This is a genomic window from Kitasatospora sp. CM 4170 (assembly GCF_032110285.1).
Taxonomy (GTDB): Bacteria; Actinomycetota; Actinomycetes; order Streptomycetales; family Streptomycetaceae; genus Kitasatospora; species Kitasatospora aburaviensis.
Genome location: NZ_CP134877.1, coordinates 4,174,342 through 4,402,326, shown reverse-complemented (window position 1 = coordinate 4,402,326; position 227,985 = coordinate 4,174,342). Strand labels below are relative to the sequence as shown.

Here is a 227,985-nt window from a genome sequence, read left to right as displayed (position 1 = left end):
GTCCAGGACGTGGCCCAGTACGCCGAGTTGTGGCTGCGCGACGGCGGCGACCACCGCGGCCCCGGCGGCGACTACCAGGCCCGGTACGGGGAGTGGCTGGACGCCTTCGAGGCGGGCCGGGTCGAGGGCATCGGCTTCGGGTGGATCACGCTGCGGGCGAGCGGCGCCGAGCGGCCGACCGTCCGGGTGGAGGAGTGGCCGCACCCGGTCGAGCAGCCGCTCGGCCCGCACATCGAGGAGTGGTTCGACCGGCAAGACTTCCTGCGGACGCACGACGACGCGGGGCTGCTGGCCGCCCGGTACGTGCTGGCCGACGAGGTGGTCCAGGAGCAGGTCGGCGAGCCCGGCGCGGAGGACCCGGAGCACGTGATCCTGCGGCACAACCGCGGCATGCGGCGTGCGACCAAGGTGGACACGGTGGGCGCCGGGTTCGTCGGGGTCTGCGACGGCACGCTGTCGGCCGGCGAGATCGTGGACGCCATCGCGCAGCTGCTCGGTGAGGACCGCGTGGTGCTGCGCGACCGGGTGCCGGAGTCGCTGCGGCTGCTCACCGAGCAGGGCTTCATCCAGCCGGTCGCCTGATCGGCCGATCGTTTCGAGGCCCGGGCTGTCCGCAGCCCGGGCCACCTGCAGCCCGGGCCACCCGCGGTTCAGGCTGTCCGCAGCCCGGGCCACCGACAGCCCGGGCCGCCGACAGCCCTCGGTCTGCCCGTCCTCGCGAGGCGCGGGCAGGCCATTCGGGTTCATCTCGCGGTGGCCCCCGATTTGCCCGGCAGTCGTCGAACGTCTGTCCCTCGTTGGCCGTCGACTGTGAGGCTCTGTCCACAGGCTGTGGACAGAGCTGGGGGCGAGGGGTGGAGCCGACGACGGCGACGGTGGGCGGCGCGGTGCTCGCGCTCTTCGGGGGCGCGCTGCTGCTCTGGTGCGCCGCTGAAGTGCGCCTTCGTCACCGGCTGCGGCGGCGCGGCGTGCCGGCGGTGGCCACCGTGGTGGCCGAGATCGATGCGCACGGCGAACTCGACAGCGCGCCGCTGCTCTCCTTCTCCGCCCTGGCCGCGGTCGGCGGGCCCGGTGCCGCCCGCTGCTCCGAGGCGGTGATCACCCGGCCGCGTGGCCACACCCCGCTCCGCCGTCCGCCTGGCCTGGTGCCGGGGGCCTCCGTCCGGGTCGCCTATGACCCGCGCCGCCCGAACCGCGTGGTGCTGGCAGTGGCAGAGACCGGCCGGGTCGCTCTGACGGATCTGCTGTGGGCGGCGCTCGGCGCCGGCTGCCTGGCCGCGGGCGCCGTCCTACTGGCGGCCGTAGCCACCCGCTGAGCCGTACCCGGGTACCCGCCCCCGGCCAGCCCCCACCCCGCCGTCCTCGGCCACCACCCGCAGCCCTCTGCCGCCGCGGGCCGAGGCGCTGGCCACCCCTACCCCCGACGCCGCACCCCTACCACCGCCATCGCGCCCGTACCACCGCCACCGCCCCGGCCGCCGGTGCGGCGAATTTCCGTTGACAGATCTTGAAATCCGTCATTCCATCCTTCGAAACCCGCCGAAGCCCCCCTCCACGGGGCGCGATCCTCCATCATCGGGTTACCGTTCGAGTGGCGTCGGTCGGCCTTGCCGGTGAAAAAGCAGGATCCGTCCGTTTGACAAGGGTGGCCGGGGTACGGTCACACTCCGCTGGTGGGGTCGTCGTACAGCGGCAGCCCCGGGACGGTGGAGGGGTCGGGCGGAGCGCAGCCCGTGCTGCCAGCGCCGACCAGCTCACATAACGACCGGGAGAGAAGAGCGAAGGTGTCCCCGAGCAGCGAGACCGCGCACGGACAGCGACTCGTCATTGTCGAGTCGCCGGCCAAGGCGAAGACGATCAAGGGCTACCTGGGCCCCGGCTACATCGTCGAGGCGAGCGTCGGGCACATCCGGGACCTGCCCAGCACGGCGGCCGAGGTCCCGGACAAGTACACGGGCGAGGTGCGCCGCCTCGGCGTGGACGTCGACCACGACTTCGCTCCCATCTACGTCGTCAACGCTGACAAGAAGTCCCAGGTCAGCAAGTTGAAGTCGCTGCTCGCGGAGTCCGACGAGCTCTTCCTCGCCACCGATGAGGACCGCGAGGGCGAGGCCATCGCGTGGCACCTCCAGCAGGTCCTGAAGCCCAAGGTGCCGGTGCACCGCATGGTGTTCCACGAGATCACCAAGTCGGCGATCCAGGAGGCCGTGGCCAACCCGCGCGAGCTGAACCAGCGCCTGGTCGACGCCCAGGAGACCCGCCGGATCCTCGACCGCCTCTACGGCTTCGAGGTCTCGCCGGTGCTGTGGAAGAAGGTCATGCCGAAGCTCTCGGCCGGCCGCGTGCAGTCGGTCGCGACCCGCCTGGTGGTCGAGCGCGAGCGCGAGCGGATGGCCTTCCGCACCGCTTCCTACTGGGACCTGGTCGGCACCTTCGGCACCGGCCGCACCCCGGCCGACGCCGCCAACCCGGAGACCTTCGGCGCCCGCCTCTCCGCCGTCGACGGCAAGCGGATCGCCAGCGGCCGCGACTTCGGCCCGGACGGCCGGCTGAAGGCGAGCAGCACCAACACCCTGCACCTGGACGAGCAGGCCGCCCGCGCGCTGGCCGCCGCCCTGGAGCAGACCGCGTTCAGCGTCCGCAGCGTCGAGTCCAAGCCCTACCGCCGCTCGCCGTACGCGCCGTTCCGCACCACCACGCTGCAGCAGGAGGCCAGCCGCAAGCTGGGCTTCGGCGCCAAGCGGACCATGCAGGTGGCCCAGAAGCTGTACGAGAACGGCTTCATCACCTATATGCGTACCGACTCGACGACGCTCTCGGACACCGCTGTCACGGCCGCCCGCGCGCAGGTCACCCAGCTCTACGGCGCCGACTACCTGCCGGACGCCCCGCGCACCTACGCCAGCAAGGTGAAGAACGCGCAGGAGGCGCACGAGGCCGTCCGCCCGTCCGGCGACCGCTTCCGCACCCCGGCCGAGACCGGTCTGACCGGTGACGACTTCCGGCTCTACGAGCTGATCTGGATGCGCACCGTCGCCTCCCAGATGAAGGACGCGGTCGGCCAGTCCGTCACCGTCAAGGTCGGCGGCCGCGCCTCGGACGGCCGGGACGCCGAGTTCTCCGCCTCCGGCAAGATCATCACCTTCCACGGCTTCCTCAAGGCCTACGTCGAGGGCGCGGACGACCCGAACGCCGAGCTCGACGACCGCGAGCGCCGGCTGCCGCAGGTCTCCGAGGGCGACCCGCTGGCCGCCGAGCAGCTCACCCCGGAGGGCCACGCGACCAAGCCGCCGGCCCGCTACACCGAGGCGTCGCTGGTCAAGGAGCTGGAAGACCGGGAGATCGGCCGCCCCTCCACCTACGCCTCGATCATCGACACGATCATCGGCCGCCGCTACGTCTTCAAGAAGGGGACGGCGCTGGTGCCGTCGTTCCTCTCCTTCGCCGTGGTCAACCTGCTGGAGAAGCACTTCGGCCGGCTGGTCGACTACGACTTCACCGCGAAGATGGAGGACGACCTCGACCGGATCGCCGCCGGTGAGGCGCAGTCCGTCCCGTGGCTGAAGCGCTTCTACTTCGGCGAGGGCGAGGGCCACGCGACCGGCGGCGCCGCCGAGGCCGGCAACGGCGACGGCGACCACCTGGGCGGCCTGAAGGAACTGGTCACCGACCTCGGCGCGATCGACGCCCGGGAGATCAGCTCGTTCCGGATCAGCGACGACATCACCCTGCGGGTCGGCCGCTACGGCCCGTACGTCGAGCGCGCCTCCGCCGTCGAGGGCGAGCCGGGCCAGCGCGCCGACATCCCGGACGACCTGCCGCCGGACGAGCTCACCGTCGAGCTGGCCGAGGAGCTGCTGGCCAGCCCGAGCGGCGACTACGAGCTCGGACCGGACCCGGTGAGCGGCAACATGCTGGTCGCCAAGAAGGGCCGCTTCGGTCCGTACGTGACCGAGATCCTGCCGGAGGGCACGCCCAAGACCGGCAAGAACGCCGTGAAGCCGCGCACCGCCTCGCTGCTCAAGACGATGTCGCTGGACACCGTCACGCTGGACGACGCGCTGAAGCTGCTCTCGCTGCCGCGCGTGGTCGGCGTCGACGCGGAGGGCGTGGAGATCACCGCGCAGAACGGCCGGTACGGCCCGTACCTCAAGCGCGGCACCGACTCCCGCTCGCTCGCCGACGAGGAGCAGATGTTCACGGTCACCCTGGAGGAGGCCCTGGCCATCTACGCGCAGCCCAAGCAGCGCGGGCGGGCCGCCGCCGCCCCGCCGCTCAAGGAGCTGGGCACCGACCCGGTCAGCGAGCGCCCAGTGGTGGTCAAGGACGGCCGCTTCGGCCCGTACGTCACCGACGGCGAGACCAACGCCACGCTGCGCAAGGACGACGACGTCGAGACCATCACGCCGGAGCGCGGCTACGAGCTCCTGGCGGAGAAGCGGGCGCGCGGTCCGGTGAAGAAGACCGCCAAGAAGGCCCCGGCGAAGAAGGCGGCCGCCAAGAAGACGGCCGCCAAGACCGCCGCGACCAAGACGGCGGCGAAGAAGACCGCGGCCAAGAAGACGACCACGGCCAAGGCGACCGCGAAGAAGACGGCCGCCAAGAAGACCGCGGCGAGCAGGTCCGCGACGAGCGAGTCCGCGACGAGCGAGACCGCCACGGACGAGGGCTGATCCGCCCGCGTCGGCGGAACCCCGGGCCCGCGCCCCTCCCTCCCCGGGAGAGGTGCGGGCCCGCGGCCGTCGGGGAGCCGTGCGGACTGCGTCACAACCCTGCAATGACCGGTATCCGGAGGCCCGCTCCCCTCTTTTCCGGCCTGCCCCGACCGCTACGCTGACCGTATGACGAGCGAGGAGCAGCCCACCCCCAGCGCCCCCGCGGCCGCGAGACCCGGCACGCCCGACCTCCTGGAGGTCGTGCCCGCCGGAACCCCCGGTGAGCGGGCCCGCGCGCTGCTGCGGCTGCGCCCGTACCGGCGGCTCTGGACCACCCAGCTGATCGGCGGCACCGCCGACCGGCTCGGGTTCCTGGTGCTGCTCGCGCTGACCGTGATCGCCGCCGCCCTCGGCGGCCAGTTCGGCGACCTGCCGCGCAACCTCGCCTTCGCGGTCGCCGCGGTCTTCGCCGCCCGATTGGCCGCCACCGGGCTGGTCGGCGTCGCCCTGCTCGGCCCGGTGCACGGGCTGCTCGCCGGAAAGCTGGACCGCCGCTGGACGCTCTTCGGTGCGGACGCGCTGCGGGCCGTGCTGGTCGGCCTCGCACCGTGGTGGATCGTCTGGCTGAGCTCCGGCCCCAGGCCGTCCGCCGCCGCGACGTACGTGCTGCTCGGCACCGTCTTCGTGACCGGCGCCGCCGAGCGGGTCTGGGCGATCGCCAAGGCCGCCGCCGTGCCGGGCCTGCTCCCCCCGGCCAACCCGTACGCACCGGCCGCCGAGCAGCGCCCGTCCGCCGCGGACCTGGACACCGTCCGGACGCTGGACCGCCGCACCGGCTGGGGCACCGTGCCCCTGGCCGCCACCGCGCTGGTCGCGCTCACCCTGGTCAACAACGTCTTCGCGGCGCTCGGCTCGGACTGGCTGCGCGCCCACCAGACCACCTTCGCCGCGCTCGGTGCGGCCGCCCTGTTCGCCGTCTCGGCCGTCCGGGTCTACCTGCAGCAGCTGCCCGGCGGCCCGGTGGCCGTCGCCCCGCACTCCCCGCTCCAGGGCCTGCGCGCGCCGACCGACTCCACGCCCGGCCCCGCACTGCGCAAGGGCCGCACCGGCTCCGCCCCCTACTTCACCTTCGCGGTCGCCGCCGGGTACGCCTCGATGGCGGGCGTCGCCGCGCTCGCGCTGCTGACCGCCGCCGAGCACCGCGCCGGGCCGATCGGCTACGGCCTGCTGGTGCTGGCCGCCGTCGGCGTCCCGGCGCTCGGCGTCCGGATGACCAGGGCGACCCTGCCCGCGCTCTCCCGCCGCCGGCTGCTCGCGCTCGCGCTGCTGGTCGAGGGCGTCGCGCTGATCCTCGCGGGCCTGGTGCTGAACTTCGTGCTCGTCCTGCTGCTGACCGTGCTGGCGGCGCTGGCCGCCGGGATCGTCGTCTCGACCGGGCGCACCCTGCTCGCCCAGGAGGTCGAGGAGGCCCGGCTGCCGAAGGTCACCGAGCACCTGTTCGCGGTGTTGCGGGCCGTGGTGGCCGCCGCGCTGGTCGTCGTCCCGCTGATCGCCGCCGCCTACGGGAACGTCGCGTTCGGCACGGTCGAGCCCGGCTCGTTCACCTTCATCCACGGCGGTGCGGCCCTCGCGGTGGCCACCGCGGGCCTGCTCACCCTGGTGCTCGCCGCCGTCGTGCTGCTCAAGACCGACGACCGCCGGGGCATCGCGCCGTTCGGTCGGGACCTGCTGGACGCCGTCCGCGGCGGTGCCGGCCTCCCGCCGCACCGGACGACCGGTACCGGCTTCTTGATCGCGCTGGAGGGCGGCGACGGCGCCGGCAAGTCCACCCAGGCGCAGGCGCTCGCCGAGTGGATCCGCGGCAAGGGCCACGAAGTGGTGCTCACCCGCGAGCCCGGCGGCAGCCCGGTCGGCCAGCGGCTGCGCGGCCTCGTCCTGGACGTCGCCAACACCGGCCTCTCGCACCGCGCCGAGGCGCTGATCTACGCCGCCGACCGCGCCGAGCACGTCGAGAACGTGATCCGGCCCGCGCTCGCCCGCGGCGCGGTGGTGATCACCGACCGCTACATGGACTCCTCCATCGCCTACCAGGGCGCCGGCCGCGACCTGGCCGCGACCGAGGTGGCCCGGATCTCGCGCTGGGCGATCGGCGGGCTGCTGCCCGACCTGACCGTCGTCCTGGACGTGGACCCGACCAAGGCCCGGGAGCGGTTCACCGAGGCGCTGGACCGGCTGGAGTCCGAGCCGACCGAGTTCCACCAGCGGGTTCGCGCGGGCTTCCTCGCGCTGGCGGCCGCCGACCCGGCCCGCTACCTGGTCGTCGACGGCAGCCAGCAGCCCGGCTTCGTCACCACGGCGATCCGCCACCGGCTCGACCGCGAGCTGCCGCTCTCCGAGCAGGAGAAGGCCGCCCGCGTCGAGCAGGAGCGGCTCGCCCGCGAGGAGGCGGAGCGCCGCGCGGCCGAGGAGGCGCGGAAGAAGGCCGAGGCCGAGGCCGCCGAGCGCAAGCGGCAGGAGCTGCTGGAGCAGCTCCGGGCCGAGCAGGCGGAGAAGGAGCGGCTGGCGAAGGAGGAGGCCGAGCGCAAGGCCGCGGAGGCGGCGCGCAAGGCGGCCGAGGAGGCCCGGCGCAAGGCGGAGGAGGAAGCCCGCCGGCGTGCCGAGGAGGAGGCGAAGCTGCGCGCGGCCGAGGAGGCGCGGCTGGCCGCCGAGGCCGCCGAGCGCAAGCGGCTCGCCGAGGAGGCCGCCGCGCAGGCGGAGCTCCAGCGGCAGCGGGAGCTGCAGCGCGAGGAGCAGCGCCGTCGTGCCGAGGAGGCACTGCAGCGGGCCGAGGAGGCCCGGCTGGCGCAGGCCGCGGCGCTGGCGGCGGCGGCTGCCGCTGCGGCGGAGGCGGCCGAGCGGGCGGAGCGGGCGGCTGCTGCCGCGGCTCCGGCGCCGTCCGCGGCTCCGGCTCCGGCTCCGGCTCCGGCTCCGGCTCAGACGCCCGGTGACGCGGTGACCACCGAGCTGCGGGTGGTGAAGGAGCGGGGCGCCGACGACGCCACGCAGGAGATCTCCGAGCGGGACCGCCGGGCGGCCGTCCGGGCCGCCGAGGCGGCTGCGGCCGGCGAGGCTGCGGCTCGGGCCGGTGGGTCTCGGGCCGGTGGTGCCCCGGAGGTCGACGCGACGGCCAAGCTGCCGGTCGTGCCCGGTGCGCCGGTGCCCCCGGCGGCGCCGACGACTCCCGCGGCGGCGGACGAGACGGCCGTGCTGCCCCGGATCCCCGCGACGGACACCGACCGTGCCGCCACCGACCGGACCGAGGTGCTGCCCCGGATCGAGTCGGCCGGCCAGGCAGGCCAGGCCGGTCAGGCCGGCCGGGTGCCGCCGGGTCTCTGGCGGGACGAGCCGGCCGGGCGCGCCGCCCAGGAGCAGCCGGTCGACACCACGCGCGAGCTGCCCGTGGTCGACGACGACGAGGAACAGCAGCCGGCCGCCGAGCCGCGGCCCCGGCCCTCCTGGGCCGAGGAGACGCCGATGGACGACCTGCCGAGCCTCACCGACACCCTGCTCGGCTCGCGTGACGAGTGGGTCCGTTGGGAGCAGGGCGGCGCCACGGAGTCCGGCCCCCGTGACCCGCGTGTCAGCTACGGCGCCGGTACGGCGGACCAGGGCGGTCGGCCGGGTGAACCCGGTCAGCCCGCTCAGCCCGGTCAGGGCGACCGCGGGGAGGACGGCACCGGGGACAAGGGCAAGGGCCGGCGCTGGCGGCGCCGGGGCTGACCCGGCGTAGCACCGGAGGCCGGCGCCCGAGGGTCGGCAGTAGGACCGGAGGCCGGTGGCCCGACGTCGGAGGCCGGACGTCGGAGGCCGGACGTCGGAGGCCGGACGTCGGAGGCCGGACGAGCCGAGACGGTGGTGGGCGGTGCGGTCGGGGCGTGGTGCTCCGGCGGCACCGCCCGCTGTCGTTCCCGCCACGTATGCTCGACGGCGGAAACCGCCCCGGGTCGTGTGCCCGGGGCACGGCGGCCACCGGGGCGGCGCGGGCACGGCAGACGGGCCGGCCCGGGCCGGGCGCGGAGTCCGCACCAGGATTCCGCGGGGCCGATCCGCACGGCCGAGTTCGCGCGGGGCAGCCCGCGTAGGGCGGCCCGCGCAGGGCGATCAGCACGAGGCAGCAGTCCGTACGAGGTGGCTCGTACCGAGCTTGGGAGCAGCAGTGGCCGTCTGGGACGACCTGGTGGGCCAGGAGCGGGTGGTCGAGCAGCTGACCGCCGCCGCCCGTGCGGCCGGGGCCACGGTCGCCGCCGGGCGCGGAGCGGCGCCCGAGCCGGGCGGCAACGCCTCGCTGATGACGCACGCCTGGCTGTTCACCGGACCGCCCGGGGCCGGTCAGACCACCGCCGCCCGCGCCTTCGCCGCCGCCCTCCAGTGCACCAGCCCGGACCTCGCGCTCGGCGGCACGCCCGGCTGCGGCTTCTGCGACGGCTGCCACACCGTGATGGCGGGCAGCCACGCCGACGTGAAGTACGTCCGTACCGACGGCCTGTCGATCGGCGTCGGCGACATGCGCGACCTGGTGCTGCGCGCGTCCAGCTACCCGACCGGCGGCCGCTGGTCGGTGATCCTGGTCGACGCCGCCCACCGCCTCACCGAGGCCGCCGCCAACGCCCTGCTGAAGGGCGTCGAGGAACCGTCCCCGCGCACCGTCTGGCTGCTCTGCGCGCCCTCCGTGCAGGACGTGCTGCCCACCATCCGCTCGCGCTGCCGGCTGTTGGTGCTGCGCCAGCCCGCCGCCGAGGCCGTCGCCGACATGCTGGTCCGGCGGGACGGCGTCGACCCGGAGACCGCCCGGCTGGCCGCGCTCGCCGGGCAGGGGGACATCGAGCGCTCCCGCCGCCTCGCCGTGGACGACCAGGCCCGCACCCGGCGCACCGAGGTGCTGCGGATCCCGCTGGAGGTCTCCGACATCGGCGGCTGCCTGGCGGCCGCCCAGCGTCTCGTCGACACCGCGAAGGCCGACGCCGAGGCGCTCGCCGAGACCCAGGACGCCAAGGAGACCGACGACCTCAAGGCCGCGTACGGCGCGGCCGAGGGCGGCAAGGCCCCGCGCGGCATGGCGGGGGCGGTCAAGGAGCTGGAGAAGCGGCAGAAGAGCCGCGCTACCCGGACCCGCCGGGAGACGCTCGGCGTCGCCCTGCTGGACCTGCTCGGTTTCTACCGGGACGTGCTCGCCCTGCAGCTCGGTTCGGCCGGTGCGCTGTCCAACGAGGACCAGCGGCAGGCGCTGAACCGGGTCGCCCAGGCCGGTCCGCCGGAGAGCACGCTGCGGCGGATCGAGGCCGTGCTGGCCTGCCGGCAGGCGCTGGACCGCAACGTCGACCCGCTGCTCGCGGTGGAGGCGATGACGGTCGCGCTGCGGGCGGGCTGAAGCGCGAGCGGGCGGCGTCCCGCAGGACGCCGGTCCCCGGTGCGCTCCGGGCAGGTCGCGGGCCCGTGACGGCGGCACCGGGTAGGGCTTCCCGCGCTAGCCGCACGTCCCACCTTCGAGTGAACGGGTTGTACGCGCCGCGCACACCCGCGTGTGACCGCCGGGTCGTCTTGCACGCTGGGGCCGACTGCGCCCCGACGGCGGGGCCGTCGCGTCCCGTCCGGCACCGGCCCCCACCGGTGGCCCGGCCCTCCTCCCGAGGCGGTGCGTCCCATGGTCCGTTCGCTCCTCGTCATCCCCCTGCTCGCCGCCGCCGCGGGCGGTGTCTGGCTGGCCCGCGGCGCCCTGCTGCGCTGGCGCGACCTGCGGGCCGCGGAGACCTACGAGCTGACCGGTGACCAGCGGCCGATGCTGATGCGGGCGGCCGGCGCGATGGTCTGCGGCGTCTTCGTCACGCTGCTCACCGTGCTGACGGCGCTGGGGACGTTCGGGGTGTTCGGGTCGTCGGAGTCGCGGTCCGGGGCCGCCGAGCTGGCCGTGGACCCCGCCGACGGCACCGCCGCCGCGGGCGGGCGGCAGGCGGCGCCCCCGGCGGCCGACGGCGCGCCGGCCACCGCGCCCGCACCCGCTCCCGCCGCCGTGCCCGCCGTGCCCGCCGCTGCGTCCGCCCCGGGCGCCGCCCCGGCGGCCGCGCCGGTGACCAGCCGGTTCGACAGCGTCGGCCACCCCGGCGGCGGCGAGCTGCTGCAGTCCGCCGTCCTGGGGCCGGACGGACACCCGCGCAACGTCCGGGTCTGGCTGCCGGCCCAGTACGCCAAGGAGCCGAACGCCCGGTTCCCCGTGGTCGTGATGCAGGCCGCCACCCCGCGGAAGACCGCCGACGCCGAGGTCCCCGACGTGTTCGAGGGCCTGAGCTCGGCCGTGCAGACCGGCAAGGCCCGCCCGTTCATCCTGGTCGCCCCCGAGGCGCCGAACGGCACCGAGCACCCCTGCGACCTGGTCGCCGCCGCGCCGCAGGCCGTCGCCGACGACGCCGCGCTGCGCACCACCATCGCGGCCTCCTTCCGGACCCTGCCGCCCGGCCCGGCCTCCTGGGGCACGCTCGGGGTGGAGGGCGGCGCGCCCTGCGCCGCGGCCGCCGGTCTGGCGCGCCCCGACCTGTACGGCGCGGCCGCCGCCGTCTCCGGCCGGTTCGACACCGCCGCGCTCGCCCTGACCGGAGCCGAGGCCCCCGCCAACGCCGCCCCCAAGCTGTTGCTGGCCGCCGCCAAGGGCGACGCCGCGGGGCTGGACGCCGCCCGCAAGCTGCAGGCCGCGCTGCGCGGCGGGACCGGCGCGGCGGCCCGCGCCGACGTGCGGATCTCCGAGAACGTCCAGGACTACACGCCGGACCGGGAGCGGCTGCGACTGGTCCGGCAGGCGGTGCAGTACCTGGCCGAGACCCTGGCCAAGGCGTCCTGAGCAGGGCCGCGGCGAGGACTACGCTTCGACGTACCCGGGGTGCCGGCACCGGCCGCGCCCCTGCACCCGAGGGGGAGCGGATGAGGGCAGAGCGGGACCGGCACACGACGGCGGTGGCCGCGCTGCTGGCGGCGGCCGGGCTGCTGCTCGGCGGGTGCTCCTCCGCCGCGTCGACCACCGCGTCCACTCCCGGCTCCGCCTCGTCGGACACGGTCGGGTCGACGGCCGCCCAGGGCCCGGCGGCCGGCGGAGGGCCGTCCTCGGCTGCCGCGGCGGCGTCGGCCTCGGGGACGCCGGCGGGGGACGCCCGGCCGGGCGTCACGGCGCTGGAACCGCTCCCGGCGGCCGTCCCCACCGCGCTGGCTCCGTACTACGGGCAGAAGCTCAGCTGGCAGCCCTGCGACGACGGCTTCGAGTGCACCACCTTCAAGGTGCCGCTGGACTACGCGCACCCGGAGGGCGGGGACCTCGTCCTGTCGGCGGTCCGGGCCCCGGCACTCCCGGCCGACCCGGGGAGCGGCCCGGGCTCCGCGGGTGCCGGCCGGCTCGGTTCGCTGCTGCTCAACCCCGGCGGGCCCGGCGGCTCGGCGGTCGAGTACGTGGAGGCCGCCGCGAGCAGCTTCGACAGCGGTGTGCGCGCCCGGTACGACCTGGTCGGCCTCGACCCGCGCGGGGTCGGCCGCAGCAGCCCGGTCACCTGCCTGAACGGCGAGCGGATGGACGCCTACACCGCCGTCGACATCACCCCCGACGACCAGGCCGAGATCGACGCCCTGGTGGCCGCCGACAAGGAGTTCGCCGAGGGCTGCCGCCGGCAGGCCGGCGACCGGCTCGGCCACCTCGGCACCGTCGAGGCCGCCCGGGACATGGACGTCCTGCGGGCACTGGTCGGGGACGAGCGGCTCAACTACGTCGGCAAGTCGTACGGGACCTTCCTCGGCGCGACCTACGCCGGGCTCTTCCCCTCCCGCACCGGCCGGATCGTGCTGGACGGCGCGATGGACCCGTCGCTCGACTCGCTCGGCGGCAACCGCACCCAGGCCGGCGGCTTCGAGACCGCCTGGGCGGCCTTCGCCAAGGACTGCGCCAAGCGCGAGGACTGCCCCCTTGGCCGGACCGAGCAGCAGGCCGGCGAGCAGCTCACCGCGCTGTTCCAGGCCGTCGACGCGCGGCCGCTGCCCACCGCCGACTCCGGCCGCCGGCTGACCGAGGCCCAGGCCACCACGGGCGTCATCCAGGCCATGTACGCCGACTTCCTCTGGCCGCGGCTGCGCACCGCGCTCGCCGACGCCAAGGCCGGCGACGGCACCGGCCTGCTCAAGCTCTCGGACTCGTACTACGACCGGGGCGCGGACGGCTCGTACCCCAACCTGATGTTCGCCAACATGGCGGTGAACTGCCTGGACCTGCCGGCCCCCTTCGGCGGCCCGGCCGACGTCCAGCGGGCCGTGCCGGACTTCGAGCAGTCCTCGCCGCGGTTCGGCCGCGACATGGCCTGGATGGCGCTCACCTGCAGCTACTGGCCGGTGCGGGCCACCGGTTCGGCACACACCGTCCGGGCGGCCGGCGCGGCCCCGATCGTCGTCGTCGGCACCACCCGGGACCCGGCCACCCCGTACGCGTGGGCGCAGGCCTTGGCCGGCCAGCTGGAGTCGGGCCGGCTGCTGACCTACGACGGGGACGGACACACCGCCTACGGCCGCCGCGACGCCTGCGTCGACGGCGCCGTCAACCGGTACCTGCTGGGCGGCGACGCGCCGGAGAACGGGAAGCGCTGCGGGGCCTAGCGACGGCCGGAGGGTGCGCGGGCGCGCGCGGCGCGGGCGGGCGCGGGCGCGTCGCAGGCGCCCGGTGACCGTGCGCGGGGTGATGACCGCAGATGCGCCACGGGGCTTACAAGAAGCAGATGATTTCCGCTTCAACATCTCGCGGTACGACGTTACGATGAGCGCCCCGCCCCACCTGTCACCCCCACCGGAGCGCACCGTGCTCGGAGTCAACGACCTGGCGACCTACGTCCTCGGCGCCCTCGTCATCATCCTCCTCCCCGGCCCCAACTCCCTTTACGTGCTGTCCGTCGCCGCCCGCAAGGGCGTCCGGACCAGCTACACCGCCGCCGCCGGCGTCTTCGTGGGCGACTTCACCCTGATCAGCCTCACCTCGCTGGGCGCCGCCTCGCTCCTGGAGGCCAACCCGGCCGTCTTCGCCGTGGTGAAGTTCGGCGGCGCCGCCTACCTGCTCTGGATCGGCGTCGGCATGCTCCGCGCAGCCCGCCGGCTCTGGCGCGAACACCGCGCCGCCGGCCCCGAGGCCGCCGCCGCGGCGCCCGCCCCGGAGTCCACCGAGCGCCCGTTCCGCCGCGCCCTGGTGATCAGCCTGCTGAACCCCAAGGCCATCCTCTTCCTGCTCTCCTTCTTCACCCAGTTCGTCGACCCCTCCTACGGCCGGCCGGCGCTCTCCTTCGCCCTCCTCGGCGGCATCCTGCAGACCTTCAGCCTGCTCTACCTCTCCATGCTGATCTTCGCGGGCACCACCCTCGCCGCCGCCTTCCGCCGCCGCCGGCGCCTCTCCGCCGGCCTCACCAGCGGCGTGGCCGTCCTCTTCGCCGGCTTCGCCGCCAAGCTCGCCGTCTCCTCCGCCTGACCCCACCGGAGAACCGGGTACGGATCACCCCCCGAACCTGTGTAGACTGGCCCGCGTTGCCGACACACTCGGCAGCGGCGCCGCCTTAGCTCAGTTGGCCAGAGCAACGCACTCGTAATGCGTAGGTCGCGGGTTCGAATCCCGCAGGCGGCTCAGAGCAGGCCCAGGTCATCTAACCCATGACCTGGGCCTTTGTTGTTGCTTGACCATGTGGGCAGCTGCCGGCGATGATCTTGGTTTAGTGCTTGGACTTCTGGGCCTTGGACATTGCTTACCTTGCCGCCTTCCGCGTGGCCTTCTCCGCTTAGGCGGCAGGTCTTGGCGTGAATCTCCGCCTTGGTCCTCCGTAGGAGGGGGTGAGCTTCGCGGCAGCTCTGGCGGTCTAGGTGTACTGACCACGGAGGTTGGTGACAGGGCTCACGGCGTGGTGATCTTGAAATGAGTGAGGGCCTTCTGGCTCGGTGTGGATTGCGACATCTGCACCTCAGCCAGAAAGGCCCTCATGCCACACCGTAACGCACCGCTGACCGAGACCGGACGCCTGCGCCTGGCCCGCTGCGTGGTCGACGACGGCTGGCCGTTGCGGCGGGCCGCCGAGCGCTTCCAGGTCTCGCCCACCACGGCCAAGCGCTGGGCGGACCGCTACCGGGCGCTGGGCGAGGCCGGTATGAGCGACCTCTCCAGCCGCCCGCACCGCAGCCCCCGGCGGACCCCGTCGCGCACCGAGCGGCGGATCATCAAGGTCCGCGTCCTGCGCCGCTGGGGCCCGGCCCGCATCGCCTACCTGCTGCGGCTCAACCCAGCGACCGTGCACCGCGTGCTGACCCGCTACCGGCTCGCCCGCCTGGCCCACCTGGACCGCGCGACCGCTCGCCCGGTGCGGCGCTACGAACGCGCCGCACCGGGCGAGTTGGTCCACGTCGACATCAAGAAGCTCGGCAACATCCCCGACGGCGGCGGCCACAAGATCCTGGGCCGTGAGGCCGGCCGCAAGACCCGTTCCGGCGCGGGCTACAGCTACCTCCACAACGCCGTGGACGACCACTCCCGCCTGGCCTACAGCGAGATCCTGCCCGACGAGCGCAAGGAGACCGCCACCGCCTTCTGGGCCCGGGCAAGCGAGTTCTTCGCCCGGGCCGGGATCGCCGTCCAGCGCGTGCTGACCGACAACGGCTCCTGCTATCGCTCCCGGACCTGGCGCGATGCCCTCGCGGCCGAAGGCATCACGCACAAGCGAACCCGGCCCTACCGGCCCCAGACCAACGGCAAGGTCGAACGCTTCAACCGCACCCTGCTCGACGAATGGGCCTACGCCAGGCCCTACCGCACCGAACAGGAACGCCGCGACGCCTACCCCGCCTGGCTCCACACCTACAATCACCACCGCGGACACACAGCACTCGCAGGCAAGCCACCCGCCAGCCGCGTCCCCAACCTCACGAGTCAGAACATCTAGGGCAGGACGCCGTTGGTCAACAGCCGTGCGGGCGGTACACCAGCCGGTGGGCCGCCCGCACGGCCGTCTCCGTCGAAGTTGGATCAGCTGCCGAGGGTGGTGTCCAGGTACTCCTGCACCGGCTCGAAGAGCCCGTACGGCACATATTCGGGGATCTCGGTGAGAGCCACCCAAGCGAGCTGGTCTAGCTCCTCCGTGTCGACCACCTCGGCGTTGCCACTGATGGCCTCGCAGGCCGTATACGACATCAATCGGCCGGTCTTCGGGTGAACCCGCTGGCCCAGGAGCTTGACGGCGGTTACGCCGAGCCCAGTCTCCTCCGCCGTCTCACGGACAGCCGCCTCCTCAGGCGACTCGTCGGCCTCGATCTCACCTGCCGGGAACTGCCAGGAGAGCTGGCCCTCGCTGATCCGGCGCCGGACCATCAGGACACGGCCTTCGTTGACCACGATCGCGGCAGCGATTCCCGGGCGTTCCTCGGCAGTCTGATGTGTCACGTCTGCTCCTCCAGGGCGGCCAGGATGGGTGGGAAGATCGTATCGGCGTCGATGAATCGGGTCACCGAGTTTCGAGGAACCCACATCACGTCAACGTTCTCCACGGCGTCGGTGTTGGTCGCCTCTCCAGCCAGGTACTCGCACAGGAAGTACTCGCACAGCACGCCCGTCACGGGGTGGACACGGCTGCCGAGGCTCCTGCGGACGGCACAGTGAACCCCGGTCTCGTCCAGCGTCTCCCGGACAGTCGCGGTCTCCGGCTTCGCGCCGGGCTTGATCACCCCAGCGGGAAACTGCCAGTTGATCCCGGACGCGTCGTCGTCGCGCCGGCAGACCAGCAGCACGTCGCCCTGCCGGAGGACAACCGCGATGGCCACCCGCAGGGCCTGCGCAGCTGGCGTGCCGGATACGGAGGCTCCGTCGCCGCGTTCTTTCGCTACCAGGAGGGCGAAGCGCTGACGGGCGGCGTCGGTAGCTCTCTCATGCGCGGCGTCGAGGAGCTGCTGCATCTCGGCTCTCGGCACAACGGAGGAGTCGGCGTGCCATGTGGCCACCGTTCTCACCGCGATCCCGAGCTGATTGGCGAAAGCCTCGTTGGTGAGGCGGAGGGCGGACTGGAGCAGGCAGGCGTAACGACCGCTCCAGACCTCGATGACGTCCAACGCCGTTCCCTCTCCGTCGTGGTCGCTGCAGTGCAGGAAGGCGTGCGTCGAAGATGCACATCGACTGCACTGGCGCTTCATCGCTGCGCGGCGTGGATGCCGGAAGACTTGCGGTCGGCACCCCAAGGCCAGGCTCATCTCGGCAACTTGAGCTCTGGAAGCACCTGGGAGCAACAGGACGTACACGCCGACCCCCTCGGAGATTCTAGGTGAGTACCCCAAGCAGGACAGCGAGTTGGGCGATTAAGCCCGCGAGACCGCCGTGTCGCCAGGATGGCGGTCGAACACCACCGGGCCGCGCAGGGTTCACCCGTTCGGGGGGTAGGGCGGAGCGCCGAAAGTGGCTCGCCAGCGCCGGTAACCTCAGTTCATGACGGGCTGATCGTTCGTCATGCCTGAATGCCAGCAAGCTGAAAGGGAACTGATGGCCGAGGACCAGGTCCACACGGTCGAGCGCACGCTCGTCCTGCTCAAGCCCGACGCGCTGGTGCGCGGCCTCGGAGGCCGGATCATCTCGCGCTTCGAGGATGCCGCGCTGAAGATCGTCGGCGTCAAGATGAAGTGGATGGACGAAGAGTTCACCCGCAAGCACTACTTCGACCTCGAAGAGCGGCTGGGGGCAGAGGTCTACAACCTCACCGCCACCTTCATGCAGCAGGGGCCGGTCATCGCCCTGGTACTGGAGGGCTACGACGCCATCGCCACCGTCCGGAAGATCGTGGGCAGCACCTACCCGAACCAGGCACCGGCCGGCACGATCCGCGGCGACCTCTCGCACATGAGCTCTGCGGGCAGCGTGGCAGTCGGCAAGGCCGTGGCCAACCTGGTCCACGCCTCCGGCAACAAGGAGGAGGCCGCGCAGGAAGTCGAGCTGTGGTTCGACAAGGACGAGCTGCACGAGTACCGCACGCTGGCCGAGATCTTCACCAACTAGGCCGATCGCGGCGTCACCGCTGAGACGCCGCTGCGTTGACCACCACCGGGGCACCACCGTCCGATCTGAGAGGGCACCATGACCAACCAGACCCGCCTGGCCTCCGCCGAGGAGCTGGAGTCGATCTTCCAGCGCGAGCTGGCGACCGACCGCTGGGCGGCCACCGAGACCGCCTACGCACTGGCGGTCCGCCTCCGCGACGCTGGCGACTGGCCCAAGTCCCGCGAGTGGGTCCAGCAGTGCCTCCAGCTCCTGGAGGGCTTCCCGAACGAGACCGAGGACCAGGTGGCGACCACCCGCGTGGCGGTCGGCGGCGTCCCGCTGCCGAACTACCTGCACGCCGGCGTGATCCGCGAGCGCTTCGGCGACCTGGGCTGATCCATCTCGGGTGGTGCGGCCGGTGAAGTGACGGCCCGCCGCACCACCCGGCTCCACCACCAACTCCATACCGCCCCATCCGGACCAGCCAGGGGCCACCCCGCCTTGGTTCGGCTGGATTCGCCATGCCTGAAACGAGGAGACACGACCGTGGCTGTCGAGATCGAGATGCGCGCCCGCTTCGACAAGGAGACCCACGCCCAGCTCATGGACCGCCTGCGTAAGGACGGCGAGGACCTGGGCGACGACGCCAAGCACATCTACTTCTACGTGCTGCCCGAGCAGCTGCTGAAGGTCACGGACAACACGGCTGCCGGCACCGCCAAGATCACCCTCAAGGGCAGCAAGATCGGCCAGGGCGCCGCCTTCCACGAGACCGAATTCGCGATCGCCCGAGAGGACGTCCCGGCGGCCGTGAAGGTGTTCAACGCGCTCGGCTTCGAGTCCGCGATGCACGAGGCGTTCAACTTCCGCCACAACTTCCGCTTCCAGGGCGTGGAGATCGCCCTCAAGTGGAGCGAGGCATGGGGCTATCACGCCGAGTTCGAGGTGCTGCTCGACGACGGTGCCTCGGACGCCGCCCGCGACGAGGCGTCCGCCCAGATCGTCGACGCCGCCGCCGAGCTCGGCGTGACGCTGATGAGCGAGCAGGAGCTGGCCGACTTCGCCGCCGCCTTCGAGGCCGCCGAGCAGGAGCGCAAGGCCCGCGAGGCACAGGCCGCGCCGATCCGGTAGGAGCACGTCACCGCGGTAGACCACCAGAAGGGGGTGGGCACAGATGAGCACGACCCCGACGACCACGAGTCTGGTCGACCTGGCTGCCCGAAGGCAGCTGCCGCACCACCAGTACATGGACCCGGCAACCGTTGAGTGGATCAAGGCCAACAGGCCCGACCTCGGCGCGGCCTGGCCGCCGCCCCTGCGGCCGGCCTCGAAGCACCTCTTGAGCCGGTCCGCTCTTCCGGCAACGTGGCTGGCGGAGCCTCGCCTCCACGACTCGCTCCACGGTCTCAGGCACAGCATGCGGACCGCCGCACTGGCCGCTCTGCTCGCTGAGATCCACGAGCTGGACGACACCGAGACCGCCACGGTCGTCCTGGCAGCAGCCGTCCACGACTGCCAGCGCCTGCACGACCAGGACGACCGTGGACACGGTGCTCGTGCCGCCGTCTGGCTGGCCGCCAACGCCGACACCGTCTGGACCCACTTCGGCTTGGTGGCAACGCCCCGGCGGATCATCCAGGCAGCAACCGCCATCCGCCTGCACGACGTGCCGTACGGCGCCTTCTGCTTGGACGACCAGGCCGACTACCACCGCGCCGGGCTCATCTGCGACTTGGTCAAGGCGGCAGACGCGCTCGACCGTTACCGCCTGCCGAAGCTCAGCTGGTGGCCCGACGCGCGGCACGTTCGTGAGCCGGCCTTCGACCAGCTCCGCGCCGTGGCCTTCGACCTCGTCGTCGTCTCCGAGACCGCACACCTTGCCGGGGCCAGCGGCGCCGAAGCCGTCCTGTACGCGCTTGCCGAGAAGGGACTGGTGTAGCCGTGAGCCTCCGCAACGCCTACGACCTGTGGGCCGACGCGCACGCCTTCTTCGACTCCGCGCTGCTGCCCGACACCGGGCAGGCCGACCCCCTGGCAGCCCAGACGGCCGCCTGGCGCAAGCGCCTGACCGACGAGACGCCGAACGGCAGCCTGCTCCGCAAGAACGCACTCTTCGACAGCCTGAGCAGCGACGGCAAGCTGCACCTGCTCCACGTCACCCACGCCCTGGAAGAGATCAGCAAGGACGGGGTGCTCTATCCCTCCGGCGGATGCCTCGTCGGCAGCATCTACTGTGCGCCGCTCACAGCGACTGACCACGGCTTTCGCATGCACAACCTGGCCGCCTACGTCCTCACCAAGGAAGCCCCGGCCTCCCTCGCCAAGGTCGGCCTGAGTGGACGCGCACCCACGCCGCTGATCTTTGAGATCACCGCGCCGCCCCAGGCGTACCGCGGATTAGCAGGCGTGGACTACCTGCGGCTGGGCTCGATCCACCTGCAGATCTACACCGACCTGGAGTACCTGCTCAGCAAGACCGAGCGACACCACCTGCGCGAGACCGTCGTCGGCCGGATCAAGAACTCGGCCGCGTTCCTGGCCCTGGCCGCCGGCATCGTCTACCAGGGCTCGACCGTGGCCACGGAGGGCTTCCTCCAGCTGCTGGATGCGGCCATCCCCCGGCTGCCCATCCTCGGCTACCTCTACTTCGAGGCCCTCGCCGAGTACCTGATGCTCCACTCCACCTCCGAACGGACCCGACAGCTGTCCGACCTCGGGGAGTTCAACAACTGGCTCTACAAGGAGATGCTGTTCGCCTCCTTCCCGGACATGGCCGGCAAGTTCAACCTCGCCAGGTTCCGCCCCCGCCCGCAGCAGCTGGCGACGCTTCTCCAACGGGTGGACCCGACCATCGACGCTGACCACGCTCGCAGCTACTTGGTCGAGCGGATCAGCTACCTCGTCGCCGCCCGGCTCTTCACCAGCGGCCAGGTACCGGAAGCCTGGCACCGCACGCGCTGGGAGTTCGACAGCCTCGCCACCCAACTCGGCCCACTGCTCGGCCACCTCATCCACCGCGAACTCCGCAGCTTCGGCCGCTACCCTGACTTCTACTTCTACTTCGACCAGCACAAGGCCCTGCAAGCCTGGAACTACTGGAACCACATGGACATCGTCGCGCCGTTCAACGGCACGATGCCCAAGGGCGAGATCGGCATCAACCCCGCCTACCCGAACCTGGACTACCGCGTCTGGCGTGCCGAGCCTGACGACGCCGGGCACCTCCACCCGGCCGAGCAGCTGACGCTCAGCATCGCGCCGCGCCTGGTCGACATCAAGTACACGCTCATGCGCAACAGCAGCCGCTGACCGCTGCCCCATCCCCCTCGACGACCGATCGCAGAGGAGACGCATGCCCACCCACGGCCCCACCACCCCGTCCACGGCCGCCTGGCCGGCACCCACCCAGCCCGCCGAGGCGCTCTTCACCGAGATCTACCGCACCAACCACTGGGGATCTGCCGAGTCGGTCTCCGGTCCCGGCTCCGAGATCCGTCAGACGGAGGCCGTCCGGGCGGCCGTCGCCTCGGTTCTCGCGCGCTACCCGATCCGTACCGTTACGGACGCCGGATGCGGTGACGTCAACTGGATCCGCCAGGTCGACGGGTTTGACCAGCTGGACGGCTACGTCGGCCTCGACGTTGTCCCCGACCTCGTCCAGCTCAACCAGGAACGGCACGGCAGCGAGCGCGTCTCCTTCCGGCAGGCCGACCTGAGCAGGGACGACATCCCGGCAGCGGACCTCGTCATCGCACGGGACTGCCTCGTCCACCTCACCCACCACGAGGTGCTCACGTTCCTCGACCGCGTGACGGCCAGCCGCTCGACCTACCTGCTCGCCACCACCTACGTCTGCGTGGCCGAGAACCGCGACACCGCGGACACCCACTGGCGCCCGCTCAACCTTCAGGCGGCCCCGTTCCACCTGCCCGAGCCCATCGAGCACTTCGACACCGACTTCACGGACGGCGGCCAGCACCACCCCGGCAACGGGCTGGGCCTGTGGAAGATCGACCAGCTCAGCTCCCGAACCACCTGACCACCACCCAGGCGCCACAGGAAGCGAGACCCCGATGACCCCGCACGACCAGCAGATAGCCGCGCTCCTCGCCCTGCTTGACCAGACCCTCGACTCACCCGCGACCACGCACGGCCTCGCCCGAACCCTCCGGGCGGCCGTCAAGGAAATCGAACTGCACCGCCACCACCGGGCCAGCGTCGCCGCCCTGCCCGACTGCGTCCTAAAGCCCGGTCCCACCAAGGTCCAGATCGGCGGCGGCGGACACCGCATTGACGGCTTCTTCAACATCGACATCGTCCCGCCGGCCGACCTCCTGTGGGACGTGCGCGAGGGCATCCCGCTCGCTGATGCCAGCACCGAGACGCTGTTCTCCGAGCACTTCCTGGAGCACATCGACTACCCGCGGTCCGCCAAGTCCTACGCCCGCGAGGCCCACCGTGTCCTCGCGCCCGGAGGCCAGCTCATCACCGGCGTCCCCGACGCTGCCTTCGTCCTGAACGAGTACCCGGCGCCGCCGGAGCAGGCCGCCGAGATGATCGAACGGTGGTACGCCAAGCGGCAGTGCCGAGGCGACATGAACACCTACCTCGACCTCATCAACTACGTCTTCCGCGACCAGGACGACGACCCGACCTACAACCCCCACTACTGGGCGTACGACCACGAGAAGCTCGCCCAGCTCTTCACCGAGGCGGGCTTCCGCACCGTCGAGCCGTGGACCTTCGACCCCACGATGGCCAACCCGAAGCGCCAGTGGGCCAGCGTCTACGTGGTCGCCACGAAGTAGCCGCGTAGCCCGCGAGCGAGCCGCCCGGAGCGCACAGGACCTTTGACCGTGGTGGCCGGCAATCCGGCCACCACGGGACGGCGGGACCGCTGATCAACGCCAACAGCAGGCACCTGCACGCCTACGCAGCCCGAGCGGGAGGCACCTCATGTCTCAAGGCTATCCGTACATCAGCCACCTGACCTTGGCCGATACCCCGAACGCGGTGCCCTGGGCCCGCCGGCACTCCGCCGACATCCTGCACCGTTGGCAAGTCCCGGGCGCTGTCATCGAGACGGCCAACCTCATCGTCTCCGAGCTCGCCACCAACGCGGTCCGACATCCGGCCGAGAACGAGCCGCAGAACACCGGGTACCCGAGCCTCGCCGATGTCAGCACGTTCACCCTCACCCTCCAGCTGACGGGAACGGGCTTGCTCGTCCAAGTCGCAGACCGCGATCCCCGGCCGCCAGTACGGCGCGAGGTCGGCCTGGAAGCCACTGGAGGACGCGGACTGTTCCTGGTGAGCAAGATGGCCAACCGCTGGGGCTACTACTACCCCGCCACGGCGATCGGGAAGGTCGTCTGGGCGGAACTTCTCCCTCACGGTTCTGGGCGGTCCGGTCCAGGCCGCACGGGGCAAGCCAAGGAACGTGGGCAACCCGCCGAAGCTACCGGCCCGATCTCCGACCCCTTGCTGATCAGCAGGGTGCTGGTGGGCCTGCGTGAGCTGTAGCGGAGGACGAAACATCCATCTCAGCGGCACCGCCAGCACCCTGCCGGTCGTTCAGTAGTTTTCCCGCACGTACTCATACGTTCGGTCGAACAGCTCGCCCTTGATCGGCAAGCCGTACTCCTTCAAGACGGAACGCAGCTCGCGACGAACGCGTTTGTCGCCCGCGTCGCTCGCGCTCCAACCGGCATAGGCGACCTCAACGACGATCGAGTCGATCCGCGAGGCTATGTCGGGAACGATCTTGTGCAGCCCAGGCGGTGTGTTCTCCGCGACGATCTGGGTGAGCGCCCCACGCTTCGGATCGGCCAGCCGATCGAGCGCTCCCTGGTCGCCCTGTTCCGCTGCCCGATCCGCAGCGACCACGTCCTGAGCGATCTTCAGAGCTTCCTCGAGGAACGCCAGCGAATCCTCGACGTTCTCGATCGCCTTGGCGCGCAGCTTCTCTATCCGCTCCGCCAGCGACCGGTATGCCGGGCTCTCGGTATCGGCGAGCCGACGCCTGAGACGCGCCTCGATGGAGTCAAGGACCTCCTGGTACACATCATCGGCTTTCGACCCCGGCGTCTGCCGCTCGGAGAGCTTCAGCTGTTCGGCGATCTTCTTCACCAGCGCCAGGCCGGCAGCGTCGAGCGTGACTGTCTTCGACGGCATCGACTTCACGCCCACATCAGTCATGTGGCCGTGAATCAGATCCGTGGTCTTCGCGCCGAGACGTGCCCAGAGGAACGTCTTGGAGACGTCCTTGGGCCGGATCGACTCGTACACCTTCGCGAGCCAGAAGTACTGGCCTGCGAACGGCCGGAGCATCGGGTGCGGGTCGAGGAACTCCCACACCGTCTGCAGCGCGACGTAGGTCTCGATGAACTCGGTGCGCTGCCCGCCGCCCTCGGGAATCCGCTCGTGAGCCTCGGCGAGCGACTCGAACGACGAGTCGCTGGTGTCGATACCGTCGAACAGATGCAGTAGACGCGTGAGGTCGGTGACAAACTTCCCCGCCAACTTGGAGGCGTCGGTGACGTTGAGCTCGTCCTCTTCGTCGTCCTTCACCTTCGGGCCGGCGACTGCCTTGCCGATTGCCCTCGCGAGACCGATGTAGTCGACGACCCGCCCGAAGTCCTTGCGCTGACCGGTGACAGGGTTCTTCCACGGACGGTTGGGCCGCGTGATCGTCTGGAAGAGGTTCGTGTCCTTGGCGGGCTTGTCGAGATACAGGACACCTTCGATGGGCGCATTGAAGCCAGTCATCCACTTCGCGGTGACGACGATGAACGACATCGGGTCATCAACCTTCTTGAAGCGGCGCTTAAGCGCCTCCTCCTGCTCCGGAGTGAGCAGGTACTTCTTGTGCTCCTTCGGGGTCTCCTTGCTGTCGGCGACGTGCATCACAACACCGACCTCACGGAGTCGACCGTCCGGCATGGCTGCAGCACGGCGTTCCAGCTCGGCCTCGATAGCCCTGGCGTACGCAATCACAAGGCGCTGGTTGTAGGCCACGACCTGAGCCTTCTGTCCCAAAGGCGCGACATAGGTAAGGAAGTGGTCGACGATGTCGGCACACACAGCCGCCACGCGCTCGGGATTGGAAAGGATCGTCTCGATGTGAGAAGCCTTCCCCGAAAGGAAGACCTTCTCCTCCTCGTCCAGGCCCTCCTCTGTGGCCAGTTCATCGAACGCCTCGTCCAAGGCTTCCTTGTCGAGGTTGAACCAGACAGACCGGCCCTCCACGATCACTGGCTTGGTGAACCCATCGGCGATGGATTGCTCCGGCGTGTACCGCGACATCACAAAGTCCGGGTCGTCAGGGTCGCCGAACAGCTTGAACGTCGAACGGTCCTTGTCCTCGATCGCAGTGCCCGTCGCGCCGAAGAACTTCGCGTTCGGCACCGCCGCGCGCCACGCGTCGCCGAGCTTCCCCTCATGTGAGCGGTGCGCCTCGTCGACGAGGACCACGATGTTCGACCGATTGTTCAGATGGCCGGCCTCAGCGAACTTGTGCACCGTCGTGATGACCACGCCCGGCTCACCGCTGCGCAGCAGAGCGTGCAGCTCGCGCCGGTTGCGGGGCACCGTCATCCGCGGCATGCCCGCAGTCTCGAACATCTCCGCCGTCTGCCGGACCAGATCCCTACGGTCGGCGATCACGATGACCGTAGGCGCGCTCCCGAGTTTCTCCGTCACCGCGTCATCGCGCAGCAGACGGGCGGCGGCGAACGCCATGAGTTCGGTCTTGCCCGATCCCTGATGATGCCAGATCAGTCCGCCAGGACGGCCAGCAAGCACCTTGGCGTGGATCGCCAGAGCCGCCTCGAACTGCGGGTAGCGAGGCAAGAACTTGATGTCGACCTCGGAGGCGTCCCGAGCGTGACGGAACATCACCAGGTCATTGAGGATTGGCAGGATAGTCTCCGGCCGCAGCAACAAGCGCGCTGCCCGCTCGACACGAGCCGGGCCCGTGACGGTTTTTGGGTCGTCCTCAGTGGATCCCCACGGGGCCCAGATCTCGGAGTCGGGGTCCGGGACCGCACGGATCGGCGCCATCCGGAGCTCCAGGCCCTCGGTGGCGACGTTGAAGACGTTCGTCGCGAAGAAGTTCGGGTACTCCTCCTCGTACACGTCGTGAAGGTCCTTCGCGGCGTTGACCCACGAGACCTGATGCTTCACAGGCGTCTTGGTCTCGGCAACGACCAGCGGGAACCCGTTGACGTAGTAGACGACATCGAACCGGCGTGGTTTGGTTGCACCGCTGACGGTGACCTCGTCAGCGACAGTGAAACGGTTATTATCGGGGTCTTTGAAGTCGATCAGCCGACGAGGCACATGCTTACCGTCGATCGTCGTGAACGAGTGGTCGCCACGAAGCATCACGGTCAGCCGCTCGTTGGCCGCAACGAGACCGTTGTGCGCATCGAGGACAGCCTGATTGAGCTCATGCAGAACGAGGTCTGCCGACTCGGGGTCGTCGACAAGCTCCGGGTTCAGCGCGAGTAACGCCTCGCGTGCCCAGTTCTCGACGATGACGTCATGCTCATCGCGCGGCAACTCCTCCCCTTGAAGGCGCTCCCAGCCAGCCTCCTCCGCCCACTCGAGCAGTGAACGCTGGATCGTGCTCGCTTCCGTCCACCCCATGTCAGTACACCTCCGTGAGCAGTGCGTCGTACGACTCGGGAATCTCGGTTTCCTGGTTGATGAGGGAGGCCAGGAGTGCGGAGCGGACGTTGCGGATGTGCAAGAGTTCCTCTCGCAATCCCCTGGTCGTCGCGCGCAGCCGTGCAAGTGCGTTGTTGAGGTCAGTACCTGATTCCGCTGGCCACGGGATCCGTGCGCGCCGAATCAGCCCCATATTCAAGGATGGGACAGCTCCCGGCTGAACCAATTCCGCCAACCGGATCGACTCGGTGGCAGCGAGTAGGCACTCCGGGAGAACCCCTTCCTTCGGCGTGAGTACAAGGTGATTCTCGTCAACCGCCGCATCGACGTCGAGGATACGCTTCTTCTCGGTCAAGACGGCGGCACCTACTCGCGGAAAAACGACAGAGCCAGCCGGTACGGCGATGCCCTTCAATGATTTGACCTGCTCAGGGGGCAATCGCGTTTCAGCACAGGTATATCCGTCTTCGTTCCCAAGTCCGACCATGTCAGCGATCTTGAACCATGACAATTCGCCGGATTGCTCACCCTGGACGGATTTCGGTAGGGCCTTGCCCTGTGAGACATTAGCAACATGCTCTATAGAAACCTCTTGCAGATCAGCCGAGCTAAGGAACAGTGCAACTCGCAGCGAAAGACTTCGGTGGAATTCTTCTTGCAGCGCCTGGATCTGCGCGTCCACCGCGGCCATGACGTCAATAATGCGCCGCTGCTCGGAAAGGGGCGGGAGGGGGATCCTCCACGCCTCGAAATCGGTCTCCTTCCAGCGTGACCTCCCCTCGCTGCCGGCGCGCATGGTGTCGATCTGCCTGAGCACCGATCGCTGCTGGAAGTAGAGGAGGAGGAACCGGGGAAGCAGCCGGTCCGGATCCAGGACGTAGAGGGGGAACTCGTTCGTCGCGAGGGCGCCGTGGAGTTCGGCCGGAACGACGTCGAATGCCCCGTTCTGCGTATCGATTCGATTGAAGACGAAGTCGCCCTCGTGTGCTCGGAACAGACGCTTGGCCTTGATGGTCTCGGTGCTTCCGGCGCCTCGGTCGTACGCCCCTCTGCCGTACCAGCGCACACCCATCGTCCGGTACTCAACACCAGGCGTGAGTGTCACCACGTCCTTGCGTTGCGTGGCGACGGTTCCGGCCGGAACGGTCTTCCACTCACTCATCGGATGCCCCGAACACGCTCAGGTCGATGCCGGCCGCCGCGAGGCGCTTGAACATTTCAGCCTCGGTGTCCATTCGGTGCTGGCGGGCATCGGCATACGCGACGAGCACTGCGCCGAGATCAGCGGCTTCTTCGGCGGCAACATTGATGTAGCGGCCGATGTTCAGGTCGAAGCCGTTCTGCTCGATCTCCTCGAACGGCACCAGTCGGACGTTCGCACCATCTGGGTCATTGCCCGTCTTGTACGCCTCGATGAGAACGCTGACGTCCTCCTTGGACATCAGGTTCTGGTTCTTGCCCTTGATGAACCGGGCAGAGCCGTCGATGAAGAGAACGTGCTTCTTGCGTTTGGCAGGCTTCTTGTCTCGGAAGATCAGCAGGCACGCCGGGATCGAAGTCGAGTAGAAGAGGTTGGGCGGCAGCCCGACGACGGCTTCCAAGGAGTCCTGCTCGATGAGGCCCTGGCGGATCTTCGCCTCCGCACCTCCACGGAACAGCACTCCGTGGGGCATCACCACGCCGACCCGGCCGGATTCGGCCTGCATCGACGAGACCATGTGCTGGACGAAGGCGTAGTCACCGTTTTTGGCCGGCGGCACGCCGCAGATGGCCCGCGGGTCCGAAGTCCAGCGGTCCGCTCCCCAGTTTGCCAGCGAGAAGGGCGGGTTGGCGATCACGACATCGAACCGACGGACCGCACCGGTGGTGTCCTTGAACGCCGGAGCGCGGAGGGTGTCTCCGCGCTTGATGTCGAAGTCCTCGATCTCGTGCAGGAACAGGTTCATCCGGGCGATTGAGGCCGTCGTCAGGTTGATCTCCTGGCCGTACGCCTTGAGCGCGCGGTGGTCCTTGCCGGACTCCCGCAGCTGGTTGATCATCGCGACCAGCATTCCGCCGGAGCCGCAGGACGGGTCGTAGACGGACTCGCCCGGCTCAGGCTGGAGGATCCCGACGAGCAGGTTCACGACCTCACGGGGCGTGAAGAACTCGCCGGCCTTCTTGCCCGACTCGTCGGCGAAGTTCTTCAGCAAGTACTCATAGCCTGCGCCGAGCAGGTCGTGTGAGACCGTCGACGGGTCGAGCGTGATCTTGTTGAACGCTCGGATGAGCCCGAGCAGAGCCGACTCCGGGATGCGCTCCTGGTTGCCCCATGAGGCGTCGCCGAAGACGCCGGCGAGCGAGCGGGGGTTGGCCATTTCGATCCGCTGGAAGGTCTTCGCGATCTCCGCACCGAGGTTGGTGACCTTCTCGGTGACCTCGCTCCACAGCGTGCCCTTGGGCAGCTCGAACCGATGGAAGTCTGCCTCGATCTCGTCGTCGAGGTCGTCGCCGTACTCATCGAACGCCGAGTCGTGCTCGTAGACCCAGGTGTCGCTGATCCACTTCCAGAACAGCATCGGGAAGACGTAGGTCTTGAAGTCAGCCGGGTCGACGGGGCCGCGGAGCGCGTTCGCGGCGTCCCACAGCCGGGACTCGAGCTCGTTCTGGGTGATCGTCACAGAGGTGAGGTCCTTCGTTGAAGACGGTGCCCCGATTATGGAGGAGGGCACTGACGTTTTGGAGTCCGGTACGGCAGGCAGCATCGACCTGTAAACGATGACGAGCACCCACGCTCCGAGCCGAGCGTGATCGCGGACATGCTGAGACTGAATCTCTGCGTCTCCGCGTCCGAGTCGCAGCGTATGAGGCGGACCTCCTCCTCGGAGCTGAACATCAGAGGTCAAGGAGGCCGAGGAGCCGCAGGCTGGCCTTCTTGGTGCGCTCGGGTAGGCCCTCACCACAAAATGCCGCCGGAGAAGCAGGACCAGCAGAACGTCGTCAAGCTCAAGTCCCTCGACGGACCCAAGTGGAGCCGTCTCGTCGACCTGATCCACCGCGACAAGTATGGAGCCGACCGCGACCAGGTCCGGGAGATCCTTCACCTCGACCCTGGCCAGGAGGCCGAGACCAACGCCGCGATCGGCAACATGACCCGCGTCGTCAACGCGCTCCACGACCCTGACAGCCAGCTCCTGAGCGCTCTGAAGGACTGTCTGTCCCAGGGCAAGCTCTGTGTGGTGGACATCTCCCAGATGCGCGGTTCTCAGGGACTCCAGCTCGCCGGCGTGATCCTCGGCGACATCTTCGAGCACAACCAGAACCAGTTCACCGAGGCCGACCCCAAGTCCATTCCCACCATCGCCGTCATCGAGGAGGCTCAGTCCGTCCTCGGCGGCTCAAGCCAGAGCGAGGACGGCCCATTCGTCTCCTGGGTGAAGGAAGGGCGAAAGTACGACCTCGGCGCCCTGCTCATCACACAGCAGCCGGGCAGTCTCCCGCAGGAACTTCTCAGCCAGGGCGATAACTTCTTCGTTTTCCATCTGCTCTCGCAGGGCGACCTGATGTCCCTTAAGAAGGCCAACGCCCACTTCTCCGAGGACCTGCTGGCTACCCTTCTCAACGAGCCGCTCGTCGGCAACGGCATCTACTGGTCCAGCGCACCTGGCACCGACCGTCATTCGCGCCCCTACCCGGTCTCCGTGCGAGTCCTCAGCTTCGAGGACTCGTACACGATGGCCGACCCCGACTACTCGATCCCCGCCCCCGACAGCTTCGCCGCCCAGTCCCGAACCGCCGTCGAGGAACGACGGTCCGAGGCGCTGGCCGCCACCGTCAGTCTTGCCGCCACCCACCCCCAGGGCGCCACCAGCGTGGCAGCTGGGGAAGACCTCACAGCGGACGACAGCGCGATCGCGATCGTCCACCTGCGCGACAACAAGCCTGAGTTCCACAAGATGATCGACACACCCCGTGGCATCAAGTGGGGCCGAGTTGCCCACCTGCTGGCCGAGAAGGCCCCTGCGCACGCCCAGCGCGACGGTTCGGCCTTCGCCTGGGGTAACAGCCTGGTCAAGCGAGCCGTTGACCAGCTGTACCCGGACCAGTGGGTCTCGGTTGCCCGGGAAGACGACAAGAATCCAGGCAAGTCCCCCAAGTTCATCATGCTCAAGGAGCACGCTCCGAAGGAGGGGTCGAAACTCGAGCAGGCTCTGCGCGACGAGCTGCTCGCCGCCGAACCGACCGAAGATGAGCCTCTCTTCTAAGCCCGTTCCGCCAGCGAGGGGGAAGAGCATGACTTCCGGCAACCGCAGCACCCCGCTGACCCCAGCCGAGAGTGATCTCATCCGGGCCCTCTCCGTCCGTTGGACGATGCACATATTGCTGGCTCTTCATGCCTCTGAGGGATCGCGACGATTCAGTCAGATTCAAGAAGCCGTGACCGGGATCTCCAACCGTATGCTGTCCAGCCGCTTGGCGGACCTAGAGAGCCGTGGACTGGTGTCCCGACACGTGGCAGTGACCCGGCCGGTCACCGTCACGTACCAACTTACTGTCCTCGGAGGAGAGGTTGCCTCGGTTCTGACTCGCCTCCGCGATGTGGGTGAGAGCTGACTGGGGCGTGTAAGCGATCTCGTGCGTGAGCGATGCGTGAGCGGACGGCGCAGCACGTGCCGGTTCGGACGGGATCATGGATCACTGCGCAACGTCCTGACCTGCGGGTTCGTCATCAAGTGATCGACGCTGGCGCCAGCCAGCATGATCACTCTCGGGCTCGTAATGCGTAGGTCGCGGGTTCGAATCCCGCAGGCGGCTCAGGGAGTGGAAGGCCCGAGTCACGTTGACGTGGCTCGGGCCTTCGGCGTTTTCGGGGCGGGGTGGCCGGACGGGTTCGGGGATCTTGCTGCCGGGGGAGCGGGGGTGGGGCTTGAATGGGGGCGGGGCGGGCGCCCCGGACGGTGAGGGGATGGGGGATGGGGATGGAGCGCAGCAGTCTCTGGGTGCGGCGGTTCCAGCCGGCGCCGGCGGCCGGGTCGCAGCTGGTGTGCCTGCCGCACGCGGGCGGGTCGGCGGGGTACTTCCTGTCGGTGGCTCGGGCGATGCCGGCTTCGGTGGACGTGCTCGCGGTGCAGTATCCGGGGCGTCAGGACCGGGCGGGGGAGGCGTGCGTCGAGGACGTGCACGAGCTCGCCGACCTGGTGGTGGAGGAGCTGAGGCCTTGGGCGGACCGGCCGTTCACGCTGTTCGGGCACAGCCTGGGGGCGTCGCTGGCGTTCGAGGTGGCGGTGCGGATGGAGCGTGAGGGCATGGGGCTGTTGGGGGTGGTGGCCTCCGGGAGGCGGGCGCCGTCGCGGCCGCGTGCGGCGGAGCGGGACGTGCACCGACTGGACGACGAGGCGCTGATCCGGGACATGGTGCGGCTGAACGGGACGGATCCGGCGCTGCTGCGGGATCCGGAGATCCTGGCGATGGTGCTGCCGTCGGTGCGCGGTGACTACAAGGCGGCCGAGACGTACCGGAGCCGGCCGGGGAGCGACTCGATCACGCGGCCGATCCTGGCGCTGGTCGGGGACGCGGACCCGCAGGTGACCGAGGAGGAGGCGGCGGCCTGGGCCGGGCACACCACGGGCGGGTTCACGCTGCGGGCCTTCTCCGGCGGGCACTTCTTCCTGGACGACCACGTGTCGTCGGTGATCTGGGCGATCGGCGAGTTCATCGCCGGTCAGCAGTCGGCGGTCGGCGGTCGGGTAGGCCGGTAGCCGGGATGCCTGTCCGCCCCGGGGCGAGGGGCGGACAGGCTCACGGCGGCGTGCGGTCGGTGCGGAGTCAGGCGGTCTGGTGGTGCTTGGCGGCCGCGCCGTTCTGCGTCGGGGCGGGTGCGGGGCCGGTGCCGGTCTGCGGGCGGGGCCGCAGCAGGACGGCCACCAGTGCGGCGCCGGCCAGGGCGGTGAGGGCCGCGGCCAGCAGGGTGTGGTCCAGCGCCGTGGCGAAGGCGGTCCGGATCACCGCCTCCGGGGTGTCCGCCGGGAGCCGGCCGGTGCTCAGGACCCGGGCGGCGGCCTCGGGGTTCGGGACGGCTGGGGCGTCGGTGAGGCCGCTGCGCAGACCGTGGTGCAGGACCAGGCCGAACACCGCGATGCCGAGGGCCTGGCCGAGTTGGCGGAAGGTGTTGAGCGCGCCGCCGGCCATGCCCCCGCGTTCCCGGGGGACGGCGGCCATCGCGCTCGATGCCAGGACCGGGCTCACCGCGCCGACACCGAGGCCGGCGACCGCCAGGCCGGGCAACAGCGCGACCCAGCCCGACGAGCCGTCCAGGGTGCACTGGAGCAGCCCGCCGATGCCGATCACGGCCAGGCCGCCGCCGAGCGGCACCGCGGTCGGGAGCGTGGACAGCCGGCGGCCGGCCACCGCGGAGACCGCGAAGGCGACGGCGCTCATCGGCAGCATGACGAGGCCGGCGGCCAGCGGGCCCTGGCCGAGCACCGACTGCAGCCAGAGCGAGGTGTAGGGGAGGCAGGAGAAGGCGGCCGCGGAGTAGAACAGGCCGCAGAGCATCACGCCGGTGAAGGACGGGTTGCGGAACAGCGCGAGGTCCAGCAGGGGGTGCGGGCTGCGCGCCTCGACCAGGACGAAGGCGGCGAGTGCGACGACGGCGACCGCGGCCAGCGCGAGGACCGGGGCCGAGGTCCAGCCGTCGGTGCCGCCCCGGATCAGCATCAGGACCAGCGCGCCGGCGGCCGCGGTGAACGTGACGGTGCCGGGAAGGTCGATCCGGCGGGCGTCCGGGTCGCGGGACTCGGGCAGCGTGCGCAGGGCGAGCGCCACGGCGGCGACGCTGACCGGGAGGTTGACCAGGAAGATCGACCGCCAGCCCAGGTACTCCGTCAGCACGCCCCCGACCACCGGGCCGGTGGCGGCCGCGGCGCCGCTGACGGCGCCCCAGACGCCGAAGGCCACGGCGCGGTCGCGGCCCTGGTAGGCGAGGTTGAGCAGGGCCATCGCGGTGGCGAACATCGCCGCCCCGCCGCCGGCCTGGACCACCCGGGCGGCGATCAGCACCGCACCGTTCGGCGCAAGCCCGCAGGCCAGCGAGGCGAGGGCGAAGACCACCAGCCCGGCGGTGTAGACGCGGCGGCGGCCGCGCCGGTCGGCCAGCGCGCCGAGGCCCAGCATCAGGGCCGCCAGGGCGAGGGCGTAGCCGTCCAGGACCCATTGGAGCCCGGCGAAGTCCATCTCCAGCCCGGTGCCGATGTCCGGCAGCGCCACGATCACGATGCTGACGTCGGTCAGCAGCATGAAGACCCCCAGGCTGACCGCGACCAGCGGCCACCACTTCCGCATCCCCGTACTCCTCCGTCCGATGCCCGGTCCGGAACGGCCGAGGCTCCGTCACTTTGCGCCGTGGGCGGGCCGGTGCGCCGCTCAGTGGGCTCGATGTGACGGAACTCGACACCGATTACCATCCTGCTGGTGGAAACCCTGACGCTGGACGAGCTGGACCGGGGGCTGCTGCACGCCCTGCACGTGGACGGCCGGGCGCCGTTCCGGCGGATCGCGGAGGTCCTCGGGGTGTCCGACCAGACGGTGGCCCGGCGCTACCACCGGCTGCGCGCCGACGACGGCGTGCGGGTGGTGGGGCGGACCAGGGCCCGGATGCTCGGCGAGGTCGACTGGCTGACGCGGGTCCGCTGCGTGCCGGACGCGGCGGGGGCGATCGCGGAGGCGCTGGCCCGCCGGCCGGAGACGTCCTGGGTGAGCCTGCTGTCGGGTGGCGGCGAGATCATCTGCAACACCCGCTCACCCGCCCGGCCGGACCGGGAGGAGCTGCTGCTGGGGAAGCTGCCGAGGACCCCGCAGGTGCTCTCGGTCAGTGCGCACTACCTGCTGCGGACGTTCGTCGGCGGGACGTCGGCGTGGAGCGGGCGGACCTCGGCGCTGAGCGCCGCGCAGGTGGCCCGGCTGCGGGACGGGGCGGCGGACGGCCCGTGGGCCGGGCCGGCGGCGGCCGCGCCGGTCACTTCAGTGCCGCCCGCGCCGGTGCCCGCTGCTTCCGTGCCGGCCGGGCGGCCCGCGGCGGTGGTGCTGGACGGGCTGGACCGCGGGCTGCTGGCGGCACTGGCGGTGGACGGGCGGACGCCGCTGGCCGAACTCGCCTCCCGGACCGGGGGATCGGAGGCGACGGTGCGGCGGCGGCTCGCCGCGATGACCCGTTCCGGGCTGCTCCACTTCGACGTGGACGTGCAGCCCCGGCTGCTGGGCTTCGAGGTCGAGGCGTTCTGCTGGCTGACCGTGCACCCCGGGCGGCTGACGGCCGTCGCACAGGCGGTGGCGGACCACCCGGAGGTGGGCTTCGCCGCGGCGACCACCGGGCCGACCAATCTGGCGGCGGGTCTGGTCTGCCGGGACATCGAGGCGTTCTACGACTACCTGACGGACCGGTTGGGCGGGCTGGAAGGAGTCGTCACCCTGGAGTCGGCTCCGGTGGTCCGCAGCGTGAAACGTGCAGGTCTGCTGATCAGATGATCCGGAGAAATTCCTCGGATTCCCTGCCAGTCCGATTGAATAGTTTGTCTACCTATTATCGGACAAGGCTTGGCCCTCGTGATTCCCGCCGTAAATCCCTCGCATCCCCTTCCGGGCACCGTTAGTATCGGAATGGTCGCTTTCGGTGATCGTTCGGGCCGGGCCGCGAAGGGGGTAGCCGTGAGTGGGCAGTTGCGATCCGTTCTGCGTCATGTCGCATACCCGACCCTGCTGGTCGTCGTGGTGTCGATAGCGTTCTCCGCGCTGCGCTGGCGGTGGGACCTCGGCCGGGTCACCCAGCTCTTCCTGCTCGGCACCATCGGTTATCTGGTGGTCCTGGAGCGGCTGATTCCGTACGAAATCGATTGGCGTCCGAATCCGGGCGAATGGGGCTGGTGCGGCGTCTACTTCGTGCTGACGATGACCGGCGGGGCGCTCGCGCAGCTCCCGGTGGCCACCGCCGTGGGGTGGTTGGCACCGCCGCGTCCGGCGTTGCCGCTCTGGGCGGAGATCCCGGCCGCCCTGCTGCTGGGTTCGCTGGCCAACTACCTGGTGCACCGCTGGAGCCACGCCAACCGGTGGCTCTGGCGCCTGCACGGGGTGCACCACGTGCCGGAGAAGGTCAACGTCGCCAACAACGGGGTCAACCACGTCGTGGACGTGCTGGTCACCCAGGGGGCGGTCCAGCTGTCGCTCGCGCTGGCGGGTTTCTCGGCCCGCTCGGTGTTCGTGGTGGGGCTGTTCGTGGTCGCCCAGGGCTACTTCGTGCACGCCAACATCGACGTCCGGATGGGTGTGCTCAACCACGTCCTCGCCGGCCCGGAGCAGCACCGGCTGCACCACAGCGTCGACCGGGCGGAGGCCGGCCACTACGGCTCCGACCTCGCGGTCTGGGACCACCTCTTCGGCAGTTTCACCTGGCGCCCGGGCCTGCGGCCGGTCGCGGCGGGGCTGCAGGACCCGTCCGACTTCCCCCGGACCGGAGAGATGATCGCCAGTCATCTCCTGGTCTGGCGGCAGCCGGTACGGGCCGAGGACTCCCCGGTCTGATCGGTGACCGCCCCGGTGCACCGGCCGCCCACCGCCTGACGGCCACTGCCTGGCGCCCGCCGTCTGACGGTCGCCGTCTGACGGCCACTGCCTGGCGCCATCAGCCCGATGCCCACCGCCTGACCCCGTTCGCCGACCCGGTCGCCTTCGGCCCTTCCCCGCCTCGGGCTTCCCTCCTCCCGTGGTCGGTCCGGCTGCCGGCCTGCCCGGAACCGGCGCACGGCCGCCGTCCCCATGCCCGTGCGGCCGTCCCCCGCCGGTGCCGCGCACGCGAACGCAGCGACAGAAGGACTCGACCATGACGGATTCACTCCTCGCCGCAGCGCCCGACCCCTCTGATCCCCCCGCCCAGGCCTCCGCCCGCACCGCTAGCCGCACCGCCGCCCACGACCGCCCCGCCGCGCCCGCGCCGCCCGGACCCTCGACCACCGCGGGTCCGGAACGGGTCGCGATCATCGGCATCGGCTGCCGCTTCCCGGGCGGTGCCTGTGACCACCGCTCGTTCTGGCAGAACCTGGTCGACGGCAAGGACTGCATCACGCCCACCCCGCGCAGCCGGTACGACGTGGCCACCCTGGGCAGCCGCGACGCGGCCAAGCCCGGTCGGCTGGTCGCCGGCCGGGGCGGCTACATCGACGGGTTCGACGAGTTCGACCCGGCGTTCTTCGGGATCAGCGGCCGTGAGGCCGACCACATGGACCCCCAGCAGCGGAAGCTGCTGGAGGTGGCCTGGGAGGCGCTGGAGGACGGCGGGCAGAAGCCGGCCGAGCTGGCGGGCCGTGACGTCGGCGTCTACGTGGGGGCGTTCACCCTCGACTACCAGATCACCCAGTTCTCGGACCTCTCCTTCGAGACCCTGGCCGCACACACCGCCACCGGCACGATGATGACGATGGTGTCGAACCGGATCTCGCACTGCTTCGACTTCCGCGGCCCCAGCGTCTCCGTCGACACCGCGTGCAGTTCCTCGCTGGTCGCCGTCCACCTCGCCGTCCAGAGCCTGCTGCGCGGCGAGACCGACCTCGCGCTGGCCGGCGGCACCCTGCTGCACATCGCTCCGCAGTACACCATCGCCGAGACCAAGGGCGGCTTCCTCTCCACGGAGGGGCGCTCGCGCACCTTCGACGCCGCAGCCGACGGCTACGTCCGGGCCGAGGGCGTCGCGGTCGTGGCGCTCAAGCGGCTCTCCGACGCGCTGCGCGACGGCGATCCGATCCACGCGGTCGTGATCGGCAGCGGGGTCAACCAGGACGGCCGGACCAACGGCATCACCGTGCCCAACCCGGACGCCCAGGTCGGCCTGATCGAGCGGGTCTGCGCCGAGGCCGGAATCGCCCCGGGCAGCCTGCAGTACGTGGAGGCGCACGGCACCTCCACCCCGGTCGGCGACCCGATCGAGGCGAACGCGCTGGCCCGGGTGCTCGGCGTCGGCCGTCGCCCCGGCGACAGGTGCTACGTGGGCTCGGTCAAGACCAACATCGGGCACACCGAGTCGGCATCCGGACTGGCCGGGCTGATCAAGACGGCACTGGCGCTCAAACACCGGCTGATTCCCCCACACATCAACCTGGAGCGGCTCAACCCGGCGATCGTCCCGGCCGCGCTGCCGTACGAGATCCCGCTCGAACCGACGCCCTGGCCCGAGCACCGGGGCCCGGCCCGGGCGGGTGTGAACTCCTTCGGCTTCGGTGGCACCAACGCCCACGTGCTGCTGGAGGCCGCTCCCGAGCAGGCTTCCACGGCCGTGGTCCCGCTGCCCGCCGGTTCCGGGCCGACCGCCGTCCCGCTGCCCGCCCAGGCAGCCCCGGCGGCGGGGACCGCCCAGCCGGCCGAGGCCGCGGAGACCGCCGAACGCCCCGCCCGCGTCGCCGCCGCGCCGCTCCCCGCCCCGACCGTCCTCCCGCTCACCGCGCGGGAGGACGCCGCCCTGCCCGAGCTGGCCGCCGGCATCCAGGCCGAGCTGGTCGGCGTCCGCGGCGGCAGTCCCGCGAGCCTGGCCGACCTCGGTCACACCCTGGCCCACCGCCGCCAGCACCTGGACGCCCGGCTCTCCGTCGTCTACGACTCCCGGGCCTCGCTGGACGAGGCGCTCGGCGCCTATCTGCGCGGCGAGCCGCACCCGCGGGTCCTGACCGACCGGCGCCGGGAGCCCCGGGACCGCCGGACGGCCTGGGTCTTCACCGGCATGGGCCCGCAGTGGTGGGGGATGGGCCGGCAGCTGTTCGCGACCGAGCCGGTCTACCGCGAGACGGTCGAGGCCTGCGCCGAGCAGCTGGCCGAGCTCACCGGATGGTCCCTGCTGGACGAGCTGGCCGCCGACGAGGGGCGGTCGCGGATGGCCGGGACCTGGCTCGCCCAGCCCGCCAACTTCGCCGTCCAGGTGGGCCTGGCCGCGCTCTGGCGCAGCCGCGGTCTGTGCCCGGACGCCGTGGTCGGGCACTCCACCGGCGAGGTCGCCGCCTTCCACGAGGCCGGGGTCTACGACCTGGCCGACGCCGTCAAGGTGGTGGTGCACCGCAGCCGGCTCCAGCAGCGGCTGGCCGGCACCGGCGGCATGCTCGCCGTCGCCCTCTCCGAGGCCGAGGCGGTCCGCCGGCTCCGCCCGTACGGCGACGCGGTCTCGGTGGCCGCGGTCAACAGCCCGACCTCGCTCACCCTCGCGGGGGACGAGGAGGTGCTGGCGGAGCTGGCCGTCGGGCTCACCGCCGAGCAGGTCTTCGTCCGGCGGCTCACCGTCGACGTGCCGTACCACAGCGCCAGGATGGAGCTGATCAAGGACGAGCTGCTGGAGTCGCTGGCCGACCTCAAGCCCCGCCAGGCCCGGGTGCCGCTCCACCTGACCGCCCGTGAGGGCACCGCGCACGGCACCGAGCTGGACGCCGCGTACTGGTGGCGCAACGTCCGCGACGCCGTCCGGTTCCAGCAGGCGGTGGAGCGGCTGGCCGACGACGGCTTCGGCGTCTTCCTGGAGATCGGCCCGCACCCGGTGCTGAGCCGCGCGATCCAGGAGACGGCGGCGGCCCGGACCTCGGCCTCGGCGGCCCGGACCGCGACGGCCCGGACCGCGGTGTCGGCGGCCCGGGCGGCCCCGGAGACGGCGGCGGCCCGGGCGGCCGGGACCGACCGCCCGGAGGTGCGGACCCTGCCGTCGATCCGCCGCCAGGAGGACGAACGGGCCGTCTTCACCGCCTCGCTGGCCGCCCTGCACAACCTGGGCGCCGAGGTGGACTGGTCGGTGCTGCAGCCCGCCGGACGGCCGGTGCCGCTGCCGCGCTACCCGTTCCGCCGGGACCGGCACTGGGTCGAGCCGCGGTCGGTCGAGCAGGTCCGCCGGGGCCGGCTGGACCACCTGCTGCTCGGCCGCCGCCTGGCCGGCGCCGAACCGGCCTGGGAGGCCCGGCTGGACGCCGAGGTGCTGCCCTACCTGGAGGACCACCGGATCCAGGGCAGCGTGCTCTTCCCCGCCGCCGGGTACCTGGAGATGGTCGTCCAGGCCGTCCGGGCGCTGACCGGCGGCACCGACGCCGCACTGGCCGGGATCGAGCTGCGGAAGGCGCTCTTCCTGCCCGACGACGAGAGCCGGGTCGTCCGGCTCTCGCTCTCCGCCGAGAACGGCACCTTCACCGTCGCCACCCTCGTAGGCGAGGAACGCACCGTGCACGCCACCGGCAGCGTCCGGCCCGGCCAGCGAAGGCGCCGCCCGGGGCACCGGCTGGACGCCGAGAGGATCCGCGCCCGCGCCGTCCGGCGGTTGACCGGACCGGACTGCTACACCGGGCTGGCCGCCCTCGGCTACCACTACGGTCCCGCCTTCCGGGGTATCGAGGAGGTCTGGATCGGGCCCGGCGAGGCGCTGGCCGTGGTCCGGCCGACGGCCGCGGTCACCGGGCAGGGCGCCGGCCACCACGTCCACCCGGTGCTGATGGACGCCTTCTTCCAGACCCTGCTGACGCCGCAGCTGTTGGTGGCGGCGCCCGGCGGCACCGGCATCAGACTGCCGCTGGCGATCGACGAGGTGCGGTTGGAGGCGGTCGGCGAGCGCCCGCTCCTGGTGCACGCCACCGTCACCCGCGACGCCGGCGGCGAACTCGTCGGCGACATCGCCGTCCACGACGAGCACGGCGTCCCGCTCGGCGGGATCACCGGCTTCCGGGCCGCGGACGTGGCGAAGGTCTCCACCGCGGTCGGCCCCGCGACCATCGACGGCTGGCTGGCCGAGCCGGTCTGGACCGAGCTGCCGGACGAGCCGGACACCCCCGACCTGCTGGCCGAACACCCCGACCACTGGCTGGTGTTCGCCGACGCCGGGGGCGTGGCCGACGCCCTCGCGGCCCGGATCGCCGCGCGCGGCGGCAGTTGCCGGCTGGTCCGCCCGGGCTCCGGCCACCGGCCGGCCGACGCCGGCCGCCCGGCGGTCGTCGAGCCCGGCTCCGCCGCGGACCTGCGCCGACTGCTGGCCGACCGGCGGGCTTCCGGTCTCCCCGATCCGGCCGCCGTCGTCCACCTCTGGAACCTCGACCGGCCGGAGCTGGAGACCGCCGACCACGCCGCCGTGGCCGGCCACACCGGCGCGGGCGCGTACAGCCTGGTCGCACTGGCCGCCGTGCTGTCGGCCGAACTGCCCGACGCCCGGCTGCACATCGTCACCCGCTCGGCACAGGCCACTGTCCCGGGCGAGCCGGTCGAGCCGCTCGGCGCCCCGGCCTGGGGCATCGGCCGGGTGCTGCGCCACCAGGAGCTGCCCGGCCACCTCGGCAAGCTGATCGACCTGGGCCCGGCCGCAGCGCCGACCGGTCCCCCCAGCACCTCCGCCACCGCGACCACCTCCGCCACCGCGGCCGCCCCCGCCACCGCGACCGCCTCCGCCACCGCGGCCGCCCACGGCGCCGCGACCGCCCCCGCCCACGGCGCCGCAGGCGAGGAAGCGGCCGCGCTGCTGCGCGAGTTCGCCCGGGCCGACGAGGCCGAGATCGCGCTGCGCGCCGGCTGCCGGCTGACCGCCCGGCTGCGTCCCGCCGAGGGCCTGACCGGCCCGCTGCCCCCCAACCTGCGGCCGGACGGCAGCTACCTGGTGACCGGCGCCTTCGGCGCGCTCGGCAGACTGCTCTGCCGCACTCTGGTCCGCCGGGGCGCCCGGCGGCTGATCCTGGTCGGCCGCAGCCCGGTGCCCCCGCGCGAACAGTGGCGCGGGCTCGACCCGGCCACCCCCGCCGGGCAGGCCGTCGCGTTCCTGCGCGAGCTGGAGGCGCTCGGCGCCGAGCCGCTCCCGGCCGTGCTGGACGTCACCGACGAACGGGCGCTGGCCGACTGGCTCGTGGAGCACCGTGCGCTCGGCCGGCCGCCGGTCCGCGGCGTCTTCCACCTGGCCGGGCAGGTCCGGGACACCCGGGTGCAGGAGCTGGACCGCGCGGTCTTCGACGCCGTCCACGGGCCCAAGGTGCTCGGTGCCTTCGCCCTGCACCGCTGCCTGGCGGACGAACCGCTCGACCACTTCGTGCTCTTCGCCTCGATCGCCTCCCTGTTCACCACCGCCGGCCAGGCCAACTACGCCGCCGGGAACGCCTTCCTGGACGCGCTGGCGCACCACCGCCGCGCCCTCGGCCTGCCGGCGCTCAGCCTGGACTGGGGCCCGTGGGCCACCGGGATGATCGAGGAGCTCGGCCTGATCGACCACTACCGCAACAGCCGCGGGATGAGCTCGCTCGCGCCCGGGACCGGGATGGCCGTGCTGGAGCGGGTGCTCGGCCAGGACCGGGCCCAGCTGGTGGTCGCCACCGTGGTGGACTGGCCGGTCTTCCTCTCCTGGTACCCGGCGCCTCCGCCACTGGTCGCCGAGCTCGCCGCGGCCGCCCGGGAGAACGACCCGGCGCCGCGGCAGAGCGGCCTGCTGGAGACGCTGCGGGGGGCCGGGGAGGCGGAGCGCCGGGCACTGCTCACCGAGCGGTTCACCGCGCTGGCCGCGGCCGTCCTGCGGGTACCCGCCGACCGGATCGAGCCCGGGTGCGGCCTGAGCGGGCTCGGCCTGGACTCGCTGCTCGCGATGGAGCTGCGGGCGCGGCTCAACACCGCGCTCGGCACAGCGCCGCCGGTGGTGGCGCTGCTCTCCAACGCGCCGGTGGCCGAGCTGGTGGCACGGCTGTACGAGGGCCTGGCGGAGCTGCTCGACGAGGACGGTCCCGGTGCCGGGGCGGTCGGGGTCGAGCGGTACGAGGACGGGTCGGCGTACCCGCTGACGCAGAACCAGAAGGCGCTCTGGTTCCTCAAGCAGCTCGACCCGGACGCCTTCGCGTACAACATCGGCGGCGCGGTCGAGGTCCGGGTGGAGCTGGAGCCGGAGCTGATGGCCGCGGCCTTCCGGACGATGGTCGAGCGCCACCCGAGCCTGCGGGCCAACTTCGTGCTCGACGGCGGCCGGCCCGTGCAGCGCATCTCGCCCGCGGTCGAGCCGGACTTCGGGGTCTTCGACGTCGAGGGCCTGGAGTGGGCCGACGTCCACGACCTGATCGTGCGCGAGTACCGCAGACCGTACGACCTGGAGTGCGATCCGCTGGTGCGGTTCCGGCTGTTCCGGCGCGGGCCCGCCCGCTGGGTGATCATGAAGGCCGTCCACCACATCGTCTCGGACGCGGTCTCCACCTTCACCTTCATCGAGGAGCTGTTCGCGGTCTACGAGGGCCTGCGGCAGGGGCGGGCGCCCGAGCTGCCCCCGGTCGGCGCCCGCTACCTGGACTTCCTCAACCGGCAGAACGCGTTCCTGGCCGGCCGCGAGGCGCCGCGGATGCTGGAGTACTGGCGCTCGCACCTGCCCGCCGAGGTGCCGGTCCTGGAACTGCCCACCGACCGGCCGCGGCCGGCGGTGCAGACGCACAACGGCGCCTCCGAGTTCTTCGTCCTGGACGAGGAGCTGAGTGCCCGGGTGCACGCGCTGGCCCGCGCGCACGACGTCACCGTCTTCATGGTGCTGCTCAGCGCCTACTACCTGCTGCTGCACGCCCATGCGGGCCAGGACGACATCGTCGTCGGCAGCCCGGTGACGGGCCGGACGGACGAGGAGTTCGGCTCGGTCTACGGCTACTTCGTCAACCCGCTGCCGCTGCACGTCTCACTGGCCGGTGCGCCGAGCGTGGCCGAGCTGCTGGCGCGGGTGCGCACCGCGGTGCTGGGCGGGCTGGACCACCAGGAGTACCCGTTCGTGCTGCTGGTGGAGAAGCTCGGGCTGCAGCACGACCCGAGCCGCTCGGCGGTGTTCCAGGCGATGTTCATCCTGCTGCACCACAAGGTGGCCACCGAGAAGTACGGCTACCGCCTGGAGTACATCGAACTGCCGGAGGAGGAGGGGCAGTTCGATCTGACCCTGTCCGCCTACGAGGACGAGGCGGAGCGCCGGTTCCACTGCGTCCTCAAGTACAACACCGACCTCTTCCTCCCGGAGACGGCGGCCCGGCTGGCCGGGCACTACGTCAACCTGCTGGCGGGGCTGACCCTGGCGGGCGCCGAGCAGCCGGCCACCGGGCTGGAACCGCTCGACCGCCGTGAGCGGGAGATGGTGCTCCAGCGGTGGAGCGGGGCCGACCGGCGGGTGGCGCACGAGGAGCCGGTGCACGAGCTGATCCTGCGCGCGGCCGCCACCGCCCCGGAGACCTGCGCGGTCGTCGCGCCGGCGGCGTCCGGCCCGGCGGTCCGACTGGGCTACGGGGAGCTGGCGCGGCGCTCCGGCCGGGCGGCCGCCCGGCTGCGGGCGCTCGGTGCCGGGCCGGGCGCGGTGGTGGCGCTCTGCCTGGAGAAGTCGCCGGAGCTGGTCACCGTGCTGCTGGCGGTGCTCCGCACCGGCGCCGCCTACCTGCCGCTCGACCCGGCCCACCCGGCCGACCGGCTGGCGTACCTGGTGGAGCAGGTCGGCGCGGTGCTGCTGGTCGGTGACGACGCCGAGCGGCTCGGCGGGCTTCCGGTCCGGCTGGTCGGCACCGGAGAGCTGCTGGGTGGGGACGCCGCGACGGCGGCCGGTTCCGCCCCCGCTCCGGACACCGCCCCCGTTCCGGACGCCTTCACCGATCCGGCGGACGCCTTCACCGACCGGCCGGTCGACCTCCGGTCCCCGGCCTACGTCATCCACACCTCCGGCTCGACCGGCCGCCCCAAGGCCGTCGCCGTCTCGCACGCCAACCTCGCCTCGGCCTACCAGGCCTGGCGCACCGAGTACCGGCTGGAGAGCGAGGCCCGGGTCCACCTCCAGATGGCCGGTCCGGCCTTCGACGTCTTCACCGGGGACGTGGTCCGCGCGCTCTGCTCGGGCGGCACCCTGGTGCTGGCCGGCCGGGAGCTGCTGTTCGACACCGCCCGGCTCCTCGACGTGATGCGGGCCGAGCGGGTGGACGCGGGCGAGTTCGTCCCGGCGGTGGTCCGGACGGTGGTCGACCACTGCGAACGGTCCGGCCTGCGGCTGGACTTCATGCGGCTGCTGGTGGTCGGCTCGGACGTCTGGAAGGTGGAGGAGTACCGGCGGCTGCGCGCGCTCTGCGGTCCGCGGACCAGGCTGGTCAACTCGTACGGCCTGACCGAGGCCACCATCGACAGTGCGTACTTCGAGGGCCCGGTCGAGGGCTTGGAACCCGGCCGGATGGTTCCGGTCGGGCGGCCGTTCCCGAACAGCGCCTGCTACCTGCTGGACGCCCAGGGCCGGCCGGTCCCGCCCGGTGTGCCGGGGGAGCTGTGGATCGGCGGCTCCGGGGTCGCGCTCGGCTATGTCGGCGACCCGGAGCAGACCGCGCGGCGGTTCGTCACCCTGCCGCTCGGCGGGGCCGACGGCACCGAACCGGTCCGGCTCTACCGCACCGGCGACCTCGCCCGCTGGGACGCCGGGGGCGGGGTGCACCTGCTCGGCCGGGCCGACTCGCAGATCAAGGTGCGCGGCCACCGGATCGAGCTCGGCGAGATCGAGAGCCGGCTCGCCGACTGGCCCGAGCTGGCCGAGGCGGTGGTCACCGTCCGGGCCGACCGGGGCGGCGACAACGTGCTCTGCGCCTACTGCGTCCCGGCCGCCGGGCGGACGCTGGACCGCCGGGAGCTCCGCCGCCACCTGGCCGGCTACCTGCCGACCTTCATGATCCCCACGCACATCACCGAGCTGCCCGCGCTGCCGCTCACCGCCAACGGCAAGGTGGACGTCGCCGCGCTGCCCGCGCCCCGGGCGGAGGCGGAGCGGGCCGCGGAGCCGCCGACCACCCTGTACGAGGTCCGGATGGCCGAGCACTGGCGGGCGCTGCTCGGCGTCGACGGCCTCGACCTCCAGGACGACTTCTTCGAGCGCGGGGGCAGCTCGATCAGACTGATCGAGCTGACCCACGCGCTGCGGACCGAGTTCAACGTCAGCGTCCCGGTCGGTCTGCTCTTCAAGGTCACCACCCTGCACGGGATGGCCCGGACGCTGGAGCAGGTCGTCACCGGCCGGATCGAGGGGGGCCGGCCGTACCTCTGGTTCAACCGGGAGCAGCAGCGGACGCTGTTCTGCTTCCCGCCGGCCGGCGGGCACGGCCTGGTGTACCGGCAGTTCGCGGCGCACCTGCCGGAGTACCGGATGGTCGCCTTCAACTACCTCGCGGGGGACGACAAGGTCGCCCGCTACGCGGACCTGATCGAGACCGTCCAGCCGGACGGGCCGTGCGCGCTGCTCGGCTACTCGCTCGGCGGCAACCTCGCCTTCGAGGTGGCCAAGGAGCTGGAACGGCGCGACCGGTCGGTGCCCAACGTGGTGATCATGGACTCGCACCGGATCCCGGAGCCCTACACCCTCCGGGACGAGCACGTGCAGGCCTTCGAGCGCGAGCTGGCCGAGCACCTGCAGCGGCACACCGGATCGGCCGTCGTCGCCCGGGAGACCCGCGAACAGGCCCGGGACTACCTGCGGTTCTGCAGTCGTACGCCCAACCTCGGGGTGATCGAGGCGCCGGTCAGCGTGATCTCCGACGGCGCCACGGCGGCCCGCTACGCGGCCGGGGAGCGCGGCACCTGGCACGGCAGCTCGGCGGCCGGGACGGCGGTGTTCCAGGGCTTCGGCGCCCATGCCGAGATGCTCGACAGCGAGTTCAGTGCCCGCAACGCCGGGCTGGCCCGGTCGATCCTCGCCGGGGGTTCCGATGCGTCCTGAGACCGGAATCCGCTCCGCGGTCCTTGACCCCGGCCCCGTCCCCGCCGCCGGCTCCAGCCCCGTCCCCGCCCCCGGCCCCCTCCCCGCCGGCGCCCTCCCCGGCCCCGTCCCCGCCCCCGGCCCCGCAGGAGAGGTGGACCTCGCCATGCTCCGGCAGCACCCGCCGCTGTCCTACCCCTTCGAGCCGGTCGGGCTCGAACTCCACCCCCGCTACGCCGAGTTGCGGGAGCAGCCGCTGGCCCGCGTCCGGCTGCCGTACGGCGACGGGGCGTGGCTGGCCACCCGCTACGAGGACGTGCGCGCCGTGCTGGCCGACCGGCGCTTCAGCCTGGCCGAGGCGATGGGCCAGGACCAGCCCCGGATGCGCCCGGTCGCCCGCACCGGCGCCGGCCTGTTCTCCACCGAGCCGCCCGAGCACACCCGGCTGCGCTCGCTGGTGGCCCGGGAGTTCAGCGCCCGCCGGGTCGAGCGGCTGCGCGACCGGGCCCGCGAGCTGGCCGGCGAGCTGGTCGACGCCTTCGTCGCGGCCGGCCGACCGGCCGACCTGGTCGAGGACCTCGCCGTCCCGATGCCGACCACCATCATCTGCGAGGTGCTGGGCATCCCCGCCGAGGACCACCGGATGCTCTGGGCCTGGGCCGAGACGGTGCTCTCCGCCGTCACCCCCGGCGAGGTGCTGGCCGTCGAGGGCCGGGCGTTCATCGAGTACCTGGCCGGCGTGCTGGACCTGCGCGGACGCGAGCCCGGCCCGGACCTGCTGACCGTGCTGGTCCGGGCCTGCCGCGAGGAGGGGCTGATCACCGAGGACGAGCTGCTCTCGATCGGCTGTGACCTGCTGATCGCCGGCTTCGTCTCCACCACCAACCAGATCGGCAACTTCTTCCACCAACTCCTGGTCAACCCCGGTGAATTGCGGCGACTGCAGCGGCGGCCCGAGCTGATCCCGAAGGCCGTCGAGGAGCTGATGCGCTACGTGCCGCTGCTCACCGGGTTCAGCCTGCCCCGGTACGCCACGGCCGACGTCGAGCTGGGCGGGGTGACCGTCCGGGCGGGCGAGGCGGTGATGATCGCCACCGCCGCGGCCAACCGCGATCCGGAGGTCTTCGCGGAGCCGGAGCGCCTCGTCCTGGACCGTCCGGGCAACCCGCACATCGGTTTCGGCCACGGCGTGCACTACTGCATCGGCGCCCACCTGGCCCGGCTGGAGCTCCAGGTGGCGATCGAGACGGTGCTGGACCGGCTGCCCGGCCTGCGGCTGGCCGTCCCCGAGAGCCGGCTGCGCTGGAAGGAGGACGCCATGGTGAACGGCCTGCAGGCGCTCCCGGTCGCCTGGTGACCACCCCGGGAGGCGATCCCCCCCCGGCGGCGGGGACGCACCTCCGCGAGCACGCAACGGCAACGACGAGGAAGGCCAGGGAATTGGCACGGGACAAGGCGCCAGAACACCGACGGGAATCGATGATCATCATCGGTGGCGGCCTGGGCGGGCTCTCCACCGGCTGCTACGCCCGGATGAACGGCTACCGCACCCGGATCTTCGAGATGCACGAGATCCCCGGCGGCTCCTGCACCGGCTGGGGCCGCAGCGACTTCACCTTCGACTGGTGCATCAGCTGGCTGCTCGGCAACGGGCCGGGCAACGAGATGTACCAGATCTGGCTGGAGCTCGGCGCGCTCCAGGGCAAGGAGATGCGGCACTTCGACGTGTTCAACATCGTCCGGGGCCGGGACGGCCGGGCGGTCCGCTTCTACTCCGACCCGGACCGGCTGGAGTCCCACCTGCTGGGCATCTCCCCGGTCGACGCCGTTCCGATCCGGGAGTTCTGCGACGGCGTCCGGACCTTCCGGAAGGCGCTGGCGGTCTACCCGTTCCTCAAACCGGTCGGGCTGATGCGCCGGGCCGAGCGTTGGCGGATGCTCGCCTCGTTCCTCCCCTACTTCGCGACCATCCGCAGGTCGATCAGCGTGCTGATGAGCGACTACGCGCTGCGGTTCCGCGACCCGCTGCTGCGCGAGGCGTTCAACTTCATCCTCTACGAGAAGCACCCGGCCTTCCCGGTGCTGCCGTTCTACTTCCAGCTCGCCTCGCACGCCAACCAGGCCGCCGGGGTCCCGGAGGGCGGTTCGCTGGCGCTGGCCCGCTCGATCGAGCAGCGCTACCTCGGACTCGGCGGCGAGGTGACGTACAACGCCAGGGTCGAGGAGGTCCTGGTCGAGGACGACCGGGCGGTGGGCGTCCGGCTGAGCGACGGCCGCGAGTTCCGCGCCGACATCGTGGTCTCCGCGGCCGACGGCCACACCACGGTGATGAAGCTGCTCGGGGGCCGCTACCTCAACGACACCTACCGGCGGCTCTACACCTCGCTGATCGACGAGCCGGGCCAGCTCTCGCCCGGCTACGTCGCGCTCTTCCTCGGCCTGCGCCGGCCGTTCCCGACGGGCGACCCGTGCACCACCTACCTGCTCTCGGAGCGGGAGACCGCCGGCCTGACCGGTATCCGCTGCCCCAGCATGAACGTGCAGTTCCGCACCCGGCACTACCCGGAGCTGGCGCCCCGGGACTCCACCGTGGTCTTCGCCACCTACTTCTCGGACATCGCCCCGTGGCGGGCGCTGCACCGGGGACCGGAGCAGTTCTCCCGGGTGCGGCGGGGCGAGGAGCTGCACACCCTGCCGGTCAAGCACGGCCGGGAGTACGCGGAGGCCAAGCGCCGGGTCCGCAACGGGATCGTCGCCTTCCTGGAGGAGCGGTTCCCCGGCTTCGCGGAGGCGGTGGCCGTGGCGGACGTCTCCACCCCGCTCACCCAGGTCCGCTACACCGGCGTCTACGACGGCACCTTCCCGGGCTGGAACCCGTTCGTCGAGGGCGCCGAGACGGTGGAGAAGGAGATCAAACGGCGCGGCCCGGTCCTGCCGGGGCTGTCGAACTTCTACCTCTCCGGGGTGTGGGCCACCATCGGCGGCCTGATCCGGGCCGCCGCGGCCGGCCGGCACGTGGTGCAGTTCGTCTGCCGCGACGACGGGCTGGAGTTCGCCGCCTCGGTCGACCTCGGCGGGCCGCCGCCGACCCACCTGGTCCTCCCGGTCGACCGGGGGGCAGAAGAGGCCGAGCTCGTCGAGGAGACCCGGCCCACCAGCACCGTTTCGACAGGGGCCCCGGCATGAAGATCGAGAAGTGGGTGGTCCGCGAGCACCTCGACGGGGTGCCGGACGTCAACCGGATCTACCGGAAGGCCGTCGAGGACGTCGAGGTCCGGCTCCGCCCGGACGAGATGCTCCTCCGCACCCGGTACGTCTCGGTGGACCCGTACCAGAACGGCCTGGCGCTGGAGACGCCGATCGGCGACCACATGGGAGCCGACTCGATCATGGAGGTGGTGGAGGCCGGGCCGGAGGCCGCCTTCGGCGTCGGTGACCTGGTCCAGGGCTTCGGCGGCTGGCGCAGCCACGTCGTCCACAACGGGGCCGAGGAGCTGTGGCGGACCGGCGCCTTCCCGATGGTCTTCCCCGCCTACCGGCGGCTCGACCCGGCCGACTACGACGAGCGGCTGCCGCTCTCCACGGCGCTCGGCATCATGGGCGCGCCGGGGATGACGGCCTGGGGCACGGTGACCAGGTTCCTGGAGGTCCGCCCCGGCGACACGGTGGTGATCAGCGGCGCCTCGGGTTCGATCGGCACCCTGGTGGCCCAGCTGGTCCGCCTCGCGGGCGCCGGCCGGGTGGTCGGCACCACCGCCTCGCCGGGAAAGGCCGGGTACCTGCGGGAGCTGGGCTTCGACGAGGTGGTGCTGTACGACCAGGCGGACGACGCCGGGACGGTCCGCCGCGAGCTGCTCGCCGCCGCCCCCGACGGGGTCGACCGCTACTTCGACAACCTCGGCGGGACGGTCACCGACGCGGTGTTCACCATGCTCAACGTGGACAGCCGGGTGGCGGTCTGCTGGCAGTGGGCGACCACCGTGAACGGTGAGCTCACCGGGCCCCGGCTGCTGCCGTACATCATGTTCCCGCGCACCACCGTCCGCGGGATCTTCGCCCAGGAGTGGTTCACCGGGCCGCTGCTGGCCGAGATGCACCGGGAACTCGGCGGCCTGGTCCGCGAGGGCCGGATCCGCTACCACCAGACCGTGCACAAGGGCTTCGACGAGATCCCGAAGGCCTACCGGAGCCTCTACCTGGACCGCGAGGCCAACCGGGGCAAGGTGCTGGTCGAGGTGTGAGCGACGCCCGGCCGGCGGGAGGGGGCACGGGGCCGCCCTCCCGCCGCCCGGTCGACCGTGGCCGCCGGTCTACGGCGGTCGCCGGTCAACCGCGGTCGGAGGTCACCCGTCGTTGCCGGTCAACCGCGGTCGGAGGTCACCCGTCGTTGCCGGTCAACCGTGGTCGAACGTCATCCGTCGTCGCCGGTCAACCGCGGTCGAACGTCACTCGTCGTCGAAGTCCGGACCGCCGTCGGCGTCGCCGTCCGGGGTGCCGCTGATCGCGTAGCCCTGGCGGCGCGCCTCGTAGCAGGCCACCGTCGCGGCGGCCGAGACGTTCAGCGAGCCGACCCGGCCCAGCTGCGGGACGAACACCACCTGGTCGCAGAGGCTCAGCGCCTCGGGCGTGATGCCGCGGTCCTCGTGGCCCAGCACGAAGGCGACCGCCGGGGTCAGCCGGGCGGCGAACATCGGCACCGCCTCGTCCGCCAGCTCCAGGCCGACCACCTTGAAGGCGTCCGCCTTGGCGGCGGCCACCGCCTCGCCGATGGTGGCGAAGTGCTCGACCTTGAGGTACTTGTCGGTGCCCATGGCGGCCTTCTGCGCGCCGGACGAGCGCACCGACGGGGTGTCGCCGGTGAGGTACAGCTTCTCGGCGCCCATCGCGGCGGCCGTCCGGACCACCGAGCCGACGTTGAACGGCGACTGGAGGTTCTCCAGGATCAGCGCGAGCCGGAACTCGTTGCTGCGCCGCCACGAGCGGTGCAGCCGCTTCAGTTCGGTCCCGCGGAGCTGCTTCACGTCGTCGTACCTCGTCCACTCTCGGGGCCCTCACCCTCCGGGCGGGGCCGCGCTTCCAGAATCCGGAACCCGTTGACCGACGTGACCCGGGTGGTCGGGTAGCCCTGCTCGTTCAGCCACTTCTGCAACGAGTCCGAGCCCAGGTTCTTCTGCACCACCAGGAACGCCGAGCCGTCCGGGGTCAGCCGGCCGAGCCACTGGTGCAGCAGCCGGCGCAGGGCGGCCTTGCCGATCCGGATCGGCGGGTTGGAGTAGATCGCCGCGAACCGCTGGTCCGCCGGGACGTCCTCCGGCAGCGCCGCCTGCACGTTGCCCAGCCCGAGCGCCTCCGCGTTGAGCCGGACCAGGTCCAGCGCGCGGGTGTTGACGTCCACCGCCCAGACCGGCAGCCGCTTGCGGCGGGTCGCCCAGGTCAGCGCGATCGGGCCGTAGCCGCAGCCGACGTCCAGGATCGGGCCGCGGACCCGCGGCGACGGCGCGTGCTCCAGCAGGATCCGGGTGCCCGGGTCGAGCCGGCTGCGGGAGAACACCCCGCTGTCGGTGGTCAGTTCCAGGGTGAGGTCCGGGAGGGTCACCGTGATCGGGCGGCGGTCGCTCTCGACCTCGGGTGCACCGGTGAAGTAGTGCGAGCCGGACATGATTTCCCCGTCGTTCGTAAGGGCCTCGGGGCCACCGGGTGGGTGTGGGTAAGCCCTGCTGGTACGGCACTGATCGTACCCCCGGGCGGCCCGGACCCCGGATCCCGTCCGGCCGGGCGGGGGCCGCCGGGCGGGCCCGGCAACACGCCCGGCGGCGGTCGGCGCATCGCGCCCGGGCGGCGGTCGGCGGATACTTCCAGTACCCGGGGCGGGCCCGTGGGAGCCTCCGAGCAGCAAGGACGGATGCCATGCCGCAGAATCACGAGGACTACCTGGACGAGGTCGCCGAAGTGGTGGAGCCGGACGAGGAGCCCGAGGAGGGCGACGAGTACGACGAGCTGGCCGAGCGCCGCGCGCTCGGGGCGGACCCGGCCACCGAGGTCGCCGACGTCGCCGAGCAGAGCCGGATCGTCCAGCTCGACGAGGACGAGTACCGCGAGTAGTCGCGGGCGGGCTCCGGCGCCGCCGCGGGCGGCCGCGGCAGCCGTGCCGGCCGGCCGCTACAGCGCGCCGCGCCGCTGCAGCCAGGCGAAGGCCGCCCACCCGGGCAGCACCGGCAGGACCAGGGTCAGCAGGCGGTAGAGCGCCACGGCGGCCAGTGCGCCGCCCTCCTCCATCGACGCGGAGTGCTCCAGCAGCGTCACCAGCGCGCTGTCCACGGCGCCGGCCCCGCCCGGGGTCGGCGCCGCGTTGCCGACCGCGTTGCCGATCAGGAAGACCACCGCGACCGCCGCGAAGGCCGGCTCCCGCCCGACCGCCCGGGCGCAGCAGTACAGACAGGCGACCAGGCAGAGCGAGACCAGCAGCTGGCCGGCCACCCCGACCGCCAGCCGCCCCGGACTGCGCAGCAGCTCCACCAGGCGGGGCAGCACCTCGGAGGTCAGCGGCCGCAGCCGGGCGGCCAGCCAGCGGCGGGCCGGCGGCACCGCGGACACCAGGGCCAGCAGCACGCCCGCCCCGACCAGCCCGCCCACCACGGCGGGCAGCGCGTCCAGCTCCGAGCCGCCGGGCTCCATGCCCATCAGGTAGACGAACGCGCCCAGCTGCAGCAGGTGCAGCACCAGCCCGAAGAGCTGGCCGACGCCGACGCTGGACAGCGCCTGGGCGGTCGGGATGCCGGCCCGTTGCAGGAACCGGGTGTTCAGGGCCACCCCGCCGACGCCGCCGGGCGAGACCAGCTTCACGAAGGAGCCGGCGACCTGTGCGAACACCGCGTTGCGGAAGTCCAGCCGCTCGGGGACGAACCCGACGAAACCCATCGCGGCCGTGACGTGGCTGGTGACGGCGGCCAGCAGGGCCAGCGCCAGCCAGAGCGGGTCGGCGTCGGCGACGGCGGCGATCGGGTTCTGCTCGGTCGCGAACAGCTGCGGCAGCAGCAGCCAGCCGGCCACCACGCCGCCGCACACGGCGAGCAGGGTCCGCGGCCGCAGCCGCTCCACCTTGACCGCCCGGACCGGCGCCTGCGGCTGCGTGCGCAGGACCTCGGCGCGGATCGCGTCCAGCAGTTCCACCGGCGGTGTCGCGGGGCCGGCCGGCTGCGACCGCTCCGCCGAGGCGGCCCGGGCGGCCGAGGCCGCCCGCTTGAGCTCCCGCCGGGTGGTGCCGGCGAGCGCGATCGGCTGGAGCAGCGGGAGGGCGGCGCCGACGGTGTCCGCGCCGAGGACCGCCACGGCCGTGCGCACCGCGCGCTCGGCCCCGGTGCGCAGGGCGAACGTGGCGAGCAGCTGGGCGGTGTCGCAGCGCATCACCAGGTCGCTCGCGGCGATGTCGCCGTCGGCGAGGTCCACCAGGTGCACCGCGCCGGCGTCGTCCACCAGCAGCGCGGAGGGGACCAGTGCCCGGTGCGAGATCTCCCGCCGGTGCAGCAGCGCGAGCTGGGACCAGGCGTCGGTGAGCAGCGCGTCGGTCAGCTCCTCGTCGGCCAGCCGGTCGAGGGTGCGGCCGGGCAGGTACTCGTAGGCGACCAGTGCGCTGTCGCGGCCGAGCTCCGCGGTGGCGGCGATCCGGCGGGTGCGGACGCCGGCCGCGACGGCCGCGTACGAGACCAGTGCCTCGTGCTCCAGCCCGGTGCGCAGCGAGCGCAGCGCCCGGGGGTGCGGGGCGGTGCGCAGCCGCATCCGGCGCCAGGCGCGCTGGAACAGGGCGGCGGTGACGGCCTGCCGGTCGAGCAGCTGGACGTCGAGGTCGGGGCGGCCGGCCTCCTGGGTGACCAGGTAGCGGTCCGGACCGGCCGGGCGGGCGGCGACCGGGCGCAGCCCGGCCTCGCGGAGGCTGCGCAGGAGCTGCGCCGGCCGGGGGCGCGGGTCGGGGGTGCCGACGGCGTACCTGGTGCCGTGCGCGGCGGTCCAGCCGATCAGCAGTCCGAGCAGCAGGGCGGTGGGGGTGGCGTACCCGGCGGCCAGGCCGGCGAGGGCGGAGGCCGCCAGGGTGAGCCGGGGGAGCCGGCGCTCACGGGCGGCGGAGGCGGTCAGGAAGCCGAGCACCGGGGCGAGGTAGCCGTAGACCGGTTCGGTGTGGGCCAGGCTGCCGCCGGGCAGCCGTTGGGTGAGCGCGGCGACCAGGGTGGGGGAGGCCGCCTCGTCGACCCAGAGGTCGAGCGCGAGCGAGATCCCGTAGGCGAGGACGGCGGCCAGCAGCCCGTCGGAGAGGTGCTGGAGGGTGCGTCGGCGGTCGGCCGCGGCCGAGGTCAGCCGGCGGGCCGCCGAGTAGGCCGGGACCAGCAGCAGGGCGGCGGTGGTCAGGCCCCCGGCGAGCCCGGCCAGTGGGCGCGGCACCAGGTCGGCGGCCTGGGCCACGTCGCTGGCGATGCCGGAGGTGGTGGCCCGGGCGTAGTCGGCGAGCAGCAGGGTCAGGGTGATCGCGGCGACGCCGGCCAGGAGCCGGATCAGCGCCACCGGCTGGCGGACCCGGGCGGTACCGGCCGGGCCGGGCGCCGCGTCGCCGCCGGGCCCGCCCGGCCCGGGTATGCCGCCGGACCGGGCACCGCCCGTGTCGCTGTCCACTCTCCCCGTCACGATCGCCACGGTTGGCATGCTCCCATGGCCCGGCCCGCGCGTGGTGGAGAACCCGTGGCCCGGGCCGGCCCGGAGGGTCGGGCCTGCTGGCCGGTCGGGCCGTCGGGCCGTCGGGCCCGGGCGAGTGGGCGGGCCGGTTGGGCGGGTCAGGCCTGCCGGGTGGGGAGGGCGACCAGGTGGCGGAGGTTGACGTGCCGGGGCCGGGTCACGGTGTAGCCGATCAGGTCGGCGATGTCGTCGGCGGTCAGGGCCGGGATCGCGGCGAACATCCCGCCGAGCTGCTCGCGCAGCACCGGGTTGTCGATGTGCCCGCCGAGCTCGGTGTCGGTCAGCCCGGGCTCGATCGCGCTGACCCGGACGTCGCGCGGCCCGAACTCGGTGCGGAGCGCGGTGGAGAGCTGGGTCAGCGCGGCCTTGGTGGCGCCGTAGACGGCGTAGTCGGGGAAGGCGACGTGCGAGGCGATCGAGGAGACGTTGACCAGGTCGGCCGGGCGGCCGTCGGCGGCGGCTTCGGTGAGGTCGGCGGCGAAGGCGCGGACGATCCGCAGCGCGCCGGTGAGGTTGGTGTCGATCATGCGGGTCCACTCGTCGATCCGGCCGTCGGCGACGGGGTTGGGCAGCATCACGCCGGCGTTGTTGACCACCAGGTCCACCGGGCCGAACGCGTCGTGGACGGCCTTGGCGGCGGCGTCCACCGAGGCCTGGTCGGTGATGTCGGCGGTGACGGCGAGCGCCCGGCCGCCGGCGGCGGCGATCTCGGCGGCCAGCGCGTCCAGCCGCTCGGTGCGGCGGGCCAGCAGCGCGACCCGGGCCCCGGCGGCGCCGAGCAGGCGGGCGGTGGCCTCGCCCATGCCGCTGGCGGCTCCGGTGACGACGGCGGTACGGGTGGCGAGGGCGGGGTAGCTCATCGGGTGCTCCTGTTCGGGTGCTGCCGGCGCTCGGGGACGCCGGGCGGGCTCGGCCGGTGCGGGCCGCCGCGGGGCGGTCCCGCCGGGCCGCGGCGGCCCGGCGGGAACCACTCTGCTCGCGCCGCGACCGGCCACCCAGGGCTGCGTCCGACCCGGGACGGCGCAACCCGGGAAAGGCCAACCTGGGAAAGCCGTTACCACCCTCGCCCGGGCCGCCCCGGTCTACGCTGCCGGGCATGGAGAACACAGTGGGGGACTTCCTCCGTTCGCGCCGCTCCCGGATCCAGCCCGAGGAGGTCGGCCTGCCCGCGCACGGCCGCCGCCGGGTGCAGGGACTGCGCCGCGAGGAGGTCGCCCAGCTCGCCGGGGTCAGCGTCGACTACTACGTCCGGCTGGAGCAGGGCCGCGGCGGCAGCGCCTCCGACGCGGTGCTGGACGCGGTGGCCCGGGTGCTGCGGCTGGACGAGGTGGAGGCCGCGCACCTGCGCGCGCTGGCCCGCCCGCCGCGCCGGGCCGACGGCGGGCCCGGCCGCCGCCAGGTGCGGGACGGCACCCGCCTGCTGCTGGACCTGATGCCCGGCGTGCCGGCCTTCGTCCTCGGCCGGCGGATGGACGTGCTCGCCTGGAACGCCCTCGGCGACGCCGTGAACGGCTTCTCCGCACGCCCGGCCGGTGAGGTCAACGCCGCCCGCCACGCCTTCCTCGACCCGGCCGCCCGGGAGTTCTACCCGCAGTGGGAGGCGGTGGCGGCCGAGACCGTGTCCTACCTGCGGCTGGACGCCGGGCGGTACCCGGAGGACCCGAAGCTGGCCGCGCTGGTGGGCGAACTCTCGGTGCGCAGCGAGGAGTTCCGCCGGCTCTGGGCCGACCACCAGGTGCGCGAGAAGACCCACGGGACCAAGCTGATCCGCCATCCGCTGGTGGGCGAGCTCGACTTCGGCTACGAGACGCTGGCCGTCAACGGGGCGGCCGACCAGTTGCTGGTCGCGTACACCGCGCCGGTGGGGTCGCCCACGGCGGAGAAGCTCGCCCTGCTGGCGAGCTGGCGTGCTGACGGCACGCGGTCCGACGGCGCGCAGGCCGTCGACCCGCAGGCCGGAGCGGCGTGGGCCGAAGGGACAGGGGCCCCGGGCGGCCCCGCGGCGGGCTGACCGGCAGCCTGACCGGTGGCCTGACCGGCGGGGCGTGTCTTGGGCCCGCGGGCCGGGGCGCCGTCACTACCCTGCGTCCATGAGCGCCTGCGAAGACCTCACCGCGGCACCCCTGGACATCGAACCCCTCCCGCCGGCCGACGGCTGTGCCGACTGCCTGGCCCAGGGGCGCCGGGACTGGGTGCACCTGCGCATCTGCCTGGACTGCGGCCACATCGGCTGTTGCGACTTCTCGCCGCAGCGGCACGCCGCCGCGCACTTCCACAACAGCTCCCACCCAGTGGTCCGCTCCTACGAGCCGGGGGAGGACTGGCGCTGGTGCTACGTGCACGAGGAGATGGGTTGAGCCGCACCGGACGGGGCGCCTCCGGGGCGCGGCGCCGGCGGCCGGGGCCCTGCCGGCCGGGGCAGGGCGGACGCGGCGGTCCGGGGTGAGCCCGACAGCGTGGGCGGACCCAGGTGTAACCCGGCTAAAATCCGGACATAACGCCCGTGCGGCCCTCCCGGCCGACGCTCGTCCGGCCGGTGACCGCCGAAGGGAGGCCCACGATGGCCAAGTCGATGCCGAGCAGCACCAACAAGCTCCGCCGGGGCACCCAGGACCTGCTGGAACGGCGGGGCATGGCGACGAGCCCGAGACCGCTCCCACCGCGGCTGCGGTCCGACGGCCCGTCCTCCGCCGGTGCGTCCTCGGGCGGATCCGCCTTCCGCCACGGCGGGCGCGACGTCGAGGTGGCGGCCATGCACTCCGCTCCGGCGATGCACGCCGAGCTCAAGGGCCACCGCCACCGCGGTGCGGAGAAGCACTCCGCGCACTAGGCAGCGTCCTGCCCGCGCCCGTCCGCGGCTGCCCGTTCTGTCCGCGGCTGCCCGTTCTGTCCGCTCGACAGGATCGGCCGGACGGGGCCCCGGCGGCGGGTCCGTGCCCCAGGGGTGGGAGTCGAGCACCGGCTCCCGCCCCTGACGCCTGCCCGGCGACCGGCCCCGGGCCGTCTCGGGGTCGGCTGGGGGGCGGGTGGGGGACCGTCCCGGATGGCCGGCCCGCCCGGCTCCCACAGACTCGTTCCCGGAAGCGATCACCGCCCGCCGGACGAGCCCGAGTTGGAGCCCCAGTCGATGAACACCCCGCAGCGTGAAAGCCGTTGGACCACCCTCGCGATCTCCGGTGCGCTGGTCGCCGCCGTCGCGGCCGGTGCCGCGACGCCCGCCCTGGCGGCCGACCGGCCCGCGGACACGGCGTCCGTCGCCGCCGCCCGCCCGGCCGCGCCGGTGGACCGGGCGGCCCTGTCGCAGGCCCTCGCCGACCTGCCGCCCGGCATCACCGGCGCGCTGGTCCGGGTCGACGGCCGCGGTGGCCGGTGGTCCGGCGCGGCGGGCGGCGTCCCGGCGGACGCGCGGTTCCGGATCGGCAGCATCTCCAAGGTGTTCACCGCCACCGTGGTGCTCCAGCTCGCCGCCGAGCGGCGGCTCGACCTAGACGGCACCGTCCAGCAGTACCTGCCCGGGCTGCTCCCGGCGGCCTACCCGCCGGTCACCGTCGGCCAGTTGCTCGACCACACCAGCGGCCTGCCCGGTGGCGGCGGGCTGACCTCCGGGGACGGCGGCGAGCGGTGGTTCGCCGATCACAAGGCCGACTCGTGGACCCCGGAACAGGTGGTGGCGGACGCCGTCCGGCAGCCGATGGGCTTCGCGCCGGGCACCGCGCAGCAGTACAACGGCATCAACACCTTCGTCGCGGGGATGCTGGTCGAGAAGGCGACCGGCCGCTCCTTCGCCCAGGAGGTCCAGGCCCGGATCGCCCGACCGCTCGGCCTGCGGGACACCTTCGTCCCGGCGCGCGACGACCTCGCCGTCCCCGGTCCGCACGCCACCGCCCTCCTCGACGTGCCGGGCCCGGACGGCGGCCGGGTGGACGTCACCGAGCAGAGCCCCTGGCCGTGGGCGGAGGGCGGCATGATCTCCTCCACCGCCGACCTGGACCGGTTCATGACCGCGCTGCTGCGCGGCCGGCTGCTGCCGCCGACCCAGCAGGCGGAGCTCTTCCGCGTCCCGGACGTGCCCAACAACCGGAACAAGAACTGCGAGATCGGCCCGACGGCCGGCCACGCCTGCTTCAGCAAGGGCCTGATGAGCGCCACCCTGCCCAACGGCACCGTGGTCTGGGGCAAGACCGGCTCCCGGCCCGGCTACTACAGCGGCGTCTTCGCCACCAAGGACCTCAGTCGCAAGGTGGTCCTGACGCTCAACCCGACCGGCCTGAACGGTGCCGAGTTCCCGAAGGTCTGGGAGATCGTGACCGCCTCCTTCGGTTCCGGCCGGGTGTACGACCCCAGGTAGCGGCGGACGGAGTGTCAGTTCCCTGCGGTACGGTCGGTCCGATCGTTGGCGGTGGATGGACACGGGGGCGCGCGATGGCCGATCTGACGACCGGGACGGAGGAGCCGCTGGAGCTCCTGCTGGAGCGGCACCGTCGGGAGCTGACCGGCTACTGCTACCGGATGCTCGGCTCGGTCTTCGAGGCGGAGGACGCGGTCCAGGAGACGATGGTCCGCGCGTGGCGCGGCCACCAGGGCTTCGAGGGCCGGGCCGCGCTGCGCTCCTGGCTCTACCGGATCGCCACCAACGTCTGCCTGGACGCGCTGAACGGCCGCAACAACCGGGCCCGTCCGATGGACCTGGCCGGAGCGTCCACCGTTGCCACCGCGAGCGGGGACCAGCTGTCCGAGGCGTTCTGGATCGGGCCCGCGCCGGACGGCCGGGTCCTGCCCGAGTCGGGGGACCCGGCCGAGGTGGCCGCCCAGCGGGAGTCGGTGCGGTTGGCCTTCGTCTCCGTGCTGCAGCGGCTGGCCCCCCGGCAGCGGGCGGTGCTGATCCTGCGCGAGGTGCTCGGCTGGAAGGCCGCCGAGGTCGCCGAGCTGCTCGGCGTCACCGTGGCCTCGGTCAACAGCGCGCTGCAGCGGGCCCGCGCGGTGCTCGCCGCGGACACCGCGGCCTCCCGCCCGGCGCCCGCGCTGGACGACGACCACCGGGCGCTGCTGGCCCGCTACGTCACGGCCTTCGAGGCGTACGACATGGACGGTCTCGCGGCCCTGCTGCACGAGGACGTCACGCTCAACATGCCGCCGTACGAGATGTGGCTGCAGGGGCGGGGCGAGATCCGCGAGTGGATGCTCGGCCCGGGCTGCGGCTGCCGGGGTTCGCGGCTGGTGCCGGTGGAGGCGAACGGCAGCCCGGCCTTCGGGCAGTACCGCCCGAGCCCGGACGGCGGCCACGAGCCGTGGGCGCTCATCGTGCTGGAGGTCTCAGCGGGCCGGATCACCGGGCTCACCAACTTCCTCGACACCGACACGGTCTTCCCGCTCTTCGGGCTGCCGCCCCGGCTGGACGCCGAGTAGGCCGGGGCCCGCGTCGAGCGGGTCGCACCGCGGCGGGTCGCCCGCCGCGTCGAGCGGGTCGTCGTCCGGTTCCACCGGCAGCACTCCGGCGAGGCCGGCGAACGAGAGCAGCTCCCGCAGCGGGCCGCTCGCGTTGCTCAGGACCACCCGGACGCCGTGCCGGGCGGCGGCGAGCCGGAGCCGGGCGAGCGCGTCGACGACGGCCAGGTCGGCGGCGCCCGGGCCGGCGGCGGGCAGGGCGCCGAGGTCGCAGGTCAGCCGCGGTTCGCGGGGTGGCTCCGGGGCGGGCGCGGGCGGTGTCCCGGCGGGTGCCGGCGCTGTTCGGGCGGGTGTCGGCTCCGGGGCGGGGGGTGTCTCTCGGTAGGTGTCCACGGAGGTCAGACCGGCGCGGTGGGCGCGGCTCATCGGCCCGCCGGGAGATTCGCTGAAGAATTCTCCCGGGGAGCGATGACTTCCGGCCGCGCCCCCGGTCCAACCCTGTGAGAGCGACACACCGAACCGCGAGCACGAGGAACACCCCATGACCGAGAACCTTGGCGAGCTGACCATCACCCGCGAGCTGCCCGGCACCGCGGCCGCCGCCTTCCGGGCCTACCTCGACCCGGAGCAGTTCGTCCGCTTCTGGGGCCCGGCCGGCATCCACGTCCCGCTGGACACCGTGACGATCGAGCCGCGGGTCGGCGGGCGCTACGACAGCACGATGGTCGTCGACGCCACCGGCGAGCGGTACCCGATGCAGGCCGAGATCGTCGAGCTCCGCGAGGGCGAGCTGCTGGCCGTCGTCGAGGCGAGCGCCGGGATGCGCTCCACGCTGACCTTCCGGGACCTCGGCGACGACCGCACCGAGGTGGTCCTGCACCAGACCGACGTGCCGGACCGGTACAACGGCCCGGACGCCGTGGCCGGCCTCAACTCCAGCTTCGACCGCCTGGTCGAGCACCTGGCCGGCCGGGGCTGATCCGCGGCGTTCGAGGGTGGGCCCGGCCGTTCCCGTTCCCGGCCGGGCCCACCCACCCCGCCGGGGCCGCGGAGGCGCGGGCCGTGGAGGGGCGAAGGCGCGGGCCGTGGAGGGGCGGAGGCGCGGGCCGTGGAGAGGTTCGCGGAAATAGTAGCCATGGCAACAGTGTCCATGTACTGTATCTGTCATGAGCGAGAACGTGATTCCGCAGAAGGGCCCGACGCCGGGCTTCCTGGTCTGGCGCCTGTCGACGCGGTGGCGTACCGCCGTCGACCGGGCGCTGGCCCCGCTGGGGCTGACCCACGCGCAGTACACGTTGCTCGGCTCCCTGCACGGGATGCACCGGTCCGGGCAGCGGCCGAGCCAGCGCCAACTGGCCGACCACACCGGGCTGGAAGCGCTCTACGTGTCCAAGATCGCCCGGTCGCTGGAGGCCTCCGGCCTGATCGAGCGGACGCCGGATCCGGCCGACACCCGGGCGGTCCGGCTCTCGCTCACCGCCGAGGGGGAGCAGGCCGCCCGCCGCGCGGTCGCCGTCGTCCAGCTGCTGCTCGACCGGCTGCTCGCTCCGCTGGGCGGACTGGACGGGGAACGGACCGCCGCGTTCGCCGCCGAGCTGACCGCACTGCTGGACGTCCCGCTGGACGTCGCGCTCGACATCCCGCCGGACGACCGGCTCGGCTGAGCCGTCGCACCGGACGCGCCACGTGCCGGGTGCGCCGCGCGCCACCGAACCACACCACCGAACCGCTCAGCACGACTGCTCGATGACCTGCTCGATCTGCCGAAGGAGTGACCTCATGTCCACCTCTGTCGCCGTCCTCAACGGCCGGACCATCGGCCTCGCCCACTACGCCACCCGCGCCGTGGCGGAGACCGTGTTCGAGAGCCTCGGACTGACCTTCCACCAGGAGGTCGCGATCAACGGCCTCGGCGACCAGCCGGAGGGTGTCGCCACCCGCGACCACCTGATCGCCCGCCTCACCGGCGGACTGAAGATCGACGACGCGGCCGCCGGCGCGGTGATCGAGCAGCTGCTCGACGCCGGCCTGGCGTCTGCCTCGGGCGGCGACGGCGGCGACCCGGCCGTCCTCGCCCTCACCGACGCCGGGCGCGAGCTGCACGGCCGGATCCAGGACGGCGTGAAGCGGATCGTGGCCCGGATCTACGGGGACCTTCCCGCCGAGGACCTGGCCGTCGCCGCCCGCGTCCTGACCACCGTCACCGAGCGCGCCAACGCCATCCTCGCCGAGGCCTGACACCTTCGGCCGGCATTCGCGGCCGAGACCCGCGGCCGGCGCCCCGGGGGGGCGACACCCGCCCCCGTGTCGGTCCCGCCCCTGCGTGCCGTCCGCCCGACGGCCGGCAGGGGCCGGATGGCAGAGTGGGCGGAGACCCGTTCTGTGCCGGAGGAGGACCACCGTGTCGGCTGAGCCGTTGAAGTCCCGGGAGGAGTGGCTGGCGTCCCTGCCGCGGATCTACGCGGCGGCCGGCTGCGTGCTGCGCGACGAGTCGGGGCGGATCCTGATCGTGAAGGCCGGCTATCGCGAACACTGGCAGTTCCCCGGCGGGACGATCGACCTCGGCGAGGGGCCGGCCGAGTGCGCGGCGCGCGAGCTGGCGGAGGAGACCGGGATCGTCCGGTCGGCCGGCGACCTGCTCGCCATCTCCTGGACCCATCCGTCCGGCGAACTCGACCACCCCGCCGAGCACTTCCTCTTCGACTTCGGCACCGTCCCGGACGGCACCCCCGTGACCGTCCCGGCCGGCGAGCTCGACGACCACCGCTGGGTCACCGATCAGGAGGCGCTCGAACTCCTCGGCCCGGCCCGCTCGTTGCGGTTGCGTGCGGCGATGGAGGCCGCCGCCGACGGGCGGGTGCGGATCGTCACCACCCACGTGTCCGGCTTCTGAGCGCCGGTGTGGGCTCCGGTCGCCCGGGGCCCGCACCCGCACCCGGCTGAGGCCCGCACCTGGTTCGGGCCCGGGTCGGGACCGAACCCGAACCCCGGCTCAGGCCCGGCCGCTGTCGTCCACGTCGGCCGCGCGGGCCGCGATGAAGGCCGCCACCGCCTCGGAGACGAAGGCCTCCGCCTCCGGCTTGTCGACGCTCAGGTCGCCCAACGGGCCCTCGCCGTGCTCCAGTTCCAGCAGGGCGAGCAGGATGTGCTCGGTGCCGACGTAGTTGTGCCCCAGCTTGAGCGCCTCGCGGAAGGTCAGCTCCAGCGCCTTCTTGCCCTGTGCGTCGTACGGGATCAGGCCGGGCACCTCGCCCGCGGGCGCCGGCAGCACCGCCGCCACCGAGGCCCGGACGGCCTCCGGCGTGACGCCCTGGGCGGCCAGCGCCTTGACGGCCAGCCCCTCCGGCTCGGCCAGCAGGCCGAGCAGCAGGTGACCGGTGCCGATCTCGGCGTTACCGGCCGTCCGCGCCTCCTCCTGCGAGGCCATCACGACGTTCCGGGCCCGGTCGGTGAACCGGTTGAACCCCTGGGAGGGGTCGAGGTCGGCCGGGGTGGCCGGGTCCTTGGGGACGAACCGCTTCTGGGCGGCCTGCTTGCTGACGCCCATGCTGCGGCCGATCTCGGTCCAGGACGCGCCGGACCGGCGGGCCTGGTCCACGAAGTGGCCGATCAGGTGGTCGGCGAGCTCGCCGAGGTGGTCGGCGGCGATGACCGCGCCGGAGAGCTGGTCGAGAGCGTCGCTGTGAACGTTCTTGATCGCGTCGATCAGGTCGTCGAGGCGCAGCGGACTGGTCCGGGGAACGGCTGAATTCTCCATGCGTCAACCGTAGGTTGTCGATGGCGAGACCGTCAACCCTTGGTTGACGGTGATGTGAGTTGGCTCTGCGCACCCCCGGGAGCGGGTCGCGGGCTTCGCCGGTCGGTGCGGAAGCGCGGGCCGGGCGGTCGCCCACCCGGCGGCGTCAGTGGCCGAGCAGTCGGGCGCGGACGGCGGCGAGGTCGGCCGGGTCGACGCCGGCGGCGCGCAGGTAGCCGGCCGGCTCGAAGCCGTCGAGGGCGGCGAACAGGGCGGCCTCGGCGGTGGTGCCGGCCTCGGCGAGCACCGCGTCGATCCGGCGGTACTGGTCCGGCAGGCCGAGCATGCCGTACAGCGGGCGGACGTTGGGGGCGCTGAGCAGGTAGTCGGCGACGATCTCGGCGGGCTCCACGCCCGCGAGGGCGAGCAGCAGCAGGGCGGCCAGGCCGGTGCGGTCGCGACCGGCTCCGCAGTGCACGACCAGCCCGCCGGGTCGGGCGCCGGCGACGGCGGTGACCAGTTCGGCGGCGGCGCGCGGGCAGTGGTCCAGGTAGGGGCGGAACGCGAGCGGGGTGCCGTCCAGCTGTCCGTAGGCCTCCCACCAGGCGGGGCCGGCCAGTTCGTCGAGCGGGACGCGGATCAGTTCGATGCCCTCGGGCAGCGGGAGGAGCGGCTTGTACTCCGCGATGTCGCGCAGGTCGACGACGGTGCGTATGCCGTGGTCGAGGAGGGCGTCCCAGCCCTCGGCGGTGAGGCGGTCCAGGTTGTCGGCCCGGACGACGGCGCGTCGGGCGGTGCGGGTGCCGTCGGTGGTGCGGAGGCCGCCGAGGTCGCGGACGTTCAGGCAGCCGTCCCAGACCAGGGTGCGGTCCTCGGTGGTGGTCAGCGCGTGCGTCCGGCTCATCGGGATCCCCGTTCTCGTCGGGGGTCCGTTACCCCCTCGTTATAGAGACTCCCGGGCCGTCCCGATGGTTCCTCGACTTCGCCGGCTGTTCGACGGGGCGTCAGCGGATGTTCGTGGGCGGATGGTCCGGGGCGGACGTTCCGGTGTGCCCGTCCGTCAGCAGTCGGTGGGCCGGGCGGCCTCGGCACGGACCAGCTTCTCCATCGGGTCGGCGGCGATCTGGCCGAGCACGGCACCGGCGGCGATCGCGCCGACCAGGAAGACCGTGGAGAGCCAGGCCATGGTGGAGACCGGCAGGGTGAACGCGCCGACCACCCGGGCCACGCACTCGGTCAGCAGGGCGGTGCCCCAGATGGTGGAGAAGAGCCGCTCGTGGCGGCGGAAGCTGCGCGAGCCGGCCGCCCGGCCGTCGGCCAGCCGCTGCCAGGCGTCGGAGCGCGCCCGGTCGCCCTTGGTGAGGAAGGGCATCAGCGCCGAGGACATCAGCGGTCGGCCGAGCAGGACGGAGCCGAGGATCGCCAGCGCGATGGTGGCGCTCAGCGCGCCGTCCTTGGCCAGCATCAGCCGCGCGTCGCCGGTGACGGTGGTGAGAGCCAGGCCGACCACGTTGACGCCCAGCATCATCGAGGCCCACAGGTTGAGCTTCCGCTCGCGGAGCAGGCCGAGGGTGGTCCGGACGGCCGGGACGGCACCGCTCCACGCGAGGGCGGCGAACTCGCTCATGCCGAAGGCGGAGTGCAGCAGGTAGTAGCCGGCCAGCGGCGCGGCGACGTCGAGGACGAGCGGGCGGAGGGCGGAGGCCGGGGCGTTGGCCGCCTTCGCGGTGGTGGCCGGAGCGGCGGTGGTGGCGGTGGCGGCGGGGGCGCTGAGGGTCTGGCTCATGGTGGGTCCTCCCCGGACTGGGTGGTCGGCCCGCGGGCCCGGTGCCCGCGTCGTGCCTCCAGTTTTCCGAACCGACCCTCCGTCAGAGCAGTGCCGTCCGTTGCGCGATCCGCATGACAGTTGTCACGGTCCGCGGCGTGACAGCGCCTCCGACCTGCGGAGACGCCGACCTGCGGATCCTCCGGCCGTGGCGTGCGGTCGGGGCGCGCGGGCGGACCGGAGGCCGGGGCGCGGGGCCGGGGGCGGCAGAGCGCCCGCGGGCCGGCGCGGGCAGCCGGAGCTCAGGACGGGAACGACCAGAGCTCGCGGCCGAGGGTGTCCAGGCAGCGCACGGTGTCGAAGCGGTCGTCCCCGGCCGAGCGGAAGCCGTGGGCGACGCCGTGCAGCACGGTCCGCGCGACCGTGTCCGCCCCGGTCCAGGCCCCGGTCAGGACGAGGGCTCCGTCGGCCAGCTCGGCCCGCTGGATCCGGGCCACCGAGGCACCCAGCAGGACGGCGTTGACCTGCTCCAGTTCGGCGGGGGAGAGGTAGGTCTCCCCGCCACCGCCGCGGTCCCGGTCGATCCGGCGCAGCAGCTCGGGCAGGCCGTAGTGGCGGACGGCGGCGACCGAGTCGTCCAACGCGACCCGCCAGCGCGGGCCGGGCAGCACCTCCCACCAGACCTCCTCGCCGACCGGCAGCACCTCGCCGATCCGGGCCCGCCAGACCTCGATGCCGTAGCAGGTGCGCGGGTCCGGGCGCAGGCCGGGGAGGGCCGCCGCGGTCCAGTCCGCCTTGCGCACCAGGCTGAGGCCGAAGGTGTAGCGGACCGAGCCGTCGGGGCTCGGCCCGGGCTGCTCGACCACGCCGAGCAGCGCCCAGTGGGTCCGGTCGGGAAGGCTGAAGGTCCGGCGCCACCCGATGAGGCCCAGGGCGCGCAGGGCCGGCGCGAGGTGGTCGCGCAGTCCCTTCGCGTAGAGCTCGCGGGCGGTCGTCATCGTGGTCCCGGTCCGTGGTGAGGGGTGGCGTGCGGGGCGGCGGCCGGGTTCCGCGGTCGCGGCCGGCCGGCCGACGGCACGGGTCGGCGGAGGCGGTGGGGGGCGGGGCCGGTCCGGACCGCCCGGCCGCTCTCCACGGTAGGCGGGAACTCGTCTGCGGCGCCGTGGGCGAAGGCCTGCCGTTGAGCGGACCTAAGGCCCGTGACCTGCGGTCCTTGGTCCGGGCGGCCGAACGCCCCGTTGACCCGGGCGCCCCGCCGAGGCGTCCGGCAGCGCACCCGGAGCGGGGCCGGCGGACGGGCGCCGGACGGCCCGACCGCCCGGCGGGGCGGACCGCGATCACCCGGATGGCGCATGATGTGGCGGGTGCAGAATGCAGAGCGCCCCGGAGCGGGCCCCGACAGCCCCGTCGGCCGGTCCGGACCGGTACCGACGTCCGGCCCACCGCCCGGTCCACCGTCCGCCCGGCCCCCGGGCGCAGCCCCGGCCGACCTGACCGCCGCCGTCCGAGCCGCGCAGGACGGCGACGAGGAGGCGTTCCGGTTGCTGTTCCGCAGCGTGCAGCCGGGCCTGATCCGCTACCTCCGGGTGCTGATCGGCGGCCGGCCCGAGGACGCCCAGGACGCCGAGGACATCGCCTCCGAGGCCTGGCTCCAGATCGCCCGCGACCTGCCGTCCTTCACCGGTGACGGGGATGGTTTCCGCGGCTGGGCCGCCACCATCGGCCGCAACCGCGCCCTCGACCACCTGCGGGCCAAACGCCGCAGACCGGTCGCGGACCTCCCGTTCGAGTACCTGGGCGAGCTGGCCGCCGGGGACGACACGGCGGGTGCGGCGATGGCCGCCGTCGGCACGGCGGACGCGCTGGCGCTGATCTCCCGGCTGCCGCACGACCAGGCCGAGGCCGTGCTGCTGCGGGTGGTGATGGAACTCGACGCGGAGAGCGCCGCGCGGGTGCTCGGCAAGCGGGCCGGGACGGTGCGGATGGCCGCGCACCGGGGGCTGCGGCGGCTGGCCAAGCTGCTGGAACAGTCCTTCGCGTCCGGGGCCGGGATCCCGGCGCAGCAGACGGCCCGGCCGGCAGCCCGGGCGGCCTCGACCACGGTGCGGCAGCCGACCGGGCAGCCGGTGCCGCACCAGTCGGGCCGGGCCGGACGGGGTGCCCGGCGGGGCTCCGGAAAGTCCGGCGAAGAAATTTCTTCGCAGGGTGTGACAGAACGCAGGGCCGCGACGCTGAAGGACATGAGATGAGCACCAACCGATCCCGTCGGATCGACCGCGACACGGCCGAGCAGCTGCTTGGCGGTGCCGTGGGCGGCCCGTCGGCCGGGCAGGACGCCTCACTCGCCGGACCGGACATCGGCGCCGGGTCGACCGGACTGCCCGAGGGCGGGCCGGTGGACCGGGTGGCCCGCGTCCTGGCCGCTGCCTCCGCCCCGGCGGTGGCGGAGGAGCTCTCCGGTGAGGAGGCGGCGCTGGCCGCGTTCCGGGAGGCCCGTCTCGCGCCCGTCCCTGCTGTGACCGCCGTACCCGCACCCGTCCGGAGACGATCGATGGCAACCGCCGCGCTGGCCAGGGCCTTCAGCACGAAGGCCGTTGCCGTCGTGCTCGGCGCCACCGCGCTCGGCGGGGTGGCGGTCGCGGCCGGCACGGGCAACCTGCCGTCGCCGCTCGGCGGCGGTTCCGAGGACCGGGGCCGGCTGCCGGTCGCCCCCGCGGCCACCGGGACGTCCGCACCGGGGACGAAGTCCGGCCCGTCGGGCGGCTCCTCGGCCGCGCGCCAGCCCTTCGGCGGCCCCTCGGCCGCCGGTGGCGCGGCCACCGGCGGACCTTCCACCGGGGCGGGCAGGCAGTCCGCGCCGGGTGCGCCGTCCTCGACCCCGGCCAACGGGGAGACCAAGGGCGGTCCGAACGGCCTGGCCCCGCTCTGCCGCGGCTTCACCGACCGGACGGGCAAGGGCGAGCGCCCGCGCCTGCTCACCGCGGACCCGCAGTTCGCCGCGCTGGTCGCGGCGGCCGGCGGTGCGGACAAGGTGGAGGAGTACTGCGCGAACGTCCTCCGGCGCGCCGGCGAGGACGACCGCCGGGGCAACTCCCCGCAGTCCGGCGGCACCTCCGGCAACGGGGGCAACGGCGCGGGCGGCAACCAGGACGGCAAACGGGACGGAAGCCAGAAGGGCGACCAGCCCGGTGACGGCGGCAAGACCCCCGGCGGCTCCGGCTCCGGCGGGAACGGCGGCAAGGCCACCGGTACCCCCGAGCTGCCCCCGCTGCCGACGCTCACCGACCCGCGGCCGAAGCCCGACCGCACCGACAAACCCGCCGAAGCCTCACCCAAGAGGTGACCCGAGACTCCGGACGGGCGGCGAGCGAATCCCCCCGGGCTCGCCGCCCGTCCGGAACGAACCACCCGCAGTGCCCGCTCCACCCGCAGGACCGTACGACCCGCAGGACCCGCAGTAGCTCCACCACCCGAAGACTCCGGGTGGCCGGTCGGCCCCCCCGTGCCCACCGTCCACCCGGCCGGCCCCGGCCGGACCGCAGGCGCACCCCCGGACGCGCCGCAGTCCGGCCGGGACCGGAAACCGTCGGCCCGTCCGCCCCGCAGTCGGGCGGGCCGACGGCCCGCACGACCAGACCACACCTGGACCCGACCGTGACCGTCACCTGGTACGACCACGAGCCGGCGGCCGGGGATCCGCTGCCCGGTTCCCCGGCCGCCACCCCTTCCCGGCCGGCCGCCGAGACCACCGCCGACCCGGTGTTCGTGGACTCCTCCGGCCGCCGCCGGAGGGTCCGCCGCCTCGCCCTGCTGCTCGCCGTGCCGGCCGCCGGCTGTCTGGTGCTGGTGGCCGGCACGGTGCTGGGCGGGCCGAGCGTCAGCGCGCCGCTCCTGCCGCTGCCGCCCGCCCCCAGCGCCGCCCCACCCGCGCCGGACGCCGGGGGCCCGGCCCCGAGGCCGACGATCACCGGGACGCCCGGGCCGGACAGCGTGCAGCCGGGCCCGGTGCAGGCGACGGCGGTCGGCCACCGCAGTGGGGCCCCGGCGGCACCCTCCGGCCGGCCCTCCGCCCCGGCGGAGCCTTCCGCTCCGCCCTCCGCCGGGCCGTCCGTGCCCGAAACGCCCGGCGGCGCCGGCAACGGGAACGGGAGCAGCAACGGCGCCGGCGGCGGGAACCCCACCGCGAGCCCCGGCCACGGGCGGTCCACCGCCGTGCCGGGCAACGCGGGGAACGCGGGCAACGCCGGCAACGCCGGAGGCAGGCCCGGCAAGCCGTCCCCCGCCCCCTGACCCCGCCAGCGCGGGACCCCTCACCCGGAGCCGGTCGGCGTCGGAGGCGGCCCCGTCGCGGCCGACGGCTATCGTGCACAGGTGCACGAGGCGGTCCGGAGCCCCGGACAGGACACGTGAGGGAGGCGGTTGACGTGATCGGACGGGCGCTCAACGGGCGTTACGAACTCGTCGAGATACTCGGCGTCGGCGGCATGGCCACGGTCTGGCGCGGCGTGGACCACGTGCTGGGCCGCCAGGTGGCCGTCAAGGTCCTGAACGGGGGCCTCGCCGACGACCCGCGCTTCGCCGAGCGGTTCGGCCGCGAGGCGCAGCACGCCGCGATGCTGGTCCACCCGAGGATCGTCATGGTCTTCGACTCGGGCGTGGACCAGGGCGCGCCCTACATCGTCATGGAGCTGGTGCAGGGCCGCTCGCTCGCCGCCGTGCTGGCCCAGCAGCCGGGCCTGCCGGTCGAGCGGGCGGTCGGGATCGCGGCGGCGGTCTGCGAGGCGCTGGCCGTCGCGCACGGCGCGGGCCTGGTGCACCGCGACATCAAGCCCGGCAACATCATGATCACGGACGACGGCGGGGTGAAGGTCGTCGACTTCGGCATCGCCCGGGCCGGCTCCTCGAACAACCTCACCCAGACCGCGTCCGTCCTCGGCACCGCGGCCTACCTCTCGCCCGAGCAGGCCACCGCCTCCGAGCTGGACGGGCGCACCGACCTGTACGCGGTCGGCTGCGTGCTCACCGAGATGCTCACCGGCGTCACCCCGTTCACCGCCGAGACCCCGGTGGCGATCGCGTTCAAGCACGTCAGCGAGCAGCCGCAGCCGCCGTCCGCCCGCCGTCCCGGCCTGCCGCCCGCCCTCGACGCGGCGGTGCTGCGGCTGCTCGCCAAGAACCCCGCCGACCGGCCGGCCGACGCGGCCGCCGCGCGGGCCGAGCTGCTCGCCTGCGTGCCCGGGCTGGCGGTCGTGGACCCGACCTCGGAGCTGCTCGCCACCACGGCGCAGCCCACCCGGACGCTGCCGTCGGTGCCGCCCGGGCTCGCCGCCCAGCAGCACACCACCCTGCTCCCGCCGCAGCCGGCTGCGGCCACCTCGGTGATGGCGCCGGTTCCGGCCGAGTACGCCGCGTCCGGCGGCGGTCCGGCCGGGTTCGAGCCGGCCGGGTTCAAGCCGGCCGGGTTCGAGCCGCCGGCCCGGGAGGGCCGCCGGAAGCCGCTGGTCCTCGGCGCACTCGGCCTGGCCGGCATCGCCGGTGCCGCGATGCTCGCGCTCACCGCCTTCGACGACCCGGGCACCCCGACCGCCCCGGCCGCCAAGCCGGCGCAGACCGCCGCGGCCCCGCCGAGCCCGACCGCCACCCCGTCGGCCGTCGCGCCGCCCACCACCCCGGCCGCTACGCCCACCGCGGCCCCCTCGACGGCCCCGCCGCGCAACCAGAGCCCGGCCGTCCAGCTCAACGCCCTGCGGCAGGCCGTCGCACAGACCCAGGTCGGCAAGGAGCGCGACCGCCAGATCGACCTCCTGCACACCCTGGACGACGCGGCCGCCCGCATCAACCAGGGCCAGCCGGACGACGCCGCCCAGGAGCTGAAGGGCGCCCAGCGGATCGTGCGTGACATGGCGAAGAAGCACGCCGTCGACGGCCAGACCTCCCAGAACTGGAACTCCCGCCTCAGCGCCCTGATCACCTCCCTCAACGCCGCCGCGGACCGCAACGACACCGAGTGACGAGTCCCCCGCGAGCCTCGGCGGGCCGGGGCGGGACGGCGTTCCCGGGCCCGGACCGGTTCTAAGCCCCGTCCTCGGGGTGCCGCCGCCGGGTCCGGGTCTCCATGCCGGTGCGGATCTGGCGGCTCAGCACCCCGGCGGCGGCCGCGAGGAAGACGAAGTTGTACGCGATCTGCAGCATCACCACCAGCCGCGGCGCCTGCCCCGCCGGGGTGATGTCGCCGTACCCGACCGTGGACATGGTCACGATGGTGAAGTAGAGCGCGTCGAGCCGGCTCTCCAGGCCGACGAACTCGTCCGGCTTCGAGCCGAGGACGTAGTAGGTGGCGGCGAAGATGGTCATCGAGAGACAGATCAGGAAGACCAGCCAGACCCCGGGGTGGCGCCCGGTGCCGCGCACCACGTCGCTCATGCGCGCCATCAGCAGGGCGCTCAGCACGACCAGCGCGGCCACGAAGAGCAGCCAGCCGAGGACCGGGTGGTCCGTGCCGACGCTGCGCAGCGGGATGGTGAAGTACACGACCATCAGCAGCGTGGACGAGCCCACGAGCAGGAGCCAGGCCCGCGTGTCGATCTGGGCCCGGGACGGCGGCGGCTGGTTCGAGGACATCCCGCTCAGGTTCGGGCCGGGGAGCGGCGGCCGCCCGCCGGGCTGCTCCGTCCGGCGGAGCCGCCCCGTCCGGGCGCTCGGGCGGGACGGTGCCGGGCTGACCGCCCCTCAGAGTGATCCGGAGCCCGGGGTCCGCGCGGCGTGCGGCCCCGGAGCACGACGGAGCCCCCCGCTGCCGGGCAGCGGGGGGCTCCGTCGGAGGCTCAGGCCGTGGTGGTGGACCGGGGGGTCTCGGTGGCCTTGGTCACAGTGGTCGGCGTGACGGCCGGGCGCGCCTGGTCGGCGGCGGGCTGCTGGGGGGCGGCGGTGGCCTGCGCCGTGCCCTGGGCGGCGTCGGCGGGGGCCTCGTCCTCGCGCAGCGCCTTCGTCTCGGCCTTGAGGATGCGCATCGACTTGCCGAGGCCGCGGGCCATCTCCGGCAGCTTCTTCGATCCGAACAGCAGGACAACGACAGCCAGCACCACCAGGAGGTGCCAGGGCTCAAGACCGTTCCGCAGCATCCCTGGCCACCGGTCCCTTCTTGTCTAGAGTCACAGGAGGGCAAAGCGCCCGACCTGGCCAGTATGCCTGGCCCCGGCGGCGAACGTATACACCGGCCGGGAAACGCTGGTCAAAAACCAGATGTTGCGGGGACGGACGGCCGATAGTGGTCTAGACCTCTCTGGAGGTCCGTCCCGGTCCGACCCGCTCCGCCCCGGTCCGGCCGGCGGGGAGCGGCGGCAGGGGGCGTCCGGGCCGGTGGCGGAAACGGGGTGCGGAGCCGGGCCGCGCTCGGCGACACTGCGGCGATGAGCATCGACACGTCCCGGGCCCCGCAGGAGCACGCCCTGCAGCACGTCGCCGCGCTGTCCGTCGGTCCGCCGCTGGTCCCCGGCCTACGGGTGACCCTCAACTTCCACCCCGACCGGGAGTCCGGCGGCCGGTCGATCCTGGAGTCGCTCGCCGCCGAGGGTGTCTACCGCTCGCAGTTCGTCACCGGGACCAGCAACGGCGGCCTCACCGCCCACCCCGGCGGCGACCGCTGGCGCTGGGAGAGCCGCATCTTCGGCGGCGCGTACGACGAGGCGCCGGCGGGTGAACGCCCGGTGTACGGCGCGCTCGACTTCCGCCGCAGGCCGCTCGGCGGCGCCCCGCGCTTCGGGTCCGCGTTCTTCCGGCTGGCCGCGCCCGTGCTCGACCGGACCACGTTCTGCTACCCGGACAGCTTCCTGGAGCCCGCGGACTTCGGGGTCGCCGCGCGGATGGCGCTGATCGAGCTCGCCGAGGCCGACGTGGAGGCGGACGCCCTGGACGACTACATCGAGGCCCAGGTGCACGGTCCGGTCCGGCTGGACCGGGACGTCGAGGCGCTGGTGCTCGACCCGAGCCACCGCGGCACCCCGGTCGAGGAGCAGGCCCGCCGGCTGCCCTGCCCGGTCGAGTGGCACTCCGGCGTGCGGCTCTCCGTCGAGGAGTTGCGCCGTCACCCGGACTACCGCGGGCCCGAGTACGTCGCGCTGGGCGAGGCCGTCGCCGAGGCCGGGCGGCTGGATCCGCGCATCCTCGGCGACGCCGTCCGCAGCGGTCGCCACGACCCCCAGGACCTCAAGCGGGTCTGGCACTGCCTCGCCCGCTTCGGGTCGCCCGCCGAGGACGGGCCCCTGGTCCTGTCCTGACGCCCGTTCCGGCACCGGTCCCGAGGTCCCGTCCCGAACGAGTGTCCCGGGGCCTGACCTAGGACCGCCGGGCCAGCAGGTAGCCGCGGTGGGTCTCCGCCTCGTGCGGGCGGGGCGCCCGCTGCAGGCGGGCCTCCACCGTGAACCCGGCCTCCGTCAGCTGCCCGGCGACGGCCTCCTGGTCGAGGAAGTGGAAGTCGACGTCCACCGCGTGGCCCCACCACTCCTCCAGCCGGCGGACCTCGGCGCCGAGGTGGAAGGAGACCAGCAGGACGCCGCCGGGCCGCAGCACCCGCCGTATCTCCGCGAACGCGGGCTTCAGCTCGTGCGGTTCGAGGTGGATCACCGAGTAGAGCGCCACCGCGGCGGCGAACTCGCCGTCCGCGGCCGGCAGGCGCAGCAGGTCCCCCTCCCGGAACTCCACCCCGGGGTGCTCCCGTCGGGCGACCGCCACCATGCCCGGTGACAGGTCGATCCCGACCACCTCCGCCCCGTGCTCCGCCAGCCACGCCGCCACGTGCCCGGGGCCGCAGCCGAGGTCCGCCACCGGACCGCCCGCAGCCTCCTCCAGTACCGCCCCGAGCAGCGCCCGGTCCACCGGCTTGTCCGCCAGCTCGCCCCCGATCCGCTGCTGGTACTCCTCCGCGACGGTGTCGTAACTCGCCCTTGCCCGACCGTGGTTGATGTTGTCGTCCATGGTGGCAGGGTGTCATGCGGGGGCCGTCCGCCGCCTCCGTGTTTCGGTCCGTGGCCGGCTGCGCCACCGGAAGGGCGAGAGCCCCCACCCGGTGGCCGGGTGGGGGCTCATGATGACGCGCAGGCGGACGGGCTCGGGGCCGGGGTCAGACGGCGGCCGGTTCGGTGGCGGCCGGTTCGGCGGTGCGGGCCGGGAGGTGGGACATCAGGCGGTAGGCGAGGACGGCGGCGCCGAGGGCGAAGACCAGGCCGACCGCCGCGGCCACGTGCAGGCCGTCGGTGAAGGCGGCGCGGGCGGTCTCCAGCAGCTCGGTGCCGAGCCGGCCGGGCAGCTGGGCGGCGACGGCGACCGCGCCGCCGAGGGTGTCCTGCGCGGTGTGGGCGAGCTCGCCGTCCACGCCCTGCGGGAGGTTGCCGTCCAGCTGCGAGCGGTAGACGGCCGCGCCGGCCGCCCCCAGCAGGGCGATGCCGAGCGAGCTGCCGAGCTCGACCGCGGTCTCGGAGGTGGCCGAGGCGGCGCCGGCCCGCTCGGCCGGGGCGGAGGAGACCACCAGCTCCGCGGTCAGCGTCATGGTGCCGACGGTGCCGGCGGCCAGCACGCCCGCCGCGGTGAGCACGAGGGCGAGCGGGGAGTGGGGTCCGACCAGGGTCATCATCGCGAAGCCGGTCGCGCCGACCAGGAAGCCGCCGGCCATCATGACCGCCGGACGGACCTTCCCGGCGAGCGCCGCGCCGACACCGACCGCGGCGAACACGCCGACGCTCGGCACGAGCGCCCAGAGCGAGGCGGTCAGCGGGCTCATGCCCTTGACCAGCTGCAGGTACTGCGAGGTGAAGAGGGTGAAGCCCATCATCGCGAACATCGCCACCGTGTTGACGCTGATCGCCCCGCTGAAGGCGCGGATCCGGAACAGCGCGAGGTCCAGCAGCGGGGCGGCGGCGGTGCGCTGGCGCAGGACGAAGGCGCCGGCGAAGAGCAGGCCGACCGGGAGGGCGAGCGCGGGGAGCAGGCTCCAGCCGTCCACCGCGAGCGTCTTGACGCCGTAGACCAGCGGCAGGACGGTGGCCAGTGAGAGCCCGGCGCCGAGCAGGTCGAAGCCGCCGCGCTGCGGGGAGCGGTACTCGGGCAGCAGCACCGGGGCGGCGACCAGGACCAGCACCATCACCGGGACGGCGAGCAGGAAGACCGAGCCCCACCAGAAGTGGTCCAGCAGCAGGCCGCCGGCGACCGGGCCGAGGCTGGCGCCGGCGGTGAGGGCGCCGCCCCACGCGCCGAGGGCGGCCTGGCGCTGCTTGGGGTCGTGGAACATGTTGCGGATCAGCGCGAGCGTCGAGGGCATCACGGTGGCCCCGGCGGCGCCCAGCAGCGCACGGGCGGCGATCAGCTGCCCGGGGCCGTCCGCGTAGGCGGCCAGCAGGGAGGCGCCGATGAAGCCGGCGGCGCCGGTCATCAGCAGCTTGCGGCGGCCGATCCGGTCGCCCAGCGCGCCCATCGTGATGAGCAGGCCGGCCAGCAGGAACGAGTACACGTCCATGATCCACAGCTGCTGGGTGCCGCTGGGCGCCAGCGTGGTGGAGATGAACGGGACGGCGAAGAAGAGCACGCCCATGTCCATGGAGAGGACGAGGGTCGGGAGCAGGAGGACGGCCAGGCCGGTCCATTCGCGACGGCCTGCACGGCCGGTGGTTGCGGTCATGGGGAAGACGGTACGGACGTGTCAGACGTCTGTCTAGTACGTACGTCTAAATCGATTGTGTGAGACGTCGGTGCAAGACATCTGTGCAGTTCTTCCGTAGGATCGCGGCATGGGAAATCGCGAAGACCTGATGTCCGGCGCCAAGCGCTGCCTCTACGAGAAGGGCTACGGGCGCACCACCGCCCGTGACATCGCCACCGCATCGCGCGTCAGTCTGGCCGCGATCGGCTACCACTTCGGCTCCAAGGAGGCGCTGCTCAACGCGGCGATGATCGAGGCCGTCGGGGACATGGGGGAGTCTCTCGCCCGGGTGGTCCAGGCCGCGAACGAGGCGTCCGGGGACTCGGAGGAGCGGTTCGTCGCCGTGTGGGAGGGCCTCAAGGGCGTGTTCGTCGAGCACCGGGGGCTCTGGTCGGCCCAGTTCGAGGCGATCACGCAGGTCGCGCACGCGCCGGAGCTGGCCCAGGCCCTGGCGGAGGCGCAGAAGGAGGGGCGGCTCGGCCTCGCCGCGCTGTTCCAGGGGCTGCCCGAGGTGCCCGACACCGAGGAGGAGATCGCCCGCGGCATGTTCTACCAGGCGCTGCTGGCCGGCTTCGCGGTGCAGTGGCTGGCGGCGCCCGAACTGGCGCCCAGCGGGCAGGAGTTCCTACGGGGGTTGCGGCTGGTCAGTGACGGGGTGCTCAGGCCCGCTACGCGGTGACCGCGGTCAGCAGCACCACCGAGTCGACGTGGGCCAGCAGTCCGTGCCGCTCCTGGGGGACCGGGTACAGCTGACCCGCCGAGAGCTCCTGCAGGTGCCCCGCGACGGTGAGTGCCACCCGGCCGCGCAGCACCTGGAGGGAGGCGGCGGCCGGGGCGTTGTGCTCGTCCAGCGAGGTGCCCGCGGTCAGCGCGATCACGGTCTGCCGCAGGACGCCGTCGTGCAGCACCAGGTGGGCGCTGCGCCCGTGCGGGCTCTCGGCGGCCAGGGCCGCGTGCTCCACGGCGAGCTGTTCGAGATCGACCATCGGGTGCCCTCCTCGGCCTGCCGGGCCGCCGCGGCGGCCCCTCCGGCCAGCGTCCCGGACGCACCCGGGTCGCGCACCCGGAGTCCTTCGGCGTGCGGTGTCCGCCGACTGCACCGATGGTGGATGCATGGCGACCAACCAGAATTTCTTCAGCGGGTTCCAGGTCAATCGATCGCTGCTGGCCGGTGGCGCGGTCCTCACGGGCATCGGCGCGATGCTCGGGATGGCCGGTGCGGCGATGGTGTGCGCGGCGCTGGCCACGGCCGGCCGCAGTTGGGTGCGGAGCATGGACATGCCTCCGACGAAGGCCATGGCCCAGCGGGCACTGCACGAGGCGAAGGTGGCCTCGGCCGCCGGCTGGGAGGCCTGGCGGACCGAGCACGCCTCGCCCAACTGACCGGGCCGCGACGGGCCGCCGTGGGGGTGCGGCCCGCCGCCCCCGGAGTCCTGGAGGTGCGCACCGGAGCGCCGGTGCGCACCCCGGCTGCCCCGGCCCCGTTCGGTCCTGTCCGGCCCCGTTCGGTCCTGTCCGGTCCTGTCCGGTCCTACAGTCCGAGCGACTTGGCGACGATGCTGCGCATCACCTCGCTGGTGCCGCCGTAGATCCGGAACACCCGGTTGTCGGTGTAGAGGCGGGCGATCGGGTACTCCAGGATGTAGCCGTAACCGCCGTGCAGCTGCAGGCACTTGTCGATCACGCCGGACGCCGACTCGGTGCAGAACAGCTTCACCGCCGCGGCGTCCGCGACCGTCAGCCCGCCGTGCTGGTACAGCTCCAGCGCCCGGTCGACCATCGACTGCTGGGCGACCACCTGGGCCTCGCAGTCGGCCAGCGAGAACTTGGTGTTCTGGAACTCGGCCACCGTCTGGCCGAAGACCTTGCGGTCCTTGACGTACTGGACCGCGAACCGGACCGCCGCCGCCGAGGCCGCGTAGGCGCCGACCGCGATCGCGAGCCGCTCCTGCACCAGGTTGTGGGTCAGGTAGGCGAAGGCCCTGCCCTCCTCGCCGAGCAGGTTCTCCACCGGCACCTTGACGTCGCTGAAAGCGAGTTCGGCGGTGTCCGAGGTGCGCAGGCCGATCTTCTGCAGCTTGCGGCCGACGCTGTAGCCCTCGGACGCGGTGTCCACACAGAGGATGGAGAGGCCGGCCCGGCGGTTCTGCGGGTCGTACGGGGAGGTCCGGCAGACCACCAGGACCAGGTCGGCGAGCACGCCGCCGGTGATGAAGGTCTTGGCGCCGTTGAGGACGTAGTGGGTGCCGTCCTCGGAGAGCCGCGCGGTGGTGGAGATGCCCGCGAGGTCGGAGCCGGCGCCCGGCTCGGTCATCGCGATGGCGGTCATGATGTCGCCGGAGACGAACCCGGGCAGCCAGCGCCGCTTCTGCTCCTCGGTCGCGTACTCCAGCAGGTACGGCAGCACCAGACCGGTGTGCACCCCGGAGGAGCCGAAGGAGACGCCCGCGCGGGCGGTCTCCTCGGCGATGACCGCCTGGTACTTGAAGCCGCTCTCGCCGGCGCCGCCGTACTCCTCCGGCACCTCGATGCCGTAGACGCCGAGCTCGCCGAGCTTGCGGTAGAAGTCGCGCGGCGGGTGGCCGTCGGCCTCCCAGCTCTCGTAGACCGGGACGACCTCGTGGGCGATGAAGTCCCGGATGGTCTCCCGGAACGCCTCGTGGTCCTCGGTGAAGACGGTGCGGCGCACGGCGGCGCTCCCTTCGGTGGGGCCGGGCGGGCCGGGCCGGCCCGGGCTGAAGCGGGGTTCGGCCAGGTGATCGCCCCACAAGTTAATCCGGGGTAGCTTCCACTGTCCAGGGTCGGCGGAGGTGCGGCCGGGCCCGTGCTCCGGCCGGTGGCCGCCCCCGGTCCGGCCCGTGCCCGGCCCGCGCCTGGCCGCAAGTGAATCGTTGCTAGCCTACGGTCGGCAGGCTGGACGGGACGGGAGCGAGGGAGCGCCGGCATGGTGGTACGGCGGCCGCCCGCACGGTCCCGGCAGGCGCAGATCCTCGCCGTGGCCGCCGACCGGTTCCACCGCAGCGGGTACCACCAGGTCTCGATGACGGACGTCGCCGCCGGGGTCGGCATCACCGCCCCCGCCCTCTACCGCCACTTCCGCGGCAAGCCGGAACTCCTCGACCGGGCCGTCCGGTTGGGCCTGGACGAGCTGGCCGCGGGGCTGCGCGCGGCCGACTCCACGGCCGCCGTGGGGGCGGCGCTGGCCGCCGTCGCGGTCGGGCACCGGCCGCTCGGCACGCTGGTGCAGCGCGACGCCCGGCTGCTGCCGCCGGCCCGGCGGGCCGCGCTCCGCCGTGAGCTGCGCGCGGACGCGACGCTGATGGCCGGTGTGCTCCGCGCCGAGCGGCCCGAACTGGCCGGGCCGGACGCCGGGTTGCTCTGCTGGTCGGCGCTCTCCGCCTGCGCCGGTCTGTCCTACCAGTCGGCCGCTCCGCAGCCGCGCCGGGCCGAGCGGCTGCTCGGCGAGCTGGTCGCGGCGGTCCTCGCGGTGTCCCTGGAGGGCACCCGGACCGATCCCGGACCGGCCGCCGCGACCGCCGGGGCGGCGCCGCAGCCGCGTCGGGAGGAACTGCTCGCGGCGGCGGTGCGGCTCTTCCACCGGCGGGGGTTCGACAACGTCAGCACCGACCAACTCGGCGCCGCCGTGGGCATCTCCGGCCCCAGCGTGTACCGGCACTTCGAGAGCAAGCAGCAGCTGCTGGCCGCCTCGCTGGTGCGCAGCCGGGAGCGGCTCTGGCACGAGGTGGAGGGGGCGATCGCCGCCGCGGCCGGGCCGTCGGCGGCGCTGGAGGCCGGCCTGGCGGCCTACGTGGGCTTCGCCCGGCGCAACGGCGACTACCTGGGCGCGATGCTGAGCGAGACCGAGCGGCTGGCCGCGCCGGACCGCCGGGCCGCGGTGGACTTCCGGCGGGACTTCCTGCGGACCTGGGTCGAGCTGCTCCGCCTGGTCCGCCCGGAGTGCGACGCGGTGGAGGCCCGGATCCGGGTCCACGCGCTCTTCGCGCTGGTCAACGACGGGGTGCGGAACCGGCCGTACAGCGCCCGGCCGGACCTCGGCGACTGCCTGCGGCGGATCGGCCGGGCCGTCCTCGGCGTGGCCGGCTAGCTCCTGCCCGGGGTCCTGTCCGGGGTCCTGTCCGGCCGAAAGGGAGCGCCTGGCCACGGCAGGGGTCGAACCCCGCCGGCGAACGGCGAGGGCCGGGTGCCCGCCCCGCGCTGGTGGGGCGGGCACCCGGCCCGGACGGCCCCCGGAGGAGGGTGCCGCCGGAGCCGGACGGGGCCTAGCTCATGACCGGGTAGAAGACGTCGGCCGCGAGGTTGCCGTTGCCCTGGAGGGCGCCGATGTTGCCGGCGTTGCCGGTCACGGCCAGGCCGTTGTTCTGGTTGCTCGCGCCGGAGCCGGTGGCGGTCTGCTGGGTGTTGACCACGTTTCCGACGACGCCGCCGATCACGTTGTTGGAGCCGGTGTTGCTCACCACGCCGCTGTTGGAGAGGTGGTCGGCGCCGGCACCGTTGTCGGCGTGGGCGGTGGCGGCGCCGACGCCGACGAGGAGGAGGGCTCCGAGGGCGGTGACGGCGGCGGCTGCGCGGATACGGGACACGCTGGTCTCCCTGAAGAGTGGAGTGCGAATGGTGGCGCCGGCCGGAGTGGCCGCTCCGGAGCGCCGTTGCCTGACGTCGCCCGACCAGCATTCACCAGCGCCGTGGACGAACTCCACCGAATGGGTGGCAATTCCCCCGATGGGGTCATGAAAGCGGCATGTCCGACCTGCCGGGCGGGGCCGCCGCGTGCCCCGGGGCGGCGTCAAGTCCGGCTGCGGGGGCAATGATTGGTGAACGGACCGGGTCGGTTCGAAGGACCGCCGCTGTCAATGCGGGGTTGACCGAACCTCCCTGGTCAGAAAGAAATGGTCGCCGGATAGTCGCACTGGCACACTGGGGACTCATGTCTGAAGGTCTCCCACCCGAGTCCGTGCCCGCCGAGGATCTGCGTACGACCGAGGTCGATCTCGGCGGACTGGTGAACGTCCTCGCCACCCACCTCTACTCCACCCCGCTGGTCGCCCTGCGGGAGCTGGTCCAGAACGCCCACGACTCGCACACCCGGCGCCTGTTGGAGGACCCGGACGGCGACCACCGCCCGCTGATCCGGGTCCGGGCCGACGGCGCCCGACGCACCGTCGCCATCGAGGACACCGGCGCGGGCCTGACCGAGCCGGAGATCCACGCCTACCTCGCCACCGTCGGCACCGGCTACACCCGCATGCTGCGCGAACTCACCGGCAGCCAGGAGCTGATCGGCGCTTTCGGACTCGGCTTCCTCTCCGCCTTCTCGGTGGCCGACGAGGTCACCGTCACCACCACCTCGCACCGCGAGCCGGGCGCCGGCCACCGCTACCGCAGCCGCGGCGGCGAGCAGTACAGCGTCGAGCCGGCCGCCGCCCGGCCCGGCGGCGGCACCGTGGTCGAGCTGGCCCTGAAGACCGAGCACGGCCACCTCGCCGACGAGGACGCGTTGCGCGAGGTGCTCGGCCGGTACTGCGTGCTGCTGCCGATCCCGGTCTTCGTCGGCGACGACGAGCAGCCGGTCAACGCCGTCCCGGTGCCCTGGCGGCAGGCGGTCGGGGGCGACCCGTACGCCGCCCGGATGCGCTTCGCAGCCGCCTTCGGCCGCCGCTTCGAGCCGCTCACCGCCTTCCCGGTGACTCCGGTCGAGGGCGGGGCCAAGGGCGGCGGCAGTGACGCGGTCGGCCTGCTCTGGGTCCAGGACGGCGCGACCTACGGCAGCAGCGACAACCGCGACCTGGCCGTCTACCTGCGCGGCATGCTGCTCGCCGAGGACGCCCGCGACCTGCTGCCCAGCTGGGCGGGGTTCGTCGGCGGCGTGGTCGAGTCCAACCGGCTCACCCCCACCGCCAGCCGCGAGGACCTCCAGCGCGACGAGCACTACCGCGCCCTCCAGCGGCAGCTCACCGACGCCGTGGTCGAGGGGCTCTACGAGACGGCCCGACTGCGGCCCGCCGTCTGGCGGCGCATCCTGGCCCGGCACGGCCAGGACCTGCTCGGCGCCGCGCTCTGCGACGACCGTCTCTTCACCCTGCTCGCCGACGACGTCCCGGTGCCCACCTCGCAGGGCGACCTGACCGCGGGCGCGCTGCGGGCGGCCGGCGGGGGCGCGGTGCACGTCGCGCTCGGCAGCGGCGGCGGCTTCGAGGAGATGCTCTACCGGGCGATGCAGGTGCCGATCGCCCGCGGCGACCGCTACGCCGTCCTGCCGTTCCTGCGCCGCTACGCGCAGCTGCGCGGCTGCCGGATCGTCGAGCTGGGCAGCGAGAGCGGCAACCGCGAGCTGTTCCGCGACCCGGAGCGCCCGCTGCCCGCGGAGGAGTCCGCCTGGCTGGCCGGCGCGCTGGCCGACCCGGGCGAGCAGCTCGTCCCGGCCCGGTTCGACCCGCCCGGCCTGCCGCTGGTGCTGGTCCCCGACCGTGAGGCCGAGCTGAAGGCCCGGATCGAGGACGACCAGGCGGACGCCCGGATCCCGTCCGCCGCGCTGCGGCTGGCCCGGGCGTTCACCGCCCGCACCGACGGCGAGGTGAAGGCGCGGCTCTACCTGAACCTGTCCTGTCCGGCCGTCCAGGACCTGCTGACCGCCTACCGGGCGGGCCACACCGGCAGCGCCACCGCCGCCGGGCTGCTCCGCTCGATCAAGGTCGTCATGGCGGCGGCCTCGGCGGGTGGCTCAGGGGGCGACCTCACCACCGCCCTGGCCGGCATCGGCACCGCGGTCTCCGCGCTCACCGCGGCCGTCCCGGCCGGCCTGGACGCGGTCCCGGACAGCCCGGACGGGCTCGACGGCCTTCACGGGCTCGACGGACTCGACGGGCCCGGCGGCCGCGGTGCGGGGGCCTGAACGATGACCCCGCCCGTGACCACCGTCCCGAACGGACCGTCAGTGGCCCTCGCCACACCGACCACCAGTACAGCGCACGACCCGCAGGGGGAGACGGAAGCGGTATGAGCACCGACATCTGGGCCTGGGTGCACGACGCCCACCAGCAGCTGGCCGAGGCCGGCCACCGGCGGCTGGCCGACGCCATCTACGAGCTCCCCGGCCACGCCAACGAGGGGCGCAACGAGCAGCTCGACGCCGTCTACCCGGAGGCGGTCGCCGCCGCCCGGGCACTCGGCCTGCCGTGGGTCGAGGTCTACCTGCGGCACTGGCGGATGCAGAACCTGCTGAACCGGCGCCACCAGGGCGAGCAGGCGCTGCCCGAGGCGGTCGACCTGCTGGAGTTCGCGCACCGCGAGGAGACCGCCGGCTGCCCGCAGTCGGTCTGCGTGGTGCAGGACTTCGCGATCTGCCACGCCCGGGTCGACGGCCCCGGCTACGTCCCGGAGCGGCTCGCGGTGCTGAGCGAGACGCTGGAGCGGATCGAGCCCGCCCGGGCCTGCTTCGACTGCCTCTCCCGGGAGTACTCGGACGCCCTGGAGGACGACGGACGCCCGGCCGAGGCGCTCGCCCACCTCGACACCGCGGCCGCGCGGATCCAGGCGGCCGGCGAGCAGCTCTCGCTCCACTTCCACCACTCCCGGGCCGGCACGCTGCACCTGCTCGGCCGGCACGAGGAGGTGCTGGCCCTGCTGGACACCGCCGAGCAGGCCGAGCGGGTCCGGGGCCGGGAGATCGACGAGAGCGACCGGCGCTGGGGCGCCCTGCTGCGGGCCCGCGCGCTCGCCTCGCTGGGCCGCACCGAGGAGGCGCTCGCCCTGCTGCCGGACCTGGCCGAGGCCGATCGGCACGCCGACCTGCGGGCGGCCTGGACCACCACGGTCGAGCTGCTGGTCGCGGCCGGTGCCCGGGAGAACGACGCCGAGCTGGGCGCGGCGCTGGCCGGCTGGGTCGGCTACCTGGACGGCACCGGCTCGCACCGCCCCTGCGTCGACCTGCTGCTGGCCGCCGGGCGGCTGGCGCTGGCCCGCGGGGCCCGGACGATCGCGCTGACCCTGGCCACCACCGGCGAGCGCAAGCTGGCCGACCTGCGCCGCACCGAGGGCGTCGCCGAGCAGGTGGCGGCGCTGCGCGCGGCCGCCGAGGCGCTGCCCGCCCCGGAGCTCCCCGTCCCGCCGGCCGAGCTGCCGGCGTACCTCGCCGAGACGGGCGTGCCCTTCGAGGCCGGCGCCGACCTGCTCGCCGTCGCCCTGGACCGGTACCGGGGTGAGCAGGCCGGCGCCACCGTGCTGGCGCTGAACCTGGCCGGAGTGCTGGGCGGCCTCGGCCACGCCCGCGCCGCCGCCGACCTGCTCTGGGCACGGCTGGACGCCGACCCGGGCAACGAGGAACTGGTCGGCATGCTGGGCGGTGCGCTGATCGAGGCCGGGGACGCCGAGGGCGTCGGACGGCTGGCCGACCGGCTCGCCCCGGGCAGCCCCTCCGACGCCCACTGGGTGCGGGCCCGCTGGGCCGCCGCCCAGGCCCGCTGGGCCGAGGCGGTCGAGCACTGCGAGGCGATCCTGGCCGAGCACCCGGACCGGATCAACACCCGCCGGCTGGCCGCCGGCGCCGCCACCGAGCTGGGCGACCACGCCCGGGCGCAGCGGTTCTACCAGGAGGTCCTGGTGCACGCGCTGCCGCCCGAGGAGGCCGCGGAGGGCGAGGCGCACCGGACGGTCCGGGAGCCCGACCTCTGGCACCTGATCACCTCGGCCACCGCCAACCGGGACTGGGCCGTGGTGCGCTCCACCGGCGCCCGGCTCGGCATCGAGTTCGACGAGCCCGAGGGGCCGGTGGACGAGGAGTGGCAGCTGGTCACCGTGCGGGCCACCCGCACTAACGGTGCCACCGCCGACCTCCCGGCCGTCCGGACCGGCCCGGCCACCGCCCGCATCCTGCCGGTGCTCGGCGACGACCTGACGCTCAACCACGGCGACGTGGTGGTCTTCGCCCCGGCGCTGCTGGAGGAACCCCCGGCCGAGGGCGCGCCCGAGGAGGAGCGGCGGCGCTGGCGCCCGGTGTTCGGGCTGCTGACCCTGCTCGACCCGGCCGGCTACACCACCTACTGGATCGACGGCGCCTGGCCGGGCGACGACGCCTGGGCCGAGCTGCGCGAGGAGCTGGGCCGGGCCGGCTACGCGGTGTGGGCGTACAGCGGGGAGCAGTACAGCATCACCGACCCGGCCGAGGAGGACGGCTTCCTGCCCGGCGTCTACGCCGCGCTGGGGGTGCCGCCCACCGCCTCGGCCGCCGAGGCCGACGCGCTGCTGCACCGGCTGACCGGCTCCTGGACGCATCCGCTGGCCTGGTCCGACCTGGCCGAGGCGGCGGGCGCGGACACCGCCCGGCACAAGGAGATCGTCGAGCGGTACGGGCTGTAGGCCCCCTGCCCGGGTGATGGGCCCTGCCCGGGCGAGGCCCGGGCAGGGCCTCCTGGATCAAGGTTTCTTGGTGAATGCTTTACCGTTTCATTGCCAGGAGTCGACCTTCCAGGAGTGCCTGCCCGTGACCAGCCTCGCCCTCGGCCCGTCCTGGCTCGATCCGACGTACCTGATCTCCACCTTCGGGCTGCTCGGCATCCTGGCCATCGTCTTCGCCGAATCCGGCCTGCTGATCGGCTTCTTCCTCCCCGGGGACTCCCTGCTCTTCACCACCGGCCTGCTGGTGGCCGGCGGCACCTACCTGCACCAGCCGCTCTGGCTGGTCTGCGCACTCGTGGTGGTCGCCGCCGTGGCCGGCGACCAGGTCGGCTACCTCTTCGGTCGCAAGGTCGGCCCGGGGGGCTGTTCCGGCGCCCGGACTCCCGGCTGTTCAAGCGGGAGAACGTGGAGAAGGCGGCCGCCTTCTTCGAACGGCACGGGCCCAAGGCCATCGTGCTCGCGCGCTTCGTGCCCGTCGTGCGGACCTTCACCCCGATCGTCGCCGGGGTGAGCGGGATGAACTACCGGACGTTCGTCCTCTTCAACGTCGTCGGCGGCGTGCTCTGGGGCGGCGGCGTCACGGTGCTCGGCTACTTCCTCGGGCAGATCCCGTTCGTCCGGGACAACATCGAGGCGATCCTGGTCGGCATCGTGCTGGTCTCGGTGGTTCCGGTGGCGGTCGAGCTGCTGCGCGCCCGCCGGTCCGGCGCCCCGGTCGCCGACCGCCACCGCGCCGGGTAGGCGCCCGTCGGCGCCGCCGCCCGCCGCGGCGTACATGTGCGTCGGGCTGTTCGATCAGGCAAGGTGTAAGCGGAATCGAACGGTGGCCGGGAGCCCGGCGCCATCAGGGGCGGCAAGGAGCGGAAGTGCCGAAGCGGGGCCGACCGGGCGGAGGCAAGCGGGCCAGGGGCGGCCGGGGGGTCCGGCGGAACGGTCCGTCGCCGCAGGCGCGGCCGGTCCACCCCTCCGACGCGCCGCCCACCGAGGGCCTGCTGGGCCACCCCGCGCCGGCCGCCGAGCCCGCCACGGTGATCCCGTTCGCGCCGCCCGTCCCGGAGACCCGGGGGCTGCTGGCCCCGGAGCACGAGGAGGGCGCCGCCCCGGAGCAGCCCGCTCCAGCGGTGACCGACGGGGCCACCGAGCCTGTCGGGGCTGCCGGGACAGTGGTGACCGCCGAGCCTGACGGGACCGTCGTGACCGCCGCGACCGCGCCCGTCGACGCCGCGCCCGTCGACGCCGGGGCCGCCGTGCCCGCCGCCCCCGAGCGGCGCCGGCGGTCCGTCGCCGAGGACACCCTGACCCCCGAGGAGTGGCAGGCAGCCGGCTACACCCCGCCGCTGGGCATCGCCGTCCCCACCCTCAAGGCCGGTGCCCCCGGCGAGGCGCCCTGGCCGGACCGGATGCGCACCCTGCTGCGCACCCCGATGTCCGAGCGCCCCGCCTTCGAGCGCACCGCCCGCGACCTCCACCCCTCCGCCGCCCGCAACGTCCCGCGCATCCTCGACCTGACGCTCCGTATCGGCGAGCTGCTGCTGGCCAGCGGCGAGGCCGCCGAGGACGTCGAGGCCGCCATGCTCGGCATCGCCCACGCCTACCGGCTGGACCGCTGCGAGCCGCAGGTCACCTTCACCCTGATCGGCATCTCGCACCAGCCCTCGCTGGTCGAGCCGCCGGTCACCGCGGACCGCGTGGTGCGCCGCCGGACCTCCGACTACACCCGGCTCAACGCGGTGTACGAGCTGGTCGCCGACATCACGGCGGAGAAGGTCACCGTCAACGACGCCTACCGCAGGCTCGCCGTGATCCGCCGCAACCGGCACCCGTACCCGGCCTGGCTGCTCGCGCTGAACACCGGTCTGCTGGCCGGTGCGGCGACCTTCCTGGTCGGCGGGCGGATCGACGACAAGGCCTGGCTGGTCTTCGCCAGCGCCTTCGTCGCGGCCGTCCTCGGCGACCGGCTGGCCTCGCTGATCGCCCGGCGCGGCCTGCCGGAGTTCTACCAGTTCGTGGCGGCCGCGATGCCCGCGGCGGCCTCCGGCATCATCCTCTCCTTCAACGACTGGGGCCTGCGCGGCTCGGTGGTGATCACCGGCGGGCTGTTCGCGCTGCTCCCCGGGCGGGCCCTGGTCGCCGCCGTCCAGGACGGCCTGACCGGCTTCTACATCACCGCCGCCGCCCGCCTGCTCGAAGTGATCTACCTGGTGGCGGGCATCGTCATCGGCGTGATGCTGATCCTCTACCTCGGGGTCGGCTACAACGCGAAGCTCAAACCGGACGAGAGCCTGGTCGGGGTGAACTACCCGCCGGTCCAGATGATCGCGGCGCTGGTGCTGACACTGGCCTTCGCGATGCTGCTGCAGACCGATCGCCGGACGCTCGCGCTGGTCACCCTCAACAGCGGCATCGGCTGGTCCAGCTACGGCGTGCTGGTCTACAACGCCGGCGTCTCGCCGATCGTCGCCACCGGTGTGGCGGCCGGACTGGTCGGCCTCTTCGGCCAGCTGATGGCCCGCTACCGGAACGGCTCCGCGCTGCCGTACGTCACCGCGGCGATCGGTCCGCTGATGCCCGGTTCGGCGCTGTACCTCGGCATGCTCGCGTTCGCCCAGGGCCACTCCGGCGGCGGGCTGGTCCAGATCACCCGGGCCGCCGCGATCGCCATGGCGCTGGCGATCGGCGTGAACCTCGGGGGAGAGATCGCCCGGCTGTTCATGAAGCTGCCGGCCAGTGCCGAGCTGCCCTCGCCCGCCCCGGCCGTGCCGCGGCGCGCGGCCAAGCGGACCCGCGGCTTCTGACCGCCGCCGGCCCGGCCGGGAGTCGTTGGACCGGTGTTGGCCTCCGGGCCATGTCGCGTCAGGCAGGACGCAGGACCAGGAACGAAGGTAAGACCCATGACCACACTGTTGGACGGCTATCGCGAGCACATCGTCGCCACGCACAAGCAACCGCTGTTCCTGCTGCTGGTCGGGTTCATCACCTCCTTCGTCTTCATCCGGTTCAGCGTGCGGATGATCAGGGCCAAGGTGCGCTGGTGGCCGGGCAACGTCACCCCGGGCGGGCTGCACATCCACCACATGGTCTTCGGCCTGGGCTTCCTGCTGGCCGGCGGCATCGGCGTGTTCGCGACGTACGGCGGGCGGCCCTGGATCGACGTGTTCGGGCTGCTGTTCGGGATCGGCTGCGGCCTGGTACTGGACGAGTTCGCGCTGATCCTGCACCTCGACGACGTCTACTGGAGCGAGCAGGGCCGCAAGTCGGTGGACGCGGTGATCTTCGGCATCCTCTTCACCGGCCTGCTGCTCATCGGCTACGTGCCGCTCGGCGCGGAGCCCAGCGGGGAGACCAGGTGGGGCCTGGTCACGGTGATCTCGGTGAACGCGGTGGCCATGGTGGTCACCCTGCTCAAGGGCAAGATGTGGACCGGCCTGCTCGGCATCATGGTGCCCGGCATCTCCTGGGTCGGCGCGGTCCGGCTGGCCCGCCCGAGCAGCCCCTGGGCGCGCTGGCGGTACGCCACCCGCCCGCGCCGCCGGGCCCGGGCGCTCCGGCGCGAGCGCCGGCTGCACCGGCGTGCGGACGTCGCCCGTACCTGGCTCTTCGACCTGATCGCCGGCGCCCCGGACAAGGTCCCGGCGAACCACCCGGCCGCCCACCGGGTCGCCGAGCGGATGGCCGCCCGGGCCACCGCCCACCTCGACGCGCACGCGGCCCGCGCCCTGGCCCGGCGCTCCGCCCGGCTGGCCGACCGCCGCTCGGCGGCCGCCGCCGGGGCGGGCGCCGTGCCCGCCGGCGGCCACGGGTACCCGGCGGGACCGGCCGGGCCCACCGCGGTCGGCCGCGAGCCCGGAGCCAAGGGGCAGGCCCAGCAGCGCCGGCGGACCGTCCGGGCCGGCCGCAGTCGCAGCTACGCCGCCCGCCCGACCGGCCTGGAGCCCCGGCCCGATCGCCACCCCCACCTCCGGACGCACACCCGCAGGATCCGCCGGTAGTGCGGTAGTGCGGTAGTCCGGTGGCCCTGGGCCCGGTCGGCGCCGATCGCCGGTCGGATCATCCGACAGCTCACCCGCCCGGCCCGCGAGGGCTTCGGGCGTGGAAGCCGTCCGGCTTGAGAACATGACGACGCGTAACGAATTGTCACGTGACGGACTGGTTCGCCCGGATGTTCCGCGTTCCCGGGCGGGCCGGTCCGCGACCGGAGAAGGTCCGAGAACCGAGAAGGGGATGTCCCGTGGCGCGCAGGCTCCTGCCGACCCTGCTGTTCTCCCTCACCGCACTGTTCGGGCTGCTCCCCGCCGCCGCGGCCGCCCCGGTCGAGCCGGACGCGGCCGCGGGCGCCGTGCCGGCCGCCGACCCCTCGGCGCAGCCGTTCCCCTCGGCCGATGAGGTCGCCCGGGCTCGGGCCGGGGCCGACCGCCGGGCCGCCGCGGTCGCCGTCATCGAGGCCGGGCTCACCGCCGCCGAGGCCGAACTCGACCGGGTCGGCCGCGCCGCCGAGCAGGCCGTCGAGGTCTACAACGGCGCCCGGCTCGCCCTGGCCCGGGCCCGCGCCGAGGAGGGCGCGGCGAGCAGCCGGGCCGTCGCCGCCGAGACCGAGCGGGTCGCGGCCGCCGAGGAGGCCGCCCAGCTCGCCGCCGAAACGTACCGTCAGGGCACCTCGGCGGAGCTCTCCGCGATCAACGCCCTGTTCGGCGCCCGCGGCCCGCGCGAGGCCGGCGACCAGGCCGCGGTGGTCGGCGTGGCCAGCGAGCGCACCCGGCAGATCCTGGACACGGCCACCTCGACGGCGGCCGCCGCGGGCCGCGCCGCGGCCGACGCCCGGGCGGCCGCCGAGGTCGCCGAGCGGGCCGACGCCGAGGTCGGCGCGGCCCGGGAGCGGGCCCAGGCGCGGGTAGCCGGCCAGCAGAGCCAGGTGGTGGCCGTCGGCCGGCGGCGCGAACAGCTGCTCACCGACCTCGCCGCCGCCCGCCGCACCACCGTCGCGCTGGAGCGGCAACGGCGCGAGGCACTGGAGGCGATCGCCGCCCGCGAGGCCGAGGCCGCCGCCCGGGCCGCCGCCGAGAAGGCCGCCGCGGAGCAGGCCGCGGCGGAGCAGGCGGCAGCGGAGGCCGCGGCCGACGTGGCGGCCCGCGCATCGGCCGCCGGGGCCGCCGCGTCCGCCGGGGGAGCCGCCGGCCCGGCGCAGGTCCGTCCGTGGTCCGCGGAGGGCGCGGCCGCCGCGGTCGCCTTCGCCCGGGCCGCGATCGGCCTGCCCTACGTCTGGGGCGGCGAGGGCCCGGGCGGCTACGACTGCTCGGGGCTGACCATGATGGCCTGGCGCCAGGGCGGCCGGCAGCTCAACCACTTCGCCGCCGACCAGTACGCGCAGAGCACCCCGATCGGCTACCGCGAACTGCGCCCCGGCGACCTGGTCTTCTGGACGGACACCGGCCGGGCCGCCGACATCCACCACGTCGGCCTCTACATCGGCGACGACCAGATGATCGAGGCACCGCGCCCCGGCATGCCGGTCAAGCAGGCGAGCCTCTGGATCATGGGCACCCCGGACTTCTACGCCCGCCCGTAGCCGGGCCCGGCCGCAGGTGCCGCGGGGCCGGGCTGCCCGGCTGCCGGGCCCGCGCGCCGGAGCCGCCCCAGTACGGGATAAATGGGATGCCCGTCCTCGGGGGCCCGCCGTACCGTGGGCGAATGGGCAACGATGCGTACGGCGGGCCCGGTGATCCGGGGAACGGCCGCTTGGACGAAGGCACCGGCGCGGTCGAGATCCGGGCGATCGCCGAGGACGAGGTCGAGCCGTGGGACAGGGCGCTGTCCCTCGGATTCCTGCGCTCGCATGTGGAGAGCGCCGCCGACTACCGGCGCCGGCAGTGGGAGCCCGGCCGGCTGCTCGCGGCCGTCGACGACGGGCGCTTCGTCGCCACCTTCCGGAGCTTCGACGTCGAGCTGACCGTCCCCGGCGGGGCCGTCGTCCCGGCGAACGCCATCACCTCCGTCACCGTGAGCGCCACCCACCGTCGGCGCGGCCTGCTCCGCCGGATGATGTCGGCCGACCTCGCGGGCGCCCGCGCCCGCGGCGCGGCCGTGGCGATCCTGATCGCCGCCGAGTACAACATCTACGGCCGGTACGGCTTCGGCCCGGCCACCCGCGGCCACGGCTGGAACATCGACCTGCAACGCACCCGCGGCCTGCGGGCGGGCCTGCCCACCGTGCCCGGTGGGCGGATCGACTTCGCCACCATGGCCGAGATGCGCAAGCTCGGCCCCGAGCTGCACGACCGCTGGCGGCTCACCCAGCCCGGCGCGCTCGCCCGCGACGAGCTCTGGTGGAAGCGCCAGACCGGCGAGATCAAGGTGCCGGGCTTCGACTGGAAGGAGCCGTTCGCCGCCCTCCACCGGGACGCCGAGGGCACCGTGACCGGCGCGGTGGTTTACAAGGTCGACGACAACTGGGACGGCAGCTACCCGAACTGCACCCTCACCGTCCTCGACTTCCTCGCCCTCGACCGGCCCACCGCCTGTGCGCTCTGGCGGTTCGTGTTCTCCGTCGACTGGGTGCGCAAGGTCGTGGTCGAGAACCTCGGCCCGGACGATCCGCTGCCGCTGCTGCTGGACGACCCGCGTGCCGCCACCCCGTACGTCGAGAACGCCGACTTCATGTGGGTGCGGGTGCTGGATGTGGCGGCCGCCTTCGACGCGCGGACGTACGGCGCGCCCGGCCGGGTCGTCCTGGAGGTGGAGGACCGGGAGGGCTGGGCGGCCGGCCGCTGGGCCGTCGAGGTGGCGCCCGACGGCACCGGCCGGTGCACCCGGACCACCGACGCGGCCGATCTCGCGCTGACCGCGTCCCAGCTCGGCGCGCTGTACCTGGGCGGGGAGACCGTCCCGCGGCTCGCCGCCGCGGGTCTGGTCACCGAGCTGCGGCCGGGCGCCGCGGCCGCCGCCGACCTGCTGCTGCGCACGCCGCTGGCGGCGTGGAACCCGGACGGTTTCTGAGCCCGGCTCCGGCCGGGCGTCGCGGGCGCCTCAGACGGTCCGGACGTCGCGGGCGCCTCGGGCGTCGCGGCAGGGGCGGCGTCGAACAGCCGCCGCCCGTGGCCCCGGCCGGTCTCCCCGGCCGGGGCCCCGCCGTGTCCGGTGCGGCCCCGGGCGCTACTTGACGGCGGTCTTGCCGATGGTGGGCAGGATGAAGTCCTGGATGAGCCCCTTGGCGTCACGGACGATCGGCCGGAACACCCGGTAGCGCGAGAGGTTGATGACCCGTGCGGCCATGGGCGTCGACCGCCGGACGAACTCCCGCGTCCGCTCGGTGTCCGGGGTCCGGTCGAAGACCCAGTAGAGCACCACCACCATGAGGTGCAGCCACAGCACGTCGGGCAGCAGCTCCACCAGCTCGGTGTCCAGCTTCGGCGCCAGCTCGGAACCCTCCAGCACGTCGCGGAAGAGCTGTACGGCGGTGGCCCGGGCGGGGTGGGAGTCGTTGGAGAACGGGCTCAGCGAGCTGCTCGGGTCGGCGGCGGTGCGGAAGAACTGCGCGGCGAACTCGTGGTACGGGGCGGCGGTGTCGAGCCAGGAGACGAGGGCGATCTCCAGCCGCTCCGCGAAGTCCCGGGTGTGCGCCATGCGGTTCCTGGCGTCCGCCGCGTGCTCGTACGTCATGCGGTCGTAGAACCCCTGGATCAGGAATTCCTTCGCGGAGAAGTAGTAGTAGGCGTTGCCGACGGAGACGCCCGCCTCGGCGGCGATGGCCCGCATGGTGGTCTTCTCGTAGCCGCGCTCCTGGAACAGCCGCATGGCCGTCTCCAGGATCAGGGCCCGGGTCTGCTCGCTCTTGTCCGTCTTCGGCTGGGCCCGCCCACCGGGCAGCTCGGACGCCGCGGGGGCGCCGGCCGGGAGGCCGTCCTTGCCGTTCCCCGCGGGCACGTCGCCGGACCCCGCGGGGCTGCGCCGGGGCTTCCGCCCGCCGCCCGCCGCCGGACGGCCCTGGGGCGCCTCCGGCGTGCCGTCCGGGCCGGTGGCCCCACTCGTACCGTTCGTTCCGCTCGTCGCTGCCAGCTCGTCCACGCCCCGAGCCTAGTCGGCCCGCTCAGCTCCATCCGGTGTCGGTGCGCACGGCACCGGATGCCCCCTCCGCATCCGGTACCGCAACGCCGCCCCCGTGCCTTTCGAACGCGTTCAAAAGCATGCCATGACTCTAGGGGGAGGGTTGAACATGTTCAAGCCAGGCGCTGTGGGAGGCTCGTCACATGAACGCCACCATTCGACGCGGCAGCGTGCACGACGCCGGGGCCGTCGCCGGCCTCCACGCGCTCAGCTGGCGCACCGCCTACGTCGGCATCGTCCCGGAGCAGGCGCTCGGTGACGGGCTCCCCGAGGAGCGCCGCGCGCTCTGGGAACTGCGGCTGGCCGCCGAGTACGGCGAACCGGCCAATACCCCCGAGCTGCTGATCGCCGAACAGGCCGGCCGCACCGTCGGTTTCGCCTACCTGGTGCCGCAGCCGGACGGGCGGATCCTGCTGGACAACCTGCACGTCGAGCCCGGCCTCACCGGTGGCGGGATCGGCCGCGCGCTGCTCGGCGCGGCGCGCTCGCACGTCGCGCGGCAGCACCCCGGCGCGGACCTCTACCTGGAGGTGCTGCGCGACAACAGCCGGGCGGTCGCGTTCTACGAGCGTGAGGGCGGCCTGCGCACGGCCGAGCAGGAGGGCGTCTTCCCCGGCGGTTTCGTGCTCCCCGAGTACGAGTACACCTGGACGGCGGCCGACCGGGTTCAGTCGACGTCGTAGACCGTCACCGACACGCCCCGGTCCACCAGACGGCTCGTCACCAGCGGCTCGACCAGCCCCCACCGCCCGCCGGCCAGACCGCAGCCGATCCGGGGCATGTGGACCGAGGCCCCGAGCCGGAGCGACTCCTCGGCCAGGGCGGCCAGCGCGGTGTCGATCGCCTGGTAGCGCACCGGCGCACCGGTCGAGCGGCCGGTCCGGATGCCGCGCTGGCCGACCATGTTGGCCACCCGGATGTGGCGCTCGACCTGGACCAGCTGCACCGCGCCGAGGCCGAAGTCGTTCCGGGCGCGCTCCCGGTGCCAACGCCGGTACGCCGCCTCCGGCTCGGCCCAACGCCGCGACAGGGCCAATACGAACCCCTTGCCCCAACCACCGAGGTCGTTGCAGACGTGCGCGATCACCTTCACGCCCTTGCCCCGGGGCGCGGTGGCGTCTCCGCGCAGGTACTGCAGGGTCGCGGTCTCCATGCCCGGCAGGCTAGGCCCTCTCTTTCGGATCTTGCCGGGCGCACGACGCCGGAGCACGCACCTCGCCGGCTTGTCGTCGGTCGCCGATGCTCCGCATGGACTCCCTCCTCCGCACCGCCGATGCACGCACTCCAACGCCGCACGCTCATCCGACAAGATCCGAAAGAGAGGGCCTAGGTGTACTGACCACGGAGGTTGGTGACAGGGCTCACGGCGTGGTGATCTTGAAATGAGTGAGGGCCTTCTGGCTCGGTGTGGATTGCGACATCTGCACCTCAGCCAGAAAGGCCCTCATGCCACACCGTAACGCACCGCTGACCGAGACCGGACGCCTGCGCCTGGCCCGCTGCGTGGTCGACGACGGCTGGCCGTTGCGGCGGGCCGCCGAGCGCTTCCAGGTCTCGCCCACCACGGCCAAGCGCTGGGCGGACCGCTACCGGGCGCTGGGCGAGGCCGGTATGAGCGACCTCTCCAGCCGCCCGCACCGCAGCCCCCGGCGGACCCCGTCGCGCACCGAGCGGCGGATCATCAAGGTCCGCGTCCTGCGCCGCTGGGGCCCGGCCCGCATCGCCTACCTGCTGCGGCTCAACCCAGCGACCGTGCACCGCGTGCTGACCCGCTACCGGCTCGCCCGCCTGGCCCACCTGGACCGCGCGACCGCTCGCCCGGTGCGGCGCTACGAACGCGCCGCACCGGGCGAGTTGGTCCACGTCGACATCAAGAAGCTCGGCAACATCCCCGACGGCGGCGGCCACAAGATCCTGGGCCGTGAGGCCGGCCGCAAGACCCGTTCCGGCGCGGGCTACAGCTACCTCCACAACGCCGTGGACGACCACTCCCGCCTGGCCTACAGCGAGATCCTGCCCGACGAGCGCAAGGAGACCGCCACCGCCTTCTGGGCCCGGGCAAGCGAGTTCTTCGCCCGGGCCGGGATCGCCGTCCAGCGCGTGCTGACCGACAACGGCTCCTGCTATCGCTCCCGGACCTGGCGCGATGCCCTCGCGGCCGAAGGCATCACGCACAAGCGAACCCGGCCCTACCGGCCCCAGACCAACGGCAAGGTCGAACGCTTCAACCGCACCCTGCTCGACGAATGGGCCTACGCCAGGCCCTACCGCACCGAACAGGAACGCCGCGACGCCTACCCCGCCTGGCTCCACACCTACAATCACCACCGCGGACACACAGCACTCGCAGGCAAGCCACCCGCCAGCCGCGTCCCCAACCTCACGAGTCAGAACACCTAGGGCACGGTACTGACAAGCTGCTCGCAGTCGCGGCCCGCGGCCACCGTTCGCGGGGCCGCGGCCGGGGGGCGGAGGTGGCGGCGGCCGGCCAGGGCGATCAGCAGGGCGAGTGCGGCGGCGCCGGCCGGCAGGAGGTAGCCGGTGCCCGGCGCGGCCTGCTCGGCCACCGCGCCGCCCAGCGCCGCCCCGCCCGAGACGCCCACCACGATGCCGGAGACCGCCACCGCCATTCCCTCGTTCAACTGCCCCTGCGGCAGGAGGTCGTGGACCAGTGTCATGCCGGTGACCATGGTCGGGGCGGTGCCCGTGCCGGCGGCGAACAGGGCCACCCCGAGCAGCGCGAGCCCCGGGTCGCCCAGCCCGGCGCCGCCCACGGCGGCGGCGAGCGGCAGCAGCAGGACCACAGCCATGGTCGCGACGCCGAGCAGGAACCGCACCCCCGGCGCGCGGCGCGGTCGGCGGAGCCCGAAGGCGAGCCCGGCCGCGCACGAGCCGGCCGCGACCAGCCCCAGCAGGAGGCCCGCCAGTGGCTTCCGGTCGAGCGCGTCGGTGTAGGCCACCGTGGTCACCTCCATCGAGCCGAAGACGATGCCGGTGGCGAGGAAGGTCAGCAGCAGTACCCGCAGACCGGGCGCGCGCAGGGGTGAGCCGGGCCGGGCGGCAGCGCGGGCGGGTGCCGCGAGCGGCGGCTCGGTGCCGCGCCGGCTCGCGAACAGCAGGGCGCCGGTGGTGCCGAGCGTTCCCGCGAGGACGAGTCCGGCCTCCGGGGCCACCGTGGTGCAGAGCAGCATCGCGAGCACCGGACCGGTCGTGAAGCAGAGCTCGTCCAACGCCTGCTCGAAGGAGTTGGCCAGGTGGCGCAGCTCCGGGTCGGCCCGGTACAGGTGCGCCCAACGGGCCCGTGCCATGCCGCCGAGGTTCGGCGCCGCCGCGGCGGCGGCCCAGCAGACGTACAGCGTCCAGTCGGGCGCGCCGGCCCGGACGCAGAGCAGCAGGCCGGTGAGCGGCAGGGCGTTGTACAGCGCGGCCGGGACGGTGACGCGGGCCTGCCCGTGGCGGTCGACCAGTCGGCCGAGCAGCGGCAGGCCGATCGCCCCGGTGGCCAGCCCGACCGCCGACACGGTGCCCGCGAGCGCGTAGGAGCCGCGCCGTTCGGCGAGCAGCACCACCAGCGAGACGCCGGTCATCGACATGGCGAGCCGGCCGAGCAGCCCGGCCAGGGTGAAGGCGGCGGTGCCGGGCAGGGCGAAGAGCCGACGGTAGGAGGAGAGCATGGGACTCCGGGGAACTGAACGGGTGGGGTGGGATCCCAGCTTCGGCCCGTCGCCCGGCGGCGGTCCAACACCTGTTCCGTCGCATCGACAACACGGTGTTGTTAATCTGCCGGCATGCCCGCCGACCTGCACCCCCGCCTGCTCCGCGGTTTCGTCACGACGGCCGAGACCCTGCACTTCGGCCGGGCCGCCGAGCGCCTGCACGTCGCCCAGCAGGCGCTCAGCCGGGACGTCCGGACGCTGGAGCGGCTGCTCGGCGACGCGCTCTTCACCCGGACCACCCGCAGCGTCGAACTGACCCCGGCCGGCCGGCGGTTGCTGCCGAAGGTCCGGCAACTGCTGGCGCTGCACGACGAGATCGTGGCCGGCGAGGCGGCGCGGCCCCTCCTGATGGACCTCAACAGCGACGTCAGCGGGCCGGACCTGACCGGCGACCGGGTGCTCGAACGGGCCCGGGCCGCCTGGCCGGAGGGGGAGCTGCTGGCCCGCTTCCACGGCGGGCTCGCGGCGGCCGCGGCCGCCCTGGTGGCCCACCGGCTGGACGTCTCGTTCGGCCGGTTCGCCGGTCTCACGGCCGGGCTGCAGGCCCAACTGGTCCAGGTGCCGGTCCGGTTGGAGCGGGTGTCCGTGATGATGACGGCCGACCACCCGTTGGCCGACCGCTCGGTGCTGCGGCTCGCGGACCTGGTCGGCCATCCGGTCGACATCTGCGCCGGCAACCCGGCCACCACCGAGTGGGCGGACCTCGGCGCCCGGCTGCTGCGCGAGCACGGCCTGGTCCCGGCCGCGCCGCACGTGCCGCCGGTCGGGGTCGACGAGACGGTCCGCTACATGGCCCGGCACCGCGATCCGATGCTGACCACCGTGGGCGGGCTGCTGATGCCCGAAGTGGTGAACCTGCCGCTGGTGGAGCCGGTGCCGCTGACCCTGGTCAGCCTGGTGCACCGGCCGGACCTGCGGCACCCCGGGCTGGCCGCACTGGTGGCGGCGGCCGCCGAACTCGGCGTGGAGGAAGGGTGGTTGCGGCGTCCGCCGGACAGCTGGCTGCCCGCGTCCGACGCCGCGCTGATGGCGCGGTAGTCGGCTCAGCGGTAGTCGCTCCGCGGTCGGTCGGTCGGTCGGTCGGTCGGGCGGCCCCGCGGTGGGTCGTTGGCGCCGCCGGGACGGAATGGCCGGGCGCACCGGGGTTGTTGTGGCCGGAAGCGACCCCGCCCCTGCCGCTCGGGGGTCGGCAGGGGCGGGGCGTGTGCGGGGCGGTCGCGGCGTGGACCGCCGGGGCGCCGGGTGTGCCGGTGCCCGGTGTACCGGGGGCAGCGGTGGTCGGCCGGTTCAGGCCGCCCGGACGGCGGAGATGTCGAAGCTGAGCTTGACCTTCTCGCCGATCAGCACGCCGCCGGTCTCCAGGGCGGCGTTGTAGGTGAGGCCCCAGTCGGTGCGGTCCAGCACGGCGGTGCCCTCGAAGCCGACCCGCTCGGCGCCGTAGGCGTCGGTGGCGCTGCCGGTGTAGTCGAGGTCGAGGACGATCGGACGGGTGGTGTCCTTGATGGTCAGCTCGCCGGCCAGCCGGTAGGTGTCGCCGCGCAGACGCTCCGCGGAGGTGCTGCGGAAGCGGATCTCCGGGTAGGTCTCGGCGGCGAAGAAGTCGCCGGTGCGCAGGTGCTCGTCGCGCTGGGCCTGGTTGGTGTCGATGCTCGCGACCTTGATCACCAGCTCGGCGCTGGAGTTGCCCGGCTCGGTGCCGTCCAGGCGCAGCTTGCCGTCGTACTCGGTGAAGCGGCCCTTGACGTTGGTGACCATCGCGTGGCGCACCGAGAAGCCGACCTCGCTGTGGGTGGTGTCGATGGCCCAGTCGCCGGAGAGGTGGGCCAGGTCCGGCCCGGCGGGCGCCTCGGCGACGGCGGTGGTGGCGGTCGCGGCGGTCTTGGTGCGGTTGAACAGGCCCATGGCTCCTCCTCGGGTTCGAAGCCAGTTGTTTAGGCTTCAACTTGTTGGCTCCACTGTAGGACGGTTTCGTTCAAAGTTCAACCACAACCTTCGGGTGGCGTCGGAAGCCACCCGGACGGCGGACGGAGGCCGGGTACCGTCGAGCCCGGTCCGGCCGCCCGGCTTGACCCTCGACCTGGTCGAGGCACCACGGTCCCGGTATGGAGAGCGACCTGCGCAGCATCGGTGAACTGGCCCGCGACAGCGGCCTCGGCGTCAGCGCGCTGCGGTTCTACGACGGCGCCGGCGTCCTCAGCCCCGCCTGGGTCGACCCGCGCACCGGCTACCGCTGGTACGGGCCCGGCCAGCTCGCCGACGCCCGGCTGCTCTGCCGGCTCCGGCGGGTGGGCCTGCCGCTGGCCGACATCCGGGCCGTGCTGGGCGCGGCGCCGGGCTCCGGGGCGGCCCGCCGGGTGGTCGACGCGCACCTGCGCCGGCTGGAGGACGGCCTCGCCGACGCCCGCCGGGAGCTCTCCCTGATCCGTGCCCTGATCGACCAGAGGGAGAACCCGATGACCACGGCCCCCGCCACGTACGACCTCACCGTTCCGGCCCGCGAGCTGGCCGCCGCCCTGGACGCGGTCCGCTTCGCGGTCTCCGGCGACCCCGAACTGCCCATGCTCTCGGGGGTGCTGTTCGACCTCGACGGCGAGCTGTTGCGGCTGGTCGCCACCGACCGGTACCGGATGGCGCTGGCCGAGGTGCCGGTGCAGGGCGAGCGGTCGGCGGAGGCCTCGGTTGCCGCGATCGTGCCGACCGCGTTGGTCGACGCGCTCCGTGCGCTGCTCGGCCAGGGCGGCGACCGGGCCCGGCTGACCCTCGGCGGCGGCCTGGTCCGGGCCGAGACCGGCGGTCACCGGATCGAGGGCGCGGCGCTCGACCACGACTACCCGGACTACCGCTCGCTGGTCCGGCTCGACCCGGTCCACCGGGCCGGCGTGCCCGCCGCCGACCTGCGCGAGGCCGTCGAGGCCGGCGCCACCCGCACCCTGCCCTCGGGCCCGCACGGCGCCGCCTGTGAGGCCACCGTGCTCGCCTTCGGCCCGGACGGCCGGCTCACCGTCGCCGCCGAGGGCGCCGAGCCGGCCCCGGGCGGCCTCCGGGTGGCGGTCAACCGCGACTTCCTCCTGGACGCCGTCCGGGCCGGCGGCCCCGAGCAGCTCGTCCTGGAGGTGGGCGGCCCGATCGCCCCGCTGGCCGTGCGGACGGAGGGGCGGGCCGGCACCTTCTCGATCCTGATGCCGATCCGCGTCCCGGACGTCGTGTGATCACACGGCAGCTGCCCGGGGTCGATCCCGACCGGCCTCGGCCGCCATGGGGAGCAGCGGCGGCGCGGTGAACGCAGGAACCGAAAGGCGAGTGGGGAACGCCGGGAGCGCAGGAACCGCGGGGAACACGGCCGGCGCGGAGGGGCCGGAGGGCTTCGGGGTGGCCTGGGCGGCCCTCGCGCCCGCCGCGTGCCGGTGCCTGGAGCCGGCCTACCGGTCCCGGCTCGACGGCGGGCCGCCGGTCGGCGCGGTGCTCACGGACGCGCACGGCGCGGTCGTCGTCGAGGGCCGCAGCCGGGCGCGCATCCGTGGCGGAGCCCGAGCTTCCCGCCCTGCTCGCCGGGTTCCGGCCCCGCATCACCGAAGCCGCCGGACGGTCAGGCCTCGCCCGCACCCGTCACCGCGTCGAACAGCGGCCAGCCGTCGGCCTCGGAGGTTCCGCGCTCCGGCGCGTCCAGCCCCTGTGCCCGCGCCGCGTCGAGCAACTGCCGGACCGTGCCGGGAAGGTGCAGGTTGAGCACCCCGTCCCGGTCGTCGGCCACCTGCCCGGAGTGGAGGAAGCCGTCGGGGACGAACCGCCCGACGCCGGGGCGGAACACGATCCGCAGCGTCCCCCCGTCCTCCCGGCGCACCGTCAGCACCTCCTGGCAGTCGGGGTGGCGGTGGTGCACCGACCAGAGCCGGACGTCCCCGTCGATCACCATCCGCCGCAACCGCCGCTTGCTCCCCATCCTCCGGACGGTACCCGGCTGCCCCGTGCCCGCGCAGTGGACCGTGTCGCCGTCAGAGGCTGCGGGCGGTGATGTCGCCGTAGGCGGTGGTGGCGCGGATGGTCAGGTCGGCGGTGCCCTCGGTGTTCTTGAGGGCGTTGTGGATCCGGCCGTAGGCGGTGCCGGCGTCGAGGGAGGCGGAGACGCCCGGGGCCGCGGTGACCGTGATGTCGCCGGCCTGGGCGTCCAGGACGACCGCGCCGCGCACGGCCTCGGCGATGCGGATCGCGCCCTTCTGGGTGCGGAGTTCGGCGGGGCCGCCCAGGCGGCCGACGGTGAGGTCACCGGCCTGGAGGGTGAGGCGGGCACTCGCGGTCTCGTCGAGTTCGACGGTGCCCTGGGCGGCCTCGACGGTGACGTCGCCGAGCCGTCCGACGCCGCGCAGCTCGGCGAGGGCGGCCTTCGCGTCGATGCTGGAGCCGGTCGGCAGCTGGACGGTGATCTCGACCGAGCCGGTGGGGCCGAGGATCCGGTTCTTGGGGTCGCGGGCGTGGATCCGCACGACGCCGTCGGTGCAGGTGACCTCGGTCTGCTCGGCGGCCTTGACGTCGCGGCTCTTCGCGGCGTCCGCGGGCCGGACCTCGACGGTGGTGTCGGCCCGGTCGGCGGCGACGAACCGCAGGTGCCCCGCGGGGATGTCCAGGACGACCGAGACGGCGGCGGGGGTGGCGAACTGCTGCATCGTGCGCTCCTTGTTCAGGGGCCGGGCGCTCCGTCGGCCCGGCGTTTCCGACATGGGAAACGCTACGTTGCACTCATTGGCCTGGCAACAACTTCGTTGCGGAGAATCACCATAATTGCAGGTAGGAGCGGGGAAATCGTTGCAACGGCTCTGCGGATAATGCAATGATCTGCGCCTTGCTCGTTGCAATGGTGTGAGAGTGAATGCTCCGCCGGGGCGTCGGTGGCCGTGCGGCGGGACGCACGTTTGCTGCTGTTAGCAGCGTGCTTGCTTTTGCAAGCAGCGTGGTGCAGGGTGGTCGCATGGCCTCACTGAACGTCGGCTCGCTGGGCGAGTACATCCGCGAGCAGCGGCGCAACGCGCAGTACTCGTTGCGGCAGCTGGCGGAGGCCGCCGGAGTGTCCAACCCCTACCTCAGTCAGATCGAGCGGGGGCTGCGCAAGCCGAGTGCGGAGATCCTCCAGCAGATCGCCAAGGCGCTGCGGATCTCGGCGGAGACGCTGTACGTCCAGGCCGGGATCCTGGAGGAGCGGCGGGGCGAGGGCCTGGAACTGCGGGCCTCGATCCTGGCCGATCCGCTGATCAATGAGCAGCAGAAGCAGGCGCTGCTCGCGGTCTACGACGCCTTCCTCAAGGAGAACGCCGCCCGTAAGGACTCGGACGCGGCGCCCGACGACCACGCCGACGGCGGCCCGGAGGCCGCCGGCCCGGCAACCTAGACCACGGGAGACCGGCCATGCCGATGGCGGACGAGATCAAGAAGACCCTGAGCGACCCGACCCCGCTCTACGCCCTCGCCGGCGCGGGCGACCTCGCCTACGAGAAGCTGCGCGAGGTGCCCGGCAAGGTCGAGGCACTGGCCGCGGAGGTCGAGGCGCTGGCCGCGGACCGCAAGGGCACGCAGGAGAAGGCCGCGGCGCGGTTCCAGGAGGCGCAGACCCGGCTGGTCGAGGCGCAGGCCAAGGTCGCCGACAGCGTGACCACCCTGCCGGGCGACCTCAAGGAGCTGCAGGAGAAGGCGCAGTCCTTCGCCCTCCAGCAGGTCGGCCGCGCGGTCGACCTGGCCGTGAAGGCCAAGGAGGCCTACGACGAGCTCGCCGAGCGCGGCCGGGGCGTGGTCGACCGGGGCCGTCCCGGCGGTGCGGTGGAGTCCGCCGAGACCGAGCGGGTCGACGTCGAGCTGGTCGAGGACGCGCCGGTCGATGCCGAGCTGGTCGAGGACCCGGCCGAGGGCGACGCGGCCGAGGGCGACGCGGCGGCCGGCGGGCAGCCGGCCGCGAAGAAGTCCGCCAAGGGCCGGAAGGCTGCCGAGTAACACCTGCCCGCTGTGCCGCGGTCGGGTTGGACCCGGTCCGACCGGGGCACATCTGGTGACCCCGGAACGTTGACACCGTGGCGGGCGGATCGCCGTGCCACGATGGGTGGCAGCCGGGACGCCGAGCCGAGACGCAGAGGAGGCCGCGATGGGCGGAGTGGGCCAGGTCCTGGTTCTGGACTACCTGAACCCGTTCTGGTGGCTGGCCGTGGCCATCCTGGGGTTCAAGCTGTTCGCGCTGGTCGACGCGGCCACCCGCCGCGAGGACGCCTACCGGGCGGCGGACAAGAAGACCAAGGGGTTCTGGCTGGCCCTCCTCGGCATCGCGTTCGGCCTGGACCTGCTGTTCGGGTTGGGCTTCCTGACGCTGGCGGGCCTGGTCGCGGCCATCGTCTACATGGTGGACGTGCGTCCGGCCATCCGGGCGCTGACCAACCGGGGCGGCCGGAACGACCGGAACATGGGCCCCTACGGCCCCTGGTAGACCGCCGGGCCGATCGACGCCGGGCCGCTCGACGCCGGACCGCCGGCGCAGGGCCGGACCGACGCCGGACCGATCGAAGGGGTGAGCCCCGGTGTTCGCGGGACCGATCCGCGAGCACCGGGGCTCACCCCTTTCCACTGCCCGCGTCAGCCCAGGATCAGCTGTACCGGGTTGCGCTCCAGCAGCAGCACGGCGACGTCGTCGGCCAGCGCGCCGCCGTTCAGCTCCTCGACCTCGGCGATCGCGCTGTCCACGAGCCGGCCCCTGGTCAGCCCGGCGGCCAGGTGGTCGCCGATGAGGTCCGCCAGCCCGTCCTGGCCGAGCCGGCGCGACCCGGCGCCGACGCGGCCCTCGATCAGGCCGTCGGTGTAGAGCAGCAGCCGCCAGCCGGGGTGCAGTTCGAGCCGGTGCGCCGGCCAGACGGCGTCGCAGTCGTCGCAGGGGAGGAGGCCGAGCGCCGGGCCGGCCAGGTCGGCCGGCAGCATCACCGGCTTGTGGTCCGAGCCGAGCAGCAGGGGCGCGGGGTGGCCCGCCAGGTAGAGCCGGGCGGTCTCGGGGGCGCCGAGCTCGTCGAGCCGGCCGGTGGTCCCGCGGGGCTCGATGACCAGCATGCAGAGCGTCGCGAAGATCTCGTCGCTGCGCCGCTCGTGCTCCAGGACGTGCTGGAGGGTGGTGAGCAGGGTCTCGCCGGTGAGCCCGGCGAAGACCAGGGTGCGCCACGCTATCCGGAGCGCCACCCCGAGCGCGGCCTCGTCCGGGCCGTGGCCGCAGACGTCCCCGATCACCACGTGGACGGTGCCGTCGTCGGTGCGCACGGCGTCGTAGAAGTCGCCGCCGAGCAGGGCGCGGCGGCGGCCGGGGCGGTACCGCCGGGTGAAGGAGAGCCCGGCGCCGTCCAGCAGCGGGGTGGGCAGCAGGTGGCGCTGCAGGCGGGCGTTCTCCTGGCCGCGGAGCTCGGCCTCGACCAGCCGGCGCTGGGACTCGTCGGCGCGCTTGCGCTCGACCGCGTAGCGCAGGGCGCGGGCCAGCAGCGGGCCGTCCGTCTCGTGCTTGATCAGGAAGTCCTGGGCTCCGGCGGCCACGGCGGCGGCGCCCAGCTCCGCTCCGGCGGCGTCGGTGAGCACCACGACGGCGGTGTGCGGCGCGCGGCGGAGCAGTTCGTGCAGGCCCTCCAGGCCGTCCGAGGCGTCGGAGGGGTGCGGCAGGTCGGCCGGGGCGGCGAGGTCGAGCAGGACGCAGCTGAAGTCGGTGCCGCGCGGCCGGCCGCGTCTGGCCGCGGCGGAGGTGGGCGCCAGCAGTTCGGAGGCCTGCTCCAGGCCGCGGGCCCAGTGGATCTCGATGGGGGCGCCGCTGTCGGCCACCGCCGCCTTGAGGAGCTGGGCGTCGGAGGCGTCGTCCTCGATCACCAGCAGCCTGAGCGGCGCGGCGGAGGGGGTGGTGCGGGAGTCGCGGGCCGCGGCCGAGGCGTCGGACCGGGGGTGGGGTATCGGGGCGGGCGCCGTGGCCGGAGCGGTGGACCGGTCCGTGACGGACCGGGTGCGGGCACGGTCGGCGAGGGCACCGTCGACGGCGCCCGGCAGGTCTGCGGCACCAGGTGCCCGCCCGTCTCCCGTTGCGGGCATCGGCTGATCCTCCCTTTCCCCGAGTGCGTAACGGTCGGCGATCGTCCGCAGTGCCCGCCTGGCACCCTGCGTCGGGGAACTTCTCGCGACCATAACGTGATCTCCGGGGATTTCTCTGGCCGACCGGCGGCGTTGTGGCTATTGCCACGCCGGCGGGTGGTGTGGCGAACGGGACGGGAAGGGCGTTCGGACCCGGCACGGGCGGGGTCCGGACCGAGGGGAAGGGCGGACACGGTGGTGACGCGGATCACCCTGGTCGAGGGTGACATCACGGAACAGCAGGTGGACGCGGTGGTGAACGCCGCCAACTCCTCTCTTCTGGGCGGCGGTGGCGTGGACGGCGCGATCCACCGCAAGGGCGGGTCGCAGATCCTGGAGGAGTGCCGCAGGCTCCGGGCCTCGCACTGGGGGCGTGGTCTGCCCACCGGGCAGGCGGTGGCGACCACGGCCGGGCGGCTTCCGGCCCGCTGGGTGGTGCACACCGTGGGGCCGGTCTACTGGGAGGACGAGTACGACGACAGGGCGGAGCAGTTGGCCTCCTGCTACCGCGAGTCGCTCCGGGTGGCGGCGGAGCTGGGCGCGCGCACGGTGGCCTTCCCGGCCGTGTCGGCCGGGGTGTACGGGTGGCCGCTGGAGGACGCGGCCCGGATCGCGCTCGGCACGGTCGCGGCGGCGGTCGCCGGGCCGGCCCGAGAGCTGACGGAGGTGCGGTTCGTGTTGTTCGGTACGGCGGCGTACGGGACGTTCGAGCAGGTGTGGCGGGGGATGGGGGCCGGTGGGGAGGGGCGGCAGGGGCAAGACTGAAGGAGCGGATCGGACCGCCCCCATGGTGGCGTGACGAGGCGTCAACACGCCAGAGATATTCGATAACTCGTTCGAGTGAATCCCCGGGATCGCGCACCTGGCCTGCGGGGGCGGGGCGTCCGCGAGGACGATCGGCCCGCCGGTTCGGGGCGGGCGGGGGCTCGGCCCGGGGGCTCACCGGTCCGGGGCCGGTCGGTCCGGGCGACCGCGTCGCCGGGCGGGCGCCCCGCCCGACCGGGCGGCGCGCCCCTCGTACGGCCCTACGGGGCGAGCGCCGTCCAGGGAACGGTGACCTCGCCCTGCCGCCACCGGCCGCGCGCGTCCACCAGCGGCCAGGAGCCCGCCAGCGCGGTGCAGGCCGCGACCCAGCGCTGCCGGGCGCCGAACGCCCCGTAGGGAGCGGCCGCGGCCCAGGCCCGGTCGAAGTCGGCGAGGAAGGCGTGCACCGGCCGGCCCGGCACGTTGTGGTGGATCAGCGCCTTGGGCAGGCGTTCGGCCAGGTCGGAGGGCTGCCCGAGGCCGCCGAGGCGGGCGGCGAAGGTGACCGTCCGGGGGCCCTCGGGGCCGAGCGCGACCCAGACGTGCCGGCGCCCGATCTCGTCGCAGGTCCCCTCGACCAGCAGCCCGTCCGGTGCCAGCCGGTCGCAGAGCCGCTCCCAGACCCCCGCCACCGCGGTCTCCTCGTACTGCCGCAGCACGTTGGCGGCGCGGATCAGCTGGGCGGGCGCGCCGCCGTCCAGCGGCACCTCGAAGCCGCCGCGCCGGAACGAGAGCAGCGGCGGATCGGCGTACGGCACGGCGGCGGCGACCCGCTCCGGCTCGATCTCGATCCCCACCACCCGGACGTCCGGCCGCACCGACCGCAGTCGCCCGGCCAGCTCGACCGCCGTCCACGGCGCGGCGCCGTAACCGAGGTCGACGGCCACCGGCGGCCGGGCGGCCGAGCGCAGCACCGGGCCGAGCGCGTGGGCGATCCAGCGGTCCATCCGGCGCAGCCGGTTGGTGTTGGTGGTGCCGCGGGTCACGGTGCCCACCGGTCGGCCCGCCCGCCCGCGGGCAGGCGCGGTCGAGGAGTCGAAGGTGGCGGCCATGCCCAGAAGCGTACGCGGCCGCGCGGACCACCCGGGCGGCCCGCTGCCGCGCCCGCCCGCCCCGGCGCCGTGCCCGCCCGGGGCGCCGGCCGACCCGACCGCGGGCCCGCCCGACCGGGAGCGCGCCCGGCCCCGGCCGCGCACCCGGTCCGACCGGCCCGGGACAAGGCCGCCCGCCGCCGTGGGCCATCTCATGGCCCGGAACGGGAATGCCGGTCGATGACCGCGTGGTTGGCACACTGGTGGTGATGTGCGCCCGGACGGGGCGTGCGGACACCGCGGTCGTGGCGGTGCGGCGTGGCCGGCAGCGACACACCGGACAGCAGGCAGCAGGGCAGCGGGCAGCGCTGCAGAGACGGGCAGCACAGAGGAGGCTTCAGCCAGGTGATCCAGCACCCCGTCCGTTCGGTACGCCGTGCCCAGCCGGCCGCGCCCGTGCGCGGTCGGCTCCAGTCGCTGGTGGCGGGCCGCCAGCGCAGGCCGCGCCGGATAGCCCTGCTCAGCGTCCACACCTCCCCGCTCCACCAGCCCGGCACCGGTGACGCCGGCGGCATGAACGTCTACATCGTCGAGCTGGCCAAGCGCCTCGCCGCGCTCGACATCGAGGTCGAGATCTTCACCCGGGCGATCTGCTCGGACGACGCGCCCGCCGTCGAGCTGGCCCCCGGCGTCCTGGTCCGCCACGTGACGGCCGGCCCCTACGAGGGGCTGGTCAAGGAGGACCTCCCGGCCCAGCTCTGCGCCTTCACCCACGGCGTGCTCCGCACCGAGGCCGGCCACCGCCCGGGCCACTACGACCTGGTGCACTCGCACTACTGGCTGTCCGGCCAGGTCGGCTGGCTGGCCGCCCAGCGCTGGGGCGTGCCGCTGGTGCACACCATGCACACCATGGCGAAGGTCAAGAACGCCGCGCTGGCCGAGGGCGACACGCCCGAGCCGGCCGCCCGGGTGATCGGCGAGACCCAGGTGGTCGAGGCCGCCGACCGGCTGATCGCCAACACCACCGAGGAAGCCGCCGAGCTGGCCCGCCACTACGCGGCCCGGCCGGACCAGCTGGCCGTCGTCCACCCGGGCGTGAACCTGGACGTCTTCCGCCCGGCCGCCCCCGCCGCGCGTGCCGCGGCCCGGGCGGCGCTGGGCCTGCCGGCGGACGCCGCGGTGCTGCTCTTCGCCGGCCGGATCCAGCCGCTGAAGGCGCCGGACGTGCTGCTGCGCGCCGTCGCGGTGCTGCTGGAGCGGCGGCCCGACCTGCGCGAGCGGCTGGTGGTGCCGGTGGTCGGCGGCCCGTCCGGCACCGGCCTGGCGAAGCCGGAGAGCCTGCACAAGCTCGCCGCCCAGCTGGGCATCTCGGACGTGGTCCGGTTCCACCCGCCGGTGGGCCAGGCCCGGCTGGCCGACTGGTACCGCGCGGCGACGGCGCTGGTGATGCCCTCGTACAGCGAGTCCTTCGGACTGGTCGCGCTGGAGGCGCAGGCCTGCGGCACACCGGTGGTGGCGGCCGCGGTCGGCGGGTTGCCGGTCGCGGTCCGGGACGGCGTGACCGGCACGCTGGTCCACGGCCACGACCCGGTGGCCTGGTCCGTCGCGCTGGAGCCGTACGCCACCGATCCGGGCCTGGTCGCCCAGCGCGGTGCGGCGGCGGCCCGGCACGCGGCGGCCTTCGGCTGGGACACCGCTGCGGCGACCACCGCCGAGGTCTACGCGGGCAGCCTCGCCCGCCCGGCCGGCCTGCGCACCGGCTCCCTCCGCCGCCTGGTCTGACCCCCCGGGGCCCGGCCGGTCGCGGACCGGGCCGGGCTCCCCGGCGCCCGGCCCCGCGCCCGGTCCGGGAGTCCGGCCCCGTTGCCGGGCGGACGCGCCCGTGGCCGGGCCGGGTCCGCTGCTGCGCGCCACCGGTACCGCCGAGTAACGTCACCCCCATGGCAAACCGCACCAAGGACGAGGCCCTGGCCCTCCTGCGCACCGCCCTGGACGACGCCGGGGTGGCCTGGGAGCCGGCCAGCGCCGACCCGTACACGCTGGTGGCGACCCTCCCGGGCACCCGCAAGCTGAGCACCACCTGCGCCCTGCGGGTCGGCGACCACACTCTTTCGGTGAACGCCTTCGTGATCCGCCGTCCCGACGAGAACCACGAGGCGGTCTACCGCTGGCTGCTGGAGCGCAACACCCGGCTCTACGGCGTCGCCTACGCCATCGACAAGCTCGGCGACGTCTACCTGGCCGGCCGGCTGCCGCTGGAGGCGCTCACCCCGGACGCCGTCGACCGGCTGCTCGGGACGGTGCTGGACAACGCCGACGAGCCGTTCAACACCCTGCTGGAGCTGGGCTTCGCGTCCGCCATCCGCCGTGAGTGGGAGTGGCGGACCAAGCGCGGCGAGTCCACCCGGAACCTGTCCGCCTTCTCCCACCTGGCCGCTCCGGGTGATGCGGCCGTGGCTCCCCCCAGCGGCTCCGCGGCTCCGGCCGCCGAGTAGGGGCGCGTCGGGGCGGGGGCAGGGGCAGGGTCGGGGGTCAGGGCCGGGTCAGGCCCGGGCCGGGGCCGGCTCCGGCCCGCTGTCCGCCGGCGCGGCGGCGGACGCCTTCGCGAGTTCGACCCCGGGTTCCGCGGGGCCGACCGCCGCCCCGTGCTCCACAGCCGCTTCCGTGCCGGCCGTGCCGGCCGTGCCGGCCGCTTCCGTCGCCTCCGTCGCCGCGCCGGGCCGCCGGCCGAGCAGCGCGTACCCGGCCGCCGCCACGGTGCCGCAGACGGCGCACGCGCCCCACACCGCCGCCCCGCCGGCCCGCTCCAGCAGGACCCCGCCGACGGCCGGGCCGAGGAAGGAGGCGAGCGACCACGAGAGCGAGTAGACGCCCTGGTAGCGGCCGCGCGCGTGGGTCGGCGACAGCTCCGCGACCAGGCCCATCATGGTCGGCGCGTTGAGGATCTCGCCGATCGTCCAGACCGCCACGGTGAAGGCGAAGAACCACGCCGAGGAGCCGGCGAGCGCGGTCAGCCCGAAGCCCCAGCCGATGAAGAGTGCGCTGGCGATCAGCAGTGCCGTCCGGCTGCGGTGCTCCATCCACCGGGTGAGCGGGATCTGCAGCACCACGATCAGCAGGCCGTTGAGTCCGATCACCAGGCCGTACTCGGTGGAGCTGATCCCCGCCCGGCCCATGTCCACGGCGAGCGTGGTGCTGCCCTGCTGGGCGACCAGGGCGAGCAGCAGGTTGAGCCCCACCACCGCCATGAACCGGGTGTCGCCGAACACCGTGCCGAGGCCGATCGACGGCTCCCCGGCCCGGGCGGCCGGGGCGTCCGGCTTGGTCTCGGGGATCCGCACGAAGATCACCACGGCGCAGACGAGCGTGGAGAGCGCGTCCAGCAGGAAGAGCGTGAGGTAGCCCCGGGTGGCGATCAGGCCCGCGACGGCCGCCGAGAGCCCGAAGCCGATGTTGATCGCCCAGTAGTTCAGTGAGTAGGCGCGGACCCGGTCCGCCGCGGGCACGATGTCCGCGATGATCGCCGAGGTGGCCGGTCGGGTCGCGTTGTTGCAGAGGCCGACCAGGAAGGCCACCACGGCGATCGCCACCGGGCCGTCGGTGAAGCCGAGCACCGCGGTGAACAGCGCCGTGCCCAGCTGGGCCGTGACCAGCGTCGGCCGCCGCCCGATCCGGTCGGTCAGCACCCCGGCACCGACCGAAGCGATCGCCGAGCCGAGGCCGAACAGCGAGGCGACCAGGCCCGCGTACGAGGCCGAGTAGCCGCGGTCGGTGGTCAGGTAGAGCGCGAGGAAGGTGACGACGAACCCGCCCAGGCGGTTGATGAGCGTCGACGTCCAGAGCCACCAGAACTGCCTCGGCAGCCCGCTCACGGCCTCGACCACTGCTCTCCGGGCACCGGCGGGGACGGGCAGCACGGGCATGTGGGGGCTCCCTGGGCAGCAGGTGTCCGCTGGACGGCGGGCCGCGTCCGCCCAGCGGTTGGGTAAGTGGTGCCGCGGCGATGCACACATTACACAGGCAGGTGGGGGCCCACCAGCCGTTTTCGGGGCTCCACTAAGCTGGGCGCCATGGCTGACACGACGTACCGACTCATCCTGCTCCGCCACGGCGAGAGCCAGTGGAACCAGAAGAACCTGTTCACCGGTTGGGTCGACGTCGACCTCAACGAGAAGGGCGAGAAGGAGGCCGCCCGTGGCGGTGAGCTCCTCGCCGCCGAGGGCCTGTTCCCCGACGTTGTGCACACCTCGCTGCTGCGCCGCGCGATCCGCACCTCGCAGATCGCCCTGGACAAGGCCGACCGCCACTGGATCCCGGTCAGCCGCAGCTGGCGTCTGAACGAGCGGCACTACGGCGCTCTGCAGGGCAAGGACAAGGCCCAGACCCTGGCCGAGTTCGGTGAGGAGCAGTTCCAGCTCTGGCGCCGCTCCTACGACACCCCGCCGCCGGTGCTGGCCGACGACTCCGAGTACTCGCAGGCCGGCGACGCCCGCTACGCGGACATCCCGAGCGAGCTGCGCCCGCGCACCGAGTGCCTGAAGGACGTCGTCGAGCGGATGCTCCCGTACTGGTACGACGCCATCGTCCCGGACCTCGCCGCCGGCCGGACCGTCCTGGTCACCGCGCACGGCAACAGCCTGCGCGCGCTGGTCAAGCACCTCGACGGCATCTCCGACGAGGCCATCGCCGGCCTCAACATCCCGACCGGCATCCCGCTGCTCTACGAGCTGGACGCCGACTTCAAGCCGGTCGCCAAGGGCGGCCGCTACCTCGACCCGGAGGCCGCCGCGGCCGCCATCGAGGCGGTCAAGAACCAGGGCAAGAAGTAAGCCCGGAGCCGAGACGGCCCCACTCCCCGCATCGGCGGGGAGTGGGGCCGTCTTCGTTCAACTCCGTTGCATCGCAGGGTCGTTCACGCTTGCAAGAGTGGTTCAGACCATTGACGGCCGCCGGTGCCGGCTCCTACCGTGTGAGCACCGACCCGGCGCAGGCATGCCGGCGATCTCCCCTCGGATCGAACCGGCCGCCGCACCCCCACGCGCGCGCGTCTGCGCCCGGCGCACCTCTCCATCCACCCCCACGGAGGAGCACCATGCGCACACGTCATGTCGTCGGAGCAGTGGTGGCGGCGGTCGCCGTCCCGCTCACGCTCGCCCTGCCGGCGCAGTCGCACGGCTACATCTCGACCCCGCCCAGCCGGGCCGCGCTCTGCGCCGCCGGCACGGTCGCCGACTGCGGTGAGATCCGCTGGGAGCCGCAGAGCGTCGAGGGGCCGAAGGGCTTCCCGGGCAGAGGGCCGGCCGACGGCGCCATCTGCGCCGGCGGCAACGGCCGGTTCGCCGAGCTGGACGACCCGCGCGCCGGCGGCTGGCCCACCACCAAGGTGTCGGCCGGCCAGCGGCTGACCTTCACCTGGAAGTTCACCGCCCGGCACGCGACCACGAACTTCAAGTACTACCTGACCAAGCCCGGCTACGACGCCACCCAGAAGGTCACCCGGGCCAACCTGGAGCTCACGCCGTTCCTGACCGTCCCCTACAACGGCGCCCAGGTGCCGAGCACGCTCAGCCACACCGCGACCCTCCCCGCCGGCCGCACCGGGCACCAGGTGGTCGTCGCGGTCTGGGAGATCGCGGACACCGGCAACGCCTTCTACTCCTGCACCGACGTCCGGTTCTGAGGGGGCCGAGCTGGGTCCCCGTGCGGGCATGCCGTGGTGCACGACCGTCTCCCACGGCGGCCGTGCACCACGGAGCTCCGTCGGGTACCGGGCCTCAGTGCCCGCAGCAGCCGCCGTCGGCGCCGCCGCACTGGCAGGGTGCGCCGGACTGGCAGCCGCAGCCGCAGCCCGGACCGCAGCCGCAACCGGCGGCGAGGACGGGCAGCAGCTTCGGGGCGGTCGGCTCGACGGTGTCGGTGGCCGGTGCCGGTCGAGTCGGGTTTGCCTTCATCGCGCTGGACCCTCCCTTGTGACGGGCACACGTCGGTGCCCACGTCATCGAGTGAAGCCGCCGATCGGAGGGAGCGTCAACGGGCGCGCAGTGGTGGGGTGTCGGGGTTGGCGTGCGCCCCCGCCACCCCGGTGTGAGGTTTACTCACCCCTCGGGGTGAGCACCTCCGCGCACGCGCCCGGCGCCCGGCGCGAGAACCGAGGGTCCCGGCGCCGAGCCCCGAGCCCCAGCCGCGGGGCGGGCGCCGCGCACGGCGCCCGCCCCGCGGCCGTACCGCGTCAGTCGCGGACGGACTCGGCCGCCTCGGTGGCGGCCACGAACTCGGCGACGTGCTCACCGGTCACCAGGTACACCACGCGCTTGGCCACCGAGACCGCGTGGTCGGCGAAGCGCTCGTAGTAGCGGCCGACCAGCGTGACGTCCACGGCCGTCTCGATGCCGTGGTGCCACCGCTCGTCGATCAGGTGGGCGAAGAGCTCCCGGTGCAGCGCGTCGATGGCGTCGTCGTCCTGCTCCAGCTCCAGCGCCTTGTCGACGTCCTTGGTGGCGATCACCAGGGCGGCCTTGGCCACCAGGCGCTGCGCGAGCTGGCCCATCTCCAGGAGGGTCGCGTGCAGGTCGCGCGGCACCGCGGACTCGGGGTAGCGCAGCCGCGCCACCTTGGCCACGTGCCGGGCGAGGTCGCCGCAGCGCTCCAGGTCGGCGCTCATCCGCAGCGAGGTGACGACGATGCGCAGATCGGTGGCGACCGGCTGCTGGCGGGCGAGCAGGTCGATCGCCCGGTTCTCCAGCTCGTGGTGCAACTCGTTGATCTTCTCGTCGGAGGCGATGACGCTCTCCGCCAGCGCCAGGTCCGCGTCGAGGAGCGCGGTGGTGGCCCGGCCCAGCGCCGAGCCGGCCAGCCGGGCCATCTCGACCAGGCTGTCGCCGATCGAGTCGAGTTCCTCGTGGTACGCGTCGCGCATGCTCTCTCCTCAGAAGCTGTGTCGGTGGCGGTGCCGACCGGTCAGCCGGTACGACCGCGAATACGGCGTACGGGCGACCGCTGCTGGTGGCGCGAATGGTACGCGCGCACCTGGGCGGCGGACCGCTGTTCGGCCCGCTGCCCACTCCCACACGGGCTGCGTGGCCAACTCTCGGCCGTCCGGGCGACCACGCACGGCCGGTCCGGTGAATCGCCAGCCACGTGAAGGTGAATTCTCGGCAACGCGAGGCCGATGCCTTGATCCGACCCTTGGGGAGCGCCCACACCGTGCGCTTAGGCTTTCGGTATGGACGTGAACGTGGCCGCCGCCGCTGCCTGCGCCATAGCCGGGCTCGGCGTCGGCCTCACGGCCTCCATCGCTTTCCGCTGGAGCGAGCGCGAACAGGCCAGGGGCAGGTACGGCAGCACCGGCGGCAGGAACCGGCAGCAGACCTTGGGCGGCACCGCCCAGGAGCCCCCGCTGCCTCCGGGGGTCGACACCGTGCTCTCGGTGCTGCGCTCCTGTGCGGTCGTGCTCGGCGAGGGCGACGAGGTGGTCAAGGCCAGCTCCGCCGCCTACGCGATGGGCCTGGTCCGCGGTGGCGCGGTCGCCGTCGACCAGCTGCTCGCACTCGCCCGCTCGACCCGGCGGGACGGCGAGATCCGCCAGGTCGAGCTGGAGCTGCCCCGCCCGGGCGCGGCGCGCGCCGCCGAGCCGCTCGCGGTCTCGGTCCGGGTCGCCCCGCTGGGCTCGCGGCTGGTCCTGGTCCTGGTCGAGGACCAGACCGAGCGCCGTCGGGTCGAGGCGGTCCGCCGCGACTTCGTGGCCAACGTCAGCCACGAGCTCAAGACCCCGGTCGGCGCGCTCTCGCTGCTCTCCGAGGCGGTCGCGGACGCGGCCGACGACCCGGAGGCCGTCCAGCGATTCGCCGGCCGGATGCAGATCGAGGCGACCAGACTGGCCAGCCTGGTCCAGGAGATCATCGACCTCTCCCGGGTCCAGGACGACCGCCTGATGACCGACCCGGAGCCGGTCGCGGTGGACGAGCTGATCGCCGAGGCGATCGACCGCTGCCGCCAGCAGGCCGCGGCGAAGCAGATCCTGATCTCGGCCGGCGGCATCGCCGGCCTCTACCTTCACGGCAACCGCGGCCAGCTGGCCGCGGCCCTCGGCAACCTGGTCGAGAACGCGGTGAACTACAGCCCGCCGCGCACCCGGGTCGCGATCGCCACCCGCCGGATCTCCAGCGCCGCCGCCCTCGGTGAGGCGGACGGCGAGCTGATCGAGATCTCGGTGACCGACCAGGGCATAGGCATCTCCGAGAAGGACCGCGAGCGGGTCTTCGAACGCTTCTACCGCGTCGACCCGGCCCGCTCCCGGCAGACCGGCGGCACCGGCCTCGGCCTCTCCATCGTCAAGCACGTGGCCGCCTCGCACGGCGGCACCGTGTCGGTGTGGAGCGTCGAGGGCCAGGGCTCCACCTTCACCATTCGCCTGCCCGCCGGGCAGGCCCCCGCGGATCTCACGCCCCCGGCCGGGGACGCCGCGGAACCCCTGTCAGACACCACCCCCCAGCTTGCCCCGGAGGCCTGATCGTGACCCGTGTACTGGTGGTCGAGGACGAGGAGTCGTTCAGCGACGCCCTCTCGTACATGCTCCGCAAGGAGGGCTTCGAGGTGGCCATCGCCGCCACCGGCCCCGACGCCCTGGAGCAGTTCGAACGGAACGGCGCCGACCTCGTCCTGCTCGACCTGATGCTGCCGGGACTGCCCGGCACCGAGGTCTGCCGCCAGCTCCGGGTGCGCTCCAACGTGCCGGTGATCATGGTCACCGCCAAGGACAGCGAGATCGACAAGGTGGTCGGTCTGGAGATAGGTGCGGACGACTACGTCACCAAGCCCTACTCCACCCGTGAGCTGGTCGCCCGGATCCGCGCGGTGCTGCGGCGCCGCGGCGAGGCCGAGGGCCCCGGCGACGGCGGCGGTCCGGGTGCCCTGGAGGCCGGCCCGGTCCGGATGGACGTCGACCGGCACGTGGTGACGGTGGACGGCGCCAAGGTCGACCTGCCGCTCAAGGAGTTCGACCTGCTGGAGATGCTGCTCCGCAACGCGGGCCGGGTGCTCACCCGCATGCAGCTGATCGACCGGGTCTGGGGCGCGGACTACGTCGGCGACACCAAGACCCTGGACGTCCACGTGAAGCGCCTGCGGGCGAAGATCGAGCCGGACCCGGGCGCGCCGCGCTACCTGGTGACGGTCCGCGGCCTCGGCTACAAGTTCGAGCCGTAAGCCGGGTCGTCGGCCGATTCCTGGGCCGGGCCCCGCACGGGCCCGGCCCGCCGGCCCTGACGAAGGCGGCCCCCTCCGGCAACTGCCGGAGGGGGCCTTCGCCGTCGCTGTCGCCGCGGGCGCGGTACCGCCGCCCGGGCCGCTCAGGACCGGGGTCAGCTCGGGGCCGGGCGGCTCGGGACCGGGGTCAGTGGGTCCCGGCGGCCGGCGAGGCGGTGCCGGTCGCGGTGGCGGCACCCGCGGGGGCGGTCGCACCGGCGGCGGGAGCGGTCGCGGCGCCGGTGGCCGGCGCGGTCGCGGCACCGGTGGCGGTCGCGGTGCCGGCGGCGGCCGGGGAGGCGGCCTTGGTGGGCACGGCCACCGGGCTGGCGGTCGGGCCGAAGCCCTTGTACAGACCCTTGTTCGGGTAGACCGAGGCCTCGGTCTGCACCGACCGACCGCTCTTGAACGTGAACGTGGTCGGCACGAAGCCGCCGACGCTCAGGGTGACCGAGGCGACCCGGGCGGACGGGTTGCCGGCTCCGCCGATCGCCACCGCGCCGTGGGCCGGGATCACGATGCCGGTCAGCGGGGCGCCCTTGTCGTCGGCGAGCGCGGCGCTGGCGTTGCCCACCGCGATGGACTGCAGCTCGGCGGGCAGCTCGCCGGTGTTGCTGATGTTCACCGTCACGTTGGCGGGGCCGGTGTGCTCGCCGGAGCTCTCGTCACCGGTGACGACGACGATGTTGTTCATGAGGAGGTCGGTGCCGATCGTCGCCGAGGCGTTGTCGGGCTTGATCTCCAAGGTCTCCGCGGTGTTGCCGGCCGAGCAGGCCGACAGCGAGGCGATGGCGAGGGCGGCGATGGCGGCGATGCTGCCGACTCGAAGGCTGCGGCTCACGGCGGCGGCTTCTCCTAGGTCACGTGTCGGTTGGTCAGGTCTCAGATTATCGACCCTGCTTATGCGCTCCTCACGGGGTGGTCCCCGTGTCGCCCGCCGGGTCGCGGCCTGGCGCCCGTACGGCCGCACATCGCCGTGTCCAGATCAAGAGAGACCAAGATCGGATCACGATCGGGAAACGGCCCGATAAACGGTGAAATCCCAAGATCCAATCACGGTTTCGGGAGTGTTGCCGCAGGTTTCGGTGGACACCGGAACCGCCTCCGACCTGCGGGAAGCCCGTCTCGAACACCGGTCGCAGCACGTCATGGGGGTCCTTGTCAAGCCCCGAGACCTGCCCTGACCTGCGAAAACGCCCTTCGGGTGCGCCGTGGGGCGTGTTATTCTGGAAAGCCACGGAAGGGGTCCTGTCACATGACGTTCAAGGTTGGCGACACGGTGGTCTACCCCCATCACGGGGCCGCGCTGATCGAGGCCATCGAAATTCGCCAGATCAAAGGTGTGGACAAGACCTACCTGGTGCTCAAGGTGCAGCAGGGAGACCTGACGCTCCGCGTGCCCGCCGAGAACGCGGAGTTCGTCGGCGTGCGCGATGTAGTCGGCCAGGAGGGTCTGGACCGGGTCTTCGAGGTGCTTCGCGCACCGTACACCGAAGAGCCGACCAACTGGTCCCGTCGCTACAAGGCGAACCTCGAAAAGCTCGCCTCGGGTGACGTTATCAAGGTCGCCGAGGTTGTGCGCGACCTCTGGCGTCGCGAGCGCGAGCGCGGTCTGTCGGCCGGCGAGAAGCGCATGCTCGCCAAGGCGCGCCAGATCCTGGTCAGCGAGCTCGCGCTGGCCGAGAACACCAACGAGGACAAGGCGGAGACGCTGCTCGACGAGGTGCTGGCCTCGTAGGGCAGGCGGGCTTCCGCCCACCGCACACAGCGCCCGATGCCGGCGCGCCGCTCACCGGACCGGAGGTCCGCGGGTGGTGCAGTGGCACTTCGGGCGCTGAGGCGTGTCCGGACGACGCCCCCGCACCCGAGCCGGCCGGCCCTGGCCCGCATGACCGTTTCTGCGCGTTCCGTGCTGCGTGTTCTGTGGGCGGGAGACCGGTGGTGCTCACGGAAGAGGCCCGCGCCCGTCGTGCACGCCATGGCCATACCCACTTCGCCGAAGGAGTGAAACCTGAACGCCACAGCAGCAGTCGCAGCAGCAGTGGTGCCCGCCGCCGGACGCGGCGAGCGGTTGGGGCCCGGCGCCCCCAAGGCCCTGCGGGAACTGGGCGGGGTGCCGCTCCTGGTGCACGCCGTCCGCGCGCTCGCCCGGAGTCGGGCGGTCGGCCTGGTCGTGGTGGCCGCGCCGGCCGACGGCGTGGCCGAGGTGGTCGGGCTGCTCGACAGCCACGGCCTGGACGGCAAGGACATCCGCGTGGTGGCCGGCGGGGCGACCCGCCAGGAGTCGGTCCGGCTCGGCCTGGCCGCCATCCCGGCCGAGGTGGAGATCGTCCTGGTGCACGACGCGGCCCGCCCGCTCGTCCCGGTCGAGGTGGTGGACGCGGTCGCGGCCGCCGTCCGGGCTGGGGCCGAGGCGGTGGTGCCGGCCGTGCCGCTGGCCGACACCGTCAAGCGGGTCGAGCCGAACCGGGGCGGCCCGGAGCCGGTGCTGGACACGCCCGACCGGTCCACCCTGCGGGCCGTCCAGACGCCGCAGGGCTTCCGCCGGGAGACCCTGGCCGAGGTGCACGAGAAGGCGCTGACCGAGGAGGCCGCCGGCGGCCTGCCGCCGGTCACCGACGACGCCGGCCTGGTGGAGCGCTTCGGCGGCCGGGTCGTGGTGGTGCCCGGCCACGAGGAGGCGTTCAAGGTGACCCGTCCGCTGGACCTCGTGCTCGCCGAGGCCGTGCTCGCCCGCAGGAGGGCCTCCGATGGCTACTGATCCGATCCTGCCCCGGGTGGGCGTCGGCACCGACGTGCACGCCTTCGAGGCCGGCCGCCCGCTCTGGGTGGCCGGGCTGGAGTGGCCGGGCGCCGAGTACGGCCTGGCCGGGCACTCGGACGCCGACGTGGCCGCGCACGCCTCCTGCGACGCGCTGTTCTCGGCCGCCGGGATCGGCGACCTCGGCGCGCACTTCGGCACCGACCGTCCGGAGTGGTCCGGCGCGTCCGGCGTCACCCTGCTCAAGGAGGCGGCCCGGCTGGTCCGCGAGGCCGGCTTCGAGATCGGCAACGTCTCGGTCCAGGTGATCGGCGTGCGGCCGAAGATCGGCAAGCGCCGGGACGAGGCGCAGGCCGCGCTCTCGGCGGCGGTCGGCGCGCCGGTGTCGGTCTCCGGCACTACCACCGACGGCCTCGGCCTCACCGGCCGGGCCGAGGGGCTGGCGGCGATCGCCACCGCCCTGGTGTACGAGCGGCACTGACCCGGCGGCCGCTCGGCGCCGGCCCGGCGTCGAGCGGTGCCGAGGTCGCCGCGGTGTCCAGCGGTACTGGCACCGGCCCCGTGTCGTGCGGTACTGGCACCGGCCCGGCGGTGAGCGGCGCCGGAGCCCGGTCCGCAGGGCCGCAGTGGTCCGGTCCGGGAATTCCCGGGTGTTGACGGGTGTTCAGAACGGCTTGTCGGGGCGGGAGTCGCTACCGTTCGGTGCGGGCCCGCTCGGCAGGCCCGCCCGTCTCCGCCGCTTGACGAGAAGAGGTCCACGATGGCCGAACACCTCTCCGACCGGGCCAAGGCCCTGATCGACGGCAAGAGCTTCGCCGTGGTCTCGACGATCCAGCCCGACGGCAGCCCGCAGTCCTCCGTGGTCTGGGTGAAGCGGGACGGCGAGGACATCCTCTTCTCCACCGTGGAGGGCCGCCGCAAGCACCTCAACATGGTCCGGGACCCGCGGATCTCCCTGGTGGTCAACCCGCCGGACAGCCCGTACACCTACACGGAGGTGCGCGGTGCGGTCACCTTCACCCGGGAGGGCGGCAAGGAACTGATCGACGAGCTGGCGCACAAGTACCGCGGCGAGGAGGTCTACCGCTTCGACGGCCCCGAGGACGTCCGGGTGGTGGTGCGGCTCACCCCGCGCAAGGTGGTCGGCAACCTCTGAGCAGCTTCTGCGCAGCCGCTGAGCAACCTCCGGACCGGGCCCCCGCCCGCCCGGCCGAGGGGGTCGCCCCGGCCGGGTCGTAGAACAGAAAAGGGCGCAGCCGCGGTATTGACATTCCGGAATGTCGCGGGGCACCCCCTGCTGCCCACTACGCTTGACGCTGTGAGCATTCGCCTGTACGACACCAGCACCCGCCAGGTACGCGACTTCGTCCCGCTTGTACCGGGTTGTGTCTCGATCTACCTGTGCGGCGCTACCGTCCAGTCGGCGCCACACATCGGGCACATCCGGTCCGGCCTCAACTTCGACATCATGCAGCGGTGGTTCGCCTACCGCGGCTACCAGGTGACGTTCGTCCGGAACGTCACCGACATCGACGACAAGGTGATCGCCAAGGAGCGCGAGCTCGGCACGCCCTGGTGGCAGATCGCCTACGCCAACGAGCGGGCCTTCAACGACGGCTACACGGCGCTGGGCTGCCTGCCGCCGACCGTCGAGCCGCGGGCCACCGGGCACGTCCCCGAGATGATCGAGATGATGCAGACGCTCATCGCCAAGGGACACGCCTACGCTGCCGACGGCAACGTCTACTTCGACGTGAAGTCGTACCCCGGGTACCTCGAACTCTCCAACCAGAAGCTGGAGAACCTGCGTCAGCCCGAGGGCGAGGGCGAGACCGGCAAGCGCGACCCGCGCGACTTCGCCATGTGGAAGGCGGCCAAGCCGGGCGAGCCCAGCTGGAACACCCCCTGGGGCACCGGCCGTCCGGGCTGGCACCTGGAGTGCTCGGCGATGGCGCACAAGTACCTGGGCCGGGCCTTCGACATCCACGGTGGCGGGATCGACCTGATCTTCCCGCACCACGAGAACGAGATCGCCCAGTCCAAGGCGTACGGCGACGACTTCGCCGGCTTCTGGGTGCACAACGCCTGGGTGACCATGAGCGGCGAGAAGATGAGCAAGTCGCTCGGCAACTCGGTGCTGGTCTCCGAGATGGTCGCGCGCTGGCGTCCGCTGGTGCTCCGGTACTACCTGGCCGGCCCGCACTACCGCTCGACCATCGAGTACAGCGAGGAGTCGCTGCGCGAGGCCGAGGTCGGCTTCGGCCGGATCGAGGGCTTCGTCCAGCGCGTGGTCGAGCTCTGCGGCCCGGTCGAGGCCGCGGCCGAGGTGCCGCCGGCCTTCGCCGAGGCGATGGACGACGACCTGGGCGTGCCGCAGGCGCTGGCCATCGTGCACACCGCCGTCCGCCAGGGCAACAGCGCCCTGACCGCGGACGACAAGGAGAACGCGGTGGCGCGTCTGGCCGAGGTCCGTGCGATGCTCGGAGTACTGGGTCTGGACCCGCTCGACCCGCACTGGGCCGGGGCGGAGCGCGGCGAGGACCTGCACGGCGTGGTCGACTCGCTGGTCCGGATGGTCCTGGAGCAGCGGCAGGCGGCCCGGTCCCGCAAGGACTTCGCCACCGCGGACGCGATCCGCGACCAGCTCGGCCAGGCCGGGCTGGCGATCGAGGACACCCCGTCCGGCCCGCGCTGGACGATCAACAGCCAGTAACCCCCTCGGCGCGCAGCGCACGGGAGGGGTGAGGGTGGGCCGTACCGGACCGGTACGGCCCTCCCGCATGACGGAGCGCATGCCGTCGGCGGTCCCGGGTCCCACCGGACGGCCGGCCATGCCGGACAGACAGACAGGAAGTACAGCCATGGCCGGCAACAGCCAGCGCAGGAACCGCCGCAACCCCGGATCGAAGAAGGGCGCGTCTGTCGGTACCGGCGGGCACAGCCGGAAGGCGCTCCAGGGCAAGGGGCCGACCCCGCCCGGTGAGGAGCGCAAGGGCCACCCGAAGCAGCGGGCCGCCAACGCCGCGATCAAGCGCGAGCGGGACGCCAAGGCCCGGGCCGGCATGCGCCGGGCCGGCGCCGGCGGCCGGGGCGGGCGCGGCGGCGCCGGCTCCGCGGAGCTGGTCTTCGGCCGCAACTCGGTGGTCGAGGCCCTGCAGGGCGGCGTGCCGGCCAACGCGCTGTACGTCCAGCAGTTCATCGACACCGACGACCGGGTCCGGGACGCCTTCCAGGCCGCCAACGACCGCGGCATCCCGCTGATGGAGGCCCCGCGCGCGCAGCTGGACCAGATGACCGGCGGGATGAACCACCAGGGCCTGGTGCTGCAGGTCCCGCCGTACGAGTACGCGCACCCGGAGGACCTGCTGGAGGAGGCGGCCGACTCGGGCCGGGACGCCCTGATCGTGGCGCTGGACGGGGTCACCGACTCGCGCAACCTGGGCGCCGTCGTCCGCTCCGCCGCCGCCTTCGGTGCGCACGGCGTGGTCATCCCCGAGCGCCGGGCGGCCGGCATGACCGCCGGTGCCTGGAAGACCTCCTCCGGTGCCGCGGCGCGGCTGCCCGTCGCCCGCGCCACCAACCTGACCCGGACGCTGGAGGCCTACCAGAAGGCCGGCCTGATGGTGGTCGGCCTGGCCGCCGACGGCGAGGCCGAGATCGGTGACCTGGAGGCGCTGACCGGCCCGGTGGTCATCGTCGCGGGCAGCGAGGGCAAGGGCCTGTCCCGGCTGGTCTCGGAGACCTGCGACCTGCGGGTGCGGATCCCGATGTCCGGTCTCACCGAGTCGCTGAACGCCGGTGTCGCCGCGGGCGTGGTGCTGTACGAGGCCGCGCGGCTGCGTTCCAAGGTCGGCTGACCCCGCAGGCACATCCGCCGTCGTAGGCACATCCGCTGTCCGCGGCGCAGCCGGTCTTCCGTTTTGGCCGCGCTCCGTCCGCGATTCGGGTGAAAGCGATCGGGCTCGACCGGGCCCGATCGCTTTACGCATGATCACTTCAAGTCGGTGCCGGACATCCACTCGGGAGAGTGTCCTAACCGGGTGTCACCCGGTTAGACGGGTGTGGACACCAGAACACCTCGGCGCCCCCTCCTGGGCGGCGGCAGCACCGGGATAGACGCGGGCCCCGGCCTCAACACCGTCAAGGTGCCGTCCGACCCCGCGCGCCTCAGCAGCACCCAGGCGAGCTTCCGGCTCCGGCTCGGCGCACCGGTGGCGCCGCTGATCGAGGCTCCGGCCGGACTGCTCTCCACCGGCGCAGCGTTCGGCGACCCGTACGCCTCGCAGGGCCTGATCCGTCGTTCGCTGGTCACCCCGCAGGTCGTCGTGCCCGCCTCGGCCGTCCCGGCGTTCGCCGGCGCGGGCGGCGCGGGCGCACCGCGCCGCAAGGGCCGGGTCACCGCCGTCACCTGGACCGGCCAGGCGCCCCCCGGGGACCTGGCGGCCACCCGGCTGCTGGAGGCCGTCCGGCTCACCGGCGTGCCCGCCCCGGCGGGGGTCGGCGGGCGCGGCGGCTCCCAGGCCGATGCGGACACCCAGGTGATCCCCTCGTACGCGGGTGCCCGGACCGTCCCCAGGCAGTCGCGCGAGGGCGCCGGGACGGCCACCGAGGCCGGCGTCGGCCCGGTCGGCGCACCCCAGGGCTGGACGCCCAGCGGCGAGCTGCCCGAGGTCTCCGCCGCCTCCGCCGAGGGGAGGCCGCCCTGGTACCCGGGCCGCCGGGTCGACCTGGGCCTGGTGCTGCTGCCGCTGCGCGCGGTGCTCGGCTCGCTCTCGGTCTACGCCGGGTTCAGCAAGCTCTGCGACCCGGTGTACTTCGACGGCGGCGAGCGCGGTTCGATGATGCGCTGGCTCTCCTCGCTGCACCCCTGGAGGGTCGCCGAGCCGCTGCTGGCCTTCGCCATGGCGCACCCGGTGGGCGCGGGCCTGGTGGTGTCGTTCACCGAGATCGTGGTCGGCGTGCTGACCGTCCTCGGCCTCTGGCAGCGGATCGCGGCCGGGGCGGCGATGCTGCTCTCCGCCGCGCTGCTGTTCACCGTCAGCTGGCGGGCGGTGCCGGTCTACGACACCCCCGACCTGATCTTCCTGGCGGCGTGGAGCCCGCTGCTGATCGCCGGGGCGCCGTTCGCCTCCCTGGACGGGCGGCTCAACCTGGAGGCCTGGCGCCGGTACGGCTCCGGTGCCCCCGCGGCGCTGCGGCGGCGGGTGCTGCGCCGCGGCGCGGTGGTCACCGCGGTGGTGGTCGGCCTGACCCTGCTGCTCGGCTCGATGCTGGGCGCGGCGGTCCGGACCGGCAGCCGGCCGCACCCCGCGCCGGCCAAGCCGGCCACCGACTACGGCACGCCGGTCTGGCCGAGCGGCGGTCCGTCGGTCGCCCCCGGCGGGCAGGGCCCGTCCACCTCGCCCTCGCACGCACCCTCGCGGCCGGCCTCGTCCACGCCGAGCGCGTCCGCCCCTGCCTCGCCGTCCGCGGCCGCGTCGTCGACGCCGCCGAAGGCCTCGACGGGGACCCCGAGCGGCAAGGCGCGTTCGACCAAGCCGGAGAGCGGCGCCGGTTCGGCCCCGGCGGGGGCGCCGTCGGCGGCCGCACCGGCCGCGGGCTCGTCGCCCGCGCAGCGCAGCACGCCGGCGGGCGGGGCGGGGACGGCGCCGAAGCCGAGCCAGAGCAGCGGCTCCGGGGCCGGTTCGGGCTCGGGCTCGGGGCTGTTGGGCGGGGTGCTGGGCAGCGGGCCGCTGTCCGAGCTCTCCGGCGGCGGCGCGCGCGGCTCGCGGCCGGGGGCGCCGACGTCCACCTGACGTACGGCGGTGGGCGGGCCGGGGCCCGGACGGGTCTGCCGGTGCGGGCCTGTCCGGGCCGGCGCCTGTAAGGGCCGGACCGGGTCGGTGCCACACCGTCCGGCCCCGCTCACCGGGGGAACGGTCGGCCGGGTGCTCCGTGGGGGAGCACCCGGCCGACTGCCGTGTGGGGGCTGGGGTCTGCCGGGCCCGGGGCCTGACGGCCGCTGCAGGTGGTCCGGCGGGCGGGGTGCCGCCCCCCGCGGCTACGTCGGCGGCCGGCCGGCCCCCGAGGCGAGCTCCTTGGCCGCCTCGGTGAGGTCCTTCGCGGTGTCGATGGCGCGCCAGTACACGCCCTGCGGCAGCTGGTACCCGGCCAGCTTCTTGCTCCGGGCCAGCTGCGGGAAGGTCGTCCGCTCGTGGTCGCCGACGTCCGGCAGCAGCTCGGTGAACTCCGGGCTGAACACGTAGAGGCCGGCGTTGATGAGGAACGGCGAGGGCGGGGCCTCGATGAAGTCGAGGACGTTGCCGAACTGGTCCGTCTCCACCGCGCCCCAGGGGATCCGCGGGCGGGCCAGCGCGAGCGTCGCGAGGGCGTCCCGCTCGCGGTGGAAGGCGGCCATGTCGCGCAGGCTGAACCTGGTCCAGATGTCGCCGTTGGTGGCGTACCAGGGCTCGTCCGGCCGGGGCAGCGCCCTGGCCGCGTACTTGAGCCCGCCGCCGCGCCCGAGCGGCTCCGCCTCGACGACCGTGCGGACCCGCAGCGGCAGTTCGGCCTTGCCGAGCCACTCCTCCAGCACGTCGGCCAGGTGCCCGCAGGAGATCACCACGTCGGTGACGCCCTCGGCGGCGAGCCAGGCCAGCTGGTGCCCGAGGATCGGGGTGCCCGTGCCGGGGATCTCGACCAGCGGCTTCGGCCGGTCGTCGGTGTAGGGCCGCAGCCGGGAGCCCTGACCGCCGGCCAGGATGACGGCCTGGGTGACGACGGGCTGCTGCTGCGCCGCGGATGGCTGCGGGGCCTGCGGGGGCGTGGTGTCAGCGGTCATGCCTGCACAATAGGCGCGCACGCCGCCCGGTGGTCGTCAGCCGGTGGTCATCAGCCGGTGGCCGTCAGCCGGCGGCACCCGAGGCGAAGGAGCCGTCACAGACCGGGCGGGCGAAGGACCGCGCACGCTTGGCGTCGCCCTGGTACTTGCGCACCGCCGCCTTGCCCAGCTCGGTGGCGAGCGTGCTGCAGTACGGCGTCAGCTCCGGCTGCTCGCGCATCGAGCGCTCCAGCAGGTCCAGCGCGGTGCCCGGGTTGTGCGCGCGCAGTTCGTCCAGCAGCGCGACGCGGAGGGCGTCCTGCGGGGCGAGCCCGTCCGGCGTCTTGCCGGCGGACGTCCGACCGATGCCGGCGCCGTCCTCGCTGGAGGCCGCCACGACCTGCTGGTCCAGCCCGGTGGGCGGAGCCCACGGCACCCTGGTCACGGCGAGGGTGCCGGTGGTGACGAGGACCACGGGCAGGGTGAGGGCGATGGTCTGGCCGATGCGGCGAACTAGCTGCTTCACGCTCAGGAGCGTAGCGGCGGGTACGGGGCGGATCGCGCTCCGTTACACCATCGAGTGACAGGGTGTCCCGGTTCGTCCCTGCACGGTGTTGACGACGGCGGAGCCCCGCCGGACCGCGTGGTCCGACGGGGCTCCGTCCGGGCGCTGCCGTGGGCGTCCACCGCCCCCGGCGCGCTCAGTTGCTCAGGCGGGCACCGGTCGTGGTGGAGAACACGTGGGTCTCGCCGGCGATCGGCACGACGTGGATCGTCTCGCCGCGGGCCGGGATCTGGCGGCCGTGCACGCGGACGACCAGGTCGCGGTCCTCCCCGCCGATCTTGGTGGTGCCGTAGACGAAGCCGTCCGAGCCGAGCTCCTCGACCACGTTGACGGTCACGGCGACACCCTCGATGCCACCGCCCGCGACGATCTCGAAGTGCTCCGGGCGGATGCCGACCGTCACGGTCTTGTCGCTGCCGGCGCCGGCCAGGTCCTCGCGGGAGATGTTGACGACCGAGCCGCCGAACTTCACGCCGCCGTCCACCAGCGGCACCTCGACCAGGTTCATGGCCGGCGAGCCGATGAAGCCGGCGACGAAGAGGTTGGCGGGCTTGTCGTACATGTTGCGCGGGGTGTCGACCTGCTGCAGCACGCCGCCCTTGAGCACCGCGACCCGGTCGCCCATGGTGAGCGCCTCGGTCTGGTCGTGCGTGACGTAGACGGTGGTGATGCCCAGTCGGCGCTGCAGGCCCGCGATCTGGGTGCGGGTCGAGACGCGGAGCTTGGCGTCGAGGTTCGACAGCGGCTCGTCCATCAGGAAGACCTGCGGCTCGCGGACGATCGCGCGGCCCATCGCGACGCGCTGGCGCTGACCGCCGGAGAGCGCCTTCGGCTTGCGGTCCAGGTACTCGGTGAGGTCGAGGATCTTCGCGGCCTCTTCGACCTTGGTGCGGATCTCGCTCTTGTTGACGCCCGCGATCTTGAGCGCGAAGCCCATGTTCTCCGCGACGGTCATGTGCGGGTAGAGCGCGTAGTTCTGGAACACCATCGCGATGTCCCGGTCCTTCGGCGGCAGGTGGGTGACGTCGCGGTCGCCGATGCGGATGGCGCCGCTGTTGACGTCCTCCAGGCCGGCCAGCATCCGCAGGCTGGTCGACTTGCCGCAGCCCGAGGGGCCGACCAGGACGAGGAACTCGCCGTCCGCGATCTCCAGGTCCAGCGCGTCCACCGACGGCTTGTCGGCACCGGGGTAGACCCGGGTCGCCTTGTCGTACGTCACAGAAGCCATGACTGAGCTCTCCTTCACCGGCAGGAACGTGCCGGACGATCCGAGTAAAGGGTGGATGTCGTGCCGCCGGCCCGCCCGGTGGTCTGAACCACCGCACAAGCCGACTCCCGGCGACGCTACCTGCGCCTACGCCGCTTGTCAGCCCCTGGCCCCTTGGATTTCGGCATCGGTTGCATCACGCCCGCCTCATCCCAGCCACCCCGCCCATCCCCCGGATATGCCACCACCGCCCCACCCCCGCCCGGTAGACTGCCCCCGGTGCCGCCGTGACCACGTCGCGGACGGTCACCATGCCTCCTTAGCTCAGCTGGCCAGAGCACCGCTCTTGTAAAGCGGGGGTCGTCGGTTCGAACCCGACAGGGGGCTCGTTGTGAGGGTTTCAGAAGCGCCCCGAGCCGGTGTCCGGTTCGGGGCGCTTTGCTGTGTCGGGGCGGGGGTTCGCCTCAGTGGGGCCGGAGTTGGCGGAGGGTCCAGCCGGTGGCGTCGGGGGTCAGTGGGCGGGTGCGGGTGGTGAGGAGCTCGGCGGCGCGGCGGTAGGAGAGGCGGGCGCGGGCGGTGTGGGGGCAGCGGTCGCGCGCGGGGGTGGTGGCGGGGGCGCGGCGGTCGGTGAGGAAGAGGGGGCCGGCGGTACGGCCGGCGATGAGGAGGGGGAGCAGGCGGGCGGTGCCGGTGCCCCAGTGCAGCGGGGTGGTCGAGGGGTGGCTGCGCCGCTGGGGGAGGTCGAGGTGGTCGACGTCGAGGGCGAGGGCGGCCTCGATGGTGGCGCCGCTCTCGTGCAGGAGGTGCCAGAGGGTCTGTTCGCGCAGCGGGGCGCGGAGGGCGAAGAGGGCTCGCAGCTGTTCGGGGGTGAGCGGGGCGGGGTCCGTGGGGCCGGGGGCCGGGAGGGCCTGCGGGCGCAGGGCGGTGGTGGGGTCGGTGGTGATCCAGCCCTGGGTGAGCCACCAGGCGGCGGCCGCGCGCAGGGTGGAGATCTCGCGGTTGAGGGTGCGCGTACCGGCGGTGGCGGCGCGGTGGGCGGCGGCGGCCTGGAGACGGGCGGGGGCGTCGGGGCGGTCGAGCAGGGCGAGCGGGAGGACCGGCGGGCGGGCTCGGCGCCGTTCCGGGCCGACGGGGGCGGGCCGGTCGGCGAGCGCCCAGGCCCAGGTGTCGAGGGCGATCCGGTAGACGCGGCGGGAGCCGGTGCCGAGGCCGGAGGCGGCCAGGTAGCGCTCGGCGGCGACCGCGTACTCGACGGGGGGCCTGATGGTCATCGGGCTCGCTCTTTCCGCAGTAAATGAGGAATGCCAGGTGGGTTCAGCATAGGTTAGTTGCGCAGTAAATAGCAGGTGGGAGTGGGTTCGTGAGGGCATTTACTGCGGCAGTTGGCCCGGCTGCAGGAATTGATGCGAATAGGCTCAGGTTTTTCGGCCGGAAGCCTTGAAAGCGGCTTCGGCGCGCGGGCAGACTTGCCGCCCATGGCAGTGGATGCGGACCTGGTTCCCGCCCGCCGGACGCGGCTGCGCAGCCGCCTCTCCGTGCTGGGCGAACACGATTTCCGGTGGTTCTTCGCCGGCTACGCGACCTCTCTGTTCGGTTCCTCGATGGCGCCGGTCGCGGTGGCCTTCGCGGTGCTCGACGGTGGTGGGAGCGGCACCGACCTGGGGTGGGTGATGGCGGCCAGGATCCTGCCGATCGTGCTGGTGATGCTGGCCGGTGGGGTGGTCGCCGACCGGCTGGGCAGCCGGCGGGTGATGCTGGCCGCGGACGTGCTGCGCTGCGGGGTGCAGGGGGTGTTCGCGGCTGCGCTGGCCGTCGGGCACGCGCCGGTCTGGGCGATGGTGGGGCTGGTCGCGGTCTGGGGGCTCGGCGAGGGGGTGTTCCTGCCCGCCCTGGGCGCGCTGGTGCCCGGGCTGGTCGCCCGGCAGGAGTCCCTTGCGGACGCCAACGCCCTGCTGGGGCTGGCCCGTTCGGTTGCCACGGTGGCCGGTCCGGCGCTCGCGGGGGTGCTGGTGGCGTGGTCCGGTCCGGCCTCGGTCCTGCTGGTCGACGCGGTCACGTACGGGGTCGGGGTGCTGGCGCTGGCCCGGCTGGTGGTGGCCGGGCTCGCGGTGGCCGCGCCGGCGGAACCGGATGCGTCGGACTCGATGCTGGCGGATCTACGCGAGGGGTGGTCGGAGTTCCGGTCGCGGCCGTGGCTCTGGGTCACCACGGTGCAGATGGCCTTCTTCAACCTGCTGGTCTGGGCGCCGTTCCTGGTGCTCGGGCCGCTGACCGCGCAGCGCGGGCTCGGCGGGGCGCGCGCCTGGGGCCTGGTGATGGGCCTGTACGGGGCGGGCGCGGTGCTGGGCGGCCTGGTGATGCTGGGCCGCCGGCCGGCGCGGCCGCTCGCGGTCGCCACGGTGGCGACGCTCGGCTGGGCGCTGCCGTCGGCGGCGCTCGCGACGGGTGCGCCACTGCTCTGGACGGCCGCGGCGGCGCTGGTGGCCGGGGCCGGGTCGGCGGTCTGCGGGGCGTTGTACGAAACCACGATGCAACGCTGGGTGCCCGGTGACGTCCTGGCCCGGGTCACCGCCTTCGGTGGGCTGGGTGCCTTCGTCCTCGGCCCGCTCGGGCTGGCGGCGGCCGGTCCGCTGGCCGACCGGGTCGGGGCCGGCGCGGTGCTGGGCTTCGGGGCCGTCTGGCAACTCGCCGCCGGAGTGCTGGTGTTGGCGGTGCGCGAGGTGCGCTGTGCGGGCTGGGACTCACCCGGACGGGCGAGCGGTGGTGGCGCGGGCTGAGCCGGGGAGCGCGGGGGATCGGGGGCGGGGCAGCCGGGCGGGGCGGTCCGGCGGCCCCGCCCGGACCGGCCCCGGGTACGGCTCCGGCGGACCGGGAGAGCACCACGGGCGGGCCGGTCGTACGGTGGAGGGAGTGCGGGGGTGAACGGAGGAGGTTGGCCATGCCTGGTTCTCTCACCATCAGCCACCACGAGGCGTCCGTCGCCATGGAGCACATCGACGCCAAGCGGCTCGCCACGATGCTGGAGGAGCTCGCCTATCTGCTGGAGATCCCCGGCCCGAACCGGATCAACGACGCGCAGCTCGCGGCCCTCTGCGAAGGCCGGGCGCCCGACCGGGCCGAGCTGGTGCACTGGTCGCGGGAGCTCGCCACGGAGCTGAAGGGGCGGCTCTAGGACAGGAACGCGGGGCCGGTCCTCGGGCGAGGTCCGGTTCCGGACGAGCCGGTGCCGGACGGCCGTGAGTCGTACGATGGCGCGCGGGGCGGGTGGTCCTCGCGCGCCTTCCGGGTGCCGGCACGGCCGGCGGCCGTGCCGACGGAGGAGGGCGGGGGCTCGCGGATGTCGCAGTCGGAATCGATGGCGCGGGCCGGAGCGGCCAGAGCGGGCACGTCGTCCGGGGTGTCCGGAGCGCGGCCGGGTGGCGCGCCCCGACCGGGCGGGATGTCCTGGCTGACCGTGGAGACACCGCTGCCGAGCGGACCGATGCACATCGCGGTGACGCCGCTGGGCGTGGTGGCCGGGGGCTACCTGGGGGACGAGGCCGGTGAGCTGCCGCGCTGCACGGACGAGGCGAAGATCGCCGCGGTGAACGGACGGATCGGCACCTACCTGGCCGGGCGGAGCCGGGAGCTGGGACTCCCGATCGACTGGAGCCTGAGCACCGGCCCGCACCGGGCGGTGCTGCAGACCCTGCTCCGCGAGGTGCCGTACGGGCGGACCATCACCTACGGCGAACTGGCCGCCCGCAGCGGGGTGTTCGAGGACGTGGCGGAGCCCGGGCTGGCCGCCCGGACGGTCGGGCAGATGATGGCCGCCAATCCCGTTCCGCTGCTGGTGCCGTGCCACCGGGTGGTGGCGGCGGACGGGATCGGCGGCTTCGGCGGCGGTCGGGTCGGTATCGACGTGAAGCGCTGGCTGCTCACCCTGGAGGGGGTGCTGGAGCCGACGCTGGACTGGAACGGCCCGCTGTAGCAAGGGCGTTGGGTCAGCGGCGGCCGTTCCGGCGTCTTCGGCGACCGGCTGACCGGCTGACCGGCCGGCTGACCGGAGTCCGTAGCCGGCCCCGACAGCCGCCGCCGCTCAGTGCACGAGCTCGACCGGGCCGAGGCCCAGACCGAACGGGACCTCGCGCGGCAGCACCGGCTGGATGCCGGCGACCAGCGTGTACTCGGTCGCGGCCAGCTCTTCGGGCCAGTCGGTGTCCGGCCGCTCGCCGAGTGCCAACTGCACGGCGTTCCAGGGCAGATTGAGCCCGCACAGGCGCAGCTGGTGCAGGCCGCCGGAGGGCCGGGTGTTCACGTCGATGACGATCGGCTCCCCGGCGAGGTGGCGGAACTGCACGTTGGAGAGGAAGGCCATCCCGGTGGACTCGACCACCCGGCGGGCCGGTTCCAGGTACCGCGGTGCGGTGGTGAAGCTGCGGCGGCGCCGGTGCTTGCTGCGGCCGACGGCGGCGAGCAGGGTGCCGTCGCGGTCGGCGAGGCAGTCCACCGAGACCTCGGGGCCGTCCAGGAAGGGCATTACCAGCAGGTCGGCGGGTTCGTCGGCGGCGTCCAGCGCTGCGGCCACCTGCTCGACCTGGACCCGGCTGTCCCAGCCGGCGAGCCGGTGCAGGCCGAACGGCTCGCGGGTGAGCACCCGGAAGCCCTCGCCGCCGGCGCCGGAGACCGGCTTGAGGCAGGCGGTGAGGCCGGCGGCCTCGATCCGGTCGACGGCGGTGAGCAGGTCGGAGGCGCTGCGCACCTGCCACCAGGGCGGGGTGGGCAGGCCGGCGGCGGCCAGTGCCGCGTAGCCGTCCGCCTTGCTGTCGAAGGCCGCGATCGCGGTGGCGGGCGGGCAGGCGAGGGCGGTGCCGATCGCCTCGAACTCCTGGTGGTGCAGGGATATCGCGAGCTGGTTGAGGCGGGGCAGGAAGACGTCGATGGAGTGGCGGGCGCAGTAGTCGAGCGCGTAGGCGACGTAGGCGTCCGGGGTCAGGTCGCCCGGTTCCAGGGCGGCGTGGTCGGCGGCGGCCAGGACGGGGGAGTCGGCGTCGACGTGGGTGGCGTGGACCAGGACGGGGCGCGGGGCGGCGCGCAGCTGTTCGATGAAGAAGACGTTCTCGGCGTAGGTGCGGTTGAGCCAGACACGTACGGGGGCGCTCATGAAGGCCTACCAGGACAGGGGTGAACGAGGGAAGGGCCCATCCGGTGCGACCACACGCGTCAACTGGCCCCGTGGCCCTTTGAGCTGGCACCTTAGCGGCCCCTGGCGCGGTCGCGCACCGGGGGTGCCCGTGGGGCCGAGGGGGTTCCGGGGCGGCCCGGCGGGACCGTGGCGGGCCGGTCGTGCGGCGGTCCGTCCGACCGGGCGTTCGACGACCGCGCGGCGGGTGGGTTCCGGGTATTCGAATGCTTATCGAATCAATATCGATCAGGTGATCCAGTCGTCCTATTTGTTCGGTTATTCCGACCACTCGAAAGAGTGATTGCGGAGGGCCTCTGAATGGCCTCACCATGATGGTTGCAAGGCGACACTTCACCGGGTATGCGAAGGGCTCCCTATGTCGACCGAAACCACCGTCGGTATTCCTGCACCCGGCGGTCAGCCGCAGGTCCAGCAGCAGAGTCTGAGCACGGCGGGCGCGCGGAATCTCGCGACGACCACCAAGTCCGCGCCGCAGATGCAGGGCATCAGCCCGCGCTGGCTGCTCCGGATGCTGCCGTGGGTCGAGGTGTCCGGCGGCACCTACCGGGTGAACCGTCGCCTGCGCTACTCGGTCGGCCGTGGTCGGGTGGGCTTCGTCCAGGCCGGGGCCGAGGTGCGGATCGTCCCGCCGAGCCTGCGCGAGGTCCCGGTGCTGCGCGGCTTCCAGGACGACGCCGTGCTGGAGGAGCTGGCCGGCCGCTTCGTCCAGCGCGAGTTCGCCGCCGGTGACGTGCTGGTCGCGGCCGGGGCGCCGATCGACGAGGTCTTCGTCATCGCGCACGGCAAGCTCGACCGGCTGGGGTCCGGCAAGTACGGCGAGGAGGCGGTGGTCGGCGCGCTGGCCGACGGCGACCACCTGGGCGACGAGGCGCTCCGGACGGAGGGCGTCTGGCCGTACACCGTGCGGGCCGCCACCGCGGGCACCGTGCTGGCGCTTCCCTGGCCGTCGTTCCAGGAGCTCGCGGACCGCTCCGAGGCCCTGCAGCTGCAGGTCATGGAGTACCTGGCCGGTTTCGAGCAGGCGCAGAACAAGCACGGCGAGGCGGCGATCGGCCTCTCCGCCGGCCACCACGGCGAGTACGAGCTGCCCGGCGCCTTCGTGGACTACGAGCTGAGGCCGCGCGAGTACGAGCTGAGCGTCGCGCAGACCGTCCTCAAGGTGCACAGCCGGGTCGCCGACCTCTACAACCAGCCGATGAACCAGACCGAGCACCAGCTCCGGCTGACCATCGAGGCGCTGCGCGAGCGCCAGGAGCACGAGCTGATCAACAACCCGGAGTTCGGCCTGCTGCAGAACGCCGAGTACGACCAGCGGATCCAGACCCACTCCGGCCCGCCCACGCCGGACGACATGGACGAGCTGCTGAGCCGCCGGCGCAGCACCAAGATGTTCCTCGCCCACCCGCGGGCCATCGCCGCCTTCGGCCGCGAGTGCAACCGCCGCGGCCTCTACCCGGACACCGTCGAGGTACAGGGCCGGCAGGTCTTCGGCTGGCGCGGGGTGCCCGTCTTCCCGTGCAACAAGATCCCGGTCGTCGACGGTCACAGCAGCTCGATCATCGCGATGCGTACCGGCGAGGACAACCAGGGCGTCATCGGCCTGCACCAGACCGGAATCCCCGACGAATTCGAGCCGAGTCTCTCGGTCCGGTTCATGGGGATCGACGAGAAGGCCATCATTTCCTATCTGGTCAGCGCGTACTACTCCGCAGCCATTCTGGTGCCCGACGCCATCGGTGTCCTCGAAAACGTCAACGTCGCCCAGCGTCGCGACTGACCGGGGCCGGTCGGCCACGGCGCTGCCCGGCCGGGCGGAATCGGCCCGGCCGGGCAGCGCCGGCCACCTCATGAGGGGGAGGAATTCATGGGAATTTTCACATTGGAGCGCGATCACCGCGAGGGGAACGAGGCGGCGGACGTGCTCGCCCGCGCCCGTGGCCTGGTGGACCCGGTGCTGCGCGCCGCCGTCGACTCGCTGCCCGGTTCGATGCGGAAGGTCGCGGGCTACCACTTCGGCTGGTGGGAGGCGGACGGATCGCCCGTGGCCGCCCCCTCCGGAAAGGCCATCAGGCCGGCGATGGTCCTGGCCGCCACCCAGGCGCTCGGTGGCAGCCCGGGCTCGGCCACCGCGGCGGCGGCCGCCGTCGAGCTGGTCCACAACTTCACGCTACTCCACGACGACGTCATCGACCGCGACGAGACCAGGCGCCACCGACCCACCGCCTGGCGGGTGTTCGGCACCACCGAGGCCATCCTGGCCGGTGACGCCATGCACTCGCTGGCCCTGCGCCTGCTCGCGGGGGACGCCCACCCGGCGGCCCAGGGCGCGATCCGCCGGCTGACCGACTGCGTGGTCGAGCTCTGCGAGGGCCAGCAGATCGACTGTGCCTTCGAGCAGCGCAGTGACGTTTCGCTCGCCGAGTGCCTGGCGATGGCGGAGGCCAAGACGGGCGCGCTGCTCGGCGCCGCCTGCGCGATCGGCGGGCGGTACGCGGGCGCCTCCGAGGAGGCCGCCCAGGCGCTGGACGGCTTCGGCCGCGAGATCGGCCTGGCGTTCCAGCTCATCGACGACCTGATCGGGATCTGGGGCGACCCGGCCGTCACCGGCAAACCGGTCGGGGCGGACTTGGTGGCGCGCAAGAAGTCGCTGCCGGTGGTGGCGGCGCTCGGTTCCGGGACGGCCGAAGGGCGTGTTCTGGCCGAGCTGTACGCGCTCGAACGGGTGCTCAGCCCGGAGGAGCTGCGCCGCTGTGCGGCCGCCGTCGAGGGGGCCGGCGGGCGCGGTTGGGCGCAGGGGGAGTCCTGCGAGCGGATGGCGGCGGCGCTCGCCCAGCTGGCCACCGCGGTGCCCGAGCCCTCCGCGGCCGACGACCTGCTCGCCCTCGCGGAGCTGGTCACCCGGCGCAGCCACTGACGGCGGGTCCGGGCCCGGGCAGGAGTCCCGGGCCCGGGTGCGCCGGGCCGGGAGCCGAGAGGCTGGGAGCGCCGGCCCGGGCTCCCCGTCGCGCGCCGCGTCGCACCGCGCCGCCCGCCGCACCCCCGCCGCGCGCACGACCCGGCACGCCGTTCGGACGCCTGCGCCCGCCACGCTACGCCACGGCGGCGAGCAGGCGTTGCTCCTTGGCCGGGACGATCCCCTGCCGGACGTGGGCGCCCTTGCGCCCCTTGAGGCCGTCGCCGTCGGTGTCCTCGGCCGGCCCGCGCTGTTGGAGCCAGGCCCAGGTGTCGCGCGCGGTCTCGGCGAACGGCCGGCACCGCAGACCGGCCGCCCGGGCCCGGGTGGTGTCGGCGAGCCAGACGGCGGCGAAGTCCGGCCCCGCGGGCGCCCAGAGCGGGAGTTCGCTCCACGGCTGGACGCTGTCCGGCCCCTCGGCGAGCAACCGGCCGTCCTCGACCCAGACCAGCTCGGCGGGTGCACCGCCGCCCACCGGTGCGCCGACCACGTCCCGGCACGTGTGCAGGAACTCCCCGAAGGTGATGTTCCCGGGCGGGGCCGTGGTGATGTAGCGCCCGGTGTGCCCGGCGGTCAGCGCATCGAGGCCGAAGGCCGCGAAGTCGCGCACGTCGATGACCTGCATGGTCCGGCTCGGGTCGCCCGGCGCCAGCACCCGACCGCCGCGGGCCATCCGCTCCAGCCACCAGGGCAGGCGGCCCCCGTTCTCGTGCGGACCGATCAGCAGACCGCTGTTGAGGATCAGCGTCCGCTCGGCGCCGAAGTACTCCAGCACCGCACGCTCGCAGCCGGCCTTCAGGGCGCTGTCGAACGGCTGGCCGGGTGGGGTGTCGGCCGGGCACGGGCGCAGCGCGGAGTCCTCGTCGACCACCTGGGCCGGCCAGTCGGCGAAGGCGTGGACGGAGGAGACGAAGGTGTAGTGGTCGGCGTGCTCGCGCAGCAGGCGGGCGGAGGCCGCGGCCTGGGCGGGCTGCTGGGCCGAGGTGTCCACGACGGCGTCCCAGCGCCGTCCCTCGACCAGCCGTGCCAGGTCGTCGGCGCGGTCGCGGTCGCCCCGCACCGGCTCGACACCGGGCAGGTCGTCATGGGAGTGGCCGCGGTTGAACGTGGTGACCTCGTGGCCTCGCGCGAGGGCTTCGGTCGCGAAGGCCCGCCCCAGGAAGGACGAGCCACCGAGCAGGAGGATTCTCATGCCGGCAAGGCTTCCAGCCCGGGCGCGTCCGCACACGCCGATTAGCTGTCGGCAGAGGTGTCGCGCGGGCCCCGGCCTGCCGCTCGACGGACGGCCCGGCCGGGGCGGTACGCCACGGTCGACAGTGCCCCGCGGCGGCTCCGGCCGCGGCCGACAGCGCCCGCACCCGGCCCGTTCGCGCGGTGGAACCGCCGCCCGCGTCCGAGGTGCTGTCCGAGGTGCTGATCGAATCCGGTCCGCATAGCATCCCCGTGTACCTGTATGTCCGAATTGTGAACGATGTCTGCGAGCGAGGCTCGGGCATCCCGCCCCTGGGGAGTGCGTCAGCATGGTCAACCCGGCACTCGTGGACCCGGCCACCATCCGTGCGACCGCCGCCGAGGCCTGGGTCCGCGGCTATCCCGTCCTGCAGAACTACCGCACCCTCTATGCACAGGCTGTGGACGACGCCGACCCGAAGTACGCCGGCGGCTTCGGCGTCTTCCGGCACGAGCAGCGGTCGCCGTCCGCACCGGCCGACGGCGACCTCGTCGCGCCGGACCTCCTCGCCCCGGACGACGACACACCCCGCTCCTGGGCCTGGCTCGACCTGCGGGCCGAGCCGTGGGTGGTCTCCGTCCCCGCCGCGGACCGCTACTACGTCCTCCCGGTGCACGAACTCGACACCGTGTACGCGGGGTTCATCGGTGCCCGGGCCACCGGCCAGGAGGCCGGCGACCACCTGGTGGCCGGTCCCGGCTGGCAGGGGGAGGTCCCGGCGGGCATCACCGGCGTCATCCGCACCGAGAGCGAGCTGGTCGGCATCGTCGGCCGCACCCACCTGGCCGACACCTCGCCGGCGGCGGTCTCGGAGCTGAAGGCGATCCAGCAGCAGTACCGGCTGCGCCCGCTGCACGAGTACGCCGGCACCCCCGCGCCGGAGCCGGCCCCGCACCCGGTCTGGCCGGTCTGGCGCGAGGAGGTGCTGGACACCATCGAGGTCTTCTCCTTCCTCGACTTCCTGCTCGGCTTCCTCCCGGTGCTCCCCGCCGAGGCCGATCTGCGCGGCCGTCTCACCGACCTCGGTGTCGACGGCCGCGGCGAGTTCGAGCCGGCCGCCCTGCCGATCCAGGTCCGCGCCGAGATCGAGCGGGGCATCGCCGACGGCCGCGCCGAACTGGAGCGGGCGGCCGAGCGGACCGCCGACCCGGCCGGCCTGTTCGGCACCCGCGAACGGATCGGCACCGCGTACCTGGAGCAGGCGGTCGGCGCGCTGAAGGGGTTGTACGGGCTGCCAGCGGAGGAGGCCTGGTACGGCGGCTGGACGGTCGACAGCGAGGGCAACGGCCCGCCGAATGCCAGCGACCGCGACTACCTGCTGCGGTTCGAGCCGGACCGATTGCCGCCCGCGCGGTTCTTCTGGTCGCTCACCATGTACGCGCTGCCGGAGCGCCGACTGGTCGACAACACCCTCGACCGGTACGCGATCGGCGGCCTCACCCCCGGGCTGGTCGGTGACCCGGACGGCGGCCTCACCCTCTACCTCCAGCACAAGCGGCCCGCCGACGCCGAGCACTCGGCCAACTGGCTGCCCGCGCCGGACGGGCCGTTCGCACCGGTGCTGCGGCTCTACGGCCCGGACACGCAGGTGCTGGACGGCCGCTGGACGCCACCCCCGCTCACCCCCCGCTGAGCCCGCCGCCCCGCTGAGCCCGCCGCCCGCGCCGGGACGCCGCCCGCCGTCCCACCCCCACCAGGACCCCGAGAAGGACCCCCGATGACCCAGCCCGAGCTGGAGGCCCTGGCCGCCGACGCCTACGTCTACGGCTACCCCCTGGTCTCCGACCTCACCATGGTCGAGCGCTTCACCGGGGGCGGCATGGGCACCCTGCCGGCGGCTCCCTTCAACCGGATGAGCCACGCCACCCGGCTGGCCGAGCCGGGCGATCCCTTCGTCTCGGTCAACAACGACACGGTCTACTCGATCGCCCAGCTCGACCTCTCCGAGGGCCCGCTGGTGCTGCACGTCCCGGACACCGCCGGGGCGTACTACGTGCTGCAGTTCGTCGACGCGTGGACCGACAACTTCGCCTACGTCGGCAGCCGGGCCACCGGCACCGGCGAGCAGAGCTGGCTGATCGTCCCGCCGCACTGGCACGGCACCCCGCCGGATCCCGGCCGCGTCATCGTCTCGCCCACCACGATCGCCAGCATCGTCGGCCGCTTCGCCTGCACCGGCCCGGACGACCTGCCCCGGGTCCAGGCCCTCCAGGAGGCGCTGACGCTGAGCCCGCTGGAGCCCGGCGGACTGGTCGCGGGACTGCCCGCGCCGGACCCGGACGTCCCCGAGCGGCTGGCCTTCTTCGAACGGCTCCGGGTCTGGATGGCGGCCTTCCCGCCCGCCGGACCGGACGTCGAGTACCAGCGGCGGTTCGCCCCGCTGGGGCTGCTCGACCCCGACCCCTCGCCCTACCGGGCCGCCGCGCCCGAGTGGACCGCCGCCCTGCTCAAGGGCGTGGCGGCGGGCCGGGAGCGGGTCGAGGACGCCACCCGGCCGCCCGAGGACCACCCGGCCGGCGAGTGGCGTTCGGGGCTGCACCTCTTCGACTTCAACACCGACTACCTGGGCCCCGGCACGATCGACGACCCCGAGTGGCGCATCCCCGACCGCCGGGCCGCCTACCTCAGCCGGGCGGCCGCGGCCCGCGCCGGGCTCTGGGGCAACCACGCGTACGAGGCCGTGTTCGCGATGACCTACGACGACGCCGACGGCCGCCCGCTGAGCGGCGCCCACGCGTACACGCTGCGCTTCGACGAGCCCCCGCCGGCCGAGGCGTTCTGGTCCCTCACCATGTACGGCCTGCCGGACTACTACCTGGTCGCGAACCCGATCGAGCGCTACGCGATCGGGGACCGCACCCCCGGCCTGGTCTACGGCGACGACGGCTCGCTGACCCTCCTGCTCCAGCACGAGCCGCCCGCCGACCCGGCCGCGGCGGCGAACTGGCTGCCCACCCCGGAGGGCGGCTTCCGCCCGATCATCCGGCTCTACCAGCCCACGCAGGCCGTGCTGGACGGCACCTACCGCGTGCCGCCGATCCGCCGCATCTGACCCCGGTTTCTCTCGCTCTCCGGCCCTCGCGCCTCGCTCCGACACCGACCCTGCCCCCGGCCGACCACGGGCCCACCGCAGGGCACCGGTGCCCTGCGGTGCGGCCCCGACGCGCCCCGCGCCCCGGACGACGCCAACGGACCGAGCCCCGGACCGCGCCCCGGCCCACCCTCAGCGCGACCGCGCCGGTGCGCCGGAAGCGCCGGCCGGGGCCGACGCCGGCGCCGACCTCGACGGGGACGCCGATCTGCCCGGGGCGGAAGGCCCCCCGGACGATCCCGGCGGGGCCGAGGAGGCGCTCGGACTAGGCGCCGACGACGACGGCGCGGCCGTGGGCGAGGCCGGCCCGCCCGTCGGCGCGGGCGAGCCGGTGGAGCCGGGCGAGGGCGAGCCGGACGGCCCCGCCGTCGGCCCGCCCCCGCTGGGCCCGCCGCCGGTCGGGGTGGACGACGGTGTCCCGCCCGGCGACGGCCGGCCCGACTCCGTCGGGCCCGCGGTCGGCTCGACCGGGGTCGGACCGCCGCGGCGGTGCGGGCCGCCCTCCAGGGTGACCACCGCCTGCGAGGGCGGCAGCGCGATCAGGGCGGTCCACGGCGTGGTCGGCGCGAGGTCGTCGTCGACGCTGACGATGACGGTGATCCGCTGGCCCGGTGCGAGTGTGCCGGCGTCCCGACTGAGGCGGAGCCAGGCGGCGTCCACCACCGCGTGCCAGCGGATCTCCGTGGTGCCCGAGTTGGTGAGCGTGAGCACGGTCCGGTTGCCGTACTCACCGGCCTCGACCGTCAGCAGCCCGGCCGGTGCCGGGGCGTCCGGGCCCCGCCCGGTGCCGGTGCCCACCCCCGGGCCCGCGCCGGGCGCGGGGGCCGGCGCCGCGACCAGGGTGGGGCTGCCGAGCGGGGTCGCGCCGTGCGCGGGTACCGGGACGGCCGGCCCCAGCAGCCCCGGCAGCAACGTTTCTGCAGTCGCGGGCCCGGCCCAGGCCAGCTCCAGCCCGGCCACCGCGGGCGCAACGCCCCCCGCGCCCGGGCCGACCGGACCCGCCGGACCGCCCTGCCCCGGACCGCCGTCCGGCCGGGCGCCGCCCGGTCGGTGCCCGGCGGACCGCCCGTCGTCCTCGACCCGGACCGTGGAGACCGCCGCCGCCGTACCCGGACCGCCGCCGCCCCGGTGCCCGGCCCAGAGCGCGACCACCGGCGCGGCCAGGACCGCCGCCAGCACTCCCGTGGTCACCACCCGCCGCCGCACCGCGAGCCCGCGGCCCGCGTCGGGTGCCCGGTGGCGCGGGAACCCGCTCTGGTCGAACCGCAGGCACGGCTCGACCACCGGGACCGGCCCGGCGGAGCGCCGCGCCGGCCGTGCTCCGGCCGCGTGCGGCAGGAAGTGCACGCTGCCGGTGCCTCCGCCGACGGGCCCGCTCCCGGCCGGCGGCGGCGTGGTTGGGCCGGTCGGCGCGGTGAGCACCGGGAGCCCGGAGAGGCCGGCGGTACCCGCCGAGACCTCGTCGGCCACCCGCTCGGCGGTGCCCCGACAGGTCGGGCAGTCGACCACGTGCTGCACCAGCTCGCGGCGCAGGGCGGGGCCGAGCACCCAGTCCCGCCAGCTCTCCGCGCCCGCCCCGCCGAGCCGGTCCAGCTCGGGGCAGCTGCCGACGCCGAGCACCAGCAGCGCCGCCCTGGTCCGGCCGACCTCGGCCTCGGCCGAGGCGAGCAGCGCCCGGACGGCGTCGAACGGGAGGCCCACCACGGCGGCCACCTCGATCGGGGTCAGCCGGTGGCGCACCGACAGCTCCAGCGCCTCGCGCTGCTCGGGGTCGGTGCCGGCTGCCTCGGGCCAGGCGAGCGAGGCCAGTTCGCGCCGCCGCCGGGCCGTCTCCGCCTCGCACACCCCGCCCCGGGCCGCGACCGCCGCAGCCCCGACGGAGGCCACCCCGACCGGGCCCGTTCCGCCGACGGCCGCACCGGGGCCTGCTCCGGTGCCCTCCTCCAGGCGGCGGAGGCAGCAGTAGCGCGCGAGCGAGTACAGCCAGGCCCGCACCAGTCCGGGCTCGGCGAGCCGCGCCCCGTGCCGCACCGCCAGCTCACGGACCTCGCGCAGGGCGGCGGTGGCCGCGTCGTGCTCGCACAGCACCGAGAGGCAGTAGGTGAACAGCCCGTCCACCTGCCGGTCGTACGCCGCGAGCACGGGGCCGCGCGGCGCTTCAGCACTCGTTGTCACCCGTCCGACGGTAGAGAGCGGGGGAGCGGGATCCGGGCAGTTCCCTGCTGTTGTACTTCTTTCGGGTAACAACATCGCCCGTTCGTGGACCGGCGGACCTCCGCAGCCGGACCCGGACCCGGGCCCGCACCCGCGCCACCCGACGGCCCCACCCCCGCCCCTCCACGGCCCCACCACGGCCCCACCACGGCACCCGGGCCACCGCCGGACCCGCGTTGTCGTACCCAGGCGCTACGGTGACCGCATGGCTGCCCGTTCCAAGACCACCGCCAAGCCGCGCCCGGCGTACCGCTGCACCGAGTGCGGCAACCAGCTGCCCAAATGGGTCGGCCGCTGCCCCGAGTGCAACGCCTGGGGCACGGTCGAGGAGTACGGCGCGGTGCCGATCCGGACGACGGCCGCCGGGCCGGTCAGCGCGCCCGCCCGCCCGATCGCCCAGGTCGACGGCCAGGTGGCCACCGCCCGCTCCACCGGCGTGCCCGAGCTGGACCGGGTGCTCGGCGGCGGCCTGGTCCCCGGCGCCGTGGTGCTGCTGGCCGGCGAGCCGGGCGTCGGCAAGTCCACCCTGCTGCTGGACGTCGCGGCCAAGGCGGCCAGCGCGCAGCACCGCACGCTCTACGTGACCGGCGAGGAGTCGGCCGGGCAGGTCCGGCTGCGCGCGGACCGGATCAACGCGCTCTCCGAGCACCTCTACCTCGCCGCCGAGTCCGATCTCGGGGCCGTCCTCGGCCACATCGAGGCGGTCAACCCGGGCCTGCTGATCCTGGACTCGGTGCAGACCATCGCCTCCGCCGAGCTGGACGGCGCGCCTGGCGGACCGGCCCAGGTCCGCGAGGTGGCGAACGCGCTGATCCGGGCGTCCAAGGAGCGCGGCATGGCCACCCTGCTGGTCGGCCACGTCACCAAGGACGGCCAGATCGCCGGCCCGCGCCTGCTGGAGCACCTGGTGGACGTGGTGCTGAGCTTCGAGGGGGACCGGCACGCCCGGCTGCGGCTCATCCGCGGGGTCAAGAACCGGTACGGCGCCACCGACGAGGTGGGCTGCTTCGAGCTGCACGACGAGGGCATCGCCGGCCTGGCGGACCCGTCCGGCCTCTTCCTGACCAGGCGTGACAAGCCCGTCCCGGGCACCTGCCTGACCGTCACCCTGGAGGGCAAGCGCCCGCTGGTCGCCGAGGTGCAGGCGCTGATGGTGGACTCGCAGATCCCGTCCCCGCGCCGGACCACCTCCGGCCTGGAGTCGCCCCGGATCGCGATGATCCTGGCCGTGGTCGAGCGGCACGGCGGGGTCAAGCTCGGTAAGCAGGACATCTACACCGCGACGGTCGGCGGGGTGAAGCTGAGCGAGCCCTCGGCCGACCTCGCGGTCGCCCTGGCCGTGGCCAGCTCCTCCTCCGACACCCCGCTGCCGAGCAACCTGGTGGCGATCGGTGAGGTCGGCCTGGCGGGCGAGGTCCGGCGGGTGACGGGTGTGCAGCGGCGGCTGGCCGAGGCGCACCGGTTGGGCTTCACCCACGCGCTGGTCCCGCCGGACCCGGGCAAGGTGCCGGCCGGGATGAAGGTGGTCGAGGTGGCGGACATCGGCGAGGCGCTGCGGGCCATCCCGGGCCGCCGTCGGGCCGCGAAGCCGCGGAGTGAGGCCGCGTCGGCGCCGCCCACCCCGCGCCGGGCCGCCGCCCCGGCCCCTGTCGCCGCCTACCCGGAGGAGCTGATGGAGGGGTGGGAGCCGCTCGACTCCGACGAACTGCGCTGACCCAAGCCCTGTCGATGCCGGTCGCAGTTAGACTTTCCCCTGTCTCATTGGTGATAAGGCAGTACTAAGCGACAGAGCAACAGACCGTAGGCCGGCGCACCGCGCGAGGCGCGCGGTACGGGGTCGACCGGAGGAGTCACGTGGCAGCCAGCGACCGGGCGGACAAGTCCTCCCGCGAGGAGGCCCTGCTGCGGGCCTCCCTCACCGCCATCGCCCCCGGCACGGGGCTGCGTGACGGCCTGGAACGGGTGCTGCGGGCCAACACCGGCGGTCTGATCGTGCTCGGGTTCGACAAGACGGTCGAGTCGATCTGCACCGGCGGCTTCGTCCTGGACGTGGAGTTCACCGCGACCAGGCTGCGCGAGCTGTGCAAGCTCGACGGCGCCGTCGTGCTGGACAAGGACATCACCAAGATCGTCCGGGCCGGGGTCCACCTGATGCCGGACTCGACCATCCCCACCGACGAGACCGGCACCCGCCACCGCACCGCGGAGCGGGTCAACCGGCAGACCGGCTTCCCGGTGGTCGCGGTCTCGCACTCGATGCGGCTGATCGCGATGTACGTCAACGGCACCCGTCGGGTGCTGGAGGACTCCACCACCGTCCTCTCCCGGGCCAACCAGGCGCTGGCCACCCTGGAGCGGTACAAGCTCCGTCTGGACGAGGTGGCCGGCACGCTCTCCGCCCTGGAGATCGAGGACCTGGTGACGGTCCGGGACGTCACCGCGGTGGCCCAGCGGCTGGAGATGGTCCGGCTGATCGCCACCGAGATCGCCGGCTACGTGCTGGAGCTCGGCATCGACGGCCGACTGCTCTCGCTGCAGCTGGACGAGCTGATCGCGGGTGTGGAGCCGGAGCGCGAGCTGGTCGCCCGGGACTACTTCCCGGAGCGGGCCGCGAAGAAGGGCCGGACGGTCAACGAGGTGCTGGCCGACCTGGAGGCGCTGACCCACGCCGAGCTGCTGGACCTGCAGACCGTCGCCAAGGCGCTCGGCTACTCGGGCACGCCGGAGTCGCTGGACTCGGCGGTCTCGCCGCGCGGCTACCGGCTGCTGGCCAAGATCCCGCGGCTGCCCAACACGGTGATAGAGCGGCTGGTCGAGCACTTCGGCGGGCTGCAGAAGCTGCTGGCGGCCAGCATCGACGATCTGCAGACGGTCGAGGGCGTCGGCGAGACCAGGGCCCGCTCGGTCCGCGAGGGCCTCTCCCGCCTTGCCGAATCGTCCATCCTGGAGCGCTACGTCTGACGCCGGCGCCGCGAGCAGCCGGCGCCGCGAGCAGCCGGCGCCGCGAGCGCCCGACGCCGCCGAGCACCTGCCGGGCGCCGGCGAACACCTGCCCGAACGGCCCCGGGGATCCACCGATCCCCGGGGCCGTTCGCGTTCCCGGGCCCACCGCGTCGCCGCGTCCGAGGCCCCGTACCCCCGCCAGCCCCGCCGCCCGTCACCCGGGTCACCCGCGTCGCCGCGCCCTCGGAGAACGCCGACGCCCCGGCGCGGGAACCGGCCGGGGCGAACGGGACGACGATCTGCGGTACCGCGGGAGTTGAGGAGTGGTCAGTTCTCCAGGCGGATCGAGGAGCGCGCCGAGGCCTGGCCCCCGGAGAGGCCGGTGAGCTCGGCGACCACCAGGTAGTTCCCGGCGGGCGCGGGGGCCGGGTCGGCCGTGGCGCACTGCGGCTTGCTGCGGACGCGGTCCCAGGTGAAGGTCTCGGTCAGGCTGCCGTTCGCCGGGATCTGCACCCAGCTGCTGCCCCGGTCCTGCGGGCAGTCGCCGGAGGACCAGATGCGGTCGCCGTTGCTCGCCGTCACGGTGATGGCGGAGGCCGTGCGGCCGAGGTCCACCCGGCAGTTGGCGCCGGAGGCGTTGTGCACGGTCAGCGCCAGCTTCGGCTTGTCCTTGGGCTGGTAGGCGTTCTGGGCGCCGGCCAGCTCCAGCGTGACCTGGGACGAGACGCAGACCGGCAGCGCCATCACCTCGGAGGTGTTCACCGGGGGCGTCCCGCCGGTGCCGCCGGCACCGCCGCCCGTGCCACCGGTCGCCCCGCCGGCACCGCTCGTACCGCCGGCCGCCGCACCGCCCCCGGTCGCCCCGCCGCCGGTGGGGGCCGGGTTGGCGCCGCCGCCGGAGGTGCCGCCGGTGCTGAGGCTGACGTCGCCGCCACCGGAGCCGGAGACCGCCCCGCCGCCCGTGCTGCCGCCGCCGCTCCCGCCGCTGCCGGGACGCGAGTTGTTCGCGGGGCCGCTGGGCGAGGCACCGGGCGTGATCGCCTGGACGGGGGTCTGGGACGGCGCGGCCTGCGCGGCCTTGCCCGCCGATCCGCCGTCACCGCCGCCCTGATCGGACATCAGCCAGTAGACCAGGGCGATGACCGCGGCGACGGCGACGGCGACGACGAGGCGTCGGCGCCAGTAGATCGAGGCCGGCAGCGGTCCGACGGGTTGACGGAGAGAGGGCACGCCCAAACTCTACGAGACAGTGTGTGCCCCTTGACGCACCAACACCGCACAGTCGCCCCTTCCTTCACATGATCCGCCATTTGCGCCGTTCGGGCGAGGCTGATCGGGGGTTTTCGGGTGCGATGCGGACCTCGCCACTCCGCTTCGGTCGGCAGGGTCGGCATGGGAGGATCGAAGGGCCATGGCTGCCACCACCGTCACCCCCGCCGTCCCCCGCCCCGCTGCCCGCCCGGCCACCGCCGCCGGCCCGGCCGGGGCGGACACCCCCGCCGTCCCGCTCGCGCTGCCGCTGCCGGTGCTGCACTCGACCGTCCTGGGCTGGTACGAGGCCAACGCCCGCGACCTGCCCTGGCGGACCCCCGAGGCCACGCCCTGGGCGGTGATGGTGAGCGAGTTCATGCTCCAGCAGACCCCGGTGAAGCGGGTGCTGCCCGTGTGGGCGGCGTGGCTGGAGCGCTGGCCGACCCCGGCCGACCTGGCCGCCGAGGCGCCCGGCGAGGCGGTCCGGATGTGGGGGCGGCTGGGCTACCCGCGGCGCGCCCTGCGGCTGCACGCGGCCGCGGTGGCGATCACCGGGGAGCACGGCGGAGAGGTCCCGGACGACCACGCGACGCTGCTCTCGCTGCCCGGGGTGGGCGAGTACACGGCGGCCGCCGTGGCGTCCTTCGCCTTCCGCCAGCGGCACGTGGTGCTGGACACCAACGTCCGCCGGGTCTTCGCCCGGGCGGTGACCGGGGTGGAGTACCCGGCGCAGGCCACCACGGCGGCCGAGCGCCGCACGGCGACCGCGCTGCTGCCCGCGGACACCGGGACGGCCGCGACGTGGGCGGTCGCGGTGATGGAGCTGGGCGCACTGGTCTGTACGGCCCGCGGCCCGGAGTGCGGCGACTGCCCGCTGTTCACCGCCTGCGCCTGGCAGCGGGCCGGCTGCCCGCCCTACGAGGGCCCGGCGCGGCGAGGCCAGTCGTACGAGGGCACCGACCGGCAGGTGCGCGGGAAGCTGCTCGCGGTGCTGCGGGCCGAGCACGGCACGGTCGAGCAGGCCCGGCTGGACGCCGTCTGGCCGGACCCGGTGCAGCGGGCGCGGGCACTGGACGGCCTGGTCGCCGACGGCCTGGTCGAGCCGGTGGAGCAGGGCGTCTACCGGCTCCCGCAGTAGCCCCGAGCCGCCGGCGGGGCCACCCTGGACCGCGCACCCCACCCCACCGCACGCCGCACCGTACGGCCGCATTGCCGGCCCCGAGAGCGGAGGCCCCGCACCGGCGGCCCCGTGACCGCGGGCCCCGAGAGCGCGGGCCCCGAGAGCGCCGGCCCCGAGAGCGCGGGCCCCGAGAGCGCCGGCCCCGGAAACGCGGATCCCCCCTCCCGAGGCGGAAGGGGGGATCTCCGGGCCGGCGTCAGATCGCGACGGCCTCGGCGTTGGGCTCGGCGGCCTTGCCGCCGTCGCCGTCCTTCGACGGGGCGCCGGCGCCCCGCAGCGGGACCTCGCGCATGAAGACCGATGCGGCGACCGCGATCACCGCGACCGCGGCACCCCAGAGGAAGACGGTGTGAATGCCGTTGGACACCGCGTGGTGGTAGGCGTCCTGGACCGGGGCGGGCATCGCCTTGAGTGTTTCCAGGCTCACCTGGTTCGGGTCGGCCTTGCCGCCGCTCGCGGCCGCATCGCCGAGCCGCTCCTTCATGGTCTCGGTGACCCGGCTGTTGAACAGCGCGCCGAACAGCGCGACGCCGAAGGAACCGCCGATGGTGCGGAACAGGGTGGCGGTGGAGCTGGCCACGCCCATGTCCTTGAGCTCGACGCTGTTCTGCGCGACCAGCATGGTGATCTGCATCAGGAAGCCCATGCCCGCACCGAGCACGACCATCCAGCAGGCGGAGGTGAAGCTGCTGGTCTCGGTGCCCATGGTGGAGAGCAGGAGCATGCCGCCGGTCATCACGATCGTGCCGATGATCGGGTAGATCCGGTACTTGCCGGTCTTGGTCACCGCCTGGCCGACCACCAGCGAGATGACCAGCATGCCGAACATCATCGGCATCAGCAGCAGGCCGGAGCTGGTGGCCGAGGCGCCCTGGACGGTCTGCTGGTAGAGCGGCAGGAAGACGGTCGCACCGAACATCACGAAGCCGACGATGAAGCCGATCAGCGAGACCAGGGTGAAGTTCAGGTTCTTGAACAGGTCGAGCGGGAGCATCGGCTCCTGGACCCGCTGCTCGACGTAGCAGAAGGCGATCAGGGTGGCGGCGGCCAGCGCGGCCAGGCCCAGGATCTGCTTGGAGCCCCAGGCGTAGTCCTGCCCGCCCCAGGTGGTGATCAGGGTGAGCGCGGTGATGCCGGTGGTGAGCAGGAGCGCGCCGACGTAGTCGATCCGGGCCTTGTTGTGGACCTTCGGCAGCTTCAGGGTGACGACGACGACGGCGAGCGCGACCACGCCGAGCGGCAGGTTGATGTAGAAGGTCCAGCGCCAGCTCAGGTGGTCGGTGAGGAAGCCGCCGATCAGCGGGCCTCCGACGGTGGCGAGCGCCATCACCGCGGCGAACATGCCCTGGTACTTGCCGCGGTCGCGCGGCGGGACCAGCGCACCCATGATCGACATCACGCCGACCATCAGACCGCCGGCGCCCAGGCCCTGCAGCGCCCGGAAGCCGATCAGCTCGTTCATGTTCTGCGAGAGGCCGGAGAGGGCCGAGCCCGCCAGGAAGATCACGATCGAGGTGAGGAAGGTGCCCTTGCGCCCGTACAGGTCGCCGAGCTTGCCCCAGATCGGGGTGGAGGCGGCGGTGGCGAGGATGTAGGCGGTGACCACCCAGGAGAGGTGCTCGGCGCCGCCGAGGTCGCGGACGATCGTCGGCATCGCGGTGCCGACGATCAGGTTGTCGAGCATGGCCAGCAGCATGGTGACGACCAGGCCGATCATGACCAGGCGGATCTCGCGGGGGGAGCGTACGGGCTCCTCCTCCTCGGCTGCCTTCTTCTCCGGTGCCGGGTCGGCGGACTTCGGTTGTGACATGGGGTGGTGTCTCCCGGACTGGATCGGACGGTCGGGCTGGCCGCTTGCTCGGCCTACTTACTTGTCGCCCGGCTAGTTTTGTGGACCGTCGGCACGGTAGGTTGTCCACTAGCCGGTCGTCAAGCCAGTTTCTCCGACGGCCCCCCGGGCAGGGAGAATGTGGCCGGGGGGACGGGCATCGGAAGCCGGGCCCGGCCAACGCAGCACTCCGACCGACGCATGAGGCAGGCCATGGGTACGACGCACAGCCCGCGCAGCGACACCCGGGCCCGCATCATCGCGGTCGCACTGGAGCTGTTCTCCGAGCAGGGCTACGAGCAGACCTCGCTGCGCGAGATCGCCGACCGGCTCGGCGTCACCAAGGCGGCGCTGTACTACCACTTCAAGACCAAGGACGACATCGTCCACGGCATCATCGAGGGCATGGCCGCGCCGATCGACGAGACCATCGCCTGGGGCCGGACGCAGCCCTGGTCGCCCGGACTGCGCGACGAGCTGATCCGGCGGTTCGCGGCCGGCATGTCCGAGCGGGCGCCGCTGCTGCGCTTCTTCCACGAGAACCAGCCCGCGCTGCGCGACTCGGCCGCGGGGCTGGAGTTCCGGGACCGCATGATCGCGATGGTCCGGCTGGTGCACGGCCCGGACGCCACCTTCGAGGACCGGCTGCGCGCCGCGATGTCGCTGTTCACCATCAACTCGGCGCTCTTCCTGCTCAAGCAGGACATCACCGAGTGCGAGGCCGAGGGGCACGCCGACGACGCCCCGGTGAAGGTGGCCACGCTGGAGGAGGCGATGGCGGCCGCCCAGCGGGTGGCGCTGGAGATCGGCGCTCTGATCGACCACCCGGCGACGGCGGTCTGATCGACCACCCAACGGCGGCCGTCTGACACCGGCTCACCGGTCGGCCGCGCGCAGGGCCCGCCGCCACGCAGGCCGAAGGGCGGCCGGGTCGGTGACCCGGCCGCCCCGAGAGTCCCGGACGGTGTCTCAGAACCCGGTGACCCCGTGCCCGGAGAGGTAGGCGATCGGGTTGATCACCGCGCCGTAGTGGTTGCTGGAGCGGATCTCGAAGTGCAGGTGGGGCCCGGTCGAGTTGCCGGTGCTCCCGGACCGGCCGATCTGCTCGGCCGCCGACACCTTCTCGCCCTTCGACACCGAGATCGACGACATGTGCGCGTACTGCGCGTACCGCCCGTCGGCGAGCCGGAGCACGACCTCCTTGCCGTAGGCGCCGTCCCAGCCGGCCGAGACCACGGTGGCGTTGCCGACGGCCAGCAGCGGGGTGCCCGGGGCGACCGCGAAGTCCACCCCGGTGTGGTAGCCGGCCGCGTACTCGGGGTTGGCCACGCCGTACGGGTTGCTGGTCGGCGCGCCCGGCACGGGCGCGGACCACTCGGGGGCGGGGGCCGGAGCGGGGGCGGGCGCCGGGGCCGGGGCGGGCTCCGGGGCGGGCGCGGGCGCCGGTTCGGCCGGGGCGGCCTGGTCCTGGGACGCCGCGGGGGCGGCGGGCGGCTCGGGGGCCTGCAGGTTGGCGGCGACCGCCACGTCCTGCTGGGCCGACTCCTGGTCGTGCGCCAGCTTGTACGGGCTCGGGCCGGCCACCTGGACCACGCCCGTGGCGGGCGCCGCGCCCTGCGGGGCGGTGAACGCCGAGCTGCCGGGCGTGGTGGGTATGACCGTATGCGCCGAGGCGCTGCCGGGGGCGGCGACCAGCAGGGCGCCGGACAGTATCACCGCGCTGGCGCCGACCGCGGTGGCGGTGCGGTGCCGGGCGGCCCGGAGCGGGCCCTCGGCCAGCGTGTGCCGCGGGGTGGTCAGCGCGCGCAGCGGGGCGGCGTGGGTGCGGACGGCGTGGCCGAGCCGGGGCTGCCAGGCCGCCGCCTGGGTCGCCGCGCGGGCGGCGAGGCGGCGGAGGGCCGGCCCCATGGGCGGGACGGAGGACATCGGAAGCTCAACCTCACGGACGTACGGGGACAGCACAACGAGCCCGTTCGGGCGTGCTGAGCGGGGGACCACTCAGGTGTAACCGTCACCGAGCGGAGTCCCAAACGGTGTGACCTACTACGGCGTGTAGTCAGCGTCGCTCCGGAGATTCAAGCTGACGGAGTAACGATCATTCGATCGGATAGTCCGTTCGGGGTCGGAGTCGCCCACGAGGCCCCTCCGCCGCTCCTACTACGGCCGCTCGTACCGTCCGGGCCGCCTGTGACCAGTGCCACCCGCCGCCGGGGTTTGCGGCCCGCCAGGGCCCCGCAGAGCCGCTGTACGAGGTGCGCCGAGCAGCCTGCGGAGCCCGCCCGGGACCGGCCCACGCGGCCCCGGGCCGCGCCGGCGGCGCTCGCGGTGTCCGCGCCGCTGACCGGAAGCCCCCGCTGCGGGACCATCGACGCATGTATCCCAACAGGAGCGAATCCACCGGGGGCGGCCACGGCCCGAGCCTCCAGGAGCGCCGCTACGCCGCGCTGCGCGGCTGCGAGCGGCTGCTCTCCGGCGCCCGGCCGCGGAGCATGCGCGAGCGGCTCGCCGACCTGGCCGAGGACGCCGGCGGCGTGTACGACCTGGACCGGCGGCCGGACATGTACGGCGACGGCGTGGTCCGCGCCCTGGAGCGGAAGGTCGCGGACCTGCTCGGCACCGAGGACGCGGCCTTCTTCCCGACCGGCACCATGGCCCAGCAGGTCGCGCTGCGGATCCACGCCGAGGCGGCCGGCCTGTGGACGGTCGCGACGCACCCGCTCGGGCACACCGAACAGCACGAGCGGCAGGCGCTCTCCGCGCTGAGCGGTCTGCGCAGCGTCTGGCCAACGGCCGCGCCCCGTCTGCCGACCGTGGCCGAGCTGCACGCCTTCGACGAGCCGTACGCGGCGATGATCGTGGAGCTGCCGCTGCGCGAGGCCGGGTTCGTGCTGCCGTCCTGGGCGGACCTGCTGGCGGTGGCCGCGGTGGTCCGGGAGGAGCAGGGCGCCGCGCTGCACCTGGACGGGGCCCGGATCTGGGAGTCGGCGGTGCATTTCGGCCGCCCGCTGCCGGAGGTCGCCGCGCCGGCCGACTCGGTCTACGTCTCCTTCTACAAGACCCTCGGCGGGATCAGCGGCGCCGCGCTGGCCGGCCGGGAGGGCTTCGTCCGGACCGCCAAGGCCTGGCGGCACCGCTACGGCGGGCAGCTCTTCCAGCAGTGGCCCGTGGCGCTCTCCGCGCTGGCCGGCCTGGACCGCGAACTGCCGCGCCTGGCGGGGTACGTGACGCACGCCAGGACGGTCGCGGCGGCGCTCGCCGAGGGGTTCGCGGCGGTCCCGGGAGCCCGGGTCCACCCGGCCCCGCCGCACACCCATCAGTTCCAGCTCTGGCTCCCGTACTCCCCGGAGGAGCTGGACACGGCGGGGCTGCGGCTGGTGGAGGAGACCGGTGCGGCGCTGTTCGGCGGCTGGCGGGAGCGGGGGCTGCCGGGGCTGTCGATGACCGAGGTGACGGTGGCGGCCGACGCGCTGGAGTGGACGGAGAAGGACGTCGTGGAGGCCGTGGCGGCCTTCGTCGCGCTGCTGCCGGGCCGTCGGCCCCAGGGGGCGGACGGGGACTGACCCGCCGGGTCTGACCGGCCGGGCCTGGGCCTGACCGGCCGGGCCGCCCGGAAAGGCGTCCGGCCCGCCCCCGCAGGTGCGGGGACGGGCCGGACGGTGCATCAGAGGCGCCTGGTCAGAGGCTGATCGTCACTGCTCGGTGCGATCAGTTGTCGACCGGACGGACCCGGATCCAGGTCTCCAGGTAGTTCGAGGACTCGTTCTCGACCTCGATGCTGGTGCCCGTCTTCGGGACGATGACGCTGCTGTACGGGTTGTCCTTCGACCAGTACGACTTCAGGTCGGAGAACTCGTCGACACCCTTGGCCTTCGGAACGACGGTCTCGACGCCGTTCTTGTGCAGGGTCAGGCTGTCGACCTTGCGCGAGCCGAAGGGCGAGTCGTAGCCCTGGATGCGCGGACGCATCAGGCTGCCGTCGGCCCACTTGATCGGGGTCGGGTGCGAGTCGACCGGGAGGATCAGACCCGAGCCCGGGTGGTTGGTGACGTTGTTGTCGCTCTGCGACTCGTCCCACAGCCAGATCAGCAGACCGGCCTGGTACGGGTAGTGCTCCACCCAGTTCGGCTTGGTGGTGCCGAAGCCGAAGTTGTACGGGCCGACCTGGAGGGTGCGGTCGTACGAGAGGTACTGGCGGTTCTCGGCGATGTAGTACTGGTTGTACTCGTTCGAGAACTTGCCGGTGATCCGGGAGAAGCCCTTGGCGGCCCAGCCGTTGTCACCGTTCTCGGCGCCGTCGGTGAAGACGGTGGCGCCGTCGGCGGTGATGCCGATCTCGTCCAGGGCCAGGCCCTTGAGGTGCAGACCGCCGTCGGTGGTGTAGTGGAAGCGGACCTTGACGGCCTTGCCGGCGTAGGCGTCCAGCGAGAAGGACAGGTCGCCCCACTTGCCGCCCGAGTTGCCGGTCAGACCGGCCTTGTTGGCGGCGTTCTTCGGGATGGCGACGCCGTTGAAGGTGCCGTCCAGGGCGGTCCAGTTGGCGCCGCCGTCGGTCGAGACCTCGGCGTAGCCGTAGTCGAAGTCCTGCTCGATGTCGTACCAGGCCTTGGCGGTGAGCGAGGCCTTGGCCTTGCCGGTCAGGTCGACGTCACGGGCCAGCGAGACGTTCAGGTCGTCCGCGCTGCCGCTCCACCACTCGTTGCCACCCGCGAACGGGGTGTTGATCTCGGTGGTGACGGTCTTCTTCGGCAGGTCGACGACCAGCGCCTGCGGCAGCTTGGTGTTGAACTCGACCGGGCCGATGTGGTGGGTCGACTCGGTGCCGGCCTTGGCCTTGTCGTACTTCAGCCAGCCGAGCTTGAGCTTGCTCCAGGCGTCGAGGTCGTTCGGCATGTCGCCGATCGAGTTCTTGCCCTCGCCGAGCCAGGAGCCGGAGGACATCAGCGACCAGAAGCCGACCGAGTTGTCGATCCCGCTGCCCGAGGTGTCGTAGAGGTCCGGCAGACCGAGGTCGTGGCCGTACTCGTGGGCGAAGACACCGAGGCCGCCGTTCTCGGGCTGCATGGTGTAGTCGCCGATCCAGATGCCGGTGCTGCCGACCGGGGTGCCGCCGAGCAGGTTGCCGGCCGGGCCGGTCGAGCCCTGCTGGGAGCCGTAGGCGTACGAGCGGTGGGCCCAGAGCGCGTCGGTGCCCTGCTTGCCACCGCCGGCCGACTGGTCCTCACCGGCGTGCACGATCTGGAAGTGGTCGATGTAACCGTCGGGCTCGTTGAAGTTGCCGTCGTGGTCGAAGTCGTACCGGTCCCACTGGTCGTACTGCGCGATGGTGGCCTTGATCTGAGCGTCCGTCTGGCCCTTGGCCTTCTGGTCGGCGACCCAGGCGGTGATGCCGTCGCGGATCAGGTCCTGCGCGTTGGAGCAGACGTGCTGGCCGCAGTAGTCCGAGCCGTAACGGGCCTCGTTCCACGGCACCTTGACCCAGTCGGTGACCTGGCCGTCGACCGAGTAGCGGCCCGAGGACTGCTTCTCGTAGTACGTCTTCAGCGAGTCCTGGGTCTTGCTGAAGTACATGTCCTGGTAGTGCTGCTGGTTGTAGTCAGCCTGCCAGAGCGTCGAGTTGTTGGTCGCCGCGTCGGGCTTCTCGATCTGGTTGTGCGCCGGACCGGGGGTGCCGCCGTACTTGACCTTGCCGTCCGGAGTCTTCGTGGTGGTGTCCACCTGGTCGCTGAAGTCGACCAGGATGGTGAAGATCTTGTCCGTGCGCTCGCGGGCCAGCTCGACGTACTTGTCCTTGCCCAGCTTGATGCTGGTGCTGCCGCCGTGCTCCTCGATCTTCGCGGTCCCGGCGAGCAGCTGCTCGGTGGCAGCCTTCTGCTCGGCCTCGACCTTGGCGGTCAGCGGGCCCGGGATGTTGTGTTCAGTGCTGACCTGAACAGCGTCGGCCGGGTCCTGCGGGACCGGAGCGGAACCGGCCGCGACGGCCGTGCCCGGGAGCAGGCCCGCGCCGAGCGCGGCTATGACCGCCGTGGCCGAGACGGCCGCAGCGGCTTTCCTGGTCATCTTCAACGTTGTGACGTCCTCCCCAAACCGGCCGGCTCTTGGCCTCCCGGTAAACCAATGAAAGACAGGTGGAGGACATTTGATCCAAGCGTGGACGGAAAAGATAGACCTTGACCGTGACATGGCCACAGCGCTATCCTCCGCGACTTGCTATCAGATGACGGAGCGTCAACAACATTGTCATTAATGATGACAGTTGAGTCGATCGTGTTCGCACGAGCCCCTGAGGGGGCCTCCGACCTGCGGCTTCGTGGTCAGGATCACAGGTTTCGGGACGTCGCGTAAAACGGCCTGAGCCCCCGGCGCGAACGCCGGGGGCTCAGAATGTTTGCTGTTGTCTGTTAAATGTTGCTACTTCGTCAGGTCCGGACCGGACGAGGCGACAGCAGCCGGAGTGTCCGCGACCGCGGACTTCTCCTCGCCGCGGAAGGTGAAGGTGGCCTCCTTGCCCTCACCCTCGACGTCGACGACCACGATGTGGCCGGCCCGCAGCTCACCGAAGAGGATCTTCTCGGAGAGGTGGTCCTCGATCTCGCGCTGGATGGTGCGGCGCAGCGGACGGGCACCCAGGATCGGGTCGTAGCCGCGCTTGGCCAGCAGCTTCTTGGCCTCGACGCTGAGCTCCAGGCCCATGTCCTTGTCCTTGAGCCGCTCGTCCACCTTGGCGATCATCAGGTCGACGATCTGGATGATGTCGTCCTCGGACAGCTGGTGGAAGACCACGATGTCGTCGACGCGGTTCAGGAACTCGGGGCGGAAGTGCTGCTTGAGCTCCTCGCCGACCTTCGCCTTCATCCGCTCGTACCCGGTCTGGGTGTCGCCCTGGGCCGCGAAGCCCAGGTTGAAGCCCTTGGAGATGTCCCGGGTGCCGAGGTTGGTCGTCATGATGATGACGGTGTTCTTGAAGTCGACCACGCGGCCCTGGGAGTCGGTCAGGCGACCGTCCTCCAGGATCTGCAGCAGCGAGTTGAAGATGTCCGGGTGGGCCTTCTCGACCTCGTCGAAGAGGACGACCGAGAACGGCTTGCGGCGGACCTTCTCGGTCAGCTGGCCGCCCTCCTCGTAGCCCACGTAGCCGGGGGGCGAACCGAAGAGCCGGGAGACGGTGTGCTTCTCGGAGAACTCGGACATGTCGAGCGCGATCAGCGCGTCCTCGTCGCCGAAGAGGAACTCGGCCAGCGTCTTGGACAGCTCGGTCTTACCGACACCGGACGGGCCGGCGAAGATGAACGAGCCGCCGGGGCGCTTCGGGTCCTTGAGGCCCGCACGGGTGCGCCGGATGGCCTGGGAGAGCGCCTTGATGGCGTCCTTCTGGCCGATGACGCGCTTGTGCAGCTCGTCCTCCATGCGCAGCAGGCGGGAGGTCTCCTCCTCGGTCAGCTTGAAGACCGGGATGCCGGTGGCGGTGGCCAGGACCTCGGCGATGAGCTCCTCGTTGACCTCCGCGACGACGTCCATGTCGCCGGCCTTCCACTCCTTCTCGCGCTTGGCCTTGGCCTGCAGGAGCTGCTTCTCGTCGTCGCGCAGGGACGCGGCCTTCTCGAAGTCCTGCGCGTCGATCGCGCTCTCCTTCTCGCGGCGGACGTCGGCGATCTTCTCGTCGAACTCGCGCAGGTCCGGCGGCGCGGTCATCCGGCGGATGCGCATCCGGGAGCCGGCCTCGTCGATCAGGTCGATCGCCTTGTCCGGGAGGAAGCGGTCGGAGATGTAGCGGTCGGCCAGGGTGGCGGCGGCGACCAGGGCGGAGTCCGTGATGGAGACCCGGTGGTGGGCCTCGTAGCGGTCGCGCAGACCCTTGAGGATCTCGATGGTGTGCGGCAGCGAGGGCTCCGCGACCTGGATCGGCTGGAAGCGGCGCTCCAGCGCGGCGTCCTTCTCCAGGTGCTTGCGGTACTCGTCCAGGGTGGTGGCACCGATGGTCTGCAGCTCGCCGCGGGCCAGCATCGGCTTCAGGATGCTGGCGGCGTCGATGGCGCCCTCGGCGGCGCCCGCGCCGACCAGGGTGTGCAGCTCGTCGATGAACAGGATGATGTCGCCGCGGGTGCGGATCTCCTTGAGCACCTTCTTCAGGCGCTCCTCGAAGTCACCGCGGTAGCGCGAGCCGGCCACCAGGGCGCCGAGGTCCAGCGTGTAGAGCTGCTTGTCCTTGAGCGTCTCCGGGACCTCGCCCTTGACGATCGCCTGGGCCAGGCCCTCGACCACGGCGGTCTTGCCGACGCCGGGCTCACCGATCAGCACGGGGTTGTTCTTGGTGCGGCGGGACAGCACCTGCATGACCCGCTCGATCTCCTTCTCGCGCCCGATCACCGGGTCGAGCTTGGCCTCGCGGGCGGCCTGGGTGAGGTTGCGGCCGAACTGGTCCAGGACCAGCGACGTGGACGGGGTGCCCTCGGCGGGCCCGCCGGCTGTGGCCGACTCCTTGCCGCCGCCGGTCTGGTAACCGGAGAGCAGCTGGATGACCTGCTGGCGCACCCGGTTGAGGTCGGCGCCCAGCTTCACCAGGACCTGGGCGGCGACGCCCTCGCCCTCGCGGATCAGGCCGAGCAGGATGTGCTCGGTGCCGATGTAGTTGTGGCCGAGCTGCAGGGCCTCCCGGAGCGACAGCTCCAGGACCTTCTTCGCCCGGGGGGTGAAGGGAATGTGACCGGACGGGGCCTGCTGGCCCTGGCCGATGATCTCCTCGACCTGCTGGCGAACGGCCTCAAGAGAAATCCCGAGGCTCTCCAGGGCCTTAGCGGCGACACCCTCACCCTCGTGGATCAGACCCAGGAGGATGTGCTCGGTGCCGATGTAGTTGTGGTTGAGCATCCGGGCTTCTTCCTGAGCCAGGACGACAACCCGCCGCGCGCGGTCGGTGAACCTCTCGAACATCGTTTATCGCTCCTCAGAGCGGTCGGGCAGTTCGGGGTCGGTCCCCGCCCTGTCCTTCCGCATGCTAGTCCCGCTCAGCGGCGCGGCCCACGGATTCACTCCCCTACGGGAGCGAGATGCTGCGCGACCAGCCGACACCAATCCCAACCTGATGCTGGGAGACGGTGTTCCCACAGGTGGGCCGGATGCACCAGATACCGCTACGCCATCGGCGAACAACGCCGGCCTCGGCGGATCCGGGCGGCCTGCGGTCGGTCGCACGTACTGCCCCGGTCGGGGTGGTCGGACCCCGTCCACCTGCATTCATACCCGGTATCGGGGCGGTTCTCGCGCAGTTTCCGCGGTGGCGGTGTTCGCCTGGCGAGAAGTCGGCCGGCGGTGACGGCGGTTCAGCTGCGGCCGCTGCGGCCGGTAGGCCATACCGGTGGTGTCGGCGTTACCGCTCCGCCCCTACAGCGTTGCACAGCTCGTGATTGTTCCGCCGCCCGAGCCGCAGCCCGACCGGCAGTCCGGGCCGACGCCCGGGCCGGCGGCCGCGGCGGTGCCCGAAGGGGCACCCGCGCCCGGGCCGGCGGCCGCCAGGCCGCGTGCCGCGGGGCGCGGAGGAGGATCCTCCGCGCCCCGTGCGTGTGGCCGGAAGGCCGCGGGTGCCCGCCGGGGCCCCGCACCCGCTCCGGCGGTCCGGCGGCGCCGGGATCAGGACGCGTTGGCCTTCTCGTAGGCCTCGCGGACGTTGCTCGGCACCCGGCCGCGGTCGTTGACCTCCAGGCCCTGCTCCTTGGCCCACGCGCGGATCTTGGCGGTGTCCGGAGCGCTGCCGGACGGCCGCGGAGCCGCGCTGCGGCCCGGGCGGCGGGCGCCGACCAGCCGACCGCTCTGCTTGCGGCCCTTCTCCACGTACGGCGCCAGCAGACCGCGCAGCTTGTCCGCGTTGGCGCTCTTCAGGTCGATCTCGTAGGCAACGCCGTCGAGCGCGAACGTCACCGTCTCGTCCGCCGAACCACCGTCGAGATCGTCTTCAAGAATGACCTGCACCCTCTGTGCCACGGGCTTCCCTTTCCGCTAAACGACCCATTGCCTAAGGAAAGGAAAGCGCCTTTCCGCGGAAAACACAAACCCCTGCCCGGCCCCGGGGGCGGTCACAGGTGCAGCAGCATGCGCGAGTTGCCCAGAGTGTTGGGCTTCACCCGCTCCAGGTCGAGGAACTCCGCGACACCTTCATCGTACGAGCGGAGAAGTTCTTCATAGACATCCGTAGCGATCGCCGCCGGGTCTGTCGTACCATCATCGGTTTCCTGGAGCTCGCCGATCTCGACGAAACCGTGTTTCGCGAAGAAGGGCACCTCGAACGTCAAGCAGAAAATCCGACGGACGCCCAGCCAGCGCGCGGTCTGCAGCAGCTTCTCCAGCAGGAGGTGCCCGACCCCGTGCCCGCGGCAGGACGGATCGACCGCGAGCGTGCGGACCTCGGCGAGGTCCTCCCACATGACGTGCAGCGCTCCGCAGGCCACGACCGCGCCGTTGTCGTCGCGTTCCGCGACCCAGAACTCCTGGACGGACTCGAACAGTGTGACCGTCGGCTTGTCGAGCAGAATGCCGTCGCGCGAGTACGCGTCGATGAGCCTGCGCACTGCCCGCACGTCCGTGGTCCGCGCCCGGCGGATGGTGACCTCCATGGCGGGACGTTATCGCGCCGGCCCCTCCCCGGTCTCCCCGGTATCCGGCGGGGGCCCGGCGGAATCCGCCGGGGCCGGATCGGCCGGGAACAGAGCGGCCACCCGCAACGCGTCGCGCAGCGCCTCCCGTTGCTCGGGCGACATCAGGCCGAAGAAGTGGACCAGGGCCGCCGCGGGATTGTCACTGGTCGCCCAGGCGTCGTTCATCAGGGCCGCCGTGTAGGCCTCGCGGGACGAGACCGGTTCATATCGATAGGCCCGCCCGGCGCGCTCCCGGCGCAGCCAGCCCTTTCTGTGGAGCTTGTCCAGGACGGTCATCACCGTGGTGTACGCGATATCGCGTTCCGACTGCAGATCCAGGAGAACCTCGCGAACCGTGACCGGTCGGTTCCACTGCCACACCCGGGTCATGATGGCGTTCTCAAGTTCGCCGAGTTGCCGGACCATAGTGCGGCCAGGATAGGGAGTGAATGGGGCAAATCTTGTGAAGTGCCGCCAAACCGGCGCGCCGCCACCCCCGGGAATCGGGAATGGCGGCGCGCGGCTGCTCGCGGGCGGCTGACGGCGTCAGTCGACCAGGTCCTCCTTGGCCTTCTGGGCTCCGCCCTGGGTGCGGACGATGGCCCGCACCAGGAAGCCGAAGAAGACCGCCATGACCAGCGGCGGGACGATCGCGCTGACGTAGTCCATCAGGTCACTCCTCCTCTGTCTTCTCCGCCGTGGCGGCGGACGCCTTGGGCTCCGGCTTCACCAGCGGGAAGAGCACGGTCTCCCGGATGTTCTTGCCGGTCAGCAGCATGATCAGGCGGTCCACCCCGAGGCCGAGGCCGCCGGTGGGCGGCATCGCGTACTCCAGGGCCCGCAGGAAGTCCTCGTCGAGCTGCATCGCCTCGACGTCGCCGCCGGCCGCCAGCAGGGACTGCGCGGTCAGGCGGGCGCGCTGCTCGACCGGGTCGATCAGCTCGGAGTAGGCGGTGCCGATCTCGGTGCCGAAGATCACCAGGTCCCACTTCTCGGCCACGCCCGGGAGCGAGCGGTGCTGGCGGGTCAGCGGGGAGACCTCGGTCGGGTAGTCCTTGATGAAGGTCGGCCGGACGGCGTTCTCCTCCAGCAGGCGCTCGACCATCTCCAGCACGATCTGGCCGTGGCCCCACTCCTTCTCGAAGGGGATGCCGTGCTCGGCGGCCAGCTTGCGCAGCTCCTCGACGCCGGTCTCCGGGGTGACCTCGGTGCCCAGGTGCGCGGAGATGCCCGGGTAGACGCTGACCTCGGCCCAGGGCTCGGCCAGGTCGATCTCGTGCTCCACGCCGTGCGGGTCCAGGCCCTTGATCACCGTGGTGCCCAGCGCGTCCCGGGCGGCGTTGACGATGGTGGCCCGGATCAGCTCGGCCTGGGTGTCGTAGTCGCCGTAGGCCTCGTACGACTCCAGCGAGGTGAACTCCGGGTTGTGGGTGGAGTCCGCGCCCTCGTTGCGGAAGTTGCGGTTGATCTCGAAGACCTTCTCCGCGCCGCCGACCACGAGCCGCTTGAGGTAGAGCTCGGGGGCGATCCGCATGAAGAGGTCGATGTCGTACGCGTTGATGTGCGTCTTGAACGGGCGGGCGTTGGCGCCGCCGTGCACCGGCTGCAGCATCGGGGTCTCGACCTCGATGTAGCCGCGCTCCTCGTAGGTGCGGCGGATCGAGCGGACCACCTTGGAGCGCAGGTGCAGGATCTCGCGGGCCTCGGGGTTGACGATCAGGTCGACGTACCGCTGGCGGACCCGGGCCTCCGGGTCGGTCAGGCCCTTGTGCTTGTCCGGCAGCGGGCGCAGGCACTTGGCGGTGAGCGCCCAGCCGTCCACCATCACCGACAGCTCGCCGCGGCGGGAGGTGATCACCTCGCCCTCGACGCCGACCTGGTCGCCGAGGTCGATGTCGGACTTCCAGGCGGCCAGCCGCTCCTCGCCCAGCTTGTCCAGGGAGAGCATCACCTGGAGGTCGGCGGTGCCGTCGCGCAGGGTGGCGAAGCAGAGCTTGCCGCCGGTGCGGGAGAGGATCACCCGGCCGGTGATGCCGACCCGATCGCCGGTCGCGGTGTCCGGCGCCAGGTCCGGGTGCTTGGCACGGAGGTCCGCGATGGTGCTGGTCCGGGGGAATCCGACCGGGTACGGGTCGACACCGGCCGCCCGCAGCCGGTCCAGCTTCTCGCGCCGGACGCGCATCTGCTCGGGAAGGTCGTCGGTCGCGGGGAGGGGGCTCTGATCGCTCACCCCACCAGGGTAGCCAGCCCGCGGTGGTGCTCCGCCACGGGATATCCGTGCCGCGCGCCCGGGCCGGTCAGGGGCGCGGTGGCCGGGCCGCGCGCGGCGACGGGCCGGGGAACGCCGGAGGGGGAGGCCGCGGTGCGGTCTCCCCCTCCGGGCGCGGGCGGGCGCGGTCAGCCGGTACCGGTGGCCAGTTCCAGTTCCTCGCCGGCGGTGGGCGGCGCGGGCCGGGCCGGGGGCTTGGGCCGGCGGCCGAACAGCTCGGCCGGGGTGGGCATCCGGTGCGGCCGGGGCGTCGTCGTGGGAGCGGTCTGCTTCGCGGCGGCGGTGGGCTCGGTGCTGCTCATCGGGATCCGTCCTCCAACAGGGATGGGGAGACTGCTCGGGGGTGCGGCGGGGCTCGGTACGGCGACGAGGTGGCGCTGGCCGGTGGTGAGGGCGAGCCGCTCGCGGACGGCCGCCTCGGCCAGCGCGTGGCAGCGCCCGGCCAGCCGCGAGCGGCGGGACCGCTCGTGCTGGCCGCACGGCTGGCGGGTGAGCCCGCGCAGCGCGGTGAGGTCCTCGGGCCCGGGGAGGTAGCCGTCGGTCACGGCCTCCTCCAGCCGTTCCAGGTAGCCGCCGGCGCTGCCGGGCAGCGCCGCCCGGTAGCGGGCGAGGTCGGCGAGCAGGAAGGCGCGGAGTCGGCCGCCCTCCTGGACGGCCTCGTTGATCGCCTCGGTCAGGCGCAGGGCGTCCTGGACGTCCTCGGCCCACAGCTCGGCACCGGTGCCGTTGAACGGCAGCCGGTCGGAGCCCTGGAGGTGGACGGGGGCGGCGGGGTGGAGGGCTTGGGCGAGGGCGCGGCGCAGCACGCGGACTTCGTCGGCGCTGAAGGCCATGCCGCCGCGCGATCCGTGTGGCGTAGGCATGCGCTGACACTACGTGAGGAATATCCGATTTGTCGGTAACGTCGCGCCGATGCCCCACGTTTGGCCCGGTGATTGGCCCGTGGACGAAGCGTCCGGCGTTACGGGGGCCGCCGGGGTCAGTGGCGGAGCGCTTCGGCCGGTTGGATCCGGGCCGCGCGCCAGGCCGGGTAGGCGCCGGCGAGCAGGCCGGTCGCGAGGCCGACGGCCGGCGCGGCGGCGACCGTCAGCGGGTCGAGGACCGGGGTCCAGCCGCGGGCCAGGGCCACCCCCAGCACGGTGAGCACCCCGAGTGAGGCGCCGACCAGCCCGCCGACCAGCCCGAGCGAGGCCGACTCGGCGAGGAACTGGCCGGTGACGTGGCGGCCGCGGGCGCCCAGGGCCCGGCGCAGCCCGATCTCGGCCGTCCGCTCCAGTACGGCGACCAGGGTGGTGTTGGCGATCCCGACCGCGCCGATGACCAGGCAGACCCCGGCGAGCAGCAGGAAGAGCCGGTCGAGGTCGGAGCCGACGCCGGCGCGCAGGGTGCGCGGGTCCGGGGGCGGGACCGGGGTGAAGTTCTCCGGGTGGGCCGGGTCCAGCGCGAGCGGGGCCTCGTCGGCGACCTGCCGGGCGGCGCCGATCCGGGTCGCGACGAGCATCTTGGCCCGCTCCCGGTCGGGCCCGCCCCAGAGTCGCTCGGCGGCCCCGCGCGGGACGGTGACGGAGAGCAGCAGGTCGGCCTTGCGCCGCACGCCGTCGACGATCCCGATCACGGTGAACGGCCTGCCGTCCAGGAAGATCGCGGGCTGGGTGTCCAGCGTGGTGATCCCGAGCCGGGCGGCCAGCGCGGAGCCGACCACCGCGACCTGCCGCCCGGTGGTGTCGTGCCAGGAGTCGAAGGTGCGGCCCTGCACCAGGTGCGGCTCGGCGGCGGCGAGGACGCCGGCCGAGGCGGCGACCACGGCGGCCTGCTCGCCGCCGGCCGTCCGGCCCACCGGCGCGGCCCGGACGGCGTCGGAGGCCTGCGGCACCGGCCAGTAGACGCCGGCCGCCTCCACCCCGTTCAGCCGCTGGATCCGGGCGTCGGCGTCGGCCGGGAAGGAGAGCCCGGCCAGCTCGGGCCGCGCGCCGCCGGTGTCCTCGACGCTCACCTCGGTCGCGCTCAGCACGCTGAAGCGGGAGTCGATCCGGGACGACGCGGTGGCGGTCAGGCCGAGGACGGCCACGAAGGCGCCCACCCCGAGGACGGTGCCGAGGCCGGTCAGCGCCGAGCGGGCGGGCCGCTGGAGGATTCCGGCCAGGGCCTCGGCGAGCAGGTCCCGCAGCGGCAGCCGGGACGGCTCGACCGGCCGGGCGCGGCGGCGCGGCCTCATGCCGGGACCACCCCCTGCCGGGCGCCGGCGGCCGGGCGGGCGCCTGGGGTGCCCACGGGCGGGGCGGCGCGGTTGCCCGCGGGTTCGACGCTTCGGGTGCCCGCGTGCGGGGCGGTGCGGGTGCCCACGGGCGGGGCGGTGCGGGCGCTCACCGGGTGCCCGCCCGGGGGCCGGCGTCCCGGACGCCGACGATCACCCGGTCGCCGGGCCGGACCGCGTCCTCGACCAGCGGCCGGACCTCCGCGCTGCCGCCGCCGACCGTGCCCGGGGCCACCTCGACCCGGCGGCGCTGCCCGTTCTCGTAGACCGTCACCACGGTCCTGCCGTCGGCCGTGGCGGAGACCGCCGAGAGCGGGACGACCAGGACGGGGCCGGCCGAGGAGGCGGCCTGGACGGTGAGCCGGACGTCCTGGCCGGCCAGCCCCGGGTCGAGCGGGGCGTCCGGCTGGACCACCAGCCGGTAGCCGGCCGGGCCACCGGCGGGCCGGCCCGGGGCTCCGGCGCCGGGTTCGCTCCCGCCGCCCGCGCCCGCGCCGCCCGGCCCCGCCCCGCCGCTCCGGGCGCCGCCGGCCGGTGGGTCGTCGCCGGGGGTGTCCGCGACGGTCGCGACCCTGGCGGCGGCCTTGGTCCCGGTCAGCTCGGAGAAGATCTCCACCTGCTGGCCGGGGTGGACCAGGCCCTTGTCGGAGACGGCCAGGCTGCCGCGGACCGTCAGCGCCCCGGCCGAGACGGTCAGCACCCTGCCCGCGGCCTCGGCGCCGATCCGGCCGGTGACCGCGTCGACCCGGGCCGGGAAGTCGGCGAGGAAGAGCAGCTCGCCGGCCGGCACCATCGGGCCGACGGTGGCCGTGACGTCGGCGGCCCGGGTCCGGAGCCTGGCGAGGTCCTCGCCGGCGCGGGTCACCTGCTTCTGCGCGGTCTCGACGGCGGTGCGGGCGGCGTCCACCGCGCTCTCGCCCGCCGGGACGGCCGGCACGGCCGGAGCAGCGGGCGCGATCGGCGCGACCGGGTCGGAAGGCGCAGCCGGTACGGCCGGCGGTACGGCCGGCGCGGAGGCCGGTTCCGGGGCCCGGGCGGATTGCTGGGCCCGTTGGGCGGCGAGGGCGTCGTCGTGGCGCTTCCGGGCGGCCCGCAGCGCGTCCTTGGCGTCCTCCAGCGCCCGCTCGCCGCCGGTCACCGCGTCCTGGGCCGCCGCCAGCCGGGCGTCGCCGTCCGGCGAGGCCGGCAGCGGGTCGTACCCGCGGGCCGCGTAGAACGCCGCCACCGCGGCCTTGGTCGCCGGCCCGTAGCGGCCCGCGGGGTCGCCGTCCGAGGCGAACCCGAGCTCGGCCAGGGCCTGTTGGAGCTGCCTGACGTCCTGTCCGGTGGCCCCGGGCTTGAGGTCGCGGTAGACCGGCAGCTCGCCCCGGAGCGCGAACACGGGGCGTCCGGCCACCTCCAGGACGGACTGCCCGGCCTGCACCTGGTCGCCCGCCTTCGCCGGGAGCTTGGTCACCACCGGCCTCGCGCTGCCCACCCCGGCGGTGCCGGCCGGTGCCACGTCCACCGACTGGCCGGCGCCGACCTGCCCGCGCAGCACCACCGAGTCGGTCAGCACCCGCCGCTCCACCGGCGCGGTCAGCACGTCCGGTGGCGGGGGCAGGCTCTCCGAGGCCGCCCGGGCGGGCGACCTGATCACCAGCGAGGCGGCCAGCCCGCCGCCGGAGAGGACCGTCGCGGCCGTCACGACCGCCGCCAGCAGTCGCCGGCGCCGCCGCAGCAGCGGCCGCCCGGCACCGTCGTCCGGCGGCTCCCGCCCGTCGGCCGGGCCGTTCCCGGCCGTGCCGTCCGCCCCCTCGAACTCCGCCACGCCCCACCCTCGATCCGGACCGCCGGCCGCCGGGCGGCGGCCCACCGTGCTTGGCCGCAACCATCATTGACCGCGCGTCAGGTCTTGGGAAGGGTGGGGCGGCCGGTCGCCGGAGGGTGGCCCGGGGGCGGTGTGCCGGGGCGCGTCAGCTCGGGCGGTTGCGCTCGTAGACCAGGCGCAGGCCGATCAGGGTGAGCCAGGGTTCGTGGACGTCGATGCTGCCGGCCTCGCCGAGCACCAGCGGGGCCAGGCCGCCGGTGGCGATGACCTGGACGTCGTCCGGGTCCTTGGCGAGCTCGCGGGCCATCCGGTCGACCAGGCCGTCGACCTGCCCGGCGAAGCCGTAGAGGATGCCGGACTGCATGCCCTCGACGGTGTTCTTGCCGATCACGTTGCGCGGCCGGGCCAGCTCGATCTTGCGCAGCTGGGCGCCGCGGGCGCCGAGCGCCTCCACCGAGATCTCGATGCCGGGGGAGATCGCCCCGCCGACGTAGTCGCCGCGCGCGTTGATCGCGTCGAAGGTGGTCGCGGTGCCGAAGTCGACCACGATGCACGGGCCGCCGTAGAGGTGGTTGGCGGCCAGCGCGTTGACGATCCGGTCCGCGCCGACCTCCTTGGGGTTGTCCATCAGGACGTGCACCCCCGTCTTCACCCCGGGCTCCACGATCACCGCGGGGACGTCGCCGTAGTAGCGGCGGGTCACCTCGCGGAACTCGTGGAGCACCGAGGGGACGGACGAGCAGATCGCCAGGCCCTCCACCGCGGCCTCGTTGACCGCGGTGTGCGAGCCCATCAGCCCCTGCAGGAGCACCGCCAGCTCGTCGGCCGTGCGGCGCGGATCGGTGGAGATCCGCCAGTGCTCGACCACGTCCTCGCCGTCGAACAGGCCGAGCGTGGTCTGGGTGTTGCCGACGTCGATGGTGAGAAGCATGGGGTGCTTTCTGCGTGAGGGGTGATCAGTAGTGATCAGGCGCGCAGGTCAAGGCCGATGTCCAGGATCGGCGAGGAGTGCGTGAGCGCGCCCACGGCCAGGTAGTCCACACCAGTCTGGGCGACCTCGCGCGCGGTGGCCAGGGTCAGGCCGCCGGACGCCTCCAGCCTGGCCCGGCCGGCCACCAGGTCCACGGCCTCCTTCAGCCGGGGGACGGTGAAGTTGTCCAGCAGGATGAGGTCCGCCCCGGCCTCCAGCACCGGCGGGATCTGCTCCAGGGTGTCCACCTCGACCTCGACCGGCAGGTCGGGGTAGGCCGCCCGGACGGCCCGGAACGCCTCGGCGACGCCGCCGGCCGCGATCACGTGGTTGTCCTTGACCAGGGCCGCGTCGGAGAGCGCCATCCGGTGGTTGGCGCCGCCGCCGCAGCGGACCGCGTACTTCTGCAGCGCCCGCAGGCCCGGGGTGGTCTTGCGGGTGTCGCGGACCACCGCGCCGGTGCCGGCCAGCGCGTCGGCCCAGGCCCGGGTGGCGGTGGCGATGCCCGAGAGGTGGCAGAGCAGGTTGAGCGCGCTGCGCTCGGCGGTGAGCAGGTCGCGGGTGCGGCCGCGGACCGAGAGCAGCACCTGGCCGGCCTCGACCCGGTCGCCGTCCTGGACGTGGCGCTCGACCTCGAACTCCTCCTCGCAGACCAGCGAGACGACGGCCTCGGCGATCCGCAGGCCGGCCACCACGCCGGCCTCGCGGGCGGTGAAGTCGGCGGTGGCGACGGCGTCGGCCGGCACGGTGGCGACCGAGGTGACGTCCTCGCCGCCGGCGAGGTCCTCGGCCAGCGCCAGGGTGGCGACGTCCTCGACCTCGACCGGGTCCAGCCCGGCCTCCTCCAGGAGCTCGGCGAGCTGCGGGTCCAGGCCGGTCTCGTAGCCCTCGCCGTCGCCGCAGGCGCAGCCGTCGCCGCAGCCGGCCATCGGGAGTTCCTCGTGGGAGTGGGTCATGGTTCTACTGCTCCTCAGGGGTGCTGACAAGATCGCCGGAGGCGGTGAGGGTGGTGATCAGGTGGCGCTGCCAGCGGGCGTCGTCCCGCTCGGGGGAGTCCTCGCGCCAGTGGCAGCCGCGGGTCTCGTCGCGCTGGGCGGCGGCGGCGACCAGGGCGGCGGCGACCAGCAACAGGTTGGCGGCCTCCCAGGTCTCCACCCGGGGGTCGGCCGGCTTCTCCTCCGCCGCGTGCGCGTAGGCCGTCTCGGCGAGCAGCGCGAGCCCGGCGGCGGTGTCGGCCATCGAGGCGGCCGAGCGCAGGACGCCGGCGCCGCGCGACATCAGCCGCTGGATCTCGGCCCGCGCCTCGGGGGCGGGCAGCGGTACCGGGTGGGCGGCGCGCGCCGCGGCGACGTCGACGGCCCGCTCGGGCAGGTCGCCCGCCCGGTGCCGGGCGGCCAGGTCGTCGGCGATCCGCTCGGCGAAGACCAGACCCTCCAGCAGCGAGTTGGACGCCAGCCGGTTGGCGCCGTGGACGCCGGTGCAGGCGACCTCGCCGCAGGCGTACAGGCCGGGGACGGTGGTGCGGCCGGACAGGTCGGTGCGGATGCCGCCGGAGGCGTAGTGCGCCGCCGGGGCGACCGGGATCGGCTCGGTGACCGGGTCGATGCCGTGTGCGCGGCAGGAGGCGAGGATGGTCGGGAACCGGTGCTCCCACATCTCGGCGCCGAAGTGCCGCCCGTCCAGGTACATGTGCTCGGCGCCCTGGAGCTGCATCTGCCGGGTGATGGCCTTGGCGACGATGTCGCGCGGGGCGAGCTCGGCCAGCTCGTGCTGCCCGAGCATGAAGCGGGTGCCGCTCGCGTCGACCAGGTGCGCGCCCTCGCCGCGGACCGCCTCGGAGACCAGCGGCTGCTGGCCCTCGGCGTCCGGGCCGAGCCAGAGCACGGTCGGGTGGAACTGGACGAACTCCAGGTCGGTGACCTCGGCGCCGGCCCGCAGCGCGAGCGCCACGCCGTCGCCGGTGGACACCGCCGGGTTGGTGGTGGCGGAGAAGACCTGGCCCATGCCGCCGGTGGCGAGCACCACCGCGCGGGCGCGGAGGGCGCCGACGCCGTCGCGCTGGCCCTCGCCCATCACGTGCAGGGTGAGGCCGGCCGCGTTCCCGTCGGCGTCGGTGAGCAGGTCGAGCACCAGGGCGTGCTCGATCAGCTCGATGCCCGGGTCCGAGCGGACCGCCGAGACCAGGGCGCGGGAGATCTCGGCGCCGGTGGCGTCGCCGCCGGCGTGCGCTATCCGGCGGCGGTGGTGGCCGCCCTCGCGGGTGAGCAGGATCTCGCCGCCGGCGTCGCGGTCGAACGCGGCGCCGGTGGCGATCAGCCGGCGGACGGCGTCCGGGCCCTCGGTGACGAGGGTGCGCACGGCGTCCTCGTCGCAGAGGCCGGCGCCGGCCACCAGGGTGTCGTCCAGGTGCTGTTCGGGGGTGTCGCCCTCGCCCAGGGCGGCGGCGATGCCGCCCTGGGCCCAGCGGGTCGACCCGTCGTCCAGCATCGCCTTGGTGACCACCATGACCCGCAGGCCGGCCCGGCGGGCGTTGAGGGCGACGGTGAGGCCGGCCACCCCGGAGCCGACCACGACGACGTCGGTGGCGGTCGTCCAGCCGGGGCCGGGGGCGGTGAGGCGGTGGGTGACGGGCATGTCGGTCAGTGGCTCCTTCAGCGCGCGGCGGTCGGGGCCGCGTCGTGGCCACCGTACGCTCGGTCGCCGCGGAGCAGTCCAGTGCCCTCCCCGGCCTCGGCCGGGTCGCCGCCCGTGCCGGTGATCCGGTTGTGCTCGTCCACGAAGACGACCTTCGGCTCGTAGCCCTTGGCCTCGGCGGTGTCCATCTGCCCGTAGGCGATGAGTATGACGAGGTCGCCGGGGTGGACCAGGCGGGCGGCGGCGCCGTTGATGCCGATCACGCCGGAGCCGCGCGGGCCGGCGATGGTGTAGGTCTCCAGCCGGGCGCCGTTGTTGATGTCGACGATGTGGACCAGCTCGCCGGGGAGCAGGTCGGCGGCGTCGAGCAGGTCCTCGTCCACCGTGACGGAGCCGACGTAGTGCAGGTCGGCCTGGGTCACGGTGGCCCGGTGGATCTTGGACTTGAGCATGGTGCGGAGCATGGGGTCACGCCTCCTGTGAGTGCATGCCTGGAAGGGGAGCTACCGTACGTGAGCTGTGGACGGGCACCTGTCGGCCGCCGGTCGGCGGACGACCCGGTGCCTGTCGGTCGCCCGGCTAGCGGACGATGATGCGGACGTTGTCGATCAGGCGGGTGGTGCCCACCTTCGCGGCGACGGCCAGCACCGCCTCGCCCTGGAAGTCGTCCGGCGCCTCGGTGAAGTCGTGCGGATCGATCAGGGCGAGGTAGTCGAGGGTGACGCCCTCGGCGCCGTCCAGGACCGCCGCGGCGGCCTCGCGCACGGCCTTGGGGCCCTGCGCGGCCACGTCGCGGCCGGCGAACAGCGCCTCGGACAGGGCGAGCGCGTGCGCGCGGTCCTCGGCGGAGAGGTAGCGGTTGCGCGAGGACAGCGCCAGGCCGTCCTCCTCGCGGACGGTCGGCACGCCGACCACCTCGACGTCGAAGTCCAGGTCGGCCACCATCCGGCGGATGATCGCCAGCTGCTGGGCGTCCTTCTCGCCGAAGAGGGCGAAGTCCGGGTCGGTGATGTGCAGCAGCTTGGCGACCACGGTCAGCACGCCGTCGAAGTGGCCCGGCCGGGTGGTGCCCTCGAACCGCTCGCCCATCGGGCCGGCGGCCAGGCGGACCTGCGGCTGTCCGTTCGGGTAGACCTCGTCGACGGACGGCGCGAAGACCACGTCGGCGCCGTTCTCCTCGGCCAGCTTCACGTCCTCGTCCAGGCTGCGCGGGTAGCGCTCCAGGTCCTCGCCGGCGCCGAACTGCAGCGGGTTGACGAAGACGGTGACGGCGACCCGGCCGTCGCGGCCGACCTGCCGGCGGGCGGCCCGGATCAGTGCGGCGTGGCCCTCGTGGAGCGCGCCCATGGTCATCACGACCGCGTTGTCCACCGGCTGCTCGTCCGGCCAGAACGCGGCCTCGAAGTCGTCGACGGTGTGCGTGACCACGGCCCGGTGGACCTTCGGGGCGCGCTGGGCCTTTGCCGGCTGCTTGCCGCGTGCCATCAGTGGTTCTCCTCGTTCAGTACGTCCAGCAGTGCCGCCGCCGACGCTTCGTCGATCGTCCCGTGCGCGAGCGCCCGCTGGGCGGTGGCGCGGGCCATCGCCCGGTAGGCGGCCGGGATGTCGGGGGACACCGTACTGAGCTGCGCCAGGTGGCGCCGCACGGTTCCCGCGTCGCCCCGGGCGACCGGGCCGGTGAGGGCCGCGTCGCCGGAGCGCAGGCTGTTGTCCAGGGCGGCGCCGAGCAGCGGGCCGAGCAGCCGGCCGGGCTCGGCGACCCCGGCGGTGCGCAGCAGCTCCAGCGCCTGCGCGACCAGGGTGACCAGGTGGTTCGCGCCGTGGGCGAGGGCCGTGTGGTAGAGCGGCCGGACGTCCTCCGGGACCCACTCGGGCTCGCCGCCCATCTCCACCACGAGCGCCTCGGCGACCGGGCGCAGCTCCTCCGGCGCGGTCACCCCGAACGGGCAGCCGGCCAGCCGGGCCAGGTCGACGGAGGTGCCGGTGAAGGTCATCGCGGGGTGCAGGGCCAGCGGCAGCGCCCCGGCCCGGGTGGCGGGCTCCAGGACGGCGACGCCGTGCGCGCCGGAGGTGTGCACGACCAGCTGCCCGGGGCGGACGGCACCGGTCGCGGCCAGGCCGGCCACCAGGTCGGCCAGCGCGTCGTCCGGGACGGTCAGCAGGATCAGGTCGGCGGCGGCCAGGACCTGCGGCGGGGTGACGATCCGTACGCCGGGCAGCAGCGCCTCGGCGCGCCGGCGCGAGGTCGCGGAGACCCCGGAGGCGGCGACCACCCGGTGCCCGGCGAGCTGCAGCGCGGCACCCAGGGCAGGGCCGACCCGGCCGGTGCCGACCACGCCCACGGCGAGCCGGGCGGGGCGGTTGCCGGGGTCGGTCGGGTCGCCGAAGCCGTCGGCGAGCGGGGTGAAGTCTGCGCTGTCGCTTCGCTCGGTCACGGCTCGGCCCTGGTCCTCACTCTCCGTTCCGGTCCTCTTCGGGTACCGGACGCACCGGCCCATTCTACGGCCGGGCCGGCGGGCTCCCGGGCGCCCCCGTCGCGGCCGGCTTCAGTCCGAGGCGCCGGCCCGGATCAGCCCCGCCTCGTAGGCCAGGACGACGGCCTGGACCCGGTCGCGCAGGCCGAGCTTGGCCAGGATCCGGCCGACGTGGGTCTTCACGGTGGCCTCGGAGAGCACCAGCCGGGCGGCGATCTCGCCGTTCGACAGGCCCTGGGCGACCAGCAGGAAGACCTCGCGCTCGCGCTCGGTGAGCGGGCCCAGCGGGTCCGGGCCGGGCAGGTGGTGCGGGGTGGGCAGCACCTCGGCGAAGCGGTCGATCATGCGCCGGGTGGTGGTCGGCGCGACCACCGCGTCCCCGCCGTGCACTGCGCGGATCGCGGCCACCAGCTCGGTCGGCGGCACGTCCTTGAGCAGGAAGCCGCTGGCGCCGGCCTTGAGCGCGGCGAAGGCGTACTCGTCCAGGTCGAAGGTGGTGAGGATGAGCACGTGCGGGGCGTTCGGCAGCGGGCTGCCGTCCTCGGCGAGGCAGATCCGGCGGGTGGCCTGCACGCCGTCCAGCCGGGGCATCCGGACGTCCATCAGGATCACGTCCACGGCCGTGTGCTGCAGCTTCTCCAGGGCCTGCGCGCCGTCGCCGGCCTCGGCGGCGATCTCGATGTCGCCCTGCGACTGCAGGATCATCCGGAAGCCGGTGCGCAGCAGCTCCTGGTCGTCGACGAGCATCACGCGGATGGTCAAGGGGGTCTCCTGGTTCGTGGGGAGCGGCGCGGTTCGGGCGCGGTTCAGTGGGCCGCCTTGAGCGGCAGGACGGCGCGGATCCGGAAGCCGCCGCCGGGGCGGGGCCCGATGTCCAGGCTGCCGCTGACCATGCCGACCCGCTCGCGCATGCCGATCAGGCCGTGGCCCAGGCCGTCGGTGCCGCCGCCGGCCAGCTGCTCGTCGGTGGTGCCGCGGCCGTCGTCCTCGATCAGGACGGCCAGCTCGCGCTCGCCGAAGTCGACCGCGACCCGGGCGTGCACGTCCGGGCCGCCGTGCTTGCGGACGTTGGTCAGCGCCTCCTGGACGATCCGGTACACGGTCAGCTCGACGCCGCGGGGCAGCTCGCGCGGGGTGCCGGAGGTGGCGAAGTCCACCGGGAGGCCGGCCGTGCGGACCTGGTCCAGCAGCTCGGGCAGCTCCTCGACGCCCGGCTGCGGCACGTACTCCTCGGCGTTGGTGTCGGAGGTGCGCAGCACGCCGAGCAGGCGGCGCATCTCGACCAGCGCCTGGCGGCCGGTGGAGGCGATGGTGCCCAGCGCCTCCTTGGCCTGCTGCGGGGAGTTCTCCAGCACGTAGGCGGCGCCGTCGGCCTGGACGATCATGACCGAGACGTTGTGCGCGACCACGTCGTGCAGTTCGCGGGCGATCCGCGCGCGCTCGGCGGCGACCGCCACCTTGGCCTGGGCGTCGCGCTCGCGCTCCAGCCGGGCGGCGCGGTCCTCCAGCTCGACCAGGTAGGCGCGGCGCACCCGGGTGAGCCGGCCCCACGCCCAGCAGAGGATGAACGGGGTCGACATCAGGGCGGAGATCAGCAGGAACTCCGCCGTGCTGCGGTGCTGCCCGTGCCAGATGCCCTCGTCGTCGGTGTAGCCGGACGGGAAGCGCACCAGGGTCAGCGGCCCCGCCAGCAGGCTTCCGGCCAGGCAGAGCCGCGAGGTCCAGGCCGTGCCGAAGGCGGCGCCGGTGTAGGCGAAGACCAGGTAGCCGATGCTGGACGCGGCGACCGGGACGCCGAGCGCGACCTGCAGCAGCCCGACCCCGCCGGCCAGGTAGACGGTGAGGTCCGGCAGCTTGCGGCGGAACACCATCAGCAGCGGGATGACCAGGGCGATGACGTAGTGGACGCCGAGCCGCCAGCCCTCCGCGGAGGTGCTGTCCGGGAGGACGCTGAAGAAGAGCACCAGCGACGCCCAGGCGGAGTCGACCACCATGGGGTGACGGCGGAGCCAGGCGTTGAGTCGATGCACGTCTCAAGCCTAGGCAGTCGCGCAGCGTGTCCAGGTCCGCCGGGAGGGCGATCCGTCCTACTCCCTAGGTCGGAGATCACCCGTCGTCGGTTGGGAGGGCCGCCCCCGGGGCCGGTAGCGTCCCGCTCCGTGGATTGGATGCGGTGGCGGCCCGCCATGGAACAGGCCCTGTACGACCCGGACGGCGGCTTCTACCGCAGGCCGGAGGGGCCGGCCGGGCACTTCCGGACCTCGGTGCACGCCTCCCCGCTGTTCGCCCGCGCGGTGGCCCGGCTCCTGCGCGAGGTCGATGCGGCCCTCGGTCGTCCGGAGGAGCTGGCCTTCGTGGACGTCGGGGCCGGCCGCGGCGAGCTGACGGCCGGCGTCCTGGCCGGGCTGCCGGCGGACGTGCGGGACCGGCTGCGCCCCTACGCGGTGGAGCTGGCCGCCCGGCCGGACGGGCTGCCGTCCGAAGTCCTGTGGACGGACGCGGTGCCGCGCGGCGTCACCGGGCTGCTGTTCGCCAACGAGTGGCTGGACAACGTGCCGCTGGACACCGGCGAGGTCGACGACGACGGGGTGCTGCGCTACGTCGAGGTGGACACCGCGACCGGTGCGGAGCGCCTCGGCGACCCGGTCACCGCCGCGGACGCGGCCTGGGCCGCCCGCTGGTGGCCGGCCGACCGACCCGGCGACGCCGTGGAGTTCGGCGGCCCCCGGGACGCCGCCTGGGCGCACGCGGTGGCCGGGCTGGAGCGCGGGCTTGCCGTCGCCGTCGACTACGGGCACATCGCCGCCCGCCGCCCGCTGCTCGCCACCCGGGCCGGATTCCGCTCCGGCCGTGAGGTGGCCCCGGTGCCGGACGGCTCCTGCGACGTCACCGCGCACGTGGCGCTGGACTCGATCGCCGTCCCCGTCCTCCACAGCCTGTGGACGACGCAGCGGGACGCTCTGCGCGCGCTCGGGGTGAGCGGCGCCCGCCCGTCGCTGGCGCTGGCCTCCACCGACCCGGCGGCCTACCTGCGGGCGCTCGGCGGCGCCGGCGAGGGGGCCGAGCTGACCGATCCGGCAGGTCTGGGCGCCTTCGGCTGGCTCGCGCAGACCGTCCGCATGCCGGTACCGGCGAGCCTGGAGCCCCTGCCGGGATGGCAGACTCTGGGGTCATGAGGGAGACCACGGTCGGCATCGGGGCGGGAGCCGAGAACTTCACCGGTACGGCGGGCAGCACCGACATGGTGCTCAACATCGGCCCGCAGCACCCCGCCACCCACGGCGTGCTGCGCCTGCGGCTGGTGCTGGACGGCGAGCGCATCGTGACCGCGGAGCCGGTGATCGGCTACATGCACCGCGGCGCGGAGAAGCTGTTCGAGGCCCGCGACTACCGGCAGATCATCATGCTGGCGAACCGGCACGACTGGCTCTCGGCCTTCTCCAACGAGCTCGGCGTGGTGCTGGGCGTCGAGCGGATGCTCGGTATGGAGGTGCCGGAGCGGGCGGTCTGGATCCGCACCCTGCTCGCCGAGCTGAACCGGGTGCTCAACCACCTGATGTTCCTCGGCTCCTACCCGCTGGAGCTGGGCGGGATCACCCCGATCTTCCACGCCTTCTCCGGCCGCGAGGACCTCCAGCACGTGCTGGAGGAGGCCTCCGGCGGCCGGATGCACTACATGTTCAACCGGGTCGGCGGTCTCAAGGAGGACCTGCCGGCCGGCTGGCTCGGCCGGGTCCGCGCGGCGGTCGCCGTCGTCCGCTCCCAGCTGCCGGTCTTCGAGGAGCTCGTCCTCGGCAACGAGATCTTCCGCGCCCGCACCGCCGGCGTGGGCGTGCTCACCCGGGAGCACGCCGAGGCGTACGGCGTCAGCGGCCCGATCGCGCGCGCCAGCGGGCTCGACTTCGACCTGCGCCGCGACGAGCCCTACCTCGCGTACGGCTCCGAGGAGCTGCGGCAGGTGCTCACCGTCGTCACCCGCGAGGAGGGCGACTGCCTGGCCCGGTTCGAGTGCCTGCTGGAGCAGACGGTCAACTCGCTGGACCTGGCCGACGCCTGCCTGGACAAGCTGGCCGGGCTCGCGCCCGGGCCGGTCAACCTGCGGCTGCCCAAGGTGCTCAAGGCCCCCGAGGGCAGCACCTACGCCTGGACCGAGAACCCGCTCGGGGTGAACGGCTACTACCTGGTGTCGCGCGGGGACAAGACGCCGTGGCGGCTCAAGCTCCGCTCGGCGTCCTTCAACAACATCCAGGCGCTGGCCGAGCTGCTGCCCGGCACCCTGGTCGCCGACATGGTGGCGATCCTGGGCTCGATGTTCTTCGTCGTCGGGGACATCGACAAGTAGCCGACGGCGCCGGGGGTCGACCCGCGGCGCCGGGGGACGCCCCGGTTCGCCGCTGAGGGGCCGACGCGTGGCGCCGGCCCCGGGCCCCCGGGACGGCTACTGCGCCTTCCGGCCGGCCTTCTTCGCCGGGTCCGCCGGGTGCGGCGCGAGCCGGCGGTCGCCCTTGGCGGCGATCCGCTGCTCGCAGAGCCCCACCAGCACCTCGTACGCCGCCGCGCCCATCAGCTCGGTGAGCTCGGGGCGGTAGCTGACGTAGACCGGGTCGGCGCCCTGGTGCGCCTCCGGGCTGCCGGTGCACCACCAGTGCAGGTCGTGGCCGCCCGGGCCCCAGCCGCGGCGGTCGTACTCGCCGATGGTGACCTGCAGGTAGCGGGTGTCGTCCGGGCGGTCGATCCAGTCGTAGGTGCGGCGGATCGGCAGCTGCCAGCAGACGTCCGGCTTGGTCTCCAGCGGCTCCCGGCCGTCCTTGAGCGCCAGCGCGTGCAGCGCGCAGCCGGCGCCGCCGGCGAAGCCGGGGCTGTTCACGAAGATGCAGGCGCCGCCCACCCGGCGGGTCTGCCGGTCGCCGTCCTCGTCGAGCATGGTGATGCCGCCGTCGGTCCTGATCCGGCCGTCGGCGTCGGTGCCGTGCGCGAAGTTCTCCCAGAGCTCGGGGGTGAGCCGGGCGGCGTGGCCGGTCACCCGCTGCTCGTCCTCCTCGTCCGAGTAGTGCGCGCCGAGCGTGCAGCAGCCGTCCGACTCGCCCCGGCCCTCGCGGATGCCGTGGCAGCCCTGGCCGAAGATGCAGGACCACCGGGAGGTCAGCCAGGTGAGGTCGCAGCGGAAGACCTGCTCCTCGTCGTCGGGGTCGGCGAACTCGACCCAGGCGCGCGGGAAGTCGAGCGGGACCTCGGTACGCAGGGTGGGCATCGCGAGGTCGACCGCGGTGGAACCGGCCTTGGACTTCTTCTTGGACGTGTCTGCTGCTGCCACCCGGCAAGGGTAGAGCCTCGGCGGAGGTGTGAACCGCCCGTGGCGTGGGCATTTACGGCGATTTCACCGGGTGGTGGCCGGGCCGCACGGACGGTGACGGAGTGAAGGCGGGGTGAAGAGGTCGCCCGCGCGCTGCGGGCCGCCCCGCGGCTCGCCCTAGGATGGCGGCCGGTCCGCTACGGGGAGGTACGGGGATGGCCGGCGGCAGCAGCAGCGGGGGCGACGGAGGCGGCTCGTTCGTCCTCAAGCCATGGGAACTGCACGGTGAGGGGCGGGAGTTCGAGAAGATCTCGGCGGACTTCGGCAAGGCGGCCGGTGCCCTGGAACAGGGCCTCGCCGCGCTCGGCACGCCGTGGGGGCAGGACCGGCCGGGCAGCGGGTTCGCCGCCGCCTACCGGGAGGCACAGGGCGGGCTGATCGGCGGCCTGCGCGGGCTGGCCGGCGGGCTCGGCCGGGTCGGAACCGGGCTGCACACCATGGCCGAGCGGACCGCCGACGCCGAGACCTCGGCCGCGGCCGGATTCGGCGGAGCGGCGCGCCCGGGCGCAACCCCGGTGCCCGCCCGGACCGTCCCCCACAAGGACGTGTCGGCCTGACGCCGGAACCGTCCGGCCTTTCCACGCCGGCGGCCCGCTGAGGAGCCGCACGGCGAAGTCCGCATCACGGACGTCCGCCCGCCCGGCTTCCGCACCCCGGAGGCCCGCGCCGGGGGTCCGCACGTCGAAGGGGGAAGCGCGTGTCCCGGAAGCTGCCCGAGGAACTGGCCCCGGTCCTGGCCCGGACCGGTCACCGGTGGCCGCAGGCCGACGAGGACGGCCTGCGCAAGGCGGCCGGGCTCTGGCGCGAGTTCGGGACGGAGGCGGAACGCCTCGGCAAGCGGGGCGGGGACTCCGCCAAGCGCATCACCGCGGAGAACTCCGGTCGCGCGGTGGACGCCTTCGAGGCCTACTGGCGGGCGTTCAGCGGCAGCGGCAAGGGCCACCTGGACGACGCCCACTCCGCCGCCGGCCTGGTCGCCGGCGCCTTCGACCAGGCCGCCCGGGCCGTCGACTCCTGCAAGGCCGACATCGTGGCCGCCCTCAACGAGCTGGCGGCCGAGCTGAAGCAGGCCGAGGAGCAGGCCGCCCGGGCCAAGGCCGCCGCCGCCCAGGTCGCCGCCGCCACCGGGGGCGGGGACGCCGGGGGCGGGATCTTCGGCGGGCTGCGCCGGGGCGCCAACGCCGTCGCCGAGGGGCTGCGGCAGACCGCCTCCGAGACGGTCGCCGAGGCCGCGGCGGCGCTGGCGGTCGAGGGCGCCCGGCTGAAGATCGGCGGGCTGCTGGACGAGCTCGGCCGCGCCATGAAGGACGGTCTGAGCGGCGCGCTCAAGGAGCCCGCGGTGGTCGCGGTGCTGCGCCTCGGTCCCGGCGGCGGTCCCGGCGGGGTGCGCCCGGCGTCGTTCACCGGCCCCGGCGGGGCCTTCGACCCGGTGGCCGCCGGGCTGCCCGCCGTGCTCGGCGAGCCCGGCGTCCTGGGGGCGGGCGGCGGCGCGGGCCTGGCGGTGGTGCTCGGCAAGGACGGCAGGCCGCTGGTCGGCGAGGACGGCCGGCCCGTGGTCGGCGTGCCCGGGCTCGCGGTCAAGCTCGACGAGGCCGGCCGCCCGGTGCTGGACGAGCACGGCGACCCGGTCATCCTCCGGCCCGACGGCACCCCGGTGACGGACGCCGACGGGCTGCTCGTGGTCAAGGGCGCGGACGGCCGGCCGGTGGTCGGCGTGGAGGACCTCACGGTCAAGCTGGACGAGCAGGGGCAGCCGCTGCTCGGCAAGGACGGCCGCCCGGTGGTGCTGGGCAAGGACGGCAAGGAGGTCGCGGGCCTCCCGCTGGCCGACCCGGCGGGCGGCGGCCGCGGCGGGCACCCGCTGGACGGCAGGCCCGGCGGCCCGCTCGCCGACGGCCCCGGCGCCGTGCTGCCGGGCACGCCCGGGGCCCCGGTCGCACCCGGCTCGGTGGTGCGCGGGGCCGGCCCGGACGACGTGGTGATCATGCCGGCGCCGGACGGTGACGGGCACGGCCGCCCCGGCGGCCCCGGTGGCGGGCCGGAGCAGGCCGACGACGGCGGTCGGGGCCCGGTGCGGACCGGGCCGGTGAACGGCGGCGGCGACTGGTCGCCGCCCGCCCACCCGGAGGCGCCCTCCCGCCCCGCCGGCCCGGCGCACCACGGCGGGGACGGCGGTTCCGGCTCCGGCTCGGGCGGCAACGGCTCGGTGGCGGCCGGCTGGTCCGGCCCGGCCGACGGTGACTACCACCTGGCGCCCGCCGGCCCGGCTCCGCACGGCGGTGGCGGTGGTGGTGGTGGCGGCCCGGTCACGGTCCGGACCGACTCCGTCCTCGCGCCGCCCGCGCCCCCGGCGGCACCGGCCTGGTCGCCGTCCGGGCCGGAGGCGCCGACGGGCGGCGGCGGCCCCGGCGGCCCGGCCCCCGGCGGCTCCTCGTACAGCGCTCCTTCCTACGGCGGCACCTTCAGCGTGCCGGGCGGCGGCTCCGGGCCGGTGGCCACCGGCCCGGTCGGCCCCGGCCCGCTGGTCGGCGGGCACCCCGGCTACGGCGCCGGACCCGCGGCCGCCGGACACGGACCGGCCCCGTTCGGCAACGGCATCGGCCCCGGCGCCGCGGCCGGCGCTGCGGGCCCGGCGGGCCTGGTCGCCGTCCCGGGCGGCCCGGTCACCGGGTCGGCCCCGGCCCCCGGCGCCGCCGGCACGCCCGGCGCGCCCGGTGCGGCGGCCCCCGGCCAGCACGCGCAGACCGAGCCGCGGCCGGGCGCCGGCACCGGCGGCCCCCGTGCGACCACCGGAGCCCCGCACCCCGTCCCCGCCCCCGGCCCGCTGGTCGTACCGCCCCCGGCGGCCCCGCCGGTGGCCGGCCCCGGCCCCGGCGCCGCCCGCCCGGAGCTCCACCCCGGCGACCACCGGCGCCGCCCCGACGGCTCCCCGGCCGAGGGCGAGACCGGCCTCGCCTGGGCGGCCGTCCCGGTCGCCACCGCCCACGCGATGGCCCTGCAGCTCGCGCTGCGCGCCCGCCGCGGCACCACCGCGGACGAGCCGGTCGCCCGGCTGCGGACCATCGCCGACAGCCGCCCGTACGGCCTGCCCGGAGGGCTCGGCCCGGTCGACCCCGAGCACCAGCGCGAGATCGAGCGCCGGGCGCCCCGGGACGGCGAGGGCCTGGCCCTGCGCCACCCCGACCCGGCGGCCGGCGGCTGGGCCGAGGTGGTCAACGACGGCGGTCACCGCGAGCCGGGGCGGCCCAACAACAGCCTGGAGATCGCGCTCTCCGCGGTCGAGACCTTCACCGGCCGGCCGACCTGCGCCGCCCCGCGCATCCCCACCGAGGGCGACGCCGGCGAGCGCGGCGGCCGCGACCGCGCCGAGCGCGAACTCGGCGCGCCGTTCCGCGACCTCGGCGACGGCGGGCCGGCCTTCGGCCGGCTGGCCGACGAGCTGAAGCGGGCCGGCCACGGCTCCCAGGCGGTGCTGCTCACCCTGGACGGTTTCGGCCGTCCGCACGCCTGGAACGCGGTGAACCACAAGGACGCCGTCACCTACCTGGACCACCAGGTCGGCCGCCGGGGCGGCGCGCCGCTGCACGACGCCGTCGGCGGGCTCTGGGCGATCGCCCTGGACCCCGACGGCCGTCCGCTCGACCTGACCGGGCGCCGGTCCGGGGCCCTCCCGGCCCCGGCCCCGGCCGCGGCCCCCGAGCCCGTCGCGAGCACCGCTCCGTGACGATCCGTCCGACCGCCGCCCGGACGGCCGGGCGGGAACGGCTCACGCCCCCCGCCCGCCGCCCGGTGACGCCGCGTCCGGCGGCCCCGGCCCGGCGCGGACGGGCCGGCGCCCGCGTGGCATCCTGTCTGCCGGCCCGCGGGGCCCCCGGGCACCGCCCGCCGCCCGCCGGCCCGCCGCCCGCCCGCTTCCTCCCCCCTCGCGCCGATGCAAGGAGCACCACCTCGTGACCACCCGCGCGCAGGCGATCGAGGCCGCGCACCGCTGGATCAACGGCGAGCTGCCCAGCGCCTCGGCCGACGGCTCGACCGGGGCGAGGCGGGTGCACTCCCACGAGTTCGACCTCGGCTGGGTGCTCTGGGCGGAGCCCTCGCCGGTGCGGGTGGACCCGCTGACCGGCGAGCGGCGCGCCCCCGAGGAGGTGGGCGCGGCCTGCGCGGTGGTGGACCGTGCGACCGGCCGCTTCACCGTCTGGCCCTCGGTGCCGGTGGACGAGGTGGTCACCCTCTACCGGGACTTCCTGGGCGCGGGCGCCCACGACCCCGGCCTGCCGCCGGCCACCGGCCGGGGCACCCGGGCCGAGCTGACCTACCGCGACGCCCTCGGCGAGCCGCGCTCGCTCGCGCTGCGCTCGGCGCCCGGTCTGCCGCACCCGGCGCTGCGCGGCTGGTGGTGGCTGCGCGAGCAGGGCGTGCGGGCCGAGGACGTGCTCGCCGTCCACACCGACCTGCGGCTGTCCGCGCTCCCCGGCGGCTACTGGGCCCATGCGCTGGCCGCCGAACTGCCGGGCGTCCGGGTCGGGTTCGACCTGCCCTACGGGCCGCGCTTCGACCACCGGGCGGCGGCTGTGCGCGCCCTGCCCGCGGATCCGGACGGCCCGGCCCGCAACCGGGTGCCGTTCCCGCGCGGAGCCGCGCCGGGCCCGGCCCGGCCGGACGGGGCCCCATCGGGTGAGGTCCGTTCGGGTGGGGAGCCGACGCCCGGGGAGCCGACGGACCGGGCGCTGGCCGACCGGCTGGTGGAGCGGTTCGGCGCCGGCGGCGTCCGGCGCTTCGACCCGGCGGACCTCGCCCGCGCCGACCTGCCCGAGGCCACCGCCCGGGTGCTGCGGGACATCGGTGTGCCGGTGGCCGTCGAGGGCTTCTTCGGACTGCACCACCCCGGGCCGGACGCGATAGCCGACGGCACCCGGGCCGGCAGCGTGCTCCCGCCGCTGGCCGCCCACCTGGCGGAGGCCGGGCGCGGCACCCGGGTGGCCGAGCGGGAGCGCCTGGCGCTGGCGCCGCAGCTGCTGCTCGGCACCGACGGCTGGGCGCTGATCACCGTGGACACCGCCTGCGGCGCCGTCCGCGCGGTCGACCCCGACTACGCCACCGCCCGGCACTGCAACGACGGCGCGGCGTCCTTCGTCCGCTGCCTGGCCCTGTTCGACGAGCGCCTGCCCGGTCTGCGCGGGCTCGACCCGCGGGCGGCCGGCGCCGCGGTGGACGCGCTGCAGCGCGAGCTGGCGGCGATCGACCCGACCGTCTTCGACGACCCGGAGAACTGGTGGGCCGTCATCGTCGAGCAGCTCTGGGACGGCCTGCTGTGAGCGCGGCCCCGGTCGGCCGGGCCACCGGCACCCGGCGGGCGCCGGTCCGCCGGCGCGTCCGGGTGATCTGCGGTGCGTCGCGGCCGGGGCACGCCGAGCGACGGGCGCAGGCTGAGGGGAACCGACCGTACTGTCGGGTTGTCAGATCATAGTGACGACACTTCGCTGACCCGTCGACCGTTCCCCGAGCGCCGCACCCGCGGCCGTCCGAACCAGAGCTGGAGCCCCGCGCCGTGACCGCCTCGCCCCGCGCCGCCACCCGCACGGCCGCGCTCGCCGCCGCCCTCGCGGTGCTGGCCGCGGGCTGTGCGGCCGCCCCCGGCCTGCACGCCCGCCCGGCCGCCGCCCAGCCGGTCTGCGCCGGACCCGCGGTGATCGGCCACCGCGGCTCGCCGCTCGACGCCCCCGAGAACACCATGGCCTCCTTCGAGACGGCCCTGCGGCAGGGCGCCGACTGGCTGGAGACCGACGTCCAGACCACCAAGGACGGCGTCCCGGTGCTGATGCACGACGCGACGGTGGACCGCACCACCAACGGCAAGGGCGCGGTCGCCGACCTCACCGCCGCCGAGGTGGCCGCCCTGCGGGTGACCGTCGGCCCCGGGCCGGACGAGCCGGTGCCGACCCTGGACCAGCTGCTGGAGCGGCTCGCCGGCAGCAGCGTGACGCTGCTGATGGAGATCAAGTGGCAGCGGGCCGAGGACGTCACCCGGATCGCCCGGATCGCCGCCGGCAGCGGCGCCCACGTCTTCCTCTACTCCTTCTCCGCGGAGCACCTGCGGCAGGCCCACGCGGCCGCCCCCGACCTCCCGGTGGTGCTGATCCAGGGGGCCTCGTTCGCCGAGGACCCGGGCGACCTGCCGCTGCACGGCATCGCCCTGGACGCCACCCTGGCCACCGCCTCCCGGATCGCCGCCGAGCGCAAGGCCGGCCGCGAGGTCTACGTCTGGACGCTGGACGACGAGGACTCCTGGCAGCTGATGACCGAGCGCTCCGCCGACGGGCTGATCACCGACGCCCCCGGCCGGGCCCGCCGCTGGGCGGACGCCAACTGCCGCACCGAGCGTCCGGTGGCCCCGCGCGGCGCCCGCGCGCACTGAGGCTCCCCCCCCGGCGGCCCGGCGCCGCGGGCCGACCGGCGCTCCGGCCGACCGGCGCGGACCAGCGCGAATACCGGAGTAGTCGATTTCCCGCCGGGGCGGATCGCGTAGCGTGGAGGGTTATGCGACTCGGTGTGCTCGACGTAGGTTCCAACACGGTCCACTTCCTGGTGGTGGACGCCCACCCCGGGGCCGCCCCGCTGCCCGCTTACTCGCACAAGGCCGAGCTGCGGCTGGCCGAACTCCTCGACGAGGAGGGCGGCATAAGCGAGCCGGGCGTGGCGAAGCTGATCGACATGGTCTCCTCCTCGCTGCGGGTCGCCGAGGACAAGGGCGTCGTCGACATACTGCCGTTCGCCACCTCCGCGGTCCGCGAGGCCGCCAACGGCGAGGAGGTGCTCGCCCGGGTCGCCGCCGAGACCGGCGTCGAGCTCCGGGTGCTCTCCGGGCAGGACGAGGCCCGGCTCACCTTCCTCGCCGTCCGCCGCTGGTTCGGCTGGTCCTCCGGACGGCTGCTCAACCTCGACATCGGCGGCGGCTCGCTGGAGATCGCCTGCGGGCTGGACGAGCAGCCCGACGTCGCCTGCTCGCTGCCGCTCGGCGCCGGGCGGCTCACCGGCGGCTGGCTGCCCGGCGACGTCGCCGACCCGGAGCACCTGCGCGGGCTCAGACGCCACATCCGCGCCGAGATGGCCACCGTCGTCGGCGAGATCTCCCGGCTCGGCCCGCCGGACCACGCCGTCGCCACCTCCAAGACCTTCAAGCAGCTGGCCCGGATGACCGGCGCGGCCCCCGCGGACGCCGGCCCGTACGCCGACCGGCGGCTCACCCGCAGCGGCCTCTCCGCCTGGCTGCCCCGGCTCTCCGGGATGACCGTCGCGGAACGGGCGCAGATCCCGGGCGTCTCCGAGGGCCGGGCCAAGCAGCTGCTGGCCGGCGCCCTGGTCGCCGACGCGGCGATGGACCTCTTCGGCCTGGAGGAGCTGGACATCTGCCCCTGGGCGCTGCGCGAGGGCATCATCCTGCGCCGCCTGGACGCCATGGACAGCCCCGCCGACCGCCGCAGCCCGGCCCTCACCACCTGAGGGCCGCTCCCCGTTCCGGGCGCGGTCCGCTTACGCTGTCTCCCGTGGCGCAACCAGCGGACGAGGACGGGACGCAGGAGGGCCGGGCACCCGGGGACGGGCAGCCGCGGCCGGACGGCCCGCGCCGCGCACGCCGCACCGGCGGTCAGGACCGGGACGGCGGGGCGGCCGGCCGCCCCCGTGCGCTGGGCAAGGCCGTGCAGGCGGTCCAGGGCGTCCGGGCGGCCAGGACCGCGGCCGCGGGCAAGGGCGGGCCCGCCCCGGACGGCGCCGCCGGACCGGGCCCGGAGCAGCGGCCCGCCGGGACGCCCGCCGAGCCGGCCGAGCGTGCCGGGCCCGGGAAGACCGCGAAGAGCGCCAAGACCGCGAAGCCCGCCAAGAGAGCCAAGACCGCGAAGACCGCCAAGTCGGCCAAGACCGCCAAGAGCGCTGCGAAGACGGCCGCCGAGGCCGCGGCGGAGACCGCCCCGCGGACCGGGGCGAAGGCCGCCCCGAACGCCGGCCCCGAGCCCGGGGCGAGGGCCGCACGCAAGACCGCCCGCAAGGCGGCCCGGCAGGCCCCGGCCGCCACCCCGGCCACCCCCGCCACCCCGCCCGCGGCCGACCAGCCCGCTCGGGAGAAGCGGACCGCCCGCGCGGCCGGCGCCGCCAAGGCCGCCGTCCAGTCCGTGCGGTCCGTCAAGGCGGCCCGCCAGGCCGCCGCCCGGACCGCCCCGCTGCTGCGCACCACCGACCGCCTGGTGCTGCCTCCGCACCCGTCCCTGCACATCCCCGACACCAAGGTCGCCCTCTCCACCGCCTCGGTCTACCCGGCCAACACCGCGGTCGGCTTCGAGCTGGCCGCCAAGCTCGGGTACGACGGCGTCGAGGTGATGGTCTGGAACGACCCGGTCAGCCAGGACATCGAGGCGCTGCGCCGGCTCTCCGACGCCCACGGCATGCCGATCCTGGCCGTGCACGCGCCCTGCCTGCTGATCACCCAGCGGGTCTGGAGCACCGACCCGTGGACCAAGCTGGTCCGCGCCCGGGCCGCCGCCGAGAAGCTCGGCGCGAGCGCCGTCGTCGTGCACCCGCCGTTCCGCTGGCAGCGCCAGTACGCCCGCGAGTTCGTCGAGGGCATCGAGCGCATGGCGGGCGAGACCGACGTCCGCTTCGCCGTCGAGAACATGTACCCCTGGCGCTACCGCGACCGCGAGATGCTGGCCTACGCCCCCGGCTGGGACGTCACGGACGAGGAGTACCGGCACTTCACCATCGACCTCTCGCATGCCGCCACCTCCCGGATCGACGCGCTCGCCATGGTCGACCGGATGGGCGACCGGCTCGCCCACATCCACCTCGCCGACGGCAGCGGCTCCGGCAAGGACGAGCACCTGATCCCCGGCCGCGGCAAGCAGCCCTGCGCCGAGCTGCTGGAACACCTCGCCCGGACCGGCTTCGACGGCCACGTGGTGCTGGAGGTCAACACCCGCCGCTCCGCGTCCCCCGCCGAACGCGAGGCCGACCTGGCCGAGGCGCTCGCCTTCACCCGGCTCCACCTGGCGACCCCGGCGCGCGTACGCTGAGTGCGAACTGCCTTGCAGAGGGGGAGACATGACGGAGCAACGGGACTACCGGGAGCTCGCCGGATCGTTCGGATCGGTGGCGTCGGAGTACGACCGGGCGCGGCCGACCTACCCGGAGGAGCTGTTCGACGAGCTGGAGCGGCTGGCGGGCCGGCCGCTCAAGGGCGCCCGGGTGCTGGACGTCGGCGCCGGGACGGGCATCGCCACCCGCCTGCTGGCCGCCCGCGGCGCCGCCGTGGTCGCGGTGGAGCCGAGCGACGGGATGGGCGCGCAGTTCCTGGCGAGCAGCCCCGGCCTGCCGCTGGTGCGCGGCAGCGGTGACGAGCTCCCGTTCCACGACGACTCCGCCGACCTCGTCACCTACGCCCAGGCCTTCCACTGGACCCGCGCCGAGCGCTCGATCCCCGAGGCGATCCGGGTGCTGCGGCCCGGCGGTGCCCTCGCCACCTTCTGGAACGTGAAGGACAGCGGCGTCCCGTGGGTCCGGGCGATGGGCGAGCGGCTGGCCGCGGCGCTGCCGGAGACGTACCACGGCTACGGGGCCGTCAACGAGATCGTCGGGCACCTCGCCCCGTTCGGGCTGCGGACCGGCACCGCCGTGATCCGCTGGGAGCGCCGGGTCACCGTGGACCACGTGATCACCGACCTCACGTCCCGCTCCTACCTCGCCGCCCTCGACCCCGAGCGGCGCGAGCCGCTGCTGGCCGTCGAGCGCGACGCGCTGCTGGCGGAGTTCCCGGACGGCTGGGTGGTCGAGCCCTACGTGCTGGACCTCACCGTCGCGATCACCCCGGGCTGACGCCTCCGGGCCGACGCCTCCGGGCCGACTCGGCCCGGCCGACGCGTCGGCCCGACGCCTCGGGGCGGACCGGCGCCGCGTCCTGACCGCATCGCGGACGTGGCGCTCGCCGCCCGGACGGCGGGCGTAGGCTCGACAGACACAGCGGTTCCGCGCCCTCCTTGCCGAGCGGGACCGCCGGTCAGCCCCCGAAGGAGTGGAGCACAGTGCCCGAGCTGAGGTCCCGTACGGTCACCCACGGTCGCAACATGGCAGGCGCCCGGGCGCTTCTCCGGGCCGCCGGCGTAGCCCGCGAGGACTTCGGCAAGCCGATCATCGCGGTGGCCAACTCCTTCACCGAGTTCGTCCCCGGTCACACCCACCTCCAGCCGGTCGGCCGGATCGTCTCCGAGGCGATCAAGCAGGCGGGCGGCATCCCGCGGGAGTTCAACACCATCGCCGTCGACGACGGCATCGCGATGGGCCACGGCGGCATGCTCTACTCGCTGCCCTCGCGCGACCTGATCGCCGACTCCGTGGAGTACATGGTCAACGCGCACTGCGCCGACGCCCTGATCTGCATCTCCAACTGCGACAAGATCACCCCCGGCATGCTGATGGCCGCGCTGCGGCTCGACATCCCGACCGTCTTCGTCTCCGGCGGCCCGATGGAGGCCGGCAAGGCCACCCTGGTCGACGGCACCGTCCGCAAGCTCGACCTGGTCGACGCGATCTCCCAGGCGGTGAACGAGAACGTCTCCGACGAGGACATCGCGATCATCGAGGAGAACGCCTGTCCCACCTGCGGCTCCTGCTCGGGGATGTTCACCGCCAACTCGATGAACTGCCTGACCGAGGCGATCGGCCTCTCGCTGCCCGGCAACGGCTCGGTGCTCGCCACCCACACCGCCCGCCGGGCGCTGTACGAGCGGGCCGGGCGGACCGTGGTCGAGATCGCCGACCGCCACTACGGCCAGGACGACCACTCGGTCCTGCCGCGCTCGATCGCCACCCGCGCCGCCTTCGAGAACGCCATGGCGCTGGACATCGCGATGGGCGGCTCCACCAACACGATCCTGCACCTGCTCGCCGCCGCCCAGGAGGCCGAGCTGGACTTCGACATGCGGGCCATCGACGCCATCTCCCGCAAGGTGCCCTGCCTCTCCAAGGTCGCGCCGAACGGCTCGTACTACATGGAGGACGTGCACCGGGCCGGCGGCATCCCCGCGATCCTCGGCGAGCTCTACCGCGGCGGGCTGCTCAACGAGGACGTGCACACCGTCCACTCCGACTCGCTCGCCGAGTGGCTCAAGACCTGGGACGTCCGCGGCGGCTCGCCGTCCGCCGAGGCCGTCGAGCTCTGGCACGCGGCCCCCGGCTGCGTCCGCTCCGCCGAGGCCTTCTCGCAGTCCGAGCGCTGGGAGTCCCTGGACACCGACGCGGCCAAGGGCTGCATCCGCAGCGTCGAGCACGCCTACTCGGTCGAGGGCGGCCTGGCCGTGCTCTACGGCAACCTCGCCGAGGACGGCTGCATCGTGAAGACCGCCGGCGTGGACGAGTCGATCTGGACCTTCAGCGGCCCGGCCGTCGTGGTCGAGTCGCAGGAGGACGCCGTCGACGCGATCCTCACCAAGCGGGTCAAGGAGGGCGACGTCGTCGTCATCCGCTACGAGGGCCCCAAGGGCGGCCCGGGCATGCAGGAGATGCTCTACCCGACGTCCTTCCTCAAGGGCCGCGGCCTCGGCAAGGCCTGCGCGCTCGTCACCGACGGCCGCTTCTCCGGCGGCACCTCGGGCCTGTCGATCGGCCACGCCTCGCCGGAGGCCGCCTCCGGCGGCATCATCGCCCTGGTGGAGGACGGCGACACCATCGCCATCGACATCCCCGGCCGGAAGATCTCCCTGGAGGTCTCCTTCGAGGAGCTGCACGAGCGCCGGCTGAAGCTGGAGGCCGAGGGCGGCTACCGGCCGAAGAAGCGCGACCGCCAGGTCAGCCAGGCCCTGCGCGCCTACGCCGCGATGGCCACCTCCGCCGACAAGGGCGCCGTCCGGGACGTCGGCAAGCTCGGCTGACGACCTCGGCACACCCGGGCGCGCGGTGCGCCCGGTGGCCGCCGGAGGAGCCGTCCCGCCCGCCGGGACGGCTCCTCCGGCGTGCTCCGGCGGTTCCTTCCGGCCGCCGCCCGCCGGTGGTCGCGGCCGTTCGCCGGTGTCGCGGGGCGCCGGGTGATAATCGGCCGTGTGACCGAGCACCCCGTCCCCGCCCCCACGCCCGCCGGCGCCCCCGAGCCGGAGCCGATCCGCTGGTTCGGCACCAGCTGGGTCGAGCGCGGCACCGACTACCGGCTGCGCCGGATCTTCGTGCCGATCGGCGCCCTGCTGACCGCCGCGGCCGCCGCGCTCGTGCTGCGCTTCGGCGTCGAGGGCATCCGGCTCTCCGACAACGGCGGCTTCCTCAACGGCCTGCTGGTCGCCGCCATCGCGATCTGCTCGCTGCTCGCCGCGCTGCGCACCTGGAAGCAGCTCACCGAGGGCAGGGACCGGCTGACCGGATGGATGGCCGAGGACAAGTCGCTCGGCGCGGTCTGGATCATCGGCGGGGTCGGCGCGCTGCTCGCCTACTTCGTCCGCAGCCTGGTCGAGGCCCCCGGCGAGGCGGTCAGGCGCGCCGACTACGAGCGGGCCGCCGCCGCCCACCGGCGCCGGCAGTCCGCCCGCAGCGGCCGGCCCGACGCCAAGGCGCCGGGCCGGGCCAAGCGCCGGCGCTGACTCAGGAGCGGCTGATCGTGCCGCAGTCGCCGTCGCCCTGCAGCTCCCGGTTCCGGTCGTACGGGTCGGTGGCCGGGCCGGTCTGCCCCGGGAGGGGTCGGGCGAACTGCTCGAACTGCGGGTGGAAGTAGCCGTCGTGGACGTTGCAGGCGGAGTTGCCGGACTCCGACTTGGACGAACCGAAGTTGATCTTCTTCGGGTTGTTCCGGTACCGGGCCGGATCGTGGAAGCGGTAGTCGTCCACCCGGCGCACGATGGTCCGCGCGGTCCAGGTGTCCCCGGCCACGCCGGCGGCCGGCACCACCAGGCCCACCGGCTTCGCCGTGCCGTCCTTGGGCGCGGGCAGCGGCGACCCGGGCCCGGCGCTCGCGGTCGGGCGCGGTGAGGCGGCCCGCTGTGCGGCCTCCGGGCCGGGGCGCAGCGCGTAGACGAAGGTGAAGTCGGTGTGCACCACGACGCCCCCGTCGCCGTCGCCGTCCACGGTGATCCGGCCCTGGATCTTGACGGTGTCGTTCACCGGGATCGCCTCGCGCGGGTCGAAGCGGCTGAACCGACCGGTGGGGTCGTTCTCCTCGGTCGGGTGCGCGAGACCGGCCTCCAGCTCGTCCCGGGTCTCCCGCTCGATCATCGCGAGCGCGGCCTCCGGCCGGCCGCCCGCGACCGTCTTCGGGTCCAGGTTGGCCGCGGCCAGGTAGTCCTTGACCAGCTTCACCTGGGCGGCGACCTGCTCGGCCGTGAACGCCCCGATCGCGGGCGGCGGATCCTTCGGACCGAAGACGTCGATCGAGGTCGGCCAGTCCTCGGCCGGGGAGCCGGCCCACGGGTGGTCGACGGTCGGCTGCTGCGCGGCGGTCTTCGGTGGGGCGGCCGTCGGCCGCGCGGTCTCCGGGGCGGCGGTCGGCACCGGGCCGCGGGGGGAGGAGCCCTCGGAGCCGTTCGTGAACCAGCTCTTCACGGCGTCGACGTTCAGCGCCCCGAGCAGCACCGTGACGGTCAGCAGCACGTACAGCGCCGTCCGCCCCTCGAACCGGCGGCGGGGGCGCGGGTCGTCCCGGGCGTCGAGCGGCTGCGGCTTGCGCCTGAACCGGCCGGCCTTCCGCGGGCCGTCGTTCACCGAGCGCCGGCCGCCCGGGTCCACCGGGGGAGTGTGCTTCCACCGGGCGGCGAGCATCCGGGTGCGGCCGGCCTGCTCCTTGACGGTGGCACCTCTGACGAACTCCTCGTCGAGGACGAGGTCGGCGAACGGGTCCTTCCCGCCCGTACCGGACGGGTCGGCCCCGTCCGGGTCGCGGCCCTCCGCCGGGCGCGGCTCTGGATCTTCGGCTATCGGCATCGCGCCAGTATGCCGACGGGGTGTGACGAAGCGTCGATCGGGGGCACACCATGTGGTGAACGCGTGTGCGATCTGCGCGAATCACCCCCTTGTGTACCGCCCCTGAGACGCGCTCACCCCGGCTCACCCCTTGCCGCGGGCCTGCTTCACCGATCCGACCACGCCCGCGACCGCCAGCAGCACGCCGGCCGGCAGCAGCGAGAGGAAGAACGCGCCGATCAGGCTCGCGTCGCCGAGGATCGTCTGCGCCAGCGTGTTCAGCACCAGCAGCGCGCCCGCCGCCGGCATCGCCGACTGCCACGGGTGCTCGGCCGCCCACCTGCGCAGCCGCCGGTCCGCGGTGTCGCGGCGCAACTGGCCGCCCACCGTGCCGACCAGGAAGAAGAAGAACAGCGCCCAGCCGGCCGGGCCGGCCAGCATGCTCAGCGACCAGTCCCCGGTGACCAGATCGATCCCCAGGGCCGTCGCCCCCACCACCGCACCGACACCCGCGGCCGTCTTCCACGGGCCCACCGTCGCAGCGGCGACGGCGGCCTGCCGGTTCTCACGTCGGGACATCTCTCCGTGTGACATACCTCCACGGTGCGCCCGGAAGCCTCCCGGGGCCATAGGGGAGAACCCGGAGTTAAGCCCTTACGGGGCCGGGCCGCCGCCGGGCCGCCGCCGGCCGCGGCCCGCGGCCGTGCCGCCGGCGCCGGCGCCGGTCCGGGGCCTTCCGCAGGGTGGACGGTCCCGCTGCGGGCGGGCACGCGGTGCGAGGATGGCGGCAGGTACGGACGCGAGGAGCGGGCATGGGCAGCGCAGCGGCGCACGGGCAGAAGATCGCCTTCCTGGGCACGGGCAAGATCGGGGAGGCGCTGCTCTCCGGCCTGCTCCGGGCCGGCAAGAACCCGGCGGACGTCCTGGTGACCGCCCGCCGGCCCGAGCGGGCCGCCGAGCTGGCCGAGAAGTACGGCGTCGGCGTGGTGGGCAACACCGAGGCCGCCAAGCTCGCCGACACCCTGATCCTCGCGGTCAAGCCGCAGGACATGGGCACGCTGCTGGACGAGCTGGCGCCGCACGTCGGCTCCGACCGGCTGGTGATCTCCGCGGCGGCCGGCATCCCCACCGCCTGGTTCGAGGCCCGGCTGGCGGCCGGCACCCCGGTGGTCCGGGTGATGCCCAACACGCCCGTCCTGGTGGACGAGGGGATGAGCGTCATCTCCGGCGGCTCGCACGCCACCGAGGCGCACCTGGAGCGGGCCGAGGAGATCTTCCGCTCGGTCGGCAAGGCGCTGCGGCTGCCCGAGTCCCAGCAGGACGCCGCCACGGCGCTCTCCGGCTCCGGCCCGGCCTACTTCTACTTCCTGGTGGAGGCGATGACCGACGCCGGCATCCTGCTCGGCCTGCCCCGGCACGTGGCGCACGACCTGATCGTGCAGTCGGCGATCGGCGCCTCGGTCATGCTGCGGGACTCCGGCGAGCACCCGGTGAAGCTGCGCGAGGCGGTCACCTCCCCGGCCGGCACCACCATCGCCGCCATCCGCGAGCTGGAGAACCACGGCGTCCGGGCCGCCCTGCTGGGCGCCCTGGAGGCGGCCCGCGACCGCTCCCGGGAGCTGGCCTCCGGCGGCAAGTAGGCTCCTCCGGTGCCCTACGAACTGGTGATCTTCGACAACGACGGCGTCCTGGTGGACAGCGAGCCGCTCTCCAACCGGGTGCTCGCCGAGTACCTGACCGAGCTCGGGTACCCGACGACCGTCGAGGACTCGTACCGGGACTTCATGGGCAGCGCCGCCCACCGGATCCACGACGTGATAGCCGAGCGGTACGACGGGGCGAAGCTGCCGGACGGCTTCGACGAACTGTTCCACGCCCGGGTGTTCGCCGCCTTCGCCGACGAACTCACCGCCGTGCGCGGCGCGGAGACGCTGCTGAAGGAGCTCCGGCAGCGCTCCGTGCCGTACTGCCTGGCCTCCTCGGCGCACCACACCTGGATCCGTACCGCGCTCGACCTCACCGGCCTGCGCGGGCACCTCGCCGAGGAGCGGATCTTCAGCGCCCAGGACGTCGGCGTCGGCAAGCCCGCGCCCGACCTCTTCCTGCACGCCGCCCGCACCCTCGGCGCCGACCCGGCCCGCTGCCTGGTGCTGGAGGACAGCGTCAACGGCGTGCTGGCCGCCCGGGCCGCCGGGATGGACGTGTACGGCTACACCGCGCTCACCGATCCGGCGAAGCTCCTGGCGGCCGGCGCCACCGGGCTGATCGCCGACCTGGCCGAGGTGCCCGCGCTGCTCGGCTGACCGGTCGCGGGCGCCGGCCCGCCCGCACGGGCACCGACCCGCCCTCGCGGGCACCGCGCCGCCTCACGGGCACCGCGCCGCACGCGCGTTGCGCGACCCCTCCCCAAAAGCGGTGGCACCGCCTACGCTCTCGCCAACATCGTCGTACCGGCCAGTAGCGAGGTCCGCATGAGCGCCGCGAGTACCGTGATCACGCCCCGCCTGCGCCAGGGCCGGGCGGCGCTCGCCGCGGGCTTCCTGCTCCAGGGCACCACCTTCGCGCTGCTGGTCACCTGCATCCCCGAACTGCAGGACCGGTACGGGCTGAGCGACTCCCTGCTGCCGGTCTTCCTGGCCGCCGTGCCGATCCTGGCCGGGGTCGGGTCGATCACCTCCGAGCAGCTGGTGCGGCGGACCGGCGCCCGGGCGGTGCTGCGGGTCGTCCAGCCCGCCGTCTGCCTCACCCTGGCCGGTGTCGGGTTCGGCGACGAGCTCTGGCAACTCGCCCTCGCCCTCGGCGCGTTCGGGCTGCTGGTCGGCGCGCTGGACGCCAGTATGAACATGCTCGGAGTGGGCCTGCAGCACCGCTACGGCCGTTCGATCATGATCGGGTTCCACGCCGCGTTCAGCCTCGGCGCCATCCTCGGCGCGGCGCTGGCCGGTCTCGGCTCGCACTACGACGCCGGCCTGCCGGTGCTGTTCGGCGCCGCGGCCGCCGTGATCGCCCCGCTCGCCGTGCTGGCCGGCGCCCTCCCCCGGCCTTCGGCCGGGGGGACCCTCCCCCAGCCTTCGGCCGGGGGGACCCCCAACGCCGGGCCCGCCGAACTCGGCGACGCCGTCCGGGAGGCCGCCGAGGCCGCCGCCCGGTCGATCCCCTGGCGCCCGCTGCTGCCGCTCTGCCTGGCGATGGCCTTCGCGTACATCGCGGACGCCTCCGTCTCCAACTACAGCGTCAAGTACCTCACCGACGGCCTGCACAGCCCCGAGGACGTCGCCAAGCTCTCCTACCTCGGCTACATGGTGGCGATGCTGCTCGGCCGGGCGGTCGGCGACCGCGCGGTGCAGCACTGGGGCGTCGTCCCGGTGGTGCGGGTCGGGGCCGCGCTGGCCGCGCTGGGCTTCGCGGTGGCCGCCGCCGCGCCCGGGGCCTGGGCCGGGATCGCCGGGTTCACCGTCCTCGGCCTCGGCATCTGCGCGATCATCCCGCAGGTGTTCGCGGCCGGCGGGCGGCTCTTCCCGGCCGACTCGGACGCCGCGGTGGCCCGGCTCAACCTGTTCAACTACGCGGGCTTCCTGGTCGGTTCGCCGCTGGTCGGCGCGGTCGCGGACGCGAGCTCGTACCGCTGGGCGCTGCTCGCGCCGATGCTGCTGGTCCTGGCGGTGCTGCCGCTGGCCGGCCGGTTCGCCCCGGCCCCCGCGCCCGTACCGGCGCCCGCGGTGGCCTGACGCCCGGGCGGCCGGACCGGAGCGCGGGTCACGGCTCCCGGATCTCCTCCAGCGACACCTCCATCAGCGCCTTGGCCCGGGTGAACCAGTCGGCCAGGACGGCGATCTCGTCCGGCGTGTAGTCGGCGAACAGCCCCGCGAGGCGGGCGTAGAACGGGCCGTAGACCGCCAGGATGCGCTCCTGGGCGGAGTCCGCCATGACGACCCGCACCCGTCGCCGGTCCGCCGGGTCGGCCTCCCGGTGGGCGAAACCGGCCTTCTCCAGGCGGTTGAGCACGCCGGTCACCGCGCCGGTGGTCAGCTGTGCCCGCTCGGCGAGGTCGCCGGCGGCCAGCGGCGTACCGGCGATGGCCGCCTCGATGACGAAGCCGAGGCAGGTCAGGTCGGTGACGTTGAGCCCGAGCCGAGCGGCGATGTCCTGCTGTCCGAACTGCGCGAGCGCGATCATCCGGTCCATCGCGTACTGCGCCTGCTCGGGCGTCGCCTCCGGGCGCGGCTTGCCCTCCACGGGATATCTCCTTAGCATCTAAGTTACTTAGCTCGTGAGATAAGACATCTCCAGCGCCGCCCGAGCAGGGGCGGTCGCGGCTCCATCACACCAAATGAGGGGACATGGGCGCACACGACGAGCACGACATGGGTCACACCGTCGCCGGCTGGACCGGTACGGCCGTCGCCGTCGCCGGTACGGCCGTCGCGGGCGTGGCCCTGGTGGCCGGCTCGGCGGCAGGCCTCTGGCTCGGCGGGGCCGTCACCGCCCTGGCGGCGGTCGCCACCTGGGTGCTGCACCTCGCCGGCTGGGGCAAGGCCACCGGACCGCGGCCGGTCGGCCGCCGGCACTGGCGGACCCGGGACACCGCGGCCCGGAGCGGCCACCCCGACTGCCTCGGCTGCCGCCTGGCGGGCCGTCCGGCCCGCGCCACGGCCCCCGCGCCGGCACCGTCCGCGACCCCCGCGCCGGTACCCGCCCGCGACTAGGTCCTACGCCCCGGCAGGACCGGCCGGACGGGCCCCGGCGTGGCCCGTGGCCCCCGTCCGCAGCGGCGGTTGGGCACGCGGTCGGCGGTGCGCCCCTGGCGGCCTTCCCGCGGCCGCGACGCACTACGGTGGGGCCATGCCCGAAGCCGAGCGTGACACCCCCTGCGGCCTGCACCTCTTCTGGGACGAGGCGGTCACCGCCTACGACTTCGGTCCCGGCCACCCGATGGACCCGACCCGCCTGGCGCTCACCATGCGCCTGGTGGAGGCGCTCGGACTGGACGCCGGCCCGGGCGTGACCGTCCGGGCCGCGCCGCCGGCCGGCGAGTCCACCCTCCACCTGGTGCACACCCGCGCCTACGTGGAGGCGGTCAAGTACGCCGCCGACCACCCCGACCAGCAGGACCGGCGGCACGGCCTCGGCACCGACGACAACTGGGGCTTCCCGGCCGTCCACTCCGCCTCCGCGCTGATCGCCGGCCAGTCGGTGGCCGCCGCCGAGGCGGTCTGGCGCGGCGAGACCCCGCACGCCGTCAACTTCGCCGGCGGCCTGCACCACGCCATGCCCGGCCGGGCCTCCGGCTTCTGCATCTACAACGACCCCGCGCTCGCCATCGCCCGGCTGCTCGAACTCGGCGCCGAGCGGGTCGCCTACGTCGACGTCGACGTCCACCACGGCGACGGCGTGCAGGAGGCGTTCTGGGACGACCCCCGGGTGCTCACCGTCTCGCTGCACGAGCACCCCGCCACGCTCTTCCCGCAGACCGGCTGGGCCACCGAGACCGGCGGCCCGAACGCCCCCGGCTCGGCGGCCAACCTGCCGCTGCCGGCCGGCACCGGCGACGCGGGCTGGCTGCGCGCCTTCCACGCCCTCGTCCCCGAGCTGCTGGCCGCCTTCCGCCCGCAGGTCCTGGTCACCCAGCACGGCGCGGACACTCACCTGGAGGACCCGCTCGCCCACCTCGCCGTCACCGTGGACGCCCAGCGGCTGATCGCCGAGGAACTGCACGGCCTCGCCCACCGGCACGCGGACGGCCGCTGGATCGCCCTCGGCGGGGGCGGCTACGCCGTGGTCGACGTCGTCCCGCGGAGCTGGACCCACCTGGTCGCCACCGCCGCCGGCAGACCCGTCGACCCGGCCGCCGAGACCCCCGAGCCCTGGCGCGCCGAGGTTCTCCGGCGCACCGGCCGTCCGGCCCCGCCGCGGATGACCGACGGCGCCCGGCCGTCCTGGCGGGACTTCGACGCGGGTTACGATCCGGCCGACCGCCTCGACCAGGCGATCCTCGCCGCCCGCCGGGCCGTACTGCCGCACCACGGCCTGCTGCCCTGACCCGCGGCCGGTGCGGCCGGGCCGAACGTCGGCCCCCGGTTGTGAAGACGCCGGCCGGTGCGCACGCCCACTACTGCAGACCGCCTAGCGACTACGTAATGCAACAGTCCTATCTCTCACCGTACGAGGACTGGGCTTCCCCCTCTTCCCACTGGTACCACCCATAACTACTCTGGGGATACACGTGTGCCGGTGGAGTCACCGGAGGGGAAGCCGGTGCCTTGCACACGGGTAAGGGTCGGTGATGGTCATGAGTTCCGGCGAACGCCCCCTGCAGGAAGTCGTCTTCCTGACCGTGGCCGAGGTGGCCGCGGTCATGCGGGTGTCCAAGATGACGGTGTACCGGTTGGTGCACAGCGGAGAGCTGCCGGCCATCCGGGTCGGGCGGTCCTTCCGGGTGCCCCAGCAGGCGGTGCACGAGTACCTGAAGGAGTCCTACGTGCGGCTCGAAAGCGCGTAGGGCGGGTCGGCGGGGCGGGGGTCACAGCCGGTGGCCCCCGCGCCCGTTCGCCCCGGATTTCCCCCGAGTTCGCCGTTCCGGGGGAGCACGATTACGGCCCTGGCCGGACGGACGGTAGGCTAGGCCCTCCGTCAGTCGTATGGACTCCGTCTCTCACGGGCGCGAGTCTTAGTGAGCGAGGGTTGTTCCGTGGGCTCTGTCATCAAGAAGCGTCGCAAGCGTATGGCCAAGAAGAAGCACCGCAAGCTTCTGAAGAGGACCCGCGTTCAGCGTCGCAACAAGAAGTAAGCGCCCCCGGCCGCGCGCCTCGCGCGCCCGGCGCTTCCACCGCCCGTCCAGGCCTTCCGGCCTGGGCGGGCGGTGTCATGTCCGGGCGGTGCCACTTCTCGGCGGCGCCGGTGCGGCACTCCCCGGCGGCGCCGGGCGGTGTCACTTCCCGGCCCGGCCGGGTTGCGCGGTACGGTGCACGCAGGGCCGTGGCGGCCGAGGAATGGGGTGCAGCACTGTGGGGATGGTCGTGCTCGTCACCGGTGTGTCCCGCCGGCTCGGTGCCCGGTTCGTCGCCGAGCTCCGGCGCCGGCCCGGCGTCGACCTGGTGGTCGGCGTGGACGTGCAGCCGCCCCGGCTGCCCGTCGAGGAGCCGGCGGAGCCCGCCGCCCCGTACCGGTTCCAGCAGCTCGACCTGCGCCGGCCCGCGGTGGCCCGGGTGATCGCCGAGCACCGGGTCGACACCGTCGTCCACCTCGCGGTGAGCGCCACCGGCCTGGGCTCCACCAACCGCGCCGCGGTCAAGGAGTCGAACGTCATCGGCACCATGCAGCTGCTCGGCGCCTGCCAGAAGGCCCCGGGTGTGCGCCGGCTGGTGGTGAAGTCGACCACCGGCGTGTACGGCTCGGCGCCGCGCGACCCCGCGGTGTTCACCGAGCGGACCCAGCCCAAGAACCTCCCGGGCGGCGGCTTCGCCAAGGACGCCGTGGAGGTCGAGGGCTACGTTCGCGGCTTCGCCCGGCGCCGCCCGGACGTCGCGGTCACCGTGCTGCGGTTCGCCAACATCGTCGGCCCCGGCGCCGACACCCCGCTCAGCGAGTACTTCGCGCTGCCGGTGCTGCCCACCGTCCTCGGCTACGACCCGCGGCTGCAGTTCGTCCACGAGGACGACGCGCTCGCGGTGCTCGCCCGGGCGGCGGACGAGCCGCAGCCCGGCACCGTCAACACCGGCACCTTCAACGTGGCGGGGGAGGGCGTGCTGCTGCTCTCCCAGTGCGCCCGCCGGCTGGGCCGGCCGACCCTGCCGCTGCTGCTGCCCGCGATCAGCTGGATGGCCGGGCTGGCCCGGCAGACCAGGATGGTCGACTTCTCCCCCGAGCAGCTGCGGCTGCTCACCCACGGCCGGGTGGTGGACACCACCGCGCTGCGCGACACCTTCGGCTACCGGCCGCGCTTCACCACCCCGGAGGCGTTCGCCGACTTCGCCGCCGCGCAGAGCACCGGGCTGCTGCCGCCCGAGCGGCTGACCGCCGTCACGGACCGGCTGGGCGCGCTGCTGGGACCGGAGCACGCCCCGGCCGCCCACCCGGCGCACCCGGACCCCTCGAACCGTCCCCGCCGACCCAGGAGCTGAACCCGCGATGAGTGCCGCAGCCGAGAACGCGTCGGGCGAGGCCAAGGTCATCCCGATCGAGTCCGCGCCGAGCTGGAGCGAGCCCGAGCGGCCCGCCGGCCTGGCCGACCGGCTCGCCGGGGCCGTCGGCGGCGCGCTGGCCGGGCCGCTCGGCCCGACCGCCACCCGGCTGTTCGGCAAGGGCTGGGAGGGCCGGGCCGCCAACGGCCTCTCCTTCCTGCGCCGCCGGATCACCGGCGACTACGAGGTGGACGAGTTCGGCTTCGACCGGGAGCTCACCGAGGAGGTGCTGCTCGGGATGGTGCGGCCGCTGGCCGAGAAGTACTTCCGGGTCGAGGTGCGCGGGATCGAGAACATCCCGGCCGAGGGCGGCGCCCTGCTCGTGGCCAACCACTCGGGGACGATCCCGCTGGACGCCCTGATGACGCAGGTCGTCATCCACGACCACCACCCCGCGCGGCGGTACCTGCGGATGCTCGCCGCCGACCTGGTGTTCGTGCTGCCCGGCGTCAACGAGCTCGCCCGCAAGGCCGGCCACACGCTCGCCTGCAACGAGGACGCCCAGGCGCTGCTGGAGCGGGGCGAACTGGTCGGGGTCTGGCCGGAGGGCTTCAAGGGCATCGGCAAGCCGTTCTCCGAGCGGTACAAGCTGCAGCGGTTCGGGCGCGGGGGCTTCGTCTCCTCGGCGCTGCGGGCGCAGGTCCCGATCGTTCCGTGCTCGATCGTCGGGGCCGAGGAGACCTACCCGATGATCGGTAACTTCAAGACGCTGGCAAGGCTGCTCGGCCTGCCGTACGTGCCGATCACGCCGACCTTCCCGTGGCTCGGGCCGCTCGGTGCGGTGCCGCTGCCGACCAAGTGGATCATCCAGTTCGGCGAGCCGATCGCGACCGACCGGCACCCGGCCGAGGCGGCGGACGACCCGATGCTGGTCTTCGACCTGGCCGACGAGGTGCGGGAGACCATCCAGCACACGCTCTACAAGCTGCTGGTGCAGCGGCGGTCGGTCTTCTTCTGACGGACGCCGGGCCGGCCGGGCGGCTCGCGCGGCCGGCCCGCCCGGCAGCGCAGGCCGGGGCGGCAACGGCGGAGGGGCCCGGCGGTGTTCGCCGGGCCCCTCCGCCTGTGCGGGTCCGTCAGCCGCCGAGGATCCGCAGGCCGGGCAGCAGCCCGGGGACCAGCGGAGGTACGTCGACGCCCTGCTGCGTGCCGCTGCCGCCGCCGGTGGCCGCGCTCGGCGTGCCGGACGGCTGCGGGACCTGCGGGGGCGCCGGGTCGGCGCTCGGCGAGGGCTTGGTGCCGGGGAGGCCGCTGGTGAGGTTGTCCACCAGCCCGCCGACGGCGTCCGAGGCGCTGCTGGGCAGGCTGCTCGGCGCCGATCCGCCGCCCGCCGCCGTGCCGGCGCCGGGCGTGCCGGCCCCGGTGGACGGTGCCTGCTCGGTGCTGCCGACCTTGCCGCCACCGCCCGCGCCACCGGATCCGCCGTTGCGGGCCGGGCCGGTGCCCGCGGCCGGGGCGCCGCCGTCGGCCGGGGCGTCGGCCGGGGCGCCGCCACCTGCCGGGCTGCCCGTCGCGCCGCCCGCCCCGGAGCCGGCCGGGCTGCCGCTCTTGGCGGGCGGCTGGGCCAGGCGCAGGGGCGCGACGTCCTCGCTTATGTCGTCGAAGAGCTGGTCGACGAGGTGGGCCTGCGGGATCAGCTGGACGGGGAGCTTGCTCTGCAGCTCGGCCCAGTGGCCGTCCTCGTCCTGGGCGAAGCCGGCCAGTGTGCGCATCGGGTCGAGCGAGCCGTTGCTCCGGTACACCGAGCGCAGCAGGTCGCGGCCCTTCAGGGCGTCGGCGTGCATGTCGTCCAGCGCCTTGCGGACCCGCTCGACGGTGCCCGGGCTGAGCGCCGTCGCGTCCGACCGGCCGACCAGGCTCTTGGCCTCGCCGAGCCGGGTGGCGGCGTTGTCCAGCAGCAGCTCGCCGCGCTCGCTGTCGGAGTCGGCGAGGTCGAGCCGGAGCCCTTCGAGGCCGCGCTTCATGCCGTACAGCGTGTCGCCGGGAAGGGCGTTGGAGCTCGCGGCGGCGGCGCCCGCGAAGCTGCCGACGGCGAGGCCGGCGACCAGGCCGCCGATCGCGAACCGGCGGCTCCAGCGGCCGCGCGGTGCGCCGCGAAGCGCCCGGTGCTTGCGCTGCCGGGGCACCACGGCGCCCGTACCACCGGCGAAGACCTGCTCGAACGCGGCCATCAGCTGGGCGCGTTGGACGGTCCGGACCTCCGCGTCCAGCTCCGGTCCCGGCAGTGCCCCGAGTACGCCGGCCAGGCCGACCAGTTCGGCCGTCGCGGTCGAACCGGCGCCGATGGCGGCGGCGTTGGCCGATCCGGCCGCGGTGGCGCCGAGTTGCTCTGCCTGGTGGGCCTCCAGCGCCTCGGCGAAGGCCTTCGCCCGCCGGTGCTCCAGCACGTTTGCCGTCACGGGCCACACCTCCCTTCGTCGTTGTCGACACCCCGGCCTGCCGGACGGTTGCCTCGGCGGGCCAAAGCCACTCCATCGGGTGAGAGGTCGCAATTCGACTTGACCGTACGCCTGGTGGGGGCTTGCACGCTGGCCAACGAGCGGTGCGGGCGGTCGGTTACGCACGGCTGATCATCGGACCGACCGTTCACCCGGACGTGTCGGACCGGCACCGACGGTGACGGCCCTCCGGTTGTTCCGGCTATTCCGTCGGGGGCGCCACCGGCGCTGCCGCCGGCCCCGTCCCCGGTCCTGGTACTGCTCACCGCGCGTCGGGCGGCAGGAGGCGGGCCAACGTCCGCACCGCGCGGTACTGGAGGGTCTTGATGGCGCCCTCGTTCTTGCCCATGATCCGGGCCGTCTCGGCGACCGAGAGGCCCTGCAGGAAGCGGAGGGTGACGCACTCCTGCTGCTGCGGGTTGAGCCGCCGGACGGCCTCCAGCAGGGCGGCGTTGGAGAGCGACTCCAGCACCGACTCCTCCGGGCTGCGCTCGCACTCGTTGGAGTCGAGCATCTCGCCGGTGGTGACCTCCAGCCGGAACCGGCTGGACTTGAAGTGGTCGGCCACCAGGTTGCGGGCGATGGTCACCAGCCAGGCGCCGAAGTCCCGGCCCTGCCAGGTGAAGGTGCCGATCCGGCGCAGCGCGCGCAGGAAGGTCTCGCTGGTGAGGTCCTCGGCGGTGGCCCGGCTGCCGACCCGGTAGTAGATGTAGCGGTAGACGGTGTCCGCGTAGTGGTCGTACAGACGCCCGAAGGCCTCGCTCTCGCCGGCCTGGGCCCGCTCGACCAGCTCCATGATCGGGTTGTGCTCGGTCTCGTAGCCGGGGCTCGGGGCGGTCCGGGTCCGGCTGCGGCCGCCCGTGCCGCTCCCGGTCCGGCCGCGCGTGCCGGCGCCGGTGGAGCCGGCCGCGGTGGTGCGCAGCGCCAGGCCGGGGGGGTGGGGCGGCCCGTAGCCGAACGACGCGCCGGCGGGGGCCAGTTGGGGCGTGGCGGCGGCGAGCTGGCTGCGGAGCAGGGTGCGCAGCAGCTCCAGGCCGGTGGAGATCTGCCGGGCGGACGCCGGCCGGCCGCGGAGGCTGGTGCGGGAGCGCAGGGGCGCGGGCGACGGGCGGGAGGGTGCAGGCGCGTCGTTCCGGACGGGTGGGTACACGGGACTCCCAGAGGCAGAACTGTGGACGGATCACCTCCGCCTGCGCGGAGAGCACGCCGGCACCGCCCGGTCGCGAGGGGCGGGTGGGTGACGTGCATCCAGGAGAGGATAACGCTTTGTGCAATGACAGCTACACCGTGTGGTCGAAGTGGTCGTTTGGGATCCGCATCGCGTGCATATTCGGCCGACACTGACCGAAGATGTCATCGTTCATCCGGCTCAACGTGATCGAACGAGTGCGCTGGGTGACCAATTCGGTGGTCGGGCGGGCGGTTTCCCCGCAGTTGGCCTCGGTAACCCCTGACTTTCCCGGTCTGGCGAACGATCAGAACCGGTCGCCGGCTTGCAGGTTCGTTCGCGGGGGTTGGGCGGGCCCGTGGAGGGCGCGGGTTCGCCCGTACGAGCGGGCTGGTCAGCGTGCGGATTGACGGGCAGTCACCCGGGCAGGGGACGCCGGCCGCCGCGGTCGGCGGGCCCCCCGGCGGCGGCCCGGGGGCCGCCCGGGGTCGCCCGGTGAACGCCCGTCGCGGTGTCAGCCGCGGTGCCGGCGGTGCAGCGCGACCCCGGCCGCCGCCGCGCCCGCGGCCACGCCGAGCGCGGCCGCCGCCGGCAGGCCCACCCGGGCCGCCTTGCGTCCGGTCCGGAAGTCCCGCACCCGCCAGCCCTGCGCCCGGGCGTGCCGGCGCAGCGCGCCGTCCGGGTTCACCACGTACGGGTGGCCGACCAGCGAGAGCATCGGGATGTCGTTGGCCGAGTCGCTGTAGGCGGCGCAGCGGTCCAGGTCGAGCCGCTCGCGGCGGGCCAGCGACCGGACGGCCGCGGCCTTGGCGGGCCCGTGCAGCAGGTCGCCGACCAGCCGGCCGGTGTAGGCGCCGTCGCGGGCCTCGGCGACGGTGCCGAGCGCGCCGGTCATGCCGAGCCGCCGGGCGATGATCCGGGCCACCTCCAGCGGGGCGGCCGTCACCAGCCAGACCCGCTGGCCGGCGTCCAGGTGCATCTGGACCAGGGCGCGGGTGCCGGGCCAGATCTTGTCCGCGACGACCTGCTCGAAGACCTCCTCGCAGAGCGCTTCGAGGTCGGCGGTCCGTTTGCCGGCGACCAGGCCGAGCGCGGTGTGCTGGGCGTCGGCCATGTGGTCCGGGTCCTCGGCGCCGTGCAGCCGGAACCAGGCCTGCTGCCAGGCGAACCGGGCGATGTCGCGGCGGGTGAGGAGGCCGTGGCGGTAGAGGCCGACGCCCAGGTAGAAGATCGCGGCGCCGCGCAGGATGGTGTTGTCGCAGTCGAAGAAGGCGGCGGCGCGCGGGTCGTCCGGCTCGGGCGTGTGGTTCCCGGCGGGTGCCTTGGGGGCCTTGCCGGCCCGCTCGGGCGCGTCGGTCCGCTCGGGCGCGTCGGCCCGTCCGGGTGCGGCGTCCCGGGTCGGGGTGCTCTGCTCGGCGCGTGCGGTCCGCCGGGCGGTCGGCGGGGCGCCCGGGTCGGCCTTCAGCGCGGCCTCCGCGGCCTCGGCCGCGGCCTCGCCCGCCAGGGCGGTCCGCGCGCTGGTGGGGCGCCTTGCCTGGGTGAGCCTTCGGAGCACGGCCATGGCACCGAGCATAGCCAGCCGGGCGCGGAGGGGCCGTGACGGCGGCGTGCCCGAGGGGTGAACAGCGCGCTGCCCGTCCGCGGCCGCCGGGAGCAGTCCGGGCGACGCCGGCGCGGGTGTAAACGGGCGCACAATGGCGGGGTGAGTCCTCTGCTGCGACGTGACAAGAACCCGAGCCCGAAGCCGTCCGACCGGACCGTGACCCTGGTCGGCAAGCCGGGCTGCCACCTGTGCGACGACGCCCGGGAGGTGATCGTCCGGGTGACCGGGGAGCTGGGGGCGGCCTTCGAGGAGAAGGACATCACGCAGGACGAGGAGCTGTACCGCAAGTACTGGGAGCAGATCCCGGTGACCCTGGTCGACGGCCGCCAGCACGACTTCTGGCGGGTCGACGAGCGCCGGCTGCGGTCCGCCCTCGGGGCGTAGGCCCGGCCGGGAGCGCGAGCGGTACCGTCGACCCCCGCCGACCGGCGGGGGCGGTTCGCCGAATCGTTGTGAAGAATCGCGTGCACGGTCTGGGGCGCCCGGTGTTCGTCGGCTTACGATCGAACGCGTTTGCGCCCATGGGGGGCTGAGCACACGAGGAGTGCCGCCATGCTTCCCGGCCCGACACCAGGGACGCCCCTCGCCCCGTCCGGGGCCGGGGGCTTCGCGGTGGTGGACGTGGAGGCGACCGGCCGCAGCCCGTGGCGGCACCGGGTGGTCGAGGTGGCCGTCGTGCTGCTGGACGGGCGGCTGCGCCCGGAGGCCGAGTTCTGCACCCTGCTGGACCCGCTGGGCCCGGTCGGCCCGACCCATGTGCACCGGATCGCCCAGGCCGACGTCGAGGGCGCGCCCCGGTTCCGCGAGATAGCCCCGCAGCTGCTGGAGCTGCTGGCCGGGCGGGTGCTGGTGGGGCACCACGTCACCTGCGACCACGCCTTCCTCGACCGCGAGTTCGCCCGGATCGGGGTGCCGCTGCCGCCGGTCCCGCTGCTCTGCACCATGCGGCTGGCCCGCGACCACCTGCCGGAGGCCCGCGGCTTCGGGCTCGCGGCCTGCGTCGAGGCGGCCGGGCTCGGCCGGTTCCCGGCGCACACCGCCCTGGGCGACGCCCGGGCCACCGCCGACCTGCTCCGGCACTGCCTGGGGGCGGCGTCCTGCCCGCCGGACGACTGGGCGGTGCCGCTGCGCGAGGCGGCGCGGGTGCCGTGGCCGCGGCTGGGCCGGGCGCGCTCGCGCCAGTCCGGCGAGCCGGTGCTGCTGGTCCGGCGCGACCCGCTGCCCGGCCTCCCGGCGCAGTCCTCCGGGCCGACCTCCGACGAGCCCTCCGGCCGGCCCTCCGACGAGCCCTTCGGCCGGTCCTTCGACCAGCCCTTCGGCCGGTCCTTCGACCAGCCCTTCGACCAGCCTTCCGGCCGGTCCTTCGACCAGCCGTGCGGGCCGCCGGCGGGGCCCCCGCGCGGGCCCGCGTACGGCCTCCGGCCGCCCCGCGCGCGGCCCCCGGCGGAGGTCCGGGAAGGGACCGGTGCTATGGGGTCGTCGGCGTGATGCGCATCACTGTGCGGGGACAAATCGGACACCATCTTTGTGCACACGTTCACAAACACATAGCCTGGCTGCCAAAGCCCAGCTTCACCCACAGGAGCACCGTGGCAATCGGCCGATCACCACAGAGCAGTTCGCAGACGCCCGACCAGGGCGCCGCGCGCCGACCCTCGCGTGCCCGGGGCATCCCGGAGGCGACCGTCGCCCGCCTGCCCCTCTACCTGCGGGCCCTCACCGCGCTCTCCGAGCGCTCGGTGCCGACCGTCTCCTCGGAGGAGCTGGCGGCCGCCGCGGGCGTGAACTCCGCGAAGCTGCGCAAGGACTTCTCCTACCTCGGCTCCTACGGCACCCGCGGTGTCGGCTACGACGTCGAGTACCTCGTCTACCAGATCTCCCGTGAGCTGGGCCTGACCCAGGACTGGCCGGTCGTCATCGTCGGCATCGGGAACCTCGGCCACGCGCTCGCCAACTACGGCGGGTTCGCCTCCCGCGGTTTCCGGGTGGCCGCCCTGCTGGACGCCGACCCGTCCGTGGTCGGCACCAGCGCAGCGGGCCTCCCGGTGCGCCACATGGACGAACTGGAGTCCATCGTGGAGAGCCAGCACGTCTCGATCGGCGTGATCACCACCCCGCCGGGCGCCGCCCAGCAGGTCTGCGACCGGCTGGTCGAGGCCGGCGTCACCAGCATCCTGAACTTCGCCCCGACCGTGCTGACCGTCCCGGACGGCGTGGACGTGCGCAAGGTGGACCTCTCCATCGAGCTGCAGATCCTGGCCTTCCACGAGCAGCGCAAGGCCGGCGACGAGCCGGACCGCACCGAGTCCGTGCTCGACCGCGCCCCCGGCCCGGTCCGCGCGGCCGCGGCCAAGCTGCGCCGGGCCGCCGGCGGCGGCAACGGCAAGGCCCGCGCGGCCGAGCCCGCGGCCAAGGACGGCGAGGCGGGGACGACCAAGCCCGGCAAGGGCGGCGAGGGCGAGCTCTCCGCGGTGATGCCGGCATGAGCACCGAGATCCGTGGCACCTGGGGGCGGGCGTGAGTCTTCTCGTCGTTGGACTGAGCCATCGCACCGCCCCGGTCGGCGTGCTGGAGCGCGCCGCCCTGACCGGTGAGGCCCCGACCCGGCTGCTGCACGACGCCTCGGCCACCGCGACCGTCGCCGAGGCGGCGCTGCTGAACACCTGCAACCGGATCGAGCTCTACGCGGACGTGGACAAGTTCCACGCCGGCGTCGCCGAGCTGTCGCTGCTGCTGGCCCACCACAGCGGGGTGGACCTGGAGGAGCTGACCTCCCACCTCTACGTGCACTACGAGGACCGCGCCGTCCACCACCTCTTCTCGGTGGCCTGCGGCCTGGACTCGATGGTGGTCGGCGAGGGCCAGATCCTCGGCCAGCTGCGCGACGCGCTGGCCACGGCGCAGGACGAGCACACCGCCGGCCGCGGCCTGAACGAGCTCTTCCAGCAGGCGCTGCGGGTCGGCAAGCGCGCGCACAGCGAGACCGGCATCGACAAGGCCGGGCAGTCGCTGGTGACCTTCGGCCTGGAGCAGGTCGCGGCCGGCGCGGGCGAGATCGCGGGCAAGCGGGCCCTGGTGGTCGGCGCCGGCTCGATGAGCTCGCTGGCCGCCGCCACCCTGGTCCGCTCCGGCGTGACCGACCTGCTGATCGCCAACCGGACCCCGGAGCGCGCCGAGCGCCTGGTCGAGATCCTCGGCGCCGACGTCGCGCGCACCGTCGAGCTCGCCAAGGTGCCCGAGGCCATGGCCGACGTCGACCTGGTGATCTCCTGCACCGGCGCGGCCGGCGTGGTGATCAGGGCCGAGGACGTGGCGGCCGCCGTCGCGAGCCGCACGGCCGCCGCCCCGCTCGCCCTGCTCGACCTCGCCATGCCGCGCGACGTCGACCACGCGGTGCACGAGCTGCCGGGCGCACTCCTGGTCGACCTGGAGAGCCTCTCGCACGCCCACGCCGCCAGCCCCGGCGCCGGGGACGTCGACGCGGTCTCCGAGATCGTGGCCGACGAGGTCGCGGCCTTCGGCGCCGCCCAGCGGGCCGCCCGGATCGCGCCGACCGTGGTCGCCCTGCGGGCGATGGCCTCCGAGGTGGTCGCCGCCGAGCTGGGGCGCCTAGACTCCCGGCTGCCCGGCCTGGACGACCGCTCCCGCGCCGAGATCACCCAGACCGTCCGCCGGGTCGTCGACAAGCTGCTGCACGCGCCGACCGTGCGGGTGAAGCAGCTGGCCGCCGAGCCCGGCGGGGCCTCCTACGCGGACGCCCTGCGTGAGCTGTTCGACCTCGACCCGGCGGCCGTGCACGCGGTCTCCGGCACCCCGATCGGCACCCAGCCCCCGGGCGGGGGCGCCAGATGAACCGTCAGCCATCCCACGAGTACCACCGGGACGATCACCTCATGAATGGTCAACCGCTCACCGACCAGGCTCCGGCCGACACCGCTCCGCTGCGGCTCGGCACCCGGCGCAGTGCGCTCGCCATGGCCCAGTCGGGCATGGTCGCCCGCGAGGTGACCCGGCTCACCGGGCGCCCCGTCGAGCTGGTGGAGATCACCACCTACGGCGACACCTCCCGGGAGGCGCTGGCGCAGATCGGCGGCACCGGCGTGTTCGTCTCCGCCCTGCGCGACGCGCTCCTGGAGGGCCGGATCGACTTCGCCGTGCACTCGCTGAAGGACCTGCCCACCGCCGAGCCCGCGGGCCTGGTGCTGGCCGCGGTGCCCGAGCGCGAGGACGTCCGCGACGCCCTGGTGGCGTGCGAGGGCCTGACCCTGGAGGAGCTGGCCGAGAAGCTGGCCGGCGCCGGCCGCGCCGCCCGGATCGGCACCGGCTCGCCGCGCCGGATGGCCCAGCTGAACGCCTGGGCCCGCGCCCGGGGCGCCCAGATCGAGACGGTCGCGATCCGCGGCAACGTGGACACCCGGATCGGCTACGTCGCCTCCGGCGAGCTGGACGCGGTGGTGCTGGCCACCGCCGGCCTGAACCGGCTCGGCCGTGCGGCCGAGGTCACCGAGCACCTCGACCCGGAACTGATGATCCCGGCCCCCGGCCAGGGCGCGCTCGCCATCGAGTGCACCACCGCCGCCCCCGCGCTGGCCGCCGCGCTCGCCGCCCTCGACCACGCCCCCACCCGGGTCGCGGTGGCCGCCGAGCGCGCCCTGCTGGCCGCCCTGGAGGCCGGCTGCTCCGCACCGGTCGCCGGCCTGGCCACCTGGGGCCACCAGCACGAACTGCGGCTGGAGGGCGTGGTCGGCACCGCCGACGGCGCCACCCTGCTGAAGATGTCCGCCCACGGTCCGATCGTCCTCGACGAGACCGCCGAGCAGCAGGCGGCGGCCCTCGGCCACGCCCTTGCCGCCCGGCTGCTCGACGCGGGCGCGGCCGCCCTCATGGGGGAGCGAGCCCGATGAGCCCCACGACCGCCACCGACACCCCGTACCCGGCGGACAGCCCGTTCCCGGGGGCACCGGCCGCCGCCGGCCGGTGCACCTTCCTGGGCGCGGGCCCCGGGGACCCGGGCCTGCTGACCCTGCGTGCGGTCGAGGTGCTGGCCTCGGCCGACGTCCTGGTCGCCGACCCGCTGACCGCGGCCGCCGTGCGCAGCCACTGTCCGGCCGGCGTGCAGGTGCACACCCCCACCGCCGAGGGCGCCGACTTCGACCTGGCCAAGCTGGTCGCCGAGGCCGTCCGCAACGGCAAGCACGTGGTCCGCACCGTCGACGGCGACCCCGGCCTGGACGGCTGCGCCGCCGAGGAGATGCTCAGCTGCGCCGGCGACGGCATCGCCTTCGAGGTGATCCCGGGCGTCGCCCAGTCGGTCGGCGTACCGGCCTACGCGGGTGTGCCGCTGCGCGGCACCGGCGGTGCCGACGTCCGGTTCGTGGACGGCGGCGCGCTGCTCGCCGGCAGCCCGGTCGACCTGGGCGCGCCGGAGACCACCCTGGTGGTCCGCACCACGCTGGGCCAGCTGCCGGCCACCGCCAACGCGCTGGTCTCCAACGGCCGCAAGCCGGACTCCGCGCTCAGCGCGACGCTCTCCGGCACCACCACCCGGCAGCGGACCTTCACCGCCACGCTGGCCACCATCGCGGCCGACCTGAAGGCGGCCCGGGTGCTGCCCTCCCCGGTCTCCGCCCCGGTGGACCCGGCCACCTCGGTGATAGCCGTGGTCGGTGAGCAGGTCGCCCACCGCGCGTCGCACTCCTGGTTCGAGACCAAGCCGCTGTTCGGCTGGAACGTGCTGGTGCCGCGGACCAAGGAGCAGGCCACCGGCCTCTCCGAGCAGCTCCGCTCGTACGGCGCGGTGCCGCAGGAGGTGCCGACCATCGCGGTCGAGCCGCCGCGCACCCCGCAGCAGATGGAGCGGGCGATCAAGGGCCTGGTCACCGGCCGCTACGAGTGGATCGCCTTCACCTCGGTGAACGCGGTGCGGGCCGTCCGGGAGAAGTTCGAGGAGTACGGCCTGGACGCCCGGGCGTTCGCCGGGATCAAGGTCGCCGCGGTCGGCGAGACCACCGCACAGGCGCTGGTCGACTTCGGCGTGAAGCCGGACCTGGTGCCCTCCGGCGAGCAGTCCGCGGCCGGCCTGCTGGAGGACTGGCCGCCGTACGACCCGGTGTTCGACCCGATCGACCGGGTGCTGCTGCCGCGCGCCGACATCGCCACCGAGACCCTGGTGGCCGGCCTGGTCGAGCTGGGCTGGGAGGTCGACGACGTGACGGCGTACCGGACGGTGCGCGCCTCGCCGCCGCCGGCCGAGACCCGTGAGGCGATCAAGGGCGGCGGCTTCGACGCGGTGCTCTTCACCTCGTCCTCGACCGTGCGGAACCTGGTCGGCATCGCGGGCAAGCCGCACAACGTGACCGTGATCGCCTGCATCGGCCCGGCCACCGCCAAGACCGCCGAGGAGCACGGCCTGCGGGTCGACGTGATGGCCCCGGCCCCGTCGGCGGCCGCGCTGGCCCAGGCGCTGGCAGACTTCGGGGCCAAGCGCCGCGACACCGCCACCGCGGCCGGCGAGCCCGTCTACCGGCCCAGCGAGCGCCGTCCCGGCTCGCGCCGCAAGGCCCGCTGAGGCCCCGGCCGGCCGAAGAGCACCCAGACCGGGGGCGGCCCACCCGCCGCCCCCGGGGACTGCACAACCGTTCGGAGAGAGAAGCCGTGTCCGCTGAATTCCCGTACGTTCGCCCCCGCCGGCTGCGCCAGAGCCCGGCGATGCGCCGGCTGGTCGCCGAGACCCGGCTGCACCCGGCGGAGCTGATCCTGCCGCTGTTCGTCCGCGAGGGCGTCAGCGAGCCGGTGCCGGTGACGTCGATGCCCGGCGTGGTCCAGCACACCCGCGACACCCTTCGCAAGGCCGCGGTCGAGGCCGCCGAGGCCGGCCTGGGCGGGGTCATGCTGTTCGGCGTCCCGGCGGTGCAGGACGCGGTGGGCAGCGAGGGCACCAACCCGGACGGCATCCTGCAGCAGGCGATCCGCGACGTGGTCTCCGAGGTCGGCGACGCCCTGGTGGTGATGTCCGACCTCTGCCTGGACGAGTACACCGACCACGGCCACTGCGGCGTGCTGGCCGCCGACGGCAGCGTGGACAACGACGCGACGCTGGAGCGCTACGCCGAGATGGCCCGGGTGCAGGCCGACGCCGGCGTCCACCTAGTCGGCCCGTCCGGGATGATGGACGGCCAGATCGCCGTCGTCCGCCGGGCGCTGGACGAGGCGGGGCACCAGGACGTGGGCATCCTCGCCTACACCGCCAAGTACGCCTCGGCGTTCTACGGCCCGTTCCGCGAGGCGGTCGGCTCCTCGCTGAAGGGCGACCGCAAGACCTACCAGCAGGACCCGGCCAACGCCCGGGAGGCGCTGCGCGAGCTGGAGCAGGACCTCGCCGAGGGCGCGGACCTGGTCATGGTCAAGCCGGCCATGGCCTACCTGGACATCCTGCGCCAGGTGGCCGACGCCTCGCCGGTGCCGGTGGCGGCGTACCAGGTCTCCGGCGAGTACGCGATGGTCGAGGCCGCCGCGGCCAACGGCTGGATCGACCGGGAGCGGATGATCCTGGAGACGCTGACCTCGATCCGCCGCGCCGGCGCCCAGCAGATCCTCACCTACTGGGCCCTCGAAGCCGCCCGGATGCTCTAGCTGCTACTCGCCCGCTCGCCCGAAGGCAAGGCTCGGGGCACGACGGAGGCCGGGTCCCGCCGCGGGACCCGGCCTCCGTCGTTCGCCCGGCGTCAGCCGACGTGGGCGAAGCCCTCCTCGCCGCCGACCGCGTCGGTGGAGGTGGCCGCGCCCCAGCCGTGGGCGCCGGTGTGGATGTTCGAGGTGTGGGCGAGGCCCCACCACTCGCCGGCCGCGAAGACCGGGTCGGCCGACGCGACGAACTCGCCGCCGCCGACCAGGCCGACGTGCGCGAACGCCGGGGTGGCGACGCCCGCCAGCGCCAGCGCGCCGAAGGCGGTCAGTGCGACCTTGCCCAGCTTGCTCTTCATGGATCTGCCCTCTCGTTCGGAGTGCTCGGTCGGAGCACTCTCACTGGTCACGTGAACACACGCTGCCGTCGGCCGCGGCACCCCACGCGCCGATCCCGACGGCCTGTCACCCGGCCGGTCCGCGCCCGTTCGGGACGGTCCGGCCGGACAGTTGATCGCACCAAAGCCCGGAGGGCCCGGGGACACGTCCCCGGGCCCTCCGACCGCGCCATGCCCCTGGATCAGCCGATCAGGTGCGAGACACCCGCGTCGCCCGAGGACTGGGTGTTCTGGCCGACGTTGCAGATCTGCTTCGGGGTGCTGTTGAGAACCGGAACCTCGACCGGGACCGCGACACCGATGACGGCGACCGCGATGTTGTGCACCTCGGGCAGGCAGATGTTCGGGTTGTCCAGGGTGTGGAAGTTCGGGCTGCCGTTGCCGTGGGTGCCGGTCTGGTTGGTGCCGCCGTTGCCCTGGGCGGAGACGGCCGAGCCGTCCGAGTCGGCGATGGCGGAAGCCGAGCCGGCCGACATCGCGATGGCGGCGGCGGCCAGGCCGGCGGCGGCGAGGGTCTTCTTGATCATTTCTGGGTTTCCTCTCGAGGGGTGAATCGGGGAGCGATTCGAAGGGTGGTTCGGGGGGTGGCGCAGCTGGTGGGGGTCAGCCGATCAGGTGGGAGACGCCGGAGTCGCCCTTGCTCTGGGTGCCCTGACCCTGGGTGCAGTACTGCTTGCCACCGCTGTTGGCGATCGGGACCTCGACCGGGACGGCCACGCCGAGCACGCCGACGGCGATGTTGTGGATCTCCGGGAGGCAGACGTTCGCGTTGTCCAGGAAGTGGAAGTTCGGGCTGTTGTCACCGACGGTGCCGGTGAAGTTGGTGCCGCCGTTGCCCTGGAGGGACGCGGCGGAGCCGTCCGAGTCCGCGATGGCCGAGGCCGGCGCCGCGGCGGCGGCCAGCGCGGCGACGGCCAGGCCGGCGGCGGCGAAGGACTTCTGGATCATGGGGAGATCCCTCTCTGAAAAGCTCTTGGTTTCCGTGCGTACAACGCGTACAACGCTCAGACCCGGTCTGCGGTCACTGACGTTCAGATCAAAGAATGACGGCACGGAAGGTTACGCGGAATTTTGAAAACACCCCGGGAGGCGCGACGGCCGGGGGTTTCCGGTCGGATTATTAGGCCGAACCGGTTAACGCCCGCAATCCGGGCTCCGGGTGGATCGTTGAGGCAGATTGCTTTCCGGCTGCGCCCGCGCAGCCGACCCCCCAGGTCTCCAGTACGGACAGGCAGAACGGTGAAAAGCATGAAGTTCTCCAAGCGGGCCGGCGCGATGCTGCTGGCGGTCGGTGCGGGCGTGCTCGCGTCCCCCGGGGCGGCCTCCGCCGCCGCGGTCAACCCCGACCATGTCGGGGCTCTGGAGGACCGGCTGGGCACCCAGCAGGTCCCGCTCGACGTGCCGCTGGCTCCGCTGGACAGCCGGATCTCCGGGGGTATCCCGACCTCCCTGGTGATGCCGCCGGTGCCCGGCCGTACCACCACCACCGGCGACGCGCTGCTGCCGGACCGGCTGGTGCCCGCGCTCGGCACCGGCAAGGTGGGCCCGAGCGCCAAGGCGGAGCTGCCGCTGCCGCTGGTGGACCGGGGCGCCGACCTCGGCGAGCTGCTGCTGGACGCGCCGGCCGCACCGCTGCACGCCGACACCCCCGGCGTCGGCCTCGGCAAGCCGCTCGCGCTGGCCCAGGACGGCACCGGCCAGCTGGCCGCCGGGGCGCTCAAGGTGGACGAGGTCGACCCGAGGCTGATCACCGGCGCGGTGCAGGCGGTGCCGGGCGCCAAGGCGACCCTGGGCAACGAGGACGAGCGGATCTCCGTCACGGACTCGGTGGGGAACCTCGCCGAGACCACCACGGCGACCACCACCGGCGTGGTGCAGCAGACCGGCCTGGCCGGGCTCGCCCAGCTCTGAGCCGACCGCCGCGGGCGCGGCCCCCGGCGCCGAGCCGCCCCCGGCGCCGACGGCCCGGGCACGCCCCGGCAGCACGGGAGCCCGGCACCCCCTCCACCGGAACGGGTGCCGGGCTCCCGCACGTGCGCCCGTGGGCTCAGCCCGGCAGGGCGCCGAGCAGCTGCCCGACGACCGGGAGGTCCCGCGGCCCGCCGCCGGCGCTCAGCGGCCCGGTCAGCGTCCCGGTGGAGACCGGCGCCAGGCCGGAGTTGTCCGGCTGGACGGTGGCGCCGTTGTTGAGCACGTCGGCCGAGGAGTTGGCCCACGGGTCAAGGCGCAGGTCCTTGACCGGTGCGATGCCGTAGCCGAGGCCGGCGGTCGTGCCGCCCAGCGCCTTGGCGACGTCGGTCTTGGCCAGGCTGGCGCCGCCCTCGGCCGGCGCCGCGTGCGCCGTTCCCGCGCCGGCGCCGAGCAGCATCGCGGCGCCCAGGGCGGCGGCGAGGCCGGCCCCGCTCTTCTTCGAAACCATGCGGAATCACCCTTCGGGGTTCGGGTCGCCGGGCGTCCGGACTGCGCCCGGGGATGCCGAACTGCCCCCCGGCCGGCTGGTCGGGGGGCAGTTCGGCCGAAACGCGTGCCGACCGGGGATCAGCAGTCGTCCGCGTCGTGGTGCGGGTGCGCCTCCACGTTGGCGCAGCTGTTGCCGAACGCCGGGTTGAGGGCGCCGATCACGTCGACGGAGTTGCCGCACAGGTTGACGGGGATGTGCACCGGCACCTGGAGCTGGTTGCCGGAGAGCACACCGGGGGAGCCGGCGGCGACGCCTTCGGCGCCGGAGCTGGCGGCGGCGGAACCCGCGGCGCCCAGCACCAGGCCGGCAGCGGCGGCGGAGAGGACGGCGGCCTTCTTCACGTTCTGCATTGGGGTTGATCTCCTCGATCACACACGGGTTGAGCGGGCCGCACCCCGCCGGTGGCGGGGTGCGGCACGGACTCGGTGAGTCGGCTGTCGCCGGTTCGGCGACCGCCGGGTCAGCCGATGTTGGTGCAGTGGTTGCCGAACGCCGGGTTCAGGATGCTGACGATCCCGATGGAGTTGCCGCAGACGTTGACCGGGATGTGCACCGGGATCTGGATCTGGTTGCCGGAGAGCACACCGGGGGAGCCGGCGGCGACGCCCTCGGCGCCGGAGCTGGCGAACGCGCCGCCGGCCGCACCGACGACCAGGCCGGCGGTGGCGAGGGACAGGGCGGCGGCCTTCTTGAGGTTACGCATGTTGGGTTCTTCCTCCGTTTTCTGCCCGACCGAAATTGGAAATAGTCGGGAGCCGGGCGAAAGGAAATCATCGCCCGCTGGCTTCTGGGAATGCCGTGATTGTCACTCTGGCGGACCAAGTGGCGCGTGTCGCCCGTGGCTTGGACGACGGACGCGGCCGCGGCACCGGGCGTCGCGAATTGTTCCCGCACGGCCGGGGGCAATTCGTGCAGACGCACGACCGGGAGCAATTCCGGACGGGCTCGGACCGGCGGCGGATCTCCCGGGTTCGAGGGCGGACCGGTAGTGGGCCGGATCGCCGGTCGAGCTGGGTCAGGCGCTGGTGCAGTGGTTGCCGAACGCCGGGTTCAGGGCGCCGATCACGTCGATCGAGTTGCCGCACAGGTTCACCGGGACGTGCAGCGGCACCTGGACCTCGTTGCCCGAGACCACGCCGGGCGAGCCGGCCGCGACACCCTCGGCCGAGGCGCCGTGGGCGTGGTGGGCGGAGGCGGCACCGGCACCGGCGACCAGCAGGGCGGCGGTGGCCGCGGTGCCGAGGGCGCCGTGGGCGAGCTTGCGCATGTGCGGTACTCGATTCGTCTAGGGAGCCCGGGTCGAGCTCGGTGGAGCGGGTGGAGCCTGGTGGAGCGGGGTGGAGCGGGGTGGAGCGTGTTCCGACAGGGAGAACGAGGACGGGCCCGGGGGGAAACGGTCGGGTCCTGTGATCACCCGAATGCCTGGCGGTCGCCCCGTTGGGCCAGTTGGGTGACAAACGGCGGGTCGTCGCAACCGGGTCGGGCGGGTGTCGTTCTAGATGTCGCACTCCCCGTGCATATCTGTCGATGAGTCAGGAGGCTCCTATGAGCATCAAGAAGACGGCCGCCGTCGGTGCCGCCGTGGTAGGCATCGTGGCGGCCGGTGCCGGCACCGCGATGGCCAGCTCGGGCGCCGAGGGTGTCGCCGCGGGTTCCCCCGGTGTCATCTCCGGCAACCAGATCCAGGTTCCGGTGCACGTCCCGGTCAACCTGTGCGGCAACACCATCAACGTGATCGGTCTGCTGAACCCCGCGTTCGGCAACCACTGCCTCAACGCGGGCTGATCTGCGCCCGGTTCGGCTGGCGCGAGCCGCCGCCCCGCGCTTCCCTCCTGGGGTGCGGGGTGGCGGCTCTCCGCTTTGTGCGCGGCGTGTCGTCCCGCTCGCCGCAAGGCGTCGTGGCTCCGGGCGGGTCCGCAGCGGCCGCGACTCCCGGATCGGCATCCCGGGCCTGTGCACCACCGCGAGCGGCCGCCTCGACGCCGGGGGCAGCCCGCCGGTCGAGCCGGCCGTCGACACCGGCGCCCCCGGCCGGCTCTGGCAGCCGACCGGGCTCGGCATCGTCCACCTGCGCGGCCGACCTCCGGCCGCCGCCACCTGCGGAACCCGGACTCCCGGCCCCGCGGACTGTCGGCGGCGGATTCTAAGGCATCGTCAGATCGCCTGTGGTGCAGATGCCTTGGCGGGAATCCCGGGTGGCGTCCCGGGTGCATAATCCATCGGGTGATCGCCACTCTGGAGGACGCCGGGCGGGTGCTTCGCCCGGGCGCACACCTCGGGATCGTCTCCCGTCCGCTGTACCTGCTGCCACTGCTCCGCACCGGTGCCCTGGCCGCGCTGCTCTCCAGCGAGGCGGCGGACGCCGGCTGGGGCGCGCGGTTCGGGGTGGAGCTGCACGCACAGGAGGAGTGGTCCGGCACCCGCGACGGCGGGCCGGGCGGGCCGGGGCTGGACGGCGTGGCCGGCCGGCTGCCCGGCCTGGTCGGCTCGCGCTGGCGCGGCCGCGAGCTGCGGCTGGCCGGCTACGGCAGCCAGCGCGAGCTGTGGACCGCCGCCGTGGCGGCCACCGGTGCCCGGCTGCTGGTGCCGCCGCCCACCGCCGACTCCGACGTCCTGGTGGACAAGGTCGCCATGCGCGCCTGGTTCGAGCACCTCGGCGTGAAGGCCCCGGCCAGCACCGTGGTGTCCGGCCGGCCCGACCACCGGGTGCTCCGCGACCGCTTCGGCCCGCTCTACGTCGCCCAGTCGCCGCGCGGCTCCGCGGGCAACGGCACCCACCTCGTCCGGGCCGCCGACGACGCCGCCGTGCTGCCCGAACGCGAGCGCTGGCTGGTCAGCGAGTACGTCGGCGACACCGCGCTCAACGTGCACGGCTTCGTCGGGCTGGACGGCCTGCCGCAGGTGCTGCGGCCCTCGCTGCAGCTGATCGGGGTCGCCGAGGCGGGCGCCGGCTTCGGCCAGTACTCCGGCTGCGACTTCGAGGCCCCGGAACGGCTCTCCCCGCGCGCCCTGAGCCGGTGTCTGGAGGCCACCGAGCGGATCGGCTGGGGCCTGGCCGGCCTCGGCTACCGGGGCGTCTTCGGCGCCGACTTCGTCCTCGACGGCGACCGCGCGCTGGCCCTGGAGATCAACTGCCGGATGCAGGGCTCCACCTGGCTGCTCGGCGAGATCGAGCTGGAGCGGCCGGACGGGCGGCTCCCGACCCAGCTGCGGCACGTGCTGGAGCGGCACGGCGTGCCCACCCTGGGCAAGCCCGACCCGGACCCGGCGTCCGGCGTGCAGCTGACCGTCCGCCACACCGGCGGCCGGGCCCGCGCCGTCGGGGTGCCGCGGGCGGGGGCGTACGCGCTGCACGAGGGCGCGCTGGTCCGCCGCGGCGACGCCGCCGGGCTGCTGGAGTGCGGCCCCGAGGAGACCGTGCTGGTCAACCTGCCCCCGGCGGGCACCGTGCTGCACCCGGGCGCGGTGCTGGCCAGGTTGGTCGCCCGCCGCTCGCTCACCGCCCCGGACGGCCGCGCCCTCACGACGCGGGGCCGCGCCCTGGTCGAGGCGCTGCACCGGCTCTACTCCTTCGGGGAGCCCGGCACGGAAGGTTGACGCGTACCGCCGGACCCCGGTGCCGTAGGCTCGCCCGGCGGCCGCCCGTTCGTGGTCGCGCCGATCACGAGCGGGGGCGGGGAGTCCAGAGCGATGACCACGGCATCGAGCACATCGAGTACGGAGCCGTCGAGCGCGGAGCCGGACGACCGCGCCGAGCGGTCCGGGGGAGCCGAGCGGCAGGGCCGGTTCTCCGCCGCCGTGGACCGCTTCGCGCCCGCGCTCGGCGCGTACGCGGTCGTGAAGGCGACCGGCCTGACGGTCTTCATGCTGCTGCTCTCGCACACCGGGGACTTCCTGAAGAAGGACGTCGGCCGCGGCGGCGGCGCCCAGCCGTGGGACGTGCTCGGCACCTGGGACGGCATCTGGTACCAGCGGATCGCCGAGAACGGCTACGACCCGCAGCTGATCCCGCTGCACGGCTACCCGCTGGCCAGCTACTACGAGAACTCGGCCGCGTTCTTCCCGCTCTACCCGTGGCTGATGCGCCTGGTCGGCGCCGTCACCGGACTCGGCCCCTACGGCTCCGGGATCCTGGTCTCGGTGCTGGCCTCCTTCGTCGCCGCGGCCGGCATCTTCGCCGTCGCCGAGCGGCTCGGCGGCTTCCGGGCCGGGGTGATCGCCGCGGTGATCTGGGGCCTCTTCCCGGGTTCGGGGGTGGAGTGGGCGGTCTACTCGGACTCGCTCTTCGTGGCGATCTCCGCCTGGGCCTGCTACTGCGTGATGACGCACCGCTGGCTGGCGGCCGGGGCGCTCGCCCTCGCGGCCGGCCTCAACCGCCCGACCGCCGCGGCCGTGATAGCGGCCGTCTCGATCTCGGCGCTGGTGGCGCTGGTCCGGCGGACGGACGGCATCGCCCGCCCGCTGACCGCGATGCTGATCACCCCGTGGGGCCTGCTCTGGTACGTCGCCTGGGTCGGCTACCGGATGGGCGACTGGGGCGGCTACTTCAAGCTGCAGCGCGGCGCCTGGAACCGCTACTTCGACTGGGGCGCCTCCACCTCCCGCACCTTCCTGGACGTGATCACCGGGCACTGGGACTTCTGGCAGTCCAACCCGGTGCCGGACCTCATCGCGGTGGCGCTGCTGATCCTCCTGCCCGGCCTGCTGGTCCTGCTGCTGCGCACCCGGCCGCCGCTGGTGCTGGTGGTCTACACGCTGCTGACCGTCTTCACCGCGCTGAGCAGCAACCAGATCTTCGGCAACATCTCGCGTTACCTGCTGCCGGCCTTCCCGCTCTTCGTCGGTCTCGCGATCGCGCTGCGCCGGCTGCGGCCGCCCACCCTGGCGGGCCTGTTCGCGGTGCCGGCGGTGGCGGCCGGCTGGTACGCCGGGTACGCGCTGTTCGAGCTGGGCATCCCGTAACCGCTCCCCGTAACTGCACGCTGCGGCCGCACCCCGTGACCGACCCGGCGGAGATGGTTGGTCACGGGATCATCTGCCGATAGACGGTGTTGCTACGCTCGTGCGTATGACGACCAGTCGCCCCGCGCGCCAGTTCCGCGACGTCTCCGGTCTGCTCGACCACGCCAGCCACGTGCTGGCGACCCGGATGGCGGCCGCCTTCACCGGGCTCGGGATCACCCCGCGCGCGTACTCCGTGCTGTTCCACGCGATGGAGGCCGAGCGCACCCAGATCCAGCTGGCCGAGCTGGCCGACCTGGACAAGACCACCATGGTCGTCACCGTCGACGAGCTGGAGCGGGCCGGTCTGGCCGAGCGCCGGCCGTCGGCCACCGACCGCCGGGCCCGGATCGTCTCGGTGACCGAGGCGGGGGAGCGGGCCGTCGAGCGCGGCACCGAGATCGCCGACCGGGTCCACCGGGAGGTGCTGGAGTCGCTGCCGGACGCGGAGCGGGCGGTCTTCGTCTCGGCGCTGTCGCGACTGGTGGAGGGGCCGCTGGCGGAGCCGGTGGAGAGCGAGCGGACGATCCGGCGGGCCCGCCGCTCCCGGAGCTGAGCACCCGCGGTCCGGGCGCCCTCCTCCGGACCCGGCCGGGCGGCGCAGGGCCCGCCGGGCCGGTCCCGCTCCCGGTGCCACGACCGGGGCGGGCACGGGGCGGACCGGTCAGGGCCAGACGAGGCAGTACAGCTGGTGGCCCGCGTCGTGCAGGCGGTTGGCGAAGTCCTGCCACTCGTGCAGCATGCTGTAGATCACGAAGGCGTCCCGGGGGCCGCGCCGGTCGGGGACGGTCGACCAGATGAACGCCGCCGCGCCGAGCTCGGTCTCGTCGGCCTTGCGCAGCGGTTCGACGACGTTGTGCGGGAGTTGCACGACGGCGTAGTCGGGGTGCAGCACGACCAGCTCCAGCGGCGGGACCTGGTGCAGCGGCACGCCCTGGATGCCGGTGAGGACCATGGCGCTCATGGTCTCCGGCTTGATCTTGGTGGAGAGGTGGCCGTTGGGGGAGCCGCTGGTCTCCATCAGGTCGCCGAGCCGCCCGAGCGAGCCGAGCTCGCCCGCGTCCAGGCCGAGCCCGCCGGGGCCGAGGGCGGTGGGGACTCTGGCCGCGGTGGCGCGGTCGGGTGCGCCGAAGTACTTGTAGGTCACCCCCACGCGTCCCTCACCCCGCCTCTCACCGCCACGACCGCCACGACCCGTACCCGCTCCCGTACCCCCGCGTGCGGCCTCGGCGGGCCTGCGGGAGCCACCCGCCGCCTCGTCGTAGCCGTCCTGCGCCTCGGACACTCGGACCATCCTCACCGGAATTCGCCGGAATCGACAGACCCCCGCACGCCCGGCGTCCCTCCGGACGTGCTCCTTACCCGTCATGCGCCGCCGTACCCAGTCCGGGCACGCGGCAGTCCTCTCAACACCTCTGCACCCGCGGGAGGCCTGAAACCCCCCGCGGCGAAAGCCTGAGTACATAGTCTGACTGGTCCGTGCAACCGGAGCAGTCAGGGGCTCCGTTGTACGGATAACCGTACAGAATTCCTCGCCCGGATCATCGTTCCAGATGATGAGGTCCGACATGCAGAGGTGAAGGACACGATTTGAGACCATGTCTCCCGTGAGCTACCCCTACGAAGCACCCCAGTCCCAGTCGCTCTTCGAGCGGGCCTCGGTCGTCACGCCCGGCGGCGTCAACTCCCCGGTGCGCGCCTTCCGCGCGGTCGGCGGCACGCCGCGCTTCATGGTGTCCGGCACCGGCCCCTACCTCACCGACGCCGACGGCCGCGAGTACGTCGACCTGGTGTGCTCGTGGGGCCCGATGATCCTCGGCCACGCGCACCCGGCCGTGATCGACGCCGTCCAGCAGGCCGTCTCGCGCGGCACCTCCTTCGGTACGCCCGGCCAGGGCGAGGTCGAGCTGGCGGAGGAGATCGTCGCCCGGGTCGCCCCGGTCGAGCAGGTCCGCCTGGTCTCCTCCGGCACCGAGGCGACCATGTCCGCGATCCGGCTGGCCCGCGGGTTCACCGGCCGGGCGAAGGTCGTGAAGTTCGCCGGCTGCTACCACGGTCACGTGGACGCGCTGCTGGCCGCCGCCGGTTCCGGCGTGGCGACCTTCGGTCTGCCGGACACCCCGGGCGTCACCGGCGCCCAGGCCGGCGACACCATCGTGCTGCCCTACAACGACCTGGCCGCCGTCGAGCAGGCCTTCCGGGCCCACCCGGGCGAGATCGCCTGCGTGATCACCGAGGCCTCGCCCGGCAACATGGGCGTCGTCCCGCCGCTGCCCGGCTTCAACGGCGGCCTGGCCCGGCTCTGCCGGGAGAACGGCGCGCTGTTCATCTCGGACGAGGTGATGACCGGCTTCCGCGTCTCCAAGGCCGGCTGGTACGGCCTGGAGGCGGCGCACGAGGGCTGGGCGCCGGACCTCCTGACCTTCGGCAAGGTCATGGGCGGCGGCTTCCCGGCGGCGGCCTTCGGTGGCCGCGCCGACGTGATGGGCCACCTGGCCCCGGCCGGCCCGGTCTACCAGGCTGGCACCCTCTCCGGGAACCCGATCGCCACCGCGGCCGGCCTGGCCCAGCTGCGCGGCTGCACCGACGAGGCCTACGCCACGGTGGACAAGGTGGCCGCCGAGGTCGGCACCCTGGTGTCGGACGCGCTGGCCAAGGAAGGCGTGGTGCACCGGCTGCAGACCGCCGGGAACATGTTCTCGGTGTTCTTCACCGAGGCCGCGGTCACCAACTACGACGAGGCCAGGACCCAGGAGGCGTTCCGGTTCAACGCCTTCTTCCACTCGATGCTCAGCCAGGGCGTCTACCTGCCGCCGTCCGCCTACGAGTCGTGGTTCGTCTCGGCGGCCCACGACAACCGGGCGGTCGAGCGGATCGCCGCCGCCCTGCCGGCCGCCGCCCGCGCGGCCGCCGAGGCCACGGCCTAGCCACGGCCTGCGGGCCTGCCGGACAGGCCCGGACCCTACGAAGTCCCAGGAGAACTGAGAAGTGAGCGCCAAGGACATCACCGTCGTGCACCTGATGCGGCACGGCGAGGTGCACAACCCCGAGGGCATCCTGTACGGCCGCCTGCCCGGCTACCGGCTCTCCGAGCTGGGCCGGCGGATGGCCGACCGGGTGGCCGAGGACCTCGCCGACCGGGACATCACCCACGTGGTGGCGTCCCCGCTGGAGCGGGCGCAGGAGACCGCCGAGCCGATCGCCAAGTCGCACGGCCTGGACCTGGCGGTCGACGAGCGGCTGATCGAGGCGGACAACATCTTCCAGGGCAAGACCTTCGGGGTCGGCGACGGCTCCCTGAGGAACCCGGGCTACTGGAAGTACCTCACCAACCCGTTCAAGCCCTCCTGGGGCGAGCCGTACGTCGAGCAGGCGGTGCGGATGATGGGCGCGCTGGCCGCCGCCCGGGACGCCGCGCGCGGGCACGAGGCGGTCTGCGTCAGCCACCAGCTGCCGATCTGGACCGTCCGCTCCTTCGTGGAGCGCCGCCGGCTCTGGCACGACCCGCGCAACCGGCAGTGCTCGCTGGCCTCCCTGACCAGCTTCACCTTCGAGGGCGACCGGATCGTCTCGGTCGGCTACCGCGAGCCGGCCCGCGACCTGCTGCCCGCGCACCTGGTCGGCAAGGGCGGCAAGAGCAAGCCGGTGGGCAAGAGCTTCGGCGCCTGAGCGGCGACCGGAGCCGCCTGCGCACCGGAGCCGCGTGCGCACCGGAGCCGCGTGCGCACCGGAGCCGCGTGCGAACGGCACGCCCGTGTGTGCGTAAGCCGTGCGTAAGTATGGGCCGGATCACTCGGACCGCCACCGGGTGGTCCGGCCCAACCGCAGGTCAGAGGGGGTGCGACGCGCAAGGCAGGACCCCCCCGAACCTGCCCGGGACTCCATGCGAAACTTTTCACATGTCTGCCATGGCGCGCCCCCGTCCCCGTGTCGCCGCAGCTGCCGCCGCCACCGCCGCCGCCGCTGCGCTCGCCCTCACCGGTTGCTCCTCCTCGGGCTCGTCGGGCAGCGGTGACGGCCAGATCGGCTTCGTCAGCGCCAAGGGCAGCAACATCTCCAAGGCCGAGGTGGGCCACCGCCAGGACGCGCCGGACCTCTCCGGCAGCACCCTGGAGGGAACCCCGGTCAAGCTCGCCGACTACCGCGGCAAGGTCGTCGTCCTGAACGTCTGGGGCTCCTGGTGCGGTCCGTGCCGGGCCGAGGCGGACGACCTGCAGCGCGTCTGGGAGAAGTACAAGGACCAGGGCGTCCAGTTCCTCGGCATCAACACCCGGGACCCGGAGATCACCAACGCCGTCCGCTTCGAGCAGGAGAAGGGCGTCACCTTCCCCAGCCTCTACGACCCGGCCGGCACCCAGCTGCTGAAGTTCCCCAAGGGCAGCCTCAACCCGCAGTCCGTCCCGACCACCATCGTGGTCGACCGCGAGGGCAAGCTCGCCGCCCGGGCCGTCGGCGGCCAGACCGACGACGCCCTGGAGTCGGTGCTCCAGCCGGTGCTGGCGGAGCAGAAGCAGTGAGTGCCGCGCTGCAGCTGGCCGACACCACCGGGACCATCCAGAGCGGGGCGCTGATGATCGCCGCGCCGATCGCCCTGGTGGCCGGCCTGGCCTCCTTCTTCTCGCCCTGCGTGCTGCCGCTCGTCCCGGGCTACCTCTCGTACGTCACCGGCTTCTCCGCCGCCGACCTCGCCGACGCGCGCGGCGCGCGGCGCGGCCGGATGCTGGCCGGGGCGCTGCTCTTCATCCTCGGCTTCACCGCCGTCTTCGTCTCCGGCGGCGCGCTCTTCGGCTACTTCGGCTCGACGCTGCAGGAGCACAAGCGGGTCATCTCGATCGTGCTCGGCGCGCTGACCGTCGTGATGGGCCTTGCCTTCATGGGGCTGGTGCCCGGCCTGAGCATGCGCGAGCTGCGCTCGCACCGCCGCCCGGCGGTCGGCCTGCTGGGCGCGCCGATGCTGGGCGTGGTCTTCGGTGTCGGCTGGACGCCCTGCCTCGGCCCGACGCTGTCCGCCGTCCAGAACCTCGCGCTCAACGAGGCCGACGCGGGCCGCGCGGCGCTGCTGATGACCGCCTACTGCCTGGGGCTGGGCGTACCGTTCGTCGTGGCCGCACTGGCCTTCCGCCGGGCGCTGGGCGCCTTCGGCTGGGTCAAGCGGCACTACCCGCTCGTCATGCGGATCGGCGGCGGCATGCTCGTCGCGGTCGGTCTGCTGCTGGTCACCGGGGCCTGGGACTCCATGGTGAACGAGATGCAGTCCTGGACCGCCGACTTCCAGATCGGAATCTGACCCGTGAGCAAGACCACGACCGATACCGAGCTGCCCCCGGAGGCGGTCGAGGACGCGGCCGAGCGGCTGACCACCGCGCCGACCGAGTCGGACGGCCCCGTCGGCATCGGCGTGCTCGGCTGGCTGCGCTGGGTGTGGCGCCAGCTGACCTCGATGCGGGTCGCGCTGATCCTGCTCTTCCTGCTCTCGTTGGCCGCCATCCCCGGATCGCTGATCCCGCAGAACGGCCAGAACCAGTTCAAGGTCGAGACCTGGAAGGCGCAGCACACCACGGTCGCGCCGGTCTACGAGAAGCTCCAGCTGTTCGACGTCTACAGCTCGGTCTGGTTCTCGGCGATCTACATCCTGCTCTTCGTCTCGCTGGCCGGCTGCATCGTCCCGCGCACCTGGCAGTTCGTCGGTGTGCTGCGGGCCCAGCCGCCGGCCGCGCCGAGCAACCTGACCCGGATGCCGGTCCACGCGGCCTGGCGCACCGACGCCGACGCCGAGACGGTCAACGCCGCCGCGTACCGGCTGCTGCGCAAGCGCCGGTTCCGGGCGAACCTGGCCGGCGGCTCGGTGGCCGCGGAGAAGGGCTACCTGCGCGAGGTCGGCAACCTGGTCTTCCACCTGTCGCTGTTCGCACTGCTCGGCGGCTTCGCCTGGGCGAGCCTGGCCAGCGGCACCGGCGGCAAGCTGATGGTCGCGGGCGAGGGCTACTCCAACACCATCACCCAGCTGGACGACTTCACCGGTTCGCGGTTCTACTCCAGCCAGGACCTCGACCCCTTCTACCTGAAGCTGAACGGCTTCACGGCGCGTTTCCAGAGCAAGGGCGACCAGATCGGCGCGGCCCGGCAGTTCACCGCGAACGTCGAGTACTACGCCGGCAGCGACGCGGAGAAGCTCAAGCGGGGCACGATCGAGGTCAACCACCCGCTGGAGATCGGCGGCAGCAAGGTCTACCTGATCGGCCACGGCTACGCCCCGGTGGTCACCGTGCGCAACGCCGCCGGCGAGGTCGTCTACTCCGGTGCGACGCCCTTCCTGCCGCAGGACGGCAACCTCACCTCCACCGGCGTCGTCAAGGTCTCCGACTACGGCGACAAGGACGGCAAGAAGACCCAGATGGGCTTCTCCGGCTTCTTCCTGCCGACCGCCCCGGTGGCGTTCGACGCGAACACCGGCCCGCGCTCGCTCTTCCCCGGCGACGCCGACCCGGCGCTGGTGCTGAACGCCTTCGCGGGCGACCTCGGCACCGACTCCGGACTGCCGCAGAACGTCTACCAGCTCAACACCAAGAACCTCACCCAGCTCCAGCAGGACGGCCAGCCCGCCAAGGTCCGGCTGAAGGTGGGCCAGGGCTGGACCCTGCCGGACGGCTACGGCACCGTCACCTTCGACGGCTACAAGCAGTGGGCCAGCTTCAACATCTCGCACCGCCCGGGCAACGAGATCGCCCTGGTCGGTGGTGTGCTGGCGATCCTCGGCCTGATCGGCTCGCTGTTCGTGCAGCGCCGCCGGATCTGGGTGCGCGCCGTGGCCCTGCCGGGCGGCGGCACCCA

196 protein-coding genes, 2 tRNA genes and 2 pseudogenes (2 of these 200 cut by a window edge) are annotated in these 227,985 nt (G+C 73.9%); 123 read left to right on the top strand and 77 right to left on the bottom strand.

Annotated elements, in window-relative coordinates:
* The 10 genes from RMN57_RS18570 to RMN57_RS18525 all read left to right on the top strand — a co-directional run.
* On the top strand, positions 1-582 hold the 3' portion of the coding sequence (locus tag RMN57_RS18570) for a methyltransferase (RefSeq protein ID WP_313764476.1). Its footprint begins 951 nt before the window's first position; only the last 582 of its 1,533 coding nucleotides appear in the window; its start codon lies beyond the left edge, outside the window; it ends in the stop codon at positions 580-582.
* 272 nt (positions 583-854) lie between these two features.
* A complete protein-coding gene (locus RMN57_RS18565; RefSeq protein ID WP_313764475.1) occupies positions 855-1,316 on the top strand; it encodes a DUF3592 domain-containing protein in 462 nt (153 codons plus the stop codon).
* Between the two features lie 468 nt (positions 1,317-1,784).
* Entirely contained in the window at positions 1,785-4,673 is a 2,889-nt protein-coding gene (gene topA / locus RMN57_RS18560) for a type I DNA topoisomerase (protein WP_313764474.1), read from the top strand.
* 168 nt (positions 4,674-4,841) lie between these two features.
* Positions 4,842-8,414 carry a dTMP kinase gene (tmk, locus tag RMN57_RS18555; protein ID WP_313764473.1) on the top strand — a complete coding sequence of 1,191 codons (3,573 nt, stop codon included), beginning with the start codon at positions 4,842-4,844 and terminating at the stop codon, positions 8,412-8,414.
* Positions 8,415-8,850: 436 nt separating this feature from the next.
* Positions 8,851-10,062, top strand: a complete 1,212-nt coding sequence (locus RMN57_RS18550) for a DNA polymerase III subunit delta' (protein ID WP_313767877.1) — start codon at positions 8,851-8,853, stop codon at positions 10,060-10,062.
* Positions 10,063-10,335: 273 nt separating this feature from the next.
* Positions 10,336-11,523 (top strand): hypothetical protein, encoded by a 1,188-nt coding sequence (locus RMN57_RS18545; RefSeq protein ID WP_313764472.1) that lies wholly within the window; start codon positions 10,336-10,338, stop codon positions 11,521-11,523.
* An 80-nt stretch (positions 11,524-11,603) separates the two neighbouring features.
* Positions 11,604-13,310, top strand: coding sequence for an alpha/beta hydrolase (locus RMN57_RS18540; protein WP_313764471.1), 1,707 nt, complete (start codon positions 11,604-11,606; stop codon positions 13,308-13,310).
* A gap of 199 nt (positions 13,311-13,509) precedes the next feature.
* Positions 13,510-14,166, top strand: coding sequence for a leucine efflux protein LeuE (gene leuE, locus RMN57_RS18535; protein ID WP_313767876.1), 657 nt, complete (start codon positions 13,510-13,512; stop codon positions 14,164-14,166).
* A 79-nt stretch (positions 14,167-14,245) separates the two neighbouring features.
* Positions 14,246-14,319 (top strand) — tRNA-Thr (locus RMN57_RS18530).
* A gap of 349 nt (positions 14,320-14,668) precedes the next feature.
* Complete coding sequence (locus tag RMN57_RS18525; protein WP_313764470.1) at positions 14,669-15,622, top strand: IS481 family transposase; 954 nt, start codon at positions 14,669-14,671, stop codon at positions 15,620-15,622.
* A gap of 83 nt (positions 15,623-15,705) precedes the next feature.
* Here RMN57_RS18525 and RMN57_RS18520 read toward each other — a convergent pair whose 3' ends face one another.
* Together RMN57_RS18520 and RMN57_RS18515 are read right to left on the bottom strand one after the other, a co-directional pair.
* Positions 15,706-16,119, bottom strand: a complete 414-nt coding sequence (locus tag RMN57_RS18520) for an NUDIX hydrolase (protein ID WP_313764469.1) — start codon at positions 16,117-16,119, stop codon at positions 15,706-15,708.
* Positions 16,116-16,781: an NUDIX domain-containing protein gene (locus tag RMN57_RS18515; RefSeq protein WP_313764468.1), complete on the bottom strand. Its 666-nt coding sequence runs from the start codon at positions 16,779-16,781 to the stop codon at positions 16,116-16,118. Before RMN57_RS18515 ends, RMN57_RS18520 begins: the two co-directional genes overlap by 4 nt.
* Before the next feature lie 424 nt (positions 16,782-17,205).
* Here RMN57_RS18515 and RMN57_RS18510 point away from each other — a divergent pair, with 424 nt between their 5' ends.
* From RMN57_RS18510 to RMN57_RS18475, 8 genes are all read left to right on the top strand, one after another.
* Complete coding sequence (locus RMN57_RS18510) at positions 17,206-17,715, top strand: nucleoside-diphosphate kinase (protein WP_033346890.1); 510 nt, start codon at positions 17,206-17,208, stop codon at positions 17,713-17,715.
* A gap of 78 nt (positions 17,716-17,793) precedes the next feature.
* Positions 17,794-18,093, top strand: coding sequence for a hypothetical protein (locus RMN57_RS18505; protein WP_033346891.1), 300 nt, complete (start codon positions 17,794-17,796; stop codon positions 18,091-18,093).
* Between the two features lie 150 nt (positions 18,094-18,243).
* Positions 18,244-18,828: a hypothetical protein gene (locus RMN57_RS18500; RefSeq protein WP_313764467.1), complete on the top strand. Its 585-nt coding sequence runs from the start codon at positions 18,244-18,246 to the stop codon at positions 18,826-18,828.
* Between the two features lie 43 nt (positions 18,829-18,871).
* Positions 18,872-19,636 (top strand): hypothetical protein, encoded by a 765-nt coding sequence (locus tag RMN57_RS18495; RefSeq protein ID WP_313764466.1) that lies wholly within the window; start codon positions 18,872-18,874, stop codon positions 19,634-19,636.
* A 2-nt stretch (positions 19,637-19,638) separates the two neighbouring features.
* On the top strand, positions 19,639-21,006 hold the full coding sequence (locus RMN57_RS18490; RefSeq protein WP_313764465.1) for a hypothetical protein: 1,368 nt from the start codon (positions 19,639-19,641) through the stop codon (positions 21,004-21,006).
* Positions 21,007-21,049: 43 nt separating this feature from the next.
* Positions 21,050-21,736: a class I SAM-dependent methyltransferase gene (locus tag RMN57_RS18485; protein ID WP_313764464.1), complete on the top strand. Its 687-nt coding sequence runs from the start codon at positions 21,050-21,052 to the stop codon at positions 21,734-21,736.
* Between the two features lie 34 nt (positions 21,737-21,770).
* Positions 21,771-22,505, top strand: a complete 735-nt coding sequence (locus RMN57_RS18480) for a methyltransferase domain-containing protein (protein WP_313764463.1) — start codon at positions 21,771-21,773, stop codon at positions 22,503-22,505.
* 148 nt (positions 22,506-22,653) lie between these two features.
* Positions 22,654-23,220 (top strand): ATP-binding protein, encoded by a 567-nt coding sequence (locus RMN57_RS18475; protein ID WP_313764462.1) that lies wholly within the window; start codon positions 22,654-22,656, stop codon positions 23,218-23,220.
* 51 nt (positions 23,221-23,271) lie between these two features.
* On the opposite strand, the gene RMN57_RS18470 is transcribed toward RMN57_RS18475, so the two are convergent.
* The 3 genes from RMN57_RS18470 to RMN57_RS18460 are packed head-to-tail and all read right to left on the bottom strand — an operon-like array spanning position 23,272 to position 29,027.
* Positions 23,272-26,346: an HsdR family type I site-specific deoxyribonuclease gene (locus tag RMN57_RS18470; RefSeq protein WP_313764461.1), complete on the bottom strand. Its 3,075-nt coding sequence runs from the start codon at positions 26,344-26,346 to the stop codon at positions 23,272-23,274.
* A gap of 1 nt (position 26,347) precedes the next feature.
* Positions 26,348-27,529 carry a restriction endonuclease subunit S gene (locus RMN57_RS18465; RefSeq protein ID WP_313764460.1) on the bottom strand — a complete coding sequence of 394 codons (1,182 nt, stop codon included), beginning with the start codon at positions 27,527-27,529 and terminating at the stop codon, positions 26,348-26,350.
* Positions 27,522-29,027, bottom strand: a complete 1,506-nt coding sequence (locus RMN57_RS18460; protein ID WP_313764459.1) for a class I SAM-dependent DNA methyltransferase — start codon at positions 29,025-29,027, stop codon at positions 27,522-27,524. Before RMN57_RS18460 ends, RMN57_RS18465 begins: the two co-directional genes overlap by 8 nt.
* A gap of 285 nt (positions 29,028-29,312) precedes the next feature.
* On the opposite strand from RMN57_RS18460, the gene RMN57_RS18455 reads away from it, so the two are divergent.
* From RMN57_RS18455 to RMN57_RS18450, 3 genes are all read left to right on the top strand, one after another.
* Entirely contained in the window at positions 29,313-30,611 is a 1,299-nt protein-coding gene (locus RMN57_RS18455; RefSeq protein WP_313764458.1) for a hypothetical protein, read from the top strand.
* A complete protein-coding gene (locus tag RMN57_RS37080; RefSeq protein ID WP_396327937.1) occupies positions 30,595-30,960 on the top strand; it encodes a winged helix-turn-helix transcriptional regulator in 366 nt (121 codons plus the stop codon). Before RMN57_RS18455 ends, RMN57_RS37080 begins: the two co-directional genes overlap by 17 nt.
* Positions 30,961-31,325: 365 nt before the next feature.
* Entirely contained in the window at positions 31,326-32,105 is a 780-nt protein-coding gene (locus RMN57_RS18450) for an alpha/beta fold hydrolase (protein ID WP_313764457.1), read from the top strand.
* 67 nt (positions 32,106-32,172) lie between these two features.
* Here the strand turns inward: RMN57_RS18450 and RMN57_RS18445 are convergent, their stop codons facing one another.
* The gene (locus RMN57_RS18445; RefSeq protein ID WP_313764456.1) at positions 32,173-33,687 is read right to left on the bottom strand and encodes an MFS transporter; all 1,515 of its coding nucleotides are present in this window, start codon (positions 33,685-33,687) and stop codon (positions 32,173-32,175) included.
* A gap of 129 nt (positions 33,688-33,816) precedes the next feature.
* Between RMN57_RS18445 and RMN57_RS18440 the strand changes: the two genes are divergently transcribed.
* From RMN57_RS18440 to RMN57_RS18415, 6 genes are all read left to right on the top strand, one after another.
* Positions 33,817-34,869: an AsnC family transcriptional regulator gene (locus tag RMN57_RS18440; RefSeq protein ID WP_313764455.1), complete on the top strand. Its 1,053-nt coding sequence runs from the start codon at positions 33,817-33,819 to the stop codon at positions 34,867-34,869.
* 132 nt (positions 34,870-35,001) lie between these two features.
* Positions 35,002-35,919 (top strand): sterol desaturase family protein, encoded by a 918-nt coding sequence (locus tag RMN57_RS18435; protein ID WP_380236144.1) that lies wholly within the window; start codon positions 35,002-35,004, stop codon positions 35,917-35,919.
* A 298-nt stretch (positions 35,920-36,217) separates the two neighbouring features.
* On the top strand, positions 36,218-46,063 hold the full coding sequence (locus RMN57_RS18430) for a non-ribosomal peptide synthetase/type I polyketide synthase (RefSeq protein WP_313764453.1): 9,846 nt from the start codon (positions 36,218-36,220) through the stop codon (positions 46,061-46,063).
* Positions 46,064-46,208: 145 nt separating this feature from the next.
* On the top strand, positions 46,209-47,399 hold the full coding sequence (locus RMN57_RS18425; protein ID WP_313764452.1) for a cytochrome P450: 1,191 nt from the start codon (positions 46,209-46,211) through the stop codon (positions 47,397-47,399).
* A 122-nt stretch (positions 47,400-47,521) separates the two neighbouring features.
* Positions 47,522-49,228, top strand: coding sequence for an NAD(P)/FAD-dependent oxidoreductase (locus RMN57_RS18420; protein ID WP_313764451.1), 1,707 nt, complete (start codon positions 47,522-47,524; stop codon positions 49,226-49,228).
* Entirely contained in the window at positions 49,225-50,283 is a 1,059-nt protein-coding gene (locus RMN57_RS18415) for an NADP-dependent oxidoreductase (protein WP_313764450.1), read from the top strand. Before RMN57_RS18420 ends, RMN57_RS18415 begins: the two co-directional genes overlap by 4 nt.
* Before the next feature lie 204 nt (positions 50,284-50,487).
* Here RMN57_RS18415 and RMN57_RS18410 read toward each other — a convergent pair whose 3' ends face one another.
* Both RMN57_RS18410 and RMN57_RS18405 read right to left on the bottom strand, forming a co-directional pair.
* On the bottom strand, positions 50,488-51,063 hold the full coding sequence (locus RMN57_RS18410; RefSeq protein WP_313764449.1) for a TrmH family RNA methyltransferase: 576 nt from the start codon (positions 51,061-51,063) through the stop codon (positions 50,488-50,490).
* Positions 51,060-51,701: a methyltransferase gene (locus RMN57_RS18405; protein ID WP_313764448.1), complete on the bottom strand. Its 642-nt coding sequence runs from the start codon at positions 51,699-51,701 to the stop codon at positions 51,060-51,062. Before RMN57_RS18405 ends, RMN57_RS18410 begins: the two co-directional genes overlap by 4 nt.
* 248 nt (positions 51,702-51,949) lie before the next feature.
* Here RMN57_RS18405 and RMN57_RS18400 point away from each other — a divergent pair, with 248 nt between their 5' ends.
* Entirely contained in the window at positions 51,950-52,144 is a 195-nt protein-coding gene (locus RMN57_RS18400) for a hypothetical protein (RefSeq protein ID WP_313764447.1), read from the top strand.
* 57 nt (positions 52,145-52,201) lie between these two features.
* Here RMN57_RS18400 and RMN57_RS18395 read toward each other — a convergent pair whose 3' ends face one another.
* Both RMN57_RS18395 and RMN57_RS18390 read right to left on the bottom strand, forming a co-directional pair.
* A complete protein-coding gene (locus RMN57_RS18395; protein ID WP_313764446.1) occupies positions 52,202-54,724 on the bottom strand; it encodes a lysylphosphatidylglycerol synthase domain-containing protein in 2,523 nt (840 codons plus the stop codon).
* 137 nt (positions 54,725-54,861) lie between these two features.
* A complete protein-coding gene (locus RMN57_RS18390; RefSeq protein ID WP_313764445.1) occupies positions 54,862-55,623 on the bottom strand; it encodes an SDR family oxidoreductase in 762 nt (253 codons plus the stop codon).
* Between the two features lie 236 nt (positions 55,624-55,859).
* Here RMN57_RS18390 and RMN57_RS18385 point away from each other — a divergent pair, with 236 nt between their 5' ends.
* The 5 genes from RMN57_RS18385 (at position 55,860) to RMN57_RS18365 (ending at position 60,169) form a co-directional block, all read left to right on the top strand.
* Positions 55,860-56,774: a helix-turn-helix transcriptional regulator gene (locus RMN57_RS18385; protein WP_313764444.1), complete on the top strand. Its 915-nt coding sequence runs from the start codon at positions 55,860-55,862 to the stop codon at positions 56,772-56,774.
* 79 nt (positions 56,775-56,853) lie between these two features.
* Positions 56,854-57,120 (top strand): UBP-type zinc finger domain-containing protein, encoded by a 267-nt coding sequence (locus RMN57_RS18380; protein ID WP_313764443.1) that lies wholly within the window; start codon positions 56,854-56,856, stop codon positions 57,118-57,120.
* Between the two features lie 203 nt (positions 57,121-57,323).
* On the top strand, positions 57,324-57,593 hold the full coding sequence (locus RMN57_RS18375; RefSeq protein WP_313764442.1) for a hypothetical protein: 270 nt from the start codon (positions 57,324-57,326) through the stop codon (positions 57,591-57,593).
* Positions 57,594-57,890: 297 nt separating this feature from the next.
* Positions 57,891-59,111 (top strand): serine hydrolase domain-containing protein, encoded by a 1,221-nt coding sequence (locus RMN57_RS18370; RefSeq protein WP_313764441.1) that lies wholly within the window; start codon positions 57,891-57,893, stop codon positions 59,109-59,111.
* 74 nt (positions 59,112-59,185) lie between these two features.
* Positions 59,186-60,169 (top strand): sigma-70 family RNA polymerase sigma factor, encoded by a 984-nt coding sequence (locus RMN57_RS18365; RefSeq protein ID WP_313764440.1) that lies wholly within the window; start codon positions 59,186-59,188, stop codon positions 60,167-60,169.
* Here the strand turns inward: RMN57_RS18365 and RMN57_RS18360 are convergent.
* The gene (locus tag RMN57_RS18360; RefSeq protein WP_313764439.1) at positions 60,077-60,541 is read right to left on the bottom strand and encodes a hypothetical protein; all 465 of its coding nucleotides are present in this window, start codon (positions 60,539-60,541) and stop codon (positions 60,077-60,079) included. The two genes, RMN57_RS18365 and RMN57_RS18360, sit on opposite strands and share 93 nt — an antisense overlap.
* Positions 60,542-60,689: 148 nt before the next feature.
* Between RMN57_RS18360 and RMN57_RS18355 the strand changes: the two genes are divergently transcribed.
* The 4 genes from RMN57_RS18355 to RMN57_RS18340 all read left to right on the top strand — a co-directional run bounded on the left by RMN57_RS18355 (position 60,690) and on the right by RMN57_RS18340 (position 63,041).
* A complete protein-coding gene (locus RMN57_RS18355; RefSeq protein WP_313764438.1) occupies positions 60,690-61,127 on the top strand; it encodes an SRPBCC domain-containing protein in 438 nt (145 codons plus the stop codon).
* A gap of 187 nt (positions 61,128-61,314) precedes the next feature.
* Positions 61,315-61,812, top strand: coding sequence for a MarR family transcriptional regulator (locus tag RMN57_RS18350; RefSeq protein WP_313764437.1), 498 nt, complete (start codon positions 61,315-61,317; stop codon positions 61,810-61,812).
* 115 nt (positions 61,813-61,927) lie between these two features.
* Entirely contained in the window at positions 61,928-62,386 is a 459-nt protein-coding gene (locus RMN57_RS18345) for a hypothetical protein (protein ID WP_313764436.1), read from the top strand.
* A gap of 163 nt (positions 62,387-62,549) precedes the next feature.
* Positions 62,550-63,041 (top strand): NUDIX hydrolase, encoded by a 492-nt coding sequence (locus RMN57_RS18340; RefSeq protein ID WP_313764435.1) that lies wholly within the window; start codon positions 62,550-62,552, stop codon positions 63,039-63,041.
* 99 nt (positions 63,042-63,140) lie between these two features.
* Here RMN57_RS18340 and RMN57_RS18335 read toward each other — a convergent pair whose 3' ends face one another.
* The 4 genes from RMN57_RS18335 to RMN57_RS18320 form a co-directional block, all read right to left on the bottom strand.
* On the bottom strand, positions 63,141-63,905 hold the full coding sequence (locus RMN57_RS18335) for a Clp protease N-terminal domain-containing protein (protein ID WP_313764434.1): 765 nt from the start codon (positions 63,903-63,905) through the stop codon (positions 63,141-63,143).
* Positions 63,906-64,050: 145 nt separating this feature from the next.
* A complete protein-coding gene (locus RMN57_RS18330; RefSeq protein WP_313764433.1) occupies positions 64,051-64,788 on the bottom strand; it encodes a tyrosine-protein phosphatase in 738 nt (245 codons plus the stop codon).
* 156 nt (positions 64,789-64,944) lie between these two features.
* Positions 64,945-65,670, bottom strand: a complete 726-nt coding sequence (locus RMN57_RS18325) for a VC0807 family protein (protein ID WP_313764432.1) — start codon at positions 65,668-65,670, stop codon at positions 64,945-64,947.
* A 281-nt stretch (positions 65,671-65,951) separates the two neighbouring features.
* Positions 65,952-66,647, bottom strand: coding sequence for a hypothetical protein (locus RMN57_RS18320; RefSeq protein WP_313764431.1), 696 nt, complete (start codon positions 66,645-66,647; stop codon positions 65,952-65,954).
* Positions 66,648-67,004: 357 nt separating this feature from the next.
* Between RMN57_RS18320 and RMN57_RS18315 the strand changes: the two genes are divergently transcribed.
* From RMN57_RS18315 to RMN57_RS18300, 4 genes are all read left to right on the top strand, one after another.
* Positions 67,005-67,898, top strand: a complete 894-nt coding sequence (locus RMN57_RS18315; RefSeq protein ID WP_313767875.1) for an RNA polymerase sigma factor — start codon at positions 67,005-67,007, stop codon at positions 67,896-67,898.
* Positions 67,895-68,992, top strand: a complete 1,098-nt coding sequence (locus RMN57_RS18310; protein WP_313764430.1) for a hypothetical protein — start codon at positions 67,895-67,897, stop codon at positions 68,990-68,992. The genes RMN57_RS18315 and RMN57_RS18310 overlap by 4 nt, the downstream gene beginning before the upstream one ends.
* Positions 68,993-69,303: 311 nt before the next feature.
* Positions 69,304-69,939, top strand: coding sequence for a hypothetical protein (locus RMN57_RS18305; RefSeq protein WP_313764429.1), 636 nt, complete (start codon positions 69,304-69,306; stop codon positions 69,937-69,939).
* Positions 69,940-70,073: 134 nt separating this feature from the next.
* Positions 70,074-71,660 carry a protein kinase domain-containing protein gene (locus tag RMN57_RS18300; protein WP_313764428.1) on the top strand — a complete coding sequence of 529 codons (1,587 nt, stop codon included), beginning with the start codon at positions 70,074-70,076 and terminating at the stop codon, positions 71,658-71,660.
* Between the two features lie 61 nt (positions 71,661-71,721).
* On the opposite strand, the gene RMN57_RS18295 is transcribed toward RMN57_RS18300, so the two are convergent.
* Entirely contained in the window at positions 71,722-72,270 is a 549-nt protein-coding gene (locus RMN57_RS18295) for a potassium channel family protein (protein ID WP_313764427.1), read from the bottom strand.
* A 203-nt stretch (positions 72,271-72,473) separates the two neighbouring features.
* Entirely contained in the window at positions 72,474-72,770 is a 297-nt protein-coding gene (tatA, locus tag RMN57_RS18290; protein WP_313764426.1) for a Sec-independent protein translocase subunit TatA, read from the bottom strand.
* Positions 72,771-73,058: 288 nt separating this feature from the next.
* On the opposite strand from tatA, the gene RMN57_RS18285 reads away from it, so the two are divergent.
* The gene (locus RMN57_RS18285; protein WP_313764425.1) at positions 73,059-73,925 is read left to right on the top strand and encodes a DUF3626 domain-containing protein; all 867 of its coding nucleotides are present in this window, start codon (positions 73,059-73,061) and stop codon (positions 73,923-73,925) included.
* A 58-nt stretch (positions 73,926-73,983) separates the two neighbouring features.
* On the opposite strand, the gene RMN57_RS18280 is transcribed toward RMN57_RS18285, so the two are convergent.
* Together RMN57_RS18280 and RMN57_RS18275 are read right to left on the bottom strand one after the other, a co-directional pair.
* Positions 73,984-74,622, bottom strand: a complete 639-nt coding sequence (locus RMN57_RS18280) for a methyltransferase domain-containing protein (protein ID WP_313764424.1) — start codon at positions 74,620-74,622, stop codon at positions 73,984-73,986.
* A gap of 145 nt (positions 74,623-74,767) precedes the next feature.
* On the bottom strand, positions 74,768-76,318 hold the full coding sequence (locus RMN57_RS18275; RefSeq protein WP_313764423.1) for an MFS transporter: 1,551 nt from the start codon (positions 76,316-76,318) through the stop codon (positions 74,768-74,770).
* 109 nt (positions 76,319-76,427) lie between these two features.
* Here RMN57_RS18275 and RMN57_RS18270 point away from each other — a divergent pair, with 109 nt between their 5' ends.
* Positions 76,428-77,018, top strand: a complete 591-nt coding sequence (locus tag RMN57_RS18270) for a TetR/AcrR family transcriptional regulator (RefSeq protein ID WP_313764422.1) — start codon at positions 76,428-76,430, stop codon at positions 77,016-77,018.
* On the opposite strand, the gene RMN57_RS18265 is transcribed toward RMN57_RS18270, so the two are convergent.
* Entirely contained in the window at positions 77,008-77,325 is a 318-nt protein-coding gene (locus tag RMN57_RS18265; protein ID WP_313764421.1) for a cupin, read from the bottom strand. The two genes, RMN57_RS18270 and RMN57_RS18265, sit on opposite strands and share 11 nt — an antisense overlap.
* A 127-nt stretch (positions 77,326-77,452) precedes the next feature.
* On the opposite strand from RMN57_RS18265, the gene RMN57_RS18260 reads away from it, so the two are divergent.
* The gene (locus tag RMN57_RS18260) at positions 77,453-77,722 is read left to right on the top strand and encodes a hypothetical protein (protein WP_313764420.1); all 270 of its coding nucleotides are present in this window, start codon (positions 77,453-77,455) and stop codon (positions 77,720-77,722) included.
* 148 nt (positions 77,723-77,870) lie between these two features.
* Here the strand turns inward: RMN57_RS18260 and RMN57_RS18255 are convergent, their stop codons facing one another.
* The gene (locus RMN57_RS18255; protein ID WP_313764419.1) at positions 77,871-79,028 is read right to left on the bottom strand and encodes an acyl-CoA dehydrogenase family protein; all 1,158 of its coding nucleotides are present in this window, start codon (positions 79,026-79,028) and stop codon (positions 77,871-77,873) included.
* Positions 79,029-79,283: 255 nt separating this feature from the next.
* Between RMN57_RS18255 and RMN57_RS18250 the strand changes: the two genes are divergently transcribed.
* Positions 79,284-80,444, top strand: a complete 1,161-nt coding sequence (locus RMN57_RS18250) for a TetR/AcrR family transcriptional regulator (RefSeq protein WP_313764418.1) — start codon at positions 79,284-79,286, stop codon at positions 80,442-80,444.
* 175 nt (positions 80,445-80,619) lie between these two features.
* Here RMN57_RS18250 and RMN57_RS18245 read toward each other — a convergent pair whose 3' ends face one another.
* The gene (locus tag RMN57_RS18245) at positions 80,620-80,940 is read right to left on the bottom strand and encodes a hypothetical protein (protein WP_313764417.1); all 321 of its coding nucleotides are present in this window, start codon (positions 80,938-80,940) and stop codon (positions 80,620-80,622) included.
* Between the two features lie 344 nt (positions 80,941-81,284).
* Between RMN57_RS18245 and RMN57_RS18240 the strand changes: the two genes are divergently transcribed.
* From RMN57_RS18240 to RMN57_RS18210, 7 genes and pseudogenes are all read left to right on the top strand, one after another.
* Positions 81,285-83,249 (top strand): ATP-binding protein, encoded by a 1,965-nt coding sequence (locus tag RMN57_RS18240; RefSeq protein ID WP_313764416.1) that lies wholly within the window; start codon positions 81,285-81,287, stop codon positions 83,247-83,249.
* A 104-nt stretch (positions 83,250-83,353) separates the two neighbouring features.
* Positions 83,354-85,711 carry a hypothetical protein gene (locus RMN57_RS18235; RefSeq protein ID WP_313764415.1) on the top strand — a complete coding sequence of 786 codons (2,358 nt, stop codon included), beginning with the start codon at positions 83,354-83,356 and terminating at the stop codon, positions 85,709-85,711.
* Positions 85,712-85,835: 124 nt separating this feature from the next.
* Positions 85,836-86,491 (top strand): annotated as a pseudogene (locus RMN57_RS18230) (DedA family protein).
* Positions 86,492-86,616: 125 nt separating this feature from the next.
* Positions 86,617-88,545, top strand: a complete 1,929-nt coding sequence (locus tag RMN57_RS18225; protein WP_313764414.1) for a threonine/serine exporter family protein — start codon at positions 86,617-86,619, stop codon at positions 88,543-88,545.
* 96 nt (positions 88,546-88,641) lie between these two features.
* Entirely contained in the window at positions 88,642-89,739 is a 1,098-nt protein-coding gene (locus RMN57_RS18220) for a hypothetical protein (protein WP_313764413.1), read from the top strand.
* A 239-nt stretch (positions 89,740-89,978) separates the two neighbouring features.
* A complete protein-coding gene (locus tag RMN57_RS18215; RefSeq protein WP_313764412.1) occupies positions 89,979-91,313 on the top strand; it encodes a C40 family peptidase in 1,335 nt (444 codons plus the stop codon).
* Positions 91,314-91,483: 170 nt separating this feature from the next.
* Positions 91,484-92,740 (top strand): GNAT family N-acetyltransferase, encoded by a 1,257-nt coding sequence (locus RMN57_RS18210; protein WP_313764411.1) that lies wholly within the window; start codon positions 91,484-91,486, stop codon positions 92,738-92,740.
* Positions 92,741-92,896: 156 nt separating this feature from the next.
* On the opposite strand, the gene RMN57_RS18205 is transcribed toward RMN57_RS18210, so the two are convergent.
* Complete coding sequence (locus tag RMN57_RS18205) at positions 92,897-93,808, bottom strand: TetR family transcriptional regulator (RefSeq protein WP_313764410.1); 912 nt, start codon at positions 93,806-93,808, stop codon at positions 92,897-92,899.
* A gap of 182 nt (positions 93,809-93,990) precedes the next feature.
* On the opposite strand from RMN57_RS18205, the gene RMN57_RS18200 reads away from it, so the two are divergent.
* On the top strand, positions 93,991-94,530 hold the full coding sequence (locus RMN57_RS18200) for a GNAT family N-acetyltransferase (protein WP_313764409.1): 540 nt from the start codon (positions 93,991-93,993) through the stop codon (positions 94,528-94,530).
* On the opposite strand, the gene RMN57_RS18195 is transcribed toward RMN57_RS18200, so the two are convergent.
* Positions 94,515-95,000 (bottom strand): Appr-1-p processing protein, encoded by a 486-nt coding sequence (locus RMN57_RS18195; protein ID WP_313764408.1) that lies wholly within the window; start codon positions 94,998-95,000, stop codon positions 94,515-94,517. The two genes, RMN57_RS18200 and RMN57_RS18195, sit on opposite strands and share 16 nt — an antisense overlap.
* A 293-nt stretch (positions 95,001-95,293) precedes the next feature.
* Between RMN57_RS18195 and RMN57_RS18190 the strand changes: the two genes are divergently transcribed.
* Positions 95,294-96,247 (top strand): IS481 family transposase, encoded by a 954-nt coding sequence (locus tag RMN57_RS18190; RefSeq protein ID WP_313761509.1) that lies wholly within the window; start codon positions 95,294-95,296, stop codon positions 96,245-96,247.
* Here RMN57_RS18190 and RMN57_RS18185 read toward each other — a convergent pair.
* On the bottom strand, positions 96,244-97,521 hold the full coding sequence (locus RMN57_RS18185) for an MFS transporter (protein WP_313764407.1): 1,278 nt from the start codon (positions 97,519-97,521) through the stop codon (positions 96,244-96,246). The genes RMN57_RS18190 and RMN57_RS18185 overlap by 4 nt on opposite strands.
* 114 nt (positions 97,522-97,635) lie before the next feature.
* Between RMN57_RS18185 and RMN57_RS18180 the strand changes: the two genes are divergently transcribed.
* On the top strand, positions 97,636-98,601 hold the full coding sequence (locus tag RMN57_RS18180) for a LysR family transcriptional regulator (RefSeq protein WP_313764406.1): 966 nt from the start codon (positions 97,636-97,638) through the stop codon (positions 98,599-98,601).
* 249 nt (positions 98,602-98,850) lie between these two features.
* Here the strand turns inward: RMN57_RS18180 and RMN57_RS18175 are convergent, their stop codons facing one another.
* Entirely contained in the window at positions 98,851-99,465 is a 615-nt protein-coding gene (locus tag RMN57_RS18175; RefSeq protein WP_313764405.1) for a YceI family protein, read from the bottom strand.
* A gap of 200 nt (positions 99,466-99,665) precedes the next feature.
* On the opposite strand from RMN57_RS18175, the gene RMN57_RS18170 reads away from it, so the two are divergent.
* Positions 99,666-100,772 (top strand): MerR family transcriptional regulator, encoded by a 1,107-nt coding sequence (locus RMN57_RS18170; protein ID WP_313764404.1) that lies wholly within the window; start codon positions 99,666-99,668, stop codon positions 100,770-100,772.
* A 377-nt stretch (positions 100,773-101,149) separates the two neighbouring features.
* Here the strand turns inward: RMN57_RS18170 and RMN57_RS18165 are convergent, their stop codons facing one another.
* Together RMN57_RS18165 and RMN57_RS18160 are read right to left on the bottom strand one after the other, a co-directional pair.
* Positions 101,150-101,503: a hypothetical protein gene (locus RMN57_RS18165; protein ID WP_313764403.1), complete on the bottom strand. Its 354-nt coding sequence runs from the start codon at positions 101,501-101,503 to the stop codon at positions 101,150-101,152.
* A gap of 52 nt (positions 101,504-101,555) precedes the next feature.
* Positions 101,556-102,224 carry a DUF4097 family beta strand repeat-containing protein gene (locus RMN57_RS18160; RefSeq protein WP_313764402.1) on the bottom strand — a complete coding sequence of 223 codons (669 nt, stop codon included), beginning with the start codon at positions 102,222-102,224 and terminating at the stop codon, positions 101,556-101,558.
* A 302-nt stretch (positions 102,225-102,526) separates the two neighbouring features.
* Between RMN57_RS18160 and RMN57_RS18155 the strand changes: the two genes are divergently transcribed.
* From RMN57_RS18155 to RMN57_RS18145, 3 genes are all read left to right on the top strand, one after another.
* Positions 102,527-102,943 (top strand): helix-turn-helix transcriptional regulator, encoded by a 417-nt coding sequence (locus RMN57_RS18155; RefSeq protein WP_313764401.1) that lies wholly within the window; start codon positions 102,527-102,529, stop codon positions 102,941-102,943.
* 17 nt (positions 102,944-102,960) lie between these two features.
* Positions 102,961-103,539, top strand: coding sequence for a hypothetical protein (locus RMN57_RS18150; RefSeq protein ID WP_313764400.1), 579 nt, complete (start codon positions 102,961-102,963; stop codon positions 103,537-103,539).
* 148 nt (positions 103,540-103,687) lie between these two features.
* Positions 103,688-104,023: a DUF2516 family protein gene (locus tag RMN57_RS18145; protein ID WP_313764399.1), complete on the top strand. Its 336-nt coding sequence runs from the start codon at positions 103,688-103,690 to the stop codon at positions 104,021-104,023.
* Between the two features lie 146 nt (positions 104,024-104,169).
* On the opposite strand, the gene RMN57_RS18140 is transcribed toward RMN57_RS18145, so the two are convergent.
* Complete coding sequence (locus RMN57_RS18140; protein WP_313764398.1) at positions 104,170-105,645, bottom strand: fused response regulator/phosphatase; 1,476 nt, start codon at positions 105,643-105,645, stop codon at positions 104,170-104,172.
* A gap of 237 nt (positions 105,646-105,882) precedes the next feature.
* Here RMN57_RS18140 and RMN57_RS18135 point away from each other — a divergent pair, with 237 nt between their 5' ends.
* Positions 105,883-106,449 (top strand): O-acetyl-ADP-ribose deacetylase, encoded by a 567-nt coding sequence (locus RMN57_RS18135; protein WP_313764397.1) that lies wholly within the window; start codon positions 105,883-105,885, stop codon positions 106,447-106,449.
* 260 nt (positions 106,450-106,709) lie between these two features.
* On the opposite strand, the gene RMN57_RS18130 is transcribed toward RMN57_RS18135, so the two are convergent.
* Complete coding sequence (locus tag RMN57_RS18130; RefSeq protein ID WP_313764396.1) at positions 106,710-107,540, bottom strand: class I SAM-dependent methyltransferase; 831 nt, start codon at positions 107,538-107,540, stop codon at positions 106,710-106,712.
* 435 nt (positions 107,541-107,975) lie between these two features.
* On the opposite strand from RMN57_RS18130, the gene mshA reads away from it, so the two are divergent.
* Both mshA and RMN57_RS18120 read left to right on the top strand, forming a co-directional pair.
* Positions 107,976-109,301, top strand: coding sequence for a D-inositol-3-phosphate glycosyltransferase (gene mshA / locus RMN57_RS18125; RefSeq protein WP_313767874.1), 1,326 nt, complete (start codon positions 107,976-107,978; stop codon positions 109,299-109,301).
* 158 nt (positions 109,302-109,459) lie between these two features.
* A complete protein-coding gene (locus tag RMN57_RS18120) occupies positions 109,460-110,014 on the top strand; it encodes a YbjN domain-containing protein (protein WP_313764395.1) in 555 nt (184 codons plus the stop codon).
* A 48-nt stretch (positions 110,015-110,062) separates the two neighbouring features.
* Here the strand turns inward: RMN57_RS18120 and RMN57_RS18115 are convergent, their stop codons facing one another.
* Positions 110,063-111,442, bottom strand: a complete 1,380-nt coding sequence (locus RMN57_RS18115; RefSeq protein WP_313764394.1) for an MFS transporter — start codon at positions 111,440-111,442, stop codon at positions 110,063-110,065.
* Between the two features lie 147 nt (positions 111,443-111,589).
* Here RMN57_RS18115 and RMN57_RS18110 point away from each other — a divergent pair, with 147 nt between their 5' ends.
* Positions 111,590-112,348 carry a phosphoglyceromutase gene (locus tag RMN57_RS18110; RefSeq protein WP_313764393.1) on the top strand — a complete coding sequence of 253 codons (759 nt, stop codon included), beginning with the start codon at positions 111,590-111,592 and terminating at the stop codon, positions 112,346-112,348.
* A gap of 263 nt (positions 112,349-112,611) precedes the next feature.
* Positions 112,612-113,199: a lytic polysaccharide monooxygenase gene (locus RMN57_RS18105; protein WP_313764392.1), complete on the top strand. Its 588-nt coding sequence runs from the start codon at positions 112,612-112,614 to the stop codon at positions 113,197-113,199.
* Between the two features lie 94 nt (positions 113,200-113,293).
* Here the strand turns inward: RMN57_RS18105 and RMN57_RS18100 are convergent, their stop codons facing one another.
* Together RMN57_RS18100 and phoU are read right to left on the bottom strand one after the other, a co-directional pair.
* Positions 113,294-113,470, bottom strand: coding sequence for a hypothetical protein (locus RMN57_RS18100; RefSeq protein ID WP_238863610.1), 177 nt, complete (start codon positions 113,468-113,470; stop codon positions 113,294-113,296).
* A 278-nt stretch (positions 113,471-113,748) separates the two neighbouring features.
* The gene (phoU, locus tag RMN57_RS18095) at positions 113,749-114,435 is read right to left on the bottom strand and encodes a phosphate signaling complex protein PhoU (RefSeq protein ID WP_313764391.1); all 687 of its coding nucleotides are present in this window, start codon (positions 114,433-114,435) and stop codon (positions 113,749-113,751) included.
* A gap of 306 nt (positions 114,436-114,741) precedes the next feature.
* On the opposite strand from phoU, the gene RMN57_RS18090 reads away from it, so the two are divergent.
* Both RMN57_RS18090 and RMN57_RS18085 read left to right on the top strand, forming a co-directional pair.
* On the top strand, positions 114,742-116,028 hold the full coding sequence (locus RMN57_RS18090) for an ATP-binding protein (protein WP_313764390.1): 1,287 nt from the start codon (positions 114,742-114,744) through the stop codon (positions 116,026-116,028).
* Between the two features lie 2 nt (positions 116,029-116,030).
* Positions 116,031-116,723 (top strand): response regulator transcription factor, encoded by a 693-nt coding sequence (locus tag RMN57_RS18085; protein ID WP_238863613.1) that lies wholly within the window; start codon positions 116,031-116,033, stop codon positions 116,721-116,723.
* A 187-nt stretch (positions 116,724-116,910) separates the two neighbouring features.
* Here RMN57_RS18085 and RMN57_RS18080 read toward each other — a convergent pair whose 3' ends face one another.
* Complete coding sequence (locus RMN57_RS18080; RefSeq protein WP_313764389.1) at positions 116,911-117,603, bottom strand: DUF461 domain-containing protein; 693 nt, start codon at positions 117,601-117,603, stop codon at positions 116,911-116,913.
* 414 nt (positions 117,604-118,017) lie between these two features.
* Here RMN57_RS18080 and RMN57_RS18075 point away from each other — a divergent pair, with 414 nt between their 5' ends.
* From RMN57_RS18075 to RMN57_RS18045, 7 genes are all read left to right on the top strand, one after another.
* The gene (locus RMN57_RS18075; protein ID WP_030244332.1) at positions 118,018-118,500 is read left to right on the top strand and encodes a CarD family transcriptional regulator; all 483 of its coding nucleotides are present in this window, start codon (positions 118,018-118,020) and stop codon (positions 118,498-118,500) included.
* A 273-nt stretch (positions 118,501-118,773) separates the two neighbouring features.
* Positions 118,774-119,523: a 2-C-methyl-D-erythritol 4-phosphate cytidylyltransferase gene (gene ispD / locus RMN57_RS18070; RefSeq protein ID WP_313767873.1), complete on the top strand. Its 750-nt coding sequence runs from the start codon at positions 118,774-118,776 to the stop codon at positions 119,521-119,523.
* Complete coding sequence (gene ispF / locus RMN57_RS18065) at positions 119,513-120,004, top strand: 2-C-methyl-D-erythritol 2,4-cyclodiphosphate synthase (RefSeq protein ID WP_313764388.1); 492 nt, start codon at positions 119,513-119,515, stop codon at positions 120,002-120,004. The genes ispD and ispF overlap by 11 nt, the downstream gene beginning before the upstream one ends.
* Before the next feature lie 279 nt (positions 120,005-120,283).
* Complete coding sequence (locus RMN57_RS18060; protein ID WP_313764387.1) at positions 120,284-120,679, top strand: PPOX class F420-dependent oxidoreductase; 396 nt, start codon at positions 120,284-120,286, stop codon at positions 120,677-120,679.
* Positions 120,680-120,841: 162 nt separating this feature from the next.
* Positions 120,842-122,236 (top strand): cysteine--tRNA ligase, encoded by a 1,395-nt coding sequence (gene cysS, locus RMN57_RS18055; protein ID WP_313764386.1) that lies wholly within the window; start codon positions 120,842-120,844, stop codon positions 122,234-122,236.
* Between the two features lie 148 nt (positions 122,237-122,384).
* Positions 122,385-123,380 carry a 23S rRNA (guanosine(2251)-2'-O)-methyltransferase RlmB gene (rlmB, locus tag RMN57_RS18050; protein WP_313764385.1) on the top strand — a complete coding sequence of 332 codons (996 nt, stop codon included), beginning with the start codon at positions 122,385-122,387 and terminating at the stop codon, positions 123,378-123,380.
* A gap of 288 nt (positions 123,381-123,668) precedes the next feature.
* On the top strand, positions 123,669-125,318 hold the full coding sequence (locus tag RMN57_RS18045; RefSeq protein ID WP_313764384.1) for a DoxX family membrane protein: 1,650 nt from the start codon (positions 123,669-123,671) through the stop codon (positions 125,316-125,318).
* A 245-nt stretch (positions 125,319-125,563) separates the two neighbouring features.
* Here RMN57_RS18045 and RMN57_RS18040 read toward each other — a convergent pair whose 3' ends face one another.
* The 3 genes from RMN57_RS18040 to RMN57_RS18030 all read right to left on the bottom strand — a co-directional run bounded on the left by RMN57_RS18040 (position 125,564) and on the right by RMN57_RS18030 (position 128,115).
* Positions 125,564-126,343 (bottom strand): nucleotidyltransferase family protein, encoded by a 780-nt coding sequence (locus RMN57_RS18040; protein ID WP_313764383.1) that lies wholly within the window; start codon positions 126,341-126,343, stop codon positions 125,564-125,566.
* 64 nt (positions 126,344-126,407) lie between these two features.
* A complete protein-coding gene (locus tag RMN57_RS18035) occupies positions 126,408-126,848 on the bottom strand; it encodes a hypothetical protein (protein ID WP_313764382.1) in 441 nt (146 codons plus the stop codon).
* Positions 126,849-127,023: 175 nt separating this feature from the next.
* Positions 127,024-128,115: a sn-glycerol-3-phosphate ABC transporter ATP-binding protein UgpC gene (locus RMN57_RS18030; RefSeq protein ID WP_313764381.1), complete on the bottom strand. Its 1,092-nt coding sequence runs from the start codon at positions 128,113-128,115 to the stop codon at positions 127,024-127,026.
* Positions 128,116-128,407: 292 nt separating this feature from the next.
* On the opposite strand from RMN57_RS18030, the gene RMN57_RS18025 reads away from it, so the two are divergent.
* Positions 128,408-128,481 (top strand) — tRNA-Thr (locus RMN57_RS18025).
* Between the two features lie 77 nt (positions 128,482-128,558).
* Here the strand turns inward: RMN57_RS18025 and RMN57_RS18020 are convergent.
* Entirely contained in the window at positions 128,559-129,365 is an 807-nt protein-coding gene (locus RMN57_RS18020) for a hypothetical protein (RefSeq protein ID WP_313764380.1), read from the bottom strand.
* 204 nt (positions 129,366-129,569) lie between these two features.
* Between RMN57_RS18020 and RMN57_RS18015 the strand changes: the two genes are divergently transcribed.
* The 3 genes from RMN57_RS18015 to RMN57_RS18005 all read left to right on the top strand — a co-directional run bounded on the left by RMN57_RS18015 (position 129,570) and on the right by RMN57_RS18005 (position 132,064).
* On the top strand, positions 129,570-130,871 hold the full coding sequence (locus RMN57_RS18015) for an MFS transporter (protein WP_313764379.1): 1,302 nt from the start codon (positions 129,570-129,572) through the stop codon (positions 130,869-130,871).
* A gap of 161 nt (positions 130,872-131,032) precedes the next feature.
* A complete protein-coding gene (locus tag RMN57_RS18010; protein WP_313764378.1) occupies positions 131,033-131,266 on the top strand; it encodes a hypothetical protein in 234 nt (77 codons plus the stop codon).
* A 267-nt stretch (positions 131,267-131,533) separates the two neighbouring features.
* Positions 131,534-132,064 (top strand): methylated-DNA--[protein]-cysteine S-methyltransferase, encoded by a 531-nt coding sequence (locus tag RMN57_RS18005; protein WP_313764377.1) that lies wholly within the window; start codon positions 131,534-131,536, stop codon positions 132,062-132,064.
* A 108-nt stretch (positions 132,065-132,172) separates the two neighbouring features.
* On the opposite strand, the gene RMN57_RS18000 is transcribed toward RMN57_RS18005, so the two are convergent.
* Positions 132,173-133,237, bottom strand: a complete 1,065-nt coding sequence (locus RMN57_RS18000; protein WP_313764376.1) for an ATP-grasp domain-containing protein — start codon at positions 133,235-133,237, stop codon at positions 132,173-132,175.
* Between the two features lie 397 nt (positions 133,238-133,634).
* Between RMN57_RS18000 and RMN57_RS17995 the strand changes: the two genes are divergently transcribed.
* Together RMN57_RS17995 and RMN57_RS17990 are read left to right on the top strand one after the other, a co-directional pair.
* Positions 133,635-135,056 (top strand): family 2B encapsulin nanocompartment shell protein, encoded by a 1,422-nt coding sequence (locus tag RMN57_RS17995; RefSeq protein ID WP_313764375.1) that lies wholly within the window; start codon positions 133,635-133,637, stop codon positions 135,054-135,056.
* An 87-nt stretch (positions 135,057-135,143) separates the two neighbouring features.
* Complete coding sequence (locus tag RMN57_RS17990; RefSeq protein ID WP_313764374.1) at positions 135,144-136,193, top strand: family 2 encapsulin nanocompartment cargo protein polyprenyl transferase; 1,050 nt, start codon at positions 135,144-135,146, stop codon at positions 136,191-136,193.
* A gap of 175 nt (positions 136,194-136,368) precedes the next feature.
* Here RMN57_RS17990 and RMN57_RS17985 read toward each other — a convergent pair whose 3' ends face one another.
* Positions 136,369-137,424: an NAD-dependent epimerase/dehydratase family protein gene (locus RMN57_RS17985; protein WP_313764373.1), complete on the bottom strand. Its 1,056-nt coding sequence runs from the start codon at positions 137,422-137,424 to the stop codon at positions 136,369-136,371.
* Positions 137,425-137,752: 328 nt separating this feature from the next.
* Here RMN57_RS17985 and RMN57_RS17980 point away from each other — a divergent pair, with 328 nt between their 5' ends.
* Positions 137,753-139,096, top strand: a complete 1,344-nt coding sequence (locus RMN57_RS17980; RefSeq protein ID WP_313764372.1) for a DUF1254 domain-containing protein — start codon at positions 137,753-137,755, stop codon at positions 139,094-139,096.
* An 84-nt stretch (positions 139,097-139,180) separates the two neighbouring features.
* The gene (locus tag RMN57_RS17975; protein WP_313764371.1) at positions 139,181-140,515 is read left to right on the top strand and encodes a DUF1254 domain-containing protein; all 1,335 of its coding nucleotides are present in this window, start codon (positions 139,181-139,183) and stop codon (positions 140,513-140,515) included.
* Positions 140,516-140,686: 171 nt separating this feature from the next.
* Here RMN57_RS17975 and RMN57_RS17970 read toward each other — a convergent pair whose 3' ends face one another.
* Entirely contained in the window at positions 140,687-142,729 is a 2,043-nt protein-coding gene (locus RMN57_RS17970; RefSeq protein WP_313764370.1) for a BACON domain-containing protein, read from the bottom strand.
* Positions 142,730-142,973: 244 nt separating this feature from the next.
* On the opposite strand from RMN57_RS17970, the gene radA reads away from it, so the two are divergent.
* Both radA and disA read left to right on the top strand, forming a co-directional pair.
* Complete coding sequence (radA, locus tag RMN57_RS17965) at positions 142,974-144,482, top strand: DNA repair protein RadA (RefSeq protein ID WP_313764369.1); 1,509 nt, start codon at positions 142,974-142,976, stop codon at positions 144,480-144,482.
* Between the two features lie 188 nt (positions 144,483-144,670).
* Positions 144,671-145,729 carry a DNA integrity scanning diadenylate cyclase DisA gene (gene disA / locus RMN57_RS17960; protein WP_313767872.1) on the top strand — a complete coding sequence of 353 codons (1,059 nt, stop codon included), beginning with the start codon at positions 144,671-144,673 and terminating at the stop codon, positions 145,727-145,729.
* A 309-nt stretch (positions 145,730-146,038) separates the two neighbouring features.
* On the opposite strand, the gene RMN57_RS17955 is transcribed toward disA, so the two are convergent.
* Positions 146,039-146,941, bottom strand: a complete 903-nt coding sequence (locus RMN57_RS17955; protein ID WP_313764368.1) for a hypothetical protein — start codon at positions 146,939-146,941, stop codon at positions 146,039-146,041.
* Between the two features lie 181 nt (positions 146,942-147,122).
* Here RMN57_RS17955 and RMN57_RS17950 point away from each other — a divergent pair, with 181 nt between their 5' ends.
* Entirely contained in the window at positions 147,123-148,100 is a 978-nt protein-coding gene (locus RMN57_RS17950; protein WP_313764367.1) for an A/G-specific adenine glycosylase, read from the top strand.
* Positions 148,101-148,338: 238 nt separating this feature from the next.
* Here RMN57_RS17950 and RMN57_RS17945 read toward each other — a convergent pair whose 3' ends face one another.
* Positions 148,339-149,952, bottom strand: a complete 1,614-nt coding sequence (locus RMN57_RS17945; protein WP_313764366.1) for an MDR family MFS transporter — start codon at positions 149,950-149,952, stop codon at positions 148,339-148,341.
* Positions 149,953-150,183: 231 nt separating this feature from the next.
* Here RMN57_RS17945 and RMN57_RS17940 point away from each other — a divergent pair, with 231 nt between their 5' ends.
* Positions 150,184-150,813, top strand: a complete 630-nt coding sequence (locus RMN57_RS17940; RefSeq protein WP_313764365.1) for a helix-turn-helix domain-containing protein — start codon at positions 150,184-150,186, stop codon at positions 150,811-150,813.
* A 126-nt stretch (positions 150,814-150,939) separates the two neighbouring features.
* Here RMN57_RS17940 and RMN57_RS17935 read toward each other — a convergent pair whose 3' ends face one another.
* Positions 150,940-151,896 carry a M23 family metallopeptidase gene (locus tag RMN57_RS17935; RefSeq protein WP_313764364.1) on the bottom strand — a complete coding sequence of 319 codons (957 nt, stop codon included), beginning with the start codon at positions 151,894-151,896 and terminating at the stop codon, positions 150,940-150,942.
* A gap of 446 nt (positions 151,897-152,342) precedes the next feature.
* Here RMN57_RS17935 and RMN57_RS17930 point away from each other — a divergent pair, with 446 nt between their 5' ends.
* A complete protein-coding gene (locus RMN57_RS17930; RefSeq protein ID WP_313764363.1) occupies positions 152,343-153,530 on the top strand; it encodes a beta-eliminating lyase-related protein in 1,188 nt (395 codons plus the stop codon).
* Positions 153,531-153,675: 145 nt separating this feature from the next.
* Here the strand turns inward: RMN57_RS17930 and RMN57_RS17925 are convergent, their stop codons facing one another.
* The 18 genes and pseudogenes from RMN57_RS17925 to RMN57_RS17840 all read right to left on the bottom strand — a co-directional run bounded on the left by RMN57_RS17925 (position 153,676) and on the right by RMN57_RS17840 (position 175,000).
* Entirely contained in the window at positions 153,676-156,027 is a 2,352-nt protein-coding gene (locus RMN57_RS17925) for an immune inhibitor A domain-containing protein (protein WP_313764362.1), read from the bottom strand.
* A 351-nt stretch (positions 156,028-156,378) separates the two neighbouring features.
* Entirely contained in the window at positions 156,379-158,898 is a 2,520-nt protein-coding gene (locus RMN57_RS17920; RefSeq protein ID WP_238863651.1) for an ATP-dependent Clp protease ATP-binding subunit, read from the bottom strand.
* Between the two features lie 696 nt (positions 158,899-159,594).
* Positions 159,595-159,945 (bottom strand): Lsr2 family protein, encoded by a 351-nt coding sequence (locus RMN57_RS17915; RefSeq protein WP_313764361.1) that lies wholly within the window; start codon positions 159,943-159,945, stop codon positions 159,595-159,597.
* A gap of 92 nt (positions 159,946-160,037) precedes the next feature.
* Positions 160,038-160,574: an amino-acid N-acetyltransferase gene (locus RMN57_RS17910; protein ID WP_313764360.1), complete on the bottom strand. Its 537-nt coding sequence runs from the start codon at positions 160,572-160,574 to the stop codon at positions 160,038-160,040.
* 9 nt (positions 160,575-160,583) lie between these two features.
* The gene (locus RMN57_RS17905; protein ID WP_313764359.1) at positions 160,584-161,021 is read right to left on the bottom strand and encodes a BlaI/MecI/CopY family transcriptional regulator; all 438 of its coding nucleotides are present in this window, start codon (positions 161,019-161,021) and stop codon (positions 160,584-160,586) included.
* A gap of 120 nt (positions 161,022-161,141) precedes the next feature.
* Positions 161,142-161,264: a hypothetical protein gene (locus RMN57_RS17900; RefSeq protein ID WP_255752688.1), complete on the bottom strand. Its 123-nt coding sequence runs from the start codon at positions 161,262-161,264 to the stop codon at positions 161,142-161,144.
* A gap of 4 nt (positions 161,265-161,268) precedes the next feature.
* Positions 161,269-162,810 (bottom strand): annotated as a pseudogene (lysX, locus tag RMN57_RS17895) (bifunctional lysylphosphatidylglycerol synthetase/lysine--tRNA ligase LysX); the annotation flags it as partial.
* A 182-nt stretch (positions 162,811-162,992) separates the two neighbouring features.
* On the bottom strand, positions 162,993-163,727 hold the full coding sequence (locus RMN57_RS17890; protein WP_313764357.1) for a hypothetical protein: 735 nt from the start codon (positions 163,725-163,727) through the stop codon (positions 162,993-162,995).
* A gap of 116 nt (positions 163,728-163,843) precedes the next feature.
* Positions 163,844-165,079, bottom strand: coding sequence for an ABC transporter permease (locus RMN57_RS17885; protein WP_313764356.1), 1,236 nt, complete (start codon positions 165,077-165,079; stop codon positions 163,844-163,846).
* A gap of 148 nt (positions 165,080-165,227) precedes the next feature.
* Positions 165,228-166,928, bottom strand: a complete 1,701-nt coding sequence (locus tag RMN57_RS17880; protein WP_313764355.1) for a peptidoglycan-binding domain-containing protein — start codon at positions 166,926-166,928, stop codon at positions 165,228-165,230.
* A gap of 145 nt (positions 166,929-167,073) precedes the next feature.
* Complete coding sequence (locus tag RMN57_RS17875; RefSeq protein ID WP_238863656.1) at positions 167,074-167,859, bottom strand: type III pantothenate kinase; 786 nt, start codon at positions 167,857-167,859, stop codon at positions 167,074-167,076.
* 35 nt (positions 167,860-167,894) lie between these two features.
* Positions 167,895-168,854 (bottom strand): carboxylating nicotinate-nucleotide diphosphorylase, encoded by a 960-nt coding sequence (gene nadC / locus RMN57_RS17870; protein WP_313764354.1) that lies wholly within the window; start codon positions 168,852-168,854, stop codon positions 167,895-167,897.
* Between the two features lie 4 nt (positions 168,855-168,858).
* A complete protein-coding gene (locus tag RMN57_RS17865) occupies positions 168,859-170,532 on the bottom strand; it encodes an L-aspartate oxidase (protein ID WP_313764353.1) in 1,674 nt (557 codons plus the stop codon).
* Between the two features lie 17 nt (positions 170,533-170,549).
* Positions 170,550-170,996, bottom strand: coding sequence for an aspartate 1-decarboxylase (panD, locus tag RMN57_RS17860; protein ID WP_313764352.1), 447 nt, complete (start codon positions 170,994-170,996; stop codon positions 170,550-170,552).
* Positions 170,997-171,111: 115 nt separating this feature from the next.
* Positions 171,112-172,017: a pantoate--beta-alanine ligase gene (gene panC, locus RMN57_RS17855; RefSeq protein ID WP_313764351.1), complete on the bottom strand. Its 906-nt coding sequence runs from the start codon at positions 172,015-172,017 to the stop codon at positions 171,112-171,114.
* Positions 172,017-172,874 (bottom strand): Rossmann-like and DUF2520 domain-containing protein, encoded by an 858-nt coding sequence (locus RMN57_RS17850; protein ID WP_380235022.1) that lies wholly within the window; start codon positions 172,872-172,874, stop codon positions 172,017-172,019. The genes panC and RMN57_RS17850 overlap by 1 nt, the downstream gene beginning before the upstream one ends.
* A gap of 204 nt (positions 172,875-173,078) precedes the next feature.
* On the bottom strand, positions 173,079-173,768 hold the full coding sequence (locus RMN57_RS17845) for a response regulator transcription factor (RefSeq protein WP_313764349.1): 690 nt from the start codon (positions 173,766-173,768) through the stop codon (positions 173,079-173,081).
* A gap of 44 nt (positions 173,769-173,812) precedes the next feature.
* On the bottom strand, positions 173,813-175,000 hold the full coding sequence (locus RMN57_RS17840; protein WP_380235020.1) for a sensor histidine kinase: 1,188 nt from the start codon (positions 174,998-175,000) through the stop codon (positions 173,813-173,815).
* A gap of 192 nt (positions 175,001-175,192) precedes the next feature.
* Here RMN57_RS17840 and RMN57_RS17835 point away from each other — a divergent pair, with 192 nt between their 5' ends.
* Both RMN57_RS17835 and RMN57_RS17830 read left to right on the top strand, forming a co-directional pair.
* Complete coding sequence (locus RMN57_RS17835) at positions 175,193-176,182, top strand: SAM-dependent methyltransferase (RefSeq protein WP_313764347.1); 990 nt, start codon at positions 175,193-175,195, stop codon at positions 176,180-176,182.
* Positions 176,179-177,348 (top strand): NADH-quinone oxidoreductase subunit D, encoded by a 1,170-nt coding sequence (locus RMN57_RS17830; protein ID WP_313764346.1) that lies wholly within the window; start codon positions 176,179-176,181, stop codon positions 177,346-177,348. Before RMN57_RS17835 ends, RMN57_RS17830 begins: the two co-directional genes overlap by 4 nt.
* A gap of 96 nt (positions 177,349-177,444) precedes the next feature.
* On the opposite strand, the gene RMN57_RS17825 is transcribed toward RMN57_RS17830, so the two are convergent.
* Positions 177,445-178,257: a hypothetical protein gene (locus RMN57_RS17825; protein WP_313767871.1), complete on the bottom strand. Its 813-nt coding sequence runs from the start codon at positions 178,255-178,257 to the stop codon at positions 177,445-177,447.
* Between the two features lie 257 nt (positions 178,258-178,514).
* Between RMN57_RS17825 and RMN57_RS17820 the strand changes: the two genes are divergently transcribed.
* From RMN57_RS17820 to RMN57_RS17780, 9 genes are all read left to right on the top strand, one after another.
* A complete protein-coding gene (locus tag RMN57_RS17820) occupies positions 178,515-178,916 on the top strand; it encodes a hypothetical protein (protein WP_313764345.1) in 402 nt (133 codons plus the stop codon).
* Positions 178,917-179,056: 140 nt separating this feature from the next.
* Positions 179,057-182,083, top strand: coding sequence for a toxin glutamine deamidase domain-containing protein (locus tag RMN57_RS17815; protein WP_313764344.1), 3,027 nt, complete (start codon positions 179,057-179,059; stop codon positions 182,081-182,083).
* 226 nt (positions 182,084-182,309) lie between these two features.
* Positions 182,310-183,674 carry an SUKH-4 family immunity protein gene (locus tag RMN57_RS17810; protein ID WP_313764343.1) on the top strand — a complete coding sequence of 455 codons (1,365 nt, stop codon included), beginning with the start codon at positions 182,310-182,312 and terminating at the stop codon, positions 183,672-183,674.
* 233 nt (positions 183,675-183,907) lie between these two features.
* The gene (locus tag RMN57_RS17805; RefSeq protein WP_313764342.1) at positions 183,908-184,774 is read left to right on the top strand and encodes a glycerophosphodiester phosphodiesterase; all 867 of its coding nucleotides are present in this window, start codon (positions 183,908-183,910) and stop codon (positions 184,772-184,774) included.
* Between the two features lie 122 nt (positions 184,775-184,896).
* Entirely contained in the window at positions 184,897-185,859 is a 963-nt protein-coding gene (locus RMN57_RS17800; RefSeq protein ID WP_313764341.1) for a Ppx/GppA phosphatase family protein, read from the top strand.
* Between the two features lie 737 nt (positions 185,860-186,596).
* The gene (locus RMN57_RS17795; RefSeq protein WP_313767870.1) at positions 186,597-187,424 is read left to right on the top strand and encodes a sugar phosphate isomerase/epimerase; all 828 of its coding nucleotides are present in this window, start codon (positions 186,597-186,599) and stop codon (positions 187,422-187,424) included.
* Positions 187,425-187,452: 28 nt separating this feature from the next.
* Positions 187,453-188,223 carry a class I SAM-dependent methyltransferase gene (locus RMN57_RS17790; protein WP_313764340.1) on the top strand — a complete coding sequence of 257 codons (771 nt, stop codon included), beginning with the start codon at positions 187,453-187,455 and terminating at the stop codon, positions 188,221-188,223.
* Between the two features lie 206 nt (positions 188,224-188,429).
* Positions 188,430-190,274 (top strand): dihydroxy-acid dehydratase, encoded by a 1,845-nt coding sequence (gene ilvD / locus RMN57_RS17785; RefSeq protein ID WP_313764339.1) that lies wholly within the window; start codon positions 188,430-188,432, stop codon positions 190,272-190,274.
* Positions 190,275-190,442: 168 nt separating this feature from the next.
* Entirely contained in the window at positions 190,443-190,970 is a 528-nt protein-coding gene (locus tag RMN57_RS17780) for a hypothetical protein (protein WP_313764338.1), read from the top strand.
* A gap of 1 nt (position 190,971) precedes the next feature.
* On the opposite strand, the gene RMN57_RS17775 is transcribed toward RMN57_RS17780, so the two are convergent.
* Together RMN57_RS17775 and RMN57_RS17770 are read right to left on the bottom strand one after the other, a co-directional pair.
* Positions 190,972-192,303, bottom strand: coding sequence for a hypothetical protein (locus RMN57_RS17775; RefSeq protein ID WP_313764337.1), 1,332 nt, complete (start codon positions 192,301-192,303; stop codon positions 190,972-190,974).
* A 123-nt stretch (positions 192,304-192,426) separates the two neighbouring features.
* Entirely contained in the window at positions 192,427-192,876 is a 450-nt protein-coding gene (locus tag RMN57_RS17770) for a hypothetical protein (RefSeq protein ID WP_313764336.1), read from the bottom strand.
* Between the two features lie 218 nt (positions 192,877-193,094).
* Here RMN57_RS17770 and proC point away from each other — a divergent pair, with 218 nt between their 5' ends.
* The 3 genes from proC (at position 193,095) to RMN57_RS17755 (ending at position 196,010) form a co-directional block, all read left to right on the top strand.
* A complete protein-coding gene (proC, locus tag RMN57_RS17765) occupies positions 193,095-193,922 on the top strand; it encodes a pyrroline-5-carboxylate reductase (RefSeq protein ID WP_313764335.1) in 828 nt (275 codons plus the stop codon).
* A gap of 9 nt (positions 193,923-193,931) precedes the next feature.
* Entirely contained in the window at positions 193,932-194,585 is a 654-nt protein-coding gene (locus tag RMN57_RS17760) for an HAD family hydrolase (RefSeq protein WP_313764334.1), read from the top strand.
* 168 nt (positions 194,586-194,753) lie between these two features.
* Positions 194,754-196,010, top strand: coding sequence for an MFS transporter (locus RMN57_RS17755; RefSeq protein WP_313764333.1), 1,257 nt, complete (start codon positions 194,754-194,756; stop codon positions 196,008-196,010).
* 28 nt (positions 196,011-196,038) lie between these two features.
* On the opposite strand, the gene RMN57_RS17750 is transcribed toward RMN57_RS17755, so the two are convergent.
* Positions 196,039-196,518, bottom strand: coding sequence for a MarR family transcriptional regulator (locus RMN57_RS17750; RefSeq protein ID WP_313764332.1), 480 nt, complete (start codon positions 196,516-196,518; stop codon positions 196,039-196,041).
* A 104-nt stretch (positions 196,519-196,622) separates the two neighbouring features.
* Between RMN57_RS17750 and RMN57_RS17745 the strand changes: the two genes are divergently transcribed.
* The 6 genes from RMN57_RS17745 (at position 196,623) to RMN57_RS17720 (ending at position 201,420) form a co-directional block, all read left to right on the top strand.
* A complete protein-coding gene (locus RMN57_RS17745) occupies positions 196,623-196,988 on the top strand; it encodes an HGxxPAAW family protein (protein WP_313764331.1) in 366 nt (121 codons plus the stop codon).
* A gap of 136 nt (positions 196,989-197,124) precedes the next feature.
* Positions 197,125-198,321, top strand: coding sequence for an acetoin utilization protein AcuC (locus tag RMN57_RS17740; protein ID WP_313764330.1), 1,197 nt, complete (start codon positions 197,125-197,127; stop codon positions 198,319-198,321).
* Positions 198,322-198,571: 250 nt separating this feature from the next.
* Entirely contained in the window at positions 198,572-198,781 is a 210-nt protein-coding gene (locus tag RMN57_RS17735; RefSeq protein WP_148644250.1) for a helix-turn-helix domain-containing protein, read from the top strand.
* 189 nt (positions 198,782-198,970) lie between these two features.
* Positions 198,971-199,069, top strand: coding sequence for a 30S ribosomal protein bS22 (locus tag RMN57_RS17730; protein WP_003948845.1), 99 nt, complete (start codon positions 198,971-198,973; stop codon positions 199,067-199,069).
* A gap of 217 nt (positions 199,070-199,286) precedes the next feature.
* Positions 199,287-200,402 carry an NAD-dependent epimerase/dehydratase family protein gene (locus RMN57_RS17725; protein ID WP_313764329.1) on the top strand — a complete coding sequence of 372 codons (1,116 nt, stop codon included), beginning with the start codon at positions 199,287-199,289 and terminating at the stop codon, positions 200,400-200,402.
* Positions 200,403-200,409: 7 nt separating this feature from the next.
* Entirely contained in the window at positions 200,410-201,420 is a 1,011-nt protein-coding gene (locus RMN57_RS17720) for a lysophospholipid acyltransferase family protein (RefSeq protein WP_313764328.1), read from the top strand.
* A 118-nt stretch (positions 201,421-201,538) separates the two neighbouring features.
* Here RMN57_RS17720 and RMN57_RS17715 read toward each other — a convergent pair whose 3' ends face one another.
* From RMN57_RS17715 to RMN57_RS17705, 3 genes are all read right to left on the bottom strand, one after another.
* The gene (locus RMN57_RS17715) at positions 201,539-202,861 is read right to left on the bottom strand and encodes a DUF5667 domain-containing protein (protein ID WP_313764327.1); all 1,323 of its coding nucleotides are present in this window, start codon (positions 202,859-202,861) and stop codon (positions 201,539-201,541) included.
* Between the two features lie 301 nt (positions 202,862-203,162).
* Positions 203,163-203,945: an ECF subfamily RNA polymerase sigma factor, BldN family gene (locus RMN57_RS17710; RefSeq protein WP_313767869.1), complete on the bottom strand. Its 783-nt coding sequence runs from the start codon at positions 203,943-203,945 to the stop codon at positions 203,163-203,165.
* 637 nt (positions 203,946-204,582) lie between these two features.
* Positions 204,583-205,629 carry an HAD-IB family hydrolase gene (locus RMN57_RS17705; protein ID WP_313764326.1) on the bottom strand — a complete coding sequence of 349 codons (1,047 nt, stop codon included), beginning with the start codon at positions 205,627-205,629 and terminating at the stop codon, positions 204,583-204,585.
* 141 nt (positions 205,630-205,770) lie between these two features.
* On the opposite strand from RMN57_RS17705, the gene RMN57_RS17700 reads away from it, so the two are divergent.
* From RMN57_RS17700 to hemB, 7 genes are all read left to right on the top strand, one after another.
* Positions 205,771-206,055: a glutaredoxin family protein gene (locus RMN57_RS17700; RefSeq protein ID WP_238863686.1), complete on the top strand. Its 285-nt coding sequence runs from the start codon at positions 205,771-205,773 to the stop codon at positions 206,053-206,055.
* A gap of 168 nt (positions 206,056-206,223) precedes the next feature.
* A complete protein-coding gene (locus RMN57_RS17695; protein ID WP_313764325.1) occupies positions 206,224-207,159 on the top strand; it encodes a 3'-5' exonuclease in 936 nt (311 codons plus the stop codon).
* Between the two features lie 101 nt (positions 207,160-207,260).
* Complete coding sequence (locus tag RMN57_RS17690) at positions 207,261-208,157, top strand: redox-sensing transcriptional repressor Rex (protein ID WP_313764324.1); 897 nt, start codon at positions 207,261-207,263, stop codon at positions 208,155-208,157.
* 31 nt (positions 208,158-208,188) lie between these two features.
* Positions 208,189-209,523: a glutamyl-tRNA reductase gene (locus tag RMN57_RS17685; RefSeq protein WP_313764323.1), complete on the top strand. Its 1,335-nt coding sequence runs from the start codon at positions 208,189-208,191 to the stop codon at positions 209,521-209,523.
* Positions 209,524-209,564: 41 nt separating this feature from the next.
* Positions 209,565-210,575: a hydroxymethylbilane synthase gene (gene hemC, locus RMN57_RS17680; protein WP_313764322.1), complete on the top strand. Its 1,011-nt coding sequence runs from the start codon at positions 209,565-209,567 to the stop codon at positions 210,573-210,575.
* On the top strand, positions 210,572-212,239 hold the full coding sequence (locus RMN57_RS17675) for a uroporphyrinogen-III synthase (protein WP_313764321.1): 1,668 nt from the start codon (positions 210,572-210,574) through the stop codon (positions 212,237-212,239). The genes hemC and RMN57_RS17675 overlap by 4 nt, the downstream gene beginning before the upstream one ends.
* An 86-nt stretch (positions 212,240-212,325) precedes the next feature.
* A complete protein-coding gene (gene hemB, locus RMN57_RS17670; protein ID WP_313764320.1) occupies positions 212,326-213,303 on the top strand; it encodes a porphobilinogen synthase in 978 nt (325 codons plus the stop codon).
* A 92-nt stretch (positions 213,304-213,395) separates the two neighbouring features.
* Here the strand turns inward: hemB and RMN57_RS17665 are convergent, their stop codons facing one another.
* From RMN57_RS17665 to RMN57_RS17655, 3 genes are all read right to left on the bottom strand, one after another.
* Positions 213,396-213,653, bottom strand: a complete 258-nt coding sequence (locus RMN57_RS17665; RefSeq protein WP_238863692.1) for a hypothetical protein — start codon at positions 213,651-213,653, stop codon at positions 213,396-213,398.
* Between the two features lie 221 nt (positions 213,654-213,874).
* Positions 213,875-214,219 (bottom strand): rodlet layer protein, encoded by a 345-nt coding sequence (locus tag RMN57_RS17660; RefSeq protein ID WP_209417134.1) that lies wholly within the window; start codon positions 214,217-214,219, stop codon positions 213,875-213,877.
* 76 nt (positions 214,220-214,295) lie between these two features.
* Positions 214,296-214,640, bottom strand: coding sequence for a rodlet layer protein (locus RMN57_RS17655; RefSeq protein ID WP_313764319.1), 345 nt, complete (start codon positions 214,638-214,640; stop codon positions 214,296-214,298).
* A gap of 300 nt (positions 214,641-214,940) precedes the next feature.
* Between RMN57_RS17655 and RMN57_RS17650 the strand changes: the two genes are divergently transcribed.
* Complete coding sequence (locus RMN57_RS17650; protein ID WP_313764318.1) at positions 214,941-215,603, top strand: hypothetical protein; 663 nt, start codon at positions 214,941-214,943, stop codon at positions 215,601-215,603.
* Between the two features lie 136 nt (positions 215,604-215,739).
* Here RMN57_RS17650 and RMN57_RS17645 read toward each other — a convergent pair whose 3' ends face one another.
* From RMN57_RS17645 to RMN57_RS17630, 4 genes are all read right to left on the bottom strand, one after another.
* Positions 215,740-216,111 (bottom strand): hypothetical protein, encoded by a 372-nt coding sequence (locus RMN57_RS17645; protein WP_313764317.1) that lies wholly within the window; start codon positions 216,109-216,111, stop codon positions 215,740-215,742.
* Between the two features lie 119 nt (positions 216,112-216,230).
* A complete protein-coding gene (locus RMN57_RS17640; RefSeq protein WP_313764316.1) occupies positions 216,231-216,503 on the bottom strand; it encodes a chaplin in 273 nt (90 codons plus the stop codon).
* A 110-nt stretch (positions 216,504-216,613) separates the two neighbouring features.
* A complete protein-coding gene (locus tag RMN57_RS17635; RefSeq protein ID WP_313764315.1) occupies positions 216,614-216,856 on the bottom strand; it encodes a chaplin in 243 nt (80 codons plus the stop codon).
* A 312-nt stretch (positions 216,857-217,168) separates the two neighbouring features.
* The gene (locus tag RMN57_RS17630; RefSeq protein ID WP_313764314.1) at positions 217,169-217,420 is read right to left on the bottom strand and encodes a chaplin; all 252 of its coding nucleotides are present in this window, start codon (positions 217,418-217,420) and stop codon (positions 217,169-217,171) included.
* 278 nt (positions 217,421-217,698) lie between these two features.
* On the opposite strand from RMN57_RS17630, the gene RMN57_RS17625 reads away from it, so the two are divergent.
* The 4 genes from RMN57_RS17625 to RMN57_RS17610 all read left to right on the top strand — a co-directional run bounded on the left by RMN57_RS17625 (position 217,699) and on the right by RMN57_RS17610 (position 221,710).
* A complete protein-coding gene (locus RMN57_RS17625) occupies positions 217,699-217,938 on the top strand; it encodes a chaplin (protein WP_313764313.1) in 240 nt (79 codons plus the stop codon).
* Positions 217,939-218,376: 438 nt separating this feature from the next.
* Positions 218,377-219,750: an ATP-grasp domain-containing protein gene (locus RMN57_RS17620; protein WP_313764312.1), complete on the top strand. Its 1,374-nt coding sequence runs from the start codon at positions 218,377-218,379 to the stop codon at positions 219,748-219,750.
* A gap of 93 nt (positions 219,751-219,843) precedes the next feature.
* A complete protein-coding gene (locus RMN57_RS17615) occupies positions 219,844-221,115 on the top strand; it encodes a hypothetical protein (protein ID WP_313764311.1) in 1,272 nt (423 codons plus the stop codon).
* A gap of 106 nt (positions 221,116-221,221) precedes the next feature.
* Positions 221,222-221,710, top strand: a complete 489-nt coding sequence (locus RMN57_RS17610; protein ID WP_313764310.1) for a MarR family transcriptional regulator — start codon at positions 221,222-221,224, stop codon at positions 221,708-221,710.
* A gap of 108 nt (positions 221,711-221,818) precedes the next feature.
* On the opposite strand, the gene RMN57_RS17605 is transcribed toward RMN57_RS17610, so the two are convergent.
* Positions 221,819-222,448: a hypothetical protein gene (locus RMN57_RS17605; RefSeq protein WP_238863704.1), complete on the bottom strand. Its 630-nt coding sequence runs from the start codon at positions 222,446-222,448 to the stop codon at positions 221,819-221,821.
* 304 nt (positions 222,449-222,752) lie between these two features.
* On the opposite strand from RMN57_RS17605, the gene hemL reads away from it, so the two are divergent.
* The 5 genes from hemL to RMN57_RS17580 all read left to right on the top strand — a co-directional run.
* Entirely contained in the window at positions 222,753-224,081 is a 1,329-nt protein-coding gene (hemL, locus tag RMN57_RS17600; protein WP_313764309.1) for a glutamate-1-semialdehyde 2,1-aminomutase, read from the top strand.
* Between the two features lie 94 nt (positions 224,082-224,175).
* Positions 224,176-224,823: a histidine phosphatase family protein gene (locus RMN57_RS17595; protein ID WP_313767868.1), complete on the top strand. Its 648-nt coding sequence runs from the start codon at positions 224,176-224,178 to the stop codon at positions 224,821-224,823.
* A 230-nt stretch (positions 224,824-225,053) separates the two neighbouring features.
* Entirely contained in the window at positions 225,054-225,671 is a 618-nt protein-coding gene (locus tag RMN57_RS17590) for a TlpA disulfide reductase family protein (RefSeq protein WP_313764308.1), read from the top strand.
* Positions 225,668-226,441, top strand: coding sequence for a cytochrome c biogenesis CcdA family protein (locus RMN57_RS17585; protein ID WP_380234958.1), 774 nt, complete (start codon positions 225,668-225,670; stop codon positions 226,439-226,441). The genes RMN57_RS17590 and RMN57_RS17585 overlap by 4 nt, the downstream gene beginning before the upstream one ends.
* 3 nt (positions 226,442-226,444) lie before the next feature.
* Positions 226,445-227,985, top strand: partial view of a cytochrome c biogenesis protein ResB gene (locus RMN57_RS17580; protein ID WP_313764307.1) — the 5' portion only. 271 nt of this gene lie beyond the right edge of the window; only the first 1,541 of its 1,812 coding nucleotides appear in the window; the start codon lies at positions 226,445-226,447; the stop codon falls past the right edge of the window.

Excerpts from the sequence above, each read along its gene's own strand:
- tmk (WP_313764473.1), top strand. The coding sequence starts at position 4,842 with ATGACGAGCGAGGAGCAGCCCACCCCCAGCGCCCCCGCGGCCGCGAGA.
- RMN57_RS18545 (WP_313764472.1), top strand. The coding sequence starts at position 10,336 with ATGGTCCGTTCGCTCCTCGTCATCCCCCTGCTCGCCGCCGCCGCGGGC.
- RMN57_RS18540 (WP_313764471.1), top strand. The coding sequence starts at position 11,604 with ATGAGGGCAGAGCGGGACCGGCACACGACGGCGGTGGCCGCGCTGCTG.
- RMN57_RS18525 (WP_313764470.1), top strand. The coding sequence starts at position 14,669 with ATGCCACACCGTAACGCACCGCTGACCGAGACCGGACGCCTGCGCCTG.
- RMN57_RS18510 (WP_033346890.1), top strand. The coding sequence starts at position 17,206 with ATGGCCGAGGACCAGGTCCACACGGTCGAGCGCACGCTCGTCCTGCTC.
- RMN57_RS18505 (WP_033346891.1), top strand. The coding sequence starts at position 17,794 with ATGACCAACCAGACCCGCCTGGCCTCCGCCGAGGAGCTGGAGTCGATC.
- RMN57_RS18495 (WP_313764466.1), top strand. The coding sequence starts at position 18,872 with ATGAGCACGACCCCGACGACCACGAGTCTGGTCGACCTGGCTGCCCGA.
- RMN57_RS18485 (WP_313764464.1), top strand. The coding sequence starts at position 21,050 with ATGCCCACCCACGGCCCCACCACCCCGTCCACGGCCGCCTGGCCGGCA.
- RMN57_RS18480 (WP_313764463.1), top strand. The coding sequence starts at position 21,771 with ATGACCCCGCACGACCAGCAGATAGCCGCGCTCCTCGCCCTGCTTGAC.
- RMN57_RS18475 (WP_313764462.1), top strand. The coding sequence starts at position 22,654 with ATGTCTCAAGGCTATCCGTACATCAGCCACCTGACCTTGGCCGATACC.
- RMN57_RS18470 (WP_313764461.1), bottom strand. The coding sequence starts at position 26,346 with ATGGGGTGGACGGAAGCGAGCACGATCCAGCGTTCACTGCTCGAGTGG.
- RMN57_RS18465 (WP_313764460.1), bottom strand. The coding sequence starts at position 27,529 with ATGAGTGAGTGGAAGACCGTTCCGGCCGGAACCGTCGCCACGCAACGC.
- RMN57_RS18455 (WP_313764458.1), top strand. The coding sequence starts at position 29,313 with ATGCCGCCGGAGAAGCAGGACCAGCAGAACGTCGTCAAGCTCAAGTCC.
- RMN57_RS37080 (WP_396327937.1), top strand. The coding sequence starts at position 30,595 with ATGAGCCTCTCTTCTAAGCCCGTTCCGCCAGCGAGGGGGAAGAGCATG.
- RMN57_RS18450 (WP_313764457.1), top strand. The coding sequence starts at position 31,326 with ATGGAGCGCAGCAGTCTCTGGGTGCGGCGGTTCCAGCCGGCGCCGGCG.
- RMN57_RS18445 (WP_313764456.1), bottom strand. The coding sequence starts at position 33,687 with ATGCGGAAGTGGTGGCCGCTGGTCGCGGTCAGCCTGGGGGTCTTCATG.
- RMN57_RS18435 (WP_380236144.1), top strand. The coding sequence starts at position 35,002 with ATGGTCGCTTTCGGTGATCGTTCGGGCCGGGCCGCGAAGGGGGTAGCC.
- RMN57_RS18430 (WP_313764453.1), top strand. The coding sequence starts at position 36,218 with ATGACGGATTCACTCCTCGCCGCAGCGCCCGACCCCTCTGATCCCCCC.
- RMN57_RS18425 (WP_313764452.1), top strand. The coding sequence starts at position 46,209 with ATGCTCCGGCAGCACCCGCCGCTGTCCTACCCCTTCGAGCCGGTCGGG.
- RMN57_RS18420 (WP_313764451.1), top strand. The coding sequence starts at position 47,522 with ATGATCATCATCGGTGGCGGCCTGGGCGGGCTCTCCACCGGCTGCTAC.
- RMN57_RS18415 (WP_313764450.1), top strand. The coding sequence starts at position 49,225 with ATGAAGATCGAGAAGTGGGTGGTCCGCGAGCACCTCGACGGGGTGCCG.
- RMN57_RS18405 (WP_313764448.1), bottom strand. The coding sequence starts at position 51,701 with ATGTCCGGCTCGCACTACTTCACCGGTGCACCCGAGGTCGAGAGCGAC.
- RMN57_RS18400 (WP_313764447.1), top strand. The coding sequence starts at position 51,950 with ATGCCGCAGAATCACGAGGACTACCTGGACGAGGTCGCCGAAGTGGTG.
- RMN57_RS18390 (WP_313764445.1), bottom strand. The coding sequence starts at position 55,623 with ATGAGCTACCCCGCCCTCGCCACCCGTACCGCCGTCGTCACCGGAGCC.
- RMN57_RS18385 (WP_313764444.1), top strand. The coding sequence starts at position 55,860 with ATGGAGAACACAGTGGGGGACTTCCTCCGTTCGCGCCGCTCCCGGATC.
- RMN57_RS18380 (WP_313764443.1), top strand. The coding sequence starts at position 56,854 with ATGAGCGCCTGCGAAGACCTCACCGCGGCACCCCTGGACATCGAACCC.
- RMN57_RS18375 (WP_313764442.1), top strand. The coding sequence starts at position 57,324 with ATGGCCAAGTCGATGCCGAGCAGCACCAACAAGCTCCGCCGGGGCACC.
- RMN57_RS18370 (WP_313764441.1), top strand. The coding sequence starts at position 57,891 with ATGAACACCCCGCAGCGTGAAAGCCGTTGGACCACCCTCGCGATCTCC.
- RMN57_RS18365 (WP_313764440.1), top strand. The coding sequence starts at position 59,186 with ATGGCCGATCTGACGACCGGGACGGAGGAGCCGCTGGAGCTCCTGCTG.
- RMN57_RS18355 (WP_313764438.1), top strand. The coding sequence starts at position 60,690 with ATGACCGAGAACCTTGGCGAGCTGACCATCACCCGCGAGCTGCCCGGC.
- RMN57_RS18350 (WP_313764437.1), top strand. The coding sequence starts at position 61,315 with ATGAGCGAGAACGTGATTCCGCAGAAGGGCCCGACGCCGGGCTTCCTG.
- RMN57_RS18345 (WP_313764436.1), top strand. The coding sequence starts at position 61,928 with ATGTCCACCTCTGTCGCCGTCCTCAACGGCCGGACCATCGGCCTCGCC.
- RMN57_RS18335 (WP_313764434.1), bottom strand. The coding sequence starts at position 63,905 with ATGGAGAATTCAGCCGTTCCCCGGACCAGTCCGCTGCGCCTCGACGAC.
- RMN57_RS18330 (WP_313764433.1), bottom strand. The coding sequence starts at position 64,788 with ATGAGCCGGACGCACGCGCTGACCACCACCGAGGACCGCACCCTGGTC.
- RMN57_RS18325 (WP_313764432.1), bottom strand. The coding sequence starts at position 65,670 with ATGAGCCAGACCCTCAGCGCCCCCGCCGCCACCGCCACCACCGCCGCT.
- RMN57_RS18320 (WP_313764431.1), bottom strand. The coding sequence starts at position 66,647 with ATGACGACCGCCCGCGAGCTCTACGCGAAGGGACTGCGCGACCACCTC.
- RMN57_RS18315 (WP_313767875.1), top strand. The coding sequence starts at position 67,005 with ATGTGGCGGGTGCAGAATGCAGAGCGCCCCGGAGCGGGCCCCGACAGC.
- RMN57_RS18310 (WP_313764430.1), top strand. The coding sequence starts at position 67,895 with ATGAGCACCAACCGATCCCGTCGGATCGACCGCGACACGGCCGAGCAG.
- RMN57_RS18295 (WP_313764427.1), bottom strand. The coding sequence starts at position 72,270 with ATGTCCTCGAACCAGCCGCCGCCGTCCCGGGCCCAGATCGACACGCGG.
- tatA (WP_313764426.1), bottom strand. The coding sequence starts at position 72,770 with ATGCTGCGGAACGGTCTTGAGCCCTGGCACCTCCTGGTGGTGCTGGCT.
- RMN57_RS18285 (WP_313764425.1), top strand. The coding sequence starts at position 73,059 with ATGAGCATCGACACGTCCCGGGCCCCGCAGGAGCACGCCCTGCAGCAC.
- RMN57_RS18280 (WP_313764424.1), bottom strand. The coding sequence starts at position 74,622 with ATGGACGACAACATCAACCACGGTCGGGCAAGGGCGAGTTACGACACC.
- RMN57_RS18275 (WP_313764423.1), bottom strand. The coding sequence starts at position 76,318 with ATGACCGCAACCACCGGCCGTGCAGGCCGTCGCGAATGGACCGGCCTG.
- RMN57_RS18270 (WP_313764422.1), top strand. The coding sequence starts at position 76,428 with ATGGGAAATCGCGAAGACCTGATGTCCGGCGCCAAGCGCTGCCTCTAC.
- RMN57_RS18265 (WP_313764421.1), bottom strand. The coding sequence starts at position 77,325 with ATGGTCGATCTCGAACAGCTCGCCGTGGAGCACGCGGCCCTGGCCGCC.
- RMN57_RS18260 (WP_313764420.1), top strand. The coding sequence starts at position 77,453 with ATGGCGACCAACCAGAATTTCTTCAGCGGGTTCCAGGTCAATCGATCG.
- RMN57_RS18250 (WP_313764418.1), top strand. The coding sequence starts at position 79,284 with ATGGTGGTACGGCGGCCGCCCGCACGGTCCCGGCAGGCGCAGATCCTC.
- RMN57_RS18240 (WP_313764416.1), top strand. The coding sequence starts at position 81,285 with ATGTCTGAAGGTCTCCCACCCGAGTCCGTGCCCGCCGAGGATCTGCGT.
- RMN57_RS18235 (WP_313764415.1), top strand. The coding sequence starts at position 83,354 with ATGAGCACCGACATCTGGGCCTGGGTGCACGACGCCCACCAGCAGCTG.
- RMN57_RS18220 (WP_313764413.1), top strand. The coding sequence starts at position 88,642 with ATGACCACACTGTTGGACGGCTATCGCGAGCACATCGTCGCCACGCAC.
- RMN57_RS18200 (WP_313764409.1), top strand. The coding sequence starts at position 93,991 with ATGAACGCCACCATTCGACGCGGCAGCGTGCACGACGCCGGGGCCGTC.
- RMN57_RS18195 (WP_313764408.1), bottom strand. The coding sequence starts at position 95,000 with ATGGAGACCGCGACCCTGCAGTACCTGCGCGGAGACGCCACCGCGCCC.
- RMN57_RS18190 (WP_313761509.1), top strand. The coding sequence starts at position 95,294 with ATGCCACACCGTAACGCACCGCTGACCGAGACCGGACGCCTGCGCCTG.
- RMN57_RS18185 (WP_313764407.1), bottom strand. The coding sequence starts at position 97,521 with ATGCTCTCCTCCTACCGTCGGCTCTTCGCCCTGCCCGGCACCGCCGCC.
- RMN57_RS18180 (WP_313764406.1), top strand. The coding sequence starts at position 97,636 with ATGCCCGCCGACCTGCACCCCCGCCTGCTCCGCGGTTTCGTCACGACG.
- RMN57_RS18175 (WP_313764405.1), bottom strand. The coding sequence starts at position 99,465 with ATGGGCCTGTTCAACCGCACCAAGACCGCCGCGACCGCCACCACCGCC.
- RMN57_RS18170 (WP_313764404.1), top strand. The coding sequence starts at position 99,666 with ATGGAGAGCGACCTGCGCAGCATCGGTGAACTGGCCCGCGACAGCGGC.
- RMN57_RS18165 (WP_313764403.1), bottom strand. The coding sequence starts at position 101,503 with ATGGGGAGCAAGCGGCGGTTGCGGCGGATGGTGATCGACGGGGACGTC.
- RMN57_RS18160 (WP_313764402.1), bottom strand. The coding sequence starts at position 102,224 with ATGCAGCAGTTCGCCACCCCCGCCGCCGTCTCGGTCGTCCTGGACATC.
- RMN57_RS18155 (WP_313764401.1), top strand. The coding sequence starts at position 102,527 with ATGGCCTCACTGAACGTCGGCTCGCTGGGCGAGTACATCCGCGAGCAG.
- RMN57_RS18150 (WP_313764400.1), top strand. The coding sequence starts at position 102,961 with ATGCCGATGGCGGACGAGATCAAGAAGACCCTGAGCGACCCGACCCCG.
- RMN57_RS18145 (WP_313764399.1), top strand. The coding sequence starts at position 103,688 with ATGGGCGGAGTGGGCCAGGTCCTGGTTCTGGACTACCTGAACCCGTTC.
- RMN57_RS18140 (WP_313764398.1), bottom strand. The coding sequence starts at position 105,645 with ATGCCCGCAACGGGAGACGGGCGGGCACCTGGTGCCGCAGACCTGCCG.
- RMN57_RS18130 (WP_313764396.1), bottom strand. The coding sequence starts at position 107,540 with ATGGCCGCCACCTTCGACTCCTCGACCGCGCCTGCCCGCGGGCGGGCG.
- RMN57_RS18120 (WP_313764395.1), top strand. The coding sequence starts at position 109,460 with ATGGCAAACCGCACCAAGGACGAGGCCCTGGCCCTCCTGCGCACCGCC.
- RMN57_RS18115 (WP_313764394.1), bottom strand. The coding sequence starts at position 111,442 with ATGCCCGTGCTGCCCGTCCCCGCCGGTGCCCGGAGAGCAGTGGTCGAG.
- RMN57_RS18110 (WP_313764393.1), top strand. The coding sequence starts at position 111,590 with ATGGCTGACACGACGTACCGACTCATCCTGCTCCGCCACGGCGAGAGC.
- RMN57_RS18105 (WP_313764392.1), top strand. The coding sequence starts at position 112,612 with ATGCGCACACGTCATGTCGTCGGAGCAGTGGTGGCGGCGGTCGCCGTC.
- RMN57_RS18100 (WP_238863610.1), bottom strand. The coding sequence starts at position 113,470 with ATGAAGGCAAACCCGACTCGACCGGCACCGGCCACCGACACCGTCGAG.
- phoU (WP_313764391.1), bottom strand. The coding sequence starts at position 114,435 with ATGCGCGACGCGTACCACGAGGAACTCGACTCGATCGGCGACAGCCTG.
- RMN57_RS18090 (WP_313764390.1), top strand. The coding sequence starts at position 114,742 with ATGGACGTGAACGTGGCCGCCGCCGCTGCCTGCGCCATAGCCGGGCTC.
- RMN57_RS18075 (WP_030244332.1), top strand. The coding sequence starts at position 118,018 with ATGACGTTCAAGGTTGGCGACACGGTGGTCTACCCCCATCACGGGGCC.
- ispF (WP_313764388.1), top strand. The coding sequence starts at position 119,513 with ATGGCTACTGATCCGATCCTGCCCCGGGTGGGCGTCGGCACCGACGTG.
- RMN57_RS18060 (WP_313764387.1), top strand. The coding sequence starts at position 120,284 with ATGGCCGAACACCTCTCCGACCGGGCCAAGGCCCTGATCGACGGCAAG.
- rlmB (WP_313764385.1), top strand. The coding sequence starts at position 122,385 with ATGGCCGGCAACAGCCAGCGCAGGAACCGCCGCAACCCCGGATCGAAG.
- RMN57_RS18040 (WP_313764383.1), bottom strand. The coding sequence starts at position 126,343 with ATGACCGCTGACACCACGCCCCCGCAGGCCCCGCAGCCATCCGCGGCG.
- RMN57_RS18030 (WP_313764381.1), bottom strand. The coding sequence starts at position 128,115 with ATGGCTTCTGTGACGTACGACAAGGCGACCCGGGTCTACCCCGGTGCC.
- RMN57_RS18020 (WP_313764380.1), bottom strand. The coding sequence starts at position 129,365 with ATGACCATCAGGCCCCCCGTCGAGTACGCGGTCGCCGCCGAGCGCTAC.
- RMN57_RS18015 (WP_313764379.1), top strand. The coding sequence starts at position 129,570 with ATGGCAGTGGATGCGGACCTGGTTCCCGCCCGCCGGACGCGGCTGCGC.
- RMN57_RS18010 (WP_313764378.1), top strand. The coding sequence starts at position 131,033 with ATGCCTGGTTCTCTCACCATCAGCCACCACGAGGCGTCCGTCGCCATG.
- RMN57_RS18005 (WP_313764377.1), top strand. The coding sequence starts at position 131,534 with ATGTCCTGGCTGACCGTGGAGACACCGCTGCCGAGCGGACCGATGCAC.
- RMN57_RS18000 (WP_313764376.1), bottom strand. The coding sequence starts at position 133,237 with ATGAGCGCCCCCGTACGTGTCTGGCTCAACCGCACCTACGCCGAGAAC.
- RMN57_RS17995 (WP_313764375.1), top strand. The coding sequence starts at position 133,635 with ATGTCGACCGAAACCACCGTCGGTATTCCTGCACCCGGCGGTCAGCCG.
- RMN57_RS17990 (WP_313764374.1), top strand. The coding sequence starts at position 135,144 with ATGGGAATTTTCACATTGGAGCGCGATCACCGCGAGGGGAACGAGGCG.
- RMN57_RS17985 (WP_313764373.1), bottom strand. The coding sequence starts at position 137,424 with ATGAGAATCCTCCTGCTCGGTGGCTCGTCCTTCCTGGGGCGGGCCTTC.
- RMN57_RS17980 (WP_313764372.1), top strand. The coding sequence starts at position 137,753 with ATGGTCAACCCGGCACTCGTGGACCCGGCCACCATCCGTGCGACCGCC.
- RMN57_RS17975 (WP_313764371.1), top strand. The coding sequence starts at position 139,181 with ATGACCCAGCCCGAGCTGGAGGCCCTGGCCGCCGACGCCTACGTCTAC.
- radA (WP_313764369.1), top strand. The coding sequence starts at position 142,974 with ATGGCTGCCCGTTCCAAGACCACCGCCAAGCCGCGCCCGGCGTACCGC.
- RMN57_RS17950 (WP_313764367.1), top strand. The coding sequence starts at position 147,123 with ATGGCTGCCACCACCGTCACCCCCGCCGTCCCCCGCCCCGCTGCCCGC.
- RMN57_RS17945 (WP_313764366.1), bottom strand. The coding sequence starts at position 149,952 with ATGTCACAACCGAAGTCCGCCGACCCGGCACCGGAGAAGAAGGCAGCC.
- RMN57_RS17940 (WP_313764365.1), top strand. The coding sequence starts at position 150,184 with ATGGGTACGACGCACAGCCCGCGCAGCGACACCCGGGCCCGCATCATC.
- RMN57_RS17935 (WP_313764364.1), bottom strand. The coding sequence starts at position 151,896 with ATGTCCTCCGTCCCGCCCATGGGGCCGGCCCTCCGCCGCCTCGCCGCC.
- RMN57_RS17930 (WP_313764363.1), top strand. The coding sequence starts at position 152,343 with ATGTATCCCAACAGGAGCGAATCCACCGGGGGCGGCCACGGCCCGAGC.
- RMN57_RS17925 (WP_313764362.1), bottom strand. The coding sequence starts at position 156,027 with ATGACCAGGAAAGCCGCTGCGGCCGTCTCGGCCACGGCGGTCATAGCC.
- RMN57_RS17920 (WP_238863651.1), bottom strand. The coding sequence starts at position 158,898 with ATGTTCGAGAGGTTCACCGACCGCGCGCGGCGGGTTGTCGTCCTGGCT.
- RMN57_RS17910 (WP_313764360.1), bottom strand. The coding sequence starts at position 160,574 with ATGGAGGTCACCATCCGCCGGGCGCGGACCACGGACGTGCGGGCAGTG.
- RMN57_RS17905 (WP_313764359.1), bottom strand. The coding sequence starts at position 161,021 with ATGGTCCGGCAACTCGGCGAACTTGAGAACGCCATCATGACCCGGGTG.
- RMN57_RS17900 (WP_255752688.1), bottom strand. The coding sequence starts at position 161,264 with ATGGACTACGTCAGCGCGATCGTCCCGCCGCTGGTCATGGCGGTCTTC.
- RMN57_RS17890 (WP_313764357.1), bottom strand. The coding sequence starts at position 163,727 with ATGCCTACGCCACACGGATCGCGCGGCGGCATGGCCTTCAGCGCCGAC.
- RMN57_RS17885 (WP_313764356.1), bottom strand. The coding sequence starts at position 165,079 with ATGAGGCCGCGCCGCCGCGCCCGGCCGGTCGAGCCGTCCCGGCTGCCG.
- RMN57_RS17875 (WP_238863656.1), bottom strand. The coding sequence starts at position 167,859 with ATGCTTCTCACCATCGACGTCGGCAACACCCAGACCACGCTCGGCCTG.
- nadC (WP_313764354.1), bottom strand. The coding sequence starts at position 168,854 with ATGACCCACTCCCACGAGGAACTCCCGATGGCCGGCTGCGGCGACGGC.
- RMN57_RS17865 (WP_313764353.1), bottom strand. The coding sequence starts at position 170,532 with ATGCCCGTCACCCACCGCCTCACCGCCCCCGGCCCCGGCTGGACGACC.
- panD (WP_313764352.1), bottom strand. The coding sequence starts at position 170,996 with ATGCTCCGCACCATGCTCAAGTCCAAGATCCACCGGGCCACCGTGACC.
- panC (WP_313764351.1), bottom strand. The coding sequence starts at position 172,017 with ATGGCACGCGGCAAGCAGCCGGCAAAGGCCCAGCGCGCCCCGAAGGTC.
- RMN57_RS17840 (WP_380235020.1), bottom strand. The coding sequence starts at position 175,000 with ATGGTGGTCGACTCCGCCTGGGCGTCGCTGGTGCTCTTCTTCAGCGTC.
- RMN57_RS17835 (WP_313764347.1), top strand. The coding sequence starts at position 175,193 with ATGGAACAGGCCCTGTACGACCCGGACGGCGGCTTCTACCGCAGGCCG.
- RMN57_RS17830 (WP_313764346.1), top strand. The coding sequence starts at position 176,179 with ATGAGGGAGACCACGGTCGGCATCGGGGCGGGAGCCGAGAACTTCACC.
- RMN57_RS17825 (WP_313767871.1), bottom strand. The coding sequence starts at position 178,257 with ATGCCCACCCTGCGTACCGAGGTCCCGCTCGACTTCCCGCGCGCCTGG.
- RMN57_RS17820 (WP_313764345.1), top strand. The coding sequence starts at position 178,515 with ATGGCCGGCGGCAGCAGCAGCGGGGGCGACGGAGGCGGCTCGTTCGTC.
- RMN57_RS17800 (WP_313764341.1), top strand. The coding sequence starts at position 184,897 with ATGCGACTCGGTGTGCTCGACGTAGGTTCCAACACGGTCCACTTCCTG.
- RMN57_RS17790 (WP_313764340.1), top strand. The coding sequence starts at position 187,453 with ATGACGGAGCAACGGGACTACCGGGAGCTCGCCGGATCGTTCGGATCG.
- RMN57_RS17775 (WP_313764337.1), bottom strand. The coding sequence starts at position 192,303 with ATGCCGATAGCCGAAGATCCAGAGCCGCGCCCGGCGGAGGGCCGCGAC.
- RMN57_RS17770 (WP_313764336.1), bottom strand. The coding sequence starts at position 192,876 with ATGTCACACGGAGAGATGTCCCGACGTGAGAACCGGCAGGCCGCCGTC.
- proC (WP_313764335.1), top strand. The coding sequence starts at position 193,095 with ATGGGCAGCGCAGCGGCGCACGGGCAGAAGATCGCCTTCCTGGGCACG.
- RMN57_RS17755 (WP_313764333.1), top strand. The coding sequence starts at position 194,754 with ATGAGCGCCGCGAGTACCGTGATCACGCCCCGCCTGCGCCAGGGCCGG.
- RMN57_RS17745 (WP_313764331.1), top strand. The coding sequence starts at position 196,623 with ATGGGCGCACACGACGAGCACGACATGGGTCACACCGTCGCCGGCTGG.
- RMN57_RS17740 (WP_313764330.1), top strand. The coding sequence starts at position 197,125 with ATGCCCGAAGCCGAGCGTGACACCCCCTGCGGCCTGCACCTCTTCTGG.
- RMN57_RS17735 (WP_148644250.1), top strand. The coding sequence starts at position 198,572 with ATGAGTTCCGGCGAACGCCCCCTGCAGGAAGTCGTCTTCCTGACCGTG.
- RMN57_RS17720 (WP_313764328.1), top strand. The coding sequence starts at position 200,410 with ATGAGTGCCGCAGCCGAGAACGCGTCGGGCGAGGCCAAGGTCATCCCG.
- RMN57_RS17705 (WP_313764326.1), bottom strand. The coding sequence starts at position 205,629 with ATGGCCGTGCTCCGAAGGCTCACCCAGGCAAGGCGCCCCACCAGCGCG.
- RMN57_RS17695 (WP_313764325.1), top strand. The coding sequence starts at position 206,224 with ATGCTTCCCGGCCCGACACCAGGGACGCCCCTCGCCCCGTCCGGGGCC.
- hemC (WP_313764322.1), top strand. The coding sequence starts at position 209,565 with ATGAATGGTCAACCGCTCACCGACCAGGCTCCGGCCGACACCGCTCCG.
- RMN57_RS17675 (WP_313764321.1), top strand. The coding sequence starts at position 210,572 with ATGAGCCCCACGACCGCCACCGACACCCCGTACCCGGCGGACAGCCCG.
- RMN57_RS17665 (WP_238863692.1), bottom strand. The coding sequence starts at position 213,653 with ATGAAGAGCAAGCTGGGCAAGGTCGCACTGACCGCCTTCGGCGCGCTG.
- RMN57_RS17660 (WP_209417134.1), bottom strand. The coding sequence starts at position 214,219 with ATGATCAAGAAGACCCTCGCCGCCGCCGGCCTGGCCGCCGCCGCCATC.
- RMN57_RS17655 (WP_313764319.1), bottom strand. The coding sequence starts at position 214,640 with ATGATCCAGAAGTCCTTCGCCGCCGCCGGCCTGGCCGTCGCCGCGCTG.
- RMN57_RS17650 (WP_313764318.1), top strand. The coding sequence starts at position 214,941 with ATGAAGTTCTCCAAGCGGGCCGGCGCGATGCTGCTGGCGGTCGGTGCG.
- RMN57_RS17645 (WP_313764317.1), bottom strand. The coding sequence starts at position 216,111 with ATGGTTTCGAAGAAGAGCGGGGCCGGCCTCGCCGCCGCCCTGGGCGCC.
- RMN57_RS17640 (WP_313764316.1), bottom strand. The coding sequence starts at position 216,503 with ATGCAGAACGTGAAGAAGGCCGCCGTCCTCTCCGCCGCCGCTGCCGGC.
- RMN57_RS17635 (WP_313764315.1), bottom strand. The coding sequence starts at position 216,856 with ATGCGTAACCTCAAGAAGGCCGCCGCCCTGTCCCTCGCCACCGCCGGC.
- RMN57_RS17630 (WP_313764314.1), bottom strand. The coding sequence starts at position 217,420 with ATGCGCAAGCTCGCCCACGGCGCCCTCGGCACCGCGGCCACCGCCGCC.
- RMN57_RS17625 (WP_313764313.1), top strand. The coding sequence starts at position 217,699 with ATGAGCATCAAGAAGACGGCCGCCGTCGGTGCCGCCGTGGTAGGCATC.
- RMN57_RS17615 (WP_313764311.1), top strand. The coding sequence starts at position 219,844 with ATGACCACGGCATCGAGCACATCGAGTACGGAGCCGTCGAGCGCGGAG.
- RMN57_RS17610 (WP_313764310.1), top strand. The coding sequence starts at position 221,222 with ATGACGACCAGTCGCCCCGCGCGCCAGTTCCGCGACGTCTCCGGTCTG.
- RMN57_RS17605 (WP_238863704.1), bottom strand. The coding sequence starts at position 222,448 with ATGGTCCGAGTGTCCGAGGCGCAGGACGGCTACGACGAGGCGGCGGGT.
- hemL (WP_313764309.1), top strand. The coding sequence starts at position 222,753 with ATGTCTCCCGTGAGCTACCCCTACGAAGCACCCCAGTCCCAGTCGCTC.
- RMN57_RS17595 (WP_313767868.1), top strand. The coding sequence starts at position 224,176 with ATGCGGCACGGCGAGGTGCACAACCCCGAGGGCATCCTGTACGGCCGC.
- RMN57_RS17590 (WP_313764308.1), top strand. The coding sequence starts at position 225,054 with ATGTCTGCCATGGCGCGCCCCCGTCCCCGTGTCGCCGCAGCTGCCGCC.